Genomic DNA, 178738 nt, shown 5'->3' with positions numbered 1-178738 from the left:
AACCTTCCTCCATGCGGAGGAAGGTATTACCCGGTATTAGCCCCGGTTTCCCGGAGTTATCCCGATCTTACAGGCAGGTTGCCCACGTGTTACTCACCCGTCCGCCGCTCGTTCCACAGGCTTCACCCCGAAGGGATCCGCCTGCTTCCCGCGCTCGACTTGCATGTATTAGGCACGCCGCCAGCGTTCGTCCTGAGCCAAGATCAAACTCTCCATAAAAGTTGAGCTTGCTTGCTCGTTCAAAAAACTAGCTTGTATATCTTGCTTGACATACTGGTTGTTTTGTTCAGTTTTCAAAGATCAAGTTGTGACGCCGCCTCATCGACAGCTTAATTATTATATCAGTTCACTAGAATGAAGTCAACAACTTTTTTTAATTGTTTGTTGTTTCCTTCAAAAAAGCGACTTAAATAATATAACATGATACAGATAAAGAAGTCAATACCTTTTTCTAATCACGTTGTTGCGTATCTCAACCGCAACTCTATTAGTATAACATCACATCGCTAAAAAATCAATGCATCCTTAACGACCGAACGAGAAAAGAACTCGTATCAAATTCACTCATCTTCCGGTTCCCCTTTTTAAGGGGGTTACCAATGTACCACGGAGCAACAATTAGAACAACCCTTTTTGCACGGTAATATTTCCCTTCATCCACAGTGTTTCAAAACTGATAAATATCTTCACCCACAAGGATCAGTAACTCCCTTAATACTAGAGGCGATTACCAACAGTATATCGTGAAAAGTGGATAGAAAAACCGTCCACTCTATCCACCTTGCTACTATATAATAAGGAAATACTTCGATAAACTTTTGCTTCAGGAACTAGGATGCTTTACTTTCAGCTTTTTAGTCGAACTGCCGATAACCAATTCTGCCGGCAGCCGATCTTTTTCAAAACCAGTCTCTTCATAATACATATTCAACAGCCGTTCGACAGCAAGCTTTCCCAATTCTGTTTCCCGCTGTTTCAAGTGGGTGAAGTTCCATTCAAGTTCATTCCAGGGCGGACTGTCGAAGCATAAGATCGAGATGTCTTCCGGTACAGAAAGACCCAACTGTTCAATCGCGGTCTTTGCCAAAATTGCGATATTATACTCTAAGGCAAACAAAGCCGTGATCTGGGGATGCTCTTTTAGATGCGTTTTGATTGACTCGATATCCGCTTCTTTGGAGCCCAACGGCGTCGGAAGTGTACTTTTTAACGCTGAACACCATAAATCCCGGCTGACCACGACCTGCTTTTCAGCAAAAGCCTCGACGATTCCATCCAGCCTGTCCTCGATCGTCGTGGCTTCAAAATTAGCGGGAGCAAGCACACCGATTTGTTCATGGCCGAGTTCGAATAAATAGTCAATTCCTGTTTTTGCCGCTTCTTCATTGGCTGTGGAAACCGACGTAGCTGCCACCCCTTTGAAGGAACGATCGATTAACACCAATGGAAATTTATCTACCACCATCCGCAATATCTCGGAGCTATAATGTTCTGCTTGAGCCGGAAAGACAATCAAACCATCCACTCCGTAATCAAGCAGCTCCTTGAGGATTCTTTCTTCCCGTTCCGGATCTCCTAACGAACACTTCAGTATAAACAAACACCTTTCTTCGGAGGCTCGTTCAATTGCAGTGATCACCCCGCTGCCAAAACTGTCATCAAACGTGGTGACAATTAATCCAAACAACGGCTTATCTTGCCGACCGTTTCCATTTCCGGCCGGCGACTCGGAAACGAAAGTTCCTTTTCCGCGCTGCCGATATACATATCCTTCATTCATCAACTTTTCCAAAGCCTTTTTGCTAGTGATCCGGCTTACGTGAAAAGCATCCGATAATTCTTTTTCCGAAGGTACCCGGTCGCCCGGTTTATATTTAGCAGCGACGATCTCCTGCTTTAACGACTCATATACCTGTTCATATAAAGACTTCATGTGGTCACCTCTGGGTAATAAGACCTTTAACATAATGATATACCATTTAATACAAAACGGCTAATGATCAAGTCGTAGTGTTTTCCATTATTGGTTAATTCAGTAAGCTGCTCATGCAAGAATCCCCCGCCCTGCTATTTTCCCAGTGGCGGGGGTACACGACGGTTCTTTTACTTTTTCATGTCCACCAAAAAGGTTTTGATTTCATATGGCTTGATGGTGAAACGGAACGGTCTCTCTCTTTCTAACGGTGAAGGATTGCGTTCCATCAGGTCACATTCCTGCCAGGAGAGTATTTCATAGTTACTTTCCAACTCTACCGTCCCTCGTGCTCCCATATATTCATGAAGACGGACCACGACCCGGTCATCGTCCTCTGCTTTTTTCACGGCATCGATCATTACATTATCACGATTCAACCGGAACAACGTCCGGGATTCCGCCACAGCACCTGGTTGAATCGTCAGTGGATTGTTTAATATCCACGCTTGCTGCACAGTACCAGCTTCACGCCAGTCACCGTGGTGTGGCAGCAGCGCATAAATAAATCGATGTTCCCCTTGATCCTGTTCTATATCCGGATTCATGGAACTTTTTAACAAAGTGAGCCTCATCACATTGTCTTTGATATCATGGCCGTACTTACAGTCATTCAACAGGCTTACTCCATAACCGGTTTCCGACAAATCGACCCACTGATGCCCCACTGATTCGAAACGGGCATAATCCCAGCTGGTATTCCAATGTGTCGGCCTTTTCACGTTACCATATTGAATATCGTAGGTAGCTTCCGTCGAGCGTACGTCAACCGGGAAGGCGGCCTTCAGAAGTTGCTCCCGCTCATGCCAATCAACCTCTGTCACAAAATCGATGCGTGGGCTGTTCGCGTAAACCATCATTTTTTGTTCAATAGTTGAGTTGCCGTACGTCCATGCAAACCGGACGACTGCCCGGACAGGACCCTTTTCGATAACCTCACAGCTGGACAGTTGATCGATTTCCCGCATCTTTTGCTGGTAGTACAGGTCAATGTCCCATGCATCAAAACGCATCGGTTTATCCTCAAATACTTGCAGAACATTAGCCCGTTCATTTGCAGCCAGCACCTGGCGATCATGCCGTTTATCGTAAATGCCGGTAAGCTGTCCGCATTCATTCCAGGAGATCTGGTAGTACGGCGTTTCGATTTCATGTTCGCCAGACCGGAAATCAGATTGGCTTTGAGATGCACCTTTTTCTGCGTGAAGTGTACTCGTACCGAGGGAAGGAACATCTTTCAATTCGACCAGCCAGTTCCCATCTGCCGTTCGTTGTGATTCCAGCACCTCGCCATGGCGGTTTTTCCACCTTAAATCGTTGCCAGCATGATCCATGACCACTACTTCATTCCGGGCAAACGAAGCACTATTAAAAATGGTAAAGGTCTCTTCCTCCGATTCGGTCAATGCATCGGCGGCCTCCGTCCAGGCTCTGCTTGCCAATTTTTCCGCTTCCTCATACTCCAATTTGCTGTCTTCGTAGACCTCGCGGATCGAGGATCCAGGGATAATATCATGGAACTGATTACGCAATACCGTTTTCCAGCTTTTGGTGAGCGATTCGGCCGGATATCCTGCCCACTCCTGTTGGTGAAGGCTATTAAGTGTGTTCAACCATTCTGTTTCCCTCAGCAGCAACTCCATTGTGCGGTTCATCCGTTTATTGTAAGCCTGGCTTGTATAAGTGCCCCGATGATACTCCAGATACAACTCCCCGTCCCAGGTGTGTACGTATTGGTCTGTCTCGTCGATGGTTTTGTGGAGACGCTGGAAGTATTCGTCCGCTCTTCCGGTTTTCACTTCCGGAAGGCCCGGCATTTTATCCAGTCGCCTGCGCATCTCCAGCATTTCCCGATTGACGCCGCCCCCGCCGTCTCCATAACCGTACGACAAAATCAGTTCCTGGTTGATATCCTTATCACGGTAAGATTCCCAGATACCTTTTACTGTCCTCGGGGTGATTTTCCCATTATACGTATAGAACCAGCGGTTATCCTCAGGGGTCGTGATAAAATGCGTCAGGATTTCGGTTCCGTCTATACCACGCCATTTAAAGGTGTCATGCGGCATTTGGTTGTACTGACTCCAGCTTATTTTCGTGGTCATGAAGGTCTTGATTCCCGACTTAGTCAGGATTTGCGGCAATGCCCAGCTATATCCGAACACATCGGGCAGCCATAAGTATTCACATTCCTTTCCGAACTGTTCCCGGAAAAATCGGGTACCCAGCAACAGCTGGCGAACGAGCGATTCACCGGACGTCAAGTTGCAGTCTGCCTCGAGCCACATACCACCCTCCGGCTCCCAGCGCCCTTCTTCAACCCGCGCTTTTATTTGCTGATAAATTTCCGGGTAATCTTCACGGATATAATCATATAGCTGCGGCTGAGTTTGCAAGAACACATAATCCGGATACTGCTCCATCAAACGGAGCACGGTCGAAAACGAACGTGCCGCTTTTTCCCTCGTATGTTTCAGTCGCCATAACCAGGCGACATCGATGTGAGTATGCCCGATGGCATTTACTGTCACCGGATACTGGTTCGGTATCGCTTCAATGTCCTTATTCAATTGTTCCTGCGCATGATAAGCTGTTTCATAAAACGATTCGCTTCCCGGCTGCGACCAGTCCACCAGCAGGAACGCCCTATCCAATGCTTTGAGAAGCGCGACCCTCTCCGGCTGATTTTCTTCTAAATACTTCACCGTTTCGATTGCCGCTGTAGCCGTATAAAACAAATCATCTACCCGTTCATCCAGCCAAGCAACAAACGCTGTCTTCAACTGATGCTCCTGAATCGTTCGCTTGCCGCCACCTTCTAAGCCGGACCAGAGACGAAAACATAAATCTACCTGTCTTCCAGCAACGGATGGAGCAAAAAATACTTCCTGATGGTTCACATCCACCCCTTGATAAGGGGAGCCATCTACATAAAGCAACGATTCAAAGCCGGAATTGTTTCCCCCTCCGGTTTTACCGAAATCGAACACGCCGACAATTTTCTGTTCCTGCCACTGACTCGGTATTTCCACTTTCGTTTTGAGCCATAAGTATTTATCCCGGCCTTCCCAGCGTTCGTGCAGCCCCATTTCCTGCCAATCCCCCTCAGCAGGTGGGCGCTCGCCGACTTTCCCGTCTGAATCAAGTTTTGCTTTAAATGAATGAATCGGCTGGTGATTACGGTATCGATAAGAATCTAGTTCCTGAATCCGTCTTTCCAGCTTTTCAATTGTCCAAAACATTGCATGCACTCCTTTTTGAAAAAATTAACCTTTAGTAGCACCGCCCAAGCTGAAGCCTTGGGACATGAACCGCTGTGAAAACAGATAGAGTATCACAGCCGGCAACGTATAGATGATGGAAAATGCCGCAAGCTTTCCGTATTCCACCATGCCATAAGTGCCGAAAAATTGATAGATGGTGACCGAAGCCGGAAACTTATCCGGTGTCTGAATCAGAATATATGGGACGAAGAAGTTGCCCCAGCTCATGGAAAAGGTAAAAATCGCCACCGTGCATATGCCCGGTATCATCAAGGGCGCCACCACCCGCCTGACCCCTTTCCATATTGAAGCACCATCCACCCATGCGGATTCTTCCAGCTCCGGGGGAACTGCATCCATGAAGTTTTTCAGCATCCAGATTCCGTAAGGCAGCCCGGAGGCTGTCAAAAACAGCATCGTCCCGACAAGAGAGTCCTGCAAGTTCAAGAAAATGAACAACTGGTAGACCGGCACCATGACCGCTGTTATCGGCAGCGAGGTCATGAACAAGATAGAATACATGAACGGTTTCTTGTATTTTTGCGTGTACCTTGAAAGCGGGTAGGCCGCAATGACACCGACGATTACAACCAAAAGTGCCTGACCACAGGACAGGAACAGCCCAATAACGAATGAACGGATCGTTGCCGGTTCGGACAAAATCGACGTGAAATTAGCAAGCGTAAATTCTTCTGGTATTGTCAGTGCCTGCTGGGCGTTGGCATCAAAAGAGGCAAACAACACCCATAAAAGTGGCAGTAAAAAACAAACGCCTATGATGGATAAAATGACATAAGGGATCGTTCTTTCCCATTTAAAGCGATTCACATTGCTCCCTCCCTGCTAAATTTTCACTTTCATGGATCGGATATAGAACAAGCTGGCAATGATTCCGATAACCAATAATACCAAGGAAATTGCCGTTCCATACCCTAATTGATAATTGACGAAAGCCTGGTTATACATGAAGATAGGCAGCGTCTGCGTCGACGTGCCAGGCCCTCCGCCTGTCATGGTGAAAATCAAGGTGAAAACACCAAGGGTTTGCAAGGTGACCAGTATCATATTTGTGACAATTGATCCCTTGACCATTGGCAGAATGATACGTATCAAAACCTGAAGCCGGGAAGCACCGTCAATGGTTGCAGCCTCCTCAATCGTTTTCGGCACGTCATCCAGCGACGCCTGGAAAACCATCATAGAAAACGCCGTCCCATGCCATATATTGGCGATACACACACTGATCATCGGGAACGTGTACAGCCAGGTGATCGATTCCAGCCCAATGGCATTGAGTATCATGTTTAATGTCCCATTGTCATTTAGAAACGCTACCCAGCAAAAAGCAACGACAATTTCTGGTGTCACCCAGCCGGCAATCACAATGATACCGATCAGTCTGCGAAAAGTTGGATTTTTTTCTTTCATTAATATCGCCAACAGGAAACCCAAAATTTGCTGGCCTACAATAGCGGAAAGAAACAGGAAGACGATGGTTTTCATGACACTGATTCGGAAAGTGGGATCCTCGAACATGGAAACGAAATTTTGGAATCCGACAAATTCAATATTCTGTGCCTGCGTCCCCGTCAACGCCAGGTTGGTAAAAGAAAAATAAAAAGTCAGCAGGATAGGTCCGATAAAAAAAATCAGCAGTAAGATCCAGGAAGGAAGCAGGAACAAGACCGAACGCAAGGCGGTTGGATCCTTCTTCTTTTTGCCAATTGAAGAAGAGCCGATTTGATTCCGCTGGGTTTGAACATCTGCACGCACGTAAACACCTCTTTCCCTAGGAATATGAAAGCGGAGCTCCCTGCCGCTTACCGGAAGGGAGCATAATCAGCTACTTGGATGTAACCAAGTCTTCTCCGACAATTTCCGTTACTTCCTGTTTGTATTGCTCTACCGCCTCTTCTGGGGTTATTTTATCGGAAACGACATTTTCGACAAGCGTTTGGATCACCGTGGAGACATTCGGATATTTGTCTACTGCCGGGCGGAAATGGGTGTTCTCCAGGAAGGAGGATGCCTCCTCAAACATTTCCATCTCCAAGTATTCTGGTTCCTGTGCGACGTCTTCACGAGGAGTAAGGTTGCCATCCTTCAACTGCAGCTTCAGGTTATTCTCTTTGGTAGAAGCAAGCTTGATGAATTCCCATGCAAGGTCTTTGCTGTTCGACTTGGCAGGAATTGAAAGCGCCCATCCACCCGACATCGAAGTTGTTCCCGGAGCCTCTCCATTCTGCGTCGGCATTGCTGCGAACCCTAGAGTATCGAAGGCTTCAGGCCACGGAGCTGCACCGTCTTCATGCCAGTTCCCGGTTTGCCAGATGCCGTCCAGACCAATCGCCAGTTTTCCTTGCGGCATCAATTGCTGATAAGCCACCGTACCTCCCTGGCCATTCAATACCTGAGAGAGCTCCGGCCCGAGATCCTGTTCATAAACGGTGTCGATAAATTTAAATGAATCCAGCAGTCCATCGCTTTCCACGATCCACTTCTGGCTTTCATGGTCGTATAACGGGTCGTCCGTACCGTATAACAGCATTTGGAATGTTTGCATTGAGGTGGCCTCTCCTGTTGCTTTTCCAGAATTCATCCAAAGTGGTACTACATCATCCGGCAGGTTTTCCTTTACAGCAGTGGCAGCAGCAAGGATGTCATCCCAACTTTTCGGCTCCCATGGCACTTCGACCCCTGCCTGCTCCAGCAGTTCTTTGTTGTACCATAGACCGCGTGAGTCCGTGTTATAAGGGACGCCGTAAATTTTTCCATCCTGGGCGATTACGCCGTTTTTGACGTTTTCGGTGATGCTGTCCCATTCGTCCCAGCCTTCAATCCGTTCATCCAAAGGCTCTAAGTATCCAGCGCTAGCATCCGAATTGACCATGAAGGTGTCTTCGGTGACAATGTCAGGCGCTGTATTTTCAGATTGCAGGAGCAACGATACCTTGGCAAAATAATCCCCTTCGTTCACTTCCAAAGGTGCCAGTTTCACGTTGACATCCGGATGTTCTTCCTCGAATTGCGGAATCACTTCCTCATTGAGCCAATCCGTCAAACCTTTATTGGTTCCGCCTCCGGATCTGTACGTAATACTGATTTCATTCTCAGCACTTTCGCTGTCTGTTTCAGAAGCCGATCCATCAGAACAAGCAGCCGCCACCAAACAAAACATCATCGCCATCATCAAGCCAATCATTTTTCTCCAAGAAAAAAACCTCATTGTCGATCGCCCCTTTTTATCAGAAATATCATCCCAATCTCGGTAAGCGCTTACAAATTCGGTGAAAAAGAAAGCTCTAGCTGCAAAAGTTTGCTACTCCCGGATTTTTCAGGATCCGCCCTCCCTTCTGGATGCCCAGTTGTTATATAAATAACATACTTAATATATATGTATAGGTCAACATATTATTTGTAATTATTAGAATATTCTTTTTTATAAAAAGCACATTTCTGAATTTTGTCTTCTTCGAAGTTAACCTCCCCCACAAGAATGGAAACCGTATGAAGAATAATTCCTAAACAAACACTTCCCAAACGCATCCTTTTGATACGAGAAGTGCGAACCGGAAACGGCTAAGCTGAATGTACCGCGGAATAAACGATAAAGGCGCCTTTAGGAAACGAGGGCAAGGTGCACAAGGTTAGGAGTTTTGAAGAGGTTTTAGCCACTCACGAAAGAATGATTTATTACCTGATCAATAAATGGAGCATCCGGGATCCAGAAAAGGAATTTTACCAGGAAGCAACCATTGCATTATGGCAGGCATACGAATCCTATGACCCGGCACGCGGGAAGTTTTCCACCTATGCTTATTTTCACATCGAAAAGGCACTGCTCAGTGTCATCCGCAAGCAAACTCGTCAGCAGGAAAAACAGGAGATGTATATCCTCATGGAAAAGTCAGACCCTGGTCGCGTCGTGACATTCCTGCAAGAAGGAATCGATCCCTATTTGCTGGCACGGTTGGAAAACGTGCTGACCGATAAACAAATGACATGGTTCCAGTTATACGTACTCGAGGATTTATCAGTAAAAGCCATCGCTCAGAAGGAAAAGGTAACGACAGCCGCCGTGAAAAATTGGGCGAGAGCCGCCAAGCCTAAAATCAGACGGGTGCTTTGTGCAGATGGGTGATCTTCCTTCAAGGAGAGGGTGATTCTATTTCCCGGGTTTCGCTCTTCTTTCGGTACGGGTTGATCTTCTTTTCCCGGGTTTCGCTCTTCTTCCTGACGAAGTTGATCATCTTGGACGGAAAGTTGATCATCTTGGACGGAAAGTTGATCATCTTGGACGGAAAGTTGATCTTCTTTCCTCGAGTTGATCTTCTTTTCCCGGGTTTCGCTCTTCTTCCGGGGCGAATGGATCTTATTGGACGGAAAGTTGATCCTCTTTCCACGGGTCGATCCTCTTTTCCCGGGTTTCGCTCTTCTTTCGGGGCGAGTTGATCATCTTGGTCGTAAAATTGATCTTCTTTCCACGAGTTGATCCTCTTTTCCCAGGTTTCGCTCTTCTTCCGGGGCGAGTTGATCATCTTGGTCGTAAAATTGATCTTCTTTCCACGAGTTGATCCTCTTTTCCCAGGTTTCGCTCTTCTTCCGGGGCGAGTTGATCATCTTGGTCGTAAAATTGATCTTCTTTCCACGAGTTGATCCTCTTTTTCCGGGTTTCGCTCTTCTTCGGGATCTAGTTGATCTTCTTGAACGGAAAGTTGACCTTCTTCCGTAAGAAATAGCGCATTTCCCATAGAGAAATCCGGGCAGCAAATGCCGCCCGGATTTCCACTACTCAAGAAACCACTGAATTGCATAATAAAAAGCTATCAATGAAACAATGGTTATCAAGAAATTTTTGATTTGCCTCGGCACTGATATAGGGACTATTTCCAGTAAAACCCCAACTATCATTCCCGCTAAAAACACGGTTCCTAGCATTTTCGCTAACAGTAATGCCATCTCGTTCATTTGTGACTGTATCGCGTCTTTTGCGGATCCAGAAAATATTTCCATCAATCCACCCCTAGTTTATATCGGAGGTAGAGAAAGAGATTGAAATCATTTCTGTTCTAGTAAATATTCTACCACTCAAACTCCCACTCATCCCGCAAAATCAAATACAAGACCAGGAGAATGTTCTCCAATTCTCTTATATCTTTCTTGTTTTTATCGATGCCGATTTTAGGCAGCAATGCTGCAGTCATTTGATGGGTAAGTTGGTATCGTTCCTCTATGGGAAGCTGATGAAAGCGGGTGACATAAGTTTTCAGCAGATCCCATTCTTTTTTGCCGAGAGAACGAAGCGTCCACTCATCCAGATTCAAGTCGTTTTTGCTTAGTCCCCTGCCCTCGATTTCTCTTTCGATGCTTTTTGCCTGTTTTTTATTTTTCCCTTTGCTCTCATGCACAACGATCGTGCCGGCTACAATGTCGCCGAGTCGCTTATGTTGTGGATGGAAAAATACCAGGAGCATGCCGAGCAGGTAGCTGGCAGGCAGCATATCGACAATGCGCATCAAGTTGCGAATCAGGCTGGACAGCCAAGTAATGCTGTGCCCGTTGTCCTGGACGACTCTGATTCCCATCAACCGTTTGCCGATGGTTTTCCCTCCGAAGAAAAATTCCGACGCAAAAAAGTAGCCCCAGTTCAATAAAAAGACGAAAATGATCGCAATAGCCAGCGGCAGAGTCGAACCAGTCAAGCTCGCAATATTGCCTATCTGGGCATAATCAAGCAAGAATACCAACAGAATAATAAGCAAATTTACCACCGTTAAAATCAATTGATCAATGATCAAAGCCGCGGCCCGGCTTCCCAAGCCAGCTGTTGTAAATTGCAGGGAGACGTACTCCGGTGTTTTGATGTTTACCTGTTCCTGGTTGTTGATGATGACCCCCCCCTTTTTCTTCTATTTGGAAAAATAAGCGCTGGACGGTTTCTATTTATTTACAAGATTATTATAATAGAAACAAAGAGTGCGGTCGATTGGACCGTCAATCAGAGGTGAACCCATGCAAGTAAAACAATTCGTCAAACAACACCGAGAGGAATGGAAGAAACTCGAGGAGCTCGGTTCCAAGTTACATAAACGTAATCAAACGAACGGATCGGATATCGACCAGTTTCACCATCTCTATCAAAAAGCAGCCCAGCACTTATCATACAGCCAGACTTACTTCCCATCCGATGAAGTGACTGTTTACTTGAACGGGCTTGTGTCCAAATCGCACAACATCCTTTATAAAGACCAAACCTCCAGCGGTAAACAAATCCGGCAATTTTTCATTACCACGTTTGTCGGACTGCTCCTCGAGCAGTGGAAAGCAGTGGTTGTCGCCACGATCCTGTTCCTTCTCGGTGCCTTAGCCAGTTTTCTTGCGGTGGCTGATGACCCCATGCATCTGTATGCCATTCTTCCAGCCGACATGGTGCAAGGCGTAGAACCGGAGCAGCTGGGCGAAGGAAGCAATTCCGTCGATTCGTCCTATATGTCGGCGACCATTATGACCAATAACATCCAGGTGGCCATCTTGGCTTTTGCCGGAGGAGTCACGTTCGGGCTGTTAACCGTGTATTTACTCGTTTACAACGGCTTTATCGTCGGCGCCTTGGCTGCCTTGTTCTGGCATTACGGAAAATCGTATGAATTCTGGGCGTTTATTGTCCCACATGGAATGGTTGAGCTGACCGCCATTTTTATTGCCGGCGGCGCGGGCTTGTTGATGGGATATAAACTGTTCGTTCCCGGCAGCTTTTCCCGCGGCTGGCAATTAAAGCAGCAGGCAAAACGCTCGGTGATGCTGATGCTCGGAACGATACCGCTGTTCGTCATTGCCGGCATCATCGAAGGCTTCATCACGCCTTCCGCCCTGCCACTGGAAATCAAATATGCGGTGGCCGGAATTACCATCATTGGGTTGGTCGCCTATATGATTATCGGCAAACTGCTGATGAGGCGGCAGCCCGAAGCTACAGCAATCCTCGATTGATCACATCCATGTATTGGGAAACAGCGGAGGCTGCCAGCCGTTCTTCTTCCGTTTCCACGAGGGAAAGGCCTTGCCTTTCCCATTTTGTTTTTTGCTGCTTTGTATATAAAAGCTGTTTCTGTGCGATGCTTTTCACCATCGCTTGCCTTACATCGTCAGATGACTGTGTCGCTCTTGTCCGCATGGTTTCATCCTCAATGCCGATCATGAAAAACAGATGGCGCTGGCGAAGCCGTTTTAAATACACCAGTCCGCTTTCCTCCTGCAGAAAAGCAGTAATATCGGAAAACAGCAAAATCATGCTGCGTTTCTTCTGTCGTGATTGTAAATACTGTAGAACCGCTGCGTAATTCGATTCACTGGCTTCTACTTGCAAGTTATAAATGGCATGCAGAATCGTTTGCAAATGGGCCATCCCTTTCTCAGGAGGCACATACACCTGGATATCCTTGGAAAATCCGACGACCGATACATGGTCTCCGTTTTGCAAGGCAGCGGCGGCGACTGTCATCGCAGCTTCCAACGCTTTCTCGAGACGGTTTCCTGTTTGAAGCTCCGCCCCCATCATCCGCCCGCAATCAATCAGAATCGCCACATACTTACCGTGTTCCGGCTGGTATTCATTGGTCATGACCTCTTGCAGCTTGGCAGTTTGACGCCAGTTGATCATCCGTGGGTCATCCCCAACGACATAACTCCTGATTTTATCGAATTCGCCCTGTCCGCGCTGCCGTTTGCGCACCGTCATTCCTTCATACAGCAAAAATTGCTGTGCTCCCTCTAAATATTGTTTCGTGGCAGTTAAATCCGGGATAACACGGATCGTACCCTCTATCTCCGGGGTGACTTGCTTTTCCCAAAGGCCCAGCATCCCGGAATAACGTACGTATAATTTATCAATCCTGTACTTTCCCCGTTCATTGGCTGTCGTTTGGTAATTAACACGAACAGCGTTCTCTGCTTCTATCCTGCCGGTTAAGGGAAAAGGCCGGTCAAAGACTGCCGGGATACGATCAATCATTCGGAAAACCGCCGATCGATGCGAGCGGTTTTCTACCTGGATTGTTATCGTGTAGCGAATTCCCCGCTCCATTTCCTCCGGCATTTCCCGGGTAAATGACAAATCTCTTTTACCCGGTGTCAGCAATAGATCAAGCAGGCTGACAGCCAGGAACAACACATTGCACATCGCCAGATAACTCCAGGCAATCCCGCCGATCGCCAACAGTGTCATGGCCAGCGAAAACAAACCATACATGCCTAACAGCCGCCTCGTTGGCAAAATCCCCCTATCTTGGAACAGCAACCGACCCAATAAGCTCTTGAATGACCTGGTCAACAGTCGCTCCCTCCAATTCTATGTGCGGGGCTAATTGAATCCGGTGCCGCAATGCAGGGCGGGCCACCACTTTGACATCGTCCGGTGTTACATAGGACCGGTCCGCCAAATATGCCCAAGCCCTTGCCGCTTTGCCAATGGAAATCGCCGCCCTTGTACTCGCTCCAAAGCGGATCGATTCACTCTCACGCGTCCGTCTGACCAGCTCCATCGTGTAATGTAAAACGTCGTCACTGATGGTGACTTGTTCTATTTCACGCCGGATTTCCAGAAACGTCTCGACATCGAGCAACGCCTCTGCCTCCTGCTGGGCAGGTTGATGTTCCAAGGCCTGTTTGACGGCCAGCTTTTCTTCCTCTAATTCCGGAAAAGCAATGTCCAGCTTGAACAAAAACCGATCCTGCTGTGCTTCCGGCAATGGGTAGGTCCCTTCGTATTCGATCGGATTCTGCGTGGCAACCACGAAAAACACTTCCGGTAACGGATATGTCTCGCCTTGGATTGTCACTTGTTTTTCTTCCATTGCTTCCAACAGTGCGGCCTGGGTTTTGGCCGGCGTTCGATTGACTTCATCCGCCAGCAGGACATTGGTGAAAATCGGTCCTTTCAACGTTTGGAAGTTACCATCCTTCATGCTGTACACCATGCTGCCGGTAATATCGCTCGGCAGCAAATCCGGTGTGAATTGGATTCGGTTGAAGTCCCCGCCGACCAGTTTCGCCAGGGTTCGGACAATTTGGGTTTTACCGGTCCCCGGAACCCCTTCAATCAATACATGTCCTCCTGCCAGCACAGCAGATAAAAGCAGTTTCAAATTGGTCCGCTGACCGTATATGTATCGTTCGTAATTTTCCAATAAAGTGGTCAATTCTGTTCTCATCTATGCTCCACCTCTTCCCGTAAGCGATCAAGTCTTTTCGACCATAGTAAATATTCCTGTTTGCTGATGCTTGGTTTTTCGACTACTTCTGCTAATCCTTCGGTATATTCCTGGATTTCATATGCCGGCAAATATCTTGCCCTGCTGCTCAGCTTATCTGCCGCCACTTTCCAATCCCCATTGATAACAATGCCGCGCCGTTCCAGCAACAGTTGCTGCACGTAGTCAGCCTGTGCTATCAGCGAATCGCGATAGTAACGGCCGCGCTGATACCAGGCAGCGACTGCCTGGATTTGCTCATCGCTGAAACGCACAGCTTCTTCTCTTGGAATGTCGATCGGCCCGAACCGCTTGCCGCGATACCAGAGCCATAAGATTGTACCGAACACTGCCTGCACCACCAGCACCAGGAGCCACTGCGGATACAACTTCGTCACACCAGCTGCATTTTTGCCAGCGTGAACATACTCGTCAAACAACAGGCTGCTGTCTTCATTGGTTGGTGCATCGTCCAACAATTTGGTTAAAAGTGCTGCATGGTCCTTTTCTGTTATCAATCTGTTCATCGTCCACTCCGGTGTGACGGCGACAATCAATTCCCCATCACCCAGCTTTCGCTTCAGCGCAATCACGCCTGCTTCATCCTCTAATAGCACCTCGTCCGTATCCTGCTCCTGCAGCCGAAAAACAGAAGACAACTCCGCTTGGTATTCCTCTCCGTCCTGAGCATTCAATGTAGTCGTGCCGGCCGGATCCGCCATTTGCTGCCTTGTCTGTAAATTGAACAACCCATCCGGATTGTCCATCCATAAAAACAGCATATTACCCGCTTCCACAAAATCCTGATAAGCAGCCATTTCTTTCTGGTCCGGCATGAAAGACGGTTCTATCATCATCAACATACTACCGTCCTTTTCCGAAGGCAGCCGTTCAGGTGAGGCAGACCAGCGGCCCGCTGTTCCCCGCTCATTTTCCAAATACGTAAAAAAAGCTTTTGTACCAGTCGGTGACGGAGAAGTGGAAAGATACGCCGGGTATTCCTCCGGTTGTTGTCCCTGCATTACATAACTAAGCCCGACAAACAACAGGAGAAAGACAGCTAGCGTCAGCCAGGTTTTTCGGTATGATCGTTTTTGCAAGCTTGCTTCCTCCTTCTCCGCTATCCATTCTTGCTAGCAGGGTATTCCGTTGATTCCAGCCAGTTTATCGCCTGGCTTCGGTATGCATCGTACTCATCTTGTTCCAACCGCCGATTTCCATAGGTAACTTCTTCGAATAGAAGGGCCAGCTGATAAAATTGTTCCGCTTTTTGCTGATCGCCTTTCCGTAACTCTTCATAGTAGTCCCAATTGGTTTTCCATATCCTTGTCTCAAGCCATTCCCGTTCATGAAAATATAAAAGCACGGCTAGAAACAAATGACGGGCGGCTTCGGGGTAAGCAGCTTCCCCCTCCTGCTTACGGACCTCTGATAAATGACGCCGGTAAGACCATTGCCGTTCATGTATGCCCTGCAACGGGGCAATATCACGGAATCGCTGGCTGCGTTTTACTCTGCCGCTCCATAATACAATGCCGATTACAAGACCGACCACCACGAGGACAATGATCAACAGCAGAATAGCATCCGCCGCCCCGCTAGATGGAGTAAGGGAGTTAAACCAGTCACTTAGATGACCGGCTACCCAATCTTTCACTTTTTCCCACCATACCTGCAGGAAATTCTTCGACTCTTCCTGGTAGGCCTGGTATTCATCCTGCTGAAGGATTTTCTCCAGCTCTTGTTTTGCGTCGGTATTCTCCATTCCCTATTCACCTACCTGTTGTCTTCCCAAGCACTACTTGATTGCTTTTACTATCAACGAGGCTGCTGTTCCTCCTGGTAATCATTGAGCATTTCCTGTAAATCCTCGCCAGTGTTACGTGTCTTACTATCCAAAAACATTACGGAATAGCCAACAGCAAAAATCATCGACGTGATCAGGGAAAATAAATTGACGAGAATGGTAAAGAGGACACTATTCCCAAGGATCACACCAAAGATGGATTCCACTGCTGTACTTACAATGGCCGTGACCAAATACAAGATGAGATATAGTCCGAAAAGCTTCCATGTCTGCTTACGCGTTAAGTTCCAGCTTTTGGATAGTCCCGGCGACTCCCCGTCCAGGACGGTACTTCCAAGGTAGAAGCCCCAGCGGGTGGCCAACAACCCAACACCGAGCATCAAGCCAAGAATAAAAACGATGATGAAAATAATCCCGGTAACTGGTTCAATAAAGGAACCTGCCATCCCGCCGATGATGATAAGGATGAGCGGAATAATGAACAATCCGAAAAGAATCACTCCGAATAACAAGCTGCTTCCCAAAATCCCCCAAAACCTTGAAAATGCCTGCTTAATCACAGAGCCAACTGTGTAAGATTCTTCGTTTTTAATGTGATTGATGGCAAACAGGATCGCTCCATAGGCAACCGCCGTCAAAATCATGGCGATCAAGCTAATGAAAATCGTGCTGATATCCTCCCCAATCGATGTCGACTCCACATTGCCCTGATCGAATGTAGCGAATAACTGTTCATACCAGGTGTCTCCAGTCTCGAACTCCCGGAAAAAGCCGCGCCCGGAAAGCAGTTGGACAATTGCCTGCAATAAGAAGACAGGTCCAACGGTAATCAAAAAAATCATAAAAAATTCCGCAAAGCGGTTTTTACTAAGTCGAAAAGTTTGGTCGAGAATCTCTCCAAACCCCTTCGGCTTCCTGAATTGCTCATTCATGGTTCATTCCTCCAATAACTCTACTTTCAACATACCTAACGACTATTTTAACATTGATAGGGGTATTAGCGAACAAACATTGTAAATTTTTTGAATTGATTTACATTGCCTTTTCAACCATTTAACTTACTAGTTACTACTCAAAAAATGGAAGGCTTTCCAACTTGCAGCACTATGGATGTCAAAATGAATACAACAACCCGTTGGCCGCGTAACTTCTTCATCGCGTTCTGGGTGGAAGTGTTAATTGCACCACCTGCAGCAAGATTTGCCATGAAGAAATTACATACAAGCCAAGAGCAGACAAAGGTAAGAGCGTAATAAATAAGTACACTAATTCAGGCTGTGAGTGACCAAAACTCCCCACCCTACCAAAGATATCGGCGGCATGGGCGGGAGTTTTGTTTGTTCGGATAGTCTCTCAAACTAACAACGAAATCACAAAGACTTCCTTATCTGATAATCTACCTAAATCAACAAATGATCGCCATTCCCTAGACTTCCTCTGCCCAGCCCCCAATTTTTTCAAAAAAAGTTACTTTAGGACCTTTATTTTTCCAAATTATAGGAAGATAATAGAAAAAAAGGAGGGGAAGCAATGCAAGAAAAAGTCGTTTTTAAAAGACTTTTAGGAGAATGGTTGAGGCAACGAAGAAGAGAGCGAAATATGACACTTCGTGAATTGGGCAATATGGCAGACTTGGATGATAACTACATAGGAAAAATTGAGCGCGGGGAGAAGATTCCTTCCTTGTACACTTTTTACAAGCTTAGCGATCCGCTCGATTTAAATTCCCAGTTTTTCCCGCCCGAAGTGAAAGAAGCCATGGACACTGAACTTTATTAGACCTTTGGAAATGCACGCAATCTTGCTTCATCTATGACTCAGCACAAATTCTTAAAAGGGGTGTTGACGGATGAAAAAAGTACAAAAGGATTACAAAATTACCAAACAGACAATGGCCCTGCTGACGGCTTGCCAGATGGAATACGAAACCGTGGTAATTGAACGGAACCGCCAGCTATACATAAAGAGGCCACCGTTGCAGTTAATCAAGAATGCTTGTCTCAATGCAGGCTCCTCCTATGACGGACGTCGTTCAGCTGTAATTTACCATACTGGTTCAAAGAAAAAGGTGCCAATCCCGGTCAGTCCGGAAAATAACATCTTTGCCTTTCCAACCTGTTCTCCGGATACACTTCCCTGCAATTGGATCTTTTTAGAACACATCTTCGACATCAAGTCCATTCCGAAAAAAGAAAAAAATTCCATTCAATCCATCATTGTTTTTCACAACGGCGTGCAACTTCAGATGAAGGAATCCAAGCGCGTTCTGGAAAAGCAATTCCAACGTACCGTTTTTGCCAACATCAAGCTTTCCAGCCACATGAAGGCTGCTCAGGACATTGCACCGGATCACAGCTTTGATTCTCCTGACGAGCTCACTCCACCCTCCTGATCAAATCGAAAAGAATAAATCGTTGCTCATAAATACTTCTCCATATCCGTCGGGGTCAATAAATCCGTATCGACTGGTGTATAACCAAGCTGACGAGCCATCGTGACGATTTGCCCCTTATGGTGAAATTCGTGAGTTATCGTATGGGTGAACAACCAGAGGACGGAAAGACGTTCCTCCCCTGCTTGCCATGGTACAAAACCGGTTATCTGTTGGGAAAAGTCTTTGTGATAACTGTCTAAGAATTCGTCAACAAGCTGATCAACCAGGCTAAATTGTTCCCGCATTTCCGCGACGTTTTGGATTGTTTCCGGCTTGACTCTATCCCTGTCTTTTTTAAGGGCAAAATGGGCGAGCCATGCCTGGTAACAGTCCGCAACGTGGACGTGCAGTGTCCGGATCGATCCCCAACCGAAACCGTTTAGTTCCCTTGTATAGTCTTCAGTTGCAAGCTGCTCACAAAATGACAATAAGTTTTCTCTTGTATACCGGACAAGTCTATATTGTTGCTTCAAAACAGACATGAACTTCCTCCTTTATTGGAATAATGGATCTTTCCATAAAACGTACTTTGAAACAGCCTTAAGAAAAATATACTGTATTCTACCGTGCTATTCCATAACGATTCACAAACTTTTCTGTTAATAGTATATTGGGACTAGCAAGGTAATTACAGTTAACGTTGCATCCATTTTTGAGAACGCATTCAACCTATGGAGGAAAGAGGGATCGTTATGAAAAAAGCTCTGGTTTTCGGTGGCACCAAGTTTTTCGGAATTCATTTAGTCAACCAGCTGCTCGATAAAGGATTTCATGTAACCATTGCCACCAGAGGGAAAACGCCTGATCCATTCGGAGAATCCGTGCGCCGCGTGGAGGTGGACAGAACAGACAAGCAAAGCCTGTCTCGTGCATTCAAGCATGAAACCTGGGATGCCATCTATGACCAGATTTGTTTTTCTTCACAGGATGCGATGACCGCCATGGAGATTTTCAAAGGAAAAACCTATAAATACGTTTTTACTTCGTCTTTGTCTGTTTACGACATGGAGAACATTACCCCTCCCACAGCAGAAGAAGATTTCGATCCAACCAAAGAAAAACTGGTTGTGGCGGATAGCGACGCTTTTAGCTACCAAGAGGGAAAACAGCAAGCAGAAGCAGCTTTTTTTCAACATGCTCCCTTTCCAGTAACAGCCGTCCGCTTTCCCATCGTCCTTGGCGAAAATGATTATACCGGACGTTTGGCGTTATACATAAAAAAGGTCAAGTACCGCCAAGGGGTTTATCTAGATAACCCCCAAGCAGAGATGAATTTCATCTCTGAACAGGAAGCCGGACAATTTTTAGCGTGGCTCGCCGACATGCATATAGCAGAACCGATTAATGCCTGTGCCAATGGCTCCGTTTCCCTGGAAGAGTTACTGATCCAAATTGCCGAAACTACTGGACAGTCTGTCATCTACTCGGATAAACAATCGGATTCTCCGTACAATATTCCGGACACATGGACAATGAGCAATGAAAAAGCTTCAGACTATGGATTCGCCTTTTCCAACCTGCAGGATTGGCTGCCAAAGCTGATTGAGAAATTGGCAGTGCAGGTGTAATTGTCCAAAAACATAAGCTAAAGCCCGACACTTCCCATGGAAGCTCGGGTTTTTTTCGTATGATAGGGTTTATCATGATGCAGCTTTCACTTAGCGCACGAATTTTTTCTTTATTTGGATGACCAAGCCGGCGTTTACCTTCTCGCTAAAACGGTAATACCAATTAGTAACGTCAATTACCGAAATGAATCCCAGACAGAGAAGGAGTTGCCGCCATGGACAGCATTCATCCATCCAGACCGAGCGCCGACCGTCAGGATACACACTTGGAGACGGAGCTGGAGGAACAAGAAACCGACAACCCACAAGCTGATATCACATTGGGCCTGGTCCCTTCTCCCGATTTACCGGAAGCAATTGCAAACAAACTGGCAGTAAACTTGCCAGATTATCTAAGCCGCTATGTCGATGACCAGGTGACCTGGGAAGTGAAAACAGTCACCGATCCGCTGACTGGGGCCACGGCTGATTCGGACGAACTTTTAGAGGAAACATTCTATACCAAAGAACGCTTTGAATGGGATTATGCCATTAGTATAACAGATTTACCCATCTTCCTGGATAAACGGCTGGTGGTAGCTGAAGCAAGCCGGAATCGATGCAGTGCCTGGTTATCCCAGCCCGCGCTTGGTGCAGCGCCGATCCGTCACCGTGTCGAAGAAAGCATTTTGCAATTAGCCAATGAGATGTACTATGGCAGTTCTGAGGAGGCACGGGAGAAACAGCAGGAAAAATTTCAACGGAAGTATAAGGACAACAAAAAGCTTAAAAAGAAAAGTGCAAAAGAGCTTGTTGGGAAGAGACTTTTTGAACGTTTTTCTCCGATTAGAAGGACTACTCCGGATGCCGACTACGATCTCGATGTACGCTTTACGGTCGAGTCGAAAGTGTATGGGAGTTGGCGCATGTTGACCGGAATGGTCCGGGCCAACCGGCCATATACCATTTTCCCGGCCTTCAAGCAGGTTATCGCTGCTGCCTTCACATCCGGTGCCTATGGTCTGATTTTCCCAACGCTCTGGCAGCTAAGTAATGCATTAGAAGTTTTCCGATTGGTACTGCTGATGCTGACCTCTGTCACCTTGCTCTCCGTATGGATCGTTGTTGTCCATGGTTTATGGGAAAACACGATGAATGCCAGATTACCATATATCGCCAGACTTTATAATGTAGCGACAGTATTTACCTTGATGGTTGCTGTGATTATGTACTACGCGGCACTATTCCTGTTATTCTTTCTTGCAGTAGTCATCTTTGTTCCGGCAGACATCCTGGAATCACAAATAAACGATGAAGTCGACTTCACTAACTACATTACACTGGCCTGGCTGGCTTGCTCTGTCGGTACATTTGTCGGAGCATTGGGCGCCGCATTGGAAAGCGAAGATACGGTTTTAAATACGACTTACGGTTATCGACAACGACGCCGCTATGAAGAAAGCCGGGATGATGACAATAATGAGGATAAGTAACAACCTTGCCCTTATCGTAAGGTATTGTGTGAAATACAAAAAGGCAAGGGAACAGGAAAATAGCCACCTAATTCGCGGGTAATTGGGTGGCTATTTTTATTGAGTTAAAATCATGGTAATTTTACCCGTCGGCCAGGTGATGAAGCGATTAATTATAAAAAATGATACATCCAACAGTATCCATGGAGCAACTTTTCTTCTTTAACGAAGGTTCTATCGCGTTAAGAAGGAAAAGTACCTGATACCCACTTGAGAAAGTTAGTGACGGAATTTTTTGACAAGGAACATCATAAACGATATAATTTTGAAAATTTCATATAATTCGGCGTTGATGAGAAGAGTAATTAAGAAGCGGATATTAACAGAGAGCTCCTGTCTGCTGAAAGGGAGTACTATTCCTCTTAATGAACAAAGCCTCGGAGCTTCTTGCCAATCTGGGGAAAATCAGGGATAGCAAGACGGGTTCTTCCGATAAAAAGATAGGGTATGAATGTACCCGAAGAGGTTGATATGGCGACGTATCAACAAACTGGGGTGGTACCACGAAGCGACAACTCTCGTCCTCAAGAATAATTTCTTGGAGGTGAGGGTTTTTTTATTGCACTACTATTGATCGTAAAACACAAGCGTTTAGAAAGGGGAAAATAAAATGGAACCTTTATTGTTGGATGTTCCTTTACGATTAGAAACAGAGAGACTAATTCTACGGGCGCCACTTCAAACCGGAGATGGGGCTATGGTGAATCAAGCAATCAGAGATTCCTTTCCTGAATTAAAAGCTTGGCTGCCATTTGCCCAAGAACTTCCCAATGTGGAAGAAACAGAGATAAATTTTAGAAATGCTCATATAAGCTTTCTAAAAAGAGAAGGTTTTCGCTTTCTCATTTTTGGTAAAGAAACGAATGAATTTATAGGCACAACAAGCCTTCAGAGCATTGACTGGGATATTCCCAAATGTGAAATTGGTTACTGGATTAATACTAGATACAGTGGCAATGGATATATGACAGAAGCAGTAAAAGAGTTAGCCAGTTTTGGACTAAATACTATCAATTTTAAAAGAATAGAAATTCGATGCGAATCGACTAACAACAAAAGCCGTGCTATCCCAGAGAAACTTGGGTTTGAATTAGAAGGCATCTTAAGAAACGACGATTTATCCGCAGATGGCAGCACGTTGACCGACACATGTTTTTATTCCATTATAAAGGAAAATTAAAGCTTTATCAGAAACGGACATTGGAGAATTTTGATGCCCGTTTCATTGCTTTTCATGCAGTTCATTCCCTATTTCGGCCAGACCCTTCCTTCCCACCCCTCCATTATGTTCGACAAAGAAACGAGTTACCGTTGGAGAGAGTAATATTTTAGGAGAAATGGCCATTGTGAAACCAAACGTTTCAAAAATAATTTTTCCGCGAATATTGTAAATATCTCTCCTCTCCTGTCGAGTTATCCATTATAATAGCCATATTCCCAAAAGCTTTTTACAGGTAGGAAATAGCTGCGGGATAGAAGACAAAACGACGAAACGTCATTCGGTTCTCTTTCTTAACTTGTTGGGAGCCACGATGATTTGTTAAATGTATAGGAAGCAAAGAGGTGTTCTACATAAATGGAAAATATCGTACTCGTAAGCATTGTCATTATCCTTGGTATCGGAATCTTCTCCCAATGGCTCGCCTGGCGCATTCAATGGCCATCGATTGTGATCATGTCGATTGCCGGTTTACTGCTCGGGCCAATTTTCGGCCTGTTCAACCCACAGGAAGCTTTAGGAAACCTGTACAGCCCTTTAATTTCTTTGGCAGTCGCAATCGTGTTGTTTGAAGGAAGCTCCAGTCTCGACATCCGAGAAATAAGGGGGATTTCCAAATCTGTCTTCCGCATCGTGACGTTCGGCGCATTCATCGCCTGGATTGCCGGCTCACTTGCTGCCCATTTCATTGCCGGGCTTAGTTATGAGGTATCATTTATTATCGGCGGCTTGTTTGTCGTGACAGGGCCAACCGTCATCATCCCTCTGCTGCGCAATGCCAAATTGGCTCCGCGCATTGCAGCCGCGCTCAAATGGGAAGGAATTATTGTCGATCCGTTCGGCCCGTTGCTGGCACTATTTGCCTATGAAGTCATTAAAGTACTGACCATCGATACGCTTCATTTCGACTACCTGTTGAATTTCTTCTTCAGTGCATTGATTGCTGTGATTTTTGGTTATGCAATCGGCATGGCCGTCAGTATTATGATCAGCAAAGGGGTGTTTCCGGAATACTTAAAGTCACCAATCATGCTGGCATTTGTTTTGATCTGCTTCACAGCAGCCGAAGTGATCATGCATGAAACCGGGATGCTGGCGGTTACCGTGATGGGCTTGACGCTCGCCAAAACGAAACGGTATGTCTCTTCGATCGGCAACATCAGCCACTTTGTCGAAAATATTTCGGTCATGTTGACATCGACGATTTTCATTTTGCTTACCGCTTCCCTCTCCAGGGAAACGATAGCCGAAATATTCACCCTGCCAATTATCGGATTTGTGATCGTCATGCTGTTCCTTGTTCGTCCGCTATCGATTTGGATATCGACAATTGGTACCGAATTGACGCTCGCAGAAAAAGGACTGATTGGCTGGGTGGCACCACGGGGCGTTGTCGCTCTGACCGTCTCAGGGTACTTTTCCGCCTTATTAATGGAAGAAGGCCATCAGGGAGCTTCCTTGCTGACCACATTAACGTTCGCCTTGGTCTTTATTACCGTGTGTGCCCACGGATTCACACTAAGACCATTAGCCAAAGCATTAGGATTAGCCAACGACGCAGCACCGGGCATTCTCATCGTCGGCGCCAGCAGCTTTTCCATTGCATTAGCCGATTATCTGCGAAAATTTGATATACCCGTGTTGATTAGTGATTCCTCTGCAGGACGGCTTCAGGGAGCAGTTTCTAAAGATATCCCTGTTCATCACGGACAAATTCTTGCAGAGCATACACAATACGACATAGACCTGACACCATATGAAACCATTCTGGCGATGACCGGTGACAGTTCTTATAACGCCCTGGTCATACAATCTTACGCACCGGAATTCGGTTACAACAACACCTTTTCTTTACCAAGCAGGAACAATGCCGACGATGAGGAACAGGTTGAGAAGTCCCATCGTACCCATTTGCTGTTTTCCGAGGATGCTATTTTTACCGAACTGAACCGGAAGATTAATACTACCTATTCACTGCAAACAATCTCCATTAAAGAAAAAAACAAAGTTACGAGGGAAAACCTGCCTGCAGATGTAGTACCGCTATTCATTAAAAGGAGAAAGCTGGTGTCGAGCTAATCAGCCTGCGGAAAAAGTTCATGCTGGAAGAAGGAGATCAGCTGGTGGTGTTGAGGACGACAGAGGGAAAATAAAAATAGGTGGAACAAAAAAGCAGAAGCAGCTTAACTTCTGCCTTTTGCACCAATTTCTCCCGGACATTTAAACATATACAGGAAGTGATGAACTTTTATGGTAAAATATAAATACTTGTGTGTAAATTAGGAGGGATATAGTTGAAGAGGAAAATGATAAGGGTATTCATTTTATTCATCAGCGTTCTGTTCATTAGTGCTTGCAGTAATTCAGCAGAAGATGAAGAGGTAGGCGAAACCGCTGATGATGTAGAAGAAAACACGGCTACACCTGAAGAAAATGAAGATAAAGAGGAAAACGATAATAACGACGGCAACGACAGTTTGTACGGAGACCTTGATTTGCCTGAAGATCAGCTTGGCTTATCTATTGGCGACACGGCTCATTATAAATATGGTTATCAAGACATTATACGAGAATTTGAAATCACACTTAATTCTGTTGAAATTACCGATACCGCAGGAGATCAACCGAGCGAGGAAGGAAACTATGTCCTCGCGAACATAACACTTAAAAACCTAAGCGAAGTGCCAGTTATCGCTGAAGATGGATTAAGCCTGTATTTAGATAATGAAAATGTCGGTGGTTTACCTTGGTTCTACATAGATGGAGTTGCAGAAAAGTGGCCAGGTGAAGTACAGCCTAATGAATCTCAGACAGGGGTATTATTATATGACTCACCTGTCGGGACTTCTTATTCATTAATTAGTGGCGACTCCTCAGCTAATGCAAATACCATTTCATTTGAATTTACAGAGGACGAGGCAGAATAAATATAGAGACTTAGGAACATGGATATTTAAAGGTGAAAATGAATTCACATAAATAGACGGCGTGAAGATCCCGCTTCAAGCAAAAATTAGAAACCAAAATAAATTTCAATTAATAAGCGTGTCTATACTCACTCACGGAGTGCACCAGTTTCAGGCTGCATAAAACAGAAAGTGAGAGAATATTGAAGAAAAACCCGCTTATATAGACAAAAGGAGAGAGGCTTCCATAGAGGCAGCCTCTCTCCTTTTTTAACTTTCTCCCATTAAAGCAAATTCTTCTCTACCTTGCCATCCTTGAGCACGACTTGGATATTATCATTATCAGCCAGAGAGTAAATATCCTCAAGCGGATTACCTTTTACAATGACAATGTCAGCAAGCTTGCCGTGTTCGATGGTGCCTAGCTTACTTTCCCAGCCCATACATTCTGCTGCTGTTTTAGTGGAAGCGACGATGGTTTCCATCGGGGACATACCGGCATCGGCCATCAATCCTAACTCGCGAAGGTTAGTGCCATGCTTCATCACGCCGGCATCTGTACCCATAGCAATTTTAACGCCAGCTTTGTATGCTTTTGTAAAGCTTTGTCTATGCGCTTCAATGACTTCTTTCGATTTCTCGACTGCGCTGTCTGGCATGCCCACTTCCTTGGCAGTTTCCAATACTGCTACCGGGGCAAGCAGGGTCGGCACGAGATATGTACCGTTTTCCAGCATCAACTCGATCGCTTCATCATCGATAAAAATGCCGTGTTCAATGGAATGGATACCAGCACGTACGGCATTTTTGATCCCTTCAGCACCTTGTGCATGTGCCATGACTTTGACGCCTTTCCGATACTTGCCTTCCTGGACGATTACTTCCAGCTCTTCTTGTGAAAACTGGGTGAATTCCGGATGATCGGTGGCGCTCAGGACACCGCCTGTCGCATGGACTTTGATGACTTCGGCCCCTGCCCTCAGCATCTCCCGGGTCTTTTTCCGGACTTCCTCTACACCATCACACAGCCCACTCGGCATGCCGGGATACCCATTCGGAAGCAGATCCAAGACGTTCCCGGAAACAGTATAGCCGTCCCCGTGTCCGCCAGTGATTGTCAGCGCATTGATGCTCAATTGAAGCCGGGGTCCGGAAATCAGGCCATCCTCGACTGCTTTTTTAACCCCGAGGTCTGTTCCAAGCGCATCCCTGACCGAAGTGATGCCCGCTTCCAACGTATTCTTCAAGTACTCTGCCGCTTGATAGTACATAAAGGAAAATGGTGTTTCCAGCCGTTTGGAAACCGGCATGTATTCCATCATCATATGGACGTGGGTATCAATCAGACCCGGCAGAATCGTGCCGCCTTGTGCATCAATCACTTCCTCCTGCCCGGTTGTCTGATAACCGCTTTCCGATCCTGTATAGACGATTTTCGCCCCGTCCACGACGACAATTTGATCTTTTACCGGTTCTCCACCGTTTCCATCTACCAATAACCCATTTTTAATCAGTTTCACTGCCATCCTAATTCCTCCTCATAAAATGCTTCTATGTTATAAGGTCCCTACCAGAATTCCTGCCACGACCACCGAACTTATTGTAACCGTGGTGAACCCGCCAATCAGCATCGGGGCCAATAACTCATTGAAAATGATTTGTTCCTCCTCTTTGTTGCGGGCGATACTTCTGCTGGCTTCCTCACACAAAATGTAATCCCCAGGGAAACCGAACAAGGCGGTAAGCGCTACTGGCATTCCCTTGAACGGATGCCATTTCACAAGCTTGGACACGATGTAACCGCCAAGCGCGATGCCAAAAGTCCCCAACAACAAAAACAAAAGAATGCTAGGCAGGTTATCAAGCACCTGCTGTGGCGTGACTCCGCCCATAGTGCCAAGTACTACAAAAATGATCGCAATCATAACAAGCGTGAATGAGTTCGATTTTTCCAATGTCCGAGATTCGAAGATTCCCAACTTCAGGCCGATAATGCCAATCGCCAGACACCAGAGGCTGTAGTTAATCGGGGTCACTTCCCCAAGCGCTACGCCGATTGCCGCCCCGACAAATACGTAAAACAGTTTCAGTGTCATGCTCGAACGAAGCGGGCTCTGCGGTTTATCGTTTGTTTGCGATTCGCCACTGTCCATCCCCTCCGCCATCGGAACAAAAACACCATTGTCCATGTCTTTTTGGATGGTAGCCGCGTACTTTTTCATGAAAAATAACGACAGCGGCATGCCAACCACACCTTGAAAAGCAACAATCAATGCCGGAATCACCACAAGACTGCTCAAACCGATTTCCGTCAGCTTTTCTGACGTAACGACCAACGCGATGATCCCTCCACTGATCGGGCCAACTCCTGCCACGGCAGTCGGATAGTCAAAAATCAAGGAAACGATGATCAACAAAAGAACACCTGCAACAATCACTCCGCCCAGGGAAATGGCAACTGCTTTGATTTGTTTTTTCAGCAGCGAAAACGGAATCAAGGTACCCATGTGCAAAATGGCCGGTCCCACCAGAATCGCTCCGAGTGATCCAAAGGTCGACTTATCTAAGATATTCTCCGGAAAGATGCCAGTCCAAATACAAATCAGGTATCCAACCATTGCGGTCAGAAGCATCGGGACTCTGGCCCGGGATATGATAGAAATCCACTCTCCCAGGGCGATTAATGTAAAAAGTATGACTGTAGCTATTAGTGGATTTTCTAACAATCCAAAAACCTCCATTCCTTATTTTATTTTCTAAAAATTTAAATAGTTCAAATAGTATAGCACTATCAAAATTTTCTGTCTATATGATTTTGTCGAATTTTGCGTCTGCTTTAAATACCCTCTCACCGTGTAAGCGATTAACCTACTGAGAATAAAGAAAAAATGTTTTCATAAAAAATAGCTATGACATCCATAAGTAAATGGAATGTCATAGCTATTTTTTATCCCGGTAATTTTCAGCACGGTTGTTTGTTTATGTAAGTCTTGTCTTGTTTAACGTAAACCACGAAACCTCAACGACTGACTAAATGGGTGAAAATGTCCATACTGTTTTCCAGTTGAACAATTTTCTCTTTGTATTCATGTTTCTGAAAAAACTCTGCAAGAAATCCTGGCTGTATTTTCTGTTCCAATCAATAAGTTTTTCTACACTTTCGATTGATTCTTTCTTGGTGGATGGCAAGACTCCCGCCTTCCTTTTTTCGTACCTATTCCAAATTCTTTCTTCTCGAATCAATAAGGGAGTTTAAAGAATAAATATCATATCAGCCACTGCAAAACTTGGTGCTAACCACTTAAAATACCCCCTCTATTATCCAAGAAGGCTGTTCTACCATTTCTTTTAATTTATGATCCCTTACTGTTCCTGGAGCTTTCACGCCATATTCACTTAGATGGGATAGATACGAAGATGGTCTTCAAAAAAGAGATCATAACTAAACTCTTAGCTTCCGCTAAAGCACCTTTAGTCGAAGAATGTATATGGTTAACGCGTCCTTCCTCAACCAACAGGTACGTTTCTGCAAGTATAGTAGGAGTGTTTATAGATTACTAATGGGACAAGATTGTATAATGAAATATGTAGGGAGTGATTCACGATAAGAATACATATTCTCGGCGGGAAGTGGAAAGTCTTATATAGCAGACCAAGTAAGTAAAAGTTTAAAATAACGCATTATGACTTGGATACTATTTTTTGGGACAATAGTTCTTAAAATATCTTGTTTTATGTACTCTTAACTCAACCCACCTTTTTGCATTACTTTTCCTGACGCTTTGTTCTTGCTCATTACTGGAGCTCAAATTCAATCATTTTTAGAAGTTTCTGTTGCATACCCTTTCACTTTTATCCCAACTACATAGATGCAAAAGAAACGAACCCAAGCAAAGTGATTCGTTTCTTTTAAAAAGATGAACGCAATAAGAGGCACACATTGGACAGCCCTTTTGTTCAGCTATTGACATCGTTAATGAACATCTATTTAGTATTTACATGGTATTATTTTCTCGTTTAAGTTGACAAATCTTATGATAAAAAATTTGGCAGTTCTTGTTCATGCTTATCAAGCATAATCTGTTCCGGCTTGATGCTCTGCTCACGCAGTACTTCAATGTTCTGCACAAGGAATTCATCACTGCCAACAACATAAAAGAGTCCATCCTTGTCTGCAACAAGATCTTTCACTTTTTCATAATAGTCTTTGCGGTTATCGACGAACTGTGCTGTGAACTTCTTGTCAGGTGCAGATTTAAAAACATCAGTGAATAAAAATTCTTTTGATGAATCGATGTTCAGGGAATGAATTTGATTTACGTTGTCAGCACGTTCAAAATAATCAAGTACAAGCGGTCTGAAAGTTGCAAGGCCGACACCTGATGACAGAAGGTAAATATTTTTGTCTTCTCTTTTAAGTGGTACATTCGAATAGGTTTTGAATATTGCAACTTTATTGCCAACCTCAAGATTGCTCAAAATCGTTTTAAACTCAGAGCACTGCTCTCTGATACGTGTTGTGATACCGATTGCATTTTCATGCGGTAAAGTTGAGATAGACATGTGGCGAATTAGGCTGCGATTTGGTTTTTCTCCGGCATTGAAACCTTCCAGTGCAAAGTGGGTGTGAGAACCTTCATCCCATGTAAAGTCTCCCGGACAGTCGAGCAAATATGTTATAACCTCTGTCGTTTCCTTAATAATCTTATTTATTTTAGTCCAATATATTTGCATTGCATGTTCTCCCTCCTCAATTATATATATCATTATAAATAAAGTGATAATGATTCTCAATTAAAACATGTCGATTGAGCTGTAATCATCGTGGTTTTGTCGCAGACGTCCGAGAGAAAGGGCTTCTTCAATAACACAAATTTTACTTTTAATTTTCTCTGCAACTATCTTTAAATTCTCTATTACTTCCTCTATTTTTTCGTATATTTTTTTAGTAATTCCTTCGTGTTCTCTAGTGTACACTGATTCAATTGTTGTGGGATTCCTTTAATAGAAAAATCATTTTTTCGGATAAATAATAGTATCAAGTAGTGAAAATTGATCGAAGGTGTAATAACGGTATCGACTAAATCGTCTGTGTATTTAGGCTTAAAAATACCGAACTCATAATAGTAACGAAAGGTTGATGATGGTATATGAAATAGTTTACTTACTCATCCCACGAGAAACTGATGCTTCCTAACATACCTTCTTTTAAATTTATATTGGTATTTTTGGGTTTGTCTTTATAATTTTGCTCTACAACTTTAACAATAATGAGGCGAAAGTCATTTCACAATCTAAAACCGCTTGCCATTCTTTACAAGATGATGTGCTGGATTATGTATCCTAATCAAGAATATCTTCCAATTTCTTGTAACCATTCTTTTTGGATTCTAAATACTACAATCCTCATCTGACTATAGACAGGTTTATTCGATTTTGTTATTATTTTAAAGTATTTATAACAATTAAATTCTGACTAAAGTCAGATATGAGGAAAGAAGGAGTTTTTGTGAATTCGGATATGATTCAAAAATCACGCGCAAAGTTATGGTCGTTATCGTTTGTTTTTGCGATTATAGCGAATGCTTTGCTCTTCATGATATTTGAGATGTTACTACCCACACTTCCCTTGTTTGTCAATGAGATAGGAGGAAGTGCTACAGATGTTGGTCTTATCACAGGTGTGTTCATGGTCTCAGCAATCTTAATTCGTCCTTTCGCCGGCTACTTACTTAAGCTGGTTAATAAGAAATATCTACTCATCTTTGGTATCATTATTAATGCTATTTCAACAGGCATGTATTACTTCGCAGACAATGTCAATACATTGCTGATCATTCGACTTGTGCATGGTCTAGGCTTTGGTTTGGCCACAACTTACTTCGCAACACTAGTTGCAGAAATCATTCCTAAAGAAAGACGCGGAGAAGGTATGGGATACTTTGGAGTAGGTGAGACAGTAGCTATATCGATTGGACCCATGATCGGTATCTCGATATTGGAGTTTTTTGAATTCTCCCATCTATTTCTTGGCGGATTGGCTGTATTACTACTGGCAGCTTTTTTGGCAGCATTGACTAAATCCTCCAAGCAACTGAATAATAAGGTTGAGCCACAACACATGAAGGTCAAGCTACTTGAGAAGCGTGTAATTATACCCGCATTACTAACGCTACTAATAGGTGTTGCTGCATCTAGTATCATGTCCTTCTTTTCATTATACGCGATAGAAAAGGAATTTAGTGGAATTGGTTGGTTCTTTTTCATCATAGCTTTAGCAAGCTTCTTAGTCAGGCTGGTGTCTGGCAAGCTATTTGATAGACATGGCCCGTCCGTCATTCTCATACCTGGCTCTATCTTAGCATCTACTGGGTTTATTGTGCTTTACCTAGCTCAAGCGGATTTCACATTTTATGTATCTGCAGGATTATACGGGTTAGGGTTCGGGGCAATTTTTCCGGCGATCCAGACTTGGTGCATGAACCTTGTAGAAGAACATGAGCACGAATACGCAATGTCTACCTTCTTCAATTTCTTTGATTTTGGAATTGGTATTGGTTCCTTGTTATTAGGTATCCTAGTAACCAACTTCTCTTATAGCGTGGTTTATCTTGTTGGAATGGCCTTCTATATCGCTTTTCTTCTGCTTTATTTGTATATAATGTATAATCAAAGAAGAGATAACAGTAGTATCGGAGGTTTATACAATGAAAGAAGCCATTAGAGATGCAGCGGTCCGTCATTTCAATGCATATGGCTATGAAGGCGTTAAAATGAACAGAATTGCCGAGGAGCTTGGAATCCGGAAACAATCATTATCCTATCATTATGCTTCGAAAAGCAAATTGCTGACAGATACGTATGCTAATGCTATGAAAGAAGAGGTTATTTTTTTGGAGGAGTTTTTCTGCCAAGCTAAATCGCTTGAGCCGAAGGAAACACTTACTCAACTCCTTAAGGAAACTCAACAGCGATATTACAAGCAGCCATCTGTTGCTTTTCTGCAAAGCATGTCATTCAAAGCACCTTTGGAAACGAGTGACCTCATTATCTCCTATTACCGTGAGTATTTGCATGCATTTAAACAGCAAATCATGAATATAGCGAATCATCCTATAATCACTTGCACCCCGGATCAATTAGCCACTAGCTTTATCACCCTGTTTGATGGCTTGGTTATCCAGCTCGTCTATGAGAATGCAGAAAGTTTCCATCGTTCTTCACAAATATCCTTCGAGATTTTTTGGAAAGGTGCCACCTATTTAGAATAGAAAGATAAGCTAAGCTTGCCTGCTTGGCTTATCCTTCTTTTATGTATCTTTCTATTTCACTTCTTCCCAACAATCTCTACTTTTTACTATCCACTATGTTTTTGTTAAATATACTTCTCTTTTGTCTACTTTCTATTCATTCAACATTACAACTATAGCGAACACATAAAGTTGGTAACGCTATTACTTGCGTTTTGGCCCTGACGTTATGAAAAGTTTTTTTATTATCCCTACTGAACTTTAACATATATCCAATTACTTCAATGGTGTTATTCAACTATATGGCCTGATTATCGAAAACTTTTTTCCGCTAAATAGAACCTCTTTATTAAAGTACATTCCTTCAAAAAAATTTAGGCTCTACTACGAACGAAAGAATTACGCCTCCCTTATTAAACTCTACTACTCTAAAGTTTAATCCTTCGAATGCCGAGTTTGCCAGCTCAGTAAACTTTTTGTAATCATTACCCGTTATCTTTCTTATTTGCTTTCTCATCAGGTCCTCCTCATAGAACGATTCCTTCAGCGCTGCTATCATTTTTAAAAATCGGTCAATTAACCTCTAAAAAAAGATTGTAGCTTTGCTGGCTTTTGATCTAGTGAAACAATTCTAAACCCCCAGCCAAACTACAAAAAGAGGATCATGTAAACTTTGTCAATGCTTATGTACGTCAGTTCGTTGAGCCATTGGTGACCAGCAAATAGATTAAACTTAAAATCCTAATTTAATTCTTCTACTTCAAATGTTAATCTATCTAAATCCCAGACATCTTCCTCATAATTTTTGATCACTTTCACCTTAACTTTTTCCCCTTCTTCATAATCTTCTGGATTGGAAACCCGAATAGTTTGTGATGTTGGTGCATCAATAAATTCAGATGACACTGTAGAAGATTCCGGCTCGCCAATTGTTGTCCATGCTTCGACTTCCACTTCCATATCTCCGCTTTCCTTGTCGATTTCTGTTATGTCCCCTTGCATAAAAGTTCCTTCATCACTCTGGGAACAAGCTATCAATATGCTAGCTAAAGTTGCTACAATGAAAAATATCTTGCTTTTGGTCACTGGTGAGTCCCCCTTACATTCGTTCTATCATCCTGCTGGTTACTTCATTAACAGTTGCCGAAGACAATGCCATTCTTCTTCCTTCAGGATGGGATGGATGTGAATTATTCACTAAGTCTGCTACATACCGAATGCTAATAGAAACCATATAGCTGCTGTTCCGGAGTCAATTAGAAATACCTTGCTTTTTTTGCTTTGAAGATGGCTTTCCACTCCATCCAATATAGATCCAATCCCGGCTAATAAGAAAATCAGCCTCAGAAAGACGAAATCAAAACCATTGATTATGCAGGAAATCAACAGTATTACCATCATTATTGCAAGTGCGGTTCTAACAGTCATCATTGTTTTTGTGCTTTTCTCTTTTGTGTCCTGAAAAAATACTCCCATCCAAGTGACACCTCACTCTTCTGTCCGTATGTTAACAAACAAGCTTTCACAAATCCAACATTAATTTTAACATAAAATTACAATTTCTGATTTAATGGAATCAACATTGTGAAAATATGAATAAACAAGGAAAAGACCAAATCCTGTGAATTGGTCTGCTAAAACTTAACCTTACTAATTACTAACTTAATTCACGTTTTATCCTGCTATCCAGCACATGCTCCCCCTCCAACTGAACCTGCTTGGCACTCGTTCCCTCCAATTCAAGAATCACTAATTCATTATGCTTTTCCTTCAAAAGCGGTCCCGGTAAATATAGCCGTTGCTGCGGCCCTGCGATGTTCCAGTACCTTCCGAGGTTGAAACCATTGACGAAGATGTTCCCTTTGGTAAATCCGGCAGCATCGACAAAGGTATCATGCCGGCCGGGGGCATCAAAGTTTCCCCGAAAAAACTTCGGGTAGCGAGAATCCCCGCTCGAACGATAATTTGCCGGCAAACTATCTAATTCGATGGCATACATTTCCCAATGGAAAAAGTACTGTTCACCGAGCCAAATATTGTGGATGAGCCCTTTTTTGTCTGCTAAATGTTCACCATAGTTGGCCCTTCCCATGTTTTCCACCAGTATTTCCAGTGTATTAATCTCTTTTGGAAAAGGCAGCTTAATCACGCGTTGCTCATCATTTTTATAGACAGTCGTAACATAGCTGCCGTTAATGTACACAAATCCGCGGTCCTGGATAGCATCGATATTCAGGCTTAAGTCCCCTTGTTTATCGACCTTGGTGCGGTAAAGTGTATAACCATAAGATTGGTCTATCTCTTCCATGGGCAAGGGTGCAATGTGATCAATCCGCCTGCTGATATGCTGCAGTGTATCAAACAAACTGACCGACTCTTTCAATTCTACCGTTCCGTATCCTTTGGCGATAAGCTTGCTTTGATAATCTTCCGGAACGTCCATGTACTCACGCAACGTCCGCTTGACGGCACGATACTTATCGGTTACCTGCCCGCTTTCCGTCAACAAACTATCATAATCATAGCTGGTGATTGTAGGGTAATAGATATCATAATGGTTGGCTCCATTCATGAAGCCGAAATTGGTGCCGCCGTGGAACATATAAAAATTGACTGAGCTGTTGTTTTCCAGCAGTTCCTTGAATACCTTGGCAGCATCCTCCCCCTCCCGGGTATGGTGCTCTCCCGTCCAGTAGTCAAACCAGCCGATCCAGAATTCAGCCACCATTTTCGGCGATCCCGGCTTCATCTTCTCGAGTTGTTGGAATGCGTCCTCCACTTTCGAACCAAAGTTCAACATTGTTGTCACATCAGGTAAAGAACCTTGTTTGATAAATTCTGGTCCATCGGATGTGAACAAAAATGTCTCCAAACCGTGCCTGGCATATTGATCTTTGAAAAAAGTTAAATATTGCTGATCATTTCCATAAGCCCCATATTCATTCTCAATCTGAATGGCGATGACTGGTCCTCCATTTTGAAATAGGAATGGACGCAGCTTCGGAAGCAGGACATCATAATATTCCGAGACATGCTGCAAATAGACAGGGTCACTGCTCCTCAGCACGATATCCGAATTTTTCAAGAGCCAGGAAGGCAGCCCGCCCATTTCCCATTCGGCGCAAATATATGGCGAAGGACGGATGATAACATATAACCCCAATTCATACGCCAGTTGGACGAATCGTTCGATATCGGCCAGTCCGGAAAATTCGAACTGCCCTTTCTTGGGTTCGTGCAGGTTCCAGGGCACATAGGTCTCTACCGTATTCAATCCCAACGCTTTCAGCTTCTGCAGCCGGTCTTCCCAATGCTCGGGTACCGTGCGGAAGTAATGCATTGCCCCGGATAAAATTTGAAAAGGTTCGTCATGTAAATAAAACCTCCCGTCTTTAGCCTGCAGCATGGTTACCCTCCTTCCGTTTTAACAGTTTCAAGCCTAAAGGAGCTATTTCGATCGACCGGGAAACGACGCTTCCATCAAGGAGATCAGTAAAATTCTCGTTCGGCAAGGCAATGGCCTGCTTTTCCCCGCCAAAGTTCATCAGGAAAAGGTAATCATGCGTGCCATCTGTCCGGCTTTGCGCCGAAACACCGTCCGGCAATTTGGTTTCCAGCGCCCTTTTCAAACCGCTTTCTTCCACAAGTTTTTCATAAAAAGCTTCGTGGAAGGACTGTTCATTGCGGGAGGCGATATAATAGGCTTTTCCCTTACCAAAACGATGGACCGTCAGTGCGGGACTGCCGGCATAAAAATCTTCCTGATAAACGGCCAAAGCTTCCGCACCTTCCAGATGAATCAAATCACAAAGCTCCATGGCTGTGTATTCTCCGCTCAAACCGAGTTCATTTTCCGTGAGCGTGATGTGATTCGTCTGGCCATCATGCAAGGCGTCGATTTCCTCGGACCAGATGCCGAGTGTACGTCGCAGCGGTCCGGGAAAACCGCCCAAGAACGCCAAATCGGTTTCATTGGCGATACCCGACCAATACGTTGTGACAAAGGCACCGCCATTCCTGACGAATTCTTCAATTTTTTGCCCCACACCGTCGCGCACCATGTACAGCATCGGGGCTACTACCAGCTTGTATTTTGACAGGTCTTTCTCCATATCGATAACATCAACAGCTACCCCTTGCTTCCAAAAAGCCCGATAATGTGCCGCGATCGTTTCTTCATACTTAATCCCTTGATTACGTGGTCCTTGAGCATCCTTAATTGCCCACCGATTTTCCGTATCAAAAATAATCGCCACTTCTGCTTCCACCGCTGTCCCGACAACCTCATCCAACTCGGCAAGGGCATCGCCTACTTGGCTTACTTCTTGAAAGACGCGGGTATGTTCATGACCCGCATGGTCGACAACGGCTCCATGAAACTTTTCGCTTGATCCCCTGCTCTTGCGCCATTGAAAATATTGTACAGAATCAGCGCCGTGCGCGACCGCCTGCATCGATGCCAGCAGATGCATCCCCGGCCGCTTCAATTTGCTGACTGGTTGCCAGTTGGTCATACTAGGCGTGCTTTCCATCAGTAAGAACGGCTGTCCGTCTTTTATCGACCGGAACATGTCATGATTCATCGCCACCCATGCAGCTTGTGCAACGTCACCGACGGCATCATGCCAGGTAGGATACGAATCCCAGGAAACAAAATCGAGTGCATCGGCAAATTTGGCATAATGGAGCCCCTCAAATGCCTCCATGAAATTAGTGGTAACCGGCAAATCCGGCTTTGCTGCTCGCAATGGTTTGGTCTCATGCTTGAAAAAGTCGAGCGTCTGGTCTGTCACGAACCGTTTCCAATCCAAATTCAAGCCGTGAACCATCGATTCTCCATGCGGTGCCGGTGATTCCACTTGCGACCAGGAGGTGTATGTATGGCTCCAAAACGTCGTCCACCAGCTATGATTCAAATGATCCAGTGTACCGTACTTTTCTTTCAGCCATTCCCGGAATGCTTCCTGGCATAAATCACAGTGGCACTCTCCACCATATTCATTGGAAACATGCCAACCGATCACTGCAGGATGGCCGGCATACCGCTCTGCCAGCTTTTGGTTGATCGTCGTCACCTTTTCCCGGTAAACGGGGGAAGTATAACAATGATTATGCCGCAGCCCGTGCAGGTTGCGTACCCGGTTCGGACCCACCCGGAGTACTTCCTTGTATTTCTCTGACATCCAGGCCGGACGCGCGCCGCTTGGAGTGGCTAAAAACGCATAGATGTCATTCTCAGCAAGCTTATCAAGAATTTGATCAAGCCATTCCAACCGGAAGACCCCTTCTTCCGGCTCGAGTTTAGCCCAGGAAAAAATACCGACAGACATCACATTGCAGTTTGCCAGTTTCATCATCCGGATGTCTTCTTCGATGATGCCGGGATAATCCCCCCATTGCTCTGGATTATAATCGGCACCGTGAAGCATTTTCGGGATTTTCGAACTGACTGGATTGTAACGCTTTGTCATTAAAATCACCTGCTTTAAAAATTTCAGCCTTACCTCAGGCTGGTTAATGGATGGTGTAAGGCTTCACACATACTTTATAAACATGTCAGTGTGAAGCCATTAATGGTTTACTGCTTTTCCAAAACGATATGATCGAGGTAACCGGTGAAACGATCATCGCTTTCTGCCTCGAACTTTATATTGAGGTTGCCGTTTGTAACTTGAATGTTTTCAACCGAGTACTTCCGCCAAATCATCTTCCCACCCGGTACCTTCGTCATTTTTAATATATTGCTATATTCCTTCCCTTGGGTAAAAGCAGAGAGGTTCAGTTCCGTCTTATCCGTTGTTTCTTTGTCGCTTCGCGCATAAACGGAAAGCGTGTATTGACCATCTGGCAGTTTCTTTGCTTTTTGGCTTAACTCCACTTTCCCACCTGGATTTAGAGAGAATTTAACAGCATGATCGCCAGCATAAGCTTTAGTGACATGATCCTCCACGGTTATCACCTGTGTCATACCGGATTTGCTTTTTTCTTTCCATCCATCCAGCTTCCCAGTTTCGAATCCTCCGTTTTCCAGTAATTCACTGCTATAATCATAAACCGCTTTATAGTTGCCAATTACAATCGGACTGTAATCAAGCAAGTTTTTCGCAGACCCCCAGCTACCTGAATCATACTCATAACCCGACCGCTTGGCTGTTGCCTGAATCTCAACATTTTGGGAGATCTGAATCGGCCCTGCATAAACCCGGATTGAATCATAGTCTTTGATATAGGGCGCTCCCACAAACTGTTTAGTCGAACCAGCCCCTGTAATAGGATCTGCTCCGTCCAGGGTGAAATATATTTCTGCATTTGGTGTTTCCGTCTCCAGTTCGATAAAACTTCCCTCATCTACATTATGTCTTGACGAGTAAGAATAGCCATTCCCTAAGGCATTTACCTTACTGTTATCCGGCAGGCTAAAGACTGGTGCAACTGCAGAAGCCGAAGCGCCTTCTTTTACAATGACATGGGCAAATGCATTATCGGCCTTTCCGGCGACACTGCCGAATACCATATACTCACCAGGGACATTGGTGTCGACAGCAGCTACATCTTCTTCATTCCATTCAACCGGCTGCCTGGTTATCGTCCGTTTACGATCGCCCATCTTTCCATTGTTTTGGACAGCGACGATTTTCTCCGGCATCTGTAATTTTTCTCCTTTGTTCACTTCTACTTGTGTTTCCCATCCGTAAGCATATGCATTGGCGTTATCCGGCAGTGTTTGATTGCCTTTCACCAGATTAAAAGTTTTTATAGACGGAAGTACATAGCCGTTGATATCGAACAATCCTGCTACTTCCCACCCGGTTCCATAAGGGGTCGCCCACCCGGTCGTATTACCGGGCAGCCATGCGGGTTCCCAATAAAAAGCGCCAAGCCCTTTCTGATTATCAATCTTTGCTGCTACATTGAGTACTTCCCGTAGGGCCGTCGCCTGTCCTTGCACAGAAGCAGCCAAACCGACAGTACTCACGTCACCATGCTTGAAGTTTTGCGGCGTATCATCACCTGCATCCTTCTGTATCGTCCATGGATAAGCAGTTTCCGCGATAAACGCATCCTTGCCATATCTCTCCGTGATATGGTTCAAGTTATTTAGGACTTCCTCATACGTCCCATGCCAGGATGGATAATAAGAGGCACCGAGAGCCTCATAGTCAACGTTGTTTTTCTCCATGGCCAAAGCAAAACTGTTATACAACCACGAATTATTGCCATTGGCAAGATGGAAGGAAACCAATGCCTTCTTTTCCGGATCATCCACATTCGGATCTGTACTACGTACTGCCGCTGCTCCGGCTTTAAAGATATCCACCGCGACCGGGTTCATATCCCCTTCCGAGGTCAGCTCAAACTGCTGTTCCAAAATATCACTGTTGGTCTCATTGCCTATTCCAACCATATTAGGATAGACACCGGCCTTTTTCATTTCATCGAGGGAAGTTTTTGTAAAATCACCAACAGCATCCACTAGGTCTTGGCCGCTCAAATCATCCCATGCTTTCGGCTTGATTTGTTGACCCGGATGTGCCCAAAAATCACTGTAATGGAAAGTGACAAACAACTTCATCCCCCGCTGTTTCGCCTGCTTGGCAAGTTCAATTGTTGTTTGCAGATTGCTGTTCCCGCCACCATACGGATTTCTGTATTCATCATAGGGGTCATTCCAGACCCGCAAGCGCACCCAATTTACACCGTTTTCCTCCAATACATCGAACAAGTGGACTTTTTGTCCTTCCAAATCATAAAATGACTTGCCCGCTTTCATCAGTTGATACAAAGAAGAAACATCTGCCCCCATCATGAATTCCGGTCTTTGATTATTTTGTAATTCCGGAATTGGTTCCACGATTGGTGTCTTTCCCTCTCCACTGACGCGCACTACACAAGTTGACGCATAATGATTCCCATCTTGATCTTCTGCTTTTAGGGTAATCGTCGCTTTTCCGGTTCCCAGCGCATCGATTCTTCCTGTTTTCTCGTCCACCTTTACGACATGAGCATTATTTACTTGCCATGTATAGCTGTTGATGTTGACATCCGGATCCGCCGTAAACTGCATGACCGAGAACTCGCCTGGTACCATGCTAAAGTCGCCGCCTTTTATATTAACAGGAGAGTTTGATGCAGCCGAGACTGACAATAATGGTGAAAGCAGCATGATAAATACTAGCAGTAAGCTAAGTTTTTTCCCTAACCTCATTTTTGACTCCTCCCTAACCATTTTGAAAAATCCTTCATATATGTGCATACGCTGTTGAAATGATGATGCCAGCCCTTTGCAATCCGCGCATGATCCACTGCCAAATTAGCTTTCTTTCATCCTTTTCTAGCTTTACTAGCGAATATACGGCTCAATTTTCATGCCAAACTTGAAAGCTCCGCTCTTCAGCCTGTATTTCTCTAACACATCGGGACCACAGCTTGCCGAGCCCAGTCCATGCTGTCGGTGATCGAGGAAAACCGTGAGGAAGTCCTCTCTGACTAAATCATACGTATGCTGTGCTTCTTCCAGGTTTTCCTGTGTATAGAATTGGGCATTGAAATCAAAAACAGGCTGTCCCCGGAAAATGATGCCGACACCTGCTTCATCCGTCAACCGCGCCCAGCGGACCTGGTGGCGGTTGCCGTTTTCTTGTGGAAAAGCATACGGCGTATGGAGTTCATCCACCGATTTTGTCCAGACCCCGATACGAGCAGCTTGTCGGCTATCGACATATGCTTCCCCCGGACCAAGGCCATTCCATTTAACATGATCAAATACTGCCGGTACTTCCATCCTCAGCCCGATACGCGGGAAGGTGCTCGGAAGCTTGCCGTAAGGCTCGCCTTTAACATCGATCGCAAGTCCGCCGGCGCGATCAATCGTGTACATATAAGAAGTCGTCATGCCCCAATCCAAGATTGGTGGAGCGACACGGGCTTCCACGGATACCTGCAGCCGATCATCCTGTAATGACTGCCAGTTCACGTTCTCAGTCCGCTGCTGCAGCCAGTGCAGGCCGAAGTCTTTCCATTCTTTAATCGAGGGGATATCTTTCCAATGCACTTGCGCCCATAAATCATTGTCAATCGGTGCCCGCCATAGATTCAGAACGGGACCAGTTTTGATCAAATCAACACCCTGGTATTTGTATTCCGACATGATGCCCGAGGTCTTATCGAACCGAACAAGGAAATCCCCGCCCTGGACAAGCAAACTGCCGTCAGCGTCCTTCACCTGCAACGGACGTTTGGATGGAATTCCAGCTTCCCTGCCTATTGTTTGGCTAACTGGGAGCTCAAACTGGGCCCATGCAATCGAGTGCCCTGCTTTCGCCCATGCTGTGTCGGATGCCAGCTGAAAGTCAATGTCCAGCCAACACTCCCCCTCAGCATATTGCGCGTCTCCGAGTTGATAGGCTATAACCACTTCCTTGCACTTTTGGGCGCCGATATTTTCGACAGAGAAAGTGCCGCCGGCAATAACTTTTTCCCCGGCTTTGATCGACCAGACTGCCTGTAGATGATCCAGGGAAACAAAATCATAACGGTTGACCACTTTGAATCTGCCTTTCTGCAGATCGATTGCTTCAACCACAACCGGTTCGATGACTTTTTTATACTCCTTCAGTGCCGGAGACGGGGTGTGATCAGCCATCACCAGACCATCGATCACAAAATTCGAATCGTGCGGTTGTTCTCCGAAGTCCCCGCCATAGGCAAAATATTCTTCTCCATCCATTGTCACTTGGCGAATTCCGTGATCAAGCCATTCCCAGACAAATCCACCCTGCAGCCGGTCATGCTTGTAAAAGGTTTCCCAATATTCCTTCAACCCGCCGGGGCCATTTCCCATGGCATGGGCATACTCGCATAGGATATGCGGCTTTTTTAAATCATTACGCTGTCCAAGTGCATCCATCACTTCAACTGCCGTGTACATTGTCGTGAACACGTCGGATGCTTCCGGATCCCGCTGCGGGTCATAGTTGCTTTCCGACCGGGTGATTGCCCGGCATTCACCTTCATAGTGAATCAACCGGGTATTGTCATATGCTCTTGCCCAGTCCGCCATCGCCATATGGTTTCTTCCGTAACCGGACTCATTCCCGAGCGACCACATAATGATGGACGGATGGTTTTTATCGCGGGCGACCATCCGTTTCATCCGGTCCAGATAGGCTTCCTCCCACTCCGGATCATCACTGAGCCGGCTCCAGTCACCGAGTACATCAAAACCGTGGGTTTCCAAGTCGGCCTCGTCGATCACATACAATCCGTATTGATCGCACAGATCATAAAAGCGTGGATCATTCGGGTAATGAGACGTTCTGACCGCATTGATATTGTGCTGCTTCATCAAACGGATGTCTTCCTCCATCCATGACAGCGGAACAGCCCGCCCTAAGTCGGGATGGTGATCATGGCGGTTGACCCCTTTCAGCTTGATCGCCTTTCCGTTCACATAAAACAAACCGTCATGCAGCTCGACCTTCCGGAACCCGACTCGGACTGGAATGACTTCGGTTGTTTCACCCGATTGAGACTGGAGTGAAATCAGCAGCCGATACAAATACGGATCCTCGGCCGACCAGGGGTGAGGGTTTTCCACAGAAAAAGTAGTAGTAACCGTTTCCCGGCTATGCCCGGCAAGCGTAACAGTATCGCTGTCCGCTTCTCCGACAATAGTACCGTTTTCACGAAGCAGCTGATAATGAAGCTGGTAATCCACGGCTGTACCGTTCCCACTATTCTCAATCACCGTTTCAACCGACAGCCTGCCCCCTCTTTTTTCAACCAAATCGGCCTTCACAAAAAAGTCTTCGACATGTTCTTTCGGAACAGCTGTTAAATAAACGTCACGGAAAATACCGCTTAGCCACCACATGTCCTGGTCTTCCAAGTACGTCCCATCGGACCACTGATACACCTGGACTGCCAGCTTGTTGTTTCCTTCCCGAAGATAAGCGGTCAAATCGAATTCCGATGGTATCCGGCTGCCCTGACTGTAGCCGACTTCTTTACCGTTCACCCATAAATAAAATGCACTGTCGACTCCTTCGAACGTAATGGTCACCTGTTTTTCCAACCATTCCCCACCGATCCAGAACTCTCTGACATAGGAGCCTGTCGGGTTTTCAGTAGGTACGAATGGCGGGTCCACCGGAAATGGGTAGACCACGTTCGTATAAGCAGGTTTTCCATAACCATGCATTTGCCAGGATGAAGGAACATCTAAATCGTCCCAGGTATTTGTTTCATAGCCTACCGCGTAAAATCCTTCCGGGGCTACTTGAGGACTTTCCGCGTAATGGAACTTCCAACGGCCATTCAAGGAAAGAACGACCTCTGAAAGCTTTCGATCGAATGTCAGCGCTGTTTCCCTGTCTGAAAACGGAATGAAGTGCGCGCGCTCTTTTCTGCGGTTTTGCTGTAACACCTGATGGTTTTCCCAATCGTGTGCCATCAAATCTTCCCCCCTAAGTAAATAAAATTATCCTTTGACCGAACCCATCATTCCTGCCACAAAATGCTTCTGCATCACAAAGAAGACAATGGCAGTCGGCAGCGTTGCAATCACGATGGCTGACATGATCAACCCGTAGTCCGGCGAGTAACCCGCACCAAGATTGGAAATCAACAGCGGGATTGTCTGCTTTTCAGGAGACTGCAAAATGACCAAGGGCCATAAATAGTTGTTCCAACTATTCATGAACGCGATGATGGCTGCCGCCGCATAAGACGTTTTCATCGTCGGTAAATAAATCCGAAAAAAGATTCCCAGCTCGCTTAAACCATCGATTCTTCCGGCTTCCACCAGTTCTTTGGCAAACATCTTCGTGTTTTGCCGGAAGAAGAAGATAAAAAACGCGGTGATGATTGTCGGCAGTATCGCCGCAGCCAAGGTATCGATACCGAAGAAAGGCAGGCCGCCGAATAGTCGGTACAACGGAATCATGATTGCCGCAAACGGAATCATCATCGACAACAGCAGGAGATTGAACACCCGGTCTTTTCCAGGCGTTCGGTAAATCTCGAAGCCATAACCGGCAAGCGAACCGATCAGCAATGTCAAAAAGGTCGTGATTACAGCAATGATCGTCGAATTGACCAGTGCCGTCCCCATGTCGACCGTGTCAAACAATGCTTTTAAGTTTTCCAACAAATGTGTTCCCGGTAGCAAACGCCCCTTGGTAACGTCCACAGACTTGTTGGTCATGCTGACGAGCATCCAGAGAAACGGGAAAATCGAGACAATCGATGCGACACTTAAAAAAGTGTATGTTGCAATCCGTTTTGCCTTTCTCATTTGTCATCACCTGCCACTTTGAATTGTAAGAGCGATAAAAGGACGACCAGAATTACAATCACATAGGAAACCGTGGCCGCATAACCGAAGTCCGGGCTGTATTCGAAGGAAAGATTGTAAATGTACATCGAAATCGACAAGGTAGCATTCCCTGGTCCGCCGTTCGTGATATTCATAACTTCATCAAATAACTGCAACGTACCGATTGTGGAAATAATGGATGTAAACAAAATAATCGGTTTCAGCATTGGTACCGTGATGTAAAAAAACTGTTGAAAACTTGAGGCCCCGTCGATTTTCGCCGCCTCATACATCGAGCGGTCGACGTTTTGCAAGGCTGACAAATAAAAAATCATGTTATACCCGGTCCAGCGCCATGTAATCGCCGCGATAATCGTGATTTTTGCGAGAAACGGGTCGGAAAGCCAGTTTAACGGCTCCGAGATAATGGATAAATCCATCAAAAATTTATTAATCAGTCCGTCCACGCCAAACAGGTATTTGAAAATAACGGCATAAGCTACCAACGAGGTAACACACGGTAAAAAGATAGCCGTACGGAAAAATCCTTTGAACTTTAACGTCGCATCATTCAACAGGACAGAAAAAAATAGAGCCAGGACAATCATGATCGGTACTTGGACAAGCAAATAAATAAACGTGTTCGTCAAGGCGGCGATAAACGTCGGGTCACTGAACAGCCGGATATAGTTTTCCAGGCCGACATATTCCAAATTCGCCCCCATCCCTGACTGGAAGGAAAGCAGCAATGCACGGATCATCGGATAAAAATAAAACAAACTGATTCCTGCTGCCGCTATCAGGATGAACAGCCAGCCGATGTAATTGTTTTTCAAACGTCTGCCGAGCGACTTTTTGCTGGCAGTATAGGGCAGGCCCGTTCGTTTCATCACTTTACTCATCTGTTTTCAACTCCTCCTTATGCGAAATCGTTACAGGATTGTGCAAGAAAGGGACTCTTTGAAAGTACAAGCTTTCGCAGAATCCCTTTTGTTTGGACTTTCCTATTCAAGCCTTTGCTATTGGTTTTTCGTCCCTATGCACTATTTCAACTGCGATTCAGCCTGCGCCTGGGCATCCGCCAAGACATCTTCCAGGTCTTTACCTTTTAGATAGTTTTGCATTTCAGCAGCTAAAATGTCCTCGATCGCATAGGTGTGCAAGCCATAGTTGACGCTCGGGATTTCTTCGGTCCACTCAGAGAAATCGGAGATGACAGACTGACCGCTGAAGTACTCATTCTCTGCCTGGTATGCTTCCCCATCTGCTGCCGGGGCGTACGTACCGAGCGCACCTACATCAAGCACGAGGTCCTGATAAAACGCTTCGTTTGAGCCAAACGTGGCCCCGAGGAACTCGGCCGCTTTTTCCTTGCCCGGGATATTCAAGACATAGAAGGAGCTTCCACCCTGGTTGGATGCATTAACAGCTCCGTTTAAGTCCAGGCGTGGAATCGGGGCAACTTCCCATTTGCCTGCCTGAGATTCTTCTGCTTCGATACTCGGGGCAATCCAGTTACCACTTGGAACCGTCGCCACATCGCCGCTATTAAAGGCTGCGATAAACTGGCTCCAGTCAGAATTGGCTTTGACAAAGTCTGCTTCAATCATCGCTTTATAGTTTTCAAATGCTTTTTTCAACGGTTCGTTATCTACCAGATTCACAGTCTTGCCATCATCTTCCACGTACCAGGAGCCGGCACTTTGAATCATGACACGGAGAATCCCCAAGTCGTTCGGATCAAGCGAAATCATATCCTTGCCTGTTTTTGCTTTGACGTCCTTGCCGATTTCGATATACTTTTCCCAAGTGATATCGGTCAAGTCCTCCTTGGTGTAACCAGCCTCTTCCAAATAATCGGTACGGAAGAACAACCCGGTCACCCCTGTATCAAACGGCAGCCCGTACTGTTTTCCATCGAGACTGGTAGGCGCCAGCTTATAAGGAGCGAAATCATCGGTGTTGAAATAGTCCCCAATCGGATAAAAAGCATCTGGATAAGATTGCAAAAAGCTTTGAGCACGCTGGTCTTCAATCAATACAATGTTTGGCATACCTTTCATACTGCCGGAGCTGAGACCTGTGTTTAACTTTTGCACGATATCGTCCTGTGCGTTCTCGATAATTTCCAGGTCCAAATCTTCCTCGTACGCATCTTTGGCAAGTTCCAGTGCCGCAATGTTAAAATTCGGATCCCAGGCCCAAGCCGTGATCTTGTCCGGTTCCTCCCCGGTATCCGAGCTTCCGCTGGCATCATCTGAAGAACAAGCTGCCAGAGCGAGGAGCGTGACAACGGTCAGTAGGAACAAACCTGTCTTTTTCCAGTACAAAAATTTCATCATCCTTACCCCCTCTATAATGTAAGCGTTAACATTGTCGCTTGTTTCCATGATAGCACCGAGAAAAAAAGACCGTTAGAACGATCTTTAGGTCATTGTATAACTATTTTTATAAGTTTTCTTCACCACTGACACGGAGTTTGGCATTATTTTTAGAAATGGTATTTTCTTTAGTATTCTCCTCCAGTAATGGCAGCACAATTTTCACTTTGGTTCCTTTGTTTACTTGACTGGTCACTTCTACACCGTATTCTTTGCCAAACAACAGCTGGATTCGTTCATGGACATTGCGGACGCCGATTCCGCTGAAAAGCTGCCGTTTTCCTTTGCGGCTGGTTAGCTGGTCAATCTGCATTCCGTCCCCAGTATCGACGACTTCACAAACCAACCGATCCTCCCTCCTTGCGATCAAGATCTGGATATATCCCTGCTTCTTCTCCGTGAAAGCATGAAAAAAGGCATTTTCGATAAACGGCTGGATCACAAGCTTCGGCAAGTGATAGTGCAGACAGTCCGGAGCTATGAAGGTATTTACCTTGATTCGTTCTCCGTAACGTGTCTGATTGATCAACACGTAATTTTTGATATTCGTTACTTCCCGTTCGACCGTGATGGTTTCATCGACATTGCCAAGCGCATTTTGCAGCAACGGAATCAGCGCATCGATCGTCTCCAGCGCTTCCGCCTTTTTATTTTCTTTGACAAGAAATTTCACCGAGGTCAACGTATTGTAAAGAAAATGCGGATTGATCTGGTGCTGTAAGGCTTCCAGCTCTGACTTCCGCTGTTTACGCTGCGCCTTCAATAAATTGTCGACGTGTTCCTGCAGTTCTTGAGCATATAATTGAACGCGTGTGCCAGCTTTTTGGCTTCATACCCGCCGCTCTCATCAACCGGTTTGTTAAAATCATATTTGGCCATATCGGAAATTTGCTTGACGAGCCTTCGCAGCGAATTGGTCATTCTCCTCGAAATGATAAAGACAATGCCGACCGCCAACAGGACGATCGCAATACTGATCAGGACAATTTCCTTTCTATCTACCAGGTTATTGATGACCAGCTCTTTGTCGACAAGATTCACCAAATACATATCAAGAGCCGGCAATGCTGAAGTCAACAGCATATAATCCTTGCCAAAAACGTGGACATCCTGATATTCCAAACCGTTTTCATCTGTCTCTTCAGCAACCGCCAGCAATTCCTGGTCCACTTGTCCGATTAGTTCCTCCTGATTGCTGGAAATGATTTGCCCGTCGCCGTTCATGACCAGCACACCGTTCCCTTCGCTCGTGTATCCTTCATAAAACTCGCGCAGGTCCTTTTCGCGAATCGGTATATACAAATAACCGTACACGTTATCGGTCGAGCTTTCAGTGAGTGCTTTGGTGGCGACAATCATCCTTCTGCCATTGGTGAATTCCCCTTCTGGAACAAACTGATAAAGAATTTCATCCGGATGATCGTTGGTCTTCTTCGTGATCGGGTGGTCAAACAACGCATCGGCGGAAACCGACCAGTTGATATATTTCATATTGAATAACTGCTTGTTCTTCCCGAGTACAATCATATTGGCATCATTTGGATTGTTGGAAAATATCCGGTCCATCTGCTCTTTGATGGTGTAAAAAGAATTGGATGCTTCCAGCGAGCTGACATTCTCCTTTGTCAGCAGCCGCTTGATCATCCCGTTGTCCTGGACGTTAATGGTAGTAAATGCAACCGAATAGCTGAACGACTCAAATTGCTGTTTAATTTGATTCAGTACCTTTGTATTGGTGATACTGAACGTTTCCATGAATAAATTATTGGACATCCGGATGGTACTAAAGGTAATCAGTACCGTCACTGCAATGATGCTGATTACCATGACCAGGAACATCTTCACAAATAGACTGTTTGTCCGGATCGTGCTCATCAATTTTCTCATCATTATCCTCACATCTTTGCTGAACTTTTTTTACGGTAGCGCCCTGGAGACATGCCCTCTATCCGTTTGAACACTTTGCAAAAATAGCTTGGTTCGCCGTAGCCGACCATTTCGCTCACCTGATTGACCGTAGCTGTGCTCGTAACCAAAATCTCTTTTGCTTTGGCAATCCTCACCTGATTTAAATAGTCACTGAATCCGATATGAAAATGAGCGCTAAAATAACTGGATAAATAGGATGGATTGTAGTGGAAATGCTCGGCCAATGCTCCCAAAGACAGAGAATCCGCATAATGTTCGTCAATATAGTCGAGCAACGCCTGAATTCCTGGGGATCAATCGACATTTGTGTGAATTGCCAACAAAGACTGAACAGCACCAAGAAAATCATCAAACTGGGTAATCGCCGATTTGGCATCTTTTGCTTCATTGATATCGGCAAAATACTGGTATTTTGCCTGTTCCAGTTCCTCGACATTGTACTTCATGTTTCCCAACAGTACGATAACATTAAAGATGATATTTTCCAGCCAGGACTTGAACTCAAAGATATCCTGTGTGTAATCCCTCGTTAACTGTTCCACGTGCTTTTCCAGTGAAGCAATCGCAGTGTCGAATTTTTTTTGTTTAAACAGCTCGATGAATTGACTCAGCCGAAATGGGCTTGCCTTTTCCGGTTCGGGCAGTTCCCCATCAATCAGAACAGTTTCTCCGGATAAATAAAACATGTAGTTATGCAATTTCATGAGACTATTTTCATACACACTTTTTAGTTCATCTATAAGTGAAAACGGCATACTAATTAACAAAGTAATCGTTAATCCAGAATCGCGGTGCTCGTTTGTCAAATTGATCAGGTCCTGCTTAACGGATAGCTGCTGTTCAGCCGGGAAATTGATCAACATTACCCGGAAATCGCTTTCATTTTCCGGCAGCAATAACGACTTTTTATCCGAACCCAGATTCATGAAGCTCTCCAATACCTGTCCTTCTTTGTCGTCATCAACCCAACAAATCCCTGCCAGAAAAAATTGCTCATAAGGAAAATCCTTTAGCATTTGTTCCTCATGACTAGGCAAGGCGTAACCCTGGATCCGTTTTTCCAGCAGCTCCTCCAGTGAGACGGTCTTTTTAGTAGTTCCTCTGGTAGCAGGTGCTATCCTGCGCAGCGTTTTGATCAATTCTTCTCCGTTAAGCTTTGGCTTGAGAATATAATCGGCCACCCCATTTTGAAAAGTCGAGCGGACATAGTCGAAGTTTTCAAAACTGCTCAACACGATGATTTCCATTTCCGGATATTTCGCTTTAGCCAATTTGACCAGCTCGGTTCCATCCAGATCAGGCATGACAATATCCGTAATAAGGATGTGAGGTTCCAATTTTTCAATCATCCGTAAAGCTTCCTTCCCGTTCGAAGCTTCTCCAGCTATCTGGAAACCTTCCCGCTCCCAGTCAATGTAATTGATGATTCCTTGTCTGATCAGCATTTCATCGTCAACGATCAATACCTTGTACAAAGCCCTCATAGTATATCTCCCTCCCCCTTTAAAAAGTAGCCTTACTTTAGAAGAAATACGAAGCGGCACATGCACGGACAAAGCTTTTTTAATTGCAGTGCAGACAATGTGGCAGGATGACAATCGGTAACGTTATTATTAGTTTAATATAAAAAATCAGGGATAAGTACTGCTTTTTTGTTCCAGTGCCACCATCCCGTGCTGCCTCTTTTTTAAAAATGATTCCAAATGGTGGAACTCGATTAACCGATGGGAAACCAATCCTGTTAATGAACCATTCTACCGTATGAAGGTTATTTTGACTATAAGGAGAGGGGTTGCAATAAAAGGTATATCACCCGTGTTACCGATAGATGGAGAAAGGAAAAAGAAATATTACGGGGGAAGTTGATTCCCTTGCCGGTACCGTCGCATGGGAATTCAAAGAAACGCGGAAAGCTATGGAGAAGCCACTATTTGATTTAGAACTATCGGCAGAAGACATGGCAAAATCGCAGATGAATACCGGCGTTCGTACTTTTTTTGATCCGGACGAAAAGAAATAAAGACAAAGGGCTAATCTAATTAGATCAGCCCCTTTGACTATCCTACCGGGTGAGTGTATGGGCAGGAAAAGGCTAGACTCCTCGGGCATCTGCCTGCTGGCCTCGCCATTCTTTGATTTCAGGCAGAAATATCGCCGTCTCTCCTAATCCTCTCATTTGAACAATTGCTCAAATACGGCGTCGATGGTCGGAAAACCGCTGATATCTTCGTCGGTAGGATCGTCTGTCTCCACCGTCCATTCCTGTCTGGCCAACTCCAACTGCCCTTCATCTGTTTTTGCGAATGGCATGTGCACCATGTACACTCTTCCATTTTTTCTTACCGTATAACCAATGTAATAATCGTCCTCTGGCCCTTCTTCTTCAAAGGTACCGATATCATCAATATTGTACTTTTCCATAAGCGTTTCAAAAGAATCTTGCAGCTCGCCTCTTATTTGGTCAATGGTTACGTGATCCACGATCCATCCCTCCTTGCCCTTTAATATGGATTCCTTTCGAATAAGCCATGCATGCAAAAATTTCCTCGTCTTACCTTAGAGGTTTGAAGCAGACTATATATGGAAGACACTATAAGAGAAGGGTGAATTCAAATGACCAATAAAGATCCAAACCATATGAAACGTGAAAAGAAAACCAACCCAATTGGTGAACAACCATTAAGCTATCCAGGCCAGGAGGCCAATGACTTCCGCGACATCACCTATTCTCCAGGTGAAAATCGCTATTTGAATGAGCAGCGCGGAAAAAAGCGAGACTGAAAACAGGAAAAGCAGTTGGTCCCGCTTTTGCGGAACCAACTGCTTCCTTTATCTTACTCTTCCTCATCATGCATCCACGTTTTCCCGTCCGTATTGTTTTGCGTGATTTCCTGCTCGGCGGTGAGTGGATGGTCCTTGGTCAGTTCTTCGTTCTGTCCCGGGTGTTGTTCGAACTCACTATCGATGACATCATTCAAGATTGCCGAGCTGTCTGTTTCGGTTTTGACGTTGTTCATTTCCTTGCGCAGTTGTTTATCGTTTTTCATATAGGACCTCCAGTAAATAACGCTTCGTTATTTATTCTTCCAGATTTCCTATGTAGTATGAATATTACTAAAAAAAAGCGCAGCTTTAACTTTTGGCAGGAAAGTTTTCTTCAATTTGTTCTTGAAGGACTTCCATTCCCTCGGGACTTACCACAATGCCACTTGGCAGTACAATGTTATCCTCGCTGATTTCACCTGTTATCATGCATTGCTTGCTCGGTTTGTATTTTTGCAGGACGATTTTATCCTCATCGACAAAAATTTCAACAGGATCTTTTTCTTCAATTTCCAAATTCCTGCGGACTTCCATCGGGATCACAATGCGTCCCAATTGATCCAATTTCCTTACTACACCTGTACTTTTCACTTCGTTCTCCCCTTTATGAAAATAATAAAATGATACAACATGAGAAAATAAATACTTTATAGAATCATTGTAACAAGTCCGATCAGGATTCAACGAATACTTTGTTTTTGTACAGAATTTTTTAAGTCTACCATAAATCTTTTGATTCCATAGGATTTAGGCTAATGAAGCAAAAACTCCTCAAAATCGGTTTCGGCAGATTTTTTAAACCGACGCTGTTTTTGGACAATCCATAAATCACGCATAATACTGAAATCTCTCACCATTACTTCGCGCAAAGCTTTATATTTCAATTCTTTTGTCACCGTCAAGCGTGGAAGAATGCTTACACCCAAGTCTGCCTCCACTGCACTCTTAATCGATTGCATACTGCCGAGCTCCATTGCATGCTGGATCCCCACCAGAACTCCCCGGCCACTCAAAGCATTTTCGACAAGTGAACGTGTGCCTGAGTCTTTTTCACGCCATATCATCTTCTCTTCCGCAAGCTCTTGAACGTCAATATAATCACGTGACGCCCAACGATGATTGTGGGAAGTGACAAGAATCAGCTCATCATCGGCAAACTTCTGAACTTTAAAGTCGTCGTTGTCTACTGTACTTTCTACCAAGGCTATATCGACTTCGTTTTCTTCCAATTTTGCCAAAACATACGGCGTATTGCCGATGGATAAACTAAACTTTATTTCCTCATGCTGCTTTTTGAAATTTCCTAGCAATCCAGGCAGTAGATACTCGCCAATCGTCAAACTGGCTCCGACCTTAAGTACGGAAGCTTGTACACCGGTCAATTCCTGGATCGCTTCATAGGAAATATTGTCGATTTCTACTATTTCTTTTGCGTAGCCATACAACGTTTTTCCAGCATCCGATAACATGAGCTTTCCATCCGTCCTGTCAAACAGCAACGTTCCATAACGATTTTCCAGCTGACGAATCTGCCTAGTCACAGCCGGTTGGGTTACATAACTCGACCGAGCCGCTTGGCTTATGCTTCCTTCATCTACTACGCGGCAAAACATCCGTAAGCTCTCTATATTCACGACGCACCACCTTGCCGGTTATCTTCGTTGATTTCGTTGATTTTGCAGTGTTTAACTACAAGGGCTTCAAGCATCACGCACGCACCGGAATCCCATGTTTCCTGTCGAACTATCGATGGTATTGGAACTGCGGGCTGCCACCCTGTACCTGTTGCAGTAAGAATGATGACAAAGATAGGAACCACCGCGCATCACCTTTGCAGTTCCTTCGGAAGGCCCGGTCGGATTTACTAACTGATCCATATCTCTGCTTCGATCAAACCAGTCTGCACACCATTCCCAAACATTTCCCGAGACATTATACAGGCCAAATCCATTGGCAGGAAAAGACTTCGCCGGTGCAGTTCCCACATAGCCATCATCCGCCGTGTTCTCTTTTGGAAAATTGCCCTGCCAAATATTGCATCGATGTTCTCCGCCCGGCGTCAATTCATCTCCCCATGGAAATTTTTTCTGTTCCAGACAGCCACGGGCAGCAAATTCCCACTCCGCTTCGGTCGGCAGACGCTTCCCGGCCCACTTGCAAAACGCTTCCGCATCATTCCAGGAAACATGGATCACCGGGTGGTCCATTCGGTCTTCAATCGAAGACTCCGGACCTTCCGGCTGATACCAATAAGCACCTTCCACAGCAAACCACCATGGCGTGGAGGGAAGCTGTTGAATCGCCATTGGCGGTTTTTCGGGCAGGAACTTGTAGAATACGAACGACCACCCGTATTTTTCCGCTTCCGTTTGGTAACCTGTTTCCTTTACAAACACATCGAATTCTTCGTTGGTGACTGTATAACTGTCAATATAGAAAGGAGATACTTCCACTTTTCTTACTGGACCTTCTCCATCACTTTTAAATCCTTCCTCATCTTCTGTTCCCATCAAATATTCACCGCCAGGAACATAGACCATTTTCTCCTGATACCGCACTTGTTCTCCTGTACTTACTTTTGATTTTGTGCTTCCTTCTCTATTTTGAAAAGTCTCACTGATTGATCCTCTACTTCCTGCACAACAAGAACAAGTATAATGAGTAGGTGTCTCTTTTGTCATTTTAGTGCACATCCTTTAAATAGAAATCGCATTCCAAAATCACAGTCGTTTTTTACCATATTCCGGTCAGATAACGTTTCCTTCCTTTATTCTATCATCTGTAGGTAGAATTGCATCAATACAAACTGGTTATACCCTATAAAATATAGTGAATAGACAAGTGATCTCCTATCTGAAAGAATTAAAGTAGTTACTTTACATAAGGAGGCACTTACTACTTTGGACATCATGACAGGATTATTGCTGCTTTGCATCGGTATCATCGCCGGGGGTTACGGGACCATTGTCGGAGCTGGAGGAGGATTCATTTTTGTACCTGCGTTATTGCTGCTCTTTCATATGGATCCCGCTGTTGCATCAGCGTCCGGGTTGGTCATTGTGTTAATCAATTCCCTATCGGGCGTGCTCGGCTATGCAAAACAAGATAAAATCTTATACAAAACGGGACTGACCATAGGGATCAGCGCATTACCAGGTTCCCTGGCTGGAGTTTGGTTGCTGCAGCATTTTTCTTCGCAATATTTTTACGTCGTTTTTGCGACCATCCTGGTTGCACTCGGGCTATTTTTGTTTAGCAAGAATACCCCTTTTCCAAGGAAAGGCATCAGTAAGAGAGCGGAAAATAAAGATAGCGAGACAGCTTATCAGCAAGCAGGGCCAACTCTGGAAGTAGCTGCTAACGGAACACGAGAAGCCAGTGGATCGAAAGTCAGAAAGACCGGTGCAACATCCGGTTGGTTTATACCACTTGGATTAGTAATGGGTGTTCTTTCAAGCTATTTGGGTATCGGCGGCGGCTGGATACTGGTGCCGATTTTGATTTATATTTTCGGCGTATCCACTCACTTTGCAACAGCCACCTCGCTTTTTTCCTTATGTTTATACTCATCCGTTGGTGTGATTTCCCAGTTTTTTTACGGAAACATTGACTGGATGACCGTATTTTGGGGCGGCGCAGGTGTGATTGCCGGTGCTCAGGTCGGAGTTTTATTATCCCAACGGATACCAGGTCGGATCATTATGCAGATGCTATCTGTATTGCTAGTGGTAATAGGGGTTAGAATGTACTTTAGTTAAGGAAGTATTCCCATGAGGAATAGACACTTTAAAGGTACCCTATATTAGTACTGGGGGATTTTGTTAGTTCACTATGACCAAAGTAGTAAAAAAGATGCTAACAGTCCATCAAGCTGGACTATTAGCCGTAAGTGCCGGTTTATCTTTTAAACTGAAAAGTGACTCCCCTTAGTTGGATTTATAATTATTATTCCTGCGCCTTTTCCATGTACTCTTTCCGTATTTGGGAAAGGGATTTTCCAGACTCCTTATGCACCGCAAATACGTAAGTTTGGATACTTGACCAACCGAAAAGGTTTTTTAACCATTGCTGCATGGAAATTTCTTTTCCATTTACTTCTACATTTCCATTTGCTTGCAAAACTCCTTCGTCATCACGACCTTTAGCTGCTATAATATCACCTGGCTTTACTACACCCCAGTCAATCATCTCCCCGATTTTTGGAAGAGTTCTTCTGTTTATTCCTTTTTTGTGCATTCTACGGTTCACTGAATTATCCAAAAAATTCACATAATAATCTTGATATGTATTCAGTGGCAAAACTTTTTCAATATCAATATACACTTCACCCTTAATATCGTAGGGAATTAATTTATAACAACTTATATCCACGTTATTACTATTCAACCAAGCAACCGCTGACAGCGTCTGCTCATCATAATCGGAAGCAACGAGTATAATTTTTTGGTTATTATTAAAATTGTTCTCCGCACCATTTTCCCGCAAGAACTCCGTTAATTTACGTGTCCCTAATTCAGCACTAGTCAAGTATCCACCTTCAAACTCTGATCGATGTTTCTCTATGTATGGCGAATATACTTTGTTCACTAAATCCTCTATATCCTCAATCGTTGCATAGCTAGCTGCATATCGAATTGCCTGAAATTCAAAAGCTTCTTTTCTCGTCTCGATATCTTTACGGTCGCGCTTAATCTCTATTAAAACGATATTCCCTTTGTTATCTATTGCAGTAAGATCGCTAATTCCTTGTTTTGCATTTCTAACTTGTTTCCCAACAATAAGCATAGATTCTTCTTCATCGCAAATTATTTCGATGTTCCTTCTTAATAATTCTTCCATGTCACTTTCTTTATAATTGAGTTCAGAAAAAGTAGTCTCTCCAATTTTAATCACTTTATCGGAAGTCACATGGTACATTTTCATCCTCCTTAAAGAACCTATTGGTAAATTATTTTAACATAGAGAAAAATCGATATAAAAGCTCTATTCCATGCTGCTTCAGAGAGAATGAAGGTGGCAGATTGAGTCAAAAATTATAGTGCACACTGCCATAATAGTGAGAAAGGGAATAAACTAATGCGTTACTCTGGAAAATGTTTCTACCAATCTATCATGTTTAAAAATACGAGAATAAGAGAATACTAATACCAAACAACAAAACGATTAGGAGGGAAACAACATGCATCAGCAAAATAAAGTTAAATTAGACCAATTCATCAGAGAGGACAGATTTGAATTAGAATCTTATGTTTCACAACTAATTAAACACCATTCAAATGATGCTCCTACTCGTTCACATGACAATGTAATGGCTCGATAATTCGTTACTTAGTTAATGAAGAAACACAAATGATCAATATATAAATAACAAATGAGAAGGGTTGACTGATTGACAGTCAACCTTTTATTTCGACCCAAAATTACTAACACCCCAATAGTTTTACAATACTACCTTTAACCTCTTAATTGAACACATCCCCTGTCATCTGACTATTGCTTTAAAAAGTGTCCCATAACCCTACTTTTTACTCTGTTATTTTGTTTACCGAACTTTTACATTAAATACACACCCAGCTTTAAACTAGTTTGCTAGTTTGAAGGTGATTTACAAATAAAAAGGAGGTATTTCTATGTGGAAAAAAGTTGTACTTGCTGTCTTGCTTTCCGCGTCTCTTTTTAGTACTTCGGTTTCCGCAGCTTCTTCCGAAAATGACCATTTCAAAAACAGGTACAAGCACGTCCAACTCCTGGGAATCAATGATTTCCACGGTCAGTTAGACGTTTACCGTGACATTGCCGGGAGACAAGCAGGCGGTGCGGAATATCTGGCTGCTTACCTAAAACAGTATGAACAAGAAACGAAGAATACCTTGCTGGTACACGCCGGGGATGTAGTTGGTGCCAGTTCTCCTGTTTCCTCGTTGCTTCAGGATGAACCAACCATCGAAATTTTAAACGAACTTGGCTTCGATGTAGGTACGGTAGGAAACCATGAATTCGATGAGGGCGTGGACGAGATGAAGCGTCTTATTTATGGAGGGGAACACGAAGAAACCGGGGATTTTGAAGGGGCTTCCTTCCCTTATACCGTGGCAAACGTGGTAGACGAAGATACTGGGGAGCCGATTCTACCTCCATATGTGATTAAAAAGGTAAATGGCATCCCGATTGGATTTATCGGTGTCGTCACTACGGAGACACGAGACATTGTGCTTCCAAGTGGTATCGAGGGTGTAGAATTCACCGATGAAACAAATGCAATTAATGATGCGGCACAGCAACTAAAAGAGCAAGGAGTGAAATCCATCGTCGTTTTAGCGCATGTCCCTGTCTCTTCCGAGCAAGATGGCTCTAATCCTTCGGGAGATGTCGCGGAATTCGCTCCCCAAATCGATGATGAAGTCGACATTATATTGGGTGGCCACAACCACGATTATGCCAATACCGTTGTCGACGACAAACTGATCGTTCAATCCTACTCCAGCGGTACCGCCTTTTCGGATATTGACTTGTTGATCGATCCAAAAACGAAAGACATTGTCTCCAAAGAAGCAGAAATTGTTACGACATATCATGACGGAATCGAGCCTGATGAGCAAATTGCCGATATGGTCGATACTTATAAAAAAGACGTCGAGGACTTGGTGGAGGAAGTAGTCGCGGAGACTTCCGAACCAATTACGACTGTTCAAGATGAAAGCGGAGAATCAGCCCTCGGGAACCTGGTCGCAGATTCTCAGCGGGCTGCCATGAATTCGGACTTTGCTTTCATGAATCCAGGCGGAATCCGTGCTGATCTTGACGAAGGTCCGGTAACTTGGGGAGAGCTGTATACCATGCTTCCGTTCGGGAATAACCTGGTGAACATGGCACTCACCGGCAATCAAATCAAAGCTGTTCTTGAACAGCAATGGGAAGAGAATTCAACCAAGATTTTGCAGGTTTCTGGACTGCAGTACACTTGGGAAGATGACGCACCAATCGGCGAAAGAATTGTTGAGATGACAGATAACGAAGGAAATCCGATTGAATCAAACCAAACGTACACAGTTACAGTGAACAACTTCTTAGCGGAAGGCGGAGACGGATTCACCGTACTTACCGAAGGAACTAATCAAGTAACAGGTCCACTTGCTTTAGATGCAATGATTGCGTATTTGCAAGAACAAGAAGGGCCTATAGCAGCGCCGGAAGAGGGGCGGATTGTGGTTAAGTAGTTACGACTATTGTTTCATATCCCACAAAAAATATAATAGACGAAGTGATAAAACAAGAAAAGCTGCCTTTTCCGAATGATAGGGAAAAGGCAGCTTAGTTAATAAACCTATATAAATTGATCCAGATAAACTTCATCGTCACTTCTCGGGATGGACGTGTTTCATGATTGCTTAGCTTTCACTTTGTTAGAATACAATCCCCCAGAGAATGAAAATTCCAAAACGATCCTGCAGAAATCAAAGAGAGAAGCCGTACTTTTCCGACCAATCAAACATTTGTGTCATCCACTCCTAAAGAATGTTTTATTCTTGAGAATGCTTCCGGGTCAAAGCCTTTCGCAAATGATCCTCCTTTACGTAATGCCTTTCCGAAATGGTACTGAGAAGCGGAAACAACAGAATGAATGGATTCGATGTTAGCCTGCCCTAAACCAGACCCTGGCAAAATTGCGGGGCCATTATTCGTTTCCGACAAGTTTACTAGTGTCTTCAAATTGTCTTTTCCGGCTTCACAGTTAACTTCTCCACCTGAAGTCAAAATGCGCTTCACTTGTTGCTTATAATGATGCAAAGTGTGATATGCAGCTTCTTGAGATACAACTTCATCAAAGGCCCGGTGAAAGGTAATGTCTAATTTCGAATCCAGGTTGATTACTTCCGACAGTGCCTTCTCGTCAATCGCATTATCCTTAGTTAACCCGCCAAATACGATTCGATTACTGCCCAAACTCAGTACTGCTTTAATGTCCTCTAAAATAATTGCTATATCGGCTTCACTATAATAAAAATTATAGCTATGTGGACGAATCATAACTTGCACGGGAATTTCCACAGCCTGCAGTACTTGTTTTATGGTGCCATAACTAGGTGTCAGACCGCCCTCACTAATAGCGGAAACCAACTCTAGCCGGTCAGCACCTAGATATTCTGCTTGCTTCGCTTCCTCCGCATTCTGAACGATTACTTCTATTAACAGTTTCACTCACTCTCCTGTATGGCCATCTCTATTAAACCTGCTCCGTTCCCATCAGGATATCTCCTATTACTTCAATAGGATTAACTGAACACCAATTTCATTCCATTGTCACAAGGTATGAACACGATCCTCCCCCGTTCTATTTCCCTGATTACCGACTTTTACCTCGCGAATTAGATTTCGATTGCCCTCTTCTTTGCTCATCCGGTTGTTTTTTACTTGGATTGGTCGGAGCAAAGTTCTTTTTTCTATGTTCTTCCGTCATGTTAATTCCTCCAGTTTCATAAGAATTTGATTCATCCCTAATAATCGAACCAATTCTTTTTATCGTAACCGGAGTGTGCTGATTTATTCAGATAATCACCTATTCTATAAAGGAGCGGGGTAACTAGTGCCAACCTCTAACGGTAAAGAGCCATACCATTAAAAGTATGGCTATACTATTGGCAAGGAGAACATGTTTTTACCTTGGACGACCAAGCATGATTACTATCGGTTTAAATATACCTTTAAGTGCATTTATTACATAACAGGCGGTTTAATTCTTTGCGATAATTTCTTTATCTCCTAAAATTAAATAGTTTAATTCACCCTCTGGTATTTCATTTAGTTCCTTGCGCTTAACCAAATAGAAACCGATCCCTAAGATAATCCAGGCTACTAATGCAATCCTTGATTCTATTCCCAAAAACGCCGGTGACCCTGGAATCAATAGAAGTGATAAGAAAATAATACTTGTTACTACTCCTAATCCGGCAAATGCCTTTTTTAACGGGGAAACGACATTTATGGAAGGGTAAAAATCCGATCCCATATTCCATTTAAATAATTTATAAGCTGTAAAACACGTATAAAAATAGGCAATGGTAACACCTATGGATGACATATCGACTACCCAAGTTAACACTTCTCGTCCAAACCATGGTGCTATTAAGGAAACAGCAACCGTAAAGATAATACCAATATAAGGTGTACTGTATTTCGGATGGAGTTTTGAAAATATTGCCGGGATGATCTTAGCACGTGACATGGCAAATAAAAGCCGGCTTGAAGAAACGATAAACCCATTTAAACCAGTAAAAATCCCCATTGTCAGCGCTATGACCAAAATAGCTAAACCAAAGGTTCCCAATAAGTCTTGTACGACTGTTCCAGTACCCCATAGAAGATTTTCCGATACCAGGCCTTCCCAGGGACGAGCCATTGCAGTTGCCAAAATCATTAATATATATAATAATGCTGCGAAAAATATAGCTCCGATAATTAAATTAAAAGCCTTTTTAGATGAGAAGTTAAATTCTTCGGCAAGTTGTGGTACATTATCAAATCCTACGTAAGCCCATGGTGCGATGGCAACGATTGCGATCACCGCAGCAAAAGCCGTTTTTTCACTCGGGAACAGTGGTTGAACGTTTGTAAAACCAGACGCTGGCTGGCCGCCTACGAAAAAGGACAGAGCCACAATACTTATTACCATTACTGTACAAAAAATAAATTGCAGTCTTCCTGATATTCCGGTTCCTTTAATATTTAAATAGCCAAACAATAATAAGGACAAAGTCGCAAAAATAATCTCTGTGCCATAAACATCCCAGCCTGCAATTTGATATAAATGCAGGTTTTCAACAAACTTAGGAAAGACAAATTTAAACATTAAGGCAAATGCTGAGGCATTTAGCGCAACGATACATATATAACCAAGCGTCAAAAACCATCCACAAATAAATGCGTGCGTCCGACCTAAACTAATAAACGCATAGGCAAACTCTCCACCGGATACCGGAAAGCTTTTGATAAGGAATCCATAACTAACGGCTATTACCATCATTAACAAGGCGCCGATCCCAAAACCTAACATTGCTCCAAGAGGGCCGGCAGTACTCATCCAGTTAGTAGGCTGTACAAATGCTCCCCAGCCAATCGAAGAACCCAGAGCTATTGCCCAAACCCAGTGGGGCTTTAAAGACTTCTTAAGGGTTTTTCTTTTTTCCATTTTTACATCTCCTTAGCAAGTTTCTTAAATATAATAATCAATCACAGTTTTTTGATAAAGAGCACATCATCCTAATCATATGTACCATTAAATGAGTAATTTTAATGAAAGAACAATAAAAAAACTGCCTTTCCCCGAATTATAAGGGGAAAAAGCAGCTTCGTATAATAAAAAGAATTTTATCATGTGTAATAAACTTCCTTGGATAAATTACTTCCAATACCTCGGAAGCCCTCTAATACCTTTTCAACTGTTCAATCGTTCTCTTAATATTAACTGTTCCATCTTCATTTAATTGGATATAGGCTGTTCTTTGAGCGATGGTCATCGTTTTCCCATTGCCTAATCTGGTAGGCCGCTCTAATTGAAGACCCCGTTTTTCTGATTTCTCGAGGATATCATTCAAGGCTTCTGTGCGAAGTTTGCTTCTTTTTTCGCCTTCTCTTGCTACTACTTTTATGCAGAGGTTTTCTTGCTCCAATTGCATATAATATCTTTTATTAAGCTTGGAATCCCACCAGAAACCCCAAAACCCACCAGACCGATTAGGTACATATCCCCAATCTCCGTCTATTTCTTTTTGGATCTCTTGGTAGAATCCCTGCCAAGCATAACCATCCCACTCTTTAAGATTCTTCGTTCTAAATGAGGAAATGTTGTCTTCCAGTTTTTGCAGATGCCGGTAATAATCAAGGAAGATGGCATTGTCTATGCCATTATCGACTCCGTTTTTTAATATTTTTAACATCATTGACCTTTTAAAGGGTACATAGCCTGCATCCTCAACAGATCGATAATGACTCTGATCAGCAATTTTATAGTAGATCGGCAATTGAGTCAGACGCGGATATGCTTCCTCGATTGCTTCCCGGTAGCGTTGAAGCTGATTGGAATGATTTTTCGTATAGGTCTTATCCTCTATCAAAATAGCATATTTATTATTTATGATGGCGAGAATATCCAATGATTTAAACTGCCGGGTGACCTTAATGGATTCAACCACCGGAGCCGGTAAGTGATGTACACGGAAAATTTCCGAAATGAACGCCACCGCAGCATCATGCAGCGGCCGATTCAACGAACGGTATGCCTGGTCACTCCAAGCCATCAGCCAGCATAAAAATGCGTCTTGCGACAACTCGCTCGTTGCGAACTCGAATAAATTCGGCGTTTCCACATATGCAGATTGACTATCCCTGGCTTTTTGTAGTAATTCCTCGATATTATCATCTCCCTTGTAATCCTCCCAATAGCCTTTGGAAAGCAGTGCGTCAACGTGCATTGCCGGCCATATAACCAAATCCCGTACGTCCAAAATTCTTGCTTGTTGATTAGCATACAGTAATAAAAGGCGATCCTCCCCCTGTTGGGCAATCACTTTCGGAATTTCCTCTATGCGTTTCTTATAGCCGCATTGTGCTTGGCATACATATGCTGGGAATACATCCATGACAATTCCGCCATCTTCATTCTGTTCAAGATTTTCCCCAGCATCTTCTATCAAAGGTGAACCGCATCGTGGACAATTTAACAAATTCAATAGAACTTCCCCCTTTTTTCTATAGACGTCTGGCTGAATGAAAAACAGCAAATCATTTCTTTTTTTATACATTCATTCTGTCTGCAAAAAGCAATAAATGTTGAGTTATAATAGAGTGACTACATATTAGAGGTCGTCCACAGGTAAGTCTGATAAAACAAATCCCAATAAACTATAAACAATACGCCGGCACACTTTTAGTAAGCCTGGATAACCCATGCTTCGTTCCCAACTAGTTGTTTTAAGCGAAGCTGTCACTATCATCCTCGTTCTCAGAAATATCTTCTACATCAATGTCGATAATTTCAGGAAAGTTTTCCTTCAAGTCTTTATATTCTTCAAACAAGTCTTCTTTCGAAAGAGTGAGCGTATCCGATAATACTTTAGCTAACCTGCGCCCCATAGGTTTCATCGATGCGTACGTTATAGAACCGGAAACCATTCCTCCGAGTATAGGGATTGATTTTGAGATGCTTTTTGCGAAAATATCTTTGTTGACCTTGATTCCTATGTAACCAGCAATTTTCTTTATGATTGGATAATAAAAGGTTTTCATCATTGCCTTCTGAGGTATTTTCTTTAAAACTTGTTGTGACAGGCCCGAGGATACAAACTTAATTACAGAAGCAGACCCTGCCACCCCAAACATCACTCCTAAATAAATCAGCAATTCATTTCTAGCTTTCTCTGTATCCATATGTTCTTCAAGCCACAAATCCTCATGTCCGTAGAGGTAAGCTAGTTCTTGTGCCAAAATTAATGAATGACCAAAAAACTGGGTAATGTCTGCAGGGACAGTCCCTATCATGGCAAGTCCACCAGGAACGCCAGCCGCAAAGGATACGGAGGAACTTTTAATCGTTCTCATATGAATAACGGATTTTGCAATGTTCTCTAGTTTAGAACTCTTTATTCCAGATAAATATGGACCTACCTCTATGATCTCCTTCATTTGCTTTTCCGTCACCAGCTTTTCGAATTTGCTTTTCAAGAAATCTTCTCTGTTCACTTTTACTCCTGGTATTTTTATCACTTGGTCCACAATCTTTTCAATACTGTAATTTTTCGTCTTGTCAGTCACCTATTCCACTCCTCTTATGTTTCATAGATGTATCCTCTTTCTAACTACAATCGAGACAATAATCCTTGTCAGTTTGAGCATTGTAAGTTGGCATGTATATAAAAAGTATGTTATTTCTCTAAATCTATCAGTAGTCCTTTTCTCTTATAGCAATAAGGAATAGTATTGGGCTAACCCCAAAAATCCCTATATGTGTGAACATACCTTAGCACAATATCTTAAAAGAAAACATCATTATTAAGTAAAAGCCATATATAGCTCTCATGTCATTTACTCCATCCCTTTTCAAATTATAACTGTAACTTGTAAACAAATACCCTGGGGCCGTGAGGTGAACATCGAAAACCCTTCTATACAACCAGATTGTTTATAAAAGAAAAATTAGCATGTGGGTAACAGAGTATCCCTATTAAAGTTAATGTATATACTTAAAAAGTAATCGTCATACAAACTTTGATTGTACTTTCAGCTACGATTATCCAACATTTTAGAAGGCATTTCTTTTTTGAATCTCCAATCCCTTGCAGCATAAGAATATAGAATTCTATCTGTTAGTTAATATTGATGTGTTATCTAAATCCCTACATAATTGAGACAGTCAGGAATATTATACCATTATCTATAAGGGATTTTGACCATAATTCAGGTAATTTGTAGAAAGGAGGCATCTATCAGCGATCAAATCGTGGAAGGAGAGTAGCAGTAAATAAAGCAAGCGTAACAATCCTTTGTCGGAATGATTCGCTTGCTTCCAAGGGAGGTATAGAAAAGCTTAATAACTGAAAGAGCTAGAGGTTACTCGAAAACGAGGTTACGCGCTTGAAATAGAGGAATTGGCTTTGGGTAGAGCTTGCATAGCTGCTCCTGTTAGGGACAAGAGTGGAAAGGTAGTTGCAGGCATCAGTCTTTCCGGCCTGAAATCAGGTTGGAAGAACGGGAGCAAGAGTTGGCAAGCATCCTGATTGAAACAACTGATTTAATTTCCTTAAAAATGGGCTACATGTCTTCTCTCGCCAGAATGTAAAATAAATTAGTTTTTCAGAGAAAAGCGGTTGGACCGAAAGAACCCAACTGCTTTTCTCATTTTCATTCTCACAATATCCGACATCCATCAGCGAAATATCCCTTAATATTATCTTCATCTACTACCGCTCTCACGTCATACCACTTATCCTGATGGAAGGAGATTTTTTCTTCCGCTAGCTACCTTGAGGGAGACCTCACTAGCATCAACCTATTCTTTACCCAATCGATATCTTAGACCCAACCTCTACTGCCACCAGTTCAGCATCTTCCAAATACAACGTACCTGATTGCTCAGCTTCCGTACTTCCATTAAATCGTAATGTTATATGACCTAAATCATGAAGGTTTTTGTTGACGGCAGAACCGACTTTTGTAATCTCATAAGTTGTTCCGTCAATAGTCAGTGTTGAATCTTCCGTTATTTCTTTTTCTACTGGATTGACATCGATGATATAGCAAAAGTCCGCAAGTTCAGCCGGAGCGTTTTCTCCAAATAGAACTATCATTCTTTCTGCTTCAAAGGCTTTTGCCTCTTTCCCGATTCTTTTTATTTCTGTTTGATACATAGATCACTCGCTCCTTGTTTTTATTTATATAATCCGAAGCTTGCAAGCCAAGCAACAAATACTCGTGGGACACCATTTATGAACCTGGAATACAGCACGGATGGAACCCCTACTTCAATTGTTTTCGTTTCTGCTTCTGCCAATCCTAACCCAACGGGAATGAAGTCTGCAGCATTTTGAGTATTAATCGCAAATAATGCCGGAAGTGCCAGGTTAGGAGGTATGTTGCCTTTCCCGATTTCCACACCGATCAGCGTACCCAGTACTTGTCCGATAACCCCTCCTGGGCCAAGTAATGGACTTAAGAATGGCAACGAACAAATAAACCCAATAGCAAGCAATCCCCAAATATTCCCTGCAAGTGGCGACATGATGTTTGCGAATAAGTCACCAATACCCGAACCTTGAATAATACCTATCAACAATGCTACGAATCCCATAAACGGAATTACTGTATGTAACATGGTTTCCACAGCATCACGAGAAGCTTGATAGAATGTATTGATCACTTTTCCAGCGGCTAATCCGATTCTGGTAAGAATACTTTTATTTTCTTGCTCAGCCCTTGTTTCCATGATTTTCTTGTCTTTTGAATAAGTCGCTTGATGTTCTGGTTCTTTCGCTCCTCCTTGAGCCTTGACGGATGTACTTTCACTTTCTTCACCAGCAACCGAAACTTGGTCAACGTCGACATTAGATACGTAAATGTCTTCCGTTATATATTGACGCAAGGGGCCACTTTTACCGGTAGCCATGATATTGATCGTAGGGATGCCTTTTTGCGGATAAATGCCACAACGTAACGTTCCGCCACAATCAATGACTGCCGCCATAATTTCCTCTTCCGGTACGGAGGTTTCAAAACCATTTACTGGTGTAGCACCGGTGATATCACATATTTTGTCTACAATAGCAGGCTTATGTCCGCCTGTTACATACATTAATTTGTCACGGTTACCATCCACTCCGATTGTCAACGGCCCGCCAAAACCACCCGATCCTTTTACGATTTTCGCTTTTTCAGCCATGTTGTTCACCTCAACCTTCTACTTTTACTTCTTTGCTTAATTTCACATTTTGCTGTTTCTCTATATAACTCGTCGTAAAGTCTGTCACCCAGCCACCTATGAAGTTCATCACTAAACCGACTAATAAGTAACGAACGGCTAAATCTGTCATCGGCAGCCCCAGTTCTTGGATACCTTGCGCGATGCCCAAGTAGATAAATAACTCCGCCGGGTTTATATGTGGAAAAATCCCGTTACTTGTATGGGCAAACTGTGCCGCGGAAGCAAAGTAACTCGGTTTATATTTCTCTGGCATGAATCTGCCTAAGGAGTGGACCATAGGATTCGCCAGCATAAAGGACCCCAGGAATGGTAATACCAAATACCTTAAAAACGGATTTTTGGCTGACTTTTGGGCAATAACATTTATTCTGTCTTCCCCTATCAATTGGATAATAGTATTCATTGCAATCAATAACATCAGTACAAGCGGTACAATAGACGTCATCCAATCTATAAATGTGTCGGCACCTGTTTGGAATAAGTTGATAAATCCTTCTGCAAAATTAACGATGTAATCCATGCTTTAGACCCCTTTCTTTTTTAAACATTCCGTTTACTTTACGTACAGCTTTCATCATTGGCGAAGGAATCTGGGCAATTTCCCCGCCATTTTCAATGACATGGAAAGTGTTTTGTGCATCCAAAATCGCTTTTCCCAACAACTTGTTGTAATCCTCTAGATCACTGGCATTAACCTTTTGCAACTTCTTTCCTTCTAAACCTTTGAGTGGTTTGAATTTAGAGAATACGGTGACACCTTGCATATATCGAGCGTCTTCAATCTCGTTTTTGTTATTTAGCTGCAGTAACACTAGCGTTCCAGATTTAACGATAGCCGGCCGTCTTCCAATGGCGACACGGCCTTTTTCCCGCAATTGGGTATAGTTCTTGGTGAAATTCTTGATCTGGAGCAAACCTAGTATGTACTGCACGACAAACCCTATCGCAGCAAAAATAATCAACATGATAAGCATGGGCTATTCCCTCATTTCCTGGTTTAATAGTCGTGATAAATCCGTAAAGGTCGTCTTAGCATTGATTTTGTTCAAAATATAATTATTTGTCGTGATCGCCAACACTTCCTCATAAATCCGGATGAGCATTGCCTCATTCACGTTCTCCTCAGAAGTTGCGATCAGCACTACCAATCTGAGATTTTCATGATCGTCAAGCGGTTCGTCTAGAACACCGACCTTGATAAAAATACCCATTTGCTTATGGCTGGCATGCGGAAAGCCGAGTTGACCGTTGATCGTAGATTTTTTGTTTTCCCTTTCAATCAAACTCTTCTTAAAATCTTTGTCGACTTTCCCCTCCTTGTAAAGTTCATCAGCCAGTCTACAAATGATATCCTGATACGTTTGCCGTCCCTGAAAATGATAAAAATCAGAATGATCGAGGAAATCTACCAAAACACTGCGGTTGAACAATTTCTTATTACTTACATCCTTATAAATCAAAAATTGTTCTATCTTTAATTTAAGCAGTTGCTGATCGAAGACATCCTCTACATATATAACTTTGTTGAACATTCTGTTAGTTTTAATTGTTGAGATAACTAAATCAAATGGATGAATGTTTTCTTCGGTAAACTCGGATTCATCGATGACCACCACGTTTATTTGGGTGCCGAACACTTTGCGCAAGTTCATGGTTAACAACTTGGTCGTACTCAATCCTTGATTTGTCAAAATTGCAATGTCATGTAACTCATTCATCTGCTGCTCAAGTTGTTCCAAGTACACACTGAAATATATCGTTAGAAACCCCAGTTCCTTTTCCGGCATTCTCAAGCCAGTCACGCGTGTTATGCTTTCTCCCAATACTGTAGACAATTCATAGGCAAAGGGAAATCGCTGCTGCATCTCAAACGCCAGTTCATTATTCAATTTGATACGGAAAATCAATCGATTGATTAAATGCTTAATGTGTAAGCGAATATCCTTCGTGAATAGCTCCTCATCGATTTTAAGCCCGTAAAACCGTTCTACATCCCGGATTGTTTGATCGATGATTTTTTGAATAAGGCTTTCATCTTGTTGCGTCAATAACTCATCCAATAATGAAGCCCTGCGTCCCATTAATTGCACAACGATTAAGATAGCCTCTTTTCCGGCATTTGCCTTCGGGAACACTTTTTCTATATACTCTTTAATAAAATTCAATGCCATGTACTCTTCCGAATGAAAAATATGTGCATCTAAATCGACTGTGCCATTTATAAAACAATGTTGCTCCATTCGCTGCATGGTCACTTTGAGCGCCAAAATCAACCGTTCTAATGACTGTTCATCCAGTTTCCAATCTTGTTGCAATTAATCGAGACCTGAAACCAAATTCTGCGGTATTTCATATTCGATGAATCCGGAAGGAAATTGTTCAATCGCCAATTTGCGTATCTCGAACTCAGATCCTTCCAATATCAAGCCTACATTTGGCGTACCTGTGATCTGTACGTGTGATGTCTCGATATCCTCTTTCAACTCCCGCAGAATTTTACTGATCAGTGTTTTGCTCAAAAACAACCTATCCGCCATGTCATCAAGGGTTGTTTGCTTGTGAATAGATAATTGATAAAAAAGTTCGTCTTTCCTTTGCTGATTCACTCTGTCATGTTCCTGGCATTCATCTTTTAACAAATCCAGTTTGTCGGAAAATACCTGTTGCTCCTTGATTGCCAGGGATAATTTTTGATGCTGTTTGGTGATGACCGCGGCCTCTTGGAAGTCACGGTTGATTTGTCTTATATAATTCACGATCGTTTTTTCTGTAAGATTTAATTGATAGGACAACTTTTCTACTTCGATCTCTTCATGTATGAGTGACTCTATCATCTTTAGGTGTTTTTCATTAAGTTGCATGACCTCTCCCCTATCTATGGAATCAGCCTCTAGACTTACCACCCGAAATGTTAACTGTGGTTCCTGTTATATAACTTGCCTTATCAGAACTTAAATAACAAACCAGGTCAGCAATCTCCGTCAATTTGCCCACCCTGCCCAATGGAATCGATTTGGAATAATCACCATTCAATCGATCGACAGTCGTATTTCTACTGTAAGCAAGAGCTTCCTCATATTGTGGTGTACGCAATCCAGTTTCTTCAAGAATCCCCGGAGCTATAGCTACAACGTTTACATTGTGCTTACCAAGTTCTTTTGCCCAACTTCTTGTAAAACCAATCAAAGCAGCTTTGGTAGCCGAATAGATACTTTGACCTTCCGAGCCTTCTTGTCCAGCTTCACTCGAAACATTAACAATAATACCAGACTTTTGAGAAATGAAGTGTTTGGCTACTGCTTGACTGAGCCAAACAGGCCCCTTTAAATTCACATTGAACATGACATCTAAATCTTTTTCATCCATTTCATATTCAGGCTTTTCGCCTTTGACATCTACAAGCAATCTCGGAAGGTTAATACCTGCATTGTTGACCAGCACATCGATCTTACTTTCTCTTTTTGCCACAGTGTCTACCGTTTGTTTTACAGCTGCAGCGTCTGTGACATCCAGTTCCATAAAAAGGTAATTATCGTGATCAAATGGCTCATCTTTTAAATCCAAATTATAGACAATCGAACCATTGTCTAACAAGGCGGTGACTATCGCTCTGCCAATTCCAGAACTTCCGCCTGTCACAATTGCAACTTTTTCTTCTAGTCCTAACCAACTTCCCATCACAAATGCCTCCTAAATTTCTTGTTGAGTTCATTGTACAAATAAGCGTTTTCAAAATTAATTCTTACTTTTGTGGGGATTTTGGAAAAAGGGGGGATTAATTAACGTTTTATGTGAGTCGTAATTCCTTTTCGGCCATTCGGAAATCGAAAAAGATGGAGGGTTGATGGAATGAAGTTACTGAGGGGTATGGGAGTATCAAACAAGCTATGGAAACTGAGCATGGAAAATTACAAAGGTTGACTGCGCTCCACAGTCAACCTTTTCTAACTATCCTTAAATTCTATTTCGATGACGGGTACAATTTGGTCAGGCTTGATTACCGGCAGTTCCAAAACAGTTTCATTCTCTGCGACGACTGGCTTGTCATGATGAAAAACATCAGAAGGAGCCGGTTCTGTTATCGGCATCTCTGAATGGTCATGCAGAAAACGTGCATACTTCACTTTCTTTGGAAGATCTTTTAGATGGATGGTTCGAAAAGGCCAGGAAAAAATGTGTATAAACACCCTGTTTCCCTTTTGTGTCAGTCGACAGTCTCTCGGACAATAAATGTTACTGGATCCTGCTCCTAGTATGGAATCCTCGTTATATGTCATCCACTCTGCCAGGTCGTCTAAAACTTCTTCGGTGTGTGAATCAAAGCATCCTCTTGCAGTTGGACCAAAGTTCATTAAAAGGTTGCCATCCTTAGAAACAGTATCAATCAACAATTTCAAAATCATATCTGATGACTTTCGATGGAGATTATTTGGATTATAACTCCAGCGCTCGTTAAAGGTTTGACAGGCTTCCCATATCCGTTTCTTTCCATCTTCGGTATAAAGTAAATCAGTTGGCTGATATTGTTCCGGTGTATAGACACCTCTATCGAGTCCTAAGCGGTTGTTAAAAATCATGTGGGGCTGATGCTTTAATATCAGATTCTCTAATTCTTCCGCTTTCCAATCCGCTGGACCTTTCCCTTTTGCCCAGCCCCAATCCCTGTCTTCATAAGAGAAATCAAACCAAAAGTAATCTATTTTCCCATAGTTGGTTACTAGCTCTTCTACCTGATTATGTAAATATTCTTGATAAATAGACATATCTCGCTCTTCTTCTTTCACTTGTTCATCGTCTCGCTGTGGATGAAGCCCATCGATTGTAAAATGCTCATGATGCCAGTCAATCAACGAGTGATAGAATCCTATTTTCATCCCTTCGTTACGACAGGCATCTACAAATTCTCTGATAGCATCCTTTCCATAAGGGGTGTTTGTGATCTTGTAATCCGTGTACTTGCTGTCCCACAATGCAAAGCCTTCATGATGTTTTGTCGTGATGACGATATATTTCATCCCACTTTGTTTTGCCTTTTTTACAATGGCATCAGGGTTAAATAAATCCGCCTTAAAATGAGAAAGATATGCCTCATAATCTCGTTTTGGGATTTGTTCCTGGGTCATGATCCATTCATCTTTTGCCATGATAGAATAAAGCCCCCAATGAATGAACATACCAAAGCGATCATGCTGGAACCAAGAAGGGGTTCCGTACTTTTCAGGCCAATCAAATGTTTCCGTCATCACTTATTCCTCCAAACTGTTTAATTCTTGAAAATGCTTCGGGGTCGAAACCTTTTGCAAAGGATTCTCCTTTTCGTAAAGACTTTCCAAAATGATATTGAGAGGCAGAGACAACGGAATGAATAGCTTCAATATTGGCCGGCCCTAAACCAGACCCTGGCAATATTGCCGGACCATTTGTCGCCTTCGATAAGTGTACTAGTTTCTTCAAACTATGCTTCCCAGCTTCACAATTAGCCTCTCCGCCTGAAGTCAAAATTCGTTTCACCTGTTGTTTATAGTTGATTAAAGTCCGATATGCAGATTCTTGAGACGCTGTTTCATCAAAGGCGCGATGAAAAGTGATATCTACTGTCGAATCCAGTTTGATTATATCCATCAGTGCCTTCTCGTCAATCGTATTATCTTTGTTTAATCCTCCAAAGACAAATCGATTTCCGCCCAAATTCAGTACATTTTTCACATCCTCCAAGATAACAGCCATGTCTGCTTCACTATAGCAAAAGTGGTAGCTGTGAGGACGAATCATAATTTGAACCGGAATTCCGACAGTATGCAGTACTTGTTTTATAGTTCCATGGCTGGGTGTTAGGCCGCCCTCACTCATAGCAGAAACTAGTTCCAACCGATCAGCACCCATATACTCTGCTTGTTTGGCTTCCTCCGCATTCTGAACGATTACTTCGGTTATCATGGTCGTTTACTCTCCTGTACGACTATCTCTGTTAGTAAACGGACGCCAAACCCAGCAGCACCTTCTTGATAATATCCTTCTATTTTCCACGGTCGAACAGTATTGGCCATATCAATATGTACCCAGTGACAATGGTCCTCCACAAAATTTTTTAAAAATAACGCTGCTGTGATTGCACCTCCAAAACTGGAAGAGCTCATATTATTGATATCTGCCGTAGAACTTTTTAAATAAAGCTGGTAATCGTCAATTACCGGCATCGGCCATACATAATCGCCGGTCCGTTCGCCTAGTTTTTTATAATTCCACAGTTTTTTCTCGTTGTTACTAAAAATCCCAGCCATTTTCAATCCAAGCGCTTGACCTATGGTTCCTGTTAAAGTAGCAATGTCAATAATTGTATCAGCGCCGATAGTTTGTGCATATAAAATTCCATCAGCCAAGATCAAACGGCCCTCAGCGTCAGTATTGCCAACTTCTACCGTCTTGCCATTACGATAGGTAATGACATCCGATGGCAAAAAGGCATTACCCCCAGCTACGTTTGTAACTAATGGTAAAATCGCCGTCACTTGGACAGGAGCATTTAAATCTGCTAAAAGCTTGATAGCCCCGACTACGGCAGCAGATCCCCCCATGTCCATTTTCATTTCACCGATATCTGTTCCGGTTTTGACATTCGTGCCACCCGAATCAAAAGTGACTCCTTTACCGACAAGAGCGAAATTGTTGGTTTTACTATTTTTTAATGTCAATATGGCAACCTGGGGGGGCTGGCTACTTCCCTTGCCTACTACCGCAGTAGCCTCGAATCCTCTACTTCTTAACGCAGTCGAATCAATAATCTCGACATCGACCGCCGTGTCCTTAAATAGCTTTTGCAGTTTATCAGCATATATAGAAGGTGTCAGTTTATTTGCGGGTTCATTACACAAATCACGGGCGACATGAACGGCCTCCGCTTTTGTAATTGCTGTTTTAATAAGCGGTTCATAGTCGCTATTAGCAAAGTGCAATTTAGGCGTTTTTCTTACAGCTTCTTTTTTATAGCTGATAAATTGGTAGTCAGCCAGAAACCATCCCTCCATGAATGCTGCAACAACTTCCTCTTCCGAAAAGGCGGGGAGGAGGGATGTAAACACCGGAAAATCTAAATCTGCCTTTGTACATCTATTTTGTTGCAGTTCCTGATTAATGGTCCCACCCAAAAAACGCAAGTCTTCCAGCATTACCTCCGATTTATGGATTGCTGCATATAAAAATACATCATCCTCCTTTTGTAACCACCTGGTTTCACCAAAGGAGAGAGAGCGAAGATATGCGATTGAACTAGTCTCTTGGTTAATCGGTTCTATGCGTACATACATTGTAAAAACTCCTTCATTTAATATAAATGACAGGCAACTTGTTGGTTTTCATTCAGTTTTTGCATGATTGGTACTTTTTCTTTACAGACATCCATTGCCAATGGACATCTCGTATGAAATTTACAGCCCGTCGGCGGATTGGAGGGGCTTGGAATCTCCCCTTTTAAGGAAATTCGTTCTCTCTTCACAGACGGATCAGGTTGAGGGATTGAAGCTAATAATGACTTTGTATAAGGGTGCTTTGGATCCTTAAAAATAGACTGCTTACTGGCAACTTCTATCAAGTTACCCAAATACATTACCCCAACCCGGTCACTGATATGTTCTACAACACTTAGATCATGAGAAATAAACAGGTAGGTAAGATTGAATTCTTTCTGTAAGTTTTTCATCAAATTTAAAATCTGGGACTGTATAGATACATCAAGGGCAGACACGGCCTCATCTGCAATAATTAATTCCGGTTGTAAAATAAGTGCTCTAGCAATACTGATCCGTTGACGCTGCCCCCCGCTAAATTCGTGCGGATACTTATTTAAATGGAATTCACTGATACCACACTTATCTAATAGATTCTTAACCGTCTCTATTTTTTCTTGCTTTGACATACGAGGAAAATGAATAGTCAATGGCTCCATCAAAATATCTTTGACTTTCATACGGGGACTTAACGATGCATATGGATCTTGAAAAATCATTTGCATCTTCTTCCGATATGCCTTCCATTGCTTTTCTGACAGACTTGCCAAATCCTTCCCATTGAAAATAACTTCTCCTGTATCGGACTTGATCAACCCGTTAATTAAGCGGCCAGTAGTTGATTTTCCACACCCGGATTCTCCCACCAACCCAAACGTTTCCCCTTGATTAATGGAAAAAGAGATACCATCGACTGCTTTTACATACTGTTTTTCTTCAAACCAGCTTTTGCTAAGAGGGAAATGCTTTTTAACATCTTTTATATCGATTAACACATTATTGCCCATGACCAACCACCCCTTCTTGCTGAGACTGCTCCTGCGTTAACCAGCAGCGTGACGAGCGGCCGTTTTCCATCGCTAACGCTGGCTCTTCTAAATTGCAAATATCCATCACATGCTCACAACGAGGGGCAAATTTACATCCCTTCGGCATATTCTTTGGACTAGGAACAGCTCCAGGGATGGAATACAATTCATCCAACCCGGCTCCAATTTTCGGAATCGAATCTATTAGTCCTTTTGTATAAGGATGCTTAGGATTGTTAAAAATTTCCTTAACCGTTGCTTGTTCGACAATTCTTCCAGCATACATGACAATTACCCTGTCACAGATCTCAGCCACAACTCCCAAGTCATGAGTAATCATCAAGATCCCCATATTCGTCTTTTCCTGGATATCTTTCAATAGATCCAGAATCTGCGCCTGAATGGTTACATCCAAAGCAGTCGTCGGCTCATCAGCTATCAATAGAGATGGGTTACAAGAGATTTGCATGGCAATCATCACTCTTTGTCTCATTCCGCCCGATAATTGATGCGGATACTCATTCATTATATCTTTCGCTCGGGGGATACCGACCGATTCCAACATACTAACAGCATGTTGCTTTGCTTTTTGACCAGACATGTTTAAGTGTAAAGAAATTGTCTCTATGATTTGTTTTCCAATCTTCATTACAGGATTTAAAGAAGTCATTGGCTCCTGAAAAATCATCGATAGCTCATTGCCTCGATATTGCCTCATTTTTTTCTCTGAGAGTTTCAGCAGGTCCTCGCCCTTATAGATGATTTCTCCGTCGATGATCTCACCAGGAGTGTCATGTAATAATTGCATGATCGATAACGAAGTAACACTTTTCCCGCTTCCGGATTCTCCGACTAATCCGACAATTTCTCCATGATTGACTTCAAAGTCTATTCCAGTAATCACAGTTTGCATCCCATCTTCGGTATGAAAACCAGTTTTTAAATTATTGACCTGTAACAGGCTCCCCATATGGATTCCCCTCCCTCTAATCATTAGTTTTAGGATCTAATACGTCCCTTAACCCATCTCCTAATAAGTTAAATGCCAGTACAGTCAGGAAAATAACCAAGCCTGGAAAGAACACAAGATGAAACGAGGAACCAATATAATCTCTGGACATGCTTAGCATTGCACCCCAATCAGAAGAAGAAGGGTCGGCACCCAATCCCAGAAAACTCAGACTTGCCGCAGATAAAATCGCGGTTCCGACATTCATCGTAAAGTAAACAATAATTACTGGGATGGTCTCTGGGAAAATATGTTTCCATACAATACGAGTAGTACTAGCACCGACAGAGCGTGCCGATTCAACAAATAGCATCTCCTTTACTTCCAGAGTAGCCCCTCTTACAATCCGGGCAAAGGAAGGAATATTGAAAAATGCTACCGCTATAATAACGTTTCGTACCCCAGGCCCTAATATAGCAACAATTCCGATGGCTAAAATCAAATCAGGAAAAGCAAACAATACATCGCAGATACGCATAATCGCTTTGTCTACCCATTTTCCAAAAAAACCACTGACCAGTCCAAGCACCGTTCCCACCACAGTGCCTAACAGCACCGCGCTAACACTGACTGATAACGTTATCCTCGCCCCGACAATTATCCTTGAAAGAATATCCCTGCCATATTCATCAGTCCCGAACAAATGATCAAGCGTGGGAAATTCTAGCAACCTATTGTAATTCGGTTCTGCCGGATCATAAGGGACTATATGAGGGCCAATCACCATGGTTAATAGCAACAAAAACACAAAGTAGAGGGAGAAGAGCGCAGGCTTCTTTTTACGAAATTGCCGCCAAAAATTCAAAAAGCGATTTTCGGATTTAACTTTCGGTATTTCCATCGTACTTGTTTCGATTTGTAATTTACTCATCATTACCGCCCTCTAATCGTATCTTATTTTAGGGTTTAAATAACTATAGAGAATATCCACCAGTAAATTCACCAAAATAAATTGTAAGGAAAAGAACAGTATCTCGGCTTGAATTACTGGATAATCCCGGAACTGAATCGAGTCAATTAACAACCGTCCCAAACCCGGGAAACTAAATACCGTTTCAACAACTACCGATCCTCCCAGCAAAAATCCAAATTGCAGACCAGCCACTGTGACAACGGGGATCAGCGAGTTTTTCAGTGCATGCCCAAACACGATCGAAGTTCCACTCAACCCTTTCGCCCGTCCTGTTCGTATGAATTCCTGTTTTAGCGTGTTTACTAGTGAAGAACGGGTGAATCTAGCAATCATGGCCATGATTCCAGCCCCTAAAGCAAAGGAAGGCAGGATATAGCTTTTCCATCCTGCGTCATCTCCTCCAGTAGGGAAAAGCCCTAATTGAACGGAGAAAAGCTGAATCAATACAAGACCTAACCAAAAATTCGGAAGGGAAATACCTGAAACCGCTGTCAACATTCCTAATCTGTCAGGCCACTTATCTCGGAATACAGCGGATAAAACACCGATGAGGATTCCTATCACCAGCGCCCATATAATACTCAAAAAAGTTAGGCCCAATGTTGGCATAACTCGATCTAGAATCAAATCAACCACTGGTGCGCCAGATTTGATTGAATAACCTAAATCCCCTTGAAGTAAATTGCCCATATAGGAAATGTATTGCTTTACAAACGGTTCATGAAGCCCCAAGCTTTGTCTTACTTCCTCGACTTCCTCGAGGGTTGCGTCCTTACCTGCCATCAATCGGGCAGGATCACCAGGGATTAAGTGAATAAACATAAATATCACAAATGAAATCACAAGCAAAAGAGGGATTAAGCCAAGGATTCGTTTAATTATGTATTGCCACACTTTAATCGACACCTCCCACCAAAAGTAACGTGCAACCATTCAATTTGTTAGCATCATTTTATGGGTAAAGAAGGACTGATAGTCATCAGCCCTTCTATTTATCTACTTCAATTTTGCGTTTGCGATACTGACTGATCCATCTGGCAATACATAGACACCTTCTAAATTTGTTTTACTGCCAGATAAGATGACATCGGAAGCCAAGAAAATCCATGGCGCCTCTTCATACACCGTACTTTGGATGTTCTTATAAATTTCCTCTTGTTCCGCAGCATCAGAAGTCTCGTTTGCCTCATTAATCCAGTCTGTCACTTCACTATTATCATAGTATGCTGTGTTTGCACCTTCTGGCGGTAAGTACTCGCTACTGAACAAGGAACGGGTAGCACCATCTGCATCTCCAGAAGAAGGCGACCAGCTTACATACCACATTTGCACTTTCGCTTCTTCAGGAGTCGCAGGCGTGTAAATTTCATCAGACAAAGTTCCTTCTTCCATTGACTGAATTTTCACGTCTATCCCTATCTGCGAAAGCTGTTGTTTAATAAATTCCATACCCGTAACAGTTTCCGAACTGGTATTACCCCATATTTCAGCTTCGAACCCATCTTTGTAGCCTGCTTCGGCCATTAATTCTTTTGCTTTTTCCAAATCAAAATCGTAGGTGTCTTGTTGCGAATAATATTGTGTTTGGGAGGACATGGTAGAATCTAATGGATTTCCAAATCCGTTTTTCACAACTTGGAGGTAGGCGTTTTTATCGACTGCATAATTCATCGCTTGTCTGACTTTTACATCATTGAATGGTTCGTTGAATGTGTTGATCGATACATATCTTGCTATGGTTGAAGGTGTTTCGGTAACTTCAACTCCTTCTACGTCCTCAAAATCGCCCGCATTCTGTTGAGGAACGGGATAGACGAAATCCGCTTCCCCAGTTTGCAGCATGGCAGCTCTGGCTCCATTCTCCGGAACCGGCTTAAAGGTAACCTGTTCTACATTCGTTTTGTCATTTTCATAATAGCCTTCATATTTTGATACTACCAAGGAATCCCCTTGGTTCCATTCTTCAAATTTAAAAGGCCCAGTTCCGACAGGATTTAAACCCAAATCCTTACTCTCATCATCGAGCGCTTTTGGACTAGCAAGCGGAATCATCGCAAACTTATTAAGCATGGCACTGAATGGTTGATTGAGTGTGAATTTTATTTCGTAGTCACCTAATACCTCAACAGTATCAATATATTGAACATTACGATGTGCCCGAAGACTATCGTCATCAATTATTCGTTTGAAGTTGGCTTTTACTGCTTCTGCATTAAAAGGTTCCCCATCATGGAACGTAACGCCTTCTTTCAACTGGAAGGTGTATTCCAATGCATCGTCACTCACTTGATAATCTTCTGCTAAGACTGGAACTACATTCATTTCCTCGTCGAAACCAACAAGCCCTTCATACATCGACCGAATACCATAAATGGACACTGTGTCACCAGCATTATGAGGATCTAAGGTGACGAAATTTTGATCTATTGCTATCGTTATTTCTTTATCTGCACTTTCGTTGGCGTTTTCCTCTGCATTAACTTCTTCATCAGAACTACCTTTCCCGGTCTCTCCGGCACTCTCTTGGTCAGAACAGGCTACAACAATAAACAATAGAGACACCAGTAAAAATAAAAGAAACAGGCTTTTTTTCATAATGTTATTTCCCCCTTTGTTATAGGTAAATCTTTGTTTCACCCACCGGCACCCCGCTGTCATTCAAGATGTTGTTTGATCTTAATCTTAACAATCGCTTTATCGTGTCTTGATTTTTATAGTTTAGCTTGGTTAAGATTTCGGCAACCAATAAGGGCCATATCAATTCAGTGCCACTGAGTACTTTTAAAGCGATACTTATTTTTTCTTCTTTTAATGCCAGGCAGTAAACGCCTTGTGCCCCCCCCTTGGCAATAATGTTATTATCTTCAAGCAAAGCAGTGCAGATAAAATGGTGAGAGGCAACAATTTCTGGATGGGCATTCATTACCTCGCCAATTTTGGTTACCGCATTTGCCGTTTCACGGTGAGGAATCTGTTCAGGCGCGACAAACTTCAAATAGGAAATCGCCATATTTCTTAGCGGAATGCCATGGACAGGCACTCCGCAACCGTCAATACCGGTGATGATCTTATCTTGAGGGATTTCAGAAAGTTCTTTTACATGGTTAAGAATTTCCTGTTGTAATGGATGTTCTAATTGCCCGTAAGTATGTAGGTCATAACCTTTCTCTCTAGCATAGGCCAAAAAGCCAAGATGTTTTCCAGAGCAATTATGTAATAGCCTGCGCTTAGGTTTGTGATTCCAAATGTATTTCTGTTTAGGTTCTTCATTTAACGGATAGCTTTTACCGCAAATAAGCAGGTCTTCTGGAATGTCTAGTTTTCCCAATAAGTTTTCTAAACCTTTTTGATGGTATTCTTCTCCCCGCTGTGATGCGGTAAATAATGCAGCTTCCTCTTTCGTAAGCTGATACTTGTTTACGATATCGGTTGAAAAGACAGGAATCGCTTGTATTGGTTTCATGGCCGATCGAAAGTATAAGGGATAGTCAATCAAACCTTTTTCGTATATGACCTGCTTGTTCTCATCTACTATACAAATGGAACCTTGATGGACATTTTCAAGGGAGTTGGCTCTGAAATCTTCTGCAATCGTCGGAAATGTCTGCATCTAAATCTCTCCATTAAATTTAATATTTTTCACAAACTCTTGCTGAATGCTACTGGCAGCTCCTTTGACCACTCCGTAGTTTTCCGTCTTCGTTGTCAGCAACTCAAATGTGTCTTTGACTGGATACCAGATATTGCTGCTATACTTTTCTAATAATCTTTTTCTAATAGCAGGGTAATTTTCAATCAAACTTCCAGAAAGCACTACCTTATCGGGGCTATAAATGCAAACCGTATTATTTATTGTAATAGCAGCATAAGTAACCGCTTTTTCAATGATATTTTCTGCCCACTGTGCGCCTTTTTCATATTCTTCCACCAATTCTTCCATGCTTTGGATGCCTGGCTTAACCTTTGCGGCCGCATCTAATAAGAATGGCTCAGCGATATAGGTTTGCAAGCATCCAAGCTTGCCACAAGAACAATAAACACCATAAGGATCGACTGTTGTGTGACCGATTTCACCTGCAAAGTTCCCCTCCCCGCGGTATATCTCACCATTTGTTATTAATACAGACCCAACTCCATTGCCAAGCCCTATCATCACCATATTGTTATCTTCCGCCTTCGAAGTCAGCTTGTATTCAGCAAGTGCTTTTACTTTCAAATCATTATCCACCACTACCGGCATTCCAAGTTTTTTCTCAAGCATTTCACCTAAATGAACTTGCTTCCAGTTAAGTTGGGCAGATAACTTCACTACACCAGAAGTTTGTTGTATTAACCCCGGGAGCCCTACACAAACTCCAACAATCCTATCAGCATCTATTCCCTCTTCTTGAAGCAACAACTGGATTTTTTCAGAGATGAAGTTTACTGTTTGCTGTGGATCAATATTGTTGTGGTCGTAAAATGCCTTCACCACTATCTCTCCGACAAAATTCATAAACCCTATTCGGAGGTGAAAACTGTCAATTTCAACACCTACAGAAATTACTGAGTCTTCATTGGGGACAAAATAAGTTGCTTTTCTTCCAAGACCATTATTGCTAATAATGTCCACTTTCTTGATAAGAGCCATATCCAAAAGCGAGGCAACAATACGTGAAGCAGAAGTTGGACTCATCTTCGTTTGCTTCGCAATATCAGCTCGGGAGATTGGTCCTTGGTTAATAATAATTTCTAATACTAAACTTTGATTCTCTTTTTTAAGAAATTCATGATTTTTTATTTCCATTTTTTTAATCACCTATTAACATTTTGTTATTAATAAAGACAATTTCCCTTTAATTTAAGCGTAAAATTTTCAAAAATCCTTTATATACAGAATTAATTTCTCCTGTGAAGTTATTAATAGTATAAATTAGTAGGAATTTTTAGTCAATTCATTTTTCTGAAAATTTTCTTGAAGGGAACAAAACAATACTTTGAGAGGAGTAAATAAGGAGTGTGATCTTCAGAAGATACAAAAAAGGGAGGGCACAGTCCCCCCTTTTTTTTCCAGAATTGTGCGCCCGCCATAAGGTTTCACTAGGGGGGCTTATGATTGATAATTCGTCCACTATCCTACAGCATACCTACCGGAGAGTAAAAAGGGAGAAAAACACTAAGGTCGGGAAAATACCGAATCATAGGATAGATTATCTGATTGCAGATGTCAAAAACTATATCGATCACAATGCTTTTGAGATAAACCTACAATTAAAACACATGGTGCATAAGATTGGATGGAGTCCCTTTCAGTTCTCGAGAAGATTTTCTGCTTATCTAGGTATCACTCCTCGGACATTACCAATCTACGAATCCAACAAGCAAAAAAGCTTTTATTGGAAACAAATGATACCGTAGAGTACATAGCAGAGCAGTGCGGTTATAATAATGGATTCTACTATCCGAAGGTTTTCTGAGATAGTGGAGGTGTCGCCTTCGAGGTTTAGGAGGATTAATGAGGTATAAAACAGGAAATGACGAGCACAAGAAAAGCCGTTTAGCATGCAATTATCATGCTAAACGGCTTTATACTATTAAATCACTACTATTTATTAGAGATCATATCATGTACCTTAGAAGTTTCCTCTTCATCGATAACATAGTAGTAGATTCCATCTATTTTTGTTCCGGATCCCTGCATCTGATACGTAGTGATATTCTTTCTGGTATTCCGATAGTTCAACAGAAGGTTTTGCATATCATCAAAGTCCATATTGCTTGCCATATTGTTGCCTAATACCTGAACAATATCGTCAATCTTACCAACCGAACCAACGGAAGCTCCTTTATCGATGATACCTTGAATTACTTTGCGTTGGCGTTCGTTACGCCCAAAGTCTCCATTTGGATCCTGTTTCCGCATCCTGACATAGTCTAAGGTTTCATCTTTGCTTAGTTCTATCTCTCCTAGTGGAAATCTGTGGCCTTTACGAGAAAACTCTATTTCATTGTTCACTGTGATTCCGTCTACTGCACCTACTAACTCTGTAAGTCCTTCCATGTTTAGACGGACATAATAATCCAAATCGATATCAAGAAATTTTTCAACCGTATTCACCGACATATCAACACCACCAAAAGCATAGGCATGGTTGATTTTGTCTTGGGTCCCTTTTCCTACAATCTCTGTTCGCGTATCTCTCGGAATACTGATAAGCTGCATGCTGTCCTGTTTCGGATCTAAGGAAAGGACCATCATTGCATCTGAACGACCAGCATCATTTTCTCTTTCATCTACCCCAAGGAGTAATACGTTTAAAGGTTCCTGGTCTTTTACCTTTTTTTTGCCGACAGATGTATCGATAGAATCAACCGGTTGGGTTATTTTGTTTGCGACTGTTTGTTTTGTGTTATGGTAGATTGAGTAAGCAAAGGCACTCGATCCTGCGATGAGCAATAGAGCACAAGTTAATAATACTTTAAGCCATAACCTTTTTGGTTTCCTTCTATAAGTAGAGCGTTTCATTTTAAAACTTCTCCCTCTCTTTATACTGAACTTCAATTAAAGTCACGTAAATTCTTAATCTCATTATGACAAATTGTCACTTGAAAATCTACATTAAAAAACATATGAGCGATAAGTGATGAAATTTGAATGATACCTATAATGTATCACTCAAGTTATCCACTCATTCAACTAGCATGTCATACTCACATTAAAGAAGCCTTTTCTAACTAATATACTCTGGCTCAAGTGTATTATCTATTTCTTCCTATTTAGAGAAAAATCCGATCATAAAATATAGTTAAGTCGTTAAGAGATTTTAAACGTAAACTCTTCGTGATAAGGCAGGGCTTTAAGGCAATTCTCTCGTCTTCGTTCTGCTACATTTACTAATGAAAACATCCCCGTACAAAAAGGAGATTCAGACTCTTCCGTTAGATGAAAATGAAGTAAGAATTCTTCCCAGTTAAAATAACTGCATAAGTAAACCTACAAAACTTTAAACAATAAATTGCAGGGCTTTATTGCGGGTAAATATGGTAAAACATTTGGAGAGCGTGTTGAGTTACCTTTTGATTATTGATAAAGAACATTTCAGTGCCAATAAAAACTAATGCAGTATCATAGCTAAGTATTTACTCATTATATAATTCAATATATTCATTTGCTATTTTAGACCATTCGAATTTATTTACAGCATTAATGGCGTTGATATAAATTTTATTATAATCTTTTAATATACTCTGTATTTTAAAAGCTATTTCCTCTGTGTTATCAGGAGATACTGAAAAACCTACCTGACCTTCCCTAAAATAACCATCAATTCCCTGCCCCTTTGAATAAATTACTGGTAGTCCTTGTGTCATTGCTTCGATATAAACAAGGCCAAATGTTTCATTATATGAAGGCATAATAAAAACATGCGCTTTTCTAAGTAATCGGATTAGGAGATTTTTATCTTCAATAAAACCATGTAACTTGATACTATCTTGATTATTAGTTTCTTTTATTAATATTTTTAATTCATCTTCATCAGCTCCACTTCCTATAATGTCAAATTTCACCCTATATCCTTTATCTTTTAGAATTGTTACTGCCCTTATAGACGACTTTACATTTTTATTATTGTTAAGTTCACCAATGAATATTAGTCTAATATTATTTTCCTCATTATACTCTTGTTTATTAACATTAATGTTTTCTAGCCAAAAGTTATCAACTCCATTCGGTATAACTACTGACTTTTGGTGAATTTCATCCTTCAAGTGGTTAGGAATATAATTATCTAAAAGAAAAGATTTATACGCTGGTGAAAGAAATACTACCTTTTTAGCACTTGCTAAAATTTTGATTCCTAAACTCCTTAAATGAATTGCATACTTAAAGAAGTAATTAATATCTGTATTTCGCACTGCAACAATATAGTCTATCCCAATTTCTTTTTTTAATTTATACGCTATACCACCATTTGAAAAAAGAAAATGAGCATGTATTAATTCCACTTTTCTAAAATCAACTCTCATTTTTAAATCTTTTAATATTTTATTTATCTTAGGATAATATAAAATTCTGTCTAATTTAGTGTATGGGCTAGAAAAAATGTATTCAGTATGCTTAGCGTTATCTAAGATTCTTTTATTACTGATTTCACTTGTTTTATAGGGAACATACATGGTTTGATCAATATTCTTATTGTCCAACTCCCTCAATAAATTTTGGTATAGTTTTGTATCCGGATATCCAGAACATATATGAAGGATCTTCATTTTAACCTCCAACTTCCGTATAGTACCAGCTATATCTTGCTTAGAAATTAATGAAAATCATTGCCAAGCGGATTTAAGCTTGTTACCTAAGAATTCTGATATACTTGACCGAGTTCTCTCGCTACTTTCTTCCAAGTAAACTCTTTTACTACTCTAAATCTTCCATTTTTGCCCATTTCTAACCTTAATTGAGGGTTATCTACCAGATACTTTATTTTTTCTACTAAATCTTTGGTATTTTGAGGACTGACTAATAATCCCTCAACACCATCAGTAATTATTTCTTCTACTCCTTCACCTTTACAACCAACTACAGCTTTTCCTCTTGACATTGCCTCAATATAGACCACCCCAAAAGCCTCTTTCCAACTTGGTAGAACAAATATATCACAAGTGTCAAAATTCTTAACCATCTCTTCCCTGGTCTTATTACCTAAAAAGAAAATATTCTTTTCCATACCTAACTCTTTTACTTTTTGCTCTAGTTCAGTTCTTTGCGAACCCTCACCAATTATCTTATATTTTAAATAAGGATAATAATTTAGCAATTCCTTCATAGCTAAAATATTATAATTGATCCCTTTACGTGGAATTAACGTAGAAGCACTTAAAATAACAATTTCTTTTTGATTAGAACCAGAGTTATCTTGAAAATTATTTAAAAATAAATCTGAAACCCCATTATGTATTACCTGAAATTTCCCTTCTTGTATATCGGGAAAGTATTTTCTTTTTATACTCAATAGTTTATTACTTACTAATATAATTTTATTTGAATACATTAAAACTTGTTCAATTTTACTATGAAACTTAGACCCACGATGAACAGTATGTTCGAAGTCTAATCCATGTATGGTAGTAATTAATGGAACATTATATATTTTTGCTATTTGCATTGCAGCGGATCCATCAGGAAGAGCGGTATGGGCATGTATTAAATCAAATTTAAATTCTCCATAGATCTCTTTAATCAAACTTTTTATACCTTTAAACATTCGCTCACCAGATAAATGAAATCTTAAACTTTTTGGATATGCTATATATTTTGGATAATAGATTTCTACGTTATCTATTTTATCTTGATAGGGTACTGTTTCATATCGACTCCATTTACTAGATATAGTATTAAAAAAGACAGGGACATAAGGAACTGGAGAGACCACTTTTACTTCGTGCCCCTCATTTATTAATTCTCTTACTTGTTCATGTACAAAAACACCATTTATTTCAATTGCTGAGGATGGATACATATGAGATATAATTAAAATTTTCATTTATATGAACTCCTACTATCTATTTTTTAAATCCACTTATTCATCTTTTTTAGAGTAGCATTTTTTGCTTTTTAGTCCTCTTTCTAAAGGGGGGACGGTCCTAAATAAAGAAATTGCAATTAAAGTAAACCAAATATATTCGTACGTGTAGGCTCTAGAAAACCAAATACTAAACAAAACAAAACTATTGAAAACAAAAAGAAAATCAATAATAGGACTATCACTATGACTTAAAAATAGTTTTAAGATCTTAACGGTTGTTAAAACCATAATAATTAGTGATAACATGAATGGAATTATGCCATATGCGCCTAAGAAGGAAAACCAGTTATGAATATACGTTCCTGGCCCCAAATTATACACTTCTTCACCAAATGCCCCCGTTAGCCAGTGATGCTTTAGAAATTCAATTCCTTCAAGTAATAGATAGTTTCTAACTTCTAATGAATTATCAGCACCTCCATTAGAAATTAAGTTCCATAAACGGCTGTTAGTGATAAGAGTAATGTCAAAATAATTTAAGTAAATAAAAACAGATACTATAAACAATAAAATTATGATAAATATATTTTTAAGTACTTCTGTTTTTACAACTTTACTTTTATTGTTTTTAAAGAGTATAAAAGTTATATACATTATGATAGATAAACCAAAAAACACTGTTGATGTTCTAGATGCTAGAGCAAAAGAGGCTATAAGTGCAATAACAAACACAAATATTTTATTTCTGACTTTTTGTATTAAAGCAATTGTAAGAATTGCATATATTACGAACGAATCAGCTATATTAAGATAGTTAAACTCTGGCTCATAGTAAATCCTAAATCCAAAGACTCCTAGATAAGAATTGATTGATATCCCATAAAAGATAAAGAAAACATATAACCAGAAACCTATAAAAACAATACTTTTAATTGATTTTATTTTAATAATGTTATTTAATACATTTATGTTAAGACCTAAAAAGAACATAACGGAACTCATCAAAAAAGTATTTGTAAATATACGAAAATAATATTCTCTTATATATTCAGGGTGATGTTTAATAGACAATAAATATATTAATTGTATTAACAAGATTAATAGGAACAATAAAATTGTTAAAAAACTCAATTGGTTTATTTGGAATTTAAATTCACTCTTATTTCTTTTCATCAATGTAATTACATACAAAAACATCAAAATAATAGAAGTATAAAAAAATAGGTTATCTATACTTAATATTTCATAAAATCTAAGTAAAGGAATTATCGGACTAATAAATAAAGTTAAAAGGAAAAATAATATTATCCAAAGTGCTAAAAAGTATTCATTTCTTGTTTGTTCCAATATTAGTCCTCCTTTACGACAGTTGCTTTGCCTTTAAAAAGATTTGATACTTTTTTTGCCCTGTGTTCCCAAAACCCACCTTTATTTACAAATGAATCTACACTTTCGCTGTATTTAGGATAATTAGTTATAAGGTATTGTATTCCCTTTATAAATGAATCTATGTTCTCAGACTTTGAAACCCCTAAATTATTTTCTGTCACATATTTACGTAACACAGTACAATCAGTTGTTAAAATGGGCAATCGATAAGATAAATATTCAAAAAGCTTAACTGGTACTGCAAAATCATTATAAACATCTCTTAAAATTGGAATTACACCAAAGTCAGCCTTTATATATTCATTTTCTAATTGCTGCCCATTTAAGTGTTTTATTACTAACCAGTCATTATTTATATAACTTTGAAACAAATTAAAATTGCTTTCATATTCATTCTTTCTACATATAAGAAGTAAATTCACCTTTATACCTTGTTCGTTTACTTTTTTGAATGATTCTAATAATAATTCAGTACCATATCTTTTACTTACACCTCCTACATATATTGCTGTAGGTATTCTTTTTACTATTGATTCCGTTTGTATTGTTTGAAATGACCTTTTATCAGCGGCAGGAGGCAAAGCAACTTTTGGTTGCCTAAAAGTAAAATGATTCCCCATTTCTTCACTCGGAAAAAACATGACATCACTTACAGATTTAAAAAACATAAGATCTAACCTATATCTTAATTTCAACTCATAATTTTTAATACCCCTATAAACGAAACTATCATAAAACTTCCAGTAAGCATCTCTATAAAAAATTCCTATAGGGATTTTTCTCTTTCTAATATAGTTAATTACTTTATAATCAATCAAAGGTTGAGTTGGATAAGAACTTGGCTCTATATAACAAAAATCGAATTTTTCATTTTTCTTTTTAAGTTTTTTATACCCTAGCTCTTTTTCTTCTTTATTTCCAGATATTAAAAATACATCATATCCAATACTCTTAAAGGCTTGATACATTTTCTGAGGACGAACACGCGATCCACTAGATCCTTCAGAAAAGTCATATGTGACAAACATTATCATACTTTTCATGCCCAGCATCCTTCCAATTATTGCTTATGTCTTCTGCTAGTAAAATAACAAATGAAAAACATTATTACATAATTTACACTTAAAAGGAAAACGTATAGTTTCAAAAAGGAATAAAAATCCAAACCTAGGATTTTTGATAATGCTAAAGAACCAATTGTTAGGCACACTAAAGAAATTTGCCATAATAATACGATTTTTTGTTTTTCATATAAATTAAGAACATTACTTAATGGATTAACAACAAACCTGAAAAATAACAGTAAAACTAATATTTTTGTTATCTCACCAGCCGGTTGCCACTTGGTCCCAAAGGCGAAAGTAATAATATCCTCTATAGAAAAAAATAAAACGCTATACAATGGAAAAGCTATTATAATTAATTTTTTTAATGTTGACATAAAGGATTTTTCAACAGTATTTCTCTCTTTCAATTCTTTCGATGCTTCATTTAAAAAGACTTGGCTAATAGCACTCCCTATAACTCTCATTGGTGTAATGACAATCCTCTGGCTTAGAGAATAAAATCCCAATAATGTAGCAGAATAGAAAATAGGAATAATAAAGCTCATTAACTGTATAGAAGCATTATTGAATATAGAAGAAGGAACTCCATATTTTGGATAGTCAGAATATTTTTTGGCTAATATTTTTAACTCTGCAATACTTATATTTTTAAATTCTTTAGTATTTGATTTATAAACATTACTAAATAACTTTATATTACCCATGAAATTTGTAACAGAACTTCCTATAATTAGACCGCCTACACCTAAGTGTGTTAAACCTAATACTACTTGAGATAATGAGCCTGACAAAGTTTGGTATATTCTACTCTTAGATATTACTTTGAATATTCCCACTCTAGTAGCCAAATAATTCAAAGAGTTATAGATTCCCATAAAGAGTAATGTTAAAGGTACTAAATATAACCAATTTCCTAGATCAGTAATATTTAATAACTTCAAAAGATGGTTCTTAAAAATGATTAAGAAAACAAACAATATTACCGAAATAATAATTGTACTTATAATAGAGAGAACAGTTATATTTATGGCATCCTGTTCCTTTTTTGGAACTAATATTGCTAACTCGTATCTCAAAGTAACAACCGTAGCCAACATTGTAACTATAGATGTAAAAACGGCAAATAATCCATATTCTTCAGGTGTATATAGTCTGGTTAAAATTAACGAAGCGAGAACAGGTATAGCTTGCGCTGTACCCGTTCCTACTAATAATGTGAAGATATTCTTATTTGATTTATTCTTAAATACTCTTTTAAATATTTCCATGACTTAGAATCTTACAACGAATATAACTTACCTTTTTGTTCAGAATTATAACCAGATTTTTTCACAACGTTACGGGTATCATATATAACTCTTGCAGAATTAGTAATTAACTTATAATCAAATTTACTATGATCAGTCGCTATCAAGACTAGATCAGCTGCTTCCAACATGTCGATAGATAATTCTTGATGGGGAAATTTAATGTCGCTCTTATATTTAAATTGTTTAACAAATGGATCTACCACATTCCATTCTGCACCTGCATCCTCTAATCTTTCTAATATAGGCATAACCGGAGACTCACGATAATCATCTATATCTTTCTTATATGCAACCCCCAGTACTAAAATGTTAGAGCCATTTAGCGCCTTACCTTCCTTGTTTAGTATCTCCATAATTCTATTAATAACATAACTTGGCATCTCATTATTAATTTCCCCAGCAGTTTCTATTAATTTAGTATGATAATTATACTCCCGTGCTTTCCAAGTCAAATACCACGGATCAATAGGAATACAATGTCCTCCTAAACCCGGGCCTGGATAGAACGGCATAAACCCGTAAGGTTTAGTTGCTGCCGCATCTATTACTTCCCAAACATTAATCCCCATTTTATTACATAAGACAGCCATTTCATTTGCTAATCCAATGTTAATATTACGGAAAGTGTTTTCTAGGATTTTTTCCATTTCTGCAACTGCTGGACTTGACGCTTCATGTATATCACTTTCCAATACTTTGCGATACATTGTTGCTGCGACGTTGGTACAGTTTGCAGTTACCCCCCCCACTACTTTTGGTGTGTTTTTTGTTTTAAATTGTTTGTTACCTGGATCAACACGTTCCGGGGAATAAGCTAAGAAAAAGTCTTTTCCACATTTCAAACCACTTTTTTCAAGAATTGGCTTAAGTAACTCTTCAGTTGTTCCAGGATACGTTGTGCTCTCAAGAACAACCAGCATACCTTCATGTAAGTATGTAGAAATTTCAGATGCGGAACTTTCTACATAAGAGGTATTAGGTTGCTTGTATATATCTAAAGGTGTAGGAACACAAATTGCAACTGCATCTACCTCGCTAATCAGTGAGTAATCTGTTGTAGCTTTTAATCTTTTCTTTGTTACTAGTTCTTGCAACTCCTCATCAACAACATCACCAATGTAATTAATTCCTTTGTTAACTTCTTCGACTCTCGAAACTTGTACATCAAAGCCAATTACATTATAACCAGCCTTAGCTTTCTCAACTGCTAGTGGTAAACCAACGTATCCTAGTCCTACAACACCGATAACAGCATTTTTATTATTAAGTCTTTCTATTAATCTTTCCGCAAGCTCGTTTTCCCCTGCCTTAGTTGTTAACATATTTATTCTCCTTTGTTAGTTGAATTGGTTTATTTTTATCAGCAGACTCATAAAAACCCAAGACAAGTTTAAGTGCCTCTTTTCCGTCTTCACCGGTTACAGAAGGTATTCTATCTTCCTTAATTGCATTCACCATATCTTCAATAATCCATTGGTGTCCTGGTATCCCCCACGGGTCTTTATTGATGGATTTTTTTATCTCTTTTATCTCTTCTTCTGATTTTCCTTCTACTAGAAGATGCTCAAAATAAAGAGCGTTAGCTCCTCCTATTTTCACCGTTCCCTTTTCCCCAAAAATTGTTATCGACTCCTCAAAGTTTTTAGGATAAACAGTTGTCGAAGCTTCTACTGTTCCTAGGACGCCGGATTCAAACCCTATTACGCCAATGGAAACATCTTCCGCCTCAATATTTCGTAATCTAGTAGCTTCCATGCTAAATACTTGTTCAGGTTTTCCCACGAACCACAAAAGTAAATCAAGATTATGAATTGCTTGGTTCATTAATACACCACCATCATATTCTTTTGTCCCACGCCATGGTGCTTGATCATAATATTCTTGGTTTCTATTCCAATTCACTTTTGCGTTTACATGGCTAATTTTACCTAGTAATCCTTGATCTAAAAATTTCCTTAACTCTTGAACTACTGGTCTAAAACGATTAGGATGAACAACAGCCAACTTTACATCATTCAATTTACAAGCATCAATTATCCTTTCAGTGTCCTCTAAATTCATAGCGATGGGTTTTTCAACAATAATATGTTTCTTAGCTTCTGCTAACTGTACTGCAATAGAAGCATGCAATCCACTTGGTGTACAAATACAAACAACATCAATTTCTTCACTTCCAAGCATTTCTTCAAGCCTTGTATAACCCTTTATTTTATATTCATCGACATAGTATTTCATTGCAGTTGAATCTTTATCACATACAGAAACCAAATTTGCTTCTCCTATTTTTTCAATAGCTTTTGCATGCTTTCTTGCAATAAAACCACATCCCACAATAGCAAAATTCATTGTATAATCACTTCTTTCTTTTAAACATATATTCCTTAATTACACTGCACACTTCTTCGACTTCTTCTTCTTTTAGGTATGGATGCATTGGAAGCGATAGCACTGTATCACAAAGTTCATTTGTTACTCTGAAGTCCTCTTCCTTATGAATTTGATTAGAAAATGCTTGTTGTCGGTGCATAGGTTTTACATAATATATCATACTCGGTATGTCGTTTTCTCTCAATTTTTCTTGAAGTCCATCTCTTTCCTCTTTAGATTCCAATTTGATAGTGTACTGTGCAAAGCTAGAATAATAACCCTCGGGGATATATGGAGTTTGCACTATATTTTTTAAAATTTTTGTGTAAAGCTGATAAGCCTTATTCACTCCATCTAATTCATGCTCTTTAAAGGCCTTCAACTTAATTTGTAATATAGCAGCTTGAATCGAATCCAGTCTCGAATTAACACCAATTCTAACATTGTCATACTTATTGTACCCTTTGCCATGGACTTTGTAAGAATTTAATAATTCAGCCGTTTTATCATCATTTGTAAATATAGCTCCCCCGTCACCATAGCAACCTAAAGGTTTTGCAGGGAAGAAGGATGTAGTAGCAGCATCGCCAAAACTGCAAGCCATTTTACCATTTATATTCCCCCCAAATCCTTGAGCACCATCCTCTAAAACGAGCAAATTATAGTGGTTTGCTATATTCTCAATTTGATTATAGTTTGCAGGAAGGCCAAATAAATCAACTGGGATGACTGCTCTTGGTTTTAATATTCCTTCAGAACTCACTTTTTCAATAGCTCGTATTAACTTTTCAGGATCAAGATTAAAGGTTTTCTCATCAACATCTACAAATACCGGGGTGGCTCCGTTAAAGGATACTACCTCTCCAGTGGAAAAAAATGTGAAATCGGGTACAAAAACGGCATCTCCTTCTTTTATGCCCCAAGCCATCAAAACAAGAGATAACGCATCTGTTCCATTAGCACATGAAATGCAATGCTTTACACCTACATACTCAGCTAAACGTTGTTCTAATTCTCTTACTTGCTTTCCCCCTATGAACTGTGAACTTATTAAAACTTCTTGAATGGCAGAATCAATTTCTGATTTATTCTGCTTATATTGGGTTTTCAAATCCCTAAACTGCATTCCCACATCTCTCCTAGTTGTATTCTTCTATTAACTTTCCTTCCTGGTGTAGCTTATATGAACGTCCGCATTCTTTACATTTGTAATCATCCTTAAGGGGTACGCCACACTCACAAGTCCATCCTATTTGCTTCGCGGGCACTCCTGCCATTAAGGCATAATCTGGAACATCCTTAGTAATCACTGCACCCGATGCAATCATTGCCCAACGACCAATGGTATTTCCGCAAACTACTGTGGCATTTGCCCCAATAGATGCACCGTATTTAACCAAAGTCTTTTTATAGGCTGTACTCCCTTTAGGATATTTACTTCGAGGAGTTAAATCGTTCGTAAATACCATGGATGGGCCACAAAAGACGCAGTCCTCTATCTCTACCCCTTCATACACTGATACGTTGTTCTGGATTTTAACATCGTTTCCGATTTTAACGTTATTGGAGATATTAACATTCTGCCCTATTGAACATTTTTTTCCGATTATTGCACCAGTTTGAATATGACTAAAATGCCATACTTTTGACCCTTCTCCAATTCTTACATTATTATCAACATAACTACTCTCATGGATATAATAATTCATCCAAATATCACCTTTACTGTTAAATTTTCATCACAATACCACTACTTTATAGTATCTTTTCTAGGTGTGTTGTTAACATCCTGAAGTCATATTCTTTTGCTAAATTATATGCATTGTTGCAATATAAATCATACTCACTCTTTGTCATATTAGAAAATCTAATTATTTCATTTGCTAACTGTTCCGCACTCCCATTATCCACAACAATGCCGCTCTTATGCTTTTTTATAAGGTCGTATCCAAATTCACAATCAGATAATATTGGTTTTCCACTTGCAAAGTACTCAAACATTTTATTCAAGCTAGCACCATACTTTTTTAAACTGTTTTGTTCAAAATGAAAAATGTTTAAGTTGGATTTACTTAAGATGTACGGAATCTTGTTCTTTTCCACAAATCCTTTAAATTTAATATTTCTGAGATTTTTTTTGTCGCAGTATGTCTCAAGTTCTTCTTTTTGGATTCCGTCACCATAGATTAAAAATCTTATTTTATTATTCCCCGTATCTGAAATAACCTTTGCTATATTAACTATCTTTTTGACATTGTTCGCTTTTCCAATAGAACCAGTATATATAACCTTAAAGGTTTCTTTGCAGTTTAAGTCATCATCATTTATAATATTTCTTTCTTTATTTTCCTTAAATGTCTTTAAATCTACTCCATTATTGACATGAAAAACTTTGTTTAAATCTATTGGTCCCCCACTATCTAAATCCCATTTTTTATTTTTTATATAGTCTATTCCTCCTTCCATTGTAAATATAATTTTATCTGCTTTTTTATAAATCCATTTTTCACCAAGATATAATAGTTTGGATGGTAAACTGTTTTTTTTAATAGAATCATATGCTACTAAAGTCTCAGGCCACAAATCTCTCACTTCACATATGCATGGAACCCTATATTTCTTCGCAATCTTTATACCTGCTACCATTGTAAGAGGATGAACACTTGAAGCCAAAATAATGTCAGGTGTTCCATGTTGTTTTGAATACTCTTTTGCAACTGGAAAGAGATTTTTGTAAAAAGCAACCATATTCTTTATCCTTTGTTTGCCGTTACCTTTATATTTTGGTGTCTGGACAAAAACAAAGGGAACTTCGTTTGTTTTATCTGATATAAACTTATGATCGTTTGTACTTATAGTCTCGGCTGAATTATGAATCGTTGTTGCACAAAAAATTGTTGGGTTAAATCCATCTTTTATCAGATTCTCACAAAACCAATAATGCCTACCAGCTTGGTCTTTGTACATTTTTGTAGCATAATGATTAAAAATCCAAATGTTCTTCTTCATAACTTACACTCTCCTAGCTGGAACACCTACATAAGTCCCAGACTCATTTATATCACTAACAACAACAGTTCCTGCCCCTATTTTGCACCCCCTAGTGATGCTTACGTTATTACTAACTGCACAACCGACCCCTAGCCAAGAACCTTGTCCAACTTTAACCGTTCCAGCTAAATGCACTCCCGGTGATATATGAGCAAAATCTCCAATACAGTTATCATGGTCTATTGTAGAACCTGTGTTAATTATGCAACCTTCACCAATTTTAGTACAACAGTTGACTACAGCGCCTGCCATCACAACTGTACCCGTTCCTAACTCCACATGGTCTCCAACGACTGAGTTGGGATGTATGAGTACGGGAATACTAGCCCCTAACGCTTCGAGTTTCCTGTGTACCTTATTTCTAGCAGCATTATTACCAATACCAACAAAAAATTCATATTCATTTAAGTGTTCCGTCACCTTTTCAAATGTTCCAATAACCTCTAAGCCCATTGATGTCTTGAGGTTTTCATCATCATCTAAGAAAACAACCTTATGCCATTTATCCATTTTCAATGCAATGTCTGCTACCACTTTCCCATGTCCACTAGCACCTATGATTAAAAGCTTGTCTTTCATAGATCTATTCTTTCCTTCTTGCTTCCCTTAAAGGGTTCCATAGTAGCTACATTCTCTGAATTAATACCTTCTCTAACTAGCGTCTTTTTAATTGTAAGGAGAATGATTTTCCAATCCAAAGCAAAACTCAAATTATCAACATATTTTACATCTAAATTAAACTTATCTTCCCAACTAATCGCATTTCTACCACTAATCTGTGCTAAACCGGATAGCCCTGGTCTTACTTCATGACGTCGTTTTTGATGACTGTTATACAATGGTAAATACTGCACCAATAATGGTCTAGGGCCAATAATGGACATATTACCCTTCAAAATATTAAAAAGCTCCGGCAGTTCATCAAGAGATGTAGATCGTAACAATTTACCAAACCTCGTCAACCTAGCGTTATCAGGAAGAAGATTTCCATTTTTATCTCTCTCATCCGTCATCGTCCTAAACTTATACATCATAAAAACTTCTTCATTTAACCCAGGTCGTTTCTGCTTAAAAAGCACAGGGCTGCCTAACTTCGTCCTGACAAGTATAGCAACTATAAAAAATACCGGACTAAGAACAATAATAGCTATTAAAGAAAGAATAAAGTCCATCGGTCTTTTTACAAACCTTCTATAATTACCGCCTTTGAAATTCTTCATTATTCTAACCACAACCCTTTAATAATTTTAACGACTCTTTCTATATCATTATCCGACATCTTCGTATCAGACGGCAGACATACACCTTTCTCAAATAAATTCACCGAAACGTCCGCACCTACAAAATCATATTTCTTAAAGAAAGGCTGCATATGCATCGGCTTCCAAACTGGTCTAGATTCAATGTTCTCTTTTTCAAGAGCATCCATTATGTCTATAGGTCTTACCTTGCCTGTTAAAATTATCGAGCTTAACCAATAATTCGGTTCATCCCATTCATTACTTGGCATAAATTCAACACCTTCAAGTTCTCCAAGTTCTCTTTTATAGAACTCAAAAATATATCTCTTCTTTTCAACTCTCTGATCCAACACCTTAAGCTGACCTCTACCAATTCCTGCTACAACGTTACTCATTCGATAATTAAACCCTAATTCGCTATGTTGATAATGCCTTGCTTGATCCCTGGATTGAGTCGCCCAGAATCTAGCTTTTGAAATTCGTTCTTCATTATTAGAAACAAGCATCCCACCACCAGAAGTGGTGATAATCTTATTTCCATTAAAAGAGAAGATGCCATAGTCACCGAAAGTTCCTGTATGTTTACCTTTATAGTAAGTACCTAAAGACTCCGCTGCATCCTCTATAACTGCCACATTTCGTTTCTTACAAACGCTCATTATCTTATCCATGTCAGCAGACAGGCCATACAAGTGAACAACGATGACTGCCTTTACTTCTGGGTACTTCTCAAAAGCCTCTTCCAATGCCCTTGGACTCATATTCCAGGTTTCATAATCACTATCGATAAAAACAGGAATAGCATTTTGATAGATAATTGGATTTGCAGTTGCAGAGAAGGTAAGTGTTGGACAAAATACAACATCACCTTCTTCAACTCCTGCAGCTTTAAGAGCCAGGTGAATAGCAGCTGTCCCGGAGGATAGTGCAGCAGCCGCTTTAGAACCAACCTTATCAGCTAGTTCTTTTTCGAATCCATTTACGTTTTCACCAAGGGGGGAAATCCAGTTTGTATCAAAAGCTTCCTTTATATAATCCATCTCGTATCCCTCTTCACTCATATGTGGCGAAGAGAGGAAAATTCTTTCTTTTACTCCAGTAGAACTCATTTTGTAACTTCCTTCCGTAATAAGTAGAATTTAGTAGCCTAGGACTTCACCGCAATCTAACTTTATTCCGATTAACTACTAACCCACTAAACCCTAATTTGATGTTTATTTTATCGAAATAAGGGTAATTACCCTTATTTCGATAATGATATTTTATAACTTGTTATTTAACTAAGGGTAAGAAGATTTTGGATTAATATCATCAGGATTCCTTCACAACAACATCTCGCTCCCCATAAACAATCCCCATTAAAGCGTCCTTCAATTCTACCGTGTTGTATTCCTGCAATTTATAGATTAAGTCAAGCACCACATCCAAATGGACTTCCTTTGTACGCCCAACGTAAATCTTCTCATAAACTGCTCCTGGATGTACTTCCTTCTCATCCAATAGTTCCTCGTACATTTTTTCTCCTGGCCTGATTCCGGAAAATTTGATAGGCATTTCTTCCTCAGTGTATCCGGATAGCTTAATTAGGTTTCTTGCCAAATCGACAATTTTAATCGGCTCACCCATATCCAACACAAAAATTTCTCCGCCCTGAGCCAGAGTCCCAGCTTGTATCACCAATCGGGAAGCCTCTGGTATCGTCATGAAGTAACGAGTCATATCCGGATGGGTAACCGTAACAGGTCCGCCTGCTTCAATTTGTTTTTTAAACAGCGGGATCACGCTTCCCCGGCTTCCCAAAACATTCCCAAACCTCACAGCCACAAACTTCGTATTGCTCCTCTGAGCCATATCTTGGACAACCATTTCTGCAAGTCGTTTCGTCGCCCCCATAACATTAGTTGGTTTTACTGCTTTGTCTGTCGAAACGAGCACAAACGTATTGACCCCAAATGTATCCGCAGCTTCTGATACATTTCTCGTACCGACTACATTGTTTTTCACCGCTTCGTGCGGATTATACTCCATTAACGGAACATGTTTGTGGGCTGCAGCATGATAAATTATCGCCGGGCTGTGTTCTTCCACAATCTCGAAAATTCGTTTGCGATCCTGGACATCGCCGATCACCGGTACGATTTCCGTTTCGGAATCACTGTAAATATTTCTCAACTCCATGTCGATGGTATAAATGCTGAACTCACCGTGTCCGACTAGTACAATTTTTTTCGGCAAAAATTTCATCAACTGTCGGCAAATTTCCGAGCCGATTGAACCACCGGCACCGGTCACCATCACCGTGTTCCCAGTTACATTTTCAGTGATCGTGTTAATATCAAGTTCTACCGTATCACGCCCAAGAACGTCCTCGACCTCGACGTTTTTCAACGTGTTAACCGAGACCTTCCCTGACATAAGATCTTCTATTTTAGGCAGCATTTGAACTTTTACATTTGTCACGTTGCATTTGGATACAATTTCATTTAGCTCCCCATTTTTCAACGAAGGAATCGCAATGACAATATGTTCGATGCCAAATCGATCCACAATTTCTGGGATATCTTGTACCGTACCCTCGACTGGCAAATTATACAGCTGCATTTTTTGCTTGGACAAGTCATCGTCCACAAAAGCAACCGGACTTAATTCAGCGTTGTTTTGTTCATTTTTCAATTGGCGGGCGATCATCGCTCCGGCTGCTCCGGCCCCCACTATCAAGGTTCTCTTTTGTCCGGAGTTGACCGATATAAACCGGTCACGGAAAATCCGCCAGATAAACCGTGATCCGCCGATAAAGATGATATGAAGCATCCATGTAACAATGAGTGCACGCTTGTACAAATCAAAATCATTTACGAAAAACTGAAGAACAGTTGTAGCCAGGATCGAAAGCGTGACTGCTTTGACGATGGCAACCAATTCGCCGACGCTGGCGTATGCCCAGACTTTGTTGTATAACTTATAAATAAATGCGAATAAATGATGAAACAAAACAAGGGCTACCGCACTGACCATAATCGCATCTGCATGATAGACAGAGCTTGTATACGGATACGCAATCCAGGCTGCGATAAATATCGCCGTGCCTACAATCAACGTATCAAGCATGATTAACAGTGCCAATCTGTTTCGGTAGGTCATCTAACTTTTTCCTCCTCTTGGATAACGCGTCCATTGACTTTTTACCCATTTAACCTTTTACTGTATCTTCTGTTAATTCTTTTAGAAATGCTGAGCCCTCTTAACCGATTTTTTCGTTTTGCGAAGCAAACTCGATCGTTGTCTTGATAAACCCTAACTTTTCTCCAACATCATACCGTTTGCCCTCAAAATCGTACGCATAGACATTTGGCATTTCATTCAAGTGATGGATCGCATCAGTTAGTTAATTTCTCCTCCGGCACCTGTTTCCTGCTTGTCCAAAATCTGGAGTTAGTATATAACGTCCCATAATTGCCAAGTTGGATGGCGCTGTGCCTTTTGCCGGTTTTTCCACGAGCCCGTTCACTTGATAACGACGCCCTTCACTTGTGTTCGGGTCGATGATTCCATAACGGTGCGTCTGTTCTTGGTCTACTTGTTGTACACCGATAATAGAAGAGCCGGTTTCTTCATACTAATAAATCAATTGTTTCAAGCAAGGTGTTTCGCTTTGAACAACATCGCCGCCAAGCAAAACAGCAAACATTTCATCACAATGAACTTTCGCGCACACCAGACAGTATGTCCTAGTCCTTTTGGCTCCTTCTGCCGTATGTAGGGAATATCCACTTGGGCAGGCGGTTTGATTTTTTCCAACAAGTAAAATTTCTCTTTTCTAACCAAGTTCTCTTCTAATTCGAAATTGTGTTCGAAATAATCTTCGATTGCACTTTTTCCTTTACCCGTGACAATAAGGATGTACTCGATTCCGGAGGCAACTGCCTCTCCTATTGAATCTTCGGTTTATCGACGATCGTCAGCATTTCTTTCGACATTGCTTTTGTTACCGGTAAGAAACGCGTGCCCAACCCGGCAGCCGGGATGATGGCTTTTTTTACTTTTTTCAAGTTACTCACCCCCAGTTCGTTATGTTTCGTAAGTATGTGTAAATAGTAAATAACTAGTGAAAAGGCATTTTGCAAAACAACTCTTCACTAGTTATTTACTATTCCATGTTTATCACATACTGCTTGCGGGGTAATAAACATAACGGGCATTTAACCCACCCTCACATCCTGCCGGCGACGACAAGCCTCTATGGCACGGAAAGTATCCTGTCCACAGCGTGACCGAGTGTCTACATTTATGTGGGTAAGGAGGCATCACCCATTAATGCTTGATTTAAAATAAACCTAAGAACTTCTTTTTCTTCACTTTTTCAGGCACATCCCCTACTACTATTTCACCTTCGGTTGCCAACTGGGCATTTTCCATAAAGTAGTAAATCAGGGAGTTTCCGTATGTTGTTTGAATCTCGGTTATGGCTTCTTGCATACAAAAACCCCGATTAGTTGTATTGTGTGCATCGGAAGATATAAAGTGCGTTAAATTTGCTTCGATTAATTGTTGGGTGAACTTTTGAATGGGTTTACCGAATTTTCCGACGATACTTGCCGCCGTCACTTGTGTTAACGTGCCATTTTTAACAAATTCGTATAACTGATCAGGGTCTTTAATCAATTCCCGGTTTCTTTCCGGGTGAACGATAACCGGATTATACCCCTGCACCTGCAAGTCAAACAGCAATTGTTTTGTATAACGAGGTACATGATCGGATGGTAATTCGACAAATACATAGCTTTTACCATTAAGCGGAAGGAGCTCTTCCTGTTCCAAGTGGTCTATCATCTCTCCATTTATTCTTGTTTCTTGTCCAGGTAATACAGTCAGAGGGATATTTTCATCCTGCAATCGATTATTCAATCGGCTTACATAGCCTAGAATGTCAGTTTTATAGTTATTGTATCTGCCATTTAAATGATGAGGCGTTGCAATAATGGTATGAATACCTTGAGAGACAGCTTCGCGCGCCATTTCCAGACTATCTTCCATATGCTTGGCCCCGTCGTCAATTCCTGGCAGGATATGACAATGTATATCAATCAAAAAGCCAACCTCCCTATATTTTTGGTTATCCACCTTTGTTATTATAGCAGGATTTTACAAAAACTTGAACAGCAAATCATGTAGAAACATGTAGAATAGGCTCATTTTTTAAGTAGTCAAATTGAAATTGCTTTCATTTCCAATTCATCCGACATAGTTTCCTAGTGAAGTTATCGACTCGTATTTTACAAAAAGATTCTTCCTATAAATAAAGGAAGAATCTTTTGATTAGTTTGTTCCATAGTAGTAATAATGACCTTTTTTCTGTTCCAAATCATTCAGTACGACTCCGAGTAGCTTGGCTTTAGCCGGCTGAAGAAGTTCCTTTGCTTTTTGTGCAGCCTCGTACTCAGTCTGCTTACTTCGCACTACCATTAATGCCCCATCACAGAGATTCGCCAAAATTTGCGCATCGGTTACCGCCAGAACAGGCGGGGTATCAAAAATGACTAAATCGTAACGCCCGGAAGCTTCTTCAAGCATCCTTTCCATCGCCTTTGATCCTAAAAGCTCTGAGGGATTAGGCGGGATTGGTCCACAAGAAAGCAAATCCAAATTTGGCACATCGCTTTGTACCACGGATTCGCCCAAAGATTTTTCGCCTACAAGGACATTACTCAAACCAAATCGATTATCCATCCGAAAAGTGTAATGCAGGGTTGGCTTCCTCATATCTCCATCAATCAGAAGCACACTTTTTCCTTGCTGTGCAAAAACGATTGCCATATTCGCTACCGTGGAAGACTTACCTTCCGAGGGCCCGGAAGAAGTTACCATCATCGTTTTTAGTTCTTCATCTACAGCTGCAAATTGAAGATTAGTACGGATGGTTCGGTACTGTTCAGAAATAGGCGAGCGGGGATTCATTTTTGTAATTAAGTGACGGATGTTGCTTCTAGACAGTTTTTTTCGTCTGGCCATTTAACTCTCCCCTTCCCCTTGGATTGGCTGCATTTCCGAATTGATGTGCCACCATATCATCCTCGCTAATATGAGAGATAGCACCAAGGACCGGCATCTCTAATTTCTTCTCTACATCCGATTCTGTTTTAACTGTGTTATCCATATATTCCAGCAAGAATGCTAGACCAACACCGACCATTCCACCTAGCACAATGGCAATGGCAATATTCAGCATTGGTTTAGGACTCACCGGTGAAGGGTTTGCCGTTATATCAGCCTCTGAAAGTATCTTTACATTATCTACGTTCATTAAATCAGGAATCTGATCCTGAAAAACATTTACCGTCTTATTCGCAATCGAGGCAGCGGTTTCTGGATCAATGTCAGATGCTGTCACATTTACTACTTGCGAATTTTGTTCACTCGACACTTGTATTTTTTCACCTAACTGACTAGCGGTAAGATTCAAATGCAATTCATCCGCGACCTGTTCTAAGATCGCCGGGCTTTTAATTACCACATTATACGTATTGATGAGTTCAACGTTGGAACGAATTTCGTTTATTTCAACAGATTCTTCCTTATTATTGGTATTTTGGTTGACGATAAACTGCGAACTGGCTTCGTATGTTGGCGTAATGATAAAATAGCTGATAATTGTACTCAAAACAGCAGCCCCAACAATTAACACTATAATTAACTTCAGGCGCTTTTTGATTACCTCAAAAATTTCCTTCAATGAAATAGTTTCTTCCATGCCTTTCCCCCCCGGTAAATTCTACTTTGCTACGCTAACAAGCATCTTCGAAATTATAACACAATTTAACAATTGGTGACATAATGTTTTTGCAGGAAATACCAATCTATTAAGTATAGGGAGCGTACCACTTAGAATATAGAAACAATTAATATTACATTTTCATTACAAAACAAAGAATCTTTCGTCCTATATGCTATACTATTTTAATAGAAAAACTTGTAAAAGAACGGTATATAAGGGGGAAAGTTGGAATGAAAAAAACATTATTATCGGTTACTGCCACAGCTGTAATTGCTTCATCCTACAGCATGACAGTAGAAGCTGCTTCCTACAAGGTCCAAAAAGGTGACTCGCTTTGGTCTATTGCCCAAAAGTATAATACTTCCGTCGATTCTTTGAAATCAGTAAACAAGCTAAATAACAATATCATATTCCCTAATCAAGTCTTACAGGTGGACGGGAAATCCTCTTCCACGAAAAAGGAAGAAAAAAAGGCTACAAAGGAAACCTCTTCTAAGTCTACTACATACACAGTAAAATCAGGCGATTCACTTAGCAAAATCGCCGCCCAGCACAACATTTCTTTATCCGATCTAATGGAATGGAACAACCTTACGACAACATTGATCTATCCTGGCGATGTTTTTGTTGTCTCCAAGTCTTCTTCTGGTTCTAACTCCGATTCTGGTAATACGGGAAACTCAAATAAAACAACAGATTCGTCTTCTGGTTCTACGAAAACTACATATAAGGTAGTTTCTGGTGACTATCTCGGAAAAATTGCCAGTAAGTTTGGTGTATCGGTAAGCGATCTTAAAAAATGGAACGGATTGTCATCTGACTTGATTTATGTTGGACAGAAGCTGAAAGTAAATGGCGGCAACAACAACTCATCAACTGAAACAAAAAAAGATACTCCTGATACAAAAGTAGAGTCCGAGACTGTTGATTACAACGTTACCAAATTGATCGATGAAGCAAAAAGTTTCATAGGGACCGGTTACGTATGGGGAGGATCATCACCAAGCGGTTTTGATTGCAGCGGATTTATCTATTACCTTTATAATAAAGCGGGTAAAAGCATTGGCCGGTACTCTACCGATGGATATTATAACCGTTCCTACTATGTCAATAAACCGCAGCTCGGTGACTTGGTGTTCTTTGAAGGCACATATCGGGCAGGTATTTCTCACATCGGTATTTATGTAGGGAATAACAGTTTTATTTCAGCTGAATCAAGCGGTGTGAAAGTGACTAGTTTGGATAACTCTTATTGGAAAAAGCACTTTGATGGCTTTAAGCGGTTTTATTGATTATAACAGTGCCCCAATCGAGGTTCTCGGTTGGGGCACTGTTTGGATTGTTTTAAAATTCATTAGATTTCTTCACCTACTGATAAACGCCTCCACTGCTACTGGTAAATGATCAGATGCTTCCGTCCGGATTACTCGCTGATTATCGACTTCGATATCTGGAGTAGCGAAAATATAATCGATTCTCTTGATAGGATCAATTACCGGAAATGTATTTGCGTTATCTACATTCGCGAACGCATCCACAAAATTTGTTTGGTCAACTAACAGCTGATATTCCTCACTATCAGGCTCAGCATTAAGATCGCCCATCAAGAAGGAAGACCCCGGATGATCGGAGGCAACTTCGATTATCTCACCTACTTGTGCCAGTCTGCTAACCACGTCCAACCCTAAATGAGTATTGTAGACATTCAAATGGATACCGCGAACATTTACTTTAGTCCGAAGTAAACCGCGCTGTTCCTGGCCAAAACTGCTAAGGAAGACATTTTCCGAGTCGATAATTGGATACTCGCTAAGAATGGCTGTTCCATACTGTCTATTCTCCGTGCGCCCATTAGCTGGTTCCAAGTCTAGATTAGCTGCAAATACATAATGGTACCCTAGTAAATCAGCCAATTCTTTTGCCACGTCTTTAAATTCACTGCGGTCACCATAGTGGCGGTCCACTTCCTGAATTCCTACTATTTCTGCGTCAGCTGCCTTTATGACATTTGCGGTGCGCTCCAAATTCAACTCTCCGTCAAGTCCTACTCCATGGTAAATGTTATAAGACATAACATCGACCGACACTTGCTTCCCTTGAGATTCAGCTGATACTTCTAAACCTGAGGCGAATAGGAAAACAATACTTGCCAGGAAACTTAGCAAAAACTTTTTCACTTCGTTTCTCCCCCCAAAGATAATTTAAATGGCCTGCCTTACAAACAATGCAATAAGGCTTGATAATATGCATATTATCTCCTGGCCTTTGGAGGATATGTTTTTAAAAATACCCCAATTTCTTGGTTGATCAACATATATAAACTTATTGCATCCAAACTAACATTTTTCTACTACCTATTACGAAAGCGCTTACTTATACTATTGATAGGGTTTTGTAAAACAAATACCTTACTTTTTAATAAAGGAGGCACGCATAGAAAGTTCATCAAAATAACAGAGGAGTGTGCGTTTTTATGGTAAATAGGAAAGCCACATATTTTCCCCATCATCTCCATCTCTTTTTATTAACCGTAATCGTCTTTCTTCTTGGAATAACTAGCTTAAGCTCAAAAGTCATGGCCGGGGATACACTTCCCATAGAGGGACAAGGCGAAAAAGGGGATAACCAGCCGTATGCCCACGGTTATAGAGTATTAGATATCCTGAATTGGTCACCGGATACGGATCCTAATGCCGAATATCTAAAAGCCTCTATTCCACTTCAAGAACGCAACATACCTTTTACGGCGACCCAGGCCGATCCTTCCCTCTCCCCTGATACGCAAATGCTTAATCTTGCCGGAGATTATGGGAACGCCTTTTTTGAATCTTATCAAGCCAACGATAACTTCGATAGCTTACTGCATAATTACTGGCAGTACACCGACATCTTTGCCTCCTGGCATGGTTTGCCCACTTCTGAGGTTCCAGAAGAATTGTACGATCCCGAAGCAGACTGGACGGAGCGGCACTTTGAATTCGGCATCCTTAACTTGCCAAACCCCGCTTATACCAATGCTGCTCACAAAAACGGAACTCTCTCTCTGGGCACGATATTTTTACCAAGAGAGGGTCAAACACATAGTGACCTGCTGATTCAAAATGATAATAATCAATTTCCTGTTGCTGAAAAACTGGTCGAAATGGCGGAATTTTACGGTTTTGATGGGTACTTTATCAACCAGGAAACAAACATTTCACCATCTGAAATAAGTCTTTATAAAGAGTTCATGCAGGAGATGCGAGATAAAGGGCTGTATATTCAATGGTATGACTCCGTAACAGATCCAAGCGGTAAGATTGCTTACCAAAATGAATTCAACCAGTTAAACAGCCCCTTTGTAAAGGACAGCTTACTAGGAAGAGTGTCAGACTCGATTTTCCTCAATTATTGGTGGAACGAGCAAAGAATTGAAAATTCAAAACAGCATGCGGAAAGCCTGGGATTGAATCCCCTTTATACTGTCTTCACGGGTGTAGAGGCCGGCATGTATAAGTATAACCAGCCATATAACCTCCGGGATATTCTTGACCCTCAGGGAAATCCCAAAACGGCGATCGCAACGTTAGGATCAGAATTCGTGCTTGGTGAACTGGATGCTGATACTGGATTGGACCGTACCGATAACGATAACCAGTATAAGGTCTTTGAACGGGAGCGTATATGGTGGTCGGGCCCGAACCAGGATCCAACAAATGCAAGCAGGAACGAAGACTATCCGAAATGGGATGGTATTGCTTCCTATATTGCTGAACGCTCTGTGATAAACGGGACCAGATTTGTCACCAACTTCAATACCGGACACGGTTTGAGGTATTATCAGAACGGAGAAGTAGTCAACAAGGATGAATGGTCGAACATAAACCTGCAAGATATTCTTCCTACCTGGCAATGGTGGCTCGAGAACAACTCTGGGAAAGAAACTACGTTGAAAGTCGATTTTGATTACGGTAAAGATTACGTTTCCGGCGAAAACTTCAATTATAAACCAGTAGGCGGCTACAAGGGTGGAAGCTCCCTTGTGATAGATGGGAACCTGCAAGAGGATCATTTTCTGAGATTGTATAAAACAGACTTGAATATTACAAAGGACTCCAGCTTTGATATTACCTATCAAAAATCTAGTGACGATGAAGGAACATTGAAAGCGGGATTCATTTTTAAAGACGAACCTGAGGAGATCGTTTATATGGAAATCCCGCATAGCGACAAGCAGAAAGACAAATGGATTACGCAAAAAATCAATCTAAAGGATGAAGCAGGAAGAGAACTTGCCGCTTTCGGTCTTGGTTTCTCGCCTGGCAAAGAGAGTACAAAAGATTACCAAATAAATGTCGGCGAAATAAAACTTTCCGATGGCAAAAAAACTAGACCCGATAAGCCATCCAATTTTCAGCTTGAAAAAGCTTTTGACACAAACGAAATGAAAGTAAGCTGGGATTTGAATGACTATAACAAAGTCCGTAAATATCATTTGTATGCGAAGCTTTCTAATGGGGACACAGTCTTCCTTGGCGGAACATATGATGACCATTACTATATTAAATCCCTATTTGGGGAATCGAAAAAAGCGACATTATTTTTAAAGGCCGTCGGACCGGATGGCACAGAAAGCAGTCCGGCAAAATTTACGTATGATTTCAAAAAAGAAGTAAGCGACCTTCAGGTGGAAGAAGAAGACGAATCCCTCAAAGTGAAATGGAAGCAGCAAGGCACGTCTAAAACAGAAGTAACGCTTACCAAAGGCGGCGATGAACTGGTTTTTTATGTAGATAGAGGAGTTAACGAGCTGCAAATACCGATAGATGATCCGAATGGAAGCAGATACGACCTCACAGTCAAACCCTTGAAATCAAAGGCACGCGGAATCACTCATAGTGGGCGTTTGAACGATATCGTTCCTGCTCCATATACTGGTGGCATTGATGTAGAAGATGGTGTGTTATCACTTGATATCCCTACTCCTGAAGACTGGCATCACCTTTATCTATACGTGAACGGTGAATTAATACAGCATGATATGCCTCATAGTAACGAAGTGTCCGATTATCTTATTCGCGGAACCCACTCTTTAAAACACCTTACAAATGTAACTTCAGGGGACCAAGTGGAAGTGGTATTAGAAGATTATTCGGGCAATAAATCAGATCCTGTTTCTTATACCGTCGAAGAATAAAAACAAATAGAAACTGGATCAGCAATGCTGATCCAGTTTCTATTTAAGAAGCAATACGGTTGAAATTTCATAAGGTGACAATTTTTGTTCCAGTCTCCCGTTACTCTCTTCCATGCTATCCAATTTACTTTCCAGTAGATTTACTTCCGTCATTCTCCTTACAGGGAATTGATTTTCCATAAGGATTTCTGCTTCACTTCCTGTTGCCTCATATGTTCTTACAATAAGACCTTCTGCTTCCTCTGCCTTTTTAATTGTATCTATTATTACCGTATCGCTTTTCACTTTCATGTAAGACTGACTAGATGGCAAATCCCCTTTATGGTTGGCTGCATTGACTATGGTGACGGGGTTGTTCAATTCATAACCTGCATGAACTGTTTTAGCCTTGCGCCAGTCTCCCTCATGAGCGAAGAGACTATATGTGAAAGTATGTGTCCCTATATCTGCAGTTTCATCCGGCCACTTTGGGGCCCTGAGCAGAGATAAACGAATACAATTGTCCTTAATATCGTATCCATATTTACTGTCATTTAAGAGAGAGACCCCATAATTACCTTCCGATAAATCGGCCCAGCGTTGACCGCACACCTCATATTGAGCCTGTTCCCAGGAAGTGTTGTTATGGGTCGCCCGTTCAACAGAGCCAAACGGGATTTCATAGCTAGCTTTTCGACTGTGAATATTAACAGGGAAAGCGACTTTTAACAGCTTGTGTTTTTCTTGCCAGTCTACTTCCGTTTTAAAATCAATTCGCTTGTCATGATGATAGAATGTGACCTTTTGCGTTACAAAGGAATCATTGATTTCCCACTGAAAGGTCAGTTGATCAAAGATATTCCCCTTATGCGTTATGTCCATCTTTTTAAGCTGACTATTTTTTACCGGCTGATTCTCATAATACGGATCAATATCCCAAGCATCCCAGTCGGTCGGCAGATCATCAAACAGTTGCAGTTCATTGGCGATATTACCTGGCTTGATAATCTCTTTATCAGCCTGTTTGTCATACAGCCTGCTCATCCATCCTTCCGACGTGAACTCGACTTTAAAAAACGCCGTTTCCCACTTTCCTTCAAACTCATCCCGGTTCTCGGGAGTTACCGTTTCCTCAACGCTTCTCTCCTGTAGCCAGACTGTTGTATAACCTAATTCGGGAATATCCGGTACACGGGCAATAAGGGTATCATTCCCATCTTCTCCAGCAAGGAGATCCATTTCATATACGGATCCATCTTTCCCGCAAACAACTGTATCAGCTAATTTCTTCCCGTCTGACAGAGTAATCAAGCCGTCGCGTTTCCAGCTGAGACTGTTGAACAAAACGAGTGGTCGTCCAGGTCCTTCCGTGTCGATTGACGTACTGAGATACTCTGTTGCTTGTCGATTGAGCTCATCTCCTATATAAAAGATTTGATCATAATGCTGCGTTGACAAGTCATAGACGCTCTCGATGGAGGTACCTGGAACTATATCATGGAATTGGTTAAGAAGTAACAGTTTCCATCCTTCCTCCAGCTTTTCTGTTGGATAATCATATCCGTATATCATATAGGCCAGACTGTTCCATACTTCCGCTTCCCGGTACAGTACCTCCGCCTGGCGATTGCTTTTCTTTGCTTCTGCATGAGTGGTATAGGTGCCACGGTGCAACTCTAAATACAAGTCGCCATACCAGACAGGAAGCGGTGGTTTTTGCTGATCGATCCGGTCAAAAAAGCCATGGACAGTGTCGAACTCTACATCTGGAAGACCTGGCAGGGACCTGGTTCTTTCAAGCCGCTCCACCATTTCCCTAGTGACGCCACCCCCGCCATCCCCGTACCCATATACAAGCATTCTTTCAGGGTATTGTTGTATTTGCTTGAAATCTTCCCAGGTGTTTTTTATCTCCTTCGGGTATGTCTCCTGTCCTAGTATGGTATGTAAATAGGATAAAATCTTTGTACCGTCGATTCCTTCCCAATAAAATAAATCATGCGGAAAACGATTGGTGTCATTCCAGTTCAGTTTTGTGGTCATAAAGTAATCGGTTCCTGCTTTTTTCAGTATTTGCGGAAGGGAGGCACAGTAACCAAAAGTATCCGGCAGCCATTCCACCCGTGATTCTTGGCCAAATTCACTGTTATAGAATTTCTTTCCGTACAAAAGCTGGCGAACAAGCGACTCACCCGACGGGATGTTCAGGTCAGGCTCAACCCACATCCCGCCGATTAACTCCATTCTTTCATTTTTTATTTTTTGACTAACCCGTTCAAAAATCTTAGGATGGTGTTCTTTCAAAAACGCAAACAATTGCGGCTGACTCTGTGCAAAGCGAAACGTATCATATTCATCAAGCAGCGTACACATACTGGAAAAGGTTCTGCTTGCTTTTCGGACCGTTTCCTTCATGGGCCACAGCCAGGCTAAATCAATATGTGATTGCCCGATCGCCCGTATTGTCCCCTCCCGGTAACCGGAAAACTTTTGAGCCGCATTTATTAACGATTCTTCATAATTCCGCCAAGTTTCATCTGTTAATTGCTTTTTGTCTGGAATTCCAACAGCTTCCACGATGGTTTCCATTTCGTTTAGCCATAAGGAGCGCCGTGGATCAGAATCAGGAAGCAACAGCGCTGCTGCGTAATGTGTTTCCAATGTAAACAATAGGCTTTGAATCGATCTATTGACCCTTACAATGGAGCTATCGTGGAAATAAACCGGTGGAGGTTCTGTTTCTGCTTTTGCTACCTGGTTGAATCCCCTTAGTTTATCGTCTGGAATCGCTTCCGGATTAAACAATTCCATTTCGACTGAGAAGCAATCTTTGGTGACAGCGGAAGACGGAATGGTGACAAAGTTTTTATTCCGATCTAAACCTTGAACCGGTTCGCCATTGAAGGAAACCAGGGATTCACAGTATGAAGGCCCCCCCTTCCCCTCGCTGCGAAAGATGAAACCGAGCTCCTCCTTCTTCCAATCCCCTGGAATATTGACAGTGGTTTTCAGGAATACGGTTGTCCCTGAATCGACAAGCCACTCTCCTTTTTTAACCATCCCACTTTCTAAATTATGGTATTGGCCCGGCTTCTCATAAACAGCCCTTCGCAGCTCCCACGCATCAATTGTTACGAGTCTGCTATATTGATAGTCTGTTAAATAACGGATCAATCGTTCAATTCTACGCACTCTCTTCCCCTCCCAACCTTTCCTTGGTTATTCGCAAAATGACATTTGTTGTTGTTTCCGATGACCCGCCAACCATTACTTTGACCAGGCCAGGTTCTACCGTTTCTTTCATTTGTATATTCCAAACGGAAAGCTGCTCTTTCCCCAACTGAAAATGAATTACTTTGCTTTCTCCAGGTTCTAACCAAATTTTATCGAAACCCTTCAATTCCTTCTTTCGCTGTGTAACACTTGCTTCCATGTCCTTTATATATAACTGGACCACCTCATAACCAGCCCGCTCTCCGACATTGTTCACTTCCACTGCAATGTCAAACTGGTTTCCCTCCTCAAGTTCAGACAAGCTCAAGCTTTTTTCTTCATTACTCATGAACCGATAAGAAAAAGTAGTATAGCTCAATCCATGGCCAAAAGGAAAAAGAGCCTTACCGCTCATATCGAAATAATCCTCTTTTGCACCGCTATCCTTCGCATTATAATAGACAGGCAGCTGCATCGAGGAGGCCGGGATCGATACAGGAAGCTTTCCTGACGGGTTGAACCTGCCAAATATGGCTTCAGCAATCGCTGTTCCACCTGAAGGTCCCGGATACCATCCACACAGAATGGCGGAACAGTGTTCTGCTTCCCAAGGGATAGCATGGGGTCTCCCCTGAATCAGAATCAACACTACCGGCGTACCCGTCTCTGTGATTTGTTGGATCAACTGGCTTTGTACGCCTCCAAGCGACAAGTCGGCGACATCCACATTTTCACCACAATCCATTTCGGCTGCATCATAGTGCTTGACCGCTCCGTTATCTTCGAAATCCATGCTAAAGTCCCTGGCGCTGGAACCGCCTGCGACAACGATAGCGACATCCGAACCACTTGCTATCTGCCTTGCTTCAGCAAAGCCTGCCATCGAACTGTCCCTTATGCCGCAGCCTTTGCTATACGAAATTTCTACGTCAGCTGGGGCCATACTGCGGATGCCATCAAGTACGGTAGAGCCGCTTCCTGGTTTTTGCGGCGGGGTATAATCGCCGAGCATGTTGTACAGATTGTCTGCACTTGGTCCGATTACTGCCAGCTTTTTGATTCCTTCCAGCGGCAGAATGTTTTCCTCGTTTTTCAACAATACAAGTGACTGTCTTGCCATTTCCAGGTTTGTCTTTTCAAATTTTTCGTGGCCTACAATGAGTGACGCCTTAGAAACAGGTGTCCATTTCCTTTCGTCAAAAAGCCCGAGGTTGTGTTTTATCATCAGCATACGCCTTACTGCCTGGTCTACTAATTGTTCATCGATTTTTCCATTACGTACCGTTGATTCGATTGACAAGTAGACTTCATCCCACAAACTCAGATCCACTCCCGCTTCCAATGCGTAAGCAGCGGCCAGTTCTTTGTCCCCCGTCAACATCATCAGCCGGTCAAGCGCAGTTCCATCGGCCATAACAATTCCCTGATAACCCCATTCATTACGCAAAATGTTTGTCAACAATTGTTTGTTGCCATGGCATGGCACCCCATCAATTTCATTGTAGGCAGCCATACAGGCAAGGGCTCCACTTTGGACCGCTGCTTTCATTGGAGGGAGAAATATTTCCCTTAACTCGCGTTCCCCTATCAAAGCCGGCCCTGAATTATGCCCTCCTACACCTGCTCCCTGTGCAGCAAAATGCTTTAATACTGCAACGGCTTTGTCCTCATCAAACTCTCCGGCAGTGCCTTGCATACCCTCCAATACTGCCTCTGTCATCTTTGCTGACAAATAGGGATCTTCACTGAAACACTCTTCCGTTCTTCCCCAGCGCGGATCCCTGACAATATCCAGTGTGGATACCAACCCCAAATGGCTCCCTCTCGCCCGCAGTTCACTGGCTACATGCGAGGAGACTTGTCTCTGCAGCGAGGGGTTCCAGGAAGCCCCGGCCCCAATATTGGTTGGATATAATGTACTCCCCAGTGCTTGATGACCATGCGGACATTCTTCTGAGAACAGAACGGGGATTCCTAAGCGCGTGTTATCTTCCAGATATTTTTGGATCATATTGGTTACCATTGCGCTATCTTCTACCGCAATACCATTGTTAAAGTCGACTGCCGACCAGGGATCGGCACGGAACAATCCATATAAGGCGCCCATTCCGTCAAACTGCTCAACGTGTTTTTTAAATAAATCAGTCAATTCATAACCGTCTTCTGTTTTTCGGTAGGCCTGCCATCCATACAATTTTTGATTTAGCTGGCCGACTTTTTCCTTAAGGGTCATCTCCTTTAACAAGCGATCGACTCTTTCTTCCGTTGGAAAACTTTTATCCTCGTAAAATTCCATCTATTTTTCACCAGCCAATCTGTCGTTTAAATAAAACAGAACCTCCTAAATCTAAGAGATTCTGTTCTTTATCATCTATCTTTATTTGTTTTCTGCTCTCCACTCATCATATTGTTTTTGAATTTCTTCCATTACTTTATCAATGCCCGCTTCTTTCAGCTTTTCGTTTGCTTTCGGCAAATATTCTTCCGGGTCTACTGATCCAGTATATAAAGCAGGCGCGAATTCATCCATCACATTAGAAATAGAAGCTATCTCTGTCCGCACTGGATTTGTATCAAAGTGAAATCCTAATGTAGGTGCATTGGTTGCTGAAGCATTGAATTCCTTGAAAGCATCCCATTTATCATCCGGATCATCTTCATATAGATCGAGGATGAATTGGTTTCCAAGTGTATAACTGGAAATATTATAATTATCAAGCCTTGCCGGCAAGTCTTTTATTTTTCCATTGTCAAGTTTCTCATAGTGTTCTCCCTCAATACCTTTATCCATCAGATTTCGCAGGTAAGGATCTGTGTTTAACAAATTCAGGAATTCCATCGCCTTTTCCGGATGCTTGGATGTGGAGGAAATTGCCTGGATAGATCCGGTTACCGATCCATTGAATACAATCGGATCATGAATGGGAGCGACTGCCACATCATAACCGGCATTTCTTGACCACAGCAATTCTGCATACGGCTGGTAACCTTCTTTTCTGACAAACCAGTTGTCTACCTCAAACGGGAAGGTTTCTTTGCTTGTAGCAGCATCTTTCAAAATATAACCTTTTTTATAATACTCATGCATCGTTTTCAGAGATTCCATCATTTCCTCGGATTCATAAGGATTTACCACTTCTTCGCCATTCCCATCGAGCCTCACCGCAAATGGCATTTGTTCATTGAATATATAATCAAAGGGAAGGAACGGTCTCCAAAGAGAAGAAGCACCGGATGTTGCTAATGGTGTAACACCGGATTCGTTTTCTTTTATAGTAGCAAGCAGCGGTTCCAGATCTTCCAAACTGTTAACATTGTCAATGCTAAGGTTGTTTCTTTCCAGCATCTCTTTATTAAATACATATACCGCTTGTTGACCTACCTCTTTGTTTGCTGGCACGCCATAAAGCTTGCCATCGATTTTCGCCCCTTCAAGAAGAGCAGGATCGAGTGTTTCTTTCAATTCTTTCCCGTGCTCCTCCAGCAGGTCATCAATTGCCAGGAAGGCCCCTTTTCTGGCATTCAACGTATAATTGTTCAAGTAAGACGCTGTAAAAGCAATATCATAGTTCTCACCAGAAGCGGTTATCACCTGCATCTTCTGCTCATAGTCGCCCCAGTCGATCATCTTTAAATCGATTGTCGCATTGATTTTATCCTTTACATATTCATTTACCTTTTCCATTACTTTATCCTCATCCGGTTGTGGTGCGCCCACTGTGTACCAGGTCAGTGTGACAGTTTCCGAATCTTTGCCTTCGCTTGATGCTTCATCCGACTGGTTTGAGCATGCCGCCAATAACAAGATGAATAGCAGACCAATGATACCAATAAAACGAAATCTCTTCATAAAAATTCCCTCCTGAATCTTTTTATTTTTATTCTTTTACTCCCCCGACAGTCAGCCCCTGTATGAAAAACCGCTGAAAGAAAGGATAGGCTACTGCGATGGGCAAGGTAGAAATGACTACCATCGCCATTTTTGCTGCATCTTTCGGAATTGCTGCCAGCATTTCAGCTGATTGCCCGCTTACCAGAGTATTTTGGGTCAAAAATTCGATGTTGTTTTCGATTTTCATCAACAACGACTGCAAAGGGACAAGTTGCGGTTCATCGATAAACAGTAAAGCGTGAAACCAATCATTCCAATATCCGAGAGTACTAAACAAGGCAATGGTAGCAATGCCTGGTAGTGCCAACGGAAAAACAATTTGAAAAAAGATCCGCCATTCGCCAGCACCGTCAATCCGAGCCGATTCCAATAAAGGCTCAGGAACAGAACGCATAAAGAATGTCCGCATTATCAAAATATAAAAAGCATTTACTGCAAGAGGCAGAATGAGTGCCCAAATGGTATTTTTTAAATGAAGCAGCTGTGTTGCCACTATATATAGCGGAACCATTCCACCGTTGAAAAGCAGTGTGAATAAGGCCATAAAGGTAAACAATTTTCTATAGCGGAACTGTTTTCTCGAGATAGCATAGGCAAATAACGCAATCGTCAATACACTGATCAAGGTACCGAGAACGGTTACGATGATGGTTATCATATAAGATTGAATCAATTGTGCCTTCATATCCCACAGATAGCTATAGGCAAAAGTACTCCACTCTTCCGGGATCAGTTGAAAGCCATTTTCCGTAAGCGTTTGCTCGTCTGTGAATGAAATAATAATCACGTAAAGAAAAGGGAACAGACATAAGAGTGTAAATCCGGCCATAAAGATATTGACGATGAGATTGGGAATTCCAGATAACTTGTCATTGTTCAATCGTTTCCGTTTTTTTTTGTTATTCTTTACCGGAGAAAGGGCCGGCGGTTGTTGTTCTACTATATCAGCTTTTCGCTTTGCCATTTTTTCGCCTTCCTTCCTGCTAGAATAATGCTGAATCCTTATCAATCTTCCTAACTACATAATTTGTTGCCAATACAAGAATGAAGCCTACAAGTGACTGGTATAATCCTGCTGCTGTACTCATACTGATTTCGCCCAAATTCATCAATCCACGATATACATATGTATCGATGACATTTGTGACGTCGTATAACGGACCGGAGTCTCGCGGCACTTGGAAGAACAGCCCGAAGTCAGAATTGAAGATATTTCCGATGTTGAGAATGGTCAGAACAATTATCAGTGGTTTGATCATTGGAATGGTAATGTTTTTGATTTGCTGAAGCTTACTTGCCCCATCGATCATCGCCGCTTCATAATAACTTCTGTCGATTCCCACGATAGCAGCAATATAAATAATACTTCCGTAACCTACTGTTTTCCATAGATTGGTGAAGGTCAGAATATAGGGCCAATATTCCGGATCGTTATACCAGGAAATCGGATCTCCTCCCAACCATTCAATCAGGCTGTTTACCATCCCGCGGTCTGCACTTAAAAAGGTGAAGACAAAATAACTAACAACTACCCAGGAAAGAAAGTGCGGAAACAGCATACCGGTCTGATAAATTTTCGCCAACCTTTTATTCGCAATTTCACTGATCAATATGGCAATTGTTACAGAAATAATCAAACCTACGACAATGAATACCAAATTGTACAATAGCGTATTGCGGGTAATGATGAATGCGTCGCTGGAATTAAATAAGAACTCGAAATTTTCTAATCCTACCCACTCACTGCTCATGACGCTGGAAAAGAAGCCACCGGCATCATAACGGAAATTTTTGAATGCAATGACTGTGCCGGCCATTGGTAAATAGGAAAAAAGCACAAACCATACAGTCGCTGGCAGCACCATCAATAACCAGACTCGATTCTTCCAAATATTTCGTAACCAATTCATCAGGGGCCAACCTCCTTCCTTATCCCCATTATAAGAAAGGGCTTTCATAGAAGGTAGTTGATAAATTTTAGGTTTAATGTACTTATTTTGTAAACGTTTTGTAAAACATAAAATCGCTAGTCTTTGATCAGGAAGCAGCATTAAAAAAGGCTTGTCCTAACCTGCCCGGACAAACCTACGACTAATCCTATATAGTCGGCCTCCATTCAGACGGAGTTGAACCAACATATTTTTTAAATTGCTTATAAAAGTAGGCTGCATCCGTGTATCCCACTTTCTTTCCTACCGTTCCCGCTTTTAAATGGGAATTCTTTAAAATCTCTTTTGCTTTTTCTATCCTGTATTCATTTAAATAATGGGAGAATGACTTACCCACTTCGTGTTGAAAAAGTTGCCCCAGGTAAATATTGTTTACGTGGAACTGATAGCTTAATGTTTTTAAGGACATCTCTTCCTGGTAGTTGTTTTCAATGTATTTTAATATACTCTGGATAATCGGGCTTACTCCCTGATTCCATTTTGTTATAAAATCACCAAGCTGATCGATAAAGTGACTCAGGATCTTTTGCATTTCTTCACGGGTTTCCGCGTTGGAAACTTGGTGAAGAAAATCCGTGTACACTTGTTCCTCGACATACAAATGAAACTTCTGTTTTAGTTCGATAGTCAGCTCATATAAAAAGGCCCGCAACTCTGTCGGACTTTCCTTTGTGATATTTTCCCAGAACTGTTGATATACTTCCGATAACCAAGCCTTCGCCTTGTCAACGTTTCCTTCAGACAAAGATTTAATCAACGGTTGTTTGCTCAAATTTTCTACCGCCATTTGTTCATTTGAGTGAATGAAAAGCTGTTCAGCTATTATATGCTTTTCTTTTGGCAATAACAATTTCAGCTTGCTCAACTGTTTCATGTTGTTAAATTCTGATGGAAGTTCATTTAAATGGTGAATCGGATGTCCCAACGTAATATAAAAATCATCCAACTTTCCGATTAAATAATCCTCCAATGTATTAAGTTGCTGCCACGATATTTCCGATGATCTTTCTAGAGGAAAAAGGACGACCAGTTCCTGCTCCGGTGTTATAACCATATCCGCACCCGGCATAAGCCTTTCCATATCTTGCTGAATTATTCGTAAAGTCTCATTTGACAATCGGTCTGTTTTCGGAAAGTTAAGCAGAACCAACTGCAACGGAAGCGGTAATCCTTTTATCCCATATAAAGACAGACGTTCCTTTAAATCAGTATAGCTCATGTTTCCGTTCAGCCAACGCCAAATTGCATTATCCCTTAGGATGTTGCTTGTCGTATCATTTATATAGGCTCTGTCAATTTTTTCCCTGACATTCTTGATTGTTTCGATCAATTCCTGCTCTCGAACCGGCTTTAATAGATAATTTTCGATGCCAAGCTGAAGACCTTTCTTTATTAAAGGAAATTCTTGATATCCTGACAACACGATAAATTTCATTCTCATTCCAGATTGCTTCAGTTTCTCGATTAGCTGCAAACCGTCCATTTCCGGCATTCGTATATCGGTGATCAATAAATCGCAGGCCTGTTGAGAAAGAGATGTGAATGCTTCTCTTCCATCCTGGGCAGTTCCAGCCACCTCAAATCCGTATGCTTTCCAATCAATCAAAGAGGATAGACCTTCCATAATCAACGGCTCATCGTCAACGATAAAAAGTTTATACATCTTCCCGCGCCTCCATTTCATTGATTGGTAACTTTACTAAAATTTTAGTGCCCTTTTCTTCCTCACTACTAATTTCCAGACCGTATGTATTGCCATATTTCAACCGGATTCGTTCATTTACGTTAAATAATCCCAATGACTCGTTGTTTGGCAGTCCATTCCGTAAATTGGTTTGCAGCACCTTCTTTTTTTCCTCTTTGATTCCTTTACCGTTATCTACAATGGAAATCATTAAACATGCAGCTTCCTCATATACAGCGATCACCAGGGTGTTATCATATTTATTTCGTCTTATTCCATGTATGATATAGTTTTCAACCAGCGGCTGAAGGATAAACCTTGGCAAGCTTTTATCTTTTAAGTGGGCGGGTAACTGAACGTCGAATTGTAACTTGTTAGGCTGTCTCACTTTGAATAGTTCTACATATTTGGATACATGAGCTATCTCCTCTTCCAATGTCACCACATCGTCCTGCTCCAAGGAATATCGGAACATATCTGCCAACAGGACAATCATATCGGCTGTAGTGCGTGACCCATCAGATATAGCCTTCATCCGAATGGACTCTAACGTGTTGTAGAGAAAATGCGGGTTGATTTGAGTTTGTAAATTCTTCAATTCTGCTTCTTTTTGCTTGATACTGGACAAATAAATCTTTTTTATATAATTGTTCACGTCATCCAGCATGATATTGAAGTTCCCGGCAATGATGGATAAATCATCAGTTTCTTTCTTGATAGGAATGCGGACGTCCAAATCCCCCGCCTGAACCTGTTTCATGGTTTGTTCAATGCTCAGAAAGCGCTGTGAGTATCGTCGAATCGACCAATAAGTAACTAGAATTGCTAATAACGATATAAACAAAGTGATTCCCAGCATGGTTTTACGCCTGGTTGTGACTTCTTTTATTTTCGATTCAGCCAACACCGCGACAACCATGTAACTGCCGCTGCTGTCCGTTAGGGAATTTGTATAGTAGGTTGAACCATTAGTTTCCAGGTTCGCGGTTTGGTCCCCGAAAGCAAGCTTATCAATTGGATTGATCGCTAGTTTATCTCCGAAACGGAATAACAGTTGCTCGTCATTATTGTATATATATATGGAAGCTTTTACATGATCCTTTTGCAGTTTTAACATCCGATTCACTTCATCAAAACTGTAATAGGCATTCAAATAACCCACCAGATCGAGCGTAACCGGATTATTGATGTTTGTGGAAACCTTCAGCAAATCGCTGGATTGCATGGTATTCGCAGACAGCTTCCCCTCCCTCTCCTCTTTACTCAGGTTCCATGCTTCGTTTTTATAAATCTGATAATACTTTTCTCTTTCTGCAGGATCTGATAGAGAAACAGCTGTTATCCCGTCATCCTGTGAATAAAAGCTATTTAAAAAGGTACCGAAATGTGACGGGACAGAAGAACCGCTCATTGAATACATATCCAGCCGATAGGAAAGGTAGTTATTATAATCATACTGTAATGCATGGGTGACATCTTCGATTAAATCACGGTCATAGTATAATTCACGGACCGCTTTGGAAACCTTTTCATTTTTATCATCGATAAAAGAGGTTATTTTTTCGACTCGCTGATAAGACTTGTCAATTTCTTTTTTTACCACCACGTCCGTATAATACTTGTCTGTAATAAAAAACAGTATAAACATACAACCTAATATGATAGCAGAATAGATTAGCAAGATGCGATGGAACATTCTTCTTCGAAAAAACTGTGCGAGCCGCTTTATCCTCTTTTCCACTCCCATTCCCCCAATAAATAACCAAGGATACCGTTACTTGCATGTATAAGGAGAACCGTGAGACATGGCCCACGGCTTACCAGTTATCTATTCAATTCTTTGTTTAAGGGACTATCCCTTACCGCTTTCCCCGCCATGCTCAAGACAAATTCACTAAACATCGAGTTGGCCCAGGCAAACCAGTTCCTTGTAAATAAACCGGGATTATCTGCATGAAAACCTTCGTGCATGTAACCTTCGTTCCCATCCGTAGTTAAAAAATAGTTTAGTATTCTTTCTTTCTCCTGTTTCGCAACGGCGGTCATGCCTTGGACAGCAAGGCCGATATGCCAGATATAATGATCCGGAGTATGCGGACTGCCTATCCCAGCTGCGGCATCTCCCTCGTAATAATAAGGATTGTCCCTGCTTAAAATCAGTTTTCTTGTATTTTGGTGGGTTTGATCATCAAAGCTGCAATAGCCGAGATACGGTGCTGCCAAAAGACTTGGAACGTTTGCATCATCCATTATATGGTATCTGCCAAAACCGTCTGTTTCATATACATAAACTCTACCATAAATCGGGTGCCGAATCGTACCATATTTTTCGATTCCTGTCCTGATTTCTTCGGAAAGCGCAGCACTTTCTTTTGCGAGCCTTTCCTCTTTTCCATAACGGCACATTTCCGCTGCATATTCCAAAACGACTACAGCAAACATATTCGCCGGAATTAAATATCCGTAAAGACAAGCATCATCACTGGGCCGGAATCCGGACCATGTCATCCCTGTCCAGGCCGTTTCAGATCCTTTTCCATTCCGAATAAGCGTGTCGGAAATCCTTACATCCTTTCTTGTAAATCGGTATAACGATTGCTGTTCATGGTTTTGTTCAACTTTCCAAGTCGATAAGATAACATCGAGCACTCGATAAAACGGATCACTGATGATAGAGTCATCACCTGTTTCCTTCCAATAAAGATAGGCTAGTTGAATTGGATAACAGAGGGAATCCACCTCGTACTTTCGTTCCCATACTATCGGGGCCATGGTCGTTCCATCTGTTTGATGACCGTTACTATTTGCTTCTTCATTAAAAGCGTTGGCATAGGGATCCTGTAAAATGTAATCAAACTGACGTAAAATGACCCCTTTTATAAAGGAGGCAACTTCGCTGTCTTTCGAAGCCGCCATTAAATATGGCCTGATTTGAGCAGTGGAATCCCTGAGCCACATGGCGGGTATATCCCCTGTAATCACAAACGTGGTGCCGTCCACTTTTTTTCGCAAAGTAGTTTGATAGGTATTCAGGAAACAATTACGAAAAAGCTCTTTTATAGAAGATTCATTATTAAAATGATTGTTTACATCCTCGATGATACTTTCCAAACCTGAAGGGATGGTTTTCTGCTCAATCTTCATTTTCATTATCCTTTCTGAATGCATAGGTAACTATCTTATATGGTTCTACTACCGTATTGATTGTCGGTGTCTGGCTACGTGTTTCTTTTTTCTTTTCGACTATGTTGCTTTGATAAAAGTGATTACATCCATTTACATGTGCTTTTAAAGCAACTGGATGTTTTCCTGGATTGAACCAACGGATGAAAAGGTCGCCGCTTCTCCCTATCTTTATATTCGATATCGCCAATCCTTCCTGATTCCAATCCAAATATTCTATGGACGATGGCAGAATCCCTGGATGTATCGTAGTTTGTTCACAAAAACACGGAATCAAATATTGATATGCCTCTTGAAAAGCATGGGACTCCAGGACACCCCTTTTATGAGGGATTACCATCCACTCAGCAGTATTTTCGCCTAAACATTGAGCCTCAGGAGTGGGAAATACACCCCAGTCACCCATTTCCCCGACACTTCGAAGCATCGTGACAGCTATCGTATTTCGATCCTCTAATATCTCATACTCGTTCAATCCCTTGGTAGCTATCGTCAAACCGTTCGCATTATCTGATATACTGACAAACTGTTGAAGATGGTGATCAAAAGCAGGGTTTTCCCACTCCTCATCAGGTACGTTAGGCCGTTCAGCAACTTCAAAAACACTGGCCGCTTGGTGATGATCTGCAATAAAATCAGTCGGGAACAACACACGCAGTCGATGATCCTTTATGGAATTATCGATAACCGCTTTTATTTTTGGCCCTTTTGCGTTCTTTTCCAGGCTAATACTCGTCCTGATGTTAAGCATTTTTGTTTCGCTGGAACGCCCTGCTTGACGATCCGGGTGCCAGATAAGGTTTTGCCTTTCCTTATCCAACAATTCGTCGGCTTCGGCTGGAAGTTCCCATTCATGAATAACTTCTATTTTTGCCTCCAAAGGAGTATCTTTAATAATTTGAATCTCAGCTTTTTCATGGATAGTAGAATACCGTTTGCCATCACTTGTTTGTTTGAACATGTATTCGTTTCCTATATCTCCTGTATCTTGATAAATACCAAGTTGGCTATACTGTTTTCCAGTTTCTTTATCCATTAAATCGAAGGAACCATTATCATGGACGGTCAGTTGCACATGCTCGTTTTCCAGTTGCCGATCGTTTAGGAAAAGCGAAGCATCATTCTGTTCCTTTCCTTTTTCAGGAAGTAGGTAAAATAGTTGATAACCAAACGCAGGAAGGTTATTTGCCAAGAATGATACCTCTGCCTTTTTTGCGAAATAAGGTTTTCGAAAACGGTCATTTGGCAGGTCGTAATCAAATTCCACTCTTTCTTCCGCGATATCTGCGTGAATGGCACGACCGCCTGCATCATATAATTGCCATTCCGATGTCTGCTTTGATTCCAAGTAATCCGGTATTTCAGAAAAAGGTCTCTCGTCAAAATAAACTTTTTCTAATTCCACCGTTTTTCTGATTATAATGTCACGGTTCCAACCTGACGTGTTATAAACCACAATAGGAATGGCACGTTCAGAAAACCATGATGTGTCTATTTTTTCCGCCACTGCTTGGGCTGACTGATTAATGATTATTGAAGCTGCTGATTCCGCCTTGTTATACCTCGTTTCCATTTCTTTATGAACTTCGTCTATGCTGCAGCCACAAATGCTATCATGTGGATGGTTTTTCATTAATGTTTTCCATGCATATTCAAGATATTGCTCTGGATATTGTTCTCCGGTTAAGTGGGCCAATGCTGCCATTGGTTCGGCACCATTTTCCAGTAATGTTTGGCATGTTTGATTCATTTGCTTCAGATGAACCCGTGATGAAGCTGTATTCACTAACGTCGACCATCCATCAGTCTTTTGATTTCGGAGTTCACCATGGATTGTTTGCAACTTACTCGGTAAATGCCGTTTTAATTCTTTTCGATAAGTGTCAAAACTGGAATGGATAAAATCAATGTCGGGATAAAGCTCTTCAGCAGTTTGGATCGCTTCAGGCAAATCAGTTTGAAGTGGTTGGTGATCGCAACCATTCATAAACAGCAGTTGATTGGTAGAAGCGTATTTTTTTGCATCGGCAAGCTTTTGGTCCCAAAAAACTTTTGCTTCCTCCCGGTTAACTGGTATTTCGTTTCCATTAGAGTACCAGTTTGCAAAAAGCACGCCTAAAACAGAAGATCCATCTGGCGCTTTCCATTCCAGTTCAGAATATGGAGACTCAAAATTAGCGGATTCCATCACCATATTATTAAAACCGGTGGGTTTAACCCCCCGCCCAAATGCTGCTGTATCAATTCCGGCCTGCTGCAAAATTTGCGGTGCCTGGCCGTAAATACCAAAAGTATCCGGAAAATATCCTAATTTAACATAATGGCCGTAAGCTTCTGAGTCTTTTAATCCGTAAAGAAGATTGCGGACATTGGATTCAGCACTTGTCAAAAATGCATCCTGTAGGACATACCATGGCCCAATATGTAATTTCCCGAGCTCTATCATTTCCTTTACTGCTTCTTTTCTATCAGGCCTGATTTCAAAGTAATCCTCCAGAATGACCGTTTGGCCGTCTAAATGGAAACTCTCAAACTGCTCGCCCTTATCATGCTTTTCGATTAATCGATCTATAAGGTTTATTAAAAAAAAGCGGTGTTTTTCAAATTCCATGTACCACTCTCTATCCCAATGAGAGTGAGAGATAATATGTACGCTTGTCTTTTCTTCTTCCATACGTATACTTCCTTTCTTGCACTATGAGTCGGCGACTGCTAGTTTATTAAATTGTTTCATTAATATATTCATGATCCAATATGCAGGAAGAACTCCGGATAAGAATGGAATCAGTCCCGGCATTTGATAAATAAAGTAACCAATCAACGTAATCCCTATCAGAATCAATACATTTTGTTTGAAGCTGATCAGCATGATGATGAATGGTTGTTTCAAGTACTCTTTAAAAGGGAGCTGAAAGTGAACATACACAGAAAAGAAATAAGTAAACGACAGCAAATAAATAAGAAATAAAAAGGATAAAAAGAAATATACGATAACCGCTAACACTCCAGGTACCTTATTTGCCAACAAAATATCTATGAAAATAAAAATTCCTACGAGCAGGTATATCATTCCCAATCCATTCACTTTCCAAAAATGCTTCCGGTAACAATGGTGAAAGGAAGACCAAACCGGAAAATCAAAGTCACCTCTGGTCCATCGCCGTACTGTGGCAAACAAAGCCAAGGTTGCCGGAAAAAAACCAAATACGATGCCACCCATTAATATATGAATCCACCATGTGAAATTTGTTTTAACGAGTCGCATGATCCAATCACTTGTTTCCACTAAAAAAGTGCCGAATCGATCCTTCATAAGGAACCCCTTCCTCTATATGAAATCGTTTACGTTATTATTTTAGCTTAAAAAAACAACTGGCGGGGAAGTCAGCCAGCTGTTTATCAAATAATTTCATGTGACCTAAAATTTTTACAGTTAAGAGGCCTTGTTTAATTTTTCGGGGTTAAAGGAAGTGTTACTTTGAATTGTCTACTATTCTTTTTGAAATTAAATACGCATACCGCCATAAAAACCTTGCATTTTCATCCCATAGGAATATAGTTCGACCTACTATGACAAGGTTTTGTAAGTTGCATTACAAAACTATTACAAAGCTATTAATCTGGCAAATTCATGCTATATTGGAAAAGTCATAAAACATCTGAGGAGTGAAGGAATGAAGACTAAAAAGACACTAATGTCTTTCGCAGCAACTGTCGCTATCGCATCTGCTTTTACAACAAACGTCGAAGCCGCCTCGTACACAGTAAAATCTGGGGATACCCTTTGGGGAATTTCACAGAAATATGGCACATCCGTTTCTAACTTGCAATCAATCAACAGTATTTCCGGCCATATCATTTATCCTGGTCAGGTAGTTGAAACGGACTCTAATAAATCTACTACTACATCTTCCAACAATACAGCTAGTTCTAGTTCATCTACTACATATAAAGTGAAAGCTGGAGACACGTTATCCCATATCGGCGTCCGATACGGTGTTTCTGTCAGCAGCCTGAAGAAATGGAACAATCTTTCTTCGGACCTGATTTTTGTGGGACAAACTTTGAAGATTAACGGAACTTCCAGTTCTTCGCCGAACACCCAAGTCAAGTCGTCTACCGTAAGCAGCGGTTCTGCTATCGTCGACGAAGCGAAAAGACACGTCGGAACTCCATATGCATGGGGTGGAACGAGTCCAAGCGGATTTGACTGCAGCGGATTTATCTATTATGTATTCAATAAAGCTGGTCAAAACCTTTCCCGTACCAATGCAGCGGGTTACTACAATCAATCAACCAAGATCAGCAGCCCACAACCAGGAGACTTAGTTTTCTTCAAAAATACCTATAAATCTGGTATTTCACACATGGGTATTTATGCAGGAAATAACCAATTCGTACACGCAAGTTCAAGCGGTGTACAGCTTACAAGCCTAAGCAACTCCTACTGGAAAGGTCACTTTGCAGGCTACGGCAGCTTATAGGCCGTTATAAAGTTTTGAAGAATACGAACAGATCGGGAGTCACATTCCCGGTCTGTTTTTTTATTTAAACCCAATTGCGGGCTGCTGCAAACTCAGTTGTACTACAGGGACAGATCTCTAGGGATAGAGTTGGAATTACTTGTTATATACCCGCTTTCCGAACAGTTAAACCACTTTTTTAAAATTTTTTATTAGTTGAAGGGACAGTCCCCCAACTTGGTAGTGCTACGTCGTGTTAGAGTATTGGGGGACTGTCCCTTCTAATTCAATCGAAAATGCATGGTAATGGATTAATATTGGCATGATAAACGTACAGGAGGTGTAAGGGATGGCTCAAGATGTGTTATGCGAAGTGAAAAACTGTAAGTATTGGGCGCACGGCAACAAGTGTGCAGCAGATGCGATCTACGTTGTCAGTCATACTGGCAAGGAAGCGTCGGACCAAGAAGAAACAGACTGCCAAACATTCGAGCCAAAGCACTAAGCATCTTCTTGCAAGGGGCCTGTCGAGGGACAGGCCCTGGTTTTAGTCTTCCGGCGGGGGAAAACTCTGATCGGGTGAATTGATCTTTTTTGATTGGAACTTGATTTTTTCCCCGGGTCTTGATCATCTTGCGCTCGACATTGTTTTCTTACAAGTCTTAAAACAATCCACTTTTAATGGCGATCCATATCCCATAAATAAACCCGTCTAACCAAAAGTAAGACGGGAGACTCTGACTTGATACATTTTCCTGATTCTTCATTAAAGATTACCAAATCATCCAGTACTTGTGTTCAAGAGATTGCTGTTATTTTCCCAACCGCTTCTGCGTAAAAGAAGAAACCCACAAACTAAGAAAGGAAAAGAATAGCAGTGGAATCATCAGCGTCAAGGCCAAAGAATTAAGCATGGCCGGCGGCTGTGATCCAGATCCTTGCAGCACACTGAAGACCATGACATTAAGCGTCTGTGTCTTCGGTCCTGAGATCAATAATATAATCGTAAACGTATTAAACATCCGGATGAAAATGTTGATAGCCGATGCCGTAATCCCGGGGACAATTTGCGGAATGATCACCCGTTGAAACAGTTTGAATTTGGATGCCCCCAGTGATTGTGCTGCATATTCCAGCCTCGGATCAAGCGATTCCACATAAGGCAGCAGGATGAATACCGAAAAGGGTATCCCTACAATCAAGTTAACAACGATCAATCCGGTCATTGTTTCCGCTAAACCGATAGAATAGAAAATGGAAGCTACCGGTATGGCATAAAGAAGGTCCGGCAACGTAAATGGCATTTGGAAGAAACCGAGAAGCGCCTGTTTGAATGGAAAATCCCTTCTGGCTAAAATATATACTGTCGGTAAACTTAACACCAGAGAAATAACAGTAGCTGTAAGCACGATTTCCATGGTGATTTTAAAATATTCCCCAACTTCGTATGCCTGCCAGGCATTGACGAACCACTCAACGGTATACCCTTCAGGAAAAATAGTGCCATACCATTCTTCTCCGAAAGCACTTAAGATAACTGCTAAAGTCATCCCCAACACAATCGTCAAAAATAAAAGAATCAACACCCAAGAAGATGTCTTATAGCCACCTTGCAGCAATTTTCCTTTCTTACTGTTTCTTAATGGTTTTTGATGCTTCCCTTTCACGACAGGGGTTTCTGTTTCTTCCTCGATGATCGGTTTTTCCGCTCTCATGTTTCATCACCTCTTTCCTTACTTAAATGTACTAGCCGAACCGACAAACCCGCGTTTTCTTATTGCAAATACGATGGCCAACACCAATAACTGCGTAACTCCCATGACAATAGCTACTGTGTTTGCCATATTGTAATTAAAGTTTCGCATCGCTTCTTCAAATGCCACAACCACAAACGTCCTGGTTTCTGAAGCAGGATTACCGACAATGACTGCAGTGGAATAAACCCCGATTTGCATAATCAGATTCAGGGCGAAAACCGTTAATACGTTCGAGCGGATCAATGGCCAGAATACCCGTTTAAACGTCACCCAATGACTGGCCCCAAGCGTTCTTGCCGCTTTTTCCAAGTTAGGATCAATGGAATCCATCATTCCCACAAGATTGGAGGCAATAAATGCTACCCCCAGAATAATCAGTGCAATAAAAGCTCCCCAATAGTTATAAACCAAGGTAAACGGTTCATCCAGAATTCCTATGTTGATCATCGTCGTATTGAACCACCCTGTCGGTTTAAAAAAGGCGATGACAGCCATGTCAATGATGATCGAGCCAAGGGTCAATGGAAATATCGTCAACCCGGCGATCAATCCACCGCCTTTCATTTTCCCTCTGATAAAATAAGTGATGCCAAAAGCAAGGAACAATTCCAAAATTGCTGCAGGAACCACTAAGTATAAAGTACGCCAAATCGTGTCATAATACTTTGCGTTTGTGAAGAACTCGATATAATTACTCAAGGTCACTGCTGTCGAGCCGGGTTCCTGAAAGGTCATGACGAACCCTTTTAGCAAAGGATAAACAAATAACAATAATAGAGGAAGCAATGACGGAAGAAGCAGGAGATAATCTCTTTTCCTGGTAAACACCTCTTGATTCATGTCCTTCACTCCTTATCGATGATTAATAGTTTCTCCGGGTCAAGGTAAAGCTTCACTTCTTCGCCCAAAGCATATGGATTCAAACCTAGTACATTGATTTTGAACGTTCTGCCGCCAGCTGTTTCTACCTCATATCCTGTCGCACTGCCAATATAGTCACTGACTGTTATGTTTCCTTGCAGTGAATTCATTCCGATTTTGGCATCTGTAATGATTTCAACCATCTCCGGCTTGATCGTCAAGATGACCTCATCCCCAACCTGGTGCTTTTCATCCTGTTTAACTGCCAGGCGAACCAAGTCCTTATCCGTTTCGAATATAAAATGCTCGTCTTGTACATCGACAAGCGTTCCCTCCAGAAAATTTCCGTATCCGATAAAATTCGCCACAAAATAATTTCTCGGCCTTCCAAATATCTCTTTTGGTGTTCCGATTTGTTGAATAACGCCATTGGACATGACTGTCACTTTAGTAGAAAGCGACAATGCTTCTTCTTGATCATGTGTCACGTATATCGTGGTTATTCCCAGCTCATTGTGTAATTTTTTCAATTGCGTACGCATTTCTTTGCGTAATTTCGCATCCAGGTTACTTAACGGCTCGTCGAGCAACAATACACGAGGTCTGATCACTATGGCACGTGCCAAAGCAACTCGCTGCTGTTGCCCGCCACTCAAATCCTTAATGAACCGGTTTCCTAAATCGGTTAGCTGCACCATGTCGATTGCTTCATTAACCCGTTTCTTCTTCTCCGCTTTGTTTATTTTTCTCATGTCCAACCCGAATGCAATATTTTGGGCGACAGTCATATGAGGAAACAACGCATAATTTTGGAAAACCATGCCGATGTCCCTACGGCTCATGTCGATTTGATTAATCGGTTGACCGTTAAAAATGATGTCACCTGAAGTGGGCTGCAGGATTCCCAAAATCATGGATAAAATCGTTGTTTTTCCACAGCCACTCGGGCCAAGCAGGGTCATGAATTCGCCGCTTTCGATGGTAAGACTGGCATTTTGAACAGCAGTAGTAGAACCGAACATCTTCGTTAAATCGTTGATTTCGACTTTTGTAGATTCCGAAACAAAACTCTTGCTTTTTAAGGCCTGTGCCAAGATATCTTCACTCCTTTATTTCCCCGCCTTAATAAAAGGCGGGGTGTGTTCTGATCGATTTATTTCGAAGCTTGAATTTTCTCTTCCCACAAACTATAGCTTTTGTTCGTTGGTTCTAAATCCGGGAATAACACCCAGTTGTCTTCAGGAACATAAATGGTGTCTCCATCTTTAAATTCTGGCATTACACCTTCCAAATATTTTTCATAAGTGGCTACGTGCTCTTCCTCTAAATATTCGGGAGAAGCTTCGCCGTTAGCTGGTAAAAAGCCCACCGCATAACCTTGGGACTGGATCTCTTTCGACGTGGCAAACTCCAGGAAATCCAGAGCAGCTTGTTTCCGTTCTTCCGGTAAATCCTTCAGCATTACATAGAAATGAGAGTCAATAATTTGCTTCGTGTCTTCCAACGCAACTGTGTCAATATTAGGGGGAACCGTTCCGGTAGCCTTCAGGTTGGCGAACCAGAATGGCGTATGCGGGATGATGTCCACTCCTCCCTCATAAAGCATATCAAAGCTGTCTGACGTTTTGGTTGGGTAATTATCAATCGTTTCGCCTATATCCTCTAAGTACTTCCACGTTTTATCGAGGGACTCAGGATCATTAAAGTCTTCTCCCAGCGATTGAGCCAAGCCAAAGAAAAAGCCTCGTGCAGGTCCGCTGGAAGGCACAGCTGGATAAGTGAATTTACCTGGGTTTTCGGAAATCCAATCCTTCAGTTCGACATAACTGGTTGGCGGGTTGTCTACTTTGTCTTTGTTGTAAGCAAGAATCGGTCCACCTGATCCTGTCGTAACAGGTGCGCCATAACCATCGAACTTTTCTTTATAAGCGCTTCCAATTTCGTTCCATTGATCGGCATGTACCTCTTCACTGTAATCCGGCAGCAGCTGCTCCCATAAACCATCCTTGATACCCAATGGCAATCCATCTAAACCAGTGATGACCACATCAATCGTTCCGTTATCCCCTTGCGTTTTTATCTTGTTAATTACCTCTTGCGGGGTACCCCGCCCATATTCAACGTTGTATTTGTCGCCATACTCCTCTTCGAACATCGGAATCACGATGTCGTTATAATATTCATCACCGCCGGCAACTGAATAGACTGTTAGTGTCGTCTTTCCTCCAGAACCACTGCTTCCCTCTGCACCGCCACCGCATGCCGAGAGCAACAACCCAATTACAAACATCGTCGTTATTAAAAACAGTTTTTGTTTTTTCAATTCATTTCCCTCCCCAAAGTTTTAAAAATATATCGAAGCACCATAGACTCTGCTGGATTGATTCTCAGTGAATATTGCCGAAAATCACCTCCCTCATGACCATTCTTTCTGTAAGCGATTGCATAAATGTCGAAAATTAAAGGTTAGTTTTCTACGGTGTCAAGAATTGTTTCTATTCGTTTGTAGTCATACTAATATGTCAGTCTAACTAAAAAACAGCAACTTCTTCGTAACGACATTTTAGTCATACTAGTATGTTAGTAACTACATTGTACCTGCTAGCTTTACTAATGGCAATATTCTTACAATTATTTTTAGCTTTTGGTGCTTTATAGCTATTTTGCTTCGTGTAAAGGGCCTCTACCCTTATCACTAAAAACAGAGCCCCATAGCTTCATGGATGAATGGTCCGGTTTTGTTGATCCAAAATTCCCGACTTTCTGTAAAAATAAGTGTTCACTTGATCGCGCCATTCCATGGCATTGTCCCGCTGCATTTTTAATCGCTGTTTAACATTTTCAAATATGGCTTTATCCACTTTTCCCTCTATTCCGTTCCACTTGTCGATAAACGCTTCTACCTCTTCCACCCCTTCAAAGTGGGTGTCATAAATATGCTGGATGACCGTCTTCCCTGATTTCAATTGATGGGTGTAAGGCACATGATGGAAAAATAATAACAGTTCATCCGGACAGAGCTCTAACGAATCATATACTTTTGCATTCGGCTCTTCATATTGCGAGCAATACCCTGTCCCTGTTTCCACCGTCCGGTCCACACCGATTCCGTCACGATCGGCAAAGTGATAAGTCCCCCACTTCGAATACTCATAGCCATCGACATTGGGACCATAATGATGGTTTGGATTGACCATCCAGCCAATTCCCAATGGTGCTGTGTACTTTTCATAAACTTTCCATGAATGAAGCAAAATGTACTCGACTGTGTCGACCACTTCTCGATCATGCCCGAAGGTCAGATGAATCCATTCCTTAGTTATTTGTTCTGTTGTCAACTCAGGATTCCAAATTAATCGACCATACCCATAAAGGTTCGCTTGAGCAAGGGTATGTCCGGTCCAGTTCGCGTCATTTCCGATATTTGAGACTGCAGCGATACCGCTATATTTATAGTCATGAAGCGATCCGTCTACAATCGACTTAATCTTCGAACCTTCTCCTTTTGTGTACGTTTCAAAATCCAGTACCTCTTTCCACTGAGGAATCAAGTAGCAAACGTCGATTTGCTGACCGGTATATTCCTGTGCAATCTGAAACTCCAGCATTTGGTTGGTTTGTGTCATGGCTCCCAACAAAGGGGAAACAGGTTCGCGCACCTGAAAATCCATCGGACCATTTTTTATTTGCAAGATAACATTATCCAGGAATTTTCCATCCAACGGCTTAAAATGATCATACGCAGCTCTTGCTCTATCTGTACTTCTGTCCCGCCAGTCCTGTAGATGATTGTAAACAAAGCAGCGCCAAATCACTTTTCCGTCAAACGGTTTTAAAGCCTTGGCCAGAACATTTGCCCCCTCTACGTGTCCCCGGTTATAAGTGAAAGGACCAGGCCGCCCTTCCGAATCTGCTTTGACAATAAACCCGCCAAAGTCCGGAATATATTCATAGATTTCCGCTACTTTATCTTTCCACCATTTTTCCACCTCTGCACTAAGCGGATCGGCCGTGCCCAAACCGCCCAATTCCATCGGACTGGCATAATTGATGCTTAGAAAAGGGATGATTCCGTAAGCAGAAAAAATGGATGACACCGCTTTCACTTTTGGCAAAAATGTTTTGCTGATCAGCTTCGTTTCTACGTCCCATACATTTACATTGTTGATTGAAATAGCGTTAATGCCCACAGAAGCTAACAATCTGGCATAATCTTTCACTCTTGTAAAATCTTCTTTAAAATCATTATCTGCATAAAAAATAGATTGACCGGAGTATCCTCGCTCGATTGAGCCATCCATGTTATCCCATTGATTGATCATCCTGAATTGATTTCTTGGTGACTCGACCACTGCGATTGGGTCAATAGGAACCTCTTTTTGCAGAAGTCTTAACAAATGAAATGCTGCATATAGGGCTCCTCTGTCAGTTTTCCCGATTAACAGGATAGCCCGTTCTTCTTTTTCAAACACGGACTTCAACAGATAGCCTTCATCTGAGATGTCTCGAAAAGTATCAGGAGAAATCCCATATTGCTTCAGGTCCACTTGCTCGTATGTACCTAAGACAATGCGTCCTTCACCGTATGTGTCAGGGTCGAGGGTTACCCCTAACATGGACTGGATTCCCTTCTTTAATTCATCTGCCGCAGATTCCAAAATCTTCGACTCTTCTTTTACCTCAATAGCTGCCAGCCATTTTTTGTATTCTTCTTTTTTCGCTCCTATCGGCCTATATTGGAGCCAAGCTTGATAGCTATCGGTATCTAACATATCTTTCACACTCTTCACCCTTTCTAGAGAATGACTCTGCATGTTCAACTAAAATAATTGGAATAAGCAAGCTTTAACTCTTCTTTTTCGTAATTCACCAAATTGAGATGTTCAAGAATTAACTTCTCAGCCATGTCGGCTTCCTTTTGCTGAATATAATTATAGATATCGCGATGCTGTGAGACGAGTACATCCCAGTCCAGGTCTGAAGCCAGCCTCAAGACACGCAGTCTGTCGAAATGGCTGTTCATTTGTCTGATCATCGTCCATGTCCGCAATTTATTACACCCTTCGAACAGCAGCAGGTGATATTGGTCATCCAATTCCAATAATCTGGAATACGATCCTTTTTCTAAACATAATTCCTGCATGGCTAAGTTCGATTCCAAATGGAAAAGCTGCTCTTCCCCGAATTTTCGACATGCCTCCCGGACGATGGCTCTTTCAATATTCTCCCTCACAAATCTGCCTTCTTCTACAAGATTTAAATCAATTTTTGAAACAATACTTCCGATTTGGGGAAAAATCCCCAGCAGGTTTTCCTGTGATAACTTTAAAAAAGCCTCCCTGACTGGTGTGCGGCTTACTTCCAAGTCTGCAGCAATCTCTTGCTCGGAGATTTTATGGCCTGGCTCCAGCTCTAATTCAATGATTCTTTTCTTTAAAGTTTCATAAACAAAACTTCTTGTTGAAAGGTTTTCCCGAGTGATCACTGATGAAATTTCCCTCACCCCTTTACGTAACAACCATCATTTGATACTCTAATTGTACTAGTATGGTAGTTATAAAAACAGTATAGAATGTTTATCTGGCAATTTCAATCCCTTTTTTGCTTGTCTAAATAGTTTTCTAACGTTATCCCTCTAAATGACAACGCTTGCAAAAGGGGTTGTGATTGTATATAAATCAACTGATGGAAGGAGAAAAAAATGAAGAAGAGAAATGGAATGGTTTTAAGTTTACTGCTGATTTTTGCACTAGTTTTTGGGTCCTTCGGTTGGCAAAGCACCTCTCTTGCCAAAATGAAAACTTCAACCGAATCCCCGGTAACCGTTATTAAATGGGACAATGAACTTCAAGAGATGGACGGTTTTGGCGGATCATTTGCCTTTCACAAGGGCGGCTCGATTATGCGGTTGGAGGAGCCGGTAAGGACTAAAATCCTTGATCTACTGTTCAGTCAGGAAAATGGCATCGGCCTTAGCATTGTGCGAAGCATGATTGGAGACGGCGGCATTAGTGATTGGGGAAATGAACACTACGACGGCCCAACCGACACCATTTTGCCTTCACCTGAAGAATATGTGTGGGAGAATCCCGACTGGGATAAAGAAGAATTTGACCAGTATCAGATTTGGATCATGAACGAAGCTAAAAAAAGGGGCGTGGATACATTCTTAAGCACGGCTTGGAGTGCTCCCGCCTGGATGAAGCAAAACAGCAGTGTAATCGATAACGGCACAGCCCCAAACAAGCTGAGAGAGGATATGTATCAGGAGTATGCAGACTACTTAGCAGCATACGTGGAAGGATATAAGGAACACTTTGATCTGGATATCACTCACATTTCTCCAGCAAATGAACCCGATTTCTCCGGTGGCTACTCCAGCAGTTTGTGGACACCTCAAGAACTAAACACATTTGTCAGGGATTTTATGGGTCCCACGTTTGAAGAGAGAGACATTCCGGCCGACATTGTTTTGGGGGAATCAGTGGGGTTCAATGAAGAATTCGCTCTTCCGGCCTTGAACGACCCGATTACCAACGAGTACGTCGATGTAGTTGCCGCCCACGCTTATACTGGATTGGAAAACGGGGGAACAGAACCAGATCCGGAAGCTTTCCACCAGACACAGGAATTGGGGAAAACCATCTGGCAAACCGAATACATGAACCAGGGAAGCAACAAACAAACTTTTGAACATAATACGATTACGGACGGACTTAGATACGCCAATTTAATTGGCAATATGTTTGAGGAAACCGGAGCGAATGCCTATTTCTGGTGGTGGCCGGCAGCAAATAACGGAGCAGATGGTTCGGATTTAATCCGTCTAGTGAACGATGGCAGCGACCGGGGAATCGCACCGACGGAAAATGGCCAATTCCGGATTTTCAAACGGTTTTACACCTTCGGAAATTATAGCCGATTTATCCAGCCCGGCTACCAAATGATTGAGGCCGATAAACATCCAGCAGAAGATATCATGGTTACCGCCTACAAAGATCCTCAGACTGATAATTTCACCATCGTAGCAGTAAACAACAGCGACCAAAATCAAGAGATTACTTTCGACCTGGAAGGATTCCCGGGAGATGCAGAAGCCGTAATACCTTATCGCACTTCTGCCAGTGAGAATCTTGAAAAACTAGATGCGGTCGAAACAAACGACAACAAATTTTCAATGGAGCTGAGAGAATCCAGTGTCACAACCTTTATTCCTAAACAGTTTGAGCTTCCTGCCCTTCCGGATATGAAGGATGTATTTTCCTCTTATGTGGCGGCAGAGAATGATGGCCAATCCTCGGGACTGCAAACCATGGAGAGTAAAGCTGGTGACAAAGTAATCACCAATGTCAGAGATGGCTCCTATATCAAATATACGAATGTTAATTTTGCCGATGGGTCAGCCAGTGGACAGGCAGATAAGCGGGGAATCCTCAGTATGAACGCTACTGTCGCTCCGATTGCAGGAGGTACCATTGAGGTTCGGCTGGACGATCCGGAAAATGGCAAAGTAGTCGGAACGATGGAGGTGCCTAGAAACGGAAACCCGAATGACTGGAAGACCGTTTCTACCATGATTGACACTAATTCTACTGACGGCGCAAATGGTTTCCACGATTTATATCTTGTATTCACTAACGATAACCATAGTAACAAGAAGATGTTTAATGTAAAGGAATTTCAGTTTAGTGATGAAGTGATCGAATAGGTACGGCTGCCCCCACTTTTTAAGGGGGCAGTTTTTTATTGTTTTAAGAGGGTTTTCTATCGAAATGGAGAAATAAATAAGAATACTAGAAAGGAAGGTGGTTACTATTGATTGTTAAAAAAAGAGCAGTTCCACGCAAACTGCAAGTGCTGGAAGCATTGATTCGGCGTTTACCTGCAAGTCACTCCAAATTCCCCTCTATAAAAGAAGATTACGCCAGAAGACTCACTGGTTATCATGGTGAAAGGCAGGTTGATTTTCATCTATCTTCTCTCCCTCCAAATTCCTTTTTAATCTTTCATGATTTACGTCTCTCTCACAAGCAATATTATTTTCAAATGGACTCCTTCCTGATATCGGAAAAGTTTGCTGTTATTCTGGAAATAAAAAATGTGACGGGCACTTTGTTGTTTGATTCCACTTTCAATCAATTAATCCGGACTGCAGACGGGAAAGAGGAAGGTTTTCAATCGCCTCTTGTACAAGTTGAGAGTCAGAGAAGGAAGCTATTGGAATACTTTCAACAGAACAAACTTCCACTATTGCCCATCGAATCATTCATCGTGGTCAGCAACCCCAGGACAATTATAAAGGCAAGCGGCAACATTGAAGATATCTCGCGAAAAGTAATTCACTCCGAGTATTTAACAGAGAAGTTGAATGAAGTAAAAAGTCACTATGCAAAATCTCCCTCTTATTCTTTAGAAAAGATGCGAATTTCCCTTCTTGATTCCCATACCGAAGAACAAGTCAACGCCTATACATTAAAAGGAATCAGAAAATCGGAAATCCGGACAGGGGTCCAATGCCCTGATTGTAAAACCTTTGATATGGAAAGAGTTCATAGCAAGTGGATATGCCCTTACTGTAAAAGCGAATCAAGGGATGCCCATCTACAAGCAATCGCTGACTATTTGCTTCTTTTCGCGCCCTCCATAACAAATCATGAGTGTCAACAATTCCTCCATATTGACCGACATACGGCCAAGAGACTCCTAAGTAAAAATTTCTCAGCAAAAGGATATTCAAATCAAAGGAGGTATTTTAATAATTAACTATTCTACTCATTAGATGTGGGTGATCTTCTTTTACTGGATTTCGCTCTTCTTTCCGGGGGTGTCGCTCCTCTTTTGGGGCTTGTTGATCTTCTTCTCCCAGGATGATCTTCTTTTTCCGGTTATCGCTCCTCTTCCCGGGGGAGTCGCTCCTCTTTTGAACCGAGTTGATCTTCTTCGCCCGGGTTGATCTTCTTTTACCGGAATTCGCTCCTCTTCCCGGAAGAGTCGCTCTTCTTCTGAACCTAATCGCTCTTCTGCAGCCGGATTGATCTTCTTTTCCTGATTTCCGCTCTTCTTTCCGGGGATGCCGCTCCTCTTTTCATGATTTTTGCTCTACTAAAGCAATCCCCTCACCATACAGAAAAACCCCCAACGCAGTCGGGGGTTCATTAACCATCTATTTATTTCTCAGGAGCCAATTCAATTGCTTGGCGTAAAGCCTCTAATAAACTTTGGTCATCAGCTATGCCTGTTCCGGCGATATCAAATGCTGTTCCGTGGTCGACACTGGTGCGGATGATCGGCAGACCGACAGTGATGTTGACTCCGGCTTCCAGGCCGAGTACTTTGATCGGTCCGTGGCCTTGATCGTGGTACATGGCAACAACGATGTCGAAGTCACCACGTTGGGCGCGGAAGAACAAAGTGTCCGCTGGGAGCGGTCCTTCGACATTGATTCCCTCACCAGTCGCACGCTCGATAGCTGGGATGATTTTTTCTTCCTCTTCTCCGTAGCCAAACAGGCCGTTTTCACCAGCATGTGGGTTAATGCCACAAACGGCGATTTTCGGTTCTTTGATGCCCGAGTTGCTTAGCGTCTCGTGAGCAAGGCGGATAACGTGGTAAACACGCTCCGGCTCGATCATATTGATGGCGTCAATCAGACCGACGTGTGTAGTAACATGGATTACTTTCAGTTTTGGTGATGAAAGCATCATAGAGAAATCCTTGGTACCAGTCAATTCCGCAAGTATCTCGGTATGGCCTGGGTATACATGGCCGCCTTTGTGGAGTGCTTCTTTGTTCAAAGGCGCAGTACAAATAGCATCGATGCGACCTGCGTTGGCCAGTTCAATTGCGGTTTTCAAATATTCGAACGCTGCGTGTCCTGCTTCCGGAGAAACTTGGCCGAACGGCAAATCCTCCGACAAAATATCAAGATCGTAGCAGGCAATTTCCCCGAAAGTGGTGTCTTCAAAACTTTCTGCTTCGTTCACTCGTTTAATAGTGATTTCTTTGTCGAGTACTTTTGCTGCCCGTTCCAACATCTTGGCATCTCCGATGACAAACGGGTGGGCATTTTCATATATTTCTTGTTTTTGTAAACTTTTTACGATAATTTCCGGGCCGACACCTGCGGCATCACCCATAGTTATACCGACGATTGGCTTCTTGCTCATCATGTAAGACTCCTTTCAGTTCCTGCATGGCTCCGTAAATCGATTCTGTTTTCCCGAAGGCACCTGCTTTTGTCACTGCTGTGATTTCCCGGCTCGTTCCAATCAAAGTTCCAAGAGGAATTCCTGCCTCTATTTGCTTGATTAACCGGAAGCCGACCGCGCCTAAGTGACGAGCCGTTTCTTTCGCGGTGTCACCGCCTGTCAGAATAAAACCAGTCAGGTTGGGGTTCTGCTCCGCAACGATTGAAACCACCTGGCCGATGGCCTCCGAAATCCGTTCTCCGATTTGGTTTTTGCTAAGTCCCAGTTCTTGCCCAAGTTGCTTTACCTGTTCACGGATTCGCTGGTTGGATGGAACATAAAGCACAATATCTTTCCCCTGTTCTAAAGCAGTTCCGCTCATTTGCACATAGTCTACCGCACGCTGGTTCCAATTATCGGAAAAAATTTGCATCGTATCGATTTCGACTGACGCAACATTTTCCTGGTCCTTGGCGTAGTGGACTTGCTGCTGGGTAACTTCTGACAAACTGCCACAGACAGTCATCACCTGTTTAGAATGCGGGACCATTTTCGTGACGGTTTGATCACCGAGCTTGAGAACAAGCGGAAGCACCTCTGCAAGTCCGGCTGAACCGGCCCAGACAATGCTGTCAGCCAACAATACCATACGTTCTACGATGGCTTGCAGGTCTGCTTGTGTTTCGGCATCACACACAATGTAATGAACGTGCTCTGCCCTGAATTGTTTTATTTTTTCTAACCAGGAGACAAAGCTTTTACGCAAATCGTCGGACTTGATCAATCCGACAGGTTCGCCGATTTCCTCTTCGATAATTGCCGGAATATAAGACTCAGTGACGGGATGCTTAGGATCCTGTGCAATTTCCGTTTCCGAGATTTTGACGCCCTTTACGTAATGATGACCGTCTACAGTCGTTCGGCCGTAAGGGGGAAAAGCCGGAGCTACTATAACAAACTCCGGTTGAAACACTTCCCGTACAGCTTCCAATTCTGTTCCAATATGGCCGCGTAACGTAGAATCCATTTTTTTATAAATGTGCTGATAGCCTGAATCTTTCAAGAAATTTGCTGCTTTTTTTGTTACGTTATAGGCATCTTCCCGGCTTAGCGCCCGAGAATTGGTATCGATGACGATGCCTTTATCCACGTTTTCCTGATAGTCTGGGATATCAAACAACACAGACGTTTCAATGCCCTTTTCTGTTAGCTGGACGCCGCTGTCGTTGGCGCCGGTTAAATCGTCTGCGATAATCCCGATTACTTGTGCCATACTAATCCCCCGTTCTTAAGATGCAGAGATGGAAGCTTCTTTTGAAGAGGATTCCTTCTCGTCGTAATCTCCAGGAAGGTTTACTCCCTTTTTCTCCAGTCGTTTCACTAAGAATGCGATATATATCGGCAACAAAATCGCTGTTGTAACAGTGGATGCTGCAACTTGTACCGTCGCAAGATCTGCTACACTGGCAAAGCTGGCATTAGCTGCTGCGATTGCCGCTGGAGTGGCCACCGCATTTCCAGCAGTAGATCCTTCTGCAGCTCCGACAATCGGGTTCCATTTGAACGCTTTGAATACAAAGTAAGAGATGGTTCCTGTAAGGAATACAGTCATCAAACCAAGCACAATCCCTGTCAAACCGCCTTCGATGATTTTGCCGAAGTCAATTCCCATTCCTAGCGCAAAAGCGAAGAATGGAATCAACATCGAACTCCCTTTATCAAGGAAATCACGCATATTGGAATCCAAGTTACCTAAAACCATACCAACCAGGATAGGCAGCAGAACCGCGATGAAAGATTGGAGCGAGAACATGCCATCCACGAAGCCCATTGCCCCGAAAATAGACAAGGCTACCATAGTGAAAAACGGCCCATCGTTTAATGCCAACAAAGAATAAGCTGCACGGTCTGTTTTGTTACCGTACTGACCAACGATGGCGATATACAAACCACCATTACTGTTCGTCATCGCTGCGATGATTGCAATCGGTGCTATTCCCATCCATAGTCCGTTATCTCCAGCCAGTGCGTATGCAAGCAAACCGAACGCCGCACCGACAATCCATTTTGTCGTTAACAGTGTCGCACCTTTTCCAAGACTGACTCCGACATTGCGGAAGTTGATTTGTGCCCCGGTACATAATAGGAACAACGCAATCAAGGTGCTTGCGCCATCCACGAACAGCGCCTGTGTGAAGTTCCCGATTCTTAGTAAATCAGGAGCAAAAGTATTGAGGACAGCCGCTAATAGTAACGGAACAACCATCATGCCCCCTGGAATTCGATCTAACGTTGCTTTAATTTGCATTTTTCTTCCTCCCCCATTTTAACATTATTGTTTCAAAATTAAACACATATAATTGCTATAAAGCGTTTTCAGTTATTATATTAATGCAATAAGTTACAAAAAGCAACACTTTTTATGAAAATTCTGGGGAAAAATAAAACAGAGCGGGTTCTGTTTCGTTTTATTTTGCAACAAAATAGCGTAAGCTCAATGATTAAGCTTACGCCAAAGGGTTGATCGATTGATTCCTAGTCTTTTTGCCGCCCTCGATTGATTCATTCCTTCTTCCGCTAACACCTTTTGCATGATTTGTTGTTCCATATCAGCCATCGTTCCCTGGACGGGAATAACCGATACATCTTCTCGGGCTGCGAGTCCGGCATGCGTCTGGAGGACAGTCGGAATAATATCCGGATCAACGTAATATCCATTTGTCCGCATGCTTAGTTCTCGGACAACCAATCTCAATTGGTCTAAGTTTCCTGGCCAATCGTACTGCTGTAATGCACGGACTGCTTCCTGCTTGATACCAAGTGTGTCACTGCCTTGATTTGCATGAAATTCTGATAAAAAGTATTGAACGAAAGCCGAAATGTCTTGTTTTCTTTCCCTCAACGGGAGCAGATGCAGTGTTGTGTCCGCAAGGTACTGAAAGAGTTGATTATCCAAACGTTCCATCGCGGTTTTTATATCCCCCATGACGATAACCGATATTTGTTCCGGTTTTCGATACAGCAGCTGTAACAGCATCTGTTGAGCTTCCGTTTGCAGTTTATCCGTTTGCTTTAACAAGACGGTTCCTCTCTTCAACTCGGTAATGGAGGCTCTGCTTTCTAACAGATGCAGATCCTTCTCGGTGAGCCGGCCTCCATCGATTACAATCATCGGTGCCTCCTGTCCAAAACGTTCAAAGTGAATAGCCTGGGCTACTGTTTCCCGCCCGGTACCCTTTTCGCCGGCAATCCAAATTATTTCGTCCAACCTCGCATACCTTTGCACACACTCTCTTACGTTTTGAGCAAAGGGACTACTCCCGATTATTGGCATATGGGCGGGATTGCTTTTAATCTCGATTGCTTGTTCCGTTGTTTTGGATAGAAAAGAAGGGCGAATCAGGATACCAACGAGTGAATCATCCTTTATTGGAAAGGTCTGCACAAAATAGGATTGGACGCTGCTTTCGATTACGGCAGATTGTTCTGTTTGTTGATGGCTCGTTTTCTTCAACATCTTTAAGATATATTCCGATTGAAAAAGTTCCCGATCGAGAACCGTTTCAGAAAACATGCGATTGCTGGTCACAATCTCTCCGTCGGGTTTGGCCATTACAATTGCTGCAGGCAGCGACTCAAATGTAGCCCTTAAATGTGAAGTCTGTTTTTTCACTTTGCTAAACAACCGGTAAATCCGCTTTGCTTCGTTGAAGGCTGCCAAAACCGCTTCTTTTCCGGAGGTGATAAGAATCCCTCTTAAGCCGATCTGTTCTGCCGTCTGTACAGTGACAACGTCCCCCATTACCACGGCATAGCCAGCCCGCTTCAATGCTTGCAGGTGACTGTTCACTTCCTCGCTGCTTCCGATTGTAATCATTTTGATGTCATACTCAAGAATATTACAGATCGTCGAGGCTCCTTGTGAAATATTCGGGAACCCGACCATTGCCACGCCTGCTTCCATCCCCCGGACCAATGTAAACACCCGGAGCATATCATAGCCTGTTACATCAATATGGATAACCGGTATCGACACTTCCTCTTCAATCAAAGAAGCCGTACCACCCCGGCTGATGATCAAATCGTACCCGTCTTTTTCCGCCTGTCGGGCCAATTTCAATCCTTCCTCTAAATTTCCGATTTCAATATCTATGGTAAGTTCTGTCTCTTGTTGTCGAAGTTGCTTGACTGTTTCCGCTAAACCAGGATATGGAGCAATTACCATTGCTTTGATCATGATTATCCCTCTTCTTCTGTTTCTGTTGCAATTTTCAACAAGTACATTATGTCATAGATTTTCGGGTATGTCATTAGTAGAGATAGCCAATTCGGCGTTTAGTGAATCGGCAAATCAGTTTATACTATAAAGTAGAGGAACTTTCACATTATTTAAGGAGCCCTTATATGATTAAAATCGTAGCAGTAACCGAGGATAACCAAAAATTGAACAATATCGCTATAGCAGATGTTGATTTTTCCCAGTATAAATGGTGGTGGATTGACTTCAGTGAACCTGACTCCGAAGAAATCAATCAACTGGATACAGCTTTACATTTCCACCCACTCGCCATTGAAGACTGTATTCATAGTTTGCAGCGGCCTAAGCTGGACTACTATGACGATTTCTCTTTTTTCGTTACCCATGCCATCCGTGCGGAAAGCCTTGAACAGCGTGAAATCGACTTTTTTATCGGGGGTAATTACGTCGTCACCTTTCATCATTGGGATTCTACCGAGGTCCAGCAGGTATGGGATAGACTAATGCAGCAGGACGACTTGACTGGCTGGGATGAATACCGGGTCTTTTATGAAGTATTGGACAAGGTCGTCGACAACTTCTTTCCGATTGTTTATCACTTAGAGGACCTGATCAATCAAGTCGAAGAAAATCCGGAGGACAAGCCAATGGATGTCCTGCTCGAGCAACTGTTCGATTTGCGGCACGAGTTGTTGCGGCTGCGCCATACCATCAATCCAATCAGAGATTTATTTTACCGGATGTTAAGCTCCCACCGCCTGGACGGCATTCGCGAACGGCGAGAGTACTTCGCCGACATTTACGATCACTTGATGAAGCTGTCCGAAATGGTGGCCTCCAACCGGGAAATCACAAACGATATCCGGGACAATTTTATTTCGGTCAACTCTTATCAACAGAACAAAGTGATTCAAGTGCTTACCGTCATTACTTCGATTTTCGCGCCATTGACTTTTATTGCAGGCATTTACGGAATGAACTTTGTCAACATGCCTGAATTGGAGTGGAAGTATGGATACTACGCCTCCCTAGTCGTCATGTTTATTATTACAGTCGGAATGATCACCTGGTTCAAGAAAAAAGGCTGGTTCGGGTGAAACATGGAGGGGACAGGCCCCATAAGAATCGATCTCTCTAATTTAGTATGGACGGGGGACTGTCCCTCTGATTAGGATTTCACAACTAGTTGGTGGAGTGGGGACAGACCTTTCTAAACCATAAGGGCTGACGCGGCAAGGTTTTGTATATTTGTGCATCCACATTGAGGGGGTGGAGGGTCAGTCCCTCCTAAAGCTTCTAGAGCTTCCAAATGCTAAAAAGGGACTGTCCCCGATGATTAGACGGGAAAGTCCCTTTTGTTGTTAGTATTTTATTTTTCTGGAGAAAATACTTGTTTGAATCCTAATTCGGCTAATGCTTGTTGTAATGTCGCCCTCGTGGTTACTCCTTTGTAGTCAAGACCGAGATTGCCGATTGTTTGTGCAACTTCTGGACGGATACCCGTGATAATCGCCTTGATGCCAATTAAACTGAGCGCCTTTAAGATTTGAAAGATTTGATCGGATACCATTGTATCAATCATTGGAACACCCGAAATATCCAATATCACAAAGTCAAGTTCAAGATTCGTCCCTTCTTTTAACACGATCTCTGTGATCAGCTGTGCACGGTGGGTATCAATTTCACCCACAATTGGAACAGCAGCAATTCCAGGGGCAACTGGAACGACAGGAACAGACAACTCTTCCAAAGCACTATAGGCAACCTTCATGAGACGGTCGTTATGTTCTTCATAAACGTTCCCAATTACAGCACTAACTTTGTCAAGCAACGGATCAACGATCTTTGAGACATCCAACATAGTAATCGGAGCAAATCGACGACTTTCCAATTCCCTAGTGACAGCATCCCATATCACCCTACGGTAAAAGGATACCGCTCGCAATGCATCACTCAATTTAACATTATAGCGAATCGTAAAATCGGAAACACGCCTGCCCCAATCTTCTACCGCAGGCAACATGGCTTCAGATCCTTTAAACAAGGATTCACCCAAGTACTTAATCAGCTCAGCCCGGAACTCTGTACGGTCCTCTTTAGGCATCCCTGCATTTACAAGGCTGTTCGTATAATCATCATCCATAATCTTTTCCAGATTCCCCGCTAATTCTTGATGCATATTGACTACTTTATTACCAATATACTCCAATTCGTGTTTCAAAGGAATACCACCTTAATTAATTGGTCTCTTTAATTAGAATATAGGATATTGGGCCGAAAGAGCAAATGATATATGCTTGTAAATATTATCCTTCGCCATGAAGTATGCGAAGGTGGATTATTTAATGGTGATAATACTGAAAGTATCGTTTTTTATTTGTACTGGTCTTTGTGCTGCATATACTGTGCATTGGCATGATGATAGAGCGGTTTCTGTTTTTTTCCTGTCTCCGTATTTTAATTTATGCCTTTTGCAAGATTATCAAGTTCAATGTTCCCTCTCCTAGGGTTAAAGGAACATTGAAAAACCGTCGGCAATAGTAATAGCCGACGGTTTTAGACTGGCGGATTTTTATCATTTTAATTTTCCGGGCAAGGCATGGATTGACTCGATCAACGTATTCAGCTTCCCTTCAATACGATGAAGCAAGTAAAACGTCACCGCTGCAGGAAAACCAACATCCGTCACCAAAGATAACCACGTCTCCACAATTTCTCCCCCTTCCTGGGGACTGACCCCCAACTACAGGCTTTCGACAATGTATGACATTGAGAGGGACTGTCCCTTCATCCGGCAAAACCCGACCATGATAGGTACTGAAGGTATATTTTTACTCAGATTTAACGGTCATGGGGACTGACCCCACTTAATATTTGGCACATAAATCCTTGGTAATTGCTGCTTCGAGGGGCTGTCCCCGGTCTTCGCCATTGCTAGAAAAGGGAGCGGTCGATGACCGCTCCCTTGCACTTGTTGATTATAATTCGATTTCTTCTACGTTTCGCTCGACTATGCGGGCGCCTTTCTTGCTGACGAGGTCACCGCCAGAAGAAAAGAAAGCATTTTGGGCGATAATTTCATCCATGGCTGTATTCACAGCGGCTGGATCAGCCGGTTCGACCGGTTGATCCAGGGAAATCGTCACTGTTTTATCCTCTTCATTCAAGAATTTAAGCTCCAGTTTTTTCATGATTCCACCTCCTCCCTGATTGATAAATCCCTACACTTCTGAATGGCCGCTACCTATTCACTAATAAGCAAACTGTCGTTTCGCTTAATCGAATAGAGTTCACGTTGCTGCAAATCAACTAGGGCTGTGGAAATAGCCATCAATTGGTCAGCAGTTGCCGCCGTTTTTACATTGTTGAAAGTTTTGTTTTTCAAAATCGGGTCGCCACTTTCCCCGTCCACACCGTCTTGAAAGACCAGCTGCAACCGGGAATCTACCTTTTGTGTGTCAGCCATGCGCTCACCTCCTTTCACTTCCATAATCGCTAGAAGTAGAAAGATAAGTGCTGTCTTTCTTAAAATAAATTGCACCATTAAAGGGACAGTCCCCCAACACTCTACCACTATAATGAGACGCAGTGGTAATGTGTTGGGGGACTGTCCCCTCGATTGCTCTATTCTCCCCTTCGATTACTGTTTTTTACTGATCTATTACTTTTACATACTTTTTACTCGAAAATTCAATTTACTAGTGTCGAATTTCATAGTAAAATATATATTAGTGCTTATTGAGGCTTAGCTCTATTGATAAGGAGATAAATTATGGTCAATGAAAATAAAACTAGAGTGAGAAAACGAAAAGTAAAGAAACGCCGAAAACGTTTCTTATTTATATTGATTCCGATTTTAGTATTGGTTGGTGCTACCACAGCGTATGGAGCTTACCTATATAATAAAGCAGATGAAGTGGTCTCTGACTCCTATGAAGATGACGGACGAGACAAATCAGACCTTAGAGATAAGGAAGTAGACCCGGATATAGACAATGTGTCGGTTTTATTTATAGGGGTAGATGAAAGCAACAAACGGGACAATGAGGGAAGTTCACGTTCCGATGCCTTAATGCTGGCCACTCTCAACAAAGATGACAAAAACGTCAAGCTGTTAAGCATACCTCGTGACTCTTATGTATACATTCCTGAGGTTGGGTATAATACGAAAATCAATCACGCTCATGCATACGGCGGACCGAAGGCTTCCATTGAAGCGGTAGAGAGTCTGTTAGACATTCCGGTTGACTATTACGTAAAAATGGATTTTGAAGCCTTCATCGACGTAGTAAATGCCTTAAACGGTATTAATGTCGATGTGCCTTATGAAATGACTGAGCAAGATTCTAACGATACAGCGAATGCCATACACCTTTACCCTGGCGAGCAAAACTTAAACGGTGAAGAAGCACTGGCTTTGGCTAGGACCAGAAAGCAAGATAACGATATTGAGCGCGGTAAACGACAACAGGAAATTATTAAAGCAGTAATCAAGAAAGCAGCCAACATAGGATCGATAACGAAGTATGATGATATGATGGAAGCAGTTGGCGATAACATGACAACCAATATGCGTTTCAGCGAAATGAAAAGTTTCATCTCTTATGGAACTAGTGGAAGTCTTGACGTAGAAACCCTCAATCTTGAAGGTTCCGATTCTATGATCGATGGCATCTATTATTATCAATTGGATGAAACTGATTTGGCTAATAAACGCATTGAATTGCGGAACCATCTCGATTTGGAAAGTACAGAGCATCCTGGCGATGATGTGAATGAAAATAGTAGTTATCAAAATGGCACTGACTCTTACACTGACTACTCTGATTCCGATGCTAATGAATCATCGGAATATGGAACAGAACCATCCGATGATTCCTCATCAGGTTACTGAAATTGAAAAATTCCGGCAAGTAGACAATCAGTCCACTTGCCGGAATTTTTTAATGAATTAGAAAACCCCTGGCTATGCCGGGGGTTCCGGAGAGCTTACAGCGTGGTAATAAAAAAAACTCACTTCATGGTAGGATAAAAGTTGGTTTCCCGACCACTTCATCTCACCAAAGAAGGAGGTTATGCCCTGTGAAGGACATGAACAGTTTAGCACATACCACATGGAATAGTAAGTATCACGTAGTCTTTGCTCCCAAATACAGAAGACAAGCCATTTATGGAAAATATAAAAAGAGTATTGGTCAAATTATAAGAGATTGATGTGAACGGAAAGGCGTAATCATCCATGAAGCAAATGCCTGTCCGGATCATATCCATATGTTAGTCAGTATTCCACCCAAGTTAAGTGTATCTCAATTTATGGGGTACTTAAAAGGAAAAAGCAGCCTGATGATATTTGATCGACACCTAATTTGAAATATCGATATGGGAATCGGAAATTCTGGTGTCGAGGTTTCTACGTTGATACAGTGGGCAGAAATAAGAAACAAATCCAAGAATATATAAGAAATCAGCTAAAAGAAGATTATATGGCTGATCAGTTAACCTTGTTCGAAGAACATGACCCATTTACAAGGGAAAAAAATCGGAAGAAATAACGAAATTCGAGTGAATGTGGTGCAGGCGGGAAACCCTTTCGGTGGGCCTTTCAGGCCGAGGCCGGTAACAGAGGCTTTCAGCTGAGAGCAAACCACCAGTTCACACTGATGGTTTTGATTAGGGTTAATGTTTTCTTATAATAATTCGGAACATGAATTCAAATACTTTTAAGATGCGCTTCCACCTGAATGGTTGTTTTATTAGCCGATAAAGCCACTCCAAGTGGAACTTAATCCAAATAGCAGGAGCCCTTTTCACCTCTCCTGCAATCACATCAAAACTACCCCCAACTCCCATGAACAGACCTTTATTAAACTCTTCATAGTACTTCATTATCCACTTTTCCTGAGCAGGAGAACCGAGTGCGACAAATACTAAATCAGGCTTTGTTTTTTTCACTGATTCAGCTATTTCTCGATCTTCCAAATCAAAATAACCATGATGTACGCCTGCTATTTTTAAATATGGATGCAAGTCTTTTATTCTATCGATCATTTTATCTAGGACTTCTTGTTTTGCACCGAGGAAAAAACAACTTAGGTCCTGATCCTCCGCATAACCTATCAGATGGGTCATCAAGTCAAAACCCGGCACCCGCTCTTTAATAGGATTTCTAATCACTTTAGACGCCATTACGATTCCTGTCCCATCTGGAATAATATAATCTGCTCTATTTATCAATGAATGAAATCTATTATTTTCTTTCGCCATCATTACGATTTCTGGATTTGCAGTAACAATGAAGGTCTTTTCCAACCGATGCAATCGATTATATATATGCTGATCCAAAAGTTCTTTTTGGGTTAAGTTAGTGAAAGGTACATCCATTATTGTTACATGATTAACTTGCTCTGACACTTTTAACAACCTTTCATGTTAACATCTAATTTAAACTACCATCTACTTTTTAATAAGGAGTCATATTTCGACAACTACATACTTTTTCATTATCCCATTAAATCGCTTTTTGGACAAATAGTATTTTTTGTTAGTTTTCACTAACTAACCGACCTCCTCTCTCAAAGGTGTTCTGCTACATTTAATGCGCCGTATTCAGCAAATATTTACTAGTGTATATTACTGTCTGATTATGTTACTATATGTGATTAGGAACACAATATTATTTGCTTCTACGAAAGGAGTTTCGCTTTTTAAATGAAAAGGATTTTAATAAGAGCCGGGATCTCCCCACTTGATAACTTTGATGCTTCTTATATGCTGCTCAACAATTCTATTGGAGGAAATGTTGGTAATTTAATTTATCAATACAGTGTTTTTCGCACATTGATGACTGAAGGAACCACCATAACACCTGATTATTACAATTATGAACCCAATAGAGCAGAGGAAATAAATCAAAACTACGACTGTTATGTTATACCGTTAGCCGATGCGTTTCGAAAAGACTTTGTGCCCACATTAAGAAAGTACACAAAGTTAATAAAAAAACTAACTATACCAGTGGTGGTAATTGGAGTAGGGTTACGTGCTCCATTCGAACCAAAGTTAAATGAAGGTTTTCCTTTTGATGAAGATGTAAAAGCGTTTGTCAGTGCCGTATTGGAGAAATCAGCAATGGTGGGTGTCCGAGGTGAAATAACTGCAAATTATCTTACTCGTTTAGGATTCCGTGAGGGAGTTGATCACACGGTAATTGGTTGTCCTTCCATGTATGCTTTCGGAAGAGAATTAACTATTCGAGAAACGAATATTACCAGAGACTCTATGATTGGCGTCAACTCCTCCAAGCTTTCGCCCAAAAATGTTTTAGACTTTATCACCAGAAGTATGGAGGAATTTCCAAATCATTATTTTATTCCCCAGTGGCGTAAAGAGATGCAGTTAACTTACACAGGCTCTCCGACTATCGGAAAACCAGCAGATAACTATCCTGTAAAAATGTCTGATTCTGTCTACATGAACAATAGAGTACGCTTCTTTTTAAACGTACCTACTTGGTTGGAATTCCTTGGAAAGGCTGATCTAAGCTTTGGGGCTAGATTGCACGGTAATATCGCGGCCGTACTTGCGGGAACACCGAGTATTTTGCTTCCTAAAGACGCACGCATGCGCGAACTGGCTGAATATCACCAATTAACCCATGTAATGGCCCATGATATAGATGAAAATACCAAGTTGATGGACCTAGCTGAAAAAGCTGATTTTCAATCCGTGCATAAAAATCAAGGTCGCAATTTTGATCACTTTATTGATTTTCTCAATAAGAATCAGTTAGAGCACATTTATCAAAGTAATGTTACGCCGAAAACCGTTCCCTTAGACGATAAACTTACAAAAATTCAACTTCTTCCTCCTATTGTTCCAGTTAGTGGTTGTACGCTTGAAGAAATGGTCCAAAGGTGGGAAGATTACTATCCTAAAGCTGAAGAAAAACAAGCGAAAAGGATAAAGAAACAAGAGTCACAATTAGCGGAGAAAAATAAAATCATCAAAAAACAAAAGGCAACTTTAAATAGAAAGAGTGTTCGTTTAGTGCTAAAAGTTGCTGATAAATTCAGTTAAATAGTAAGAGGGACTAACCAATTTATGGGTCAGTCCCTCTTGTTTAGTATCTACGCTAGTTGTTTAATCTGTTTCGATTATCGGCCGCTTTGCGAAATTCCCTTTTTTCTTCCTTCGTCATTTTCTTATAAGAAGACAGGAATTTTTGGTACTTAGGAATGATTTCATCCACAGTTCCAAAGTCACGAACCATACCGAATTCCAGCCAAAGAATCTTTTCACAGAATTCCTTCATTTGACTGATTGAATGACTTACAAATATCATTGTTTTTCCTTTTTCCTTGAATTCTTTCATCTTTTCCAGACTTTTTTCAGCAAATGCTTTATCACCAACAGATAATGCTTCATCGATGATTAAAATATCAGGATCTATTGTCACGGAGATAGAAAAGCCAAGTCTGGACTTCATTCCACTGGAATAAGATTTAACCGGTTGGTCGATAAACTTTTCTAACTCTGCAAATTCAATGATATCAGACTCTATTTGCTTGATTTTCTTTTTAGAAAACCCCAGCATAAGACATTTTAACTCAATATTATCTCTACCGGTTAAATCCCCTTTGAGCCCTGAGTTAACTGCGATAAGCGATGCTTGTCCATCTAATTGGACATTCCCACTCGTTTCGGGCACAATGCCCGCTATAATATTTGAAAGTGTTGATTTTCCAGAACCATTGATTCCTACAAAGCCAACCACATCCCCTTTTTCCGCTTCGAAGTCAACATTTCTCAGTGCCCAAAAGTCTTCGCCATAGCTTTTGGGCAAAATTAAATCTTTTATTCTTTCTGAGCCCGAAGAATAAAGTTTGTACTTTTTTGAAACATCTCTAACCATGATTGACTTTTCCATATTAAATCCCTTTCTTGTCACAGAAAATCAATAAAATGCCTTCTAAATTTCACATGAAGACTTGAACCTACTAAAAACAACACTAAAGTCAATAACCAAAAATACAAAGTGTACTCCCAATGAGTGACCAAGTACCATTCAGTACCAAGAAAACCTGCACGATATCCCTCAATTAAATAATACAAGGGGTTTATTTGCATGATAATTTGCAGGTTTTCAGGTAATTTTTCCATTGTCCATAATATTGGAGACAGATACAAAAACATTCTTAACGTAGCGTTTAAGAACATATGGACATCTTGAACAATTGTTGAAAGTGTTGATGTTACTAATGCCAAAGAATAGGTAATAGCGAATGTCGCTATTAAGAAATAAATAACTTGCAAATAATATAAGTTTATTGGAAAACCCAATAACACAAGTAGAATTATTGTAATTACTATCATCACTAAATGAACATAAAATTGAGCAAATATCATAAAATTAGGAATGACACTCATGGGAAAATTCATTTTAGATAACATTCTCAACCGTGAATAGATTGACTTAGATGCTTGAATAGTGGATTGATAAAAGAAAAACCAAACAATAATGCCGGAAATTAACCATGGAAAAAAGTCGATCATCTCTCCAGTCACTAATTTAATTGGTTCTCTTTCTCTCATTCCAAATCCAAATACAAACCAATAGATAGCCACCTGTATCACCGGATTAATGACTTCCCAGGCCATTCCAAGGTAGTTGTTGTTATTGGCACTTTTCATTTCGTACAAAGACAGCCTTCTTATCAAATAAAAATATTTCACTTGTTCCTTTATCACTGTAAGTGCGGATTTCATGATTATTTTACCTTTCTTCTTTCAAGTCAAGTTCAATCAACATCAGATGAAATAGGTGCCCTTTAATGATGTCAATCTTTAATATTATACCACAAATGAAGCACAGTTAGGCTTCTTCCCAAATATTTACTTCCCCTGAAGTTGTTATCATGGAAAAAGGTATTATCCCTTAGATAATACCTTGCCCTTTATTTATTGTCATAACTTTCAATCTGCTGAGACTCTCTTTCTATCAAAAGATCTAACAAATTGAGCCAGTATTTAAAATGATTGTCCTCATTATATTTATTCAACACATAACTATGACCTCGTTCACCCATAACATTTGCTTTGATAGGCGCCTTTAATAACTTTATAATTTTTCTTGCCAACTGCTCTCTATCCCTATTCGGTACTATATAACCCGTTTTTCCGGATTCAATTATATCACTAGGTCCATAACTTACATCATAGCTGACAACAGGTGTCTTATTCATTAATGACTCAATAATAACCATACTGAAGCCTTCAAATTTAGAAGTTAAAGCAGAAACAGTAGATCGACCGAGCACCTCATCCACTGAATTACTATAGCCCATTAGAAAGACGCAATCTTCTAGATTAAGCTCTTCTATCAAACCTTCTAGCCGTTCTCTATCCGGACCATCTCCATGGATTTCAAGGCGAGCTTCCGGTACCTTATCTCTCACCAATTTAAAGGCCTTTATAAGTTCATCCAATCCTTTTTCTTTATGATAACGCGAAACAGCAGTCACAAGATTCTTTTGTTTATACGAGTGTTTATCTGACTCTGTCACAAAATGCGGGATAACAAATAAGTTATCATGATTACCAAACTGTTTTATGATATCATTTTTCTGTTTATCGGTTAGAACCACCACTGCTTCCACGTTGGCCAGATTTTCAAGTAAGGGTTGATGATTATCCTTAATATTACTGCCAAATTCATGAGGAGAAGCAAAATGATTTGTGTGAATAGCATATATACGGTTCACTAACTTACTATCCATTTCCATAACCTTTGTAGAAGACCCTACTCCATCACATATGAGGAATGGTTTCTCTTTGTAACCGCTACATAATTCATTCAGCCAGTAAGTGTGAAACTCTTGATTGTTTTTAAATTTCTCAACCCTGTTCGTGTGCTTATCGAACAAGAAAATGTTACTGATTTTCCCCTTGTCATTGAACCACCTGTTTAGAAAACAAAACCCATCAACTGTGTAAAATAATTCTTGCTTTTCCTTATTAGTAGACAAATCAAAGTATGTCTTTTTATAAACATTACCTTCCTCAGTAAACTCTTCTCTTAGTATTCGGCACCTGTTTTCATTAAAGTAATCCACATGCTTTAACAAACCTTTTTTGGTCCATTTCTTATATTTATAATAAACCCCTTTAATAAAATACCGGGCATTTCTCTTTTCTTCATAATCTTCTTGTATTTGATATCCTTCCTCACTAATTAAGGAAGCGTCCTTATAATATTCTATCGCTTCATCTTTTATTCCTGTTTCCGTATTCTTATCTCGATAGTAATTATAAACATTTAGGATATTAACTCCCTCTGCCAGTCGTCCAATACCACGCAGTTTTGCACTTATTTCTTCATAGTCGGTTTTATAATCCAGAGTGATAAGGTCTACATCCACCCCCCGGTCATTCATCAACTTGGATCGGTTTAGCATAACCCTGGTAATTCCACCTTTATTAACATCAATATCATAAAGAAGCATAAATATTTTTCTTTTCAAACTTTTCACCTCTCAGCAATCTCAGCATCTTCTTCTTGTTCAAGTATAAGTCGATCAACCACGCGTTTACTTGATTCTCCATCCACATGGTCAAAGAAATAATTAATAAAAGGTTCTATTTTTTCCATCCTGAAATCCTGTCTGTGAATTGTTTTTATCATGTCTTCTGTCGTTTTAGCTAACGGTCCAGGTATAAACGAGTGGTAATTATAGTAAAAATCACGTTTTTGCACATATTCTTCCACATCAAAAGCAAAGAAAATCATTGGCTTATTTAACAACGCAAATTCAAAGCATACTGAAGAGTAGTCTGTAACCAATATATCTGTAATGAATAATAAATCATTGATCTCTCGATAATCAGAGAAGTCATAAAAGAAATCATTATATTGGTAAGGTATTTGTATATCATTTTTAACAAATGGGTGAATTTTTAAAAGAAATACATATTCATCACTAAGTTCATTATATAACTTTTCTAAATCCAGAGCCTCCATAGGATAATGAGCAGACTGTTGACCATTTCCCCTGAATGTGGGAGCAAATGTGATTACTTTCTTATCTTTCAGATAAGGATGTTCCGCATAAATTTCATCCCTGATTCTTCGCTTATATTCGTCATCGAAAAATATATCAGTACGAGGAATACCCGTAGCGACTACATTCTCTTCGGGAATTCCGAAGCCTTCAGCATAATGTGGAGCAATATTTTTAGAACTTACTGTTACCTTAGTATAGTTTCGATGGTTTTTTGATTTTGGTGACGGTCCTCCAGGACGTCCGATTCTACTAAAACCAAATGTCTTAAATGCTCCGACAGCATGCCATAATTGAATTAACTCACTATTTTTTCTGATTTTCAATGGGTAAACCATCGGATAAAAATCATCCAGCAAAATAAATTTCGCTGTTGCCAGCTGGTAAGCAAGGTATATTAGTTCCCTATAGCTTTTTCTTTCTCCTACTCCTTTCTTGAGTAAAAATTCATATTTCACATCCAAATTCCTAGAAACCATTTCATCATATACAAACTTAAAGTTTCCGTTTAATCCCTCTCTGCTATCAGAAGCAAATAATATTTTTTTCTTGTCCACTGGAAACAACCAACAAACCTTGTATATAAACCCAAATATTTTTTTCTGGAAAAACTTATATAAAAAACCGCTGGTTTCAGGAGCATCTAATGCCATTTCCCTTGGATCCATATCCTTCAATTTTGTAGAAACCAATTTTAATGTTTTATTTGTATAATCATAAGTGGCCAACAGATTGTATTTCAACTCTCTTCTGGCTGTAAAATATTCCATTTTGGCCGCATGAAAACCATCGTATAGATATTCCTCTATGTTTCCCAAAGGAAACATCTTCTTATATTTTTCCTTGCTTGATACGTATACTTCAACATCAAGATAGAGCATGTAGTCTGCTGCTTCTAAGGGCTTTCCATCCTTCGTTATCGTTGCGAAATTAATTGTTCCTTCAAATCCAGCCCAAAGATATCGTTCATCGATTACTTCATCCATTTGTAGTTCTAATACCTTTTTATCTTTTAAAGGAATGATATACTTTACATTATTCTTATTATACAGAATTAGGTTTTTCCTGACTAAGTCATCCTTTTCCATAGGAATATCTTCAAGATAATAGTAACCTTCAAGTTGTAATTTTGGTCCATTCCAATTTAATGCCGTTATTTTCCTATGAACAGTGACATCATCATCTTTAAAATCCATTGGAATTTCAGTTGAATAGTTCGTTATTTTATCTGACTTAATGACAATTTCATTGCCCTCAATAACTACTGGATTCTCTGTTTGTCTTGGTTTAAACATCCTTTTGATCCTTTTTTTTATACGAGTGAACATACATGCTAGCTCCAATCTATACTTAAAACTTTAAAATGAAATAGAAAAGAGGTACACTCCCCTTTTCCATTCCTAATATAACCTAATTAATATTTAAAATAAGCATTCAACTATCCTTTTACTGGCATTACCATCTGCATAGTCAAAAAATTTATCGCGAAAGGCATATACACTTTCCAGATCAAACGTCTCCGTTTTCAACCAATCGATTAAAGGCACTGTATCCCTAAATAATGGACCAGGAATAAAACACTGGTAATCATAATAAAAGTCCCTTTCCTTGATGTACTCCTCCAAGTCAAACGGGAAGAATGCGATTGGTTTTTCTAAAAGACTAAATTCAAATATTACAGATGAATAATCCGTTAATAATATATCACTCAAATACATTAATTCTTGAATATCGAAATCATCCGATAAGTCGTAAACAAAATCAGAACACCCTTCTTTGTCAAGGTTTGCGCCTTTCATGTAAGGATGAAAATGAGTGATCAATGCAATATCAGGAGCAAGCTGCTTTTTCATTTCCTTTAAATCAAACGGAATTTTAAAAGGGGCTTGATAATGACTTTTCCCCCTAAAAGTAGGAGCATATAATACTAACTTCTTCCCTGTTAGTTCTGGATATAATAAGGAGAACTTTTCTACAGTAGTAGTCGTTTTATCTTTGTCATAAAAATAATCCGTTCTAGGAAGACCCAACGGAAGAATTTTCTCCGTAGACATATTAAAAGCTTCCGCAAAGTAAGGAACAACTTCTTTTGAACTCACAATTACATTGGAATAATTAGAATGAATGTTTACATATTTTAAGTACTCCAGACTTGGGCCAAATGATTTCCCTTTCGTACTATGACCAAACTTCTTAAATGCTCCTGCGGCGTGCCATAGCTGTATCACTCTAGTTTTCTTTTTTGGGTTAACCACATATATAGGGTAATAATAATCGTCTACTACAAAATAAGCAGACGTTGCTAAATGATAACAAGCTCTCACTAAGTGAAACACATAATCTAATTTACCAAGGAATGATGAATCATACTTTTTAAATAGCTTGGTGTAAGTAAAATGATCCCTGCTGCTTTGTAACTCATTATATAGATAAAGAAGGTTACCCTTTAATTGTTCACTTCTATATGAAGCAAAGGTAACTTTATACGGTTTGTAAGGAAAAAGGAGGGAAGATATAGAATAAATCATTTTCAGCATCCCGTTTACTGCTATGAGGATCATCTTTTTCAACAAATTCATTCTATACCAATCCTTCTATGTCAACTAAATTTTCCACTCCATCACAGTTTTTCCCCATGAGGTAGTCAGATCTTTTTCAAAAGTTTCTAATATATCTTCAATTGATTTTACTTCATTAACAGAGCCGACTAATGTTTTAAAATACTCTTGAATATTCGGGTAGTCATTTAACAATTTAACCGTGTTTTCAAAATCCACTCTTCCACTACGACTGCTTCCTATAATGGTTATTCCTTTTTCCAAGACCATTCTGGTATTTACCTCTACCGGTTCTTCTGAAACTCCTAGGATTGACATCGAGCCTTCTGGTTTAATATAGTCAATAATCTGATTGATCGCATATTGACTCCCTTTACCGCCAACACATTCAAAAGCATGATCTAATTCTAAGTCCTCTGGAATTCCATCGATCTGATAAACTTCATCAACAAATGAAAAATGATCTAGTTTATATGGAGTCTTTCCAAACACAATCACTTTACTGTCTTTATACAAAGTTTTTAAAATTAGGGAGGTAATGAATCCAAGGTTCCCATCTCCCCATACACCAAATGTTTGCCTGCGAGCATGAGAACGCTTGTCAAACCGTAGTATTGAATGCATTGCTATCGTAATTAACTCAATAAAAGCGCCTACGTGTGGGTTTATGCTATTCCCTAACGGAACCAAACGATCACGATTAAGAAACACATAATCCTGCATAAAACCGTCAAATCCACTGGACCTGAACTTACTTGATCTCAGATAATTCTCTGCTACAATCTCATCCTCCTCAGAAGGAGTGTTTGGCACCATCACTACTTGGGTACCAGGTTCGAATTCATCTTTAGGATCATAAACAACTTTACCGATACCTTCATGTATCAGTGCCATCGGCAATTTTTTGGACATTGCTTCCTTGCCACGAGTTCCTGTATAGTAGCGTTGATCTGCTGCACAAATAGACAAGAACGTAGGACGAACTACAACGTGCTCCGAGTTTAATGAAAAGTTACTATATGTTACCTCAAGTTGGCGTGGTGACACTAACCGATAAACTTGATTTATCATTTGGATATCCGCTCCTGTAGAATAGCTTTAGCAACCTTCAAATCATAAGGGGTTGTAATCTTAATATTGAACAACTCTCCTTTTACAATTTTCACGTTTTCTCCTTTAAGCGCACAAATTTTACAAGCATCTGTCAGGATAGTTTTTTCATCGCCACTCAGTGCATTATAGTGATTCACCAAAGTGTTTATATGAAAACTTTGAGGAGTTTGTCCTTGGAACATCGTATCTCTAATTGGGATATTATCGATAATTTCGCCATCTTTAGACTGTAAAATCGTATCCACAGCTTCTATCGCTGTATCAACCGCCCCATGTTTTAACACTTCATCAATATTCTCTTCTATGATGCGATGGGTCAGAAAAGGCCTTACCGAGTCATGGGTAACGATTACATCATCATCCTCAATGCCAAATTCCTTCTCGATATAATGAATCCCACTCATAATAGATTCATTTCGGTCACTACCGCCTTCAACCACAACTAACCGGTCATTCTCTCCGATGTGCTTTTTAATAATATCTTTTGTATAGTTAATCCATTCTTTTGGTGATACGATCAATATCTTTTCAAAACGATCATTTAAAATGAACTTTTCAATTGTATGGATAATAATCGGAGTGCCGTCAATTGTAATAAATTGCTTAGGCATATTGATATTACCCATTCTTGTTCCTTTACCACCAGCAAGAATTTCAGCATAAATCACATTAAAATCTCCTTTACCTTTGTTTTATTTTTTGTCGAATCAATGTATATGTTGTCAATTTTATTTACATGAAAAATATAAATTTCACATTAAATATACACGTTTTAGTCAAGACGTGCAACATACTGTCATCCTGCATATCAATATAAATCAAACTAGCAAAAATGTGTGTACACGGCCGAATTCATTCTTAAAGTGGCTGCTATGAATACTATCTCTCTACTTGTTTTATAGATTTCGACGACTTTTTATAATTATATAAGGGGTTCATCCGTAAAAGACAAGCTCTTTTTTGTTCATTACCTTTTACATTGTAGTTGAAACAATATATTAGGGTGTAATCCCTTAGTATATCAAACCTTTAACGTTACTCGTTCCTTTTCCTTTGTTTCTTTCGGTTTGTTTATTTTCAATTTATATCTTTGAATCAGTATATAAATAAAGCTAGAAGCAGTTACTAAAAAGGGAACATAAACCAAATTCCAAAGGAAACTCTCTCTAATGCTTTGCCACTCTAACCGATCAATCAACAGTGTTGTAAAACTTATTAGAATTGGATGAATCACATACACTCCGAGAGTATTTTGTCCAAGCTTCACTAAATAAGGTTGAAAATGGAAATTGTTTTTTTCAACTAAGACTAGGAGCAGAGCAATAATCGGAATAGAAAATAATGAATAGTCACCCCATGGTGCCTCTAATCGATAAACCAATATATATCGCTCTATAAATTCCAGACTAAGAAATACAATAAGGAGTCCGTATATACTTCCTGCCCGAATTTTAAGTTGTGCAGTATTTTTCAGTGAAAACCAATACCCCAGCGTAAGGTAAAAAAGAGCAAAGAAAAGTGCATCTCTTGTTAGATAATCAACATTTAGTAAAGCAGAATAGGATTGTCCGGTCACTCCGAACAGATTGAGTGAAAAACTAAAAAAAAGAAGTATTCTTACTTTCTTAATTCTAATAAATATTGATAAAAAAAACAGCGACCAAACCATTGCTACCAAAAACCATAAATGGTAGGTATTCCCGAATGAAGTTCCATAATAAATATTATAAATTGATGCAGGCGCAAAATAACTTGTTAATTGACTAAAAAAATCCGAGGTTATTCCTTTTGATTGTACAGCCAAGACACTCATATCATATAAGACAATAATTAGTAACCAAGCCATATATATCTTTGAAATTTTTAAAATATATTTTTTTACATACTGAATGGGATTATTCTTCTTTTTTGTCTTCATTCCTATAAAATAGCCAGATGTGGCAAAAAAGAAGGGAACAGCAAATCTCCCAATCGTATCAAGAATAAAGTTGATTTTTTCACCATTTATACTTTCAGTATGAACATTTTCGAAGGGATCTGCATGGATGCATACAACCAAGATAATAGCAATCGCTTTTAAGATATCGATTGAACAGTTTCTAGCCAAAAATATCAACTCCTTCTGAATCGAGGGTTTCCCTACACTATATACCCTGGCATTATTTGTAAAAGCAGAGGTTTATGTTTTTATCTAGAAACTTTCGGAATAGCTTCCTGGATGCAGGGGGTCGTTTCTTACCTTCCATTACTGCCATGTATTGCCCCTTGTAATAACGAGCTGAAACGTTTAATATTTAAATTATTATGGTATTTATAAGAAGTAGATGTCTCTCTTGAAGGAGGGCTTTATCATGAAAAAAATAATCACTTACGGCACCTTTGATTTAATTCATGAAGGTCATATAAATATTTTAAAGCGAGCTAAACAATTAGGTGATCACTTAACTGTAGCAGTGTCAACAGATGATTTTAATCATACAAAGGAAAAAAAGGCTTACCACTGTTATAAAACACGCAAATTGATCGTAGAGGCTATCCGATATGTGGATGATGTTATTCCTGAAAATGATTGGGAACAAAAAGTTAATGATATACAACGTTTAAATATTGATGTATTTGTTATGGGAGATGACTGGAAAGGAAAATTTGACTACCTTAAAGAATATTGTGAAGTAGTCTACCTTCCCCGTACATCCGGAATCTCTTCCACACAAATAAAAAACGACTTGTTTCGGGTGAATCATGGTTAGAGAACTCATTATATCCATTTACCTACTCATTTTCAGGATAACGTTTCATCTACTGAATTTTATTCCTTTGAAAGAAAAAACAACTTTGGTAGCATCTTTTGGTGATAATATATCGCATGTTGCCGAAGAGTTAGAAGCAACTACCGATACGGAGATTATCATTTTAAAAGCCACCGGCTGTAAAAAGGATTTCACGCATATAAGCCATGCGAAAATAATTGATTTCCAATCTAAAAATCTCATTAATTTTGTGATCTCCATCTTTCATCTTGCTACCTCTAAAGTAATTTTTATAGATAACTATTTTGGGTTTTTATCTGTCATGAACTTTAAGCCAGAAGTTATTTGTGTACAATTATGGCATGCTGCTGGTGCTATAAAACGGTTTGGTTTGACAGATCCTTCGATCAAACAAAGATCCAAGCGGGCTATAAATCGTTTTCATGCTGTTTATAAACGTTTTCATTACGTTGTGGTTGGTTCTGAAAGAATGGCGGCTATCTTTCAAGAAAGTTTTGGATTACAGCCGGAGAATATACTACGGACAGGTATTCCGAGAACTGACTTCTTTTTTAATAAACCAAAAACCGCAGAAGTCAGAAGGGAATTGGCTCGTCAATTCCCTGTAATAAACCATAAAAAAGTGTTACTATATGCTCCTACATTCCGAGATGATCAATTACATTCACCAGACTTGGAATTGGATTTAGATAAATTGCACAAGGAATTAAGTGATGAATACGTTCTTTTTTTACGACTCCATCCTGCGGTTTCTTCCCAATTAAACAATAAGTATCCTGATTTTGTGATAGACGTGAAAAATTATGAAAATATCAATCATTTATTGCTAATTACGGATGTATTGATTTCTGATTATTCATCGATTCCTTTTGAATATTCCTTATTGGAAAAGCCAATGATTTTTTATAGTTATGACTTAGAAAGTTACCAAACTAACAGAGGGTTTTGGGAGGATTATCATACAAGCATGCCAGGACCAGTTGTAGAGAGTACAGAGGAAATTCTGTCGGTGATTCGAAACAAAAGCTTCCATCAAGAACAGATAAAGAAATTTGCTAATGAATGGAACCAATATTCCAAAGGAATCTCTAGCAGATCACTTATCACCTTTATATATGAACAATTGGAACCTGCAAAAGTGCTCAATCAATAAAAAATACTACTCCATTTTTCGGAGTAGTATTTTTTATATTTTTATTTTTCTTTGTAATTCTGCTCGTTAAATTTGTTACCGGGGTTGCAAAATATCCTAACCTGCTAATCGTTTTATTTTGTGTCAACGTAGCTTGAATGCAACCAGGCAGTCTTTCCATCCAACTTACCCCTATACCATGTGTTATTACCAACTGTTTCCGTTAAATTAACTTTAAACTCAGCGCCCTTATGTTCAGATAAATTTTTAAATACCAAGTCCTTACTTCCACCCCACGCCTTACTGTAAGCACTACCAGTTCCTTTTATATAGAACGTTTTCGATTTACTATCTAAACCTTTATGCGGATTCGTTACCATATCTTTCGGCTTTACCCAACCTATAATACCTTTTTTACTGCTAGGTTGGGTGCTGATCAAGTAATAAAGTTGATTATTTACTTTCATTTGTTCTTTTATATAATACACAGCATTTGTATAATCACTGCTATTGGAAAGTTCAGAAGTATCATCTGCTACATATTTAAATATCTTTGCATCGTGACGCAGATGTCCCAACTTACTTATTGATTCTCCTTTTTTGTTTCCGACAAAAGATAAATAACTTGAATGGATCCAGACAATTTTCCCGTTCAGGCTGCCCCGGTACCATGTATTACCTCCTACTTTTTCAGTTAAATGGACATGGAATTCTTTATCCTTAAATTGCTTCAAGGACGAAAATACATTATCTTTCGATCCACCCCAGGCTTTACTATATGCACTTCCTGTCCCTTTAACCCTCATTGTTTTCAAATCGGCATCTACTCCAGTATGCGCATACGTGTCCATTTGCTGTGACTTTACCCAACCGACTGTTCCACTACTACTACTTGGTTTTTTACTTATCAAATAATAGACTTGCTCATTTACTTTTGCTTGTTTTTTAATATAGTAGACAGCATTCGTATATTTATCTGCTGCATTGAAAGCAGTGGAATAATTCCCTATATCTTCAAATATGATTGCATTTCCATGAAGATGTCCAATTCTACTTGTTTTATTTTCTTCCCTCGTGGTTAAATAGCTCGTATGAATCCACACCGTTTTCCCATTTAATATACCACGATACCAGTAATTGTTCCCTACTTTTTCTGTAAGATTAACTTTCACTTCCAACCCTTTATATTTTGAAAGGTCTGAGTAGATAATATCCTTTGAACCACCCCACGCTTTACTATAAGCTTTACCAGCACCTCTTAGATAGAATGTCTTTTTCTTTTTATCAGCTCCTTTGTGGGTATAGGAATCCATATCTTTGGCCTTGACCCAACCTATAACCCCTTTTTTGCTACTTGGTTCACGGCTGATTAAATAATACGTTCCACCCTTTGCCTTCGTCTTCGACTTAATATAGTAAACAGCATCCGTATATTTTTGAGCTGAATAAGCTGAGGAACTTACTCCTGGATATTTAAATATTCTTGCATCTTCATGTAGATGACCTAGTCTACTTGTATTGGACTTTGCTCGATCCAAGTTATCATATCTAGATTTCACAAGACTCACAAATTGGCCCCAACTATATCCATATCTCGCAAAATAGCCATGGGGGTCAACATGTGTTGTTCCACCTAGGTAGTTGCTTACTGCCCTATGAGACCATAATGTACCTTTGCCATCACTCTCTGCACTATCTACCCCCAAGCTATAATTATATAGAATGGATGCTATATAATTTGCATAATTGTTGATAGATTTGGCAAATTGATCAAAGTTATTTACCCTTACCAATTCTACATGGACAAATCTTTGATTTGCATATGGACCTGCTCCCCAAGCACCTAAATCCAACGGATGAATTTCGATAATTCTTTCATGATCAACAAACGCATGGACAAAGGCATTTTCATGGTTTTTAGACATGTAGGAAATTTCCTGTGTAATGGAAGAACCATCGTTAGCAGTCTCATGGGCGACTACTCCTTCGACCTTGCCGAATCCATGACGGTAATTGAACTTTTCAAAAAAATCCTTATATTGATATTCTGTCTCTGCTACCGGAATATTACTGATATAATTGTTCACATCTGGATAGACACTGCTAATGCTAAACATTCTTTGCTGGCTCTCATGTGGATGTTCACTTTCCACAACTCCGTCTCTCCAGCCTTTAGGAACATATTGCAGTTCTTCTTCTGTGAATTTACTGATATCTATACCGTAAACTTCCGTTCCTTCCTTAATGCCATACTGATTATATTCAACAGAATCCCCTTCTTCTTTTATTTCCTCTGTCGACTTCTTTTTTTCCTGTGCAACTTCTTCGTTAGAATCTACAACTTCGCTGTTTTGCTCGTTTTCTTTTCCATTCTCTGCTATCTCATCTGATTCTGTGTCTGTAGCAGAATCATTAGGAACTTCTTCTTTTTTTTCTGTTTTACTAGTTCCTATCTTTGTTTCATCTTCTCCCACTACTTGATTTTCAGATGTTTTTTCGGAAATACTTTCATCGACCTTCTTGTTGTTTTCTCCATCAATCTTATTCTCTTCATCATCTGTATCTGAATAACCTTCTACTATATCTTCTTTTGTATTGTCTTCTGCTAACAAATATGTAGGAAAAACAGCTGAATAGACCAATACCGCTAACACTAAGATGACTAATTCCCTCATATAATCCCCCTATAATTTGTAAATTCTACTTTTCTTTATATCGGATACTTTCTGCTAAAGTTTAGAAAATTTATTAATAACATTTAAAGAAAAACACACTACCCAAAAGAGTAGTGTGTTAGGGTTAATCATTCCCGGTATTTCGGAATATCCAAGTACAATACATAGGAATCAAGCTGTTGATAGAGATTGTACATGGAATAAATCTGTTTGGATGCCCAACCAATATCAGTAGCATATTGGCCACTAGCATACCCGTATTTCTCCATACTCAGTGGATTCCATCTCATCTTATAGATTGTATTCTTACCACTGGAGATGTAATCATCTTTTATAAAGTTTGCACCACCGATGATGGCTTTCTCAGGAGTATTCCAACCTTCATTGAAAGCCTTTTTAGCCCCACAAGTCAACGGACAGCTATCAAATGCATGGATTCCGTACATATTATATACGGTTGTTACTGTAGCTGATGTTTTAGCTGGTTTGCCATTGACGAAAGTCACGTTCCCATTCTTATCAACAGGTACACCAACTGCTAAGTCTGCTGTACCATTTCCTGTTTCGAGTAAAGCATGAGAAACCAGGTACACCTCACTGATTCCATTTTCGTTTCCAGCCTGAAGGAACGTAGCACCCTTTCCGTCTAAAATACCTTTGCCTCTTAAATAGTTATTCAGAACAGATGCAGTTGCAACGTTTGATTTAGATAAATCCAAGAACTGGAACTGTTGTTTTGGATCATTAATATAGTTGTTGGGATCCAGATATTCTAGTGTATCTTCGGGACTTGCGTTCACCCATTGTCGAGATTCTGTATACCGTATTTGATACCAACCATTCTTTTCATTTACAACCGTTACCTTATCTCCTTCGTTCAGCTGCCCAATAACCCAGTAGTCTGTACTAGGGCCGCCACGTACATTCAGTGTATCTGCAGTGACTCTTCCATCCTTGATATAGGTTTTAGAAACATAGCTGTCATATTCCCTGTCTGTTTGCGGGTTAACCTTCATCTGCATCACTATAGCTTCCGCAAGAGATATATCGTAGCGGGTGTACTGCCTTGCTGGTGTATTCAACACGTAGGAAGAATGCAGCCAAATTGTTTTACCTTTTAACGTGCCTCTATACCAGACGTTATTGCCTACTTTCTCCGTGAGGTTCACTTTGAAGGACTCGTCACTATAAGAAGAGAGGTCTTTATAAACCAGGTCTTTGAAACCACCCCATGGCTTGCTATAGGCACTTCCGGTTCCTTTAATGTAGAAAGTTTTTGATTCATGATCTGCAGTTTTATGGCTATAGGTAACCATATCACTGGTTTTGACCCAACCTACAACTCCATTGACACTGCTGGGTTCTTTACTTATAAGATAATACTTTTCTCCAGCCAATTCTGCCTGTTTCTTAATGTAGTAAACAGTATTGGTATATGTGTCTGCTGCTGGTTTAGAAGACGTCAAATCATTCAAGTCATCAAAAATGACGGCATCTCCTCGTAGGTGACCAAGTCGACTTGTTGTTGTTTCTTTTGCGATAGATACATATGAGGAATGAAGCCAAACCGTCTTTCCATTTAATTTTCCACGGTACCAAACATTTTCTCCGACTTTTTCAGTGAGATTGACTTTGAATTCTAGATTCCTAAAATCGGACATCTTTTCATATACCAAGTCTTTAGAACCACCCCATACCTTGCTATAGGCACTCCCGGTTCCTTTAATGTAAAAGGTTTTCGCATTATGATCAGCTGTTTTATGACTGTACGTAACCATATCTTTTGCTTTTGTCCAACCAACTACGCCTTCCGTGCTGCTCGGTTTTCTGCTTATCAGGTAATACGTTGTACCACCTAGTTCTGCTTGCTTCTTAATATAATAGACAGCGTTTGTGTACGTATCTGCTGCAGGTTTATAAGAAGACAAATCTCCTAAATCATCGAAAATAACGGAGTCTTCCCGCAGATGACCTAGTCTGCTAGTGGTACTTTCCTTTACATTAGTAACAAAAGAAGAGTGCAACCAAATTGTTTTGCCGTTTAACTCTCCGCGGTACCATACGTTTTCTCCTACTGTTTCGGTAAGGTTGACTTTGAATTCCTGATTTTTATAACCAGTCATATTTTCATAAATTAAATCTTTAGAGCCACCCCATGCCTTACTGTAGGCACTTCCGGTTCCTTTAATATAGAAGGTTTTAGCATCATGATCAGCTGTTTTGTGGCTGTTCGTAACCATATCTTGTGCTTCTACCCAACCTACAACTCCGTCTACACTGCTTGGCTCTTTACTAATCAAGTAGTATTTTTGTCCACTCAATATAGCCTGTTTTTTAATGTAATACACGGCATTCGTATAGGTATCCGCTGCAGGCTTTGAAGAAGACAAATCGTTCAAGTCATAGTAAATGATAGCGTCTCCTCTTAAATGTCCCAACCTGCTTGTAGCACTTTCATCAGCTGCTTGCGTTGTAGATACATAGGAAGAATGCAACCATACCGTCTTACCATCTAACGTACCTCTGTACCAAACGTTATCTCCTACAGTTTCTGTAAGATTCACTTTGAATTCTGCATTCCGGTAGTCAGTAAGCTCGCCAAAAACTAAATCCTTTGATCCCCCCCATGCTTTGCTATAAGCACTACCAGTACCTTTGATGTAAAAGGTTTTGGATTGGTGGTCAACAGTTTTATGGCTGAAAGTCTGCATATCACTGGCTTTCACCCAACCTACCACGCCTTCTGAACTACTTGGTTTTTTGCTAATTAGATAATAAGTTTGTCCACTTAACTTTGCTTGTTTCTTAATATAGTAGACAGCATTTGTGTACGTATCAGCAACAGGAACAGAGGCCGATAAGTCTTCTAAATCAGAATAGATCACCGCATCCCCATGAAGGTGTCCTAACCTGCTTGTAGAACTTTCAACAGGAATCTCTATCTCAGTCATTTTAAATGATTGGATTTCAGCCTTTTCTTCAGTAGAGTCAGAAGTTGATTCTTCGTCTTCAGTAGTACCCTCTGTTTCTGAGTCATCGTTTGGCTGATTTGTTTCAGTTTGTTTTTCCTCTTCAGCACTTTTTTCCGAATCTACTGCTTTTTCCTCTACTTTTTCATCTTCCTGATCAACCTCCTCGGAAGTGTTTTGATCAGTACTACTGTTCTCGGCATCCTCAATATTCTCTTTGTCTAATGTATCATCCGTTTTATCGGTTTCTTCAGTAGAAGCAGTATCTTTATTAACCGATCCACCTGTTTCAGAGGAATCAGTACCCTCACTAACCGAATCAACTGATTCTTCTGTTGAAGTTACTTCTTCGTCTAATTGTTCTGTAGAGTCAGAATTTTGTGTTCCCTCAGGAACTTCAATTTGTTCCGATTCATCACCTTCAACAGCTAATGCCTGATAGGGCGCAGTGACATTAAAAACTAATAAAACGATCAGCAATAGAGCTAACTTTCTCATATATAACCTCCGTTTGTTGCTTGCTCTACAGCAACTATCCAGCAAAGCATTACCGATTCTATAAAATCAAGCTTTTAACTTGAAACTAAGTTGGAGGTTTATATAACTTTGTTTTGTGGTAGTTACTAAATAGAGCAATAATCTCTCTTTCTATTATCTTTCGCACCGCTCGCATTCGGAGATGATACGAATCTTTGTTAACCATTGATTTTCAATCTGATTCAGCCGCTAACTGAGAAAAGAAGGAAAACTGTGGATAACACCATAAGCTAAGGACTACCAACAATCTACTCCTATCCCCCCTTCATCTGTTACAAAGCAGTAAATTTGTCATACATTGTCTATTATGCATTATTTTTTGTCGAATGTTAAGATTGTATTTTACTATTTTTGCAAATTTTAAAGAATTATTACGAACTTTATACCTATTTCTTGGCTAAAAAACTATCAAAACCACCAGTATAGACTGGCGGTTTGATCTGTGGCTGAAAGTCTCTGTTACCGCCCTCGGCCTGAATGGGTCCAAGGAAAGAGTTTCGCCTGTCCCCCATTCACTCACTATTTCTAAAGAATTTCGTTATTTCCTCCAATTTTTCCCTTGTAAACAGGTCATGCTCTTCGAACAAGGTTAACTGATCAGCCATATAATCTATGTTCTTTGATTTGTCTTATTTCTACCCACTGTATCAACGTAGAAATCTCAACACGAGAAGTTCCAATCCACTTACGATATTTCAAGTTAGCGTGCCGATCAAATATCATCAGAATGCTTTTTCCTTTTAAACATGTAGATGTGAATCGGACAGGCTTTTGATTCATAGATGATTACTCCTTTCCGTTCACATAAATCTCTTATAATTTGACCAATACACTTTTTACACTTTCCATAAATGACTTGTCTTCTGTACTTGGGAGGAAAGACTACGTGATACTTACAACTCCATGTTGCATGTGCTAAACTGTTCATGTCCTTCACAGGGCATACCTCCTTCTTTGGTGAGATAAAGTGGTCGGGAAACCAACTTTATCTCACCAAAGAAGGAGGTTTCTTTATTACCATACTGTAAGTTCTCCGGAATCTCCGGTATAGCCAGAGGTTTACTGTGCCCATTAAAAAAGCTCCCTTATCTATATAGATAAGGGAGCTTTTTTAATTCTATCGTTTTACCTTGGCACCTTCCAGAAGGCGAAGAATCGGGCGATAATTTTCACTGATGAGACCAGTCAGTTCGACCACGATTTCTACGAGAATTGTCAATGCCAACAAGGTTATCGTTGATCCCCAGACGGTCGATTTGGTGAAGATGATGGCCGCGATACTGAACAACCCACTCATAGCATAAATCAGGATAACGGTCTGTTTATGACCAAATCCGAGTTTCAACAAGCAATGGTGCAAATGCAGCTTATCCGGTGCGGACAATGGCTTGTTTTGGATAATGCGGCGGACAATCGCAAAGAATGTATCTAAAATTGGTACTCCCAAAATGATAATCGGGACAATTAACGAGAATAATGTTACATTCTTAAAGCCAAGTACCGAGAATACACCGATCATGTAGCCTAAAAACAATGCCCCGGTGTCCCCCATGAAAATTTTTGCGGGATGGAAATTATAAACCAAAAAGCCAAGTGTGCTTCCCAGCAGCATCAATCCCATTAAGGCGACAAACGAATCACCGAGTGATATCGCCAAACCGGAAATCGTGATCAACGCGATGGAAGAAACACCGGCTGACAGTCCATCCAAACCGTCAATCAGGTTGATGGCATTCGTGATGCCGACAATCCAAATTATTGTGATTGGAATGCTCATGTAGCCGAATTGCAGTGTTTCGCCGAATGGCAAATTAATAAAAGTGATTTGTACCCCATTGAAAACGACGATTCCTGCAGCGACCAGCTGAACGGCAAACTTCACTTTGGCTGATAACTCGAACAAGTCATCAAGAAAACCGATTGTGGTAATCAGGATGGCGCCTACCAGAATCGGCCAATCATACTTGCTGACCGGATCAAACAAGTAAAAGCCGATAAGGAAACTGATAAATATCGCCAAACCGCCTAAACGCGGCATCAATTTGCTATGAATTTTCCGGTAGTTCGGCTGGTCGACCGCTCCGATGCGGATGGCCAGTCTTTTAACTAATGGTGTTATCGCCACTGATATAATAAAGCACAATAGCAATGCTATAAATTCCATGGTCGGTCCTCCTGAATATCGAACCCATCTATTTTCTAGGTCTTTTCATCTTCTAATAAGACGTGAGTCATTGAAAAAAGGTTTCATAGTTTCGTAATTTTTTTGCTTTAGTTAATATAGCACAATACGAGATAAAAAACACCATTTCCCGAGAAAATTTTACAATTGTTTCAATATAGTAATGAAAATACTCTCTTAGAATGAATCAACATCTCCCTGATGCAAATACCAGTCCTCTAGCCTGCTCCCTATCGTTGCGTTCTCTAAGGGATGAACAACAAGCGCGAGCGGATGGTCCTTTACCTTAAAGCCATTTGAAGCGAGTACATTTGCTGATGGAGTTTCAGGTAAGGCCCAGCTCTGTACCACATCGCAGTCTCGTAATTGGTGCAATGCTCCCTGCAATAATTCCTGCCATACCTTTTCATCGTCAATCGCCAGCCAGTCAACAATTGTTCCGACGGCCAAACTGCCATGTTTGAGTTGTTTCACTTCCTCTTTCACGACCACATAGCCTGCCAAATCTGCTCCCTGACGAAGTGCGAGCATGTGATACGTGTATTCCGGATGCTGGTGGTAGCGCCAATTTAAGTACCCATGGCTCCGGCGGATGACAACCGGCCTGATTGTGGACAGACGGTCGGTCAGATTGGTGAAACTTTCGTCACATGCCGTGACGGATTCGAGTTGATATTTTGTTGAAGACTTTTTCTTTTGCTTGTTGAAGACCTTTTTGTATAGACTACTCAACGGCTTCGCAGGACTGGCAATCCTTATCATCCCTGCGGCCAGTGCAATGGGATTTTGTATGTAAACAAAGCGTGACACCCGGCCTGCTTCCTTCGCCTGAGTGCGTGTGAGCAGCAGTTCTCTCGCTTTTGGTGCAGGGAATCCATATAGCAGCTTGATTCCCGATTTTCTGGCCTCCGTAAACATCGCTTCATTCAACTGTTGATAAATTCCTTCTCCCCTGTCATCGGGGTCGACCATCGTATCAACACGCAAGCCTGCCAGCTGGGTCTTGCCATTAATAAATACTTCGCTGACCCATAACGCGATGTGTCCGGCGATGCGGTTGTTTCTTTCAAAGACCAAAATCCAGGGATTCACCGGGTTGGGGTGGCTTACATATTTCCATTCCCACACCAGAGAAGAACGTTGTTTCCCGAACACCTTGGTGTACAACTGTTGGATCCCCACCTGGTCCCCCGGCTGAAAAAAGCGAATTGCCATGCTATCCTCCCCTTTGAAGTGCTCATGCATGATCAATAAAATCAGTCAGAATTTCCTGCAGCCGCTGTTTTCCCGATTGAAAAGGTTTCGGGATAAAATCCTTCGCTTGTTTTATGACAGCCTCGAGCTTTTCCCCGTCATTCCAGCTTAAAATGTGTCCCTGGGCAGTGAACGCTTCCACCAGCTGGAGCTGGTGATCGTCATTATGTTCCCCATACTTTTTCAGACGGGGAGCGGCAATGACCGTTTTCCCCTTTCTTAATCCCGTTATCACAGAACCGGTACCTGCATGGGTGATTACCAGGCCCGCATCTTCGTATAATGCATCCATTTCTTCATAGCTGACGAATGGCTTTAATGTCAATTGCTCACTCTTATACGGTGTGTGGCCGTGTTGGACGATAACTTCTTCTTTGATGATCCTTTCTTGCTTAAGCCGGTCTACTTCATCAAGAAGGCGCGTGAATGGCAGTTCGTGCGTGCCTAATACAACCAGTATCAATAGATAGACCCCCCATACACTGCTTTCGGGTAAATATCCTTCATCGATTCCCATTGCACGATGAATAAATCGGAAATCGGGTAAACCATCCTGCCAGATAAGGTGGGACTGGTTGACTTGGCAAAGCTCTCAATGAAGATGATTTTGCGTCTGAACAATTTTGCCAGGTAACACATCGGCACCGCTGTGTGGGCTCCAGTGGTGATGATAATATCCGGACGATGTTTGAGAAAAATACACAAGGATTTGATCGTATTATAGGTAAACTTGTAAATATAGCGAATCGGGTAATTACGTGCTCCATACATTAGCAGGGAAACCGGATATTTCTCCATCAGCTGCTCGGTGATCTCCGACTTTTCCGTCACAAGATGATATTGGTAGTTTTTGAACAAGCCTTCCAACTGAAGCAGCTGGGTAAGATGGCCGCCTATAGATGAAATAAGAAGCAATTTTTTCTGTTTCATCCTGTCCTCGCTCCTATCGATGGTAGATTGAAATAAGCTGATCCAACAATTTATCCTGATCATTTTCCTGTGCTTTCTCTTCTCCCTTGATGACAAGCTGATCACGAAGCTTTTCGTTCGCTATCAGTTTCTCCAACCCGTTGCGTAGCGATGCATGTTTTTTAGGTTCCACCAATATCCCGGCCCCGTCCTTAAGCAGGTGGGCAAGACCACCGACGTTGCTGCCGACGACCGGAGTATGGCATGACATGGCTTCCAGTGCCACCAATCCAAACCCCTCCATATGGGAAGGGATGACGAATATGTCAGCAGCAGCCATCCAGTCCGCAACCTCTTTCTGACCTTTCGGGCCATGGATGGTCACATCAGGGATTGCCTCTCTTTCGATTTTCTCTTCGATTCTCTCCAGAAATTCCGGCTGCTTGGCTGCCCCGATTAGATGCAATTCCAATTGATCAAACGTTTGTTTTAACTGCTGATAGGCATCCAAGAGCTCCTTCAATCCTTTTGCCTCAATAAGATTGCCGGCATATAAGAGCTGGATCCTGTTTTCTTCTAGTCCCAATCTCCGTTTTGCCTTTGGCTTTGGAACCGGTGCGAAGACCTGCCGGTTGACTCCCATATTCAAAACGGTCACTTTTCCAGGGTCCACCTGATAGCGGTCGAGCATTTCCTGTTTAAGCGCCTCCCCTACTGCCACGATATGGTCTGCTTCCTGCAAAATCCGCTTGGTCTGCTGAAAAAAGAATTTACCCTTTTTCGCCATTTTGTCGAGATCGCCGCCATGGCATGTGACAATCAGCTTGGTTCCGAACCGCTTTTTAAAAATGAGACCAAACAAGCCGCTCGGAAAAATATAGTGTGCATGAATTAATTGATAGCCTTTCCCCTTGCGAAGACTGATCAGTCCGATCCGTATCATCCAGGCTAAATACTTTTTCAACAGATGATGCTTTCGCATTCCAGGTTCGGTAATCGCTGCGACATCGATGTCCAAGCCTCTTTTTCTTAAAGCTTCGACTTGATTGCGGACAAATATACCAAAAGTCGGACTGTTTTTTCCGGGGTACATGGTGCTCAAGACAAGGACATGTTTTAACTCCATCTGTTCCTCCTCCTATTCTGCTGCGGCTGCTAGCTTCCTGGCAGACTGAACATGGCGAGTCTGGTTGATGACGTAAGCAAGTATCGCAAAGTAAAACAGCGTGAACGAGTCATTTTCCCAAATATTGTAGACCAATCCTGCAACATAAGAACCGAGCAGGACAGCAAGCAACACTGTGGCGATCTTCAGCTCGCTTCGGCGGTTCCATAACAGATAGAGCATATTCAGCAAAAACACGGCAAACACGATGACGCCGAATATGCCGGTTTGCACAATGACTTGGATGTATTGATTGTCCGAATAAAACTCCCGCTCGATATTATAGTCTTCATAAATCGGCGAGCCGGCGTTCAAGGTTGCTGAATCCCCAAACGTGGCAAATCCTGTACCGATCACTGGATTGTCCTGGAATATCGTCCATCCCTTTTTGATGATATACAGACGCCCAGCCCGTTTGCTTCCCTCTACGGCGTCATCATTGAAAGTCTCCCGCATGCGGTCGGTGAAACCACCATCGCGCTCGTCATATTGCTTTTGCGTGCTGCGCTGGGTTTGACCGAAGTCGGAGGCCTCAATCGTGCTTGCCAACATGTTGGCAGGTACGCCGATGAAAATAATTCCGGCCGCCAAGGTAACTATGGTTGTCCTTAAGATTCGCCAATGCCTGGTCAGCGCGATATAAATCAACAGGCCGACGGCAAAAGCTAGCCAGGTTCCACGCGAATAGGTAAGAAACCAGACGCCCATGTAAAGAACTAGTGCGATGTTGGCCACCCATACCATTTTGCCTTGCAGGTAACTGCGTAAAAATAGTGTCAAAATAAACGCAAACGACAAATAGTAAGCCAGCAGGTTGGGATTGCCGATCAATCCGTAAATTCGAATTCGGTTGATGGCCGACAACGGCATGTTTTCCCAAGTCGGAGGCAGCAGCCACCCACGTAAAGAAAGCTTCTCCACCAGTCCATGCAAGCATATCACCACGGCGAGAATCATAGTCGCCCAGAGAAAACGGGCGATATCCTGTTTTGTGATATCCATCCGCTTCACGACATAATAGACAAGATAAAATAACAGAAAGGATCGTAACTGTAACACCAATGCCGTGATTGATACACCTGAAACGAGCGCAGAAACGGCGCCGATAAAACAAAATGCGAAAAAAGCGAGTTCAAACCATTGGAACTTTACAAGCGAACGCAAATCGTGCCGGTATTTCATGACGGTTTTTACCAATAACACAAAAATCACGGCATCCCCGACAAGTTTCAATGTCGGATTGAATTCGACAAGAAACGGACGGATTGGAAAATAAACAAACAGCAAAATCAGAGCGTTTTTTTCCTGGAAGTAGCTGTAGATGACAAAGGTGGCAATAACGGCCAGTGACACGATGAGGTTGTCGAGCATCATAGCTGCCAGCAGAATAAGCAAGGCGGCCGGTACGAATCCGAGTTGTTTGATGCTGATGTTCATGGTATATACTCCTCTCCTATCGATGAATGCCGGGATGGGACGGCAAGTGTTGCTGGTAAATCCTTTTCTTTAATCGATTGTTTTTATAAATTGCCCACAACAGTGTTACCGTCCGGTTTGCCTGTTTGAACAATCTTGGATAATCGTAAGGTTCTTTCCTTACCGCTTCGATAATTTTCTGAAATTCGCGGCTGGAAAGCTGCAGGAAGCCTTCTGCCGCATCAATAGCATTCTCAGCAAGGTGTGCTTTCATCCTGTTCAGTTCCAAAAAGCCGTCAAAAGCGATTGCTTGCGATTGAAATACGTCGATCGCCTGGTGCTTTGCCGGCAATGTCTCCGATATATC

144 protein-coding genes, 1 rRNA gene, 4 pseudogenes and 1 other annotated feature (1 of these 150 running past the window's edge) are annotated in these 178738 nt (G+C 41.4%); of the genes and pseudogenes, 29 read left to right on the top strand and 120 right to left on the bottom strand.

The window, feature by feature from the left end; genetic code table 11:
- The 6 genes from BLR82_RS13955 to BLR82_RS13930 all read right to left on the bottom strand — a co-directional run.
- Positions 1-219, bottom strand: a 16S ribosomal RNA gene (locus BLR82_RS13955); the annotation flags it as partial.
- 604 nt (positions 220-823) lie between these two features.
- Complete coding sequence (locus BLR82_RS13950; RefSeq protein ID WP_074600051.1) at positions 824-1933, bottom strand: GntR family transcriptional regulator; 1110 nt, start codon at positions 1931-1933, stop codon at positions 824-826.
- Between the two features lie 170 nt (positions 1934-2103).
- Positions 2104-5214, bottom strand: coding sequence for an alpha-mannosidase (locus tag BLR82_RS13945; protein WP_074600050.1), 3111 nt, complete (start codon positions 5212-5214; stop codon positions 2104-2106).
- 24 nt (positions 5215-5238) lie between these two features.
- Complete coding sequence (locus BLR82_RS13940; protein WP_074600049.1) at positions 5239-6063, bottom strand: carbohydrate ABC transporter permease; 825 nt, start codon at positions 6061-6063, stop codon at positions 5239-5241.
- Between the two features lie 15 nt (positions 6064-6078).
- Entirely contained in the window at positions 6079-6960 is an 882-nt protein-coding gene (locus tag BLR82_RS13935) for a carbohydrate ABC transporter permease (RefSeq protein WP_425440904.1), read from the bottom strand.
- 118 nt (positions 6961-7078) lie between these two features.
- Complete coding sequence (locus BLR82_RS13930) at positions 7079-8461, bottom strand: extracellular solute-binding protein (protein WP_245693812.1); 1383 nt, start codon at positions 8459-8461, stop codon at positions 7079-7081.
- 411 nt (positions 8462-8872) lie between these two features.
- Between BLR82_RS13930 and BLR82_RS13925 the strand changes: the two genes are divergently transcribed.
- Positions 8873-9376, top strand: a complete 504-nt coding sequence (locus BLR82_RS13925; RefSeq protein WP_139186964.1) for a sigma-70 family RNA polymerase sigma factor — start codon at positions 8873-8875, stop codon at positions 9374-9376.
- A gap of 647 nt (positions 9377-10023) precedes the next feature.
- Here the strand turns inward: BLR82_RS13925 and BLR82_RS13915 are convergent.
- Both BLR82_RS13915 and BLR82_RS13910 read right to left on the bottom strand, forming a co-directional pair.
- On the bottom strand, positions 10024-10248 hold the full coding sequence (locus BLR82_RS13915; protein ID WP_074600046.1) for a hypothetical protein: 225 nt from the start codon (positions 10246-10248) through the stop codon (positions 10024-10026).
- Positions 10249-10316: 68 nt separating this feature from the next.
- Entirely contained in the window at positions 10317-11075 is a 759-nt protein-coding gene (locus BLR82_RS13910) for an RDD family protein (protein ID WP_342721617.1), read from the bottom strand.
- A 172-nt stretch (positions 11076-11247) separates the two neighbouring features.
- On the opposite strand from BLR82_RS13910, the gene BLR82_RS13905 reads away from it, so the two are divergent.
- A complete protein-coding gene (locus tag BLR82_RS13905; protein WP_074600044.1) occupies positions 11248-12225 on the top strand; it encodes a stage II sporulation protein M in 978 nt (325 codons plus the stop codon).
- Here the strand turns inward: BLR82_RS13905 and BLR82_RS13900 are convergent.
- From BLR82_RS13900 to BLR82_RS13880, 5 genes are read right to left on the bottom strand one after another with little or no spacing between them, the layout of a single operon-like run.
- A complete protein-coding gene (locus BLR82_RS13900) occupies positions 12206-13483 on the bottom strand; it encodes a DUF58 domain-containing protein (protein ID WP_083334862.1) in 1278 nt (425 codons plus the stop codon). The genes BLR82_RS13905 and BLR82_RS13900 overlap by 20 nt on opposite strands.
- A gap of 31 nt (positions 13484-13514) precedes the next feature.
- Positions 13515-14444: an AAA family ATPase gene (locus BLR82_RS13895; RefSeq protein WP_074600042.1), complete on the bottom strand. Its 930-nt coding sequence runs from the start codon at positions 14442-14444 to the stop codon at positions 13515-13517.
- Positions 14441-15583, bottom strand: coding sequence for a DUF4350 domain-containing protein (locus BLR82_RS13890; protein WP_074600041.1), 1143 nt, complete (start codon positions 15581-15583; stop codon positions 14441-14443). Before BLR82_RS13890 ends, BLR82_RS13895 begins: the two co-directional genes overlap by 4 nt.
- Positions 15584-15603: 20 nt before the next feature.
- Positions 15604-16248 (bottom strand): DUF4129 domain-containing protein, encoded by a 645-nt coding sequence (locus BLR82_RS13885; protein WP_074600040.1) that lies wholly within the window; start codon positions 16246-16248, stop codon positions 15604-15606.
- Positions 16249-16301: 53 nt separating this feature from the next.
- Positions 16302-17222, bottom strand: coding sequence for a DUF7847 domain-containing protein (locus BLR82_RS13880; RefSeq protein WP_074600039.1), 921 nt, complete (start codon positions 17220-17222; stop codon positions 16302-16304).
- Between the two features lie 186 nt (positions 17223-17408).
- Here BLR82_RS13880 and BLR82_RS21495 point away from each other — a divergent pair, with 186 nt between their 5' ends.
- The 3 genes from BLR82_RS21495 (at position 17409) to BLR82_RS13870 (ending at position 18682) form a co-directional block, all read left to right on the top strand.
- The gene (locus BLR82_RS21495) at positions 17409-17543 is read left to right on the top strand and encodes a hypothetical protein (RefSeq protein WP_281242200.1); all 135 of its coding nucleotides are present in this window, start codon (positions 17409-17411) and stop codon (positions 17541-17543) included.
- Positions 17544-17820: 277 nt separating this feature from the next.
- The gene (locus tag BLR82_RS13875; RefSeq protein WP_074600038.1) at positions 17821-18069 is read left to right on the top strand and encodes a helix-turn-helix domain-containing protein; all 249 of its coding nucleotides are present in this window, start codon (positions 17821-17823) and stop codon (positions 18067-18069) included.
- Positions 18070-18139: 70 nt separating this feature from the next.
- Entirely contained in the window at positions 18140-18682 is a 543-nt protein-coding gene (locus tag BLR82_RS13870) for a competence protein ComK (protein ID WP_074600037.1), read from the top strand.
- Positions 18683-18708: 26 nt separating this feature from the next.
- Here the strand turns inward: BLR82_RS13870 and BLR82_RS13865 are convergent, their stop codons facing one another.
- Entirely contained in the window at positions 18709-19206 is a 498-nt protein-coding gene (locus BLR82_RS13865; protein ID WP_074600036.1) for a DinB family protein, read from the bottom strand.
- 210 nt (positions 19207-19416) lie between these two features.
- Between BLR82_RS13865 and BLR82_RS13860 the strand changes: the two genes are divergently transcribed.
- From BLR82_RS13860 to BLR82_RS13840, 5 genes and pseudogenes are all read left to right on the top strand, one after another.
- A complete protein-coding gene (locus BLR82_RS13860; RefSeq protein ID WP_074600035.1) occupies positions 19417-20292 on the top strand; it encodes an NAD-dependent epimerase/dehydratase family protein in 876 nt (291 codons plus the stop codon).
- A 215-nt stretch (positions 20293-20507) separates the two neighbouring features.
- Positions 20508-21764: a hypothetical protein gene (locus BLR82_RS13855; RefSeq protein WP_083334861.1), complete on the top strand. Its 1257-nt coding sequence runs from the start codon at positions 20508-20510 to the stop codon at positions 21762-21764.
- A 319-nt stretch (positions 21765-22083) separates the two neighbouring features.
- Positions 22084-22332: a binding site (T-box leader), on the top strand.
- Positions 22333-22413: 81 nt separating this feature from the next.
- Complete coding sequence (locus tag BLR82_RS13850; protein WP_074600034.1) at positions 22414-22983, top strand: GNAT family N-acetyltransferase; 570 nt, start codon at positions 22414-22416, stop codon at positions 22981-22983.
- A gap of 396 nt (positions 22984-23379) precedes the next feature.
- A pseudogene (locus BLR82_RS13845) lies at positions 23380-25175 on the top strand (cation:proton antiporter).
- Positions 25176-25316: 141 nt separating this feature from the next.
- Positions 25317-25949, top strand: a complete 633-nt coding sequence (locus BLR82_RS13840) for a DUF4352 domain-containing protein (protein WP_074600033.1) — start codon at positions 25317-25319, stop codon at positions 25947-25949.
- A gap of 263 nt (positions 25950-26212) precedes the next feature.
- On the opposite strand, the gene BLR82_RS13835 is transcribed toward BLR82_RS13840, so the two are convergent.
- The 3 genes from BLR82_RS13835 to BLR82_RS13825 all read right to left on the bottom strand — a co-directional run bounded on the left by BLR82_RS13835 (position 26213) and on the right by BLR82_RS13825 (position 30662).
- Complete coding sequence (locus tag BLR82_RS13835; protein ID WP_074600032.1) at positions 26213-27454, bottom strand: metal-dependent hydrolase family protein; 1242 nt, start codon at positions 27452-27454, stop codon at positions 26213-26215.
- Positions 27455-27484: 30 nt separating this feature from the next.
- Positions 27485-28654: a hypothetical protein gene (locus tag BLR82_RS13830; protein WP_074600031.1), complete on the bottom strand. Its 1170-nt coding sequence runs from the start codon at positions 28652-28654 to the stop codon at positions 27485-27487.
- A 1306-nt stretch (positions 28655-29960) separates the two neighbouring features.
- Positions 29961-30662: a dihydropteridine reductase gene (locus BLR82_RS13825; RefSeq protein WP_074600030.1), complete on the bottom strand. Its 702-nt coding sequence runs from the start codon at positions 30660-30662 to the stop codon at positions 29961-29963.
- Between the two features lie 787 nt (positions 30663-31449).
- Between BLR82_RS13825 and BLR82_RS13815 the strand changes: the two genes are divergently transcribed.
- Positions 31450-32652, top strand: a complete 1203-nt coding sequence (locus BLR82_RS13815) for an MFS transporter (protein ID WP_074600100.1) — start codon at positions 31450-31452, stop codon at positions 32650-32652.
- Positions 32636-33199 (top strand): TetR/AcrR family transcriptional regulator, encoded by a 564-nt coding sequence (locus tag BLR82_RS13810; protein WP_074600028.1) that lies wholly within the window; start codon positions 32636-32638, stop codon positions 33197-33199. The genes BLR82_RS13815 and BLR82_RS13810 overlap by 17 nt, the downstream gene beginning before the upstream one ends.
- A 720-nt stretch (positions 33200-33919) precedes the next feature.
- On the opposite strand, the gene BLR82_RS13805 is transcribed toward BLR82_RS13810, so the two are convergent.
- The 13 genes from BLR82_RS13805 to BLR82_RS13755 form a co-directional block, all read right to left on the bottom strand.
- A complete protein-coding gene (locus tag BLR82_RS13805; protein ID WP_074600027.1) occupies positions 33920-34264 on the bottom strand; it encodes a hypothetical protein in 345 nt (114 codons plus the stop codon).
- Between the two features lie 120 nt (positions 34265-34384).
- Entirely contained in the window at positions 34385-34654 is a 270-nt protein-coding gene (locus BLR82_RS13800; protein ID WP_074600026.1) for a hypothetical protein, read from the bottom strand.
- 181 nt (positions 34655-34835) lie between these two features.
- Positions 34836-36584, bottom strand: coding sequence for a glycoside hydrolase family 35 protein (locus BLR82_RS13795; protein ID WP_074600025.1), 1749 nt, complete (start codon positions 36582-36584; stop codon positions 34836-34838).
- A complete protein-coding gene (locus BLR82_RS13790) occupies positions 36571-38649 on the bottom strand; it encodes a beta-galactosidase (protein ID WP_074600024.1) in 2079 nt (692 codons plus the stop codon). The genes BLR82_RS13795 and BLR82_RS13790 overlap by 14 nt, the downstream gene beginning before the upstream one ends.
- Before the next feature lie 107 nt (positions 38650-38756).
- Positions 38757-41384 carry a glycosyl hydrolase 53 family protein gene (locus BLR82_RS13785; RefSeq protein WP_074600023.1) on the bottom strand — a complete coding sequence of 876 codons (2628 nt, stop codon included), beginning with the start codon at positions 41382-41384 and terminating at the stop codon, positions 38757-38759.
- Positions 41385-41519: 135 nt separating this feature from the next.
- The gene (gene lacZ / locus BLR82_RS13780) at positions 41520-44630 is read right to left on the bottom strand and encodes a beta-galactosidase, LacZ type (protein ID WP_074600022.1); all 3111 of its coding nucleotides are present in this window, start codon (positions 44628-44630) and stop codon (positions 41520-41522) included.
- A gap of 27 nt (positions 44631-44657) precedes the next feature.
- Positions 44658-45473 (bottom strand): carbohydrate ABC transporter permease, encoded by an 816-nt coding sequence (locus BLR82_RS13775; protein ID WP_074600021.1) that lies wholly within the window; start codon positions 45471-45473, stop codon positions 44658-44660.
- Positions 45470-46396, bottom strand: coding sequence for a carbohydrate ABC transporter permease (locus BLR82_RS13770; protein WP_083334859.1), 927 nt, complete (start codon positions 46394-46396; stop codon positions 45470-45472). Before BLR82_RS13770 ends, BLR82_RS13775 begins: the two co-directional genes overlap by 4 nt.
- Positions 46397-46537: 141 nt before the next feature.
- Positions 46538-47833, bottom strand: a complete 1296-nt coding sequence (locus BLR82_RS13765) for an ABC transporter substrate-binding protein (protein ID WP_074600020.1) — start codon at positions 47831-47833, stop codon at positions 46538-46540.
- A gap of 109 nt (positions 47834-47942) precedes the next feature.
- Positions 47943-48638: a sensor histidine kinase gene (locus BLR82_RS21570; RefSeq protein WP_342721606.1), complete on the bottom strand. Its 696-nt coding sequence runs from the start codon at positions 48636-48638 to the stop codon at positions 47943-47945.
- The gene (locus BLR82_RS21565; protein ID WP_342721605.1) at positions 48635-49762 is read right to left on the bottom strand and encodes a HAMP domain-containing protein; all 1128 of its coding nucleotides are present in this window, start codon (positions 49760-49762) and stop codon (positions 48635-48637) included. The genes BLR82_RS21570 and BLR82_RS21565 overlap by 4 nt, the downstream gene beginning before the upstream one ends.
- Positions 49763-49770: 8 nt before the next feature.
- Complete coding sequence (locus tag BLR82_RS20620; RefSeq protein WP_175486814.1) at positions 49771-50079, bottom strand: helix-turn-helix transcriptional regulator; 309 nt, start codon at positions 50077-50079, stop codon at positions 49771-49773.
- Between the two features lie 18 nt (positions 50080-50097).
- Positions 50098-51288: a response regulator gene (locus BLR82_RS13755; RefSeq protein ID WP_083334857.1), complete on the bottom strand. Its 1191-nt coding sequence runs from the start codon at positions 51286-51288 to the stop codon at positions 50098-50100.
- 344 nt (positions 51289-51632) lie between these two features.
- Here BLR82_RS13755 and BLR82_RS13750 point away from each other — a divergent pair, with 344 nt between their 5' ends.
- Positions 51633-51824, top strand: a complete 192-nt coding sequence (locus BLR82_RS13750; protein WP_074600019.1) for a hypothetical protein — start codon at positions 51633-51635, stop codon at positions 51822-51824.
- Positions 51825-51976: 152 nt separating this feature from the next.
- On the opposite strand, the gene BLR82_RS13745 is transcribed toward BLR82_RS13750, so the two are convergent.
- Complete coding sequence (locus tag BLR82_RS13745) at positions 51977-52285, bottom strand: DUF5634 family protein (protein ID WP_074600018.1); 309 nt, start codon at positions 52283-52285, stop codon at positions 51977-51979.
- A 132-nt stretch (positions 52286-52417) separates the two neighbouring features.
- Between BLR82_RS13745 and BLR82_RS21090 the strand changes: the two genes are divergently transcribed.
- Complete coding sequence (locus tag BLR82_RS21090) at positions 52418-52585, top strand: hypothetical protein (RefSeq protein WP_175486813.1); 168 nt, start codon at positions 52418-52420, stop codon at positions 52583-52585.
- 53 nt (positions 52586-52638) lie between these two features.
- On the opposite strand, the gene BLR82_RS13740 is transcribed toward BLR82_RS21090, so the two are convergent.
- The 4 genes from BLR82_RS13740 to BLR82_RS13725 all read right to left on the bottom strand — a co-directional run bounded on the left by BLR82_RS13740 (position 52639) and on the right by BLR82_RS13725 (position 55308).
- Entirely contained in the window at positions 52639-52851 is a 213-nt protein-coding gene (locus BLR82_RS13740; RefSeq protein WP_074600017.1) for a hypothetical protein, read from the bottom strand.
- Between the two features lie 85 nt (positions 52852-52936).
- Positions 52937-53218, bottom strand: coding sequence for an AbrB/MazE/SpoVT family DNA-binding domain-containing protein (locus BLR82_RS13735; protein WP_074600016.1), 282 nt, complete (start codon positions 53216-53218; stop codon positions 52937-52939).
- A gap of 161 nt (positions 53219-53379) precedes the next feature.
- Positions 53380-54261: a LysR family transcriptional regulator gene (locus tag BLR82_RS13730; RefSeq protein WP_074600015.1), complete on the bottom strand. Its 882-nt coding sequence runs from the start codon at positions 54259-54261 to the stop codon at positions 53380-53382.
- Between the two features lie 66 nt (positions 54262-54327).
- The gene (locus tag BLR82_RS13725) at positions 54328-55308 is read right to left on the bottom strand and encodes a formylglycine-generating enzyme family protein (RefSeq protein WP_074600014.1); all 981 of its coding nucleotides are present in this window, start codon (positions 55306-55308) and stop codon (positions 54328-54330) included.
- Between the two features lie 219 nt (positions 55309-55527).
- On the opposite strand from BLR82_RS13725, the gene BLR82_RS13720 reads away from it, so the two are divergent.
- The gene (locus BLR82_RS13720; RefSeq protein ID WP_074600013.1) at positions 55528-56385 is read left to right on the top strand and encodes a sulfite exporter TauE/SafE family protein; all 858 of its coding nucleotides are present in this window, start codon (positions 55528-55530) and stop codon (positions 56383-56385) included.
- A 187-nt stretch (positions 56386-56572) separates the two neighbouring features.
- Here BLR82_RS13720 and BLR82_RS13715 read toward each other — a convergent pair whose 3' ends face one another.
- A complete protein-coding gene (locus tag BLR82_RS13715) occupies positions 56573-57544 on the bottom strand; it encodes a hypothetical protein (protein ID WP_074600012.1) in 972 nt (323 codons plus the stop codon).
- A 713-nt stretch (positions 57545-58257) separates the two neighbouring features.
- Here BLR82_RS13715 and BLR82_RS13710 point away from each other — a divergent pair.
- Positions 58258-59844, top strand: a complete 1587-nt coding sequence (locus BLR82_RS13710; protein ID WP_074600011.1) for a bifunctional metallophosphatase/5'-nucleotidase — start codon at positions 58258-58260, stop codon at positions 59842-59844.
- Positions 59845-60112: 268 nt separating this feature from the next.
- Here BLR82_RS13710 and BLR82_RS13705 read toward each other — a convergent pair whose 3' ends face one another.
- The 4 genes from BLR82_RS13705 to BLR82_RS13690 form a co-directional block, all read right to left on the bottom strand.
- The gene (locus BLR82_RS13705; RefSeq protein ID WP_342721603.1) at positions 60113-60826 is read right to left on the bottom strand and encodes a copper homeostasis protein CutC; all 714 of its coding nucleotides are present in this window, start codon (positions 60824-60826) and stop codon (positions 60113-60115) included.
- 532 nt (positions 60827-61358) lie between these two features.
- Positions 61359-62813: an APC family permease gene (locus BLR82_RS13700; protein ID WP_074600010.1), complete on the bottom strand. Its 1455-nt coding sequence runs from the start codon at positions 62811-62813 to the stop codon at positions 61359-61361.
- A gap of 235 nt (positions 62814-63048) precedes the next feature.
- Positions 63049-64353, bottom strand: a complete 1305-nt coding sequence (locus BLR82_RS13695) for a PD-(D/E)XK nuclease family protein (protein WP_175486812.1) — start codon at positions 64351-64353, stop codon at positions 63049-63051.
- A 241-nt stretch (positions 64354-64594) separates the two neighbouring features.
- Positions 64595-65434 (bottom strand): bacteriochlorophyll 4-vinyl reductase, encoded by an 840-nt coding sequence (locus BLR82_RS13690; RefSeq protein WP_074600009.1) that lies wholly within the window; start codon positions 65432-65434, stop codon positions 64595-64597.
- 779 nt (positions 65435-66213) lie between these two features.
- Between BLR82_RS13690 and BLR82_RS21620 the strand changes: the two genes are divergently transcribed.
- Positions 66214-66396 (top strand): IclR family transcriptional regulator domain-containing protein, encoded by a 183-nt coding sequence (locus tag BLR82_RS21620; RefSeq protein WP_083334855.1) that lies wholly within the window; start codon positions 66214-66216, stop codon positions 66394-66396.
- Between the two features lie 279 nt (positions 66397-66675).
- Here the strand turns inward: BLR82_RS21620 and BLR82_RS13680 are convergent, their stop codons facing one another.
- The 36 genes and pseudogenes from BLR82_RS13680 to BLR82_RS13505 form a co-directional block, all read right to left on the bottom strand.
- Positions 66676-67026: a PTS glucitol/sorbitol transporter subunit IIA gene (locus tag BLR82_RS13680; protein ID WP_074600008.1), complete on the bottom strand. Its 351-nt coding sequence runs from the start codon at positions 67024-67026 to the stop codon at positions 66676-66678.
- A gap of 20 nt (positions 67027-67046) precedes the next feature.
- Positions 67047-68054 carry a PTS glucitol/sorbitol transporter subunit IIB gene (gene srlE, locus BLR82_RS13675; protein WP_074600096.1) on the bottom strand — a complete coding sequence of 336 codons (1008 nt, stop codon included), beginning with the start codon at positions 68052-68054 and terminating at the stop codon, positions 67047-67049.
- A gap of 10 nt (positions 68055-68064) precedes the next feature.
- Complete coding sequence (gene srlA, locus BLR82_RS13670; RefSeq protein ID WP_074600007.1) at positions 68065-68616, bottom strand: PTS glucitol/sorbitol transporter subunit IIC; 552 nt, start codon at positions 68614-68616, stop codon at positions 68065-68067.
- Entirely contained in the window at positions 68600-69070 is a 471-nt protein-coding gene (locus BLR82_RS13665) for a transcriptional regulator GutM (protein WP_074600006.1), read from the bottom strand. Before BLR82_RS13665 ends, srlA begins: the two co-directional genes overlap by 17 nt.
- A 3-nt stretch (positions 69071-69073) precedes the next feature.
- Complete coding sequence (locus BLR82_RS13660; protein ID WP_083334854.1) at positions 69074-70411, bottom strand: BglG family transcription antiterminator; 1338 nt, start codon at positions 70409-70411, stop codon at positions 69074-69076.
- Entirely contained in the window at positions 70412-70957 is a 546-nt protein-coding gene (locus BLR82_RS20615; RefSeq protein ID WP_083334853.1) for a helix-turn-helix domain-containing protein, read from the bottom strand.
- A 22-nt stretch (positions 70958-70979) separates the two neighbouring features.
- Positions 70980-71774 (bottom strand): SDR family oxidoreductase, encoded by a 795-nt coding sequence (locus BLR82_RS13655; protein ID WP_074600005.1) that lies wholly within the window; start codon positions 71772-71774, stop codon positions 70980-70982.
- 266 nt (positions 71775-72040) lie between these two features.
- Entirely contained in the window at positions 72041-73339 is a 1299-nt protein-coding gene (locus BLR82_RS13650) for an alpha-L-fucosidase (RefSeq protein WP_074600004.1), read from the bottom strand.
- Entirely contained in the window at positions 73323-74033 is a 711-nt protein-coding gene (locus tag BLR82_RS13645; protein WP_074600003.1) for a copper homeostasis protein CutC, read from the bottom strand. The genes BLR82_RS13650 and BLR82_RS13645 overlap by 17 nt, the downstream gene beginning before the upstream one ends.
- Positions 74030-75400: a M17 family metallopeptidase gene (locus BLR82_RS13640; protein WP_074600002.1), complete on the bottom strand. Its 1371-nt coding sequence runs from the start codon at positions 75398-75400 to the stop codon at positions 74030-74032. Before BLR82_RS13640 ends, BLR82_RS13645 begins: the two co-directional genes overlap by 4 nt.
- Before the next feature lie 17 nt (positions 75401-75417).
- Positions 75418-76386, bottom strand: coding sequence for an ABC transporter ATP-binding protein (locus BLR82_RS13635; RefSeq protein ID WP_074600001.1), 969 nt, complete (start codon positions 76384-76386; stop codon positions 75418-75420).
- On the bottom strand, positions 76376-77377 hold the full coding sequence (locus tag BLR82_RS13630) for an ABC transporter ATP-binding protein (protein ID WP_074600000.1): 1002 nt from the start codon (positions 77375-77377) through the stop codon (positions 76376-76378). The genes BLR82_RS13635 and BLR82_RS13630 overlap by 11 nt, the downstream gene beginning before the upstream one ends.
- 16 nt (positions 77378-77393) lie before the next feature.
- Positions 77394-78257 carry an ABC transporter permease gene (locus BLR82_RS13625; RefSeq protein WP_245693823.1) on the bottom strand — a complete coding sequence of 288 codons (864 nt, stop codon included), beginning with the start codon at positions 78255-78257 and terminating at the stop codon, positions 77394-77396.
- A 42-nt stretch (positions 78258-78299) separates the two neighbouring features.
- Positions 78300-79223 (bottom strand): nickel ABC transporter permease, encoded by a 924-nt coding sequence (gene nikB, locus BLR82_RS13620; RefSeq protein WP_074599998.1) that lies wholly within the window; start codon positions 79221-79223, stop codon positions 78300-78302.
- A 102-nt stretch (positions 79224-79325) separates the two neighbouring features.
- The gene (locus tag BLR82_RS13615) at positions 79326-80924 is read right to left on the bottom strand and encodes a glutathione ABC transporter substrate-binding protein (RefSeq protein WP_175486811.1); all 1599 of its coding nucleotides are present in this window, start codon (positions 80922-80924) and stop codon (positions 79326-79328) included.
- 19 nt (positions 80925-80943) lie between these two features.
- Positions 80944-81939: an asparaginase gene (locus tag BLR82_RS13610; RefSeq protein ID WP_074599997.1), complete on the bottom strand. Its 996-nt coding sequence runs from the start codon at positions 81937-81939 to the stop codon at positions 80944-80946.
- Positions 81940-83115 carry an ROK family transcriptional regulator gene (locus BLR82_RS13605; RefSeq protein ID WP_074599996.1) on the bottom strand — a complete coding sequence of 392 codons (1176 nt, stop codon included), beginning with the start codon at positions 83113-83115 and terminating at the stop codon, positions 81940-81942. It lies immediately after the preceding gene.
- 798 nt (positions 83116-83913) lie between these two features.
- Positions 83914-84834, bottom strand: coding sequence for an LCP family glycopolymer transferase (locus tag BLR82_RS13595; protein ID WP_074599994.1), 921 nt, complete (start codon positions 84832-84834; stop codon positions 83914-83916).
- Between the two features lie 614 nt (positions 84835-85448).
- Positions 85449-86579 carry a glycosyltransferase family 4 protein gene (locus BLR82_RS13590; RefSeq protein WP_074599993.1) on the bottom strand — a complete coding sequence of 377 codons (1131 nt, stop codon included), beginning with the start codon at positions 86577-86579 and terminating at the stop codon, positions 85449-85451.
- A gap of 86 nt (positions 86580-86665) precedes the next feature.
- Positions 86666-87853, bottom strand: a complete 1188-nt coding sequence (locus tag BLR82_RS13585) for a glycosyltransferase (protein ID WP_074599992.1) — start codon at positions 87851-87853, stop codon at positions 86666-86668.
- Positions 87854-87889: 36 nt separating this feature from the next.
- Positions 87890-89182, bottom strand: coding sequence for a hypothetical protein (locus BLR82_RS13580; RefSeq protein ID WP_074599991.1), 1293 nt, complete (start codon positions 89180-89182; stop codon positions 87890-87892).
- Positions 89183-89184: 2 nt separating this feature from the next.
- Entirely contained in the window at positions 89185-90267 is a 1083-nt protein-coding gene (locus BLR82_RS13575) for a glycosyltransferase (RefSeq protein WP_074599990.1), read from the bottom strand.
- A 17-nt stretch (positions 90268-90284) separates the two neighbouring features.
- Complete coding sequence (locus BLR82_RS13570; protein ID WP_074599989.1) at positions 90285-91559, bottom strand: oligosaccharide flippase family protein; 1275 nt, start codon at positions 91557-91559, stop codon at positions 90285-90287.
- A gap of 11 nt (positions 91560-91570) precedes the next feature.
- A complete protein-coding gene (locus BLR82_RS13565; protein ID WP_074599988.1) occupies positions 91571-92923 on the bottom strand; it encodes a nucleotide sugar dehydrogenase in 1353 nt (450 codons plus the stop codon).
- Complete coding sequence (locus BLR82_RS13560) at positions 92910-93947, bottom strand: Gfo/Idh/MocA family protein (RefSeq protein WP_074599987.1); 1038 nt, start codon at positions 93945-93947, stop codon at positions 92910-92912. Before BLR82_RS13560 ends, BLR82_RS13565 begins: the two co-directional genes overlap by 14 nt.
- Positions 93948-93954: 7 nt before the next feature.
- Positions 93955-95094, bottom strand: a complete 1140-nt coding sequence (locus tag BLR82_RS13555) for a DegT/DnrJ/EryC1/StrS family aminotransferase (RefSeq protein ID WP_074599986.1) — start codon at positions 95092-95094, stop codon at positions 93955-93957.
- A 13-nt stretch (positions 95095-95107) separates the two neighbouring features.
- Positions 95108-95677 (bottom strand): acyltransferase, encoded by a 570-nt coding sequence (locus BLR82_RS13550; RefSeq protein ID WP_074599985.1) that lies wholly within the window; start codon positions 95675-95677, stop codon positions 95108-95110.
- 46 nt (positions 95678-95723) lie between these two features.
- On the bottom strand, positions 95724-96977 hold the full coding sequence (locus tag BLR82_RS13545; protein ID WP_074599984.1) for a glycosyltransferase family 4 protein: 1254 nt from the start codon (positions 96975-96977) through the stop codon (positions 95724-95726).
- A gap of 3 nt (positions 96978-96980) precedes the next feature.
- Positions 96981-97598, bottom strand: coding sequence for an acetyltransferase (locus BLR82_RS13540; protein WP_074599983.1), 618 nt, complete (start codon positions 97596-97598; stop codon positions 96981-96983).
- Positions 97595-98239, bottom strand: coding sequence for a sugar transferase (locus BLR82_RS13535; RefSeq protein ID WP_074599982.1), 645 nt, complete (start codon positions 98237-98239; stop codon positions 97595-97597). Before BLR82_RS13535 ends, BLR82_RS13540 begins: the two co-directional genes overlap by 4 nt.
- Positions 98239-99369 (bottom strand): DegT/DnrJ/EryC1/StrS family aminotransferase, encoded by a 1131-nt coding sequence (locus BLR82_RS13530; protein ID WP_074599981.1) that lies wholly within the window; start codon positions 99367-99369, stop codon positions 98239-98241. The genes BLR82_RS13535 and BLR82_RS13530 overlap by 1 nt, the downstream gene beginning before the upstream one ends.
- A gap of 202 nt (positions 99370-99571) precedes the next feature.
- On the bottom strand, positions 99572-101401 hold the full coding sequence (locus BLR82_RS13525) for a polysaccharide biosynthesis protein (RefSeq protein ID WP_074599980.1): 1830 nt from the start codon (positions 101399-101401) through the stop codon (positions 99572-99574).
- A gap of 100 nt (positions 101402-101501) precedes the next feature.
- Positions 101502-102309 (bottom strand): annotated as a pseudogene (gene galU, locus BLR82_RS13520) (UTP--glucose-1-phosphate uridylyltransferase GalU).
- 274 nt (positions 102310-102583) lie between these two features.
- Positions 102584-103348 (bottom strand): tyrosine-protein phosphatase, encoded by a 765-nt coding sequence (locus BLR82_RS13515; protein ID WP_074599979.1) that lies wholly within the window; start codon positions 103346-103348, stop codon positions 102584-102586.
- Positions 103349-103576: 228 nt separating this feature from the next.
- Complete coding sequence (locus tag BLR82_RS13510; RefSeq protein ID WP_053218185.1) at positions 103577-104269, bottom strand: CpsD/CapB family tyrosine-protein kinase; 693 nt, start codon at positions 104267-104269, stop codon at positions 103577-103579.
- A complete protein-coding gene (locus BLR82_RS13505) occupies positions 104244-105008 on the bottom strand; it encodes a YveK family protein (RefSeq protein ID WP_074599978.1) in 765 nt (254 codons plus the stop codon). The genes BLR82_RS13510 and BLR82_RS13505 overlap by 26 nt, the downstream gene beginning before the upstream one ends.
- Positions 105009-105262: 254 nt before the next feature.
- Between BLR82_RS13505 and BLR82_RS13500 the strand changes: the two genes are divergently transcribed.
- The gene (locus BLR82_RS13500; protein WP_074599977.1) at positions 105263-106324 is read left to right on the top strand and encodes a C40 family peptidase; all 1062 of its coding nucleotides are present in this window, start codon (positions 105263-105265) and stop codon (positions 106322-106324) included.
- A gap of 72 nt (positions 106325-106396) precedes the next feature.
- On the opposite strand, the gene BLR82_RS13495 is transcribed toward BLR82_RS13500, so the two are convergent.
- Positions 106397-107209, bottom strand: coding sequence for an endonuclease/exonuclease/phosphatase family protein (locus BLR82_RS13495; protein WP_074599976.1), 813 nt, complete (start codon positions 107207-107209; stop codon positions 106397-106399).
- 296 nt (positions 107210-107505) lie between these two features.
- Between BLR82_RS13495 and BLR82_RS13490 the strand changes: the two genes are divergently transcribed.
- Complete coding sequence (locus BLR82_RS13490) at positions 107506-110208, top strand: endo-beta-N-acetylglucosaminidase (protein ID WP_074599975.1); 2703 nt, start codon at positions 107506-107508, stop codon at positions 110206-110208.
- A gap of 39 nt (positions 110209-110247) precedes the next feature.
- Here the strand turns inward: BLR82_RS13490 and BLR82_RS13485 are convergent, their stop codons facing one another.
- From BLR82_RS13485 to BLR82_RS13440, 10 genes are all read right to left on the bottom strand, one after another.
- Positions 110248-113379, bottom strand: a complete 3132-nt coding sequence (locus BLR82_RS13485) for an alpha-mannosidase (protein ID WP_074599974.1) — start codon at positions 113377-113379, stop codon at positions 110248-110250.
- Positions 113372-115696 (bottom strand): glycoside hydrolase family 3 N-terminal domain-containing protein, encoded by a 2325-nt coding sequence (locus BLR82_RS13480; protein WP_074599973.1) that lies wholly within the window; start codon positions 115694-115696, stop codon positions 113372-113374. The genes BLR82_RS13485 and BLR82_RS13480 overlap by 8 nt, the downstream gene beginning before the upstream one ends.
- Positions 115697-115777: 81 nt before the next feature.
- Positions 115778-117250, bottom strand: a complete 1473-nt coding sequence (locus BLR82_RS13475) for an ABC transporter substrate-binding protein (RefSeq protein WP_074599972.1) — start codon at positions 117248-117250, stop codon at positions 115778-115780.
- Between the two features lie 28 nt (positions 117251-117278).
- Positions 117279-118256, bottom strand: coding sequence for a carbohydrate ABC transporter permease (locus BLR82_RS13470; protein ID WP_083334850.1), 978 nt, complete (start codon positions 118254-118256; stop codon positions 117279-117281).
- A 19-nt stretch (positions 118257-118275) separates the two neighbouring features.
- Entirely contained in the window at positions 118276-119205 is a 930-nt protein-coding gene (locus BLR82_RS13465) for an ABC transporter permease (protein WP_371069593.1), read from the bottom strand.
- A 184-nt stretch (positions 119206-119389) separates the two neighbouring features.
- Entirely contained in the window at positions 119390-120904 is a 1515-nt protein-coding gene (locus BLR82_RS13460; RefSeq protein ID WP_074599971.1) for a response regulator transcription factor, read from the bottom strand.
- Positions 120897-122666: a sensor histidine kinase gene (locus BLR82_RS13455; protein ID WP_074599970.1), complete on the bottom strand. Its 1770-nt coding sequence runs from the start codon at positions 122664-122666 to the stop codon at positions 120897-120899. Before BLR82_RS13455 ends, BLR82_RS13460 begins: the two co-directional genes overlap by 8 nt.
- Positions 122667-122749: 83 nt before the next feature.
- Positions 122750-124069: a glycoside hydrolase family 125 protein gene (locus BLR82_RS13450; protein WP_074599969.1), complete on the bottom strand. Its 1320-nt coding sequence runs from the start codon at positions 124067-124069 to the stop codon at positions 122750-122752.
- A complete protein-coding gene (locus BLR82_RS13445) occupies positions 124059-126782 on the bottom strand; it encodes an alpha-mannosidase (RefSeq protein ID WP_074599968.1) in 2724 nt (907 codons plus the stop codon). Before BLR82_RS13445 ends, BLR82_RS13450 begins: the two co-directional genes overlap by 11 nt.
- Positions 126783-126803: 21 nt before the next feature.
- Positions 126804-127421: a YesL family protein gene (locus BLR82_RS13440; protein ID WP_074599967.1), complete on the bottom strand. Its 618-nt coding sequence runs from the start codon at positions 127419-127421 to the stop codon at positions 126804-126806.
- Between the two features lie 361 nt (positions 127422-127782).
- On the opposite strand from BLR82_RS13440, the gene BLR82_RS13435 reads away from it, so the two are divergent.
- Together BLR82_RS13435 and BLR82_RS13430 are read left to right on the top strand one after the other, a co-directional pair.
- A complete protein-coding gene (locus tag BLR82_RS13435) occupies positions 127783-128592 on the top strand; it encodes a C40 family peptidase (protein WP_074599966.1) in 810 nt (269 codons plus the stop codon).
- Positions 128593-128920: 328 nt separating this feature from the next.
- Positions 128921-129076, top strand: coding sequence for a DUF1540 domain-containing protein (locus BLR82_RS13430; RefSeq protein ID WP_074599965.1), 156 nt, complete (start codon positions 128921-128923; stop codon positions 129074-129076).
- Positions 129077-129383: 307 nt separating this feature from the next.
- On the opposite strand, the gene BLR82_RS13425 is transcribed toward BLR82_RS13430, so the two are convergent.
- The 6 genes from BLR82_RS13425 to BLR82_RS13400 form a co-directional block, all read right to left on the bottom strand.
- Complete coding sequence (locus BLR82_RS13425) at positions 129384-130286, bottom strand: ABC transporter permease (RefSeq protein WP_074599964.1); 903 nt, start codon at positions 130284-130286, stop codon at positions 129384-129386.
- 18 nt (positions 130287-130304) lie between these two features.
- On the bottom strand, positions 130305-131168 hold the full coding sequence (locus BLR82_RS13420; RefSeq protein WP_074599963.1) for an ABC transporter permease: 864 nt from the start codon (positions 131166-131168) through the stop codon (positions 130305-130307).
- 5 nt (positions 131169-131173) lie between these two features.
- Entirely contained in the window at positions 131174-132283 is a 1110-nt protein-coding gene (locus tag BLR82_RS13415; protein WP_245693809.1) for an ABC transporter ATP-binding protein, read from the bottom strand.
- A gap of 59 nt (positions 132284-132342) precedes the next feature.
- Positions 132343-133512, bottom strand: coding sequence for an ABC transporter substrate-binding protein (locus BLR82_RS13410; protein ID WP_074599962.1), 1170 nt, complete (start codon positions 133510-133512; stop codon positions 132343-132345).
- 394 nt (positions 133513-133906) lie between these two features.
- Positions 133907-135961 carry an alpha-glucuronidase family glycosyl hydrolase gene (locus BLR82_RS13405; protein ID WP_074600092.1) on the bottom strand — a complete coding sequence of 685 codons (2055 nt, stop codon included), beginning with the start codon at positions 135959-135961 and terminating at the stop codon, positions 133907-133909.
- A 44-nt stretch (positions 135962-136005) separates the two neighbouring features.
- On the bottom strand, positions 136006-136674 hold the full coding sequence (locus BLR82_RS13400; protein ID WP_074599961.1) for a GntR family transcriptional regulator: 669 nt from the start codon (positions 136672-136674) through the stop codon (positions 136006-136008).
- Positions 136675-136890: 216 nt separating this feature from the next.
- Between BLR82_RS13400 and BLR82_RS13395 the strand changes: the two genes are divergently transcribed.
- Both BLR82_RS13395 and BLR82_RS13390 read left to right on the top strand, forming a co-directional pair.
- Positions 136891-138897: a glycoside hydrolase gene (locus BLR82_RS13395; protein WP_074599960.1), complete on the top strand. Its 2007-nt coding sequence runs from the start codon at positions 136891-136893 to the stop codon at positions 138895-138897.
- 107 nt (positions 138898-139004) lie between these two features.
- Complete coding sequence (locus BLR82_RS13390) at positions 139005-139952, top strand: nuclease-related domain-containing protein (RefSeq protein WP_074599959.1); 948 nt, start codon at positions 139005-139007, stop codon at positions 139950-139952.
- 404 nt (positions 139953-140356) lie between these two features.
- On the opposite strand, the gene pdxA is transcribed toward BLR82_RS13390, so the two are convergent.
- The 4 genes from pdxA to BLR82_RS13370 form a co-directional block, all read right to left on the bottom strand.
- Entirely contained in the window at positions 140357-141355 is a 999-nt protein-coding gene (gene pdxA / locus BLR82_RS13385) for a 4-hydroxythreonine-4-phosphate dehydrogenase PdxA (RefSeq protein ID WP_425440899.1), read from the bottom strand.
- A complete protein-coding gene (locus BLR82_RS13380) occupies positions 141318-142649 on the bottom strand; it encodes a four-carbon acid sugar kinase family protein (RefSeq protein WP_074599957.1) in 1332 nt (443 codons plus the stop codon). Before BLR82_RS13380 ends, pdxA begins: the two co-directional genes overlap by 38 nt.
- 15 nt (positions 142650-142664) lie before the next feature.
- The gene (locus BLR82_RS13375; protein ID WP_074599956.1) at positions 142665-143684 is read right to left on the bottom strand and encodes a 2-keto-3-deoxygluconate permease; all 1020 of its coding nucleotides are present in this window, start codon (positions 143682-143684) and stop codon (positions 142665-142667) included.
- 186 nt (positions 143685-143870) lie between these two features.
- The gene (locus BLR82_RS13370) at positions 143871-145613 is read right to left on the bottom strand and encodes a sigma-54-dependent Fis family transcriptional regulator (protein ID WP_074599955.1); all 1743 of its coding nucleotides are present in this window, start codon (positions 145611-145613) and stop codon (positions 143871-143873) included.
- 167 nt (positions 145614-145780) lie between these two features.
- Here BLR82_RS13370 and corA point away from each other — a divergent pair, with 167 nt between their 5' ends.
- Positions 145781-146731 carry a magnesium/cobalt transporter CorA gene (gene corA, locus BLR82_RS13365; protein WP_074599954.1) on the top strand — a complete coding sequence of 317 codons (951 nt, stop codon included), beginning with the start codon at positions 145781-145783 and terminating at the stop codon, positions 146729-146731.
- A 272-nt stretch (positions 146732-147003) separates the two neighbouring features.
- Here corA and BLR82_RS13360 read toward each other — a convergent pair whose 3' ends face one another.
- The 4 genes from BLR82_RS13360 to BLR82_RS13345 form a co-directional block, all read right to left on the bottom strand.
- Positions 147004-147855 carry an STAS domain-containing protein gene (locus BLR82_RS13360; RefSeq protein ID WP_074599953.1) on the bottom strand — a complete coding sequence of 284 codons (852 nt, stop codon included), beginning with the start codon at positions 147853-147855 and terminating at the stop codon, positions 147004-147006.
- A 354-nt stretch (positions 147856-148209) separates the two neighbouring features.
- Positions 148210-148344: a YvrJ family protein gene (locus tag BLR82_RS13355; RefSeq protein ID WP_074599952.1), complete on the bottom strand. Its 135-nt coding sequence runs from the start codon at positions 148342-148344 to the stop codon at positions 148210-148212.
- A gap of 268 nt (positions 148345-148612) precedes the next feature.
- Positions 148613-148825: a DUF2922 domain-containing protein gene (locus tag BLR82_RS13350; RefSeq protein WP_074599951.1), complete on the bottom strand. Its 213-nt coding sequence runs from the start codon at positions 148823-148825 to the stop codon at positions 148613-148615.
- 53 nt (positions 148826-148878) lie between these two features.
- On the bottom strand, positions 148879-149100 hold the full coding sequence (locus BLR82_RS13345) for a DUF1659 domain-containing protein (RefSeq protein WP_074599950.1): 222 nt from the start codon (positions 149098-149100) through the stop codon (positions 148879-148881).
- Positions 149101-149406: 306 nt separating this feature from the next.
- On the opposite strand from BLR82_RS13345, the gene BLR82_RS13340 reads away from it, so the two are divergent.
- Both BLR82_RS13340 and tnpA (BLR82_RS13335) read left to right on the top strand, forming a co-directional pair.
- A complete protein-coding gene (locus tag BLR82_RS13340; RefSeq protein WP_074599949.1) occupies positions 149407-150528 on the top strand; it encodes an LCP family protein in 1122 nt (373 codons plus the stop codon).
- Positions 150529-150725: 197 nt separating this feature from the next.
- A pseudogene (gene tnpA, locus BLR82_RS13335) lies at positions 150726-151186 on the top strand (IS200/IS605 family transposase).
- Positions 151187-151310: 124 nt separating this feature from the next.
- On the opposite strand, the gene BLR82_RS13330 reads toward tnpA (BLR82_RS13335), so the two are convergent.
- Complete coding sequence (locus BLR82_RS13330) at positions 151311-152015, bottom strand: WecB/TagA/CpsF family glycosyltransferase (protein ID WP_074600091.1); 705 nt, start codon at positions 152013-152015, stop codon at positions 151311-151313.
- Between the two features lie 327 nt (positions 152016-152342).
- On the opposite strand from BLR82_RS13330, the gene BLR82_RS13325 reads away from it, so the two are divergent.
- Entirely contained in the window at positions 152343-153710 is a 1368-nt protein-coding gene (locus tag BLR82_RS13325) for a polysaccharide pyruvyl transferase family protein (protein ID WP_074599948.1), read from the top strand.
- A gap of 55 nt (positions 153711-153765) precedes the next feature.
- Here BLR82_RS13325 and tagH read toward each other — a convergent pair whose 3' ends face one another.
- The 8 genes from tagH to BLR82_RS13285 form a co-directional block, all read right to left on the bottom strand.
- Positions 153766-154560 carry a teichoic acids export ABC transporter ATP-binding subunit TagH gene (gene tagH / locus BLR82_RS13320; protein ID WP_074599947.1) on the bottom strand — a complete coding sequence of 265 codons (795 nt, stop codon included), beginning with the start codon at positions 154558-154560 and terminating at the stop codon, positions 153766-153768.
- Positions 154561-154577: 17 nt separating this feature from the next.
- The gene (locus BLR82_RS13315) at positions 154578-155399 is read right to left on the bottom strand and encodes an ABC transporter permease (RefSeq protein ID WP_074599946.1); all 822 of its coding nucleotides are present in this window, start codon (positions 155397-155399) and stop codon (positions 154578-154580) included.
- A 188-nt stretch (positions 155400-155587) separates the two neighbouring features.
- The gene (locus BLR82_RS13310; protein ID WP_074599945.1) at positions 155588-157153 is read right to left on the bottom strand and encodes a glycosyltransferase; all 1566 of its coding nucleotides are present in this window, start codon (positions 157151-157153) and stop codon (positions 155588-155590) included.
- Between the two features lie 5 nt (positions 157154-157158).
- Positions 157159-158985, bottom strand: coding sequence for a CDP-glycerol glycerophosphotransferase family protein (locus tag BLR82_RS13305; protein ID WP_083334869.1), 1827 nt, complete (start codon positions 158983-158985; stop codon positions 157159-157161).
- 126 nt (positions 158986-159111) lie between these two features.
- Positions 159112-160269 (bottom strand): CDP-glycerol glycerophosphotransferase family protein, encoded by a 1158-nt coding sequence (locus BLR82_RS13300; RefSeq protein WP_083334847.1) that lies wholly within the window; start codon positions 160267-160269, stop codon positions 159112-159114.
- 24 nt (positions 160270-160293) lie between these two features.
- Complete coding sequence (locus tag BLR82_RS13295) at positions 160294-161319, bottom strand: ribitol-5-phosphate dehydrogenase (protein WP_074599943.1); 1026 nt, start codon at positions 161317-161319, stop codon at positions 160294-160296.
- Positions 161316-162029 (bottom strand): IspD/TarI family cytidylyltransferase, encoded by a 714-nt coding sequence (locus BLR82_RS13290; RefSeq protein WP_074599942.1) that lies wholly within the window; start codon positions 162027-162029, stop codon positions 161316-161318. The genes BLR82_RS13295 and BLR82_RS13290 overlap by 4 nt, the downstream gene beginning before the upstream one ends.
- 353 nt (positions 162030-162382) lie before the next feature.
- A complete protein-coding gene (locus BLR82_RS13285; protein WP_074599941.1) occupies positions 162383-163468 on the bottom strand; it encodes an acyltransferase in 1086 nt (361 codons plus the stop codon).
- A gap of 244 nt (positions 163469-163712) precedes the next feature.
- Between BLR82_RS13285 and tagD the strand changes: the two genes are divergently transcribed.
- Both tagD and BLR82_RS13275 read left to right on the top strand, forming a co-directional pair.
- Positions 163713-164111, top strand: a complete 399-nt coding sequence (tagD, locus tag BLR82_RS13280) for a glycerol-3-phosphate cytidylyltransferase (RefSeq protein WP_074599940.1) — start codon at positions 163713-163715, stop codon at positions 164109-164111.
- Positions 164112-164178: 67 nt separating this feature from the next.
- Positions 164179-165285 carry a CDP-glycerol glycerophosphotransferase family protein gene (locus BLR82_RS13275; RefSeq protein ID WP_245693807.1) on the top strand — a complete coding sequence of 369 codons (1107 nt, stop codon included), beginning with the start codon at positions 164179-164181 and terminating at the stop codon, positions 165283-165285.
- Between the two features lie 113 nt (positions 165286-165398).
- On the opposite strand, the gene BLR82_RS13270 is transcribed toward BLR82_RS13275, so the two are convergent.
- The 10 genes and pseudogenes from BLR82_RS13270 to BLR82_RS13225 form a co-directional block, all read right to left on the bottom strand.
- Positions 165399-167939: a GW dipeptide domain-containing protein gene (locus tag BLR82_RS13270; protein WP_074599938.1), complete on the bottom strand. Its 2541-nt coding sequence runs from the start codon at positions 167937-167939 to the stop codon at positions 165399-165401.
- A 128-nt stretch (positions 167940-168067) separates the two neighbouring features.
- The gene (locus BLR82_RS13265) at positions 168068-171406 is read right to left on the bottom strand and encodes an N-acetylglucosaminidase (protein ID WP_074599937.1); all 3339 of its coding nucleotides are present in this window, start codon (positions 171404-171406) and stop codon (positions 168068-168070) included.
- Between the two features lie 551 nt (positions 171407-171957).
- Positions 171958-172373: pseudogene (gene tnpA / locus BLR82_RS20610) on the bottom strand (IS200/IS605 family transposase).
- 189 nt (positions 172374-172562) lie between these two features.
- Positions 172563-173609: a glycosyltransferase family 4 protein gene (locus BLR82_RS13255; RefSeq protein WP_074599936.1), complete on the bottom strand. Its 1047-nt coding sequence runs from the start codon at positions 173607-173609 to the stop codon at positions 172563-172565.
- 195 nt (positions 173610-173804) lie between these two features.
- Positions 173805-174842: a GNAT family N-acetyltransferase gene (locus tag BLR82_RS13250; protein ID WP_175486810.1), complete on the bottom strand. Its 1038-nt coding sequence runs from the start codon at positions 174840-174842 to the stop codon at positions 173805-173807.
- A gap of 22 nt (positions 174843-174864) precedes the next feature.
- Positions 174865-175344, bottom strand: coding sequence for a PssE/Cps14G family polysaccharide biosynthesis glycosyltransferase (gene pssE / locus BLR82_RS13245; RefSeq protein ID WP_074599934.1), 480 nt, complete (start codon positions 175342-175344; stop codon positions 174865-174867).
- Positions 175341-175811 carry a PssD/Cps14F family polysaccharide biosynthesis glycosyltransferase gene (pssD, locus tag BLR82_RS13240; RefSeq protein WP_074599933.1) on the bottom strand — a complete coding sequence of 157 codons (471 nt, stop codon included), beginning with the start codon at positions 175809-175811 and terminating at the stop codon, positions 175341-175343. The genes pssE and pssD overlap by 4 nt, the downstream gene beginning before the upstream one ends.
- A gap of 13 nt (positions 175812-175824) precedes the next feature.
- A complete protein-coding gene (locus tag BLR82_RS13235) occupies positions 175825-176916 on the bottom strand; it encodes a glycosyltransferase (RefSeq protein WP_245693806.1) in 1092 nt (363 codons plus the stop codon).
- A 12-nt stretch (positions 176917-176928) separates the two neighbouring features.
- On the bottom strand, positions 176929-178392 hold the full coding sequence (locus BLR82_RS13230) for an O-antigen ligase family protein (protein ID WP_074599932.1): 1464 nt from the start codon (positions 178390-178392) through the stop codon (positions 176929-176931).
- Between the two features lie 16 nt (positions 178393-178408).
- Positions 178409-178738: the 3' end of a PIG-L deacetylase family protein gene (locus BLR82_RS13225; protein ID WP_074599931.1), read on the bottom strand. The gene runs 579 nt beyond the window's last position; 330 of the gene's 909 nt are visible here — the last part of the coding sequence; the start codon falls outside the window, past its right edge — the gene reads right to left on this strand; its stop codon occupies positions 178409-178411.

The organism is Sediminibacillus halophilus (genome assembly GCF_900103695.1).
GTDB classification, from domain to species: Bacteria; Bacillota; Bacilli; order Bacillales; family Amphibacillaceae; genus Sediminibacillus; species Sediminibacillus halophilus.
Note: the sequence above shows the minus strand (reverse complement) of the source record. Positions and strands in the feature narration are given on the sequence as shown.

Coding starts and splice junctions, on each gene's coding strand:
- BLR82_RS13950 (WP_074600051.1), bottom strand. CDS start 1,933: ATGAAGTCTTTATATGAACAGGTATATGAGTCGTTAAAGCAGGAGATC.
- BLR82_RS13945 (WP_074600050.1), bottom strand. CDS start 5,214: ATGTTTTGGACAATTGAAAAGCTGGAAAGACGGATTCAGGAACTAGAT.
- BLR82_RS13930 (WP_245693812.1), bottom strand. CDS start 8,461: ATGAGGTTTTTTTCTTGGAGAAAAATGATTGGCTTGATGATGGCGATG.
- BLR82_RS13915 (WP_074600046.1), bottom strand. CDS start 10,248: ATGGAAATATTTTCTGGATCCGCAAAAGACGCGATACAGTCACAAATG.
- BLR82_RS13905 (WP_074600044.1), top strand. CDS start 11,248: ATGCAAGTAAAACAATTCGTCAAACAACACCGAGAGGAATGGAAGAAA.
- BLR82_RS13900 (WP_083334862.1), bottom strand. CDS start 13,483: ATGTATGGTTTGTTTTCGCTGGCCATGACACTGTTGGCGATCGGCGGG.
- BLR82_RS13895 (WP_074600042.1), bottom strand. CDS start 14,444: ATGAGAACAGAATTGACCACTTTATTGGAAAATTACGAACGATACATA.
- BLR82_RS13885 (WP_074600040.1), bottom strand. CDS start 16,248: ATGGAGAATACCGACGCAAAACAAGAGCTGGAGAAAATCCTTCAGCAG.
- BLR82_RS13880 (WP_074600039.1), bottom strand. CDS start 17,222: ATGAATGAGCAATTCAGGAAGCCGAAGGGGTTTGGAGAGATTCTCGAC.
- BLR82_RS21495 (WP_281242200.1), top strand. CDS start 17,409: ATGAATACAACAACCCGTTGGCCGCGTAACTTCTTCATCGCGTTCTGG.
- BLR82_RS13875 (WP_074600038.1), top strand. CDS start 17,821: ATGCAAGAAAAAGTCGTTTTTAAAAGACTTTTAGGAGAATGGTTGAGG.
- BLR82_RS13870 (WP_074600037.1), top strand. CDS start 18,140: ATGAAAAAAGTACAAAAGGATTACAAAATTACCAAACAGACAATGGCC.
- BLR82_RS13865 (WP_074600036.1), bottom strand. CDS start 19,206: ATGTCTGTTTTGAAGCAACAATATAGACTTGTCCGGTATACAAGAGAA.
- BLR82_RS13860 (WP_074600035.1), top strand. CDS start 19,417: ATGAAAAAAGCTCTGGTTTTCGGTGGCACCAAGTTTTTCGGAATTCAT.
- BLR82_RS13855 (WP_083334861.1), top strand. CDS start 20,508: ATGGACAGCATTCATCCATCCAGACCGAGCGCCGACCGTCAGGATACA.
- BLR82_RS13850 (WP_074600034.1), top strand. CDS start 22,414: ATGGAACCTTTATTGTTGGATGTTCCTTTACGATTAGAAACAGAGAGA.
- BLR82_RS13835 (WP_074600032.1), bottom strand. CDS start 27,454: ATGGCAGTGAAACTGATTAAAAATGGGTTATTGGTAGATGGAAACGGT.
- BLR82_RS13825 (WP_074600030.1), bottom strand. CDS start 30,662: ATGCAAATATATTGGACTAAAATAAATAAGATTATTAAGGAAACGACA.
- BLR82_RS13815 (WP_074600100.1), top strand. CDS start 31,450: ATGATTCAAAAATCACGCGCAAAGTTATGGTCGTTATCGTTTGTTTTT.
- BLR82_RS13810 (WP_074600028.1), top strand. CDS start 32,636: ATGAAAGAAGCCATTAGAGATGCAGCGGTCCGTCATTTCAATGCATAT.
- BLR82_RS13800 (WP_074600026.1), bottom strand. CDS start 34,654: ATGGGAGTATTTTTTCAGGACACAAAAGAGAAAAGCACAAAAACAATG.
- BLR82_RS13795 (WP_074600025.1), bottom strand. CDS start 36,584: ATGCTGCAGGCTAAAGACGGGAGGTTTTATTTACATGACGAACCTTTT.
- BLR82_RS13790 (WP_074600024.1), bottom strand. CDS start 38,649: ATGACAAAGCGTTACAATCCAGTCAGTTCGAAAATCCCGAAAATGCTT.
- BLR82_RS13785 (WP_074600023.1), bottom strand. CDS start 41,384: ATGAGGTTAGGGAAAAAACTTAGCTTACTGCTAGTATTTATCATGCTG.
- lacZ (WP_074600022.1), bottom strand. CDS start 44,630: ATGGCACACGATTGGGAAAACCATCAGGTGTTACAGCAAAACCGCAGA.
- BLR82_RS13775 (WP_074600021.1), bottom strand. CDS start 45,473: ATGAGAAAGGCAAAACGGATTGCAACATACACTTTTTTAAGTGTCGCA.
- BLR82_RS13770 (WP_083334859.1), bottom strand. CDS start 46,396: ATGAGTAAAGTGATGAAACGAACGGGCCTGCCCTATACTGCCAGCAAA.
- BLR82_RS13765 (WP_074600020.1), bottom strand. CDS start 47,833: ATGAAATTTTTGTACTGGAAAAAGACAGGTTTGTTCCTACTGACCGTT.
- BLR82_RS21565 (WP_342721605.1), bottom strand. CDS start 49,762: ATGAGAAAATTGATGAGCACGATCCGGACAAACAGTCTATTTGTGAAG.
- BLR82_RS13755 (WP_083334857.1), bottom strand. CDS start 51,288: ATGAGGGCTTTGTACAAGGTATTGATCGTTGACGATGAAATGCTGATC.
- BLR82_RS13750 (WP_074600019.1), top strand. CDS start 51,633: ATGGAGAAAGGAAAAAGAAATATTACGGGGGAAGTTGATTCCCTTGCC.
- BLR82_RS21090 (WP_175486813.1), top strand. CDS start 52,418: ATGACCAATAAAGATCCAAACCATATGAAACGTGAAAAGAAAACCAAC.
- BLR82_RS13740 (WP_074600017.1), bottom strand. CDS start 52,851: ATGAAAAACGATAAACAACTGCGCAAGGAAATGAACAACGTCAAAACC.
- BLR82_RS13725 (WP_074600014.1), bottom strand. CDS start 55,308: ATGACAAAAGAGACACCTACTCATTATACTTGTTCTTGTTGTGCAGGA.
- BLR82_RS13715 (WP_074600012.1), bottom strand. CDS start 57,544: ATGTACCATGTGACTTCCGATAAAGTGATTAAAATTGGAGAGACTACT.
- BLR82_RS13710 (WP_074600011.1), top strand. CDS start 58,258: ATGTGGAAAAAAGTTGTACTTGCTGTCTTGCTTTCCGCGTCTCTTTTT.
- BLR82_RS13700 (WP_074600010.1), bottom strand. CDS start 62,813: ATGGAAAAAAGAAAAACCCTTAAGAAGTCTTTAAAGCCCCACTGGGTT.
- BLR82_RS13680 (WP_074600008.1), bottom strand. CDS start 67,026: ATGTATCAAACAGAAATAAAAAGAATCGGGAAAGAGGCAAAAGCCTTT.
- srlE (WP_074600096.1), bottom strand. CDS start 68,054: ATGGCTGAAAAAGCGAAAATCGTAAAAGGATCGGGTGGTTTTGGCGGG.
- srlA (WP_074600007.1), bottom strand. CDS start 68,616: ATGGATTACATCGTTAATTTTGCAGAAGGATTTATCAACTTATTCCAA.
- BLR82_RS13665 (WP_074600006.1), bottom strand. CDS start 69,070: ATGCTTATCATGTTGATTATTTTTGCTGCGATAGGGTTTGTCGTGCAG.
- BLR82_RS20615 (WP_083334853.1), bottom strand. CDS start 70,957: ATGCAACTTAATGAAAAACACCTAAAGATGATAGAGTCACTCATACAT.
- BLR82_RS13655 (WP_074600005.1), bottom strand. CDS start 71,774: ATGGGAAGTTGGTTAGGACTAGAAGAAAAAGTTGCAATTGTGACAGGC.
- BLR82_RS13650 (WP_074600004.1), bottom strand. CDS start 73,339: ATGACGGAAACATTTGATTGGCCTGAAAAGTACGGAACCCCTTCTTGG.
- BLR82_RS13645 (WP_074600003.1), bottom strand. CDS start 74,033: ATGATAACCGAAGTAATCGTTCAGAATGCGGAGGAAGCCAAACAAGCA.
- BLR82_RS13640 (WP_074600002.1), bottom strand. CDS start 75,400: ATGTATGTACGCATAGAACCGATTAACCAAGAGACTAGTTCAATCGCA.
- BLR82_RS13635 (WP_074600001.1), bottom strand. CDS start 76,386: ATGGGCAATAATGTGTTAATCGATATAAAAGATGTTAAAAAGCATTTC.
- BLR82_RS13630 (WP_074600000.1), bottom strand. CDS start 77,377: ATGGGGAGCCTGTTACAGGTCAATAATTTAAAAACTGGTTTTCATACC.
- BLR82_RS13625 (WP_245693823.1), bottom strand. CDS start 78,257: ATGGAAATACCGAAAGTTAAATCCGAAAATCGCTTTTTGAATTTTTGG.
- BLR82_RS13615 (WP_175486811.1), bottom strand. CDS start 80,924: ATGAAAAAAAGCCTGTTTCTTTTATTTTTACTGGTGTCTCTATTGTTT.
- BLR82_RS13610 (WP_074599997.1), bottom strand. CDS start 81,939: ATGCAGACATTTCCGACGATTGCAGAAGATTTCAGAGCCAACTCCCTT.
- BLR82_RS13605 (WP_074599996.1), bottom strand. CDS start 83,115: ATGGAAATAAAAAATCATGAATTTCTTAAAAAAGAGAATCAAAGTTTA.
- BLR82_RS13595 (WP_074599994.1), bottom strand. CDS start 84,834: ATGAAACGCTCTACTTATAGAAGGAAACCAAAAAGGTTATGGCTTAAA.
- BLR82_RS13590 (WP_074599993.1), bottom strand. CDS start 86,579: ATGAAGATCCTTCATATATGTTCTGGATATCCGGATACAAAACTATAC.
- BLR82_RS13585 (WP_074599992.1), bottom strand. CDS start 87,853: ATGAAAATTTTAATTATATCTCATATGTATCCATCCTCAGCAATTGAA.
- BLR82_RS13575 (WP_074599990.1), bottom strand. CDS start 90,267: ATGAAAAGTATGATAATGTTTGTCACATATGACTTTTCTGAAGGATCT.
- BLR82_RS13570 (WP_074599989.1), bottom strand. CDS start 91,559: ATGGAAATATTTAAAAGAGTATTTAAGAATAAATCAAATAAGAATATC.
- BLR82_RS13565 (WP_074599988.1), bottom strand. CDS start 92,923: ATGTTAACAACTAAGGCAGGGGAAAACGAGCTTGCGGAAAGATTAATA.
- BLR82_RS13560 (WP_074599987.1), bottom strand. CDS start 93,947: ATGAATTTTGCTATTGTGGGATGTGGTTTTATTGCAAGAAAGCATGCA.
- BLR82_RS13555 (WP_074599986.1), bottom strand. CDS start 95,094: ATGCAGTTTAGGGATTTGAAAACCCAATATAAGCAGAATAAATCAGAA.
- BLR82_RS13550 (WP_074599985.1), bottom strand. CDS start 95,677: ATGAATTATTATATCCATGAGAGTAGTTATGTTGATAATAATGTAAGA.
- BLR82_RS13545 (WP_074599984.1), bottom strand. CDS start 96,977: ATGAAGAAGAACATTTGGATTTTTAATCATTATGCTACAAAAATGTAC.
- BLR82_RS13540 (WP_074599983.1), bottom strand. CDS start 97,598: ATGAAAGACAAGCTTTTAATCATAGGTGCTAGTGGACATGGGAAAGTG.
- BLR82_RS13535 (WP_074599982.1), bottom strand. CDS start 98,239: ATGAAGAATTTCAAAGGCGGTAATTATAGAAGGTTTGTAAAAAGACCG.
- BLR82_RS13530 (WP_074599981.1), bottom strand. CDS start 99,369: ATGAGTTCTACTGGAGTAAAAGAAAGAATTTTCCTCTCTTCGCCACAT.
- BLR82_RS13525 (WP_074599980.1), bottom strand. CDS start 101,401: ATGACCTACCGAAACAGATTGGCACTGTTAATCATGCTTGATACGTTG.
- BLR82_RS13510 (WP_053218185.1), bottom strand. CDS start 104,269: ATGGCCAGACGAAAAAAACTGTCTAGAAGCAACATCCGTCACTTAATT.
- BLR82_RS13505 (WP_074599978.1), bottom strand. CDS start 105,008: ATGGAAGAAACTATTTCATTGAAGGAAATTTTTGAGGTAATCAAAAAG.
- BLR82_RS13500 (WP_074599977.1), top strand. CDS start 105,263: ATGAAAAAAACATTATTATCGGTTACTGCCACAGCTGTAATTGCTTCA.
- BLR82_RS13490 (WP_074599975.1), top strand. CDS start 107,506: ATGGTAAATAGGAAAGCCACATATTTTCCCCATCATCTCCATCTCTTT.
- BLR82_RS13480 (WP_074599973.1), bottom strand. CDS start 115,696: ATGGAATTTTACGAGGATAAAAGTTTTCCAACGGAAGAAAGAGTCGAT.
- BLR82_RS13475 (WP_074599972.1), bottom strand. CDS start 117,250: ATGAAGAGATTTCGTTTTATTGGTATCATTGGTCTGCTATTCATCTTG.
- BLR82_RS13470 (WP_083334850.1), bottom strand. CDS start 118,256: ATGGCAAAGCGAAAAGCTGATATAGTAGAACAACAACCGCCGGCCCTT.
- BLR82_RS13460 (WP_074599971.1), bottom strand. CDS start 120,904: ATGTATAAACTTTTTATCGTTGACGATGAGCCGTTGATTATGGAAGGT.
- BLR82_RS13450 (WP_074599969.1), bottom strand. CDS start 124,069: ATGAAGATTGAGCAGAAAACCATCCCTTCAGGTTTGGAAAGTATCATC.
- BLR82_RS13445 (WP_074599968.1), bottom strand. CDS start 126,782: ATGGAAGAAGAAAAGACAAGCGTACATATTATCTCTCACTCTCATTGG.
- BLR82_RS13440 (WP_074599967.1), bottom strand. CDS start 127,421: ATGAAGGATCGATTCGGCACTTTTTTAGTGGAAACAAGTGATTGGATC.
- BLR82_RS13435 (WP_074599966.1), top strand. CDS start 127,783: ATGAAGACTAAAAAGACACTAATGTCTTTCGCAGCAACTGTCGCTATC.
- BLR82_RS13430 (WP_074599965.1), top strand. CDS start 128,921: ATGGCTCAAGATGTGTTATGCGAAGTGAAAAACTGTAAGTATTGGGCG.
- BLR82_RS13425 (WP_074599964.1), bottom strand. CDS start 130,286: ATGAGAGCGGAAAAACCGATCATCGAGGAAGAAACAGAAACCCCTGTC.
- BLR82_RS13420 (WP_074599963.1), bottom strand. CDS start 131,168: ATGAATCAAGAGGTGTTTACCAGGAAAAGAGATTATCTCCTGCTTCTT.
- BLR82_RS13405 (WP_074600092.1), bottom strand. CDS start 135,961: ATGTTAGATACCGATAGCTATCAAGCTTGGCTCCAATATAGGCCGATA.
- BLR82_RS13395 (WP_074599960.1), top strand. CDS start 136,891: ATGAAGAAGAGAAATGGAATGGTTTTAAGTTTACTGCTGATTTTTGCA.
- pdxA (WP_425440899.1), bottom strand. CDS start 141,355: ATGAGCAAGAAGCCAATCGTCGGTATAACTATGGGTGATGCCGCAGGT.
- BLR82_RS13380 (WP_074599957.1), bottom strand. CDS start 142,649: ATGGCACAAGTAATCGGGATTATCGCAGACGATTTAACCGGCGCCAAC.
- BLR82_RS13375 (WP_074599956.1), bottom strand. CDS start 143,684: ATGCAAATTAAAGCAACGTTAGATCGAATTCCAGGGGGCATGATGGTT.
- BLR82_RS13370 (WP_074599955.1), bottom strand. CDS start 145,613: ATGATCAAAGCAATGGTAATTGCTCCATATCCTGGTTTAGCGGAAACA.
- corA (WP_074599954.1), top strand. CDS start 145,781: ATGATTAAAATCGTAGCAGTAACCGAGGATAACCAAAAATTGAACAAT.
- BLR82_RS13350 (WP_074599951.1), bottom strand. CDS start 148,825: ATGAAAAAACTGGAGCTTAAATTCTTGAATGAAGAGGATAAAACAGTG.
- BLR82_RS13345 (WP_074599950.1), bottom strand. CDS start 149,100: ATGGCTGACACACAAAAGGTAGATTCCCGGTTGCAGCTGGTCTTTCAA.
- BLR82_RS13340 (WP_074599949.1), top strand. CDS start 149,407: ATGGTCAATGAAAATAAAACTAGAGTGAGAAAACGAAAAGTAAAGAAA.
- BLR82_RS13330 (WP_074600091.1), bottom strand. CDS start 152,015: ATGGATGTACCTTTCACTAACTTAACCCAAAAAGAACTTTTGGATCAG.
- BLR82_RS13325 (WP_074599948.1), top strand. CDS start 152,343: ATGAAAAGGATTTTAATAAGAGCCGGGATCTCCCCACTTGATAACTTT.
- tagH (WP_074599947.1), bottom strand. CDS start 154,560: ATGGAAAAGTCAATCATGGTTAGAGATGTTTCAAAAAAGTACAAACTT.
- BLR82_RS13315 (WP_074599946.1), bottom strand. CDS start 155,399: ATGAAATCCGCACTTACAGTGATAAAGGAACAAGTGAAATATTTTTAT.
- BLR82_RS13305 (WP_083334869.1), bottom strand. CDS start 158,985: ATGTTTAAACCAAGACAAACAGAGAATCCAGTAGTTATTGAGGGCAAT.
- BLR82_RS13300 (WP_083334847.1), bottom strand. CDS start 160,269: ATGAATTTGTTGAAAAAGATGATCCTCATAGCAGTAAACGGGATGCTG.
- BLR82_RS13295 (WP_074599943.1), bottom strand. CDS start 161,319: ATGATAAATCAAGTTTATCGGTTAGTGTCACCACGCCAACTTGAGGTA.
- tagD (WP_074599940.1), top strand. CDS start 163,713: ATGAAAAAAATAATCACTTACGGCACCTTTGATTTAATTCATGAAGGT.
- BLR82_RS13270 (WP_074599938.1), bottom strand. CDS start 167,939: ATGAGGGAATTAGTCATCTTAGTGTTAGCGGTATTGGTCTATTCAGCT.
- BLR82_RS13265 (WP_074599937.1), bottom strand. CDS start 171,406: ATGAGAAAGTTAGCTCTATTGCTGATCGTTTTATTAGTTTTTAATGTC.
- BLR82_RS13255 (WP_074599936.1), bottom strand. CDS start 173,609: ATGGAATTTATAGCATTGCTATTGTGCTTTATTATATCAGTGGCGATA.
- BLR82_RS13250 (WP_175486810.1), bottom strand. CDS start 174,842: ATGGCAATTCGCTTTTTTCAGCCGGGGGACCAGGTGGGGATCCAACAG.
- pssD (WP_074599933.1), bottom strand. CDS start 175,811: ATGAAACAGAAAAAATTGCTTCTTATTTCATCTATAGGCGGCCATCTT.
- BLR82_RS13235 (WP_245693806.1), bottom strand. CDS start 176,916: ATGGAGTTAAAACATGTCCTTGTCTTGAGCACCATGTACCCCGGAAAA.
- BLR82_RS13230 (WP_074599932.1), bottom strand. CDS start 178,392: ATGAACATCAGCATCAAACAACTCGGATTCGTACCGGCCGCCTTGCTT.